This window comes from Lentzea nigeriaca, assembly GCF_016907955.1.
In the GTDB taxonomy this organism is placed as follows: Bacteria; Actinomycetota; Actinomycetes; order Mycobacteriales; family Pseudonocardiaceae; genus Lentzea; species Lentzea nigeriaca.
In genome coordinates, this window is sequence record NZ_JAFBCX010000005.1 from 226,476 (window position 1) to 451,072 (window position 224,597).

Here is a 224,597-nt window from a genome sequence, read left to right on the forward strand (position 1 = left end):
GACGTTGTTGCCCGGCAAGCGATATCGCACGATCGACGCGCGGCACCCGTACACCACGCACGGCAAGCAGATCGACGTGAGGCACGACGGCCAGTGGGTGGAGATCGGTGAGTGCGGGCTTGCCGCGCGGCACGTGCTTAAACACCACCCGTACGGCCTCGCGATGGGTCTCGGTCTGGACCGGGTCCTCATGCTGCGCAAGGGAATCCCGGACATCCGCCTGCTGCGCAACGCCGATCCGCGCATCGCGGCGCAGATGCTGGACCTGGCCGAGTACCGGCCTGTATCCCGGCATCCGGTCGCGATCAGGGACATCTCGATCATGGCGGACGACAGCGAGGACGTCGAGACGCTCGGTGACCGGATTCGCGCGCTCGTGCCGGAGGACCTGATCGAGGAGATCACGATTCTGAGCGAGACACCGGCAGAGGACCTGCCGGACCACGTCCGGAAACGACTGGAAGCCAGGCCAGGTCAGAAGAACGTGCTCATCCGGGTGACGATGAGGGCCCCGGAACGCACCCTCACCGACCGCGAGACGAACGAGCTGCGGGACCGCCTGCTTCAGGGCTTGCGGGCAACTGCGCCGTAGATGCCGGTGTGGTCCTCGTAGGAGTCCGGGCGCCACTCGTCCACCGTGACGACGCCCGGCTCCAGCAGTTCGAGCCCCTCGAAGAACCTGGCCACCTCGGCGTGGGTGCGGATGGCGAGCTTGTTGTCCGAGCTGCTGTAGATCTGGGCGACCTTGCGGGCCTCCGCCGCCTCCTCGTCGGTGAGGTTGTCCCAGGTGGCGTGCGTGATGGCCAGGTAGGAACCGGAGGGAAGGCCCGCCAGGTACTCGGTCACGGCCTCGTAGGGGTTGTCCGAGTCCGGGACGAAGTGCAGCGCCGCGATGATCAGCACGCCGATCGGACGGGAGAAGTCGAGCACCTCGCGGGCACCGTTCAGCACCGTGGAGGTCGCGCGCAGGTCGGCGAGGATCGCCGTGGCGTTGGGGTTGTCGGCCAGCAGGGCGTTGCTGTGCGAGACGGCGACTGGCTCGTAGTCGACGTAGACCACGCGCGCGGACGGGTTGTCGTGCTGCGCGATCTCGTGGACGTTGCCCACGGTCGGGATGCCGGAGCCCAGGTCGAGGAACTGGTCCACACGAGAGTTGACGAGGTGACGGACGACCCTGCGCAGGAACGAGCGGTTGGCCTGCGCGCTCTGGGCGATGCCGGGGAAGATCTGCTCCACCTGCTTGGCCGCGGCGCGGTCGGCTTCGAAGTTGTGCGAGCCGCCCAGGTAGTAGTCGTACATCCGCGCCACGCTCGGACGCGTGACGTCGACCGTGGACGGAACCCACTTCAGCTGTTCCTTCACGCCGCGCATCCTCATCCGCGGGCACACGAGTGTCGACCGCCACATGTGTGTTCGCGGCAGGTGTCGCCGCTGCTCGCTGACAGCGAACACCCAAAGGGAACATCATTACGCTGAAGTTGGTTGAGCGGTACAGACTCAACTTTGGAGGGTGATGTGATGGGCGAGACGTTGGCCCTGCCGGTGCTGCCGCTGGACGACGTTGTGGTGCTGCCCGGCATGGTGGTGCCGATCCGCATCTCCGGTGCGGACGCCAGTGCCGAGGCCCGCGCGGCCGTCGACGCCGCGACGACGGCCGCGAATCATCAAGTGCTGCTGGTCCCACGTCTGGACGGCAAGTACGCGAGCGTCGGCACACTGGCCGAGATCGAACAGGTGGGCCGGCTGCCCGGTGGCGAACGCGCCGCCGTCGTGCGCGGCACCAAGCGCGTGCGCATCGGCACGGGCACCACGGGGCCGGGCGCGGCGCTGTGGGTGGAGGCCACGATCGCGGACGAGTCCCCGATCACCGAGCGGACGCGTGAGCTCGCCAGGGAGTACCGCGCGCTCGTGACGAACATCCTGCAGACGCGCGGCGCGTGGCAGATGGTCGACTCGGTGCAGCAGATCAGCGACCCGTCGGCGCTGGCCGACCTCGCCGGGTACGCCTCGTACCTCGACGAGAAGCAGAAGGTCTGGCTGCTGGAGACGTCCGACGTCACCACGCGGCTGGAGAAGCTGGTCGAGTGGGCGAAGGCGCACCTGACCGAGCTCGACGTGAACGAGACGATCGCCAAGGACGTCAAGGAAGGCGTCGAGAAGCAGCAGCGGGAGTTCCTGCTGCGCCAGCAGATGGCCGCGATCCGCAAGGAACTGGCAGAGCTCGACGGCAAGCCCGCCACCGAGCAGGACGACTACCGCGCCCGCGTCGAGGCGGCTGACCTGCCGGAGAAGGTCCTCAAGGCCGCGCTGGCCGAGGTCGACAAGCTGGAGCGCACCTCCGAGCAGTCGCCCGAGGTGGGCTGGATCCGGACGTGGCTCGACACCGTTCTCGAGATGCCGTGGAACGAGCGGACCGAGGACGCCTACGACATCAAGGCCGCACGTGAGGTTCTCGACGCCGACCACGCGGGCCTGGACGACGTGAAGCAGCGCATCACCGAGTACTTGGCCGTGCGCAAGCGTCGCGCCGACCGCGGCATGGGCGTCGTCGGCGGACGTCGTTCCGGTGCCGTGCTGGCCCTGGTCGGGCCTCCCGGTGTCGGCAAGACGTCGCTCGGCGAGTCCGTGGCACGGGCGATGGGCCGCAAGTTCGTCCGTGTCGCCCTGGGTGGCGTGCGCGACGAGGCCGAGATCCGCGGCCACCGCCGCACGTACGTCGGCGCGCTGCCGGGCCGGATCGTCCGCGCGATCAGCGAGGCAGGGTCGATGAACCCGGTCGTGCTGCTCGACGAGATCGACAAGGTCGGCTCCGACTACCGCGGCGACCCCACGGCGGCGTTGCTCGAGGTGCTGGACCCGGCGCAGAACCACACGTTCCGCGACCACTACCTGGAGGTCGAGCTGGACCTCTCGGACGTCGTGTTCCTCGCGACCGCGAACGTGCTGGAGTCGATCCCGGCGCCGTTGCTCGACCGCATGGAACTCGTGCAGCTCGACGGCTACACCGAGGACGAGAAGGTCACGATCGCGAGCAACCACCTGCTACCGCGGCAGATCGAACGCGCCGGCCTCGCACCGGAGGACGTCACGTTCGACAAGCCCGCACTGCACCAGCTGGCGAGCGAGTACACGCGGGAAGCCGGTGTGCGGCAACTGGAACGGGCCCTCGCGCGCATCCTGCGCAAGGTGACCGCGAAGGTCGCGCTGGGCGACGCGGAACTGCCGGTCACGGTCGACCAGCCGTCGCTCAAGTCGTACCTGGGCAGCCCGAAGAACACGCCCGAGTCGGCCGAGCGCACCTCGGTTCCCGGTGTCGCAACGGGTCTGGCCGTCACGGGTGTCGGTGGCGACGTGCTCTTCATCGAAGCCTCCTTGGCGCCCAAGGACACCGGCGCGTCCGGCGTGACCCTGACGGGCCAGCTGGGTGACGTGATGAAGGAGTCCGCGCAGATCGCGTTGTCGTACCTGCGTGCGCACGACGACAACGCGGCGGCGCTGGAGGGCCGTGGAGTGCACATCCACGTCCCGGCGGGCGCGGTGCCGAAGGACGGTCCGTCGGCCGGCGTCACGATGACGACGGCGCTGGCGTCGCTGCTCTCGGGCCGCCCGGTGCGCTCCGACGTGGCGATGACGGGCGAGATCTCGTTGACCGGCCGGGTGCTTCCGATCGGTGGCGTGAAGCAGAAGCTGCTCGCCGCCCACCGCGCGGGCATCACCACCGTGCTGCTGCCCCAGCGCAACGAGCCGGACCTGGAGGACGTGCCGGAGTCGGTGCGGGAGCAGCTGACCGTGCACCTGGTCTCGGACGTGTCCGAGGTGCTGGAGCACGCGCTGTCGAAGGAGACCGCCGCAACCGTTGCGGCGTAAGGATTTCTGGACCCCTCGTGGGGACAGCAGCGGCCACTGCCGTCCCCACGAGGCTTTTCACAGGCCGATGTCGATGACGACCCGGTTCGGGTTCGTCAGCGTGAAGACTCGGTGCCACGAGGTGGCGTTGCCGTAGCCGACGGCGATGCCCAGCACGCCTTCGAAGTCGCACGTGAGCGCGATCCTGCGGACGTTGTCGAGGTTGGGCGGCGTGAAGTTCTGCGGTCCGGTGTAGGTCGGGTTGCCGTTGTCGTCGTGCGCGGCGGCTCCGATCAGCACGACCTCGAGGATCTCGGTGCCGCCCGGCATGGCGATCGGGTTGCCTGACGCACACTGCGAGACGCTGGTGACCTCCCTGACCCGGTGCTCGGCAGGCAGGCCGGACAGGTCGAGCACGACGCGGTTGTAGCCGTCGTGCAGGCCGGTCCTGATGGTGGACAGCGTGGGCGTGCTCTGCGCCGACGCCATCGGGACGAACGTGACGACCGTCAGCGCTGCCACCAGCACCGCGGCCAAGCGTCTGTTCTTCATCACTGGCCCCCTCTCAGGGCGACTCGATGAAAGAACAGACGCGTGACCAGCGTCACAGTTGCGCCGGCTGCGGCACTTCCTATCCGAGGAAGTCCTCACTTCCTATCCGAGGAAGTCCTCCAGCGGCACCGGAGTCAGGCCATCCTGCTTCGCCCGGTTCAGGAACGCGGTGAAGTCCTCGACGAACGTCGTGCGGAAATGCATCAGCACGATGTCGCCCGGCTTGAGCTTGTCGCCGGCCTGGAACTGCACGCGCCCGTCGTTGACCGCGGCCGTCCAGTTGACCAGCGCCTTGAACCCACAGCTCGCGGCTGCCTTGCGGGTGTTCGCGTCGTAGTTGCCGAACGGCGGCCGGAACAGCGTCGGGCGCTTGCCGTAGTCGTGGGCGAGGAAGTCGGCGTTGCCGCAGATCTCGTTCTTCTGGAACTCGAACGGCTTGCCCTGCAGGTTCGGGTGGTTCGTGGTGTGGCTGTTGATCGTGGCCGGCAGGTCCTTGAAGTAGTCCTTGTGCCCCTCGGCGTACTTCGTGTTGAGGAACAACGACGGCCACACGCCCGCGTTGATCATGAGCTCGCGGGCCTTCGGGTGCTGCACCGCGCCGTCGTCGATCGTGATGAACACGTACGGCTTGTCGGTGGGAATGCGTGTCACCACGGGCACCATGCCGTCGGCGGTCGCGGGCGCGTGGGCCTGCACCGTGCCGTACGGGTACGGCGGCTCGAACATCCGCTTCGGCTTCTCGGGTGTGGTCGTTGTCGTCGTCGGCCCCGGTGAGGACGTCGTGAGAACGGGACCACTGGGCTGTTCGTCGGGCGTCTGGCCGCACGAGACCAGCCCGACAACCACCACAAATGCAGCAACTAGCCGCAACCTGGACATCTGGAAATTCCCCCTCCACGCGGAGGACGCCGCGCAGGCCCTCATGGTTGCACGGGGATAGGCTCGAACTGATCACAAAGAGGAGGAGTTCTGATGAGCCTCGAGCGTCCAGTCGCTCCCGACCCCTACCAGCTGCTGCCACAGGTCGGCACGTTCGAAGTCACCTCGTCGGACGTGCGCGACGGCGAACAGCTCCCCGACGCCCAGGTCTTCGAGGGCGGCAACACCTCGCCCCAGCTGTCGTGGTCCGGCTTCCCCGCCGAGACGCGGAGCTTCGTGGTCACCTGCTTCGACCCCGACGCCCCCACCCCCTCCGGCTTCTGGCACTGGGTGGCCGTGAACGTCCCCGCCACGACCACGTCGTTGGACACGGGCGCGGGTGCCTCCGACGCCACGCTGCCGGGTGACGCGTTTCACGTGCGCTCGGACTACGGCACGCGGGCGTTCGGTGGCGCCGCTCCGCCCAAGGGCGACCACCCGCACCGCTACTACTTCGTGGTGCACGCGGTCGACGTCGACAAGCTCGACGTGGACGGCGACGCGTCTCCGGCGGTCGTGAGCTTCAACCTCGCGTTCCACACGCTGGCGCGCGCGATCATCACGCCGACCTACCAGCACTGAGCGCCTCGTCCGGCGCGTCCCGCCGGGATGCGCCGGACGAAGCCAGCACGGCGCCGATCAGGAACGACGCCGAGGCGATCACCGCGGCCAGGTGCAGGCCGTCGGACGCGACCGTCAGGGTGCCGAAGAGCCCGACGCCCACGGCGTTGCCGATCTGCCGGGCCACGTTGAACACCGCGGAGGCGACACCAGCTCGGGCCGGGGCGGACTCGATGATCGCGGCGGTGGCGGCCGGCACCGTCAGCGGTGTCGCGAGACCGGTCGCGACCAGCGCGAACAGCAGTGCCGGGTACGGGGTGTCCGGCCCTGCCGCGAGCCAGCCGAGGAATCCCGCCGACCCGAGCAGGAGTGCGGCGGTCATCAGCTTGTAGGGGCCGTAGCGCGCCGTCAGCCGTCCGGAGATCGGTCCGGCTATCAGGGCCATGCACACGGTCGGCAGCAGAAGAAGACCGGTGGTCATGGCGTCGTGGCCGCGTTGCTGCTGGAAGTACAGCGTCGCGACGAACAACATGCCGTAGTAGCCGAGGTTGAGCAGCACACCGATGGCGGCGGTCGCGGCGAATCCGGAGTGCCTGAACAGCGCCGGTGGCAGCAGCGGTGCGACGGCACGGTGTTCGACCACCACGAACGCCACGAGCGCAACGCCACCGATCACGAAGCAGATGATCGACGATTCGTTGAGCGCACCGGCGACACCGGTCAGTCCGATGATCGCGAGCACCTGACCGAGAACGTCCATCCGGCGGGCGACGCCGCTGGTGGCGGGCACGTGCCGCAGTGTCAGCACGATCGCGAGCGCGGCCACCGGCACGTTCAGCCAGAACACGGCGCGCCAGCTCAGGCCCTGCACGAGCAGCCCGCCCAGCACCGGTCCGGACGCGAACGCCACGCCCGCGACGCCCGCCCAGAAGCCGAGGGCGCGGGCACGCACCGCGCGGTCCGGGTAGGCGGTCGCGAGCAGGCCCAGCGAGGTCGGCACGAGCAACGCCGCGCCCGCGCCCTGCAGCAGCCTGCCCGCGATCAGCTCACCCGGCGTCGACGCGAGCGCGCAGAGCACGGACGACCCGGTGAACACGGCCAGGCCGGTCAGGAAGATCCGCCGATGCCCGAGGCGGTCGCCGAGAGCGCCGCCGAGCAGCAGCAACGCGGCGAACACCGTGCTGTAGCCGTCCACCGACCACTGCAGCGCGGACGAGCCGGCCCGCAGCGTTCGCTGGATCTCCGGCACCGCGACGGTGACCGCGGTGACGTCCAGCATCACGAGGAAGTAGCCGAGGCTGAGCGCGAGGAGCGGGACTCGGGTGTTCATGCGGCCGAGTCTGGGTCCGGAACACTTCGCCGCCGGGCTAAGTGTCGCCGTCGTACGGTCGTAGGCGTGAAGTCCGATCCCGACATCGCGCGGGCCGCCGCACTCCTCGCGGACGGATCCCGCGCCCGCATGCTCAAGGCGCTGTGCAACGGCCAGGCGATCACCGCGACGGCGCTCGCCGACGAGGCCGGGGTCAGCGGCCCGACGGCCAGCGTGCACCTCGCGAAACTGGTCGAGGCGGGGCTGGTCACCGCGCACCGCGAGGGCCGCAACCGCCGCTACCGGCTGTCCCGCCCGGAGGTGGCCGACGCGTTGGAAGCACTCGCGGCGATCGCGCCACCGTTGCCGGTCACGTCGTTGCGGCAGAGCGTCAGAACGGACGCGTTGCGACGGTCGCGCACCTGCTACGACCACCTCGCGGGACGGCTCGGCGTGCAGCTGATGGGTGCCCTGCTCGACACCGGTGTCCTGACCGGCGGCGACGGCAGGCACCATCCGGACACCGCGGTGCACGACCGGCTCGCCGCCTACGGGCGTGATCAGCACTACGAGCTGAGCGAGCAGGGCGCTGTCACGTTGCGGTCGCTGGGCGTCGACGTGCGGGAACCGGGACGCCGCCCGTTGATCCGCTACTGCGTCGACTGGAGCGAGGAGCGGCACCACCTGTCCGGTGCGCTCGGGGCGGCGATCGCGAACCGGCTCTTCGCCCTGGGGTGGTTGAAACACGGCGCCAGCCCGCGCGTCGTGCACCTGACCGACGCCGGCGAGAGCGGGCTGGCCGAAGCGTTCGGCAGGTCGTTCGCTGACGTAAGGCCCGCGTAACACCCGACCCGGGAACACCTCCGTGCCCGAGGTGGTTGGATCGACACGTGAGGCACTTCGACCTGGTCATCATCGGTACCGGCTCCGGCAACTCCATCCCGAACGAGGCGATGGCCGGCTGGGACATCGCCATCCTCGAGAAGGGCACCTTCGGCGGCACCTGCCTGAACGTGGGCTGCATCCCCACCAAGATGTTCGTCCACACCGCCGACCAGGCCGCGGCGCCTGCCAACGCGAAGAAGCTCGGCGTGGACGCCCACCTCGACGCCGTGCACTGGCCGCAGATCCGCGACCGCATCTTCGGCCGCATCGACCCGATCTCCGAGGGCGGCCGCAACTGGCGCGCCAACGAGAACGCGAACGTCACGGTCTACGAGGGCACCGCGAAGTTCATCGACGCGCACACGATGGACACGGGCACCGGCGAGACCATCACCGCCGACCGGATCGTCGTGGCGGCGGGCAGCAGGCCGACGATCCCCGAGGTCGCCGACATCGAGACGACCGGCTTCCACACCAGCGACTCGATCATGCGGCTCGACGAGCTGCCGGCGAGCCTGGTCATCCTGGGCAGCGGGTTCATCGCCGCCGAGTTCGCGCACGTGTTCAGCAGCTTCGGTGTCGAGGTCACGATGATCGCGCGCTCGAACCTGTTGCTGCGCCACGAGGATCTGGAGATCGCCCAGCGGTTCACCGACGTCGCGAAGACGAAGTGGGACGTCCGGTTGCAGCGCAAGACGATCCGCGCGGAGAAGACCGACACCGGTGTCCGCCTGCACATGGAGGGCCCGGACGGCGCGGAAACCGTTGAGGCGGACCAGCTTCTCGTGGCGACCGGCCGCCGGCCCAACACCGACCTGCTGGACCTTGCCAAGGCCGGTGTCGAGCTGCACGACGACGGCCGCGTCAAGGTCGACGAGTACCAGCGCACGAGCCAGCCGCACATCCTGGCGCTGGGCGACATCAGCTCGGACTACCAGCTCAAGCACGTCGCGAACCACGAGGCGCGGGTGGTGCAGCACAACCTGCTCAACCCCGACGAGCCGATGCGCAGCGATCACCGGTTCGTGCCGGCCGCGGTGTTCTCCAGCCCGCAGATCGCGAGCGTCGGCCTGACCGAGGAACAGGCCAGGGCAAGGGGAATCCGGTACGTCACCGCCAGCCAGGCCTACGCGTCCATCGCGTACGGCTGGGCGATGGAGGACACGACGGGCTTCGCGAAGCTGCTCGCGGATCCCGCCACCGGACAGCTGCTCGGCGCGCACATCATCGGGCCACAGGCGTCGTCGGTGATCCAGCCGCTGATCCAGGCGATGAGCTTCGGGTTGGACGCGAAGTCCATGGCACGTGGGCAGTACTGGATCCATCCCGCGATGCCGGAACTCGTCGAGAACGCGCTTCTCAACCTGCCGTTGGACTGAAGGCCTTGCACGACAGGGACTTCCGCCGCTGTCGTTGATCTCGCCGACCAACCACGATGCAGCGATGACTGACAGAGTCCTCGTCGCGTACACCTCGAAGATCGCCGCCACCGATGAGATCGCCCAGATCATCGGCACCGAACTCGCCGGGTGCGGGCTGAGAGTCACAGTGCTCTCGGTCGCCGCGACCGACACGCTGTACGGGTTCGGTGCCGTGATCATGGGCGACGCCGCGGCCCGTGACGCGCATCGGTTCGTGCGGCGGCACAAGGTTTCCCTCAAACAGACGCCCATGTGGTTGTTCCATCGCGGCACACCGCCCGCACCGAACGATGTCACTCGCATGGTGCGGAAGCTAGGGGCCAGTGGACCGGTGAGTTTCGGTGGTGCGGCACCGGACTGGGATCGGGCGAAGGCATGGGCCCGCTACCTCGCCGATCAGCTCACGGTGCTGCACCGGGGCTTCGTGTCGAATTAGGCCTGGAGAATCCGGACGTTGTTGCCGGACGGGTCGCGGAACACGCAGTCCCGCCCGCCCCACGGCTGATCGGTCGGCTCCTGCACGACGTCGGCACCGCCCGCCTGCAGCTTGTCGAACACGCCGTCGAGATCGGGCGTGGACAGCTGGATGTACCCGTACGAGCCACCCTCGATCATCTCCGCGATGGCGGTGCGCTGCGAGTCCGTGAGCCCTTCCGCCATGGCCGGCGGTTCCAGCACGACAGCGGAGCCCGACCCCTCCGGGGCCACGGTGATCCAGCGCATCGCGCCCTTGCCGACGTCCACGCGGACCTCCCAGCCGAGCAGGTCGCGGTAGAACGCGAGCGAGGCCTCGGGGTCGGTGTGCGGGAGGAACGTGGCGTGAATGTTGATGTCCATGACGACAACGCTAGAAGCGCGGCGCGTCCGTCGCTTCTCGATTCCTGACCACCTCGCCACACGTCGCTGACCAGTCATTCCAGTGCTGTCCCAGCATGATCCAGACGCGTCCCAGACCCTCTGTGTCGACTTCACCTCGGCGCCCGGACGGGCACCGGTCAACGACGTACGAGGGGTGAGGACGAAAGTGCGATCCATCAGGAAGACGTTCATCGCGGGAGTGCTGTCCGCTGTCATCAGCGCGCTGCTGCTGGGGTCGTCCGCCACGGCGGCACCGCAGGAGGACAGCGTCGAGATCGCTGCCGCCGCCGACATCGTGCGCATCGCGACGGCCGAGGTGGGCTACAAGGAGCGGGCGAACAACTGCAACAAGTACAGCGACGACTGCGCGGCCTGGTGCGGCATGTTCGCCAGGTGGGTGTGGAAGAAGGCGGGCGTCACGAAGCTCCCGCCGGCGGGCTACGGCAAGGCGTGGGTCGCCACGTACTGGGCCAAGTGGGGCGCCGACAACGACCTCCTCAAGCGCCGCCCGGCCGGCACGCGCGGCGGCAACCCGAAGGCCGGTGACGCGATCGTCTTCGGCACGCCGGGCAGCCTCAACGGTCACGTCGGGATCGTCGTGAAGGTGCACTCGGACGGCAAGCTCACCACGATCGACGGCAACCTGTCCGACAAGGTCACCAAGCGCACCATCGACCCGAAGACCACCACCACCAACGGTGGCGCGGTCTACGGGTACGTGAAGCCGAAGTTCTAAAGACGTTCGACGGCGAACTCCTGATCGGCACCGCCGGTGCACTTCTCCAGCACCACCTCGGCACCCGGTGCCAGCGGCTCCTGCACTCCGACGCACAGGTCGGTGTGCAGGGGCCGCAGCCGGTAGCGGTCCTGGCCGACGCGTTCGAACCGGAACTGCTGGAACGTCATGTCGTCCCGGCACTTGTCCCACGGTTCGAGCCGCGCGCCCTCGTGCACCGAACCGCCCATCGCGCTGAGGCAGCCGGGACCGTTCACCGGGTGGTCCCACCAGATCCTGTCGTTCTCGCCGCCGATCGGTTCGATCAACGTCCGCGGCGGCGCATCCGAGCAGGCGCCCTGCACCGCGATCGGTGGCCCGTCGTGCGTCTCGCGGTCCCGGCCTTCGGTCACGCACAGATCGCCCGCCTTCAACCTGGCCGCGTACTTGCCCGTGGGTGCTGACGACGGCGTGGTGACGGGGCCCTCGCCGGTCAGCACCGCGACCAGCACCGCCACCAGCGCGACGGCGGCCACTCCGGCCACGGCGAACACCGCCGCGTTGCGCCGTCGGAGAGTACGCGGGGAGCTTTCGTACTCTCCTGGAGTACGAGGGGCCCCGCGTGCAGGGGAGCGTGGGGCGGTTCGGCCTCGGTGAGGATCCGGTGGTGCAGGTCCCGCAGTACAGCGCTGGGATCCGTGCCGAGCTCGTCGGACAGCGTGCGCCGCAGCCGTTCGAACGACTCCAGCGCCTCCGCCGAGCGGCCGCTGCGGTGCAGGGCGAGCATCAGCTGGCCCGCCACCCGTTCGTCGAGCGGGTGGTCGGCGGCTCGGGCGATCAGCCCGGTGAGCACCTCGCTGTGCCTGCCTTCCCGCAACGCGATCTCGGCGCGTTCGGTCTCGGCGACGTGCTTGTGCTGCGACAACCTGTCTCGCACGGAATCGAGCCACGGCGAGTGCAAGCCCGCGAACGGCTCCCCGCGCCACAACGCCAGCGCTTCGTCGTGCCGCCCGGAGGAGATCAACTGCTCGAACCGGTGCAGGTCGACGTCGGACGCGACCAGCGCGTACCCGCCGGACTTCCGCACGATCACGTCGTCACCGAGCACCTGCCGCAGCCGGTACAGATAGCCGTGCAGCGCGTCGCGCGGCTTGGCGGGCGGATCGTCGCCCCAGACGCGTTCGGTGAGCTGGTCGAGCGAGACCGGCCGGCCCGCCTCCACCGCGAGCACGGCGAGAACGCACTGCTGACGTGCGTGCCCGACCTTCAGCTCCTGCCCGTCGCGTGAAACCGTTACATCGCCGAGAAAACCAAACCCCAGTGTCACGGGGTCAAACGTAGCGAGGACGGCCCGCCAGCATGCCCAATCCGGTCAACGCGGCCAGCAACACGAGCTGCAGCACGAGCGACACGGTCCACGAGCCCGTCGCGTCGCGCAGCAGGCCGAACGCGAACGGCCCGGTCGCCGCGATCAGGTAGCCGAGGCTCTGCGCCATCGCCGACAGCCGCGCGGTGTCCGAAGTGGACTTCGTGCGCAGCGACATGATCAGCAGTGCCAGCGGGAACATGCCCATGCCGAACCCGATCAGCACGACCCACAGGCCGGGCGCGGCGGACGGAGCCACCAGCATGCCGAAGACGCCCGCGAACGACAGCAGTCCCAGCGCCAGCACCATCACGGCCTGGCTGGAGAACCGGGCGGCGAGCGGCGGCACGAAGAGGCTGACCGGGACGCCGAGCAGCATCGCGACGGCGAGCAGCATGCCGGCGGTGTTCCGGTCGACGCCGGAGTCGACGAGCATCGCGGGCAACCAGCCCATGACGGTATAGGCGTAGAGCGACTGCAGGCCGAAGAACACCGTGATGACCCACGCCAGCGGGCTGCGCAGCAGCGACCGCTTCCCGGCCGGGGAGGCCGAGCGGACCACGGAAGCTTCCTGACCGTGCCGTGCGCCGGCGAACCAGACGAGGACCGCGCCCAACGACAGCAGCGCCCACGCACCGACGGCGAGGCGCCACGAGCCGAGGGAGTCCTCCAGCCGCGGCGTGAGAGCGGCGGCCAGCGCGGCGCCCGCGGCGAGCGCTCCCGTGTAGACACCGGTGATCAGGCCGACCTTCGACGGGAAGGAGGCCTTCACCACCACGGGGATCAGCACGTTGGACACCGCGATGCCCGCGCAGGCGATGAAGGTGCCGCCCAGCACGACCCACGGACCGTCGATCACGCGCAGCACCAGGCCGAGCGTGAGCACTCCCAGTGACAATCCGATCGCACGGGCCATGCCGAGGCGGCGGCCCAGCCAGGGGGCCGCGAACGCCGCGAAGCCGAAGCAGAGCGCCGGAACGGCGGTCAACGCGCTGGTCCAAGCGGCCGAAACCCCAAGGGCGGCGCGGACATCACCGAGCACCGAGGCCAGACTGGTCACCGCAGGGCGGAGATTCGCCGCCGCGAGGGCGACCCCGATCGCGAGCAGCGTGGAACCGACCAGCGGAACGTGACGATTCTTGACGACCCTGACCCTGCGACCTGGATCGGTGGCAGTCTGTGCGGAAAGAGTCGTCTGCTGAATCGTCACGCGAACACTATCGCAGACGTAGGATGTTCGGATGAAAGGATGACGCTGTGCCGTTGGCCACTACCCGGCGAGCAGGCCTCGTCGACCAGGTGATCGAGCAGATGAGGAGCGCGATCACCAGCGGCGAATGGCCCGTCGGGCAGCGCATCCCGCCCGAGCCCGAGCTGGTCACCGCGCTCGGGGTGGGTCGGAACACGGTTCGCGAGGCCGTGCGGGCGCTCTCACACGCAGGCTTGCTGGAGGTGCGGCAGGGCGACGGCACGTTCGTCCGCGCGACCAGCGAGATCTCCGGCGCGGTCCGCCGCATGTGCGGAACCGAGCTGAAGGAGGTGCTGGAGGTCCGCCGCACCCTGGAGATGGAGGGCGCGCGCCTGGCCGCCAAGCACCGCACGGACGCCGAACTGGCACGCCTCACCGAGCTGCTGCGCAAGCGCGACGCGGCGATGGAGGCCGGGCAGTGGGCCGAGGTCGTCGAGCACGACACGGCGTTCCACGTGCTGCTCGTCCAGTGTTCGCACAACACACTGCTGGCAGAGCTCTACCAGGGCTTGACCGAGGCGGTCAAAGCTTCGGTGGCGGCCTCCGTCGACACCAGCCAGCCAGGCCGTGACCAGGTGTCGCACACCGGGCTGCTGCACGCCGTGCGCGACGGCGACCAGGAGAAGGCGGCGATCGAGGCGGGCGGGTTCTTCGAGGAGCTGATCGAGCGAATCAGCTGAATGCGGACCGAAGTTGTCCGCACCAACTCATAGCGTAGGGGTCATGGAGATCACGCCGTTCCGCATCGAGATCCCGCAGAGCGACCTCGACGACCTCCGCACACGCCTGCGCAACACGCGGTGGCCGGAGGAGGACCTGCCGGGCGTCGGCTGGTCCCACGGCATCCCGCTGAGCTACCTGCGCCCGCTCGCCGAGCACTGGGCCGACGGGTTCGACTGGCGCGCGCAGGAAGAGCGGATCAACGCCTACCCGCAGTTCACGACCGAGATCAACGAGCAGCGCATCCACTTCGTGCACGTCCGGTCGCGCAAGCCCGACGCGTTGCCGCTGCTGCTGATCCACGGCTGGCCCGGCTCGTTCGTCGAGTTCCTGGACGTGATCGGGCCGCTGTCGCAGGACTTCCACCTCGTCATCCCGTCGATCCCCGGTTTCGGCTTCTCGGGACCCGTACGGAAGACCGGGTGGAACGTCCTGCGCGTCGCGTGGGCGTTCGCGAAGCTGATGGAGGGCCTGGGTTACGAGCGGTACGGCGCACAGGGCGGCGACTGGGGTTCGGGCATCGCGCAGGAGATCGGCAGGGTGTTCCCCGAGCACGTCGTGGGCGTGCACGTGAACATGCTGCTGACGTTCCGGCCGTCCGGGATCAACGACCTCACGCCAGAGGAGCTCGAGGCGCTGGAGTCGCTCGACCACTACCAGAAGGAGCTCTCCGGCTACATGCATCTCCAGCGCACCCGGCCGCGCACGCTCGGCTACGCGCTGACGGACTCTCCGGTCGGGCAGCTGGCGTGGATCGTGGAGAGGTTCCACGACTGGACGGACAACGAGGGCCTGCCGGAGGACGCGGTGAGCCGCGACCTCATGCTGACCAACGTGTCCGTGTACTGGTTCACCGGCACGGCGGGCTCGTCGGCGGCGCTGTACAAGGAGCAGGCCGCGTCGTGGGGCAAGCCGCAACCGACGACGGTGCCGACCGGGGTGGCGGTCTTCCCACACGACATCAGCGTGCCGGTCCGGTCGCTGGCGGAGAGGATGATCCCGACGATCGTGCACTGGACGGAGTTCGACCGCGGCGGCCACTTCGCCGCGATGGAGGAGCCGGACCTGCTGGTCCAGGACATCAGGAAGTTCTTCGAGGCGCTGTGATCACTCTGTCGAACCGCACGCTGAACAGGACGCTGCTCGCGCGGCAGCTGCTCCTGCAGCGCACGAGCATGCCGATCGTGCAGGCCGTCGAGCACCTCTGCGGCCTCCAGGCCCAGGCGCCGGCGCCGCCGTACCTCGCGCTGTGGACGCGCCTCGACCCGTTCGAGTTCGACGCGCTGAGCACGCTGATCATCGACCGGTCACTGGTGCGGATGACGTTGTGGCGCGGCACTTTGCACCTGGTCTCGGCTTCCGACGCCTACCTGATGCGTGCGGCGTTGCAGCCGGAGCTGACCAAGCGGGCGCGGCTCGTGATGCCGCCCGCGAGCCGGGTCGACATCGACCTCGACAAGCTGGCCGGGATCACGCGCGAGTACGTCGACACGGAACCCCGCACGGTCGCGGAGATCGGCGCGTTCCTGGAGGAGCACTTCCCCGAGGCGAAGGCGCGCGAGCTGTCGACGCAGGCACAGATGCTGGTGCCGATGGTGCAGGTGCCGCCGCGCGGGATCTGGGGCGTGGGCGGTGTTCCGCAGAACGTCGCGATGGCGGCGTGGCTCGGCGGGGACCTGCCCTCCGACGCCGCGGTGCCGGAGCTGATCGAGCGGTACCTGCGGGTGTTCGGGCCGGCGACGCTTTCGGACATGCAGGCGTGGTCGCGGCTGATCGGCCTGAAGGCGCACGCGGCGGAGCTGGACCTCGTGGAATACCGCAACGAGGCGGGCAAGGTGCTGCTGGACGTGCCGGACGGTGTGATCGTCTCCGAGGACACGCCCGCCCCGGCCCGGCTGCTGCCCGCGTTCGACAACGTGCTGCTGGGGCACGCGGACCGGACGCGGATCATGAGCGAGGAGGCGCGGGCACGGTGGGGCGCGGTCCGCAACGGGGTCTTCCCGCCCACGTTCCTCGTCGACGGGTTCCTGCACGGCACCTGGTCGGTCGTCGAGACCAAGGACACCGCCACGCTCACGATCGAGCCGTACTTCAAGACCACCAAGAAGGACATGGCGGGCGTGGTCCGTGAGGCCAAGGCGGTGCTGAAGGTGATGGCACCGGGCAAGAAGCACGTGATCATTGCACCTTAGGGCGGTTTTTCCTGCCCTTGCGTGTGTCTGGCGGTCGTGTTCCAGGCGACGAGGCTCGGTCACGCTCGTCCCGTGGTCGCTCGCCGGTCAGCCGACGCGAAGGCAGAGGTCGCAGACGCTCTCGCGGACGGCAAACGCAGGGCGGGCCCTCCAGTGGGCCTGCACGCACTGCTCGCGTTGCAACGCGACGCGGGCAACGCGGCCGTGGGCGCGCTCATGGCGGCCAAGCAGAAGCAGCCGGACGAGACCTCGATCGACGCCGCGCTGAAGGAGGTCCGCCGCGGCGAGCCCGACATCGACACCGTCGAGAAGGGCCTGAAGGCAGCGCAGTCGGCGGGCGTGCCGGTGACGCTGGAGGGCCCCAAGCCGCCCGCGTCCGCGCTCGCCGTGACCACGACCGGGTTCGGCCCGAACGCGGTGCAGCCGAAGAAGCCGACACCGCCCGCGAAGCCCGTGCCGTCGAAGTCGCCGCTCGGCAAGGCGGGCGCACGCCGGGCTGCGGGAGGTGGCGGCAAGCACGCGAAACCTGGTGCCGCACCGGCCGTTCCCGCGGTGGCAGCGGCAGATCCGGCGTTCCTGCAGGTGACCGAGAAGGTCAAGGGGTTCGCGGCGGCCAAGAAGGCGCACCCGCCCGCCGCGGCCAAAGCGAAGGAGGCGCAGGACGCCGCGCAGGCGCCCGCGGACGACCTGGCCGGTCAGGCGAAGGCCTCGAAGGTCGACTCGATGGACGCGCAGCAGGCGGGTTCGTTCGACAAGCAGGCGTTCATCGCGGCCGTGAAGACCGCGATCGAGGCGAAGTCGCCCAAGACGTTGCAGGAGGCGACGTCACCGCAGGGCAAGGCCGACGGTGTCGCCGCCGAGGTGAAAGGCATGGTCTCCCAGGGCAAGGACGGCCAGGCCAAGGACATCGCCGCGGCCACCGACGCGCCGCCGGACCAGTCGAAGTCGGTGCCGAAGCCGGTCACGCCGATGGCACAGGAGAACCCCGGCACGGCACCCGCGATCCCGGCCGCCGGTGCCGTGCCGAAGCCCGCGCCGCCGGCGCAGACGGATCTGCGGCCCGGCAAGCAGCAGATCGCGCAGGAACAGGGCGACGTCACCGACGAGCAGCTGCGCCAGTCGAACGAGCCGCAGTTCCAGCAAGCCCTGGACGCCAAGCAAACCGCCGCCGCGCACGCCGACACCGCACCGGCCCAGTTCCGCGCGCAGGAACAACAGGTGCTCGGCCAGGCCAGGACCGACGCCTCCGCCGTGACCGCCGCGGGAGTGGCGGGGATGCAGGGCGCCAAGGGTGCGGCGCTCGCGGGCCTGGTGGCGGACAAGGGCAAGGCGAAGACCAAGGACGAGGCCAAGCGCGCCGAGGTGACGACGAAGATCCAGGGCATCTTCACGGCCACCGAGGCCGAGGTGAAGAAGATCCTGGAGGGCATCGACCCGAAGGTCGACGCGGCGTTCACCCAGGGCGAGGCACAGGCGCGGCAGGCGTTCGAGTCGTTCGTGGCGGCCAAGGTCGGTGCCTACAAGCAGGACCGCTACAGCGGCTGGCTCGGCGGCTTCCGCTGGGCCAAGGACAAGCTGCTCGGCATGCCGGACAAGGTGAACGAGTTCTACACCGCGGGCCGCGAGCTCTACCTGAAACAGATGGACGGCGTGATCTCCCGGGTCGCCGACATCGTGGGCAACGACCTTTCCCTTGCCAAGCAACGAATCGCGTCCGGCAAGGCGGAGATCGCCGCCTACGTCAAGACCTTGTCGCCGGACCTGCGGAAGGTCGGCGCCGACGCGTCCGCCGAGATCAACGACCGCTTCGAGCAGCTCGAAAGCGACGTCGCCGCCAAGCAGGACGCGGTCGTGGACTCCTTGGCCAGCAAGTACGTCGAGGCACGCCAGGGACTCGACGAGCGCATCGAGGCGTTGCAGGCGGAGAACAAGGGCCTGGTCGACGCCGCGATCGACGCGGTCAAGGGCGTGATCAACACGATCCGCGAACTGGCCGCGATGCTGCGCGACGTGCTGTCGCGCGCGGCCGGAGTCGTCGGCGACATCATCAAGAAGCCCGTCGAGTTCCTCGGCAACCTGATCGCCGGCGTGAAGGGCGGCATCCTCAAGTTCAAGGACAACATCCTCGACCACCTCCGCAAGGGCCTCATGGGCTGGCTGTTCGGAGCACTCGCCGAAGCAGGCATCGAGCTCCCGGAGAAGTTCGACCTGCGCGGCATCATCAAGCTGCTGGCCTCGATCTTCGGCCTGACGTGGGCCAACATCCGCAACCGCCTGGTGCGCCAGATCGGCGAGAAGGCCATGGCAGCAGCCGAAACGGGCGTCGAGATCTTCCAGGTCCTCACGTCGCAGGGCGTGGCGGGCCTGTGGCAGATGCTGATGGAGAAGCTCGGCGACATCAAGGAGACGATCCTCGCCCAGGTGAAGGACTTCGTGATCACGAAGATCATCACCGCGGGCATCACCTGGCTCATCGGCCTGCTGAACCCGGCCGCCGCGTTCATCAAGGCCTGCAAGCTCATCTACGACGTCGTGATGTTCTTCGTGAACAACGGCAGCCGCATCCTCAAGTTCGTCAACACCGTCATCGACTCGGTGGCCGACATCGTGCGCGGCAACGTGGGCGGCGTCGTCGACAAGATCAACGACGTGCTGGGCCAGATGGTCCCGATCATCATCGGGTTCCTCGCGAGCGCCATCGGGCTGGGCGGGATCGGCGCGAAGATCCGGTCGATCATCGAGACGCTGCAGAAGCCGGTGAACAAGGCGCTGGACTGGGTGATCAAGAAGGGGCTCGCACTTGCCGGGCCGATCATCCGCGGGGTCAAGGGGATCAGCGGCAAGGTGAAGGCGAAGCTGCGCGGCGGGGACGACAGCCCGGAAGGCAAGAAGAAGCGGCAGGACGCGGCGCTGCGGGCCGGTGTCGCCGTGGCCAACCGGTTCGCGGGCAGACCCGTCGCCGGTGCGGCGCTGAAGCCGTTGCTCGGCGCGATCAAGGTGCGCTACGGCGTGGACGTGCTCGAACCCGTGCCCAAGGGGCGAAACTGGGGTATCCAGGCCGTGGTGCAACGGGCGCGCGACCCGCTCAAGCCGTTCGAGCTCGGCTGGGACGTCGATGACCCGGAGGCCGCGACCGACCCTCTGGACAAGCCGGAACACCAGCAGGGCATCGAGGAGGCCTCTGCGGCGTTCGCAGCCCTCAAGAACATCGAACAGAAGAAGACAGTGGGCGGTACGGCCGGCGGTGACACGAACCGCAGCGGCTACGGGGGCGGAGAGGTCGCCCTCACCGAAGCCGTGCGCCAGGAACTGCTGGACGCCGGCGTGGAACCCGAGGGACACGGCTTCGACAGGGACCTGCCCGGCCAGTACCAGTGCTCCCACGCCGAACTCAAGATGGCCAAGGCGAGCGGCCAGCGGGCGCTCGCCTCGTCCAAGCCGATGTGCGCCGGCTGTCAGACCGGTTTCGTCGGGCTGGCCAGGTCCAAGAAGAAGGCGTTCTACGTGGCCGACCCCGGTGGAGTCCACGTCTTCCTGGGCGATGGAGCCCACCGGATGGCCGGCCATCCGTCCGGCGCCGTCACGCAGGGACCTCGCCGGCGACGACGGTCCTGATCACGTCGAGGGCTGCGGTGATCGCAGGGCGGCGCGAGGCCTGCTTGCGCCACACCGCGTAGAGCTGCCGCGTCGGAGAAGGCCGCAACGGCACCACGCGCACGTTGCGCGGCACCTCTCCCCTGCCCAGCCGCGGGATCAGCGCGACCCCGATCCCCTTGGCCAGCAAGGCGAACTGCGTGTGGTACTCGTTGACACGGTAGGCCAGCTCCGGCTCGATGCCGGCCGCGTGGAACGTCCGCACCAGCCAGTCGAAGCAGATCGATCCCTCGGACTGGCACATCCAGCGCAGCCCCGCGAGGTCGGCAGGTTCCAGGAACTCCCGCTGCGACAAGGGGTTCGCGGCGGGGATCAGCACATCGGCCACGTCCTGAAGGATCGGCAGGCGCGACAACGCGTCCGGCACGGGCAGCGGGGTGTTCTGCCAGTCGTGCACGATCGCCATGTCCAGCTCGCCGCGCGCCACGGCCTCGCCGGCCTCAGGCGGGTCCAGTTCGGTCAGGCGCACGTCCAGCGCCGGGTGCTGTTCGGCCAGCCCCGCCAGGACGTCGGGCAGGAGGCCTCGTGCGGCCGTGGCGAACGAGCCGATGCAGAGGCGGCCGATCGCGGTGCCGCGTTGTTCCTCCAACGCCACCTCTGCCTCTTCGACCAGCTTCAGGACCTGGTCCGCGGTGTCGGCGAGGAGCAGTGCGGCGTCCGTGAGGCGGACACCCCTGCCTTGGCGTTCGAGCAGCGTGGTGCGCGTTTCGCGTTCGAGCTTGGCGATCTGCTGCGAGACCGCGGACGGCGTGTAGCCGAGCACTTCCGCAGCGGCGCCGACGGTGCCATGTGTGGCGACGGCGTGCAGTGCCTTGAGCCTTCCCAGGTCGAGCATGTAGTGATGCTAAACCCATTACCTAAGAAATCGGAACTGGTGCTTAATAGTTAGCGCGCGCAAGCTTGGCGGCATGAGTCCCCGTCACGTCCTGCTCGCCGTCCTGGTCGCCGCCATCTGGGGCTTCAACTTCGTCGTCCTCAAGATCGGCCTCGACGAGTTCCCGCCGATCCTCTTCTCCGCGCTCAGGTTCCTCGCCGCCGCGGTGCCCGCGATCTTCTTCGTCGGACGGCCGTCGGTGGCGTGGCGCTGGGTCATCTCCGTCGGGCTCGTGCTGGGTGTCGCGAAGTTCAGCTTCCTGTTCATCGGACTCGCCGCGGGCATGCCCGCCGGACTGTCGAGCCTCGTGCTGCAGAGCCAGGTCATCTTCACGGCCGTGTTCGCCGCGACCGTCCTCCGCGAACGGCCGAAACCGGTGCAGATCACCGGAATCGCGCTCGCCGTCGTGGGCATCGGGCTGATCGCGTGGGACTACGGGCTCAGCTCGCCGCTGATGGGATTCCTGCTGGTGATCGCCGCGGCGGCGTGCTGGGGCGTGTCGAACGTGCTGATGCGTTATGCGAAGCCGGTGGACACGTTGCGGTTCATGGTGTGGGTGAGCGCGGTGGCGGTGCTTCCACTGTTCGCGCTGTCGTTCCTGACCGAGGACGTCTCCGCGCTCGGCCGCCTGGGCTGGTCGGGTGTGGGCGCGATCGGGTACGTCTCGTGGATCTCGACGCTGCTCGGGTTCGCCGTCTGGGGATTCCTGCTCCGCAAGTACGAGTCGTCGACGGTGGCGCCGTTCTCGTTGCTGGTGCCGGTGTTCGGGATGTTCTCGGCATGGGCGTTCCTCGGCGAGGAGCTGACCGTGCTGCGGGCGGCCGCCGGCGGGATCGTGTTGCTGGGACTGGCTATTCCGCAGCTGGTGGGGCGCCGGGCGGCACGAACGGAAGTCCTGCCGGAGCCCCTCGTTCCAGCAGGTCGATGACGGCCTTGGTGTCGAGGTGATCGGCGACCAGGTCGCCCAGCAGGTCCAGCTGGGCCTCGCGGGCGGCCTGGAAGCTCACCTCCTCCGGCTCGAAGTCCCTGCCCGCGCGCTCGGCGGCCCAGCGCAGGAACTTCCGGCGGAAGGTGTCGTTCTCCAGCAGGCCGTGCCAGTGCGTACCGAGGACGCGGTCGGTCTGGGCGCCCTCGTCGCCGATCAACGGCTGCTCGGTGCTGCGGACGACCTGGCCGTGGTGGATCTCGTACCCCGTCACGTGTTCCCGCCACGCCAGCCCGGACGGCCGGGCGAGCGTCTTCTCGCGCTTGAAGGTGAAGTCGACGTCGAGCAGGCCCAGTCCCCCGGTGCCGCTGGTGCGCCACTCGACCCCGTCCGGGTCCTGGATGTACCGGCCGAGCATCTGGAAACCGCCGCAGATGCCGAGAACCGGCCCCTCGAACCGCCGGACCGCCTCGGCCAGGCCGGTCTCGAAGAGCCACTGCAGATCGGTGAGCGTGGACTTCGACCCCGGCAGCACGACCAGGTCGGCGTTGGTGAGGCCCGCCGGTTCCGTCACGAACCGCACGGACACACCGGGTTCGCACGCCAGCGCCTCGACGTCGGTGGCGTTGGAGATGCGGGGATTGCGGATCACCGCGACGCGCAGCCAGTCGCGTTTCGGCGGCTTCGGCCTGCCGACCACGCCGTCCGCGTTGTAGGACAACGAGTCCTCGGCGTCGAGCCAGAGCTCCTCACGCCACGGCAGCACACCGAGCACCGGCCGTCCGGTCAGAGCCCTGAGCTGCCTCAGTCCCGGCTCGAGAAGACGCTGGTCGCCGCGGAACTTGTTGATCACGAAGCCCGAGATCAACGCCTGGTCCGCCGCGTCCAGCACCGCGACCGTGCCGAAGAGGTGTGCGAACACACCACCGCGGTCGATGTCGCTGACGACGAGCACCGGGAGGTTCGCGCGCGTCGCGAGGCCCATGTTCGCGATGTCGCTGGCGCGCAGGTTGATCTCGGCAGGAGAACCGGCACCCTCGCAGATGACGACCTCGTGGTCGCGCCGCAGGCCGTCCAAAGTGGAGAGCACCTCGCCCAGCAGCTCCGCCTTGCGCTCCCGGTAGCTCATCGCCGAGACGGTGCCCACCGCCTTGCCGTGCAGGACGACCTGGGACGTGCGGTCGCTGCCCGGCTTCAGCAGCACCGGGTTGAACCGCACGCTCGGCTCCTTGAACGCCGCCCGCGCCTGCAACGCCTGGGCCCTGCCGATCTCGCCGCCGTCGAGTGTGACGAAGGAGTTGTTCGACATGTTCTGCGCCTTGAACGGCACGACGTCCACGCCCTGGCGTGCCAGAAAGCGGCACAGACCGGCGACCAGAACGCTCTTGCCCGCGTCCGAGGTCGTCCCACAGATCAACATCGCGCCCCGCATGGACGCCAATGCTGCCATCATCAGCGGCATGGTCACCGTCGTCCTCATGCACAGCCCGTTCCTCGGCCCGTCGAGCATGCGTCCGCTCGCCGACGAACTGGCCTCCGACGGGGTGGCCGTGCTGCTGGTCGACCTGCAGATGACCGTCAACGAGGCCCCGGTGCACCAGCGGCTGATCGGCGCCTTCGCGGACGCGCTGGACGACTCGGGCGTCAGCGGACCGCTCGTGCTCGTGGGCCACAGCGGCGCCGGACCGTTGCTGCCGGGCTTCGCCGACGCCCTGGAACTCGACGTCCAAGGCCTGGTGTTCCTCGACTCCGACCTGCCGACGCCGGGCAAGGCGTGGCGGGAGACCGTCGACCCCGCCCTGGTGAGCCAGGTCAAGGCCTCGGTGCGCGGCGGCAGGCTGCCGCGCTGGGACCGCTGGTTCTCCGAGGACCCGCTGCGGCTCGTGCCCGCGGGGCTGCGTGAGGAGATGCGCGACGAGGCACCCGAGGTGCCGTGGGAGTTCCTGAAGGAGCAGCGCCCGGTCGTCGAGTGGTCCGGGGCGTGCGGGTACGTGCTGCTGTCGTCCGTCTACGAAGAGGCGGCCGCGAAGGCGGAAGCGCTGGGCTGGCCCGTCGAACGGGTCGAGTCGCACCACCTGGCGGCCGCGACGTCGCCCTCGACGGTCGCTGCCGCGCTGCGGTCAGTGATCAGCAGACTTTGACTTCCTCTCCGAGCCGACCGCGTGAAGTGAGCAGACTGACGGCCCCGACGAGACGTGTATCTCGGACAACGACCGCGGCCCGCGAAAAAGTTGCCGAACGCGGTGTTCTGGTGCCGCAACACCTGTTGCAGCGGAACATTCGACACCTCGCCCGAGAACTCGAACTCGGCCGTCTTCTTCCAGGTGGTCAGTGCGGCATCGGTTTCCCCGTAGGTGGTCACGACGCCGTCAGCACGGTACTTGGCCTGACGTTCGGCGAGGGTCTTGTTCCAGACGAGACGCACGCACCCGAACGTCCGGTTCAGAACCGCCTTCTGTTCGGGCGTCGGACAGGCCCGGCACCGGTACGCCGTCCGCACGACATCGACGCTACCGAAAGAGGCGTTCCACGACAGAGACCCCGAGGTCAGCAGACTGTGAGGATCTCCGAGCCGGTCTCGGTCACGACGATGGTGTGCTCGAACTGGGCGGTCCAGCTCTTGTCCTTCGTGGTGACGGTCCAGCCGTCGTCCCACATGTCGTGCTCGTAGTCCCCGAGCGTGATCATCGGCTCGATCGTGAACGTCATGCCGGGTTCCAGGACCGTCTTCATCGACGGCTCGTCGTAGTGCAGGACCACGAGGCCGCTGTGGAACGAGCGGCCGATGCCGTGGCCGGTGAAGTCGCGCACGACGCCGTAGCCGAAGCGCTTGGCGTAGGCCTCGATGACGCGGCCGATGACGTTGATCTCACGACCGGGCTTCACGGCCTTGATCGCGCGCATGGTGGCCTCGTGCGTGCGCTCGACCAGCAGGCGGTTCTCCTCGGAGACGTTGCCCGCGAGGAAGGTGGCGTTGGTGTCGCCGTGCACGCCGCCGATGAACGCCGTCACGTCGATGTTCACGATGTCGCCGTCCTCGACGACCGTCGAGTCCGGGATGCCGTGGCAGATGACCTCGTTCAGCGAGGTGCAGCACGACTTCGGGAAGCCGCGGTAGCCGAGCGTCGACGGGTACGCGCCGTTGTCGCACAGGAACTCGTGCGCCACCGCGTCGATCTCGTCCGTCGTCACGCCCGGCACGACGACCTTGCCCGCCTCCTGCAGTGCCTGGGCGGCGAGACGCCCGGCGACGCGCATGGCCTCGATGATCTCCGGCGTCTGCACCCACGGGTCGGTGCCACGCTGCGGCGCGGGCTTGTCCACGTACTCGGGACGCACGATGCGCGAAGGCACCTGACGCCGCGGAGACTGGACACCGGGTTGCAATGGAGCACGAACAGCCATGCTCTCCACATTAGCGTTGTGGGCGCCGCCCGCCCCGAACCGCTCCCGCAGGGTCTTCGTCTCAGTCATCACGGCACCGCCTTGAGGAACCTCGCCGCCACCTCCACGGCCGGTGTCGAAGTCTCCCCGCCGAGAACGAGCGTCGCGAACGCCAGATCGCCCCGGTAGCCCATGAACCACCCGTGTGAGTGCACGCCGTCGCCGAACTGTGCGGTGCCGGTCTTGCCGCGCACGTCCCCGTACGGCTTGAGCTGTGGTGCAGTGCCGTAGTCGACGACCTCGCGCATCATCTGCCGCACCGGGTCGAGCGCGGCAGCGGGCGGAGCGGTGGACTGTTTGTCCGCTTTGGTCTCCTTGCCGCGCACCAGCTGCGGAACCGGCATCGAGCCCTTCGCGATGGACGCCCCCACGAGGGCCATGCCGAACGGCGACGCCAGCACCTTGCCCTGGCCGAACGCGTCCTCCGCCCGTTCCACGACATCGGTCGCGGGCGGGATGGAGCCGGTGATGGTGGTCAGGCCGGGGATGTCGAAGTCGACGCCGAGGCCCAGCGACAGACCGGCGTTCGTCAGGAGGTCCGGCGGCATGTCGACGGCGAGCTGCGCGAACGTCGTGTTGCACGAGAACGCGAACGCGCTCCGCAGAGGGATCGTGCCCTTGTCGAACTCGTTGGAGTTCGGCACGATCCGCCGTCCGTCGATGGTGGTCTTGCCGGGGCACGGCAGCGGCGTCTCGGCGTTGACCTTGCCGGACTGGATCGCGGCGAGCGCGGACACGGCCTTGAGCGTCGAGCCCGGCGGGAAGCGGCCGGTCAGCGAGATCGCGCCCTGGGCGTCGGCGGGATCGTTCTGCGCGACGGCCAGGATGTCGCCGGTCGACGGCTGGATCGCGACCAGCACCGTCGGCTGCTGCACCGGCTCGACGGCGTCCTCCGCGGCGGCCTGGACGGCACGGGACAGCGCGACGTTCACGGCCTTGGCTGGCTCGGGGGCCTTCGAGAACAGCTCGTCGATCTCGGTGCCCTGCGCGTCGATCGTGGCGACGCGGAAGCCGGACTGACCGGCGATGTCGTTCTCGACCAGCTTGCGCACCGCGGGCAGCACCTGGGAGCCGAAGTTGCGGCTCGGAGCCAGCAGCGACGTCTGCGAGGTGAACCGCACGCCGGGCAGGTCGTAGATCTTCGGCTTCACCGTCTGGTAGTCGGGATCCCGCAGCGCCGCGACCTGGTAGGCCTGACCATCAGGGGTCTTGCCGACCCCGTCGGTGATCGTCTGCTGGGTGATCGCCTTGTCGAACGGGTTCAGCGCGTCCGCGAGGGCCTTGGTGACGTTGCCGAGATCACCGGCCTCCTTCGCGACGAGGAGCACCGACACGACGCGTTCAGGGGCCAGCAACGGCGTGCCGTCGCGGTCCAGCACCGGCGCCGGGTCCGGCTTGAGCTCGGTGACCTTGATCGACTGCTGCGGCGCGAGCTTCGGATGCACCACCGACGACGCCCAGTGCACCTTCCAGAAGTCGCCCTCCTGGCGCACGTCGAACTTGGTCGAGTACGTCCAGTGGCGGTTCTTGCCGAGGTCCCAGTCGAGGCTGACGCTCGACTCGGACGCCATCTCGCCGTTCTTGCGGATCTGGTCGACCTTGCTGGTCAGCCCCTCCGGCTTGAGCGCGCCCCGGAACTTCTCCAGGGTCTCCTTGGCGTCGTTCGGGTTGTCGGTCAGGCCGGCGGCACCCTGCACGTCACCGGACGCGAGCTTCGCCAGGAAGTCGTCGGTGATCTCCGGTGCTCCCGGTTCCGACTTGAACAGGCCGCAGCCGCTCAGCGTGACCGTCAGGACTGTTGCCGTGATCGTGATCTTCGCGAGAAGGCGCACCCGCGCGAGTATGCCCGGTCAGAAGAGGACCGTGGCGTACTGACCCACCTGTTCGAAGCCGATTCTGCGGTAGGCCGCCTTGGCCACGTGGTTGTAGCCGTTCACGTACAGGCTGGCTGTGCGGTTGAGGACGCGGACCAGGCGGTCGGCCACGGCCGCAGTGCCCGCTGTGCCCAGGCCCTCGCCTCTGCGGTCCGGGCGGACCCAGACGCCCTGGATCTGGCCGACCCTGGACGACATGGCGCCGATCTCGGCCTTGAAGACGACCTCGTTGTTCTCGAACCTGGCGAACGCCCTGCCTGCCGCGATCAACTCGGACACCCTGGCCCGATAGCCCGCGCCGCCGTCTTCCGCGCACGGGTCGATGCCTACCTCCTCGATGAACATCGAGATCGCAGCGGGGAGGTACTTGGTGATTTCGCTCGGACGGACCTGTCGGACCAGCGGGTCCGGCGTGGTTTTCGGGGGGCTCGAGATCGCCATCAGTGGCTGGTCTGCTCGGACCTCCCTGGCCGGGCCCCAGTCTGGCTGCAGTTCGTCCCAGAGGGTCAAGACCTGTTCTGCCGGACCCACCAGGCTCGAGCACATGCGTCCTCTGCGGCGGGCTCGGTCGGCGAACATTCGCATCGACTGGGCGCTGCCCTTGAGAGGGATCAGGTTGGGGCCCGAGAAGCACAGGCCGTCCACTTTGCCTCGGATCGGCCTCGAGTCTGAAGCCCACAACTCGCCGCCCAGGCGCCACGGGTCCAGGCCGGCCACTTCCACCCTTGCGGCGACCATGCACGCGGCTACGGGGTCAGCTTCGAACACCCCGCGCACGTCGATCAGGTCGCGCTCGTCGAGTACGCGCGCTCCGGCCAGCCTCAGCACGTTGCCTAGCGTGCCAGATTGGGCGTGTGTGTGGCATCTGCCAACCGTGCGGAGGGGTCGTGACGGTGCGCACGGGGCTGGCGGGCGCACGGGGTCCGTAGGTCGTCCCCCGGTTTCGTCGGCGGGTTCCTGTTGGGAGTCCGTAGGTGCTTGCGTGCCGTAGTTATCCGGCGGTTGGTTCTGATCAAAGACCCGCCAGCGCCGCACGCAGGTTGATGGCACGCCTGGTGCGTTGGGCGGGTGGGGCGTGTCCCGTCACGAGCCCGGTATGCCAAGGACTGCTCGGCTCCGCCATCGCGAGACGTCCGAGGGGCGCCTCCCATGCGGGAAGCGCCCCTCAGGCGTGTGACTGGCGTGTCTCAGCCGACCGTTACGGCCGGGGCGCCGCCCTCAACCGGCTCCATCTCCTCGGCGATGCGCATCGCCTCTTCGATGAGGGTTTCCACGATCGCGTGTTCCGGGACGGTCTTGATGACCTTGCCCTTCACGAAGATCTGGCCCTTGCCGTTGCCGCTCGCCACGCCCAGGTCGGCCTCGCGGGCCTCGCCGGGGCCGTTGACCACGCAGCCCATGACGGCTACGCGCAGGGGGACCTCCATGCCCTCCAGGCCTGCGGTCACCTGCTCGGCGAGGGTGTACACGTCGACCTGGGCCCGGCCGCAGGACGGGCAGGACACGATCTCCAGCTTGCGCGGGCGCAGGTTCAGGGACTGGAGGATCTGGTGGCCGACCTTGATCTCCTCGACCGGCGGGGCGGACAGCGAGACGCGGATCGTGTCGCCGATGCCCTGGCGCAACAACGCGCCGAAGGCCACGGCGGACTTGATGGTGCCCTGGAAGGCGGGGCCCGCCTCCGTGACGCCCAGGTGCAGCGGGTAGTCGCACTGCTCGGCCAGCAGTTCGTAGGCGCGGACCATGACCACCGGGTCGTTGTGCTTCACCGAGATCTTGATGTCGTGGAAGTCGTGCTCCGCGAAGAGCGAGGCCTCCCACATTGCGCTCTCGGCCAGGGCCTCCGGGGTGGCCTTGCCGTACTTCTGCAGCAGGCGCGGGTCCAGGGAGCCCGCGTTGACGCCGATGCGGATCGGCGTGCCGTGGTCCTTCGCGGCGGCCGCGATTTCCTTGACCTGGTCGTCGAACTTGCGGATGTTGCCGGGGTTGACGCGGACTGCCGCGCAGCCCGCCTCGATGGCCGCGAAGACGTACTTCGGCTGGAAGTGGATGTCCGCGATCACCGGGATCTGGGACTTCCTCGCGATTGCCGGGAGGGCGTCCGCGTCGTCCTGGGAGGGGCAGGCCACCCGGACGATGTCGCAGCCCGCGGCGGTCAGTTCCGCGATCTGCTGCAGCGTCGCGTTGACGTCCGACGTCAGGGTCGTCGTCATCGACTGGACGGAGACGGGGAACTCGCTGCCGACACCGACGTTGCCCACCATCAGCTGCCTGGTCTTGCGACGTGGGGACAGCACCGGCGGCGGCAGTGCCGGCATTCCGAGCATCACGCCGTCACTCATGGGTTGTGCACCTTTCCGTATTTCACTACTGCAACCTGATCGGGTTGACGATGTCTGCGGTCACGGTCAGCAGCGTGATGGCGCCGCCGATGAAGATGACCACGTAGGTGAGCGGCAGCAGGCGCATGTAGTTGACCGGGGCGCCGGCGGGCTTTCCGCGCAGCTTCCGAATCCAGTCTCGCACCCGTTCGTAGAGGTTGACGGCGATGTGACCACCGTCAAGCGGGAGCAGCGGCAGGAGGTTGAACACACCCACGAAGAAGTTCAGGCCCGCGAGCATCAGGATGAAGAACGCCCAGAGGCCGCGTTCCGCCGCATCGCCGCCCAGGCGGGAGGCGCCGACGACCGAGATCGGGGTGTCGAGGTCGCGTTCGCCGCCGCCGATGGCCTTCACCACGGCCGGGATGCGCTCCGGGAAGCGCAGGAGGCCCTTCCAGGTGTTCACGAACATCTCGCCGGTGAAGGAGAGGGAGGCGGGGATCGCGTCGATCGGGCCGTAGGTGAAGGCCTGCTGGACGATCACGCCGATCGCACCTACCTCCTTGACCTCGACCTTCTTGCCGTCCGAGATCTGGCGGGTGACCTTCGGCACGTCGACGGTGAGGGTGAGCTCCTTGTCGTCGCGCAGCACCTTGAACTCGTTCGGGCCGCTCAGGTCGCGCGTGACCTTCTGCATGTCGGTCCAGGTCGCGATCGGCTTGCCCGCGATCGAGACGATCTGGTCGCCCGGCTTGAGGCCCGCGTTCTTCGCCGGGGCGGGCGCTCCGGCGGGGCACGGTGCGTCGAAGGGGACCGTGTAGTCCTGCACGCAGTCGGAGACCTGGGCGAGGACCGGCAGGTCCTTGTTGTTCGGCAGGCCCAGCGACATCGCGAGGATCAGCAGGATGATGAAGCCGAGCAGGAAGTGCGTGATGGAGCCGGCCGAGAGGACGACGACGCGCTTCCAGACCTTCTGCTTGTAGAAGGCGCGCGGCTTGTCGTCCGGGTGGACCTCCTCGAGCGCCGTCATGCCGGTGATCTCGCAGAAGCCGCCGGCCGGGATCGCCTTCAGGCCGTACTCGGTCTCGCCCTTGCGGAACGAGAAGAGCTTCGGGCCGAAGCCGATGAAGTAGCGGGTGACCTTCATGCCGAAGGCCTTCGCGGTCAGCAGGTGCCCGAACTCGTGCAGCGCGATGGACACCGCGATGCCGAACGCGAACAGCAGCACCCCGAGGATGTTGATGAATGTGTTCACGGAAAAGTTCAGTTCCTTCCCACCAGCTCGCGGGCACGTGCGCGTGCCCAGTCCTCGGCGGCGAGGACCTCCGCCACATCCGCGGGGTCGCTCCGCCAGTCGTTCGCCTCGCCGAGAACCTGGCCGATGGTGTCCACGATCGACAGGAACGACGTCTTGCCCGCCACGAAGGCGGCGAGTGCCTCCTCGTTCGCGGCGTTGTAGATCGCGGGGAGACAGCCTCCGCCGCTGCCCGCCTGCCGCGCCAGCTCGACCGCGGGGAACGTGACGTTGTCCAGCGGTTCGAACGTCCACGAGGTGGCGGTGTCAAAGGTACAGGCGGGCGCGGCACCCGCGACGCGCTCGGGCCAGGAGAGGCCCAGTGAGATGGGCAGGCGCATGTCCGGCGGCGACGCCTGCGCGAGCGTCGAGCCGTCGGTGAAGGTCACCATCGAGTGGATGATCGACTGCGGGTGCACCACGACGTCGACGCGGTCGTACGGCACCCCGAACAGCAGGTGCGCCTCGATCAGTTCGAGGCCCTTGTTCACCAGGTTCGCCGAGTTGATCGTCACGACCTGGCCCATCGACCACGTCGGGTGCGCCATGGCCTGCCCGACGGTGACGTCGGCGAGGTCCGCACGGGTCCTGCCGCGGAACGGCCCGCCGGACGCCGTCAGCACCAGCTTGTGCACCTCGTGCGGCGCCCCACCGCGCAGGCACTGGGCGAGCGCCGAGTGCTCGGAGTCGACCGGCACGATCTGGTCGGGCTTGGCGGCCTTCAGCACTAGCGGCCCGCCGGCGATGAGCGACTCCTTGTTGGCGAGCGCCAGCGTCGCGCCCGTCTCCAGCGCCTTCAGCGACGGCTCGAGGCCGCGCGACCCGTCCATGCCGTTCAGGACCACGTCCGCGGGACAGGCCTCGATCAGGTCGACCATGCTGGTCAGCGTCTTGACGCCGGGCACCTCGGCACCGTTGGCCACGGCGACCACCGGCACGTCGAACTCTGCTGCCTGCTGCTTCAGCAGGTCCAGCTGACGCCCGCCGGCACCGAGCCCGACGACCCGGAAGCGGTCGCGGTTGCGCCGGACGACGTCGAGCGCCTGGGTGCCGATCGAGCCGGTCGAGCCCAGGATCAGGACAGTGCGTGGAGTACTCATCGCCCCTCATTGTTCCGGAGAGTGCCTGAGAGCCCGGCACAGCCCGTTACTTTGATAACGGAGCGGTTTTGGAGGCGTGAAGTCGCCAGTTCGGGGGCATTCCTTCCACGACAGTGGATGGAAGGAGACTCTCCGTGGGCATCCTGGGATGGATCGTGCTCGGTCTGCTGGCCGGCGCCATCGCCAAAGCCATCATGCCTGGTAACGACCCGGGCGGTTTCATCATCACGATGCTGCTCGGCATCGTAGGTGCGATTCTCGGTGGATTCATCGGATCCGCACTGTTCGGGACCGATCTCGGGTCCTTCTTCGACCTGAGGACGTGGCTGCTGGCGATCGTCGGTTCGTTGATCCTGCTCGGCGTCTACCGCCTGGTAACCGGCAGGCGAAGTCACGTCTAGCGCGTGAGACGTTTGAGGCCGTTCGGGTGTCACCCGGACGGCCTCACGTCGTTGCGCGGGTCAGCTCGCGATGCCCGCGTCCCGCGCCAGCAGCGCCGCCTGCACCCGGTTCGTCAGCCCCAGCTTCGCCAGCAACCGCGACACGTACGTCTTCACCGTCGCCTCGGACATGTGCAGCTTCGTCCCGATGTCCGCGTTCGACATGCCCTGCCCGAGCAGCGCGAGCACCTCGACCTCGCGCTCGGTCAGCCCGGCGACCGCCTTCTGCGCCTCCTGCCGCTTCGGCTGACCGGACGTCGCCACCATGCCCACGACCCGCGACGTGACCATCGGCGACAGGTAGGCCTCGCCGTTGTTCACCGCGCGCACGGCCCGTAGCAGTTCCTCGGGCGCTGAGTCCTTCAACAGGAACCCGGCGGCACCGTCGGACAGCGCGCGCACGATGTTCTCGTCCTCGCCGAACGTCGTGAGCATCACGACCCGCACGGACGGTGCGACGACCTTCAGCTCACGCGCGCACGCCAGGCCGTCCATCCGCGGCATGCGGATGTCGAGCACCGCCACGTCGACCCGGCGTTCGCGCACGATCTGCAGCGCCTCGCGGCCGTCGCCCGCCTCCGCCACCAGCTCGATGTCGTCGGCGGTGCCGAGAATGGCCTTGATGCCCGCCCGCATCAACGGCTCGTCGTCGGCGATGAGCACCCGGATCATGAACCAGTCCTCTGCACGTGGATCTTCTTCTCGACCAGCTTGCCGTCCCGGAAGCAGAAGCGCACCACCCGTGTGCCCTCGTCGCGGTAGGCCTGCTCGTCGGTGATGTGGTAGACGCAGTGCGAGCCCGGCGGTTCGGGCGGGGCCTGGGACCTGCGTTCGCCGTTGCCCACAAGGGGTTCGTCGCCGGACGGCAGCATCGCCAGCACCTCGGCCTCCGACTGTCCTTCCTGGATCCGGTCGAGGGCCTGCTGCGTCACCACCTGAGTCACCGGCTGGGTGCCCAGCACGGTGAAGCCGCCGATGATGATCGTCAGCACGAGCGACGCGCCCGCGATCGACCCGACGCCCGCCCACTTGCGGATGCGCCGCCGAGGCACGTCCTCGTCCTGCTCGTCCTCCGGTTCGGGCAGCGCCGTCTCCTCGTACGGCAGCACGGCGGCGATCCGGAAACCACCGGACGGCAACGCGCCCACGTGCAGGATTCCGCCTGCCACGCGCACACGTTCGGAGAGCCCGATCAGGCCGACGCCGGGCTCGCCCGACGTCGAACCGGTGCGCGACGGGTTGTTGCGCACCTCCACGACCAGCGCGTCCGGCTCGTACTTCACCGTCACCTGCACGGCGGCGCCGGGCGCGTGCTTGGCGGCGTTGGTCAGTCCCTCCTGCGCCACGCGATAAGCCGCGTGCGACACGCGTGACGGCAACGGATGCGCTTGCCCACCGCGCACCAGACTGACCAGCACACCGGCCTTGCGCGCATCGCTCACCAACGAGTCGATGGACTCCACGGTCCGTGTCGCCGGGTCGTCGTCCGGGCCGTCCTCGGCCCGCAGCACGCCGATGATCGCCCGGAGTTCCTCCATGCCCGTCAGCGCCGCCGAGCGCAGCACCCCGATCGCCTCGCGCTGCTTGTCCCCCAGCGAGGGGTCGAGCGCCAGCGCGCCGGCGTGCACGGAGATCAACGAGAGCCGGTGGCCGAGACTGTCGTGCATGTCCTGGGCGATGCGGCTGCGTTCCCGCAGGCGCACCTGGCGGGAGATCATCCTGTGCTCGACCCGCATCCGCGCCTCGCGGTCCTGCATCGCCTGCACCAGCGCCTCGCGTTGCGCGAGGTAGCGGCCGACGAGGAACGGCAGCGCCACGCCGACACCGAAGATGGTGATCAGGATGAGCATGCCGTAGACGGGTTGGATGTCGATCGGCCTGGTGTCCCAGTCCCACATCAGCACCACGACGATGAACGTCATCGTGGTCGACACGACCGCCTTGACCCACGACTCGATCCGCCGGCCCGCCGTGTAGCTCAGCACGACCATCAGCGCGGGCCCGAGGAACGGGATCGCCGCGCCGCCGATCATCACGGTCGCCGGCAGCACGTGCCGCAGCGGCAACAGCACCACGTAGGTGGCGATGAAGCCGGCGAGCGCCCAGCCCGACGCCTTGTGCTCGGACCACGGCCCCGGCCACAGGTCCAGCAGGATCACGGAGACCATGACGATCAGGTCGCCGGTGACCCGCACCGGGGTCAGCGCCTTGAACCGGACCAGGGTGTCGGCGTACAGCGCCTCGGCCCTGGTCCGCACAGCGGTAATCACGCCCTCAAGCTACGAGACGTCCCACCACTCGCGCGGCACGCTGGAGTATCGGGTTCGCGCGACGAAAGTTGACGCCCCGGTCGATCCCCGGTCGCGTGGAAGCCTTTCGACGAGGTTCTAAGGACACTCCCGGCGCCTGCCGGTCTCGGAATACTTCGCCTCCCGCACATCAATCTCTCAGGGGGAAACATGAGAAAAGCGTTGTGTGTGCTGTTCGCCGCCGCCGTGGCGATGATGTCCTTGCTGGGCACCGCGTCCGCGGCAACGGGGAAGACGGAGATCGAGGTCGGAGCGGTGGTGCAGCGCGACGTCTCGGCTCAGGCCTTGTCGTGCGGTTCCGGCAACATGTGTGCGTGGCCGGTCGCGGACGGCAGCAGCAGCCGCTGCAGCTGGGGCAGCGCCGACCCCGACTGGCAGGGCGGATCCGTCAGGTGTTCGTGGTCGGGGACCCGCGCGGTGCGGGCCGTCGAGAACGCCGGCACGAGCACGTCCTACGCCAGGGTGTGCCTGTACCCCGGCGCGGACTACACCGGCGACGTGGCCTACTACGTCGTACGAGGTGCGGAAGCGCCGAACTTCCCGAACGTGAAGATCCGCTCCCACAAGTGGGTCACCGGCAACACGTGCTGGTGATCGACTGAGGGCTGCCGCGGCGGTGTCCGTTGTGGACACCGCCGCGGTATCCCCTCACCGGTCCGCGGCGAGCACCCTCAGCCCCAGCGGGGTGATGAGGTGCCGGGCGAAGTTCTCCTCGCGCTCGGTGGCGATGAGACCCGCCTCGCGCAGGACGCCGGTGTGATGGCTCACCGTGGCGGGAGCGACGCCCACCAGCTTCGCGAGCCGGGTCGTGGTGCTCCCGCCAACCACCGACCGCAGGATGGACGCCCTCGTGGAGCCCAGCAGCGCGGTCACGTGATCACCGCCTGGCCGTCCCCCCGCCAGCAGCCGACACTCGGTCCGGATCGGGTAAACGAGCTGCGGATCCGCCGGTGCCACCTGGTGGTGCAGGGCGAAGTAGCAGGGAACGAGCACGAGACCCCGTCCGCCGAGATGCAGGTCCAGGTGGTGCGGGTGGTCGACGGACAGCACCGGCGGATCCCACCGGGTGTCCGGTCCGAGGCCGTCCAGCAGTCCTTCCGGCCCGCAGTGCAGGAATCGCTGGATCTTGGCCGCCACCTCGGTGCGCACGCCGTCCTCGATCACGGGCAGGTGCGGCTCGATCACGGACCTGAAGTAGACGCGTAGAGCGCGATGCAGCCGTTGCGGCGCCGACGGCAGCACCTCGTGCGGCGCCAGTTTCGCCATGGTGCGCAACGCCATTCGCAGTTCCGCGTCCCGAGAGGCGAGTTCGCGCAGATGGCGGCGCCACGGGCCGAAGGACGGGTCGTCGTTGGCACAGTGCAGGATCTGGGCGCTGCTGACGATCTCCCACAGCAGGTCGGTTTCCAGTTTCATCCTGGTGCGGGCGAGATCACGATCGGTGAAATGGATGCGCAACTGCGGCACGTCTTCCCCCAAGAGCTGCCGGTGTCACACCCGAGAAGTCACCCGCGCACGGGCGGAGATACAGCCCTGGCACGAAGTTACGCCAGCTGCGCGACAGATCCCGCCTTGCGCGCACGCCACGACGCGATCACCACACCGATGATCAGCAGCACCGCCGTCGCCGTCACCATCGACGTCGACAGCGCCACGATCTCCGGTGAGATTCCTCGTTTCGAGGCCTGCGCGTAGACGAACACCGGCAACGTCGTGGATCCGACACCCGTGAGGTACGAGGAGATCACCACGTCGTCGAACGACAGCAGGAACGCGAACGCCGCACCCGCCACCACCGCGGGAGCCACCAACGGCAAAGTGACGGTTCGGAAGGCGACGAAGGGCGACGCACCGAGATCCGCCGCGGCCTCCTCCAGCCGAACGTCCATTCCGGACACCCGCGACCGCACCACGACGACCACGAAGCTCAGCGAGAACGCCACGTGCGCGAACAGCAGCGCACCGAACCCGAGTGGAATCCCGGCGATCTTCACGAAGAACCCCAGCATCGCCACGCCCATGACGACCTCGGGCACCACCAGCGGCAGCGACAGCAGCACGGTCCAGAGCCCGCGACCGGAGAACGCCCGCCGCAGCCCGAACGCCGCCAGCGTCCCGATCACCGTCGAGATCGCCGCGGACGCCAGCGCGAGCTGCAGGGTCAGCCGCAACGAGTCCAGCACTCGGGTGTCGTCGGCCAGCGCGGCGTACCACTGCGTCGACAGACCGCTGATCCGGCTGAGGGACCGCGACGAGTTGAACGACGCGATCGCGAGCCACGCGATCGGCGCGTACAGGAACACGAACACCAGCGCGGTGACGGCTCCGAGCGCCCTCGGCCGACGGTTCACAGCACGTCCTCCCCACGCCGCCCGCGCAGGATCAGCACGAGCACCACCAGCACGAGCAGCAGCACGGCCATCGCCGAGCCCAGCGGCCAGTTGTTGCCGCCGCGGAACTGGTCGTCGATCACCGACCCGAACGTCGACTGGTCGACACCGCCGAGCAGTTTCGGCGTCACGAAGTCACCGGCCGCGGGCACCAGCACCAGCAACGACCCGGCCAGCACACCCGTGAACACACCGGGCAGCACGACGCGGAAGAACGTCGACGTGCGTCCGTGGCCGAGGTCGTAGGACGCCTCCACGAGCCGGAAGTCGAACCGCTCGCACGCCACGTACAGCGGCAGCACCATGAACGGCAGGAAGCCGTAGGTGAGCCCCAGGATCACCGCGCCGTGCGTGAGCAGGAACCCGCCGTCGCGGTCCAGCCCGACCCAGCCGAGCACGGTGTTGACCAGGCCCTCGCCGTCCAGCAACGCCTTCCACGCGTAGATCCGCGCGAGATAGCTCGACCAGAACGGGATCAGCACCGCCGCGAGCAGCGCGGTCCGGTAGCGGCCGCCGTGCCGTGCGATGAACCAGGCCAGCGGAAAGCCCAGCAGCAGACAGGCGACGGTCGTCGCCACCGCGTAGACCAGGGTCCGTCCGAAGATCGGCAGGAACGCCGGATCGAGCGCCGTCAGGTAGGCCTGGGTCGTCCACGGCAGCACCGCGCGGGCGACACCGGTGTCCCGCGTGGCGAAGCTGAACTGGACGACGATCGCCAACGGCGCGATCAGGAAAATCCCCAGCCACAGCCCGGTAGGCGTGAGCAGGGCGTTGGCCTTCAGCCAGCGTCGTGACACAACAGCAGATGATGCCACGCGAACATTTGTGTACCGTTGTGAACATGAGTGTTCAGCTGCTCGACACGGCGACATCCGTGCTGCTCAAGGACCCGACGGCGTCCCTGGGCGACGTGGCGAAGGCGGCCGGTGTCGGCAGGACCACACTCCACAAGCGCTTTCCGACCAGGGCGGACCTGATCCACGCGCTCGCCACCGAGGCGCTCGACCTGGTCGGCGAGGCCATCTCCAGCGTCGACCTCGACACCGACGACGCGATCGAGCAGCTCGTCGAGAAGCTCGTGCCGCTGGGCCCGCGCATCGAGTTCCTGCTGCGGTTCCCGAACCTGCGGGACGACGAGCGGCTCAGCGTCCGGCTCACGACCTTGGACCAGCCGGTGATCGACCTGATCTCCCGGTTGCAGGGCACGCGGCTGCGTGCCGACCTGCCGGCGTGGTGGATCACCCAGATCCTCTACGCCGGCGTCTACAGCGCCTGGGAGGGGATCGCCGCCGGACGACTGGCGCCGCTCGACGCTCCCCGGCTGGTGCTCACGACGTTCTACTTGGGGGTAAGTGATGCTGGAGCAGCTGACCGGTCGTGAAGATCCATATCCGATCTACGAGCAGATAAGAGCGCGTGGACCGCTGGCGAGGGACAACGGCGTCTGGGTGACGGGGGACTACGCGACGTGCAACAAGATCCTCCGCGACCGCCGGTTCGGCGTCCGGTACACCGACGGCACCTATCCGGGCATGAGCGGCCTGCTGCCGGAGTCGTTCCTGGAGACCGATCCGCCCGACCACACCCGGCTGCGCAGGCTCGCCGCGCCCGCGTTCAGCCCGAGGAAGATCGACGAGTACCGGACACGGGTCGAGAAGGTCGCGGAGTCGTTGCTGGACGCGGACCAGTTCGACCTGATCGCCGGCTTCGCGGCACCGCTGCCGATCGCGGTGATCAGCGAACTGCTCGGCATCCCCGACTCCGACACCGGTGACTTCGCGGACTACGGCAGGCTGATCGCCGCGTCGTTCGACCAGCCGATGACACCGGAGATGCGCCTCGCCGCGGAGAAGGTCGGAGCGTTGTTCGAACGGCTCATCGCGGACCGGCGCGCGCGGCCGGGCGACGACGTGATCAGCTCACTGGTCGCCGCCGAGGCAGAGCAGAAGCTGACCGTGCCGGAGCTGATGGGCACGCTCGTCCTGCTGCTGATCGCGGGGTTCGAGACCACGGTCAACCTGATCGGTAACGGCGTGCGCGCGCTGCTCGACCACCCTGCGCAATGGGCGCTCTTCAAGGCCAACCCCGAGATGGCGCCCGACGTCGTAGAGGAGGTGCTGCGCTGGGCGCCGCCGGTGCACCTGACCAACCGCATCGCGCACGAACAGGTCGATCTCGTCGCCGCCGACCAGGAGATCACCCTGCTCCTCGGCGCGGCGAACCGGGACCCGGACGTGTTTCCCGACGCGCACCGCTTCGACGTGATGCGCGTGCAGCAGCCGGAGCACCTCGCGTTCTCCAGCGGCGTCCACTACTGCCTGGGCGCGACGCTGGCGCGGATGGAGGGCGCGGTCGCGTTCAGGACTCTGGCGCGGCGGATGCCGGACCTGCGGCAGGCGGGCCCGGCGACGTTCCGCGAGTCCATCGTGATCAGAGGTCTGGCGTCGCTGCCGGTCAGCCGGTCTTGACCTTCGTCCAGGCGTCGGCGTACTTCGCCTCGACGTCGCCGCCCAGGTCCTTGGTGAACGGGAGCTTCTTCAGCCGGTCCTCCGACGGGTAGACCAGCGGGTCGTTCAGCAGCTCCTTGTCGATCAACGGCTTGGCGGCGGCGTTGGGGCTGCCGTACCGCACCGCGTTGGACAGCGCCGCACCCGTTTCCGCGCCGAGGATGTAGTCGATGAACCTGTGGGCGTTCTCGGCGTGGGGCGCGTCCTTGGGGATGACCAGAAGGTCCACATAGGACAGTCCACCCTCTGCCGGGATGGCGTAACCGACGTCGGAGTTGGCCGCACGGGCCTGGAAGGCGTCACCGGAGTACGCCTGGGCCAGCCGGACCTGGCCCGAGGTCAGCGGCTCGATCACGTCGGAGGTGATCTGGCCGAGCTTCTTCTTCAACGACAGCAGGAAGTTCGCCGCGTCGTCGATCTGCCTGGCGTCCGTGGTGTTCGGGTCGTGGCCGAGCTTGAGCAGACCGAGCGCCATGCCGTCGCGGGCCTCGTCGAGGATCGAGCTGCGACCCTGGGCGTTCGGCAGGTCGTAGGCCGAGAACCCGGTGACGTCACCGCCGATCTGCGACTTCGAGAACGCGAGACCCGTCGTGCCCCACGCCCACGGCACCGAGTACTTGTTGCCGGCGTCGTGGTCGGCCTCGACGAACCGCTTCTCCAGGTTCTTGAGGTTCGGCAGCAGCGAGTGGTCCAGCGGCTGCAGCAGCCCGGACCGCAGGAACCGGCGCAGGAAGTTGTCGCTCGGCACGACCAGGTCGTAGCCCGCCTGGCCGGACGCGATCTTGGCTTCCATCTCGTCGTTGGTCGAGAAGTTGTCGTACGTGACCTCGATGCCGGTCGCGGTCTTGAAGCCCGGCAACGTCTCCGGTGCGATGTAGTCGGTCCAGTTGTAGAAGTTGAGCTTCGGCTCGTTCTTCAGGTTCGTGGCCTTCGCGGCGGACGTCGGGCCGCTCGACGTGGGCGCCTGGCCGACACCGCAGGCGGCGAGCGCGAAGAACGTCATCGAGCCCAGCATCGTGCGCCGGGTCACCCTCGGGGAGTCGGCGTCCCACAGGCGGGCGATCCGGACTTTCCTGTCAGTCATCAGCCTTCTCCAACAGCACCGTGAACTCGGGGTCCCACGCCATCCGCACCGGCTGCCCCGGCGCGCCCGCGTCGTCGATCCGCTGGGCGTTCTGCACGAACGCCACCAGCTCGCCACCTGGGGTATCCACGACGTACTGGGTCGACACGCCCGTGTAAACGACGTCGTGCACAACGCCCTGCAGCACGCACCAGCCCGTGGGCGGCTCGGCGGTCTCGTCGAAGAGGTGCACCTTTTCCGGACGCACGGTCGCGGCGACCTTCTGGCCGTGGCTGACGCTGCCGGAGAACTTCGCGCGCAGGTTCGTGGCACCGGGCGCGGTCAGCGCGACGAACCCACCGTCCACACCGGACACTTCGGCGTCGAGGATGTTCGACGTGCCGATGAACCCGGCGACGAACGGGGTGGCAGGCCGTTCGTAGACGTCCTCGGGATAGCCGACCTGCTCGATCCTGCCCGTGTTCATCACGGCGATGCGGTGCGAGAGGACCAGCGCCTCTTCCTGGTCGTGCGTGACGTAGAGGAACGTCGTGCCGACCTCGCGCTGGATGCGCATCAGCTCGATCTGCAGCTCCTTGCGGAGCTTGGCGTCGAGGGCGCCCAGCGGCTCGTCCAGCAGGAGCAGCTGCGGCCCGGCGGCGAGCGCACGGGCGATGGCGACCCGCTGCTGCTGACCACCCGACAGCTGCGCGGGCCTGCGCTTCGCGAACTGCGAGAGCCGCACGAGTTCGAGGTGCTCGCCGACGCGCTTCCTCAGCTCCTCGCCGCGGACCTTCTTGCGCTTGAGGCCGTAGGCAACGTTGTCCCACACCGACATGTGCGGGAACAGCGCGTACGACTGGAAGACCGTGTTGACGTCCCGCCGGTACGGAGGGACGCCCACCATGTCGTTGCCGTCGAGCTCGATGCGGCCCTCGTCGGGGTCGACGAACCCCGCGATCATGCGCAGGATGGTCGTCTTGCCGCAGCCGGACGGGCCGAGCACCGAGAAGAACTCGCCCTCGTGCACGTTCAGCGAGACGCCGTCGACCGCCACCTGGTCGGAGAAGCTCTTGCGCACCCCGTGCAGACCGATCTCGACGGGGGCGAACGTGTCCGGGGTGGAGGCCTCAGCAGGAGAGAAGCCGGTCAAGTCGAGGCGCCTTCGCAAGATCGGACGGGTGTGGCCGCGCTGAGCGTATCGGCGCTCGACCTCGCCGGTAAGCCGTGCGCGCGCGACCTCACACATCCGCACTCACTCACATGTGCGACGATGACCTCGTAATCCGGATGAGCAGTGGAGGAAACCGTGGCTTCGTCCTCGGAACTGGACAAGCGTCCTGCCGTCGACCCTCACGAGGAGCCGTCGCACGAGTGGGGCTGGCACGGCACGCTGCCCAAGGGCACCCGCATCGCCGGCTGGCTGTCCGCGATCTTCGTGTTCCTCATGCTGATCGGCAACCACCACGGCAACACCGAGAACATCTACCTCGTCGCCACCGGCGTGGTCATCATCGCGCTGCTGGTGTGGGACGCCGCCCGGCGCAAGACGTCCTGGCGCCGCTGATAGAGCGTCGCGGCTTGGTTGTGCTCCGTTGAGTCGGGCAGGGGGCTGGGCGGTCTGGTGCTCGTCACCGAAAGCCCGGATGGTCGCGCTCTCGTGCACGTCGCTGCCGAGATGGCGGTAGAGAAATGCCGACGCAAACGTTTGCTGATCACCCCGACTGCTGCCAACCGTGCAGTCGGCAGCCATGAGAGCGCGATCTTCATGATCGAAGCGCGGCTGCCTGCCGGCATCACCCTCACTGTCGCATCCCAAGCGATAGCTGCGACACGCTACTAGTAGACCGTCGCCTCTAACCTTTGGTATGGGCCGGTCGTCCGCGTGTCGCGCGGCGTGTCGGCGATGTGATCGTGAGTTGGCGGTAGGTGGCGTGATCAGCAAACGTTTGCCTCGGCTCGCAACTACAACCAACTCAAGATCGCGGACCACACAACTAAGCCGCGACGGCCTACTAGAGCGTTTCGAGCACGATCTTGCCCTGGGTGCGGCCCGTCTCGCCCAGGGCATGTGCTTTTCCGGCGTCTTCCAGCGGGAACGTCGCGTCGACGTGAACCCTGAGATCGCCGGACTCGACCAGCGCCGTGATCGCCTCCAGTCCCGCGCGGTCGGGCTCGACCAGGATCGGGCTCGTCCTGATGTCGTCGCGGACCGCGCTGTCCACTCCGGACGGCACGCCGACGAACAGGCCACCGCCGCGCACCGGAGCCGGTGACACGCCGCCGACCAGGTCGACCATCACGTCGACGTCGGTGCCCTCGTAGTCGCCCTGGGTGTAGTCGATCACCTCATCGGCTCCGAGGTCCTTCAGGAACGCGTGCTTGGGCTCACGGGCGGTGCCGACGACGTGCGCACCGAGCGCCTTCGCGATCTGGACCGCGAGGTGGCCCACGCCGCCCGCCGCGGCCGTGATCAGCACCTTCTGCCCCGGCTGGACGTCGGCCGTGTCCTTCAGGACTTGCCACGCGGTGAGCGCGGCCAGCGGCAGTGCGGCCGCCTCGACGTGGCTGAGACCCTTCGGCTTCTTCGCGAAGTGGCGGGACGGCGCCGTGACGTACTCGGCGTAAGCGCTCGCGGCGTGCGGGAAGCGCGGCATGCCGTAGACCTCGTCGCCGGGCTTGAGCGTCGTCACACCGAAGCCCACCTCCTCGACGACGCCGGAGACGTCCCAGCCGAGCACGAGCGGGAAGGTCTGCAGACCGGCCATGCCGCTGCCCGCGCGGGTCTTCCAGTCGACCGGGTTGACACCTGCCGCGTGCACCCTGACCAGCACCTCCGTCGGCAACGGGGTGGGCTTGGGCAGGTCGGAGAGGGTGAGGACGTCCTGGTCGCCGAACTCGTTCTGGGTGATCGCTCGCATGGTCTTCAGCTTCGGGGACCTGGTCTCTGTTGGCAATTAGGCACTAGTTGGTGCACTAGGTACCTGGTAGAAACTAGGCGTGATCAGGGACGTTTACATGAGGATGTGCCCCTGTCGCGACCTCCTGGACATGGTCGCGTCAAAGTGGACGGCGCTGACGATCGGTGCGCTGGAGGACGGGCCGAAGCGGTTCGGCGAGCTGAAGCGCCGGTTGGAGGGCATCAGCCAGAAGATGCTCACCCAGACGTTGCGCACGTTGGAGCGCGACGGGCTCGTCACGCGCACGGTCTACCCCTCGGTGCCGTTGCGCGTCGAGTACGAGCTCACGGAGCTGGGGCGGAGCGTCACGGAGCCATTGGCAGCACTGCGGTCGTGGGCGCAGCGAAACTACGAGTCGGTCGCAGAGGCACGTGAGACGTTCGACGCCGCCGAACCGCTGGGAATGGAACCCGCCCGCTAGGGCCTGTATCGAAGTCCCGTTCGATGAGAGTCGCGCCTGAGGTGGTTCCTGGTGGTGCGGCCGGACGGCCCGCATACCGGTGTTGTATGTGGGCCGTCCGGCCGTGCCGCCAGGGGCCGCGTCAGGCCCGGCTATCGCGGACATGGACTTCGATACAGGCCCTAGATCACTGGACGGTCCACCCGAACTGGAACTCGAGCTTGTAGCCCTCGCAGTTCGCCTGGTTCGAGTCGAAGTGCGTGCCGTTGAACAGGCAGCGGTACAGGGGCAGCGACGGGGCGTCGGACGGCTTCTCGGTGAAGATGTAGCCGAGCGTCCCGAGCACCGTCTGCCCCTCGCAGGTCGAGGACCCCGACGTCATGTGGTCCTCGGAGTTGTTGATGCGGCAGGCGTACAGCGGCTTGGTGTTCGGTTCTGGTTCGGCCGCCAGCTTGCCCATGCTGAACTCGGCGTTGAACCCCGCCGGGGTGCCCACGCTCGGCGTGCCGCTGAAGTGGTAGGTGCCGCTCTTGAGGTGCCGGTTCAGCACGAACGTCTTGCGCGGCGGCTTGGGCTGCGTGGTCGGCGGCTGAGCCGCCGGTTGCGTGGTCTGGGCAGGCTTCGAGCTGCTCACCGCGGAACTGGACGGTGCGGCACTGCTGCTCGGCGCCGCGCTGCTGCTCGACGGCGCGCTCGACGAGGTGCTGCTCGACGGTGGCGGTTCCGAGCTGGGTCGCTGTTGTGCGGCGGCCGCACCCGGCTGGGTCTCCGGCTTGAGGAGGAACACCGCGGCGAGAGCGATCACCACCAGTGCGGCGGCGGCACCGGCGAACGCCCCGATCTTCTTGCGGGACTTGGGTTTCTCGTCGCCCCACTCCTCACGCGTGACGGCCTGCGGCGCGACGTACGTGGTGACGGGCTCGATGACGACGGTCTGCTCGGACTGCGGGGGCGGCGTGACCACCTTGGTGCGGTCCAGGAGCCGTTCACGCAGCTGGGGCCCGGTGAGGCGCTTCGCGTCGTCTTGGGTGAGCAGCCCCATGATCGTGGCGCCGAGCGGCCCGGTGGCGCGCCGCAGCACCGGCTCCTCGTACATGATCGCGTGCATCGTGGCCGCGGTCGTGTCGCGCTGGAACGGCGCTCGGCCCTCGACGGCGTGGAACATGGTGGCGCCCAACGCCCACAGGTCGCTCGCCGGCGAGGGAGGCTTGCCGGAGAACAGCTCCGGCGCCATGTAGCCAGGCGAGCCCATGATGCCGCCGGTCGCGGTGAGCCCGGGGTCGTCCATCGCGCGGGCGATGCCGAAGTCGGCGAGCTTCACCCGGCCGTCGGGCAGCACCATGATGTTGCTGGGCTTGACGTCCCGATGCACGATCCCCGCCGCGTGAGCCGCCTCCAGCGCGCTCAGCGTCTGCAGGCCGATGTCCGCGACCTCGTCCTCGGTGAGCGACCGGCGGGTCATGACCTCGGACAACGTGGGGGCCTCGACGAGTTCCATGACCAGGTACGTGACGCCGTCCTCGACGATGACGTCGTAGATGGCGACGACGTTCGGGCTGTTCAGGCGCCCTGCCGTGCGGGCCTCGCGCAGCACGCGGTCGGTCTCGGTGGTCCGCAGCTCCTTGAGCGCGACCTGCCGTCCGATGACCCGGTCCTCGGCCAGCCAGACGACCCCCATGCCGCCGCGGCCGAGTTCGCTGATCGTCGCGTACCGGCCCGCAACCAGTCTCGTCGGTTCCCCCACGACGCGGCATGGTAGCCGCCCGGCCGGGCCGCCCGGTTTTCTGTCCGGCCTTGTCCGCTGACAGCGCGTGCCGGCTTCGCTACCGTGCCTATTGGTCTAGACCGCTTCGCTGCACTTCTCGCGAGGGCGGCCAGCCATGCCTCTCGGTGTCTCGCTCGTAGCGTTGTCCCTGCTCAGCCCTGTAGCCGACTCCGGGGTCGAAGTGGGACGCGTCGCCCAAGCCGGTGGAGCGGGAGTTCGTGCGGCGGGTGCGGGAGCAGGGTGTGGAGTGCACCGTGCGGGACACGCGGGGCCAGGAGATCGCGGCGGCCTGCGGGCAGCTCGCGGCCGAGGGCTGAACCTGCCGCGTCGCGGACATCGTCGTGGACCCGGCGACAGGCGAGCTGATCGCCTGATCCCGCGTCGGTTCGGTGCTGGCACTGACTGCAATGACAGCATCGGAGGTGGGATCATGGCGGTCCTGACGATCCGCGACTTCGGGTTCAGCGGAATCAGGTTCACGTGCACCAGCTGCCCGAGGTGCTTGCGCAGCTTCTTGCCCAGCAGGTCGGCACGCCACGGCTGGTCGTTGATGTCCCTGATCAACGCGTACTCGATCGACACCCGCCGCCCGGTCTGATCCGCGTACCCACGCGCGGCCTCCAGCACCTCGGCAACGTCCCACCGCGTGTTCACCGGCACCAGCGTGTTGCGCAGCTCGTCGTCCGGTGTGTGCAGCGACACCGCGAGCCGCACCTGCAGCTTCTCCTCGGTCAGCTTCCGGATCGCCGGCACCAGGCCGACAGTCGACACGGTGACCGTGCGCTGCGAGATGCCCAGGCCGTCCGGCGCCGGCGCGGTGATGCGGTGGACCGCCTCGATCACGCGCTTGTAGTTCGCGAGCGGCTCCTCGCTCCCTACCGATTTACAACTCGACACGTCACAGATCCAGAACCTGCCTCAGTCCCGCATCCACATCACGCATCAGAACCAGGGGAACGTCCCCAGCCTGCTCAGCCAGGTCTGTCTTGTTCAGGGTGACCAGCGCTGTGACGTTGACGACCGAATCACGAGGCAGGCCAGTCGCCGATGACGGCAAAAACACGTTCCCAGGCGCGGTCGCCAACTTCGTGTTGGAGGTCAGCACCGCCGCCAGCACAGTCGACAGCCGACTGGCGTTGTAGGAGTCGGACTGAATGACAAGCACTGGACGCCGCTTGGCAGGTCGTGAGCCTTCAGGCTGACCAAGGTCGGCCCAGTGGATGCTTCCTCGCTCGATCACCACTCGTCGTCCGCCAGCTCCAACCGACGTCGTCCAGCGCTGACAGCAGCCGCCGACGAGTCATCATCACCGATCAACTCCAGCGCGGAGTTGATCTCGTTGGTCAACGACTCCCGCTCCAGATGCTCGAGATAGAACCGAGCCGCACGAGCATAAAACTCCGAGCGCGTCACACCCAGACACTTCGCACCGCGCTCTACCTGGGCGAATGTCTCGTCAGGTACCGAAATTGCCGTCTTCATGAAACCGAGTATAACCGGGTATTACCAGGTTGTCGATCAGCCCTCGGCCGCGAGCTGCCCGCAGGCCGCCGCGATCTCCTGGCCCCGCGTGTCCCGCACGGTGCACTCCACACCCTGCTCCCGCACCCGCCGCACGAACTCCCGCTCCACCGGCTTGGGCGACGCGTCCCACTTCGACCCCGGAGTCGGGTTCAGCGGAATCAGGTTCACGTGCACCAGCTGCCCGAGGTGCTTGCGCAGCTTCTTGCCCAGCAGGTCGGCACGCCACGGCTGGTCGTTGATGTCCCTGATCAACGCGTACTCGATCGACACCCGCCGCCCGGTCTGATCCGCGTACCCACGCGCGGCCTCCAGCACCTCGGCAACGTCCCACCGCGTGTTCACCGGCACCAGCGTGTTGCGCAGCTCGTCGTCCGGCGTGTGCAGCGACACCGCGAGCCGCACCTGCAGCTTCTCCTCGGTCAGCTTCCGGATCGCCGGCACCAGGCCGACAGTCGACACGGTGACCGTGCGCTGCGAGATGCCCAGGCCGTCCGGCGCCGGCGCGGTGATGCGGTGGACCGCCTCGATCACGCGCTTGTAGTTCGCGAGCGGCTCCCCCATGCCCATGAAGACGATGTTCGAGAGCCGTCCGGGACCGCCGGGCAGTTCGCCGTCGCGCATCGCCGCCGCGCCGAGCCGCACCTGGTCCACGATCTCCGCGGTCGACAGGTTGCGCTGCAGGCCGCCCTGGCCGGTCGCGCAGAACGGGCACGCCATGCCGCAGCCGGCCTGCGACGAGATGCACAGCGTCGCGCGGTCCGGGTAGCGCATCAGGACGCTCTCGATGAGCGTGCCGTCGTGTGCGCGCAGCAGGGTCTTCGAGGTGGTCCCCTCGTCACACGTGACTTTGCGCACGACCGTGAACAACGGCGGCATCAGGTCGGCGACGAGCTTCTCGCGCGAGGTGGCCGGGATGTCGGTCATCTCGGCCGGGTCGACGGTCAGGCGGCCGAAGTAGTGGTTCGACAGCTGCTTGGCGCGGAACGGCTTTTCACCAAGGGCCGCAACGGCTTCGGCACGCTGGGCAGGCGAGAGGTCGACGAGGTGGCGCGGCGGCAGGCCGCGCTTGGGCGCGTCGAAGACAAGGGGAAGCGAGGTCATAGCACATCCAGTGTCCCATGAACCCACCGCCGACAAGACCGTTGCATCGCGATAGCTTCCGATATATCGTTAGCGACATGATGATGAGACCACACCACAGAGAGCACCACCAGAGGCATCGCCACGGGCCCTTCGGGGGCGGCAGGGGCGGTGGCAGGGGCGGTGGCAGGGGCGGCCGCCAGAGGCGCGGCAACGTCCGGGCGGCGGTTCTGTCGTTGCTGGCAGAACGGCCGATGCACGGCTACGAGATCATTCAGGAGATCGCCAGGCGCACCGGCGGCGGATGGAGCCCGAGCCCCGGCTCGGTCTACCCGACGCTGCAGATGCTCGCCGACGAAGGCCTCATCTCCGCGGAGGAGGAAGGAGGCAAGAAGTTGTTCACGCTCACCGATCACGGCAGGACGGAGCACACGGCCCCGCCCTGGCGCGACATCGACATCCAGCTCGACCCGGTCGACGGCGAGCTGCGCACCGCGATCCGGCTGCTGGGCAGCGCGATGGAGCAGATCTCCCACGCGGGCACGCCCGAGCAGAAGGCTCGCGCCGTCGAGCTCTACAACGAGCTGCGGCGCAAGCTCTACGCCATCCTGGCCGAGGAGTGACCTACCACCGGTCGTGCACGTGCGGCCGGATCAGCTCGTCGTACACCGCGGCGACTGCCTTCTCGTCCACAGGCTCCAGATCAGCGGCACCTGAGTTCGCCCGCGCCTGCTCGACGTTGCGCGCACCGGGGATCACGACCGTGACACCGGGCTGGTCGATGATCCACCGCAACGCGAACTGCGCCATCGAGGCGCCTTCCGGAACCAGCGGGCGCAACCGCTCGACGGCCTCCAGGCCGACCTCGTAGGGCACCCCGGAGAAGGTCTCGCCGACGTCGAACGCCTCACCGTTGCGGTTGTAGTTGCGATGATCGTCAGCGCCGAAAGTCGTTGCCTTGTCGTACTTCCCGGACAGCAACCCGGACGCGAGCGGCACCCGCGCGATGATCGCGACACCCGCCTCGGCCGCAGCCGGGAGCACCTCCTCGAGGGGCTTGAGCCGGAACGCGTTCAGGATGATCTGCACGCTGGCCACGTGCGGACGCCTGATCGCCGCCAGCGCCTCCTCGACCTTCTCCACCGACACGCCATAGGCAGCGATCCTTTGCTGCTCAACCATTTCGTCCAAGGTGTCGAACACCTCGTCCCGGCTGTACACCGGCGTGGGCGGACAGTGCAGCTGCACGAGGTCCAACGTGTCGACACCCAGATTGCGGCGGCTCCGGTCGTTCCACGCGAGGAAGTTCTCCCGGTTGTAGCCCTCCGTGGTCTGCGCCGGCAGCCGCCGCCCCATCTTCGTGGCGACGAAGACGCCATCCTTGCGCTCCTTGAGGAACCGCCCGACGAGCGTCTCACTGCGACCGTCGCCGTACACGTCCGCGGTGTCGAAGAAATCGACTCCCGTGTCGGCCGCGGCGTGCAGCAACGCGAGCGCCTCGCTCTCGTCCACCTCGCCCCAGTCGGCGCCGAGCTGCCAGCAGCCCAGCCCCACGACGCCGACCTGACGGTTCAACCTGCCTGCGATTCGCTTCTCCACGAACCAGAGCCTAATGCGCTACCAGCAGTCACGCGTGCCGCCGTAGGGCCCGAGGTAGCCGCCCCACCAGAGGTTGGCGTCCGTTTCGAACTTGTTCAGCCGCCACGGGTTGCCCGCGACCTTCGACGAGTAACCGGCCGCGATCGCGTACGCACTCACGAACCCTCCGTACGACGAGAAGAACGTCGTCTGCCACGTGTGCACGGCCTCGTGCCGGAGCAGTTGCTGCGAGTTGTTCTCGGCCACTCCCACGCCGTAGCTGCCGCGCAGGCTCAACTTCTCGTCCGCTTCACACCGGGTGAGCGTGTTGAGCCGTTCCTTGCTGCCCGGGAAGAAGAAGTAGTCACCGATCGTGATCGGCTGACCGGTGACCGCCGGGCTGAAGCCGAAGCAGACCCGCTGGCGGTTGCTCGTCGCGCATTCCAGGCCGAGCTTCTGCACGACCAGGTACGCGGCCGCGTTCGAGCCGTTGGTGATGTTCTGCCAGTTGTACTGGAAGTCCGGCATCCACACGTTCGACGCGGCCCGCACGGTCGGCGAGTACACGGTGCCGGCCATGTTCGACATGGAGACGCGGAACTCCCACAGCGTGCCGACCGGACGCCGGTGCAGGTAGTCGCTCGTGCGGTTGGTGGTGGACAACGGGTACCACGGGCCGTTCTCGGACGCGTTGCGGACCTCCAGCGAGTAGAGGATGCCCGGCGTCGGGCTCGTCGCCCACCACACGTTCACCTTGGCGGTGTCACGTTCGGGCGCGGCGTTGATCCAGGAGGGCGCGACGGGTAACGGCGGCAGGGGTTTCACCGTCACCGTGTTCGACGGGGCTCCCTGGCCGGCTTCGTTCGCCCCGCGCACGTAGAACGAGTAGTTGTAGCCGTTGAGCAGGCCGGTCGCGGTGAACGACGTGCCGTGCACCGGGTTCGGGAAGTAGAACCAGCTCGTCTGCCCCTGCGGCTGGAAGTACACCCAGTAGTAGTCGGCTCCGCCGCTCGGGTTCCAGCTGAGCAGCGCCCGTCCGTCCCCCGCGCTCACCGACAGGCCGCCGGGCGCGGAAGGCAAGGGCTGGAATGGTTTCGCGCTGACCACATTGGACGGTGGCGACTGACCGCCGAGGTTCGCCGCGGTCACCCGGAACTCGTAGGTGAACCCGTTGAGCAGACCGGTCGCGGTGAACGACGTGCCACTCGCCGGGTACTGGAAGTAGTACGACTCGCTGTGGCCCTGCGGCCGGAAGTACACCCAGTAGTACACCGGTCCGCTGGGACTCGCGTTCCAGGTCAGCGTCACCTTCTTGTCCCCGGCGACGGCACGCAGGTTCGACGGCGCTGCGGGCGGTGGTGGCACCGGCGTCGCCGCCACCACGTTCGACGCGCCGCTCTCCCCCGCGACGTTGCCGGAGATCACCCGGAACTCGTAGCGGTGCCCGTTCGCGAGCGGCCGGACGGTGTGCGCCCACGCCTGCACGGGCAGCGGAAGCCGTTGCCACGCAACCTGTCCCGCTGTCGTGTCGCGGTACTCGACCCAGAAGTACGTGGCGTGCTCGACCGCGTTCCAGCCGAGGCCGACCTCGCCGTTGCCCGCGATGGCGGTCAACGAGGCCGCCGCGGGCACGGGCGGCAACGGCCGGGCGCTCACCACCGGCGTCGTCCTGCTGTCACCGGACGAGTTCGTCGCGGAGACCTTGAACTCGTAGGTGTGCCCGTTGGTCAACGGTTCCAGCGTCGCCGTCGGCGATCCGAACGGCACGTCGAGCTTGCGGAAGCCCTCGCCGATCGAGGCGTCCCGGTAGTAGACCCAGTAGTAGACGCTCCCGGAAGGGCTCGCCGTCCAGTTCAGCACCACCCTGCCGTTGCCGGGTGACGCGGTCAGGTTCGTCGGCGGGGCGGGCAGTCCGCCGCGCGACGTGATGCTGACGGTGTTGGACACGGGTCCGAGACCGCCCGCGTTCTCCGCGCGAACCTGGAACTCGTACACGTGGCCGTCGCGCAGCCCCTCCCAGCTCAGCGTGGTCTTGTCGGTCGGGAACGCGGCACGGGTGAACGCGGTCTCGCCCGCCGTCACGTCCCGCCGGTAGACCCAGTAGTAGAGGTTCGGCCCTGCCGAATCCCACTCCAGGTCGACGCTGCCGTCACCGGCGGCGCCACCCCGCAGGTTGGCGGGAGCGGCGGGCAGCGCGTAGCTCGCGGTGGCGGACAGGACGTCGGAAGCGGGACCGTCACCGGCGAGGTTGGTGGCCGCGATCTTGAACTCGTACACGTGCCCGTGCGTCAGGCCGCCGGCGGCGAACTTGGCCTCACTTGCGGGGTACGGCAGCTTGGTGAAGCCCTGACCAGCGGTGACGTCCCGCTGATAGATCCAGTAGTAGACGCTCGGCAACGCGGTCCAGGCGAGCTCGATCTCGCCGGACGGCTTCGGTGTCGCGGTCAGTCCGGTGATCTTGGCGGGCAGCGGAGGCATCGGTTTCGCGGACACCACGGCACTTGCCGCGCCTTCACCGCCGTTGGTGATGGCGGAGACCTTGAACTCGTAGGTGTGCCCGTTGGCGAGCAGGCCCGCCGTGAACGACGTGCCGGACGTGATCGGGTACTCCAGCTTGGTGAAGTTCGACTCGCCCGCGGTCACGTCGCGCTGGTAGATCCAGTACCACGCGCCCGGCACAGCACTCCAGTTCAGCGCCACCGTGCCGTCGTCGGCGGCCGCGGTCAGACCGACCGGCGCGGCAGGAGCGTCGTAGCGGGCCGTGGCCTGCGCGACCGCGCTGGCCGGACCCTCACCGCCCGCGTTGATCCCGCTCACCTTGAACTCGTAGACGTGGTCCTTCAACAGCAGACCCGCCTGGAAGCTCGTGCCGTCGGTGATCGGGTACTGGAGCTGGACGAACGCCTCGCCCGCGGTCACGTCCCGCTGGTACACCCAGTACCAGAGGCCGTCGCCCGCGGAATTCCACTGCAACTTCACGCTGCCGTCGCCCTGGGCGACGGCGGTCAGTCCGGTGGGAGCCGCCGGCTTGTCCCACCGAGCCGTCACGGAGACGACGCTCGATCGCCCCGACTCGACGTTGAACCGGTTGATCGAAGTGACCGCGAACTCGTAGACGTGCCCGTTCTGCAGCATGCCCGGCCGCGCCGCGGTGCCGTCGGCGACGGGGTAGGCGAGCCGCTTGAAGTCGGTCTCCCCTGCCGTCACGTCGCGCTGGTAGACCCAGTACCAAAGCCCTTCACCCGCGGACGACCATTGCAGATTCACGCTGCCGTCGTTCTGCGCGGCGGCGGTCAGCCCCGTCGGCACGGGCGGTGGCGCGACCTTCACCACCGCCTGCACGACGTTGGACGGACCGCTCTGCCCGCCGCCGTTGCGGGCCAGCACCCTGAACTCGTAGGTGTGGCCGGGAACGAGATCGGTGACGGTGTAGCTCGTGTTGCTCGGGCTCGGGAACCACACCTCGGTGAAGTCGGCCTCGTTCGCGGTCACGTCGCGCCGGAAGATCTGGTACTGCGCGTTGCCGGTCACGGCGTCCCACTGCAGTGCCACGTCCGCGTCCGCACCCGGTGTGGCTCGCAGGTTGGCGGGCGCCGGCGGAGGCGTGACGTGCGCGGTGACGCTGACCGTCGGCGAGAACCCGCCTTCGCCGTTCGCGTTGAACGCCGAGACCTTGAACTCGTAGGTGTGCCCGTCGCGCAGACCGGCGAGACCGTGCTCACCGGCTGTGTCCTGCTTGGGAGAGCGCGCGAAGTGCGTCTGCCCCGCCGTGACGTCCCGCTGGTAGACCCAGTAGCTCAGGCCGCTCTGGGCGTTCCAGGTGACCTTGCCGCCACCTTCGCTGTCGGTGGCCACCGCCGCACCGGAAGGCGCGGCGGGCACGGTCGACGGATCCGGTGTGGCGGGCGGCCATGGCACGTCGACGAACCGGGGCCGGTAGATCCGCGCGTCGCTGTAGTTGTCCCCGTTGTTGAGGCTGTTGTTGTTGTAGGACAACAGAAGCGTGCCTGGGCTCGCCTGTTCCTGGTGCAGCTGCGCGTCGTAGGGGAACTGCCAGCCGGAGCTGGTCTCCGGCTCCGGAGCCTTGTGCAGGTAGGTCGGCCCGGAGAACGGTCCGGTCGGGCTCGGCGCCGTGTACGCGACGAACCACGGGCCGAACGGCGTGTTGCCGTCGTGCGTGGCGAGCACGAACTGGCTGCCGATGCGCACCACGGAGAACGCGGTGCCGGCACCGGAAAGTAGGCGCGCGGACTGACTCTCCTGCGCGACCCACGCGCTGCCGTTCCAGAACTCCCACGCGCCACCGAGGTTCGTCGTTCTGGCGACGTGGGCGAACTTGTAGCCCTCGGCGTCCTCGGTGCCGTAGACGTAGTCGAACCCGCCGTCCGACACGATCGCCGAACCCCAGCCGACCCGCTTGTCGAGCGTCAGGTCGGTGACGCTGGCGACCGCGAGCGAGGGCAGCGAGAACGTCACCAGCGCGGTGCCCACCCTGGCGAAGCCGAGAGGACCCTCGCCCGCCTTGCTGTAGCGCCCGTACAGCGCCTTCAGCACGCCGTCCTGCACCTTGGCGGAACCGACCCAGTAGAACTCGTCGGGGTTGGTGGCGTTGACGAGCGAGGTCGGGCTCGTCGACGTGCCACCGTGCAAGGTCTGCACGAGCTGGTCGCCCTGCTGCACGACGATCGAGTTGTGGATGAACGGCGCGGACTTCGGCCGCGAGTGGTCGGGGTTGACCGTGCCGAGGAACGTGTCGGAGAACAGCCACGCGACGCGTCCGTCTGGCAGCGGCACGGACACCGTGCTGTCGGCGCCGGTCCAATGCCCGCCTTGGTCACCGTAGGTGTTGAACAAGGCGTTGAGATCGGCCGACGGTGGCGCTGCGTGACCGGGTGGCGCGACGAGGACGCCCAGCAACAGCACCAACGACAGCAGGAACCGGCGTCTCATCGCGTACCCCCAGTAGTACGTCGCAGCGACGAAGCTGAGGGACTGTACATACGAGATCGCCCGGCACAACAGGCGCCGAACGGCCTAGCAGCTCAAAGGATCAGCCCCTTGGGCTTACGCCGCACGTGCAGCCGGTACCCCACCGGGAAGCTCAGCCCGTCGATCGAGGCGATGGCCCACTCCGCGACCTTCGCGGAGAACTCGATGCGCAGCACGGATTCCAGGGCCTCACGGCTTTCGAACCGCCACTCGGCGGTGATGCGCCGAAGCGAGAAACCGTTGTCCGCGAAGAACTTCTCTACCGCGGCCGGGTCGTAGCGCGGTTCGTCGGCGCGCAGCCACGGCCCGTACGGATCGGCCGCACCGTCGAGGTCCACGATCGCGAGGGCGCCGCCCGGCCGCAGCACCCGGTCCGCCTCGCGCAGGCCGGGCTCGCAGCCCGGTCCGAAGAAGTAGGCGGTGCGGGCGTGCACCAGGTCGGCGGAGGCGTCGTCGAGCGGCAGCCGTTGCGCGGGCCCGGAAACGACGCGTGCGTTGGGCAGCGACGCCACGCGGTGCTTGGCGCGCACGACGAGCGGCGGATGCGGTTCGACTCCGACGACCGATTTCGCGGTGCCGGCGAAGAGAGGGAGGTGGAAACCGTCGCCGCAGCCCACGTCCACGACGTCCAAGCCGTCGAACGGACATTCTTCGTTCAACGCCGCCCAAATCGCGTTGTGCACGTCCTGCGCGCGGTTCTCGACCTCGTAGACGTCCGGCCAATGCCAGATGTTCGGGCTCGGCACCACATCGACCGGACGCACCGCGTTCAGCGCCGCCCGCACAAATCCCCTCACGAAGACACTGTAGGGCCTCGATTTCCCGGTGACTGTACGAATTCGTCCAATTACGGCGTAGCGTATCCGCATCTCTTCCCAGCAGGAGGCGGCAGTGTCGATCGCTCCCAACACGCCCCAGCTCGCGCCGTTGCTCGGAGGAAGCCCGTGCTGGGTCGAGAGATCCGTCGACGACCTGAAGGCCGCGATCGAGTTCTACACCGGCCTGTTCGGCTGGCACTACGCCGACGACGCCGGGTACACCGTGGCGATGGTCGACGGCATCCCCGTCGCCGGGTTACCGCAGGGCGAACCGGAACCGTGGCGGTTGTACCTGGTCACGCCGCACGCGCGAGCCACCGCGGAGAAGGCCTTCCACCTCGGCGGATCAGTGCTGCGCAACCCCGAGGACGGCGCCGACCACACGCAGAGCACCGTGATCGCCGACCCGACCGGTGCCGTCGTCGGATTCCGGCACGTGCCGCCGGACTGGCGGTTCGGGATGGGCGGGCACGGCTCCTACGCGTGGGCCGAGCTCAACACCCGTGACGGCGCGGCGGCCGACGAGTTCTTCGGAGAGCTGTGCCACTACGACATCACGCAGATCGGCGACGGTCACCGGCTGGACTACGCGACGTGGTCCGTCGAGGGCACCGAGCTCATCGGCAGGCAGAAGATGGGCCGCGAGTTCCCGTACGGGGAGCAGTCGCACTGGATGGTGTACTTCAACGCCGCGCCGGAGATCGGTACGGACTCGGTGGCGTACCGGGTGCTGGAGCTCGGCGGCCGGGTGACCGTCGAGCCCTACGACACCCCGTACGGGCGCATCACCGTCGTCGAGGACCACGCGGGAATGGCGTTCTCGGTGATCGACCAGTCTCGCGTGATCGAGGCGGGGCCGCGCATCGAGGCGGACGACCCGTACGACGACTAACGCGCAAGGTCAGGCAGGCAGGTAGGCACCTGACCGTCGGCGTGGACACCGGCGAGGAGGAGCGAGATGTCACCACTGTCGGGTCGACTCGCCGCCAGCACGATCGTGGCACCCGCCGGGATGCGACCCGGTACGATCGTGATCTTGGGCCAGCCCGCGGCCGACTCGAAGACCACTGCGGAATCAATGATGTCGCGCCCGCCAGAGGGAATCGCACAGCCCTTCCGCAACGCCACCGCGATCGCCGGAACACCCCGCTCGCGCAGCTTCGCCGTCGCCTCCTCGAACCGCTGCACATCCTCGAGGATCAGGCTCACCGAGCCGTCCGGGTTGTCCACCACGGCGTAGGCAGGTGGCGCGCCACCGAAGTAGGTCGACGCCGCCAACGCACCTGTCCCGAGAACGGTTGCCGCGGCTGCTGCTCCGATCCAACGCGCGGTGCGCCTGCTGCGTTGCTTCGCCATGTTCTGCAGCAGCGCCTGTCCGTGCTCTCTCTGCAGCTCGGCCCACAGGCTGTCATCAAACTCGCCCATTTGCGTACACCTCCACCTCGTCGCCGACGACCTCGCGCATGTGTGCCATGGCGCGATGCAGCCGAGACCGCATCGCCCCCTTCGGCACGCCGAGCGCTTCGGCCGCTTCCCTGGGTGCGAGACCACCGAGGTGCACGAGCTCGATCGCTTCCCGTTCGATCTCCGGCAGCGTCTCCAGCCGTTCGAGCAGCAGGCGGCCGGGTTGTTCGGCGTCGATCCGCTGCTCCAGCTCGGCCAGCTCGTCGCGGCCGAGCTCGCGCCTGCCGCCGACACGGCGCACCAGTTCGGTGGCCCGAGCCGACTGTTCGCAGTGTGCGGAGAAGGTCTTGCGGGCGATCCCGTACAGCCAACCGGCCGCCGTCCCTCTCGACGAGTCGAAGGTCGGGAACGACGTGATCGCGCGGACGAACGTGTCCGCGGTCAGGTCGGCCACGAGCTGCGGTTCGACGCACCGCCTGGCGAAATATCGCGTGATCGCGCCGACGTGGGCGCGGTAGATCCGCTCGAACGCCGCCAGTGCCTCGTGGTCTCTCACAACCACTACTTGCGGCGTTGCGCGGAAACCGTCACTGGACGAAGAGGTGCAGCATCAGCCAGGAGGCGACGGCGGACGGCAGGAGCGAGTCCATCCGGTCCATCAGGCCGCCGTGCCCCGGCAGCAGGTTGCCCATGTCCTTGATGCCGAGGTCGCGCTTGATCAGCGACTCGACCAGGTCGCCCGCCGTGGCCGTGACGACGAGAGCGGCGCCGAACAGCACGCCCTGCCACCACTGGCCGTCGAGGAACGTGACCACCGTGATCGCGCCGCCGACCATTCCGGCGACCAGTGAACCGGCGAAGCCCTCCCAGGACTTCTTCGGGCTGATCGTCGGTGCCATCGGGTGTTTGCCGAGGAACACACCGGCCGCGTAGCCGCCCACGTCGGACAGCACGACACCGATGAGGAACGCGAACACGCGGCCCGTGCCGTCCTCCGGGACGACCAGCATGGCCGCGAACGCCGCGAACAGCGGCACGTACGCGACGGTGAAGACGGACGCGCTGAGGTCGCGCAGGTAACCGTCCGAACCACCGCGGAACCGCCAGATCATGCACACGAGGACGGTGATCACGAAGGCGGTCATCAGGCCGGAGCGTTCCAACGGCCACGAGAGCCAGATCATGGCCTGGCCGCCGATGAGCGCCGGCCAGAGGGCGACGTTGATGCCGCCCTTGCGGAAGGCCTGCGCGAGTTCCCACGTCGACACCGCCGCGGCGGCCGCGACGATGCCGATGAAGGTCTGTCGCACGGTGAGCAGCGACAAGATGATCACAGCGCCGAGCCCGACGCCGACCAGGATCGCCGCCCGCAGGTCACGACCCGCGCGCGACGGTTTCGACGCGGGCACGTCCGCGGGACTGCCTGCCACCTGTGCTCCCATCACGACCTCCGCCCGGCCAGAGCTACTACGCCTGTGCCGACTCGGCCGGGCGAAACAATCAGGAACATCAGACTTCGAGGAGCTCGGCTTCCTTGTGCTTCACGAGCTCGTCGACCTGCGCGGTGTACTTGTGGGTCAGAGCGTCGAGCTCCTTCTCACCACGTGCACCGTCGTCCTCGCCGACCTCACCGTCCTTGACGAGGCGGTCGATCTCTTCCTTCGCCTTGCGGCGCACACCGCGGACGGAGACGCGCGCGTCCTCGCCCTTCTGCTTGGCGACCTTCACCATCTCCCGGCGGCGCTCCTCGGAGAGCTGCGGGATCACGACGCGGATGATGTTGCCGTCGTTACCGGGGTTGACGCCAAGGTCGGAGTCCCGGATGGCCTTCTCGATCGCGTTCAGCTGGCTCGCGTCGTACGGCTTGACGACCGCCATGCGCGCCTCGGGAACCGTGATGCTCGCCATCTGGTTCAGCGGCGTCGGCGCTCCGTAGTAGTCGACGTGGATGCGGTTGAACATCGAGGGAGTCGCACGACCGGTCCGAACGGAGGCGAGGTTCTCCTTCGCCACCGAGACCGCCTTTTCCATTTTCTCCTCGGCGTCGAGGAGGGTCTCGTCGATCACGACTGCTCCTTGCTCTGCGTGTTCTTCTTCCCGGTTCCTGTCAGATCCCAGCAGGTCTAGAAGGCCGGGCGGCCACCGGGGGTGCTGACCAGTGTGCCGATCTTCTCACCACGCACCGCGCGCGCGATGTTCCCCTCGGTGAGGAGGTTGAAGACGAGGATCGGCATGTTGTTGTCCATGCAGAGGCTGAAGGCCGTGGCATCGGCGACGTTGAGGCCGCGCTCCAGCACCTCGCGGTGGGTGATGTTGTCGAACATCAACGCGTCGGGGTCGATCTTGGGGTCGGCGGTGTAGACGCCGTCGACGGCCTTGGCCATCAGGACGATCTCGCAGCCGATCTCCAGGGCGCGCTGGGCGGCCGTGGTGTCCGTGGAGAAGTACGGCAGGCCCGCGCCGCCACCGAAGATCACGACGCGCTTCTTCTCGAGGTGGCGCATCGCGCGGCGGGGGATGTACGACTCGGCGACCTGCGTCATCTGGATGGACGTCTGCACGCGGGTGTCGATGCCGTGCTCGCGCTCGAGAAAGTCCTGCAGCGCCAGGCAGTTCATGACGGTGCCGAGCATGCCCATGTAGTCGGCGCGCGAGCGGTCCATGCCGCGCTGCTGGAGCTCCGACCCGCGGAAGAAGTTGCCACCACCGATCACGACGGCCACCTGCACGCCGGAGGAGTGGACGGCCGCGATCTGCCGGGCGACCGTCTGGACGACGTCGGGATCGACGCCGACACCGCCACCGCCGAACATCTCGCCACCGAGCTTGAGCATCACCCGGTTGTAGCCGTGGCTACCTTCTTCGCTCACTGGTCCCTCACCTCGCGCCATTGGGAACTGGGGGTGCGGGGTCTCCCCGCTGTCACGCGGAACGACCCGGTTCGCGCTTTCCGCGAACACACCTCACCAGAGTGAAGTCTGCGGACACGCCAAGGGCGGGGTCGCCGGTGCTTGCAACCCCGCCCTCATGCGAATCAGCTCTGGCCGACCTCGAACCGAGCGAAACGGGTCACCGTCACGCCGGCCTCGTCCAGGAGAGCCTTGACCGTCTTCTTGCTGTCCGTCACGGAAGCCTGCTCGAGGAGCACGACGTCCTTGAAGAAGCCGTTGACGCGACCCTCGACGATCTTGGGCAGCGCGCCTTCCGGCTTGCCCTCCTCGCGAGCGGTCTCCTCGGCGATGCGGCGCTCGTTGGCGACGAGCTCCTCCGGCACCTCGTCACGGGTGACGTACTTCGGGCGCATCGCGGCGATCTGCATCGCGGCACCCTTGGCGGCCTCGGCGTTGTCACCGGTGTACTCGACCAGCACGCCGACGGCCGGCGGCAGGTCCGCGGCACGGCGGTGCAGGTAGGTCGAGACGGTGCCGTCGAAGTCGATGGCCTTGGCCAGCTCGAGCTTCTCGCCGATCTTGGCGGAGAACTCCTGGACCAGAGCGTCGACCGACTTGCCGTCGACCTCGACGGCCTTGAGGGCCTCGACGTCGGCGACCTTGTTGGCCTTGGCGATCGCGACGATCTCGTCGGCCAGCGCGATGAAGTCGGCGTTCTTGGCGACGAAGTCGGTCTCGCAGCGCAGCTCGACCATCGCGCCGTCCTTGACGGCGACGAGGCCGTTGGACGTGGTGCGCTCGGCGCGCTTGCCGACGTCCTTGGCGCCCTTGATGCGCAGGATCTCGACGGCCTTGTCGAAGTCGCCGTCAGCCTCGTCCAGCGCCTTCTTGCAGTCCATCATGCCGGCGGCGGTCAGCTCGCGGAGCTTCTTGACGTCCGCGGTGGTGTAGTTCGCCATCGTTTTCCTTCTGCGATGTACGCGCTTGTGTCACGCGGCGCCCGGTGTTCCCGGGCGCCGCGTGGGGGAGATCAGGACTGGACGGGCTGCTCGGCCGGGGCCTCGGCCGAGTTGGTGAGGAGCTCCTGCTCCCACTCCGCCAGCGGCTCGTCGCTCCCGGCCTCGGGCTTGTCCTGGCCGTCGGCGGCGTCGCGGCGGGCGCCCGAGCGGGCCATGAGACCGGCGGCGGCGGCCTCGGCCACGACCTTGGTCAGCAGGGCGGCCGAGCGGATCGCGTCGTCGTTGCCCGGAATCGGGTAGTCGACCTCGTCCGGGTCGCAGTTCGTGTCGAGGATCGCCACGATCGGGATGTTCAGCTTGCGAGCCTCACCGACCGCGATGTGCTCCTTCTTGGTGTCCACGATCCACACGGCGCTGGGCACCTTGGACATGTCGCGGATACCGCCGAGCGTGCGCTCCAGCTTGTCCTTCTCGCGGTTCATCATCAGGATTTCCTTCTTGGTGAAACCCTGGAAGCCGCCGGTCTGCTCCATCGACTCCAGCTCCTTGAGCCGCTGAAGCCTCTTGTGGACCGTCGAGAAGTTGGTGAGCATGCCGCCCAGCCAGCGCTGGTTCACGTAGGGCATGCCGACGCGGAGCGCCTCGTTGGCGATGGCCTCCTGCGCCTGCTTCTTGGTACCGATGAACAGGATCGACCCGCCGTGCGCGACCGTCTCCTTGACGAACTCGTAAGCCCGGTCGATGTAGGTCAGCGTCTGCTGCAGGTCGATGATGTAGATGCCGTTGCGCTCGGTGAAGATGTAGCGCTTCATCTTCGGGTTCCAGCGCCGGGTCTGGTGCCCGAAGTGCACGCCGCTGTCGAGCAGCTGCTTCATGGTTACGACGGCCATGGCCGGTTCGCACCTCATCTGTAGGACGCGCTCGGTCTCGCCTTGCGCGTCGGTGTGGTTGACGCCCCGAGCCGGGTGACTCGGTGCCCTGGTGCCGATGCCGCCGCCCGCACCCGCGGAGGACTTCTCCACCGTCAGGACCGTCGGACGTCGTGACTCGACCCGGCTGGGATCAGCTGGTCGGATCTGCGTTGGCACGCGAAGTCGTCCCGCGCACAGACGGGACGCGCCCAAAAGTCTACTCCCCACCCCCGACAAACTTCGAATCGCCCCCTGACCCCCGGCGGGACTTATCCACAACCCGCGAGTAATCCACAGTTCCCCGATACCCGCTGGTCCCCAAGCCACCCCTACCCGACCGTTGACCCATGCCCTTCCTCCCCACCGCGCTGCTGCTCGCGACCCTCCTGACCCCGGCCCCTACCCGCTTCTCCTGGCCGCTGCCGCCACCGCACCCGGTGGTGCGCGCCTTCGAGACCCCGGCCACCCCGTTCGGCCCCGGCCACCGAGGCGTGGACCTCTCCGCCGCAGCCGGCACGGCCGTCCTGGCGGCGGGCGACGGCGTGGTGGTCTACGCGGGAGCCGTGGCATCCCGGACGTTGGTGTCCATCCACCACCGAGGCGGCCTGCGCACGACCTACGAGCCGGTATCGCCAACCGTGGCGGCAGGCCACCCAGTGCGCCGAGGAGATGTCATCGGCCACCTCCAGGAGGGCCACTGCGCCTCCCCGTGCCTGCACTGGGGCGCCAGGAGGGGCGACGAATACCTGGACCCGCTGCGGCTCGTGACACCGGGCCGAATCCGCCTGCTACCAGTCGCCGGCCCACCGCGAGGCAGCTAACCCCTCACCCCCCGCTGCGTGGCGCGGCTGTCCCGCCCGCAGCGGCCCGATCGGGCGCTTTCTGCCGCCCCCGGCGGCCGACCGCGGCGCGACCCCGTTGCGCGCCGCAAGCGCCCGGCAGGTGCCGGGAGGCGGCCCCCCTCCCGGCACACCTGTCCCGACAGCCCAAACCCAACTACCCCGAGGCCGCCGACCCACCGGCCGCGCACACGCCGCCCGAAGCACTCAGGGGGACACGTCGCCCAAGCACTTTGGTAGCAGATCGCTCCCACGCTCAGCCAACGCCACCCCGTATCGCACACGACAGACGGACCCGACCCCGAGACCACCCGTCCGCGGCCTCGCCTTCCGCGCGAGATCCGAGGCCAACCCGCATCTTCCCACCGCCGCGACACCCCAGGCAGGCTTCGCCCCCGGCCCCCGGCCCCCGCCCCCGGCCCCCGGTCCAGCCGCGTCCCGCAGACCGGGCCGACTCGCCCCGGAAATCAACCGTCCTCAGCCCCGTCCTCCGCCCCGGCCCCAGCCCCTCGAACGCCCCCTTCGCCCCAGCCCACACCCCACCGAGGCCAGGTGAACCCAACCCAAGATCCCGTTCGCGGTCTCACCACCAGCACGTGATCGGAGGCCGCTCAACCCGCAATCGCGTGCCCGACTCCGACAGGTACGCGGCGTGCTTGGAGCAACTCCAAGACCCACCCGTTCGAGTGAATTAGCCCCGGCAAGCAGTGGAAAGAGGTTTAAGGCCATGTTGTGAGGCTCGTACGGCTCTTCAACGCACCCGCGCGGAGCGATCCCGATGCGCGGCGGCGTGCCGGTACGGCCGTGTGGCAGCCCGGCGGCTGCTGCAGGGTTGCGGGTGAGGGAGGAGGCGGGGTTCAGGCCTCGGACTGCTCGTTGAGCTTGGTGCGCAGGCGCAGGACGGCGCGGGTGTGCAGCTGGCAGACCCTGGACTCGGTGACGCCGAGGACCTTGCCGATCTCGGCGAGGGTCAGGTTCTCGAAGTAGTAGAGGGTCACGACCACGCGGTCGCGTTCGGCGAGTTGCGCTATCGCGTCGGCCAGCTGGCGGCGGCTGTCCTGGTCGACGAGGCTCGCCACCGGGTCTTCCGCGGCGTCGTCCGGCAGCGACTCGGCCAGGGAGGAGCCGCCCTTGTTCGGGGCGATCAGCTCGTCCAGGGCGACGACGCTGGTGAGCTGGAGCTGGCCGTACAGCTCGCGCAGCTCGGCCAGACCGATCTTGAGCTCCGCGGCGAGCTCGCGGTCGGTGGGCGTGCGCTGCAGCTTGGCGCCGAGGCGTTCCAGGGCTCATTCGACGTCGCGGGCGCGGCTGCGGACCGAGCGCGGCACCCAGTCCTGCGAGCGGAGGTCGTCGAGGATCGCACCGCGGATGCGCTGCATGGCGTAGGTCTCGAACTTGAGACCGCGTTCCGGCTCGAACTTCTCGATGGCGTCGACCAGGCCGAAGATGCCGGACTGGATCAGGTCGGCCACGTCCACGTGGGCGGGCAGACCCGTGCCGACCCGGCCCGCGACGTACTTGACCAGCGGCGCGTAGTGCAGCACCAGGCGGTCGCGCTGGCTCTGCTCGCGGGACTCGCCGTAACCGCGCCACAGCGCGACGATGCCGGCCTCGACGTCGTCACCGGACCTGACGTCCGCGCGCGTCACAGCAGTCGGAACGGCCGCGGGCGTGCCGTTGACATGCGTGTCGGCACCGGGCTCTGAGCTCGCCTCGGTGCGCGGCGCACCGTTCTGACGGTGCCCGTTGCTCGCCTGCGTCGAAGCGGGCGCGGGCACGATGGGTTCAGGGGGCACGGTCGCCGTACGCGATCCTCCCCCTGCGGCGTCAGGAACGGGGGTGGGTTCGGTCATGGATCGCCTTCAGCCGTTCGACAGTGACGTGTGTGTAAAGCTGAGTCGTTGCGAGCGTAGCGTGACCAAGCAGTTCTTGGACGGTGCGCAGGTCCGCTCCTCCTTCCAGCAAATGGGTCGCAGCGGAGTGTCGCAACCCGTGCGGCCCGATGTCGGGTGCATCCGGTACCACGGCGACGACCTCGTGCACCAGAGTGCGCACGGCGCGCTGGTTCAGCCGGCCACCTCGGGCACCGAGGAACAACGCCGGCGGCGAATCCGGGGCTACCAGGGCGTTTCGCCCCTCGTCCACCCACCGCCGCAGTGCTCGTTCGGCCGGCACGCCGAACGGCGTGCTGCGCTCGCGCCCACCTTTGCCCAGAACTCGAATCACCCTTAGGGAGTAGTCCACGTCGTCGAGATCAAGACCGCAGAGCTCGGCCACGCGGATACCTGTGGCGTACAGCAACTCCACCACGGCCTGATCACGCAGCGCAACCGGATCGCCTTCGGAAGCGCCAGAGGATACGGCCGCCATCGCGTCCTTCGCCTGGTCCGCGCGCAACACGGACGGCAACGTCCGGTGCGGCCGCGGAGCAGCGAGCCGCTGGCCGTGATCCGCGGCCAAATGACCCGCACGATGCGCCCACGCGGTGAAGGTACGTGCAGCAGCAGCACGTCGCGCAAGTGTCGTGCGGCTGGCCCCTGCCGTGCGTTGCGCGGCAAGCCACGACCGCAAACCGGTCAGGTCGATGCGCCCGACATCAGCGTTTTCCGGGTCATTCCCCGCGACATGTCCCAACAGCGCCACCGCGTCACCCAGGTAAGCGCGCACAGTGTGTGGCGAGAGACCGCGCTCCAAGGTGAGATGCCGTTCGTATTTCCGCAACACGTCCGCAACAGACGCCGGCAGTTTTTCGCGCAGGCGAACGAGGTCGACTCGGCGTGTCCGACCATGCGGCGGCGGGGACATAGGCCAAGACGCTGCGCCAGTCGGGGCGTTTGGTCAAGTATCGCCACACCCTCGCGCCATTTGAGAGCGCTCTCATGGCCGCGGGCACGACAACGTCTCAACTCCCTGTAACGACCAGGAGGTCAACGGCGTACACAGATCACCTTTCGGAGTAGCGCCGACTGTCGCCGCCGCCACCCGAACAGCCGATCGACCCGCCCACCGGCCTCAACTGTGCGACATCGTTGCCATGGCGTCACCCGCTATCGGCCTCACACCGCACAACAACAGGCGAACGTGCAGGTCAACTTCGCAGCCATCCGTCCACAATGGACTATCCGATCACTGCACCTCCACCTTCTGCCAGCCCCCGTCGACCTGCAAAGCCAGCCCGGCGAGCTCCAACTCCGGCAACAACGCCCGAACCCGCTCCAACGGCACCCCGGACTCGACCGACACGACCTCGTGACTGACTCCGCACCGCTTCCCCAGGGCCTCGTACACCCGCATGGCCTCCCCTTGCGGCGCCCCGAGCGCACTCTCCTTCTCGGCGGGCTCGGTGGCGAGGTCGTCACCGAACCGCCCCACCGACTCGACGATCTCGGCGACCGACCCGACCGGCACAGCCTGCCCGTCCCGCAACAACTCGTGACACCCCACCGAACTGACCGACGTGACGGGCCCAGGCACCACCATCAACGGCCGCCCCAGCGCAAGCGTGATCGCGGCCGTGTTCTTGGCCCCGCTGCGCCGCCCGGCCTCCACCACCACGGTTCCGCCACCCAAGGCCGCGATGAGCCGGTTGCGCGTGAGAAACCGATGCCGCGCAGGCGTCACGCCGGGCGGATACTCGCTGACGATCAGCCCTTCCCTCGCAATCCTGCCGAGCAACCCCTGATGCCCAGCGGGATAAGCGAAGTCGACACCGCACGCCAACACCGCGACGGTCAACCCGTTGCCACCTAGCGCACCACGGTGGGCAGCACCGTCAATCCCATACGCCGCACCGGATACGACGGTCACACCGGTCTCCGCCAGCCCATACGCGAACTCGGCAGCGACATGCTCGCCATACCCGCTGGCCGCCCGAGAACCCACGATCGCCACGGCCTTGTCAGCAGCTTCAGCGAGATCGTGCGGCCCCCGCACCCACAACGCCAACGGCTCCCCTCCACACCGCTGCGGCGCAACACCCCCAAGCGCCACGAACGGCCACCGCGGCCACTCGTCGTCCTCAGGGATGATCAGCCGCCCACCCCGCTTGGTCACGAGCTCCAGGTCCTCGTGGACACGCTCCTCGGCCCGACGAGCAGAGGTCTGACTGGCGACGGACGGCGACACCTCGCCGGCGCGCACCAGCTCGGCAGCCTCCACGGGGCCTACCTCGGCAACGAGTGCGGCGAGTGCCGCCGGGAAGGGCTCGGCGACGCGGGACAGATAGGCCCTGGCCAGGCGAACGGCGTCGGTCGGGGGCGCGGTCACCGGAACCACCACCAGGGAAGCCACCGCTGCCAGGGGTCAGGACGCCACGGGCTGGGCGGGCTGGCACCGGCAACGCTCCTGCGGACTGTCAACGGCAGCTGGAACAGGGCAGGCACGGACGAAGCCGCGGGTGAGACGGCTGGGATGAGGAAAGGGTGCATGGGTTCGGCTCCTGTTCGGATGTGGCTGGAAGGCGGGCACGAGGGTCGGACAGGTGCCAGGCGCGGAGTGGGAGTGGGCTCCGCGCCTGGCGGCTTCGGGGTCCTGGGTGAGCGGGGCACCCGCTGGGGGTGTGCGGGCGCCCTCGCTCGGCCAGGGCCGGTCGCGGAGTCGGGGCTTGGTGGGCTCCACGACCGGCGGCTTGGGGTGAGACCTTCCGCGCGGTTGCGGCTCTCGGCCTCGGGAGGCTGACTCCACGCTCGACGGTTCGTCTCGGACAGATTCAGTTGATGCGGGTCAGGTGAGCGGGCGCCCGCAGGGGGACGAGCGGCCCGCTCGACCTGCACCGGTCGCGGAGCGGGGGTGAGCTCCGCGACCGGCTGCCTTGGGGCGTCGGCTGATTCGTCGCGATGGGTGAGCAGGTACCGGCTGGGTCCGAGCCGGACAGGAAGCGGGGTGCTTCCGCGACCGGTGGCTTCAGAGGCTGGCGGGTTGACTCCGCCGAGGGGTGGGCCAAGCGGTCTGCTCGATCGGGGCCGGTCGCGGAGCAGGGGTGGACTCGGCGACCGGCTGTCTAGGGGGCGGCTGTGTCTGGCGGTTGACGTGCGGCGAGTTGGGTTGGGTCAGGGCACTCGGCGTTCTCGGAATTGGAGAGCCGCGGCAACGTGGTCGGCTGTGGGGCGGTCGGACTCGGCCAGGTCGGCCAGGGTCCAGGCCACGCGCAGGCAGCGGTCGGCGCCTCGGCCCGTCAGGGCGCCGGTGGCCAGGGCTCGGTCCAGCAGGGCCGTGGTTTGCCGCGCGAGGGCGAACTCGCGGCGCAGGGCTGGGCCTGGGACCACGGCGTTGGCCGGCCAGGTGTGGCCGTGGGCGGACCAGCGGGTGGCGGCTCGGGATCTGGCTTTGAGGACGCGTTCGCGGACCACGGCTGTGGGTTCGGGTGGGATGGCGTCGGCGTTGGCCATGGCCGTGGTGGCTCGCATGCGGACACGGAGGTCCACGCGGTCCAGAAGCGGGCCGGAGAGACGGGCCTGGTAGCGGCGGCGGACTGTGGTGGTGCAGGTGCAGTCGATCTCCTTCGGCGGGGCGCAGGGGCAGGGGTTCGTGGCGAGGATCAGCTGGAAGCGGGCCGGGTAGCGGGCTATGCCGTCGCGGCGCGGGATGCGGATCTCGCCGGATTCCAGGGCCGTGCGCAGGGTGTCGATGGTCTTCTGGCCGAACTCGCAGGCCTCGTCGAGGAAGAGGACGCCCTTGTGGGCTCGTGAGGCGGCGCCTGGTTTGGCCATGCCGCTGCCTCCGCCGATCAGTGCGGCGATCGAGGTCGTGTGGTGGACGTCGACGAACGGTGGCCTGGACACCAGCGGGCAGTCGGGCGAGAGCGTGCCTGCCACCGAGTGGACCGCCGTCACCGCCAGGGCATCTTCCCTCGTCAGGGGTGGGAGCAGGCCCGGCAGGCGCTCGGCCAGCATCGTCTTGCCGGTGCCCGGCGGACCGGTCAGCAGCAGGTGGTGGGCGCCTGCGGCAGCCACCTCCAGGGCCCAGCGGGCCTCTGGCTGGCCCACCACGTCGGCCAGGTCCGGGGTCGCCGGGATGGGCGTGGTTTCGGAGTCCGGCGGCGATTGCAGGGTCACGTCTTCCGAGCGCAGCCAGGCCAGAACCTCGGAGAGGGTGAGCGCGCCGTGGACTTCCACGCCGTCGACCAGGGCCGCTTCCGGCAGGGTGTCGACCGGCACGATCGCCGTGCACAGGCCGGCTCTGCGGGCCGCCAGCAGGGCCGGGAGGACGCCCCGGACCGGGCGGACCCGGCCGTCGAGCGCCAGTTCACCCAGCAGGACCGTGTCGGAGAGGCGCGTCGGAGGCACCGAGCCGGAGGCCGCCAGGGTCGCGCAGGCTATGGCCAGGTCGTAGCTGCTGCCGCCCTTGGGCAGGTTGGCCGGGGAGAGGCCCAGGACGATGCGCTGCTTCGGCCACTCCTCGTCGCTGTTGCGGACGGCGGCCTTCACGCGCTCCTTGGACTCGTGCAAGGACGCGTCGGGCAGGCCCAGTAGATGCGTGCGGGGCTGGCCCACTCCCACGTCGGCCTCGATCTCGACCGCCAGGCCGTCGACGCCGTAGAGCGCCACGGACCACGCCTGCGCGAGGGCCATGTCAGGCTCCCCGCAGGTGTTGCAGCACCGGTTCGCCGTCGGGCGGCCAGGTGATGGAGATCAGGTCGACTCGGACCTGGCACCAGCCGACGCCGTGCGCGGCGAGCCAGCGCAGGGCTGTCCGGCGCAGGCGGGAGAGCTTGCGTTGGTCGACGGCCTCGTCCGGGCGGCCCCAGACCGGGCCGGATCTGGTTTTGACCTCGCAGACGACCAGGCGGTCGCCCTCCACCGCCACGACGTCGATCTCGCCGTCGCGGCACGTCCAGTTGCGGGAGAGGACGACCAGGCCCTGCTCCTCCAGGTACCGGCACGCCAGGTCCTCGCCCTGACGGCCCAGCTCCTGCTGCCTGCTCTCGACCAGTGCCCGTACCACCACTGCCCTCGCTTTCCTGGGGGTCGTTGGGTACGACCTTGCAGGGTGGGGCGGGGTGGGAGGCCGGGGTGGCGGGGATCTGTGGACAACTCAGGGGCTGTGGACAAGTCGGCCGTTGTCGATGTTGGAACGGCGGATTTGTCGGTGGGGTGTGCTATTGCGGCTGTCCCTGACCCGACGGCAGCGGCCCCGCGCCCTCGTGCGACGAAGCACGAGGACACGGGGCCGCTGCCGTGAGATGCCTGCCCCCAGAAGAAGGCTCAGCTGGGGAACGGTCCGCTTTCCGGCAAGCGGAGGTCCGGCTTGTCCAGCTCCTCCACGTTCACGTCCTTGAACGTGATGACACGAACGTTCTTGACGAACCGCGCGGGGCGGTACATGTCCCACACCCACGCGTCCGACATGCGCACCTCGAAGTACACCTCGCCGTCGGCGTTGCGCACCTGCACGTCCACCGAGTTGGCCAGGTAGAAACGCCGTTCGGTCTCCACGACGAACGAGAACTGGCTGACGATGTCGCGGTACTCCTTGTACAGCGACAGCTCCATCTCGGTCTCGTACTTCTCGAGATCCTCTGCACTCATTACGCCTCCGCGCGGGTCATCTGCTCCGCGCCCTCCCTCGTCGCGAGCTCCCCGGCGTCAACCGGGGCTGCATCATTCTGGACCACGGCGGTCACGGTCGTGCCGCGCGCCACCCTGTGCGGCGCGGCGAGACCGTGCTTCGACGCCGCCGCTGCCACATTTACATACGACCAGCGATGCTCAGCACACGGGCCGTGTTCCATCAACGCCGCCGTGTGGTCCGGCGTGCAGTAGCCCTTGTGCTCGTTGAAGCCGTATTGCGGGTAGCGCTCGTGCAGATCGGCCATGATCCGGTCCCGCGTGACCTTGGCCAGCACCGATGCCGCCGCCACGCACGCCGCCGCCTGGTCACCCTTGATCACCGCGACGCTCGGCGCGGGCATCCCCGGCACCTTGAAACCATCCGTGAGCACATATCCAGGATGCGTCGACATCTGCGCGACGGCACGCCGCATGCCCTCGAGGTTCATGACGTGGATGCCCAGCCAGTCGATCTCGGCGGGCGACACGACGACCACGGAGTGATCCACAGCACGCTTCAGCACCAGGTCGTACATCCGGTCGCGCGCCGAAGCCGTCATCAGCTTCGAGTCGTTCAGGCCCTCGAACCGCGCCGCGTCACCCGGCCGGAGCACGCACGCCGCGATCACCAATGGCCCCGCGCACGGCCCCCGTCCCGCCTCGTCCACGCCGGCGACGGGCCCCAGCCCACGCCGCTCCAGCGTGCCCTGCAGCGCCCAGTTCCCCGACGAGCCGCGCACTACGGCGCGTGGCGGTAAAAGCATGGTCATCGGCGGAATCGGTCTCGCACTCGACGTCCGAGCAGCAGAAGCGGCCACGCAGCGACGATACCCACGCCCATCGGGACGCTCTCCTGCCATCCCGGCGCGCCCATCGAGACGACCTGCGGGTTGTGGTCCGACACGCCGCCCCACCTCGACGGAGGCAGCACGATCACGCGCGCCTTGCCGATCACGTTGCCCACCGGCACCAGGCCGTTGAGCCCGCCCTGGCCCTGGCACCGCGAGTCGCACGAGTGGTTGCGGTTGTCACCGAGCACGAACAGCATGCCGTCCGGGATCTTGAGCTCCTCGAACGACTCCTGCTCGGCCGGCGTGCCCTCGTCGTAGTGCTTGTACGGCTCGTCCAGCGGCTTGCCGTCGACCGTCACGCGGTTCTGCTCGTCGCAGCACTTCACGGTCTGCCCACCGACGGCGATCACGCGTTTGACGAAGTCCTCCTCGTTCGCCGACGGCAGACCGATCAGCGACCCCAGCCACGACAACCCCTCGGAGATCGGGTTGCCGGGCTCGCCGGTGACGAAGTCGTTCTGCCACGACGGCGGCCCGCGGAACACGATCACGTCGCCGGGCCCGGGGTCGGTGAAGCGGTAGGTGACCTTGTCCACCAGCACGCGGTCGCCGTAGCAGTCGGTGCACCCGTGCAGCGTCGCTTCCATCGACTCCGACGGGATCATGTAGACGCGGCCGAGGAAGATCTGGATTCCGATCGCGAGGCCCAACGCGACCACGATGAGGACAGGCAGTTCCTTCCAGAAGTTGCCCTTTTTCTTCTTCTTCGATGTTTTATCCGAAGCGTCCGAAGCCGGTTCGTCGCTGGACGGGGTCTGCTCTGGATCGACGTCAACCACGAGATCAGCCTAGGGGCTGCGGGTTGTGATCCGACACAACACTCCACCGATCTTTGGGGAAAACGATGTAGCGGGCCTTCCCGATGACGTTCTCGACGGGGATTGTGCCCGCTACGCCCCCGCCGCCCTGTTTGCGGGAATCGGTGGAGTTCATCCGGTTGTCCCCCATGACGAACAACCGCCCCTCCGGCACGCGCACGGGAGCGAACGGCTCGTGGTCCGCCGGCGACGTACCGGGCTGCCAGTAGATGTAGGGCTCATCGAGCGGTTTGCCGTCCACGACGACACGGTGCTGCTCATCGCAGCACATCACCGTCTGGCCGGGCAGCGCGATGACGCGCTTGACGAAGTCACGTTCGTTCGCGGGCGCGATGCCCAGCAACGAACCGATGTTCTGCACAACGCGCGCAACGGGGTTCGACGACGGCGCGGCACGGAAGTCGTTCGTGGTCCACGCCTCGGGGCCGCGGAACACGACCACCTCGCCCGGCTCGATGTCGCTGAAGCGGTAGGTGACCTTGTCGACCAGCACGCGGTCGTTCTCGCAGCCGGTGCAGCCGTGCAGCGTGTGTTCCATCGACGCCGAGGGGATCACGTAGACCCGCGCCACGAACGCCTGGATCAGCACCGTCAGCACGACGGCCGTCACGACGACGTAGAGAATCTCTCTCCAGACAGGAGTACGCCCCCGCTCCGGTTCGTCCGGTGCGGAGGCGTCTTCCGAGTCTTCTGGGCTTGAGGCCACCGATCAGGAGACCGGCTTGGCCTCGCGCTTCTCCTTGATCTTCGCAGCCTTGCCGCGCAGGTCGCGCAGGTAGTACAGCTTGGCGCGACGCACGTCACCGCGGGTCACGACCTCGATCTCGGAGATGTTCGGCGAGTGCACCGGGAAGGTGCGCTCGACACCGACACCGAAGGAGACCTTGCGGACGGTGAAGGTCTCGCGGACGCCGCCGCCCTGGCGACGGATCACGACGCCCTGGAACACCTGGACGCGCTCGCGCGAGCCCTCGATGACGCGGACGTGGACCTTCAGCGTGTCACCCGCGCGGAAGCTCGGGATGTCGGAGCGCAGCGACTGGGCGTCAAGTGCGTCCAGGATGTTCATCGGTGGTCCTCACGTGTGTCTGTGAACTCCCCAGAGCATGTTCCATGACTGTGCACGACATGATGGGGGTCGGCTAGGAGCGCATGCCGGTTTGGCACCGGCTGCGGCAACTGGTCCAGTGTGCCAGACCAGGCACTCCGGAATGAAATCGGGCTACTCCTCGCCTTCGCGCAGGCGCGCGAGCAGTGCCCGGTCGTGCTTGTCGAACGCGTCCTCAGGCAACGATTCCAGCAGGTCAGGACGCCTTTGGAAGGTCCTGACGAGCGATTGGTCACGCCGCCAGCGGTTGATCAGCTTGTGGTTTCCCGAGCGCAGCACGTCCGGCACGGCGAGACCGCGCCACACCTCCGGCCGCGTGTAGCTCGGGCCTTCGAGCAGCCCGTCCTGGAACGAGTCCTCGGCGTGCGACTTCGGGTTGCCGAGCACACCGGGCAGCAGCCGCGCGACCGCCTCGACGATCGCGAGCACGGCCACCTCGCCGCCGACCAGCACGTAGTCGCCGATGGACACCTCGTCGACGCGCATGCGCCGTGACGCGTCATCGACAACGCGCTGGTCGATGCCCTCGTAGCGGCCGCACGCGAAGACGAGGTGCGATTCGTTCGCGTACTCGTGCGCGACGGCCTGCGTGAACGCGCGTCCAGCCGGCGTCGGCACGATGAGGCGCGTCTGCTCGGTGCACACGTCGTCGAGGGCGGGACCCCAGATGTCGGCCTTCATGACCATGCCGGGCCCACCGCCGTACGGGCTGTCGTCGACGGCCTTGTGCACGTCGTGCGTCCAGTCGCGCAGGTCGTGCACGCCGACGCTGATCAGGCCCTTGTCGATCGCCTTCCCGAGCAACGCGGCACGCAGCGGCGCCAGGTACTCCGGGAAGATCGTGACGACGTCAATCCGCATCGAGCAGGCCCTCTGGCGGGTCGATCACGACACGGCCTCCGCGCACGTCCACGGTGGGCACGATCTCGCGCACGAACGGCACCAGCGCCTCCCCGCGATCACGGATGATCACGAGCAGCTCGCCGCCGGGACCGTGGACGATCTCCTTGACCGTGCCGATCTTCGTGCCGTCGAGGAGTTCGGCCGTGAGCCCTTCGAGCTCGTGGTCGTAGAACTCGTCCGGATCCTCGGTCGGCGGCAGGTCGTCGGTGCTGCCCAGCAGCAACGTGCCGCGCAACGCCTCCGCGACGTCACGCGTGGCGACTTCCTCGAAACGCACGAGCAGCCGCCCGGCATGAGGCCGGGCGGCTGTCACGGTGAGGCTTCGAGACGTGCCGTCACGCAGCTTGGCCTGCATCTTCGCCCCGATCGCGAAACGCATCTCGGGAGAGTCAGTGCGCACGTCAACGGCGAGTTCGCCGGTGATCCCGTGCGCCTTGGCCACACGGCCGACAACTACGTCCATTTGCCCTGAAAGCTCGTTCTCAGCGGTCGGTGTCGACGACGTCGACCCGCACACCACGACCGCCGATACCGGCCATCACGGTGCGCAGAGCCGTCGCGGTGCGACCGCCACGACCGATCACCTTGCCGAGGTCGTCCGGGTGGACGTGGACCTCGAGGGTGCGGCCGCGGCGGGTCGTGACGAGGTTCACCCGGACGTCGTCCGGGTGGTCGACGATGCCGCGAACGAGGTGTTCGAGGGCGTCAGCCAACAAACTCACGCCTCGTCCTTGGGCGCCTCGGCGTCAGCCTTGGGGGCCTCGTCGGCCTTGCGGGCCTTCTTCGCCTTCGGCGTGGTGGCCTCGGTCATCGGCTCCTCGTTCGCGGCGGCCAGAGCGGCGGCGAACAGGTCGGCCTTCGACGGCTTCGGCTCCTTGACCTTCAGGGTGCCCTCGGCGCCCGGCAGGCCCTTGAACTTCTGCCAGTCACCGGTGATCTCCAGCAGACGCTGGACCGACTCGGTCGGCTGCGCGCCGACACCCAGCCAGTACTGCGCGCGCTCGGAGTCGACCGCGATGAACGACGGCTCTTCCTTCGGGTGGTACTTGCCGATCGTCTCGATGGCCTTGCCGTCGCGACGGGTGCGCGCGTCGGCGACCACGATGCGGTAGTACGGCTGGCGGATCTTGCCGAGACGCTGAAGCTTGATCTTGACGGCCACTGGCCTGGTACTCCTTGAACTCTGTGTTGGTGATGCACACGGCCGCGGCCCGGGCAGAGGGGCCGACCGCGGCGGAACAGACGGCAATTGTGCCAGATGGGGGCTGGTGGATCCGAATCGGGTCTCTACACGAACGACGTGACCGCCCCGAGCGCGTCCTTCACCGCCCGCGCGTGCTCGACCGCCCCTGGCGTGTCGCCGTGTACGCACAGCGACTCCGCCTGGGTCTTGATGACCGTGCCGTCGACCGCGACGAGCTCGCCCTGCAGCAGTCTCCTCGCCCGCTCGATGATCTGCGCGGTGTTCGTGAGCAGGGCGTTCGGCTCGCTGCGCGGGACCAGCGTGCCCTGCGGGGTGTAGCCGCGGTCGGCGAACGCCTCCTGCACTGGCCTCAGGCCGGCTGCCACCGCCTTCTTCAGCAGCTGGGAGCCGGGCAGGCCGAGGATCGGGAGGTCCTTGAACGCCTTCGCGCCGTTCACCACGGCTTCCGCCTGCTTCTCGTGGTGCACCGTCGCGTTGTAGAGCGCGCCGTGCGGCTTCACGTACGCGACCTCGGTGCCTGCTGCTCGCGCGCACGCGTCCAGCGCGCCGATCTGGTAGAGGACCTCGTCGGCCAACTCGGTCGGGTCGGCGTCGATGAACCGTCGGCCGAAGCCCGCGAGGTCGCGGTACGACACCTGCGCGCCGATCTTGACGCCGTTCTTCGCGGCTTCCTCGCACACCCTCCGCATCGTCGACGGATCGCCGGCGTGGAAGCCGCACGCGACGTTCGCGCTGGTGATGATGCCCAGCAGCGCGGTGTCGTCGCCTAGCCTCCAGATGCCGAAGCCCTCGCCGAGGTCGCTGTTCAGATCCATCAGATGACACCGGCCGAGAGGAGCAGGAGGGACAGTCCGGGGAGGAAGTTGTTCATCACGTGCGCCACCATGCTCGCCCCGAGGCTGCGGGTGATCAGCCGGGCGACGCCGATGGGGATGGCGATCACGAGGAGCAACCACGTGCGCTGCGGTTCGAGGTGGCTGACCGCGAAGATCACCGTCGTCAGCACGAACGCGGCCCACCGGCTCCAGCCCTGCCGCTCAACGGCACCCCAGAGCAGCCCGCGGAAGATGATCTCCTCGCAGACCGGCCCGATGAAGCTCATGTAGACGAACATCGTGATGGCGGCGGCGAGCGGCAGGTTCGCCTGGCTGAAGAGCTCGCCGACGGCACTCGTGGCGTTCTCCTTGCCGACGATCCTCGCCCACACGGTGGCGGCGGCGTAGGTGAAGACCAGGCCGACCACACCGATCTTGAGACCGAAGACGATGTCGGCCTTGGTCATGCTGAGCCGGAGGTCCACGACGGGCCCGTTGCCGCGGACGTAGGTGATCCCGATGGCGACCGCGGCCGCGAGCACGATCGGCACCAGCGAGCCGACCAGCACGAGCGCGGTCGAACTCTCCAGCGTCGCGCCGTAGCTGTTCCCCACCGCGGTGATGAACACCGCACTGAGGATGAAGACGGCCTCCACCAGTAGAAAAGCGCCAAATCCCCAGCGCTGACCCACCCGCTCCGGCTCCGGGTTGCGGCTGATGTCCCGCACGCTCTCGATGAAGCCTCGCCTCGGCTTCAGGGACTCCGGCTCACTCACGCTCTGCAATCTAGTCACGCCGCGGCTACCCGCGGACCTACAGCGATCTGTGCCACCCACATGATCGGCTCACCTCGCGATCGACGGCTTCTGAAGCACCGATGCACTGTCGGTGCCTCGCGATACGCTTGGAGTGGGGACCGCGATCCCCCTGGGGGAGTGCTGCCGCCCCCGAATCCGAGGCTACTGTGCGGCACTGACGGAAACCGGGCCAAGCATCTGGCCAAAAGATGGTCAGATCGGGTCCCGTCGGATGTCCAACTCCTGGTGAACGGATCGGCACACAAACGCTGCGACTAAACCTCAGCGGCGCAGAGTCGTCTCCTGGCCCATGTGCGAGAGCTTCTCGGGGTTGCGCACCGCGTAGAGCCCGCTGATCCGGCCGTCGTCGATCCGCACCGCGATCACGGTGTCGAGCTCGCCCTCGAACTTGAAGATCAGCGCGGGGTGCCCGTTGACCTGCGCCGGTTCCATCTCCCAGCCGGACGTCTTGGTGAGGCCGCCGAGCAACATGCGCGCCACCTTCGACGCACCCACGACGGGCCTCGCCACGGCCTGCTTCACGCCGCCGCCGTCGCCGAGGAACACGACGTCCGGGGCGAGCAGGTCCAGCAACGCCTGCAGGTCACCGGTCTCGGTGGCGCGCTGGAACGCGGCGAGGGCCTCGCGCGACTCGGCCTGCGTCACCACCTCGCGCGGGCGGCGGGCGGCCACGTGCGAGCGGGCGCGGTGGGCGATCTGGCGGACGGCGGCGGGGTTCTTGTCGACCGCCGTGGCGATCTCGTCGTAGTCCAGGTCGAAGACCTCGCGCAGGACGAAGACCGCGCGCTCGGTCGGGGTGAGGGTTTCGAGGACCAGCATCATCGCCATCGAGACGCTGTCGGCCAGTTCCACGTCCTCGGCGACGTCCGGGGCGGTGAGCAGCGGTTCGGGGAGCCAGGGGCCGACGTAGGACTCCTTGCGGCGGCCCAGGGTGCGCAGCCTCGACAACGCCTGGCGCGTGACGATGCGGACGAGGTAGGCGCGGTGGTTCTCCACCAGGCCGTGCTCGACGTCGGCCCACTTGAGCCACGTCTCCTGCAGCACGTCCTCGGCGTCGGCGGCGGAGCCGAGCATCTCGTAGGCGATCGTGAAGAGCAGGTTGCGGTGGCTCACGAACGCGGTGGTCGCGACGTCCGGCATCGGTGTCCTCCTGAAACGGGTCTCCGCACGAGACGCCGACCGATCGAGGTCTGTGACAGTGTCGTGAGTCACAAACAGGTGCTGTCACAACCGAAGCGCGAGCGGCATCTCGTGGTCGTCAAGCAAGGCCCACGAGGGAGGAAATCATGGAATCGCGCTTCGACCTCACCGCCACCGAGACCGGCGCCAAGATCAGCAAGCGGTTCGCGGGGCTCGGCATGGCGCTGCACCAGACGTCGCTGCCGAGCATCACGGCCGAGCTGGTGAGCCTGCGCGCCAGCCAGCTCAACGGCTGCGGCTTCTGCCTCGACATGCACGTCAAGGAGGCCATCGCCGCGGGCGAGGACCCGATGCGCCTGCACCTGGTGGCCGGGTGGCGGGAGACCACCGTGTTCACCGAGGCCGAGCAGGCCGCGCTGGCGTTCGCCGAGGAGGGCACGCTGCTCACGCGTGAGGGCGTGAGCGACGAGACCTGGGCGAACGTGCGCAAGCACTTCGACGACGAGCAGGTGGCCGCGCTGGTGTGCCTGGTCGGCCTGATCAACGCCGCCAACCGGATGGCCGTGATCACGCACCAGAAGGGCGGGTCGTACCAGGCCGGCGCGCTGTCGGAGTACAACCGCTAGTGGATCCTGCCCCTGAGCATGATCATGCGCGGCGACCGCAGGACGTCAAGGTTCTCGCGAGGGTCCTCGTCGTAGACCACGATGTCCGCGGCCGCGCCTTCGCTCAACGACGGGAAACCGAGCCACTCGCGGGCGTTCCACGACGCGGCGCCGATGGCGTCGGCGGCGCTCATGCCCACACGGTGCAGCGCGATGATCTCGTCGACGATGCGGCCGTGCCGGATGCCGCCGCCCGCGTCGGTGCCCGCGTAGACCGGAACGCCCGCCTCGATCGCCGACGACACGGTGGCCGAGACGCGGGCGTGCAGGTCACGCATGTGGTTCGCGTACGTGGGGTACTTGCCCGCCCGGTCCGCGATGCCGGGGAACGTCTCGATGTTGATCAGTGTGGGCACCAGTGCCGTACCTCGCGAGGCCATCAGCGAGATCATGTCGTCACTGAGCCCGGTGCCGTGCTCGATGCAGTCGATGCCCGCGTTGATCAGGCCGGGCAACGCGTCCTCGCCGAACACGTGGGCCGTCACGCGAGCACCGGCGTCGTGCGCGACCTTGATGGCCTGGGCCAGCTCGTCGTCCGTCCACAGTGGAGCTAGGTCGCCCACGCCGCGGTCGATCCAGTCGCCGACGAGCTTCACCCAGCCGTCGCCGTACGCGGCCTGCTCGGCGACGGCTGACGGCAGGTCCGACTCGATCTCCACGCCGATGTGCGGGAGGTAGCGCTTCGGACGGGCGATGTGGCGGCCCGCCCGGATGATCCGCGGCAGGTCGAGGCGCTCCTGCAACGGCGTGGTGTCGACCGGCGAACCGCAGTCGCGGATCAGCAACGTGCCCGCGTCGCGGTCCGTCAGCGCCTGCTCCACGGCCTCGGGCAGCTCGACGCCACCCTTCGGGCCCAGGCCGACGTGGCAGTGCGCGTCGACCAGGCCGGGAACCAGGAACCCGCCGTCGACAACGGTCTGCGCACCCGGCACCGGCTGGGTGCGCACACGGCCGTTGACCACCCACAGGTCTCGCGGCTCGCCGTCGGGGAGGACGACGCCGCGCAGGTGCATGGTCACTTCTTCTTGTCGTCGCCGTCGAACTTGAACTTCGACGGGTCGAAGCCGGGCGGGAGCTCGTTCAGGCTGCCGCCGAGGTCGGGCAGGCCGCCACCCTGGGGCATGCCGGGCAGGCCGCCGGGAAGACCACCCGGCATGCCGCCGGGGAACATTCCGGGGAAGCCGCCCTTGATCTTCGGGGGCGTCGGGCCGCGTCCGCCCTTGCCCTTCTTCCCCTTCTTGCCCTTCTTCCCGCGACCGCCGCCACCGCCGCCGAAGCCCATCCGGCCGGCCATCGCCGACATCATCTTGCGGGCCTCGAAGAAGCGGTTGACCAGGTCGTTGACGTCGCTGACCTTGACGCCGGAACCGTTGGCGATGCGCAGCCGGCGCGAGGCGTTGATGATCTTGGGGTCGTCGCGCTCCGCGGGGGTCATGCCGCGGATGATCGCCTGGATGCGGTCGAGGTGCTTCTCGTCCAGCATCGCGAGCTGGTCCTTCATCTGACCGGCGCCGGGAAGCATGCCGAGCAGGTTCGCGATCGGGCCCATCTTGCGGATGGCGAGCATCTGCTCCAGGAAGTCCTCGAGCGTCAACTGGCCGGAGTGCAGCTTCTGCGCGGCCTTCTCGGCCTGCTGCTGGTCGAAGTGCTGCTCGGCCTGCTCGATCAGCGTGAGGACGTCACCCATGCCGAGGATGCGCGAGGCCATCCGGTCGGGGTGGAAGACGTCGAAGTCCTCGAGCTTCTCGCCGTTGGACGCGAAGAGGATGGGCTGGCCGGTGACCTCGCGGACAGACAGCGCCGCACCACCGCGGGCGTCACCGTCGAGCTTGGTGAGGACGACACCGGTGAAGCCGACACCGTCGCGGAACGCCGTGGCCGTGTTGACCGCGTCCTGACCGACCATCGCGTCGACCACGAACAGGACCTCGTCCGGGTTGACCGCGGCCCGGATGTCGATGGCCTGCTTCATCATCTCCTCGTCGACACCCAGCCGGCCGGCCGTGTCGACGAGAACGATGTCGTGCTGCTTCGCCTTGGCTTCCTCGATGCCGCGCCGCGACACAGCGACCGGATCGCCCACGCCGTTGCCGGGCTCGGGAGCGAAGACGGGCACGCCCGCGCGCTCACCGACGACCTGGAGCTGCGTGACGGCGTTCGGGCGCTGCAGGTCGGCCGCGACGAGCAGCGGCGTGTGGCCCTGCCCCTTCAGCCACTTCGCGAGCTTGCCGGCGAGCGTCGTCTTACCGGCACCCTGCAGACCCGCCAGCATGATCACCGACGGTGGGTTCTTCGCGAGGTTGAGCCGCCGCGTCTCGCCACCGAGGACGTTGACCAGTTCCTCGTTGACGATCTTCACGACCTGCTGCGCCGGGTTCAGCGCCTGGTGCACCTCGGAACCCTTGGCGCGCTCCTTCACCTTGGCGATGAAGCCGCGCACAACGGGCAGCGCGACGTCGGCCTCGAGCAGGGCGACCCTGATCTCGCGCGCGGTCGCGTCGATGTCGGCGTCGCTGAGCCGGCCCTTGCCGCGAAGGCCCTGGAGAACCGTGGTCAGCCGGTCGGAAAGCGTGGAGAACACGCCGTCCAGACTAGCTAACCGCGATGCCGTGACTGGCCAAGGCCTCCAGCAGGACCGGTGGCCGTCGTCCCACCGGAGCCGTGGAGATCTGCGCGAACCGCAACCCGGCCTTCACCGCCGCACCGTCCGACACGGGGTCGTCGCCCACGTACAGCGTCTCCGACGGGTCGACGTCGAGCCTGACGCACGCCGCCTCGAACGCCCGGACGGACGGCTTGGAGAACCCGATCTCGTACGACAGCAGGAAGGCGTCCACGGACAACGACTCGCGCGCGAAGACGCCCCGGATGTCCCACGAGATGTTGCTCAGCACCCCGACCTTCAACGGCCGCGCGGCAGCCAGAGCCGCGGCCGTGTCGGCGTACGGCAGCCAGAACGCCGGGTCGTGCAGGCGCTGGAAGAGCGGGTCGGGCATGGTCAGGCCAGCCAGCCGGAACAGGGTCCAGTGGGCGGAGCGGTTCGCCAGGACGGTCAGGTCGCGGGCCTCCCACACCGCGCGCTCGGCGGCGTTCATGCGCGCGATGTACGGCGCCGGGGCCCGCAGGACCGAGAGATGCTGAGGTGACAGCCACTGGTGGGTGGGACGCCCGAACAGGGTGCCTGCGAAGTCGAATACAACCGCCTTGATCACGACACCATGATGCGCAGACCACCCGACGTTCCCGCACGGGTGAGCAGCGTCACGCCGCCGAAACCGGCCGGCACCCAGCCCGCCTCGAAGCGCGACCGCATCGAGGAACCACGACGGACGTGGCGTTCGAACGCGTGCACGCGCACCACACGGCGGCGGGCGATCTGGCCGTCGAGGGCCTGCGCGGCGGACGCCTCCAGCCACAGGAAGTGGCGCGGGCGCCTCGCCAGGAGGCCGGCGAGGACCAGCATGAAACGGGTGCCGGGGCGGGTGGACGGCTCGTGCACCACCAGGAGCCCGGCGCGGAAAAGCGCTGCCCAGAACACGCGGAGGCGGTGCGTGAGGTGCACGAAGACGCGCCAGTACTTGTACGGCAGGGGAAGACGCGGTTCGAGCCAGACGCGCACCTGGTCGGAGTCGAGCACGGTGACCGGCTCCTCCGCGTCCAGGCGGGTGAGCAGCGTCGTCTTGCCCGCGCCGGGGATGCCGGCGAGGACCACGAGCGACCGGGGCTGCACTCGGACGGCGGTGGTCTGCGTGTTCAACACGGCGGTCATGTCCTAGAAGACGTGTTGACCTTCCCTCTCGTTCAGTTTGGTCCGATTTATGGCGAAATGCACAGGATTCAGCGCCAGACGACCGCCAGGTACCGTCCGCGAAACCTGCGATGCCGATCACCTGGCCGTCCTCGGACAGGCCCGACACGGCGCTTCGGTCCGCCTCTGGCAGGACGGGCAGCATCGTCTGCGCACCGGCCGCGTCCCAGGTCACCGTCCACGAACCGACTGTGCCCGCGATCACACCCGCGTTGTCGACCTTCGACGCCGCCGACGGTGCCGCCACGGCGTCGGCAGCCTGGTTGTGGCCGAGTCGCAAGGCGCCGTGGTTGTCGTAGACGTAGAGGCCGCCGCCGTCGGTCCACCGGGCAAGCTCGGTGACCCCTGTTTCGGCGACGGCGGGGGCGCCACCCGGTGGCGCACAGGGGAAACACCGGCCGGAGAGTCCGGCGGTGCCATTGCGCGGTGCCTCCCCCGACGCCGCCAATGATCACCGCCAGCCTGCCCCGGCCGGGTCAACCCGTCCAGAAAGTGTTCCACCCCTCGAGGACGCTTTCCGGACACCACAAGACTGCAGGGTGCCGGAACCACTTAGGAGCGTGAGCACCCGGAGAGGTTGTGCGTAGTGCTACTCAACCTCTACCTGGCCGCCTCCAGCACCGCCCGTTCGATCCGGCGCCGATCCAGGTCCGCGCCCGCGATGCTGAACGAGTCGACGACCGTCGCACCCAGCGTGGACACACGCGCCCACTGCACGTCGACACCGCACTGCTCCAACGCACCGGCGACCTTGTGCAGCAGCCCGATCCGGTCGGCCGCACGCAGCTCCAGCACCACCGCACCGCTCGCCTCGTCGTCGAACCACAGCACCTTCGCTGGCGGCGGGTCCTGGGGCGGGCCGCCGTAGTCGCGTTCCTTCGCGGCGAGCTTGTCCGCCAACGGCAGCGAGCCCTCGATCGCCCTGGACAGCTGTTCCCGCAGCAGCGACGCGTCCGGCAGCGAGCCGAACCGCGGCGACACCGTGAACGCGTCCACCGTCGCCCCACCGTGCGAGCGCAACGTCGCCGCGTGGACCTCCAGCGAGTTCAACGCGAGCACGCCGGCCGCCTTGGACAGCATTCCCGGACGGTCCGGCGCGAGCACCGTCACGATCGCCGCGTGGTCCTGCTTCTCCAGCAGCACGTCCGGTTTCCCCGACGCCGCAACACGTTCCGCCATCGCCACGTGTGTGGGATCGAGCGGTTCCGGCTTGGGCAACGCCTCCCCGGCCATCGCCTTGCGACAGCGCTTGACCAGATCGGCCAGCAGCGAAGCCTTCCAGTCCGTCCACACACCGGGCCCGGTCGCCAGCGAGTCCGCCTCCGCCAACGCGCACAGCAGTTCGAGCAGGACCGCGTCGCCACCGAGCGTCTCCACGACCCGGTGCACGGTCGCCTCGTCCTCGACATCACGCCGGGTCGCGGTGTGGGGCAGCAGCAGGTGGTGCCGGACCATCATCGACAGCGTCTCGACGTCCTGCGGCCACAACCCGATCCGCTCACCGATCTGGGTCGCCAGCGCGGCGCCCACCTCGGAGTGGTCCTGCTGCCGGCCCTTGCCGATGTCGTGGATCAACGCGCCCAGCAGCAACAGGTCCGGCCGCGACACCGTGGTCGCCAGCCGCGCGGCCTGCGCGACCGTCTGCACCAGGTGCCGGTCGACCGTCCACATGTGCGCGGCGTCGCGCGGCGGAAGGTCCCGCACCGCACCCCACTCGGGGAACAGCCGACCCCACAAACCCGTGCGGTCCAACGCTTCCACGACATCCACGAGCCCGCTGCCGCTGCCCAGCAACGCCAGCAGCTCCTCGCGGGCCTCCCGCGGCCACGGCTGGCGCAGCTCCGGCGCCGAGTCCGCGAGCCGCGTCAACGTGCCGGCCGCGATGGGGTGCTTGCTGCGAGCGGCAGCCGTGGCGACCCGCAACAACAACGCCGGATCACGGCTCGGCACCGCGTCACGGGCCAGCGACACCTCGGACCCGTGCAGCACAACGCCTTCGTCCAGCGGTCTGCGCGGCGGCTGTCCCCGCAGGAACGCCCCGAGGCCACGCTTCGGCGCGGCGGCACGAGCCGTCCGCATCGCGACGTCGAACGCGTAGACAACCGTTCGTGCGGCGGAGGAAAGCGAACGCGCCAAAGCGAACCGGTCGGTCAGCCCCAGTGCCGACGCGACCTCGTCCCCGTCCTGCGCCCGCAGCACGTCACGTGGTTTCCGTGCCACCCGGCGAAGTTCGGTGCGCACGTCCAGGAGCAGTTTGCGGGCCTCGCCGACATCCGCGGACGGCCGGTCCACCAGCTGCGCGACGGACAACGCGTCCAGAATGGTCAGGTCGCGCAGACCACCGCGACCGTGCTTCAGATCGGGTTCGACGCGGTGCGCGATCTCACCACCACGCCCCCAGCGCTTCTGCGACGACTCGGAGATCTCGTCCAGGCGGTTGCGCACGTTGCCGCGCCACGCCTGCCGCGCGCCCTCGGCGAGCTTCTGCGAGACCTCCTGGTCGCCGGCGATGTGCCGGATGTCCAGCAGTCCCAACGCGGTCCGCAGGTCACCGGCGGCGACCCTGAGCGCCTCACCGACCGTGCGGACGGAGTGGTCGAGGCCGATGCCGGAGTTCCACAGCGGATACCAGAGCTTTTCAGCGATCTGATCGATGTTCTTCACGCCGTTGTGCACGAGCACCAGATCGAGGTCGGAGTAGGGCACGAGCTCACGCCGCCCCAGCCCGCCGACCGCCACGAGCGCGATACCCGATCCGGATATCCCCGCTCCCCCCGCGTGTTTGGTCAACCAGAACTCGTGCAGGTCCACGAGTGCTTCGCGCAGAGGTTCGGCGGCCAAGCGACGACGACCTGGCGCGAGCAGCCGTTCGCGTGCTCGCACCAGGTCGTCAGCCGTGACGACGGCCGTTTCGTTGTTCTCCACGGGCCGTCTCCTCAGTTTGTAGTGCTGTGATCGTCAGCCTTTGCCTCGTATTCCGATGGTCAGACGGGTGCATCGCGGGTCCGGCCCCCGCCCCTCATGTCGGGCATATGGGGGGCGGGGGCCGGGGCCGCGAGGTGCCCTGCTGAGCACCGGAAGACGCGGTGATGGTTGGCGGTCACAGCACTAGAGCGCATCCGATCCGCGTTCGCCGGTGCGCACCCGCACCACGGCGTCGACCGGAGTGACCCAGACCTTGCCGTCACCGATCTTGCCGGTGCGGGCCGCCTCGACCACGGCTTCCAGAACCTTGTCGACCTGGTTGTCGTCCACGACGACCTCGACCTTGATCTTGGGCACGAAGTCGACGGAGTACTCGGCACCCCGGTAGACCTCGGTGTGGCCCTTCTGGCGGCCGTAGCCCTGCACCTCGCTGACGGTCATGCCCAGCACCCCGAGCTGTTCCAGGGAGCTCTTCACGTCGTCGAGCGTGAACGGCTTGATGATCGCGGTGACCAGCTTCATGACTTGTTGCTCCCCTCGAGAACCGCGGTCGCACCCGCAGTCACACTGCCCTTGTTCGCACCGCGAGCGCTGGAGAACGCGCCGAACTCGTACGCCGACTCAGCGTGCTCCGCCTCGTCGATTCCGGCGACCTCGGACTCCTCGTCAGCGCGGAAGCCGACCGTCTTGTTCACCACGAACGCGATGACGTAGGTGAGGACGAACGAGAAGGCGAGCACCGCGACGGCCGCGATCGCCTGCTTGCCCAGCTGGCTGAACCCGCCGCCGTAGAAGAGGCCGTCGGCGCCGGCCGAGTTGACGCTGGTGGTGCCGAAGAAGCCGATCAGCAGCGTGCCGACGAGACCACCGACGAGGTGGACACCCACGACGTCGAGCGAGTCGTCGTAGCCGAAGCGGAACTTGAGGCCGACGGCGAGGCTGCACAGCGCACCGGCGATCACGCCGATCGCGATGGCACCGAGCGGGCTGACGAACGCACAGGCCGGGGTGATGGCGACGAGGCCGGCGACGGCACCGGACGCGGCACCCAGGGTGGTGGGCTTGCCGTCGCGGAACTGCTCGACGAGCAGCCAGCCGAGGACGGCGGCGGCGGTGGCGACGGTGGTCGTGGTGAACGCGACCGCGGCGGTCTCGTTGGCGGCCAGCGCCGAACCGGCGTTGAAGCCGTACCAGCCGAACCACAGCAGAGCGGCACCGAGCAGCACGAACGGCAGGTTGTGCGGGCGCATCGGCTCCTTCGGCCAGCCCTTGCGCTTACCGAGCACGAGCGCGACCGCGAGGCCCGCGGCACCGGCGTTGATGTGGACCGCGGTACCACCGGCGAAGTCGAGCGCCTTGAGGTTGTTGGCGATCCAGCCACCGACCGTGGAGCCGTCCGCGCTGGAGAACGCGAAGACCCAGTGCGCGACCGGGAAGTACACGATCGTGACCCACAGGCCGATGAACAGGGTCCAGCCCCAGAACTTCGCGCGGTCGGCGATCGCGCCGGAGATCAGCGCGGGCGTGATGATCGCGAACATCAGCTGGAACATCACGAATGCGAGCACCGGGGTCTGGTGGTCGGCCGCGCCGGTCAGCTGCCCGATCACGCCCTTCAGCCCGATGTTGCCGAAGTTGCCCAGCAGACCGGCGCCTAGGTCGTTGCCGAACGCCAGGCTGTAGCCGTACAGCACCCAGAGGACGCTGACCACGGCCAGGGAAATGAAGCTCATCATGAGCATGTTCAGGACGCTCTTGGAACGGACCATGCCCCCGTAGAAGAAGGCCAGGCCCGGCGTCATGAGCATGACCAGCGCTGCGCTGATCAGCACCCAGGCCGTGTCACCTGTGTTCACGTCGACCTCCACTGCACGTCGGTTGCAGGGAGCATCGAGACGTCCTGTTTCACCCACTTACGTGGAACGTTTCGCGGAAGTGAACTGACGACCTGGACGTGTTACGTCTACGTTTCACGGGGTTCACGGTCACGATTCCGCACCCTCACGGTGCCAGGCCGATAACGACGAGTGACCTAGGTCTTCCCTCTTCCGAGGCAATCGACCGCACCAGGCGGGCCTGCTGGATACCGTCGGCTGATGCGTGTCATCGGGATCGCATTGGTCGTCGTGGCCTGTTCGGCGTTCGTCGCGTTCGTGGTCGCCATGTCCAGCGTCAGCTTCTTCCCCTACGCCCCGCAAGGCGGCCAGGCGGGAACGACCACGCCGCCGGGGCCCACACCCCGGGAGCTGAAGGTCACCGTCGCGAGCGCGCACGGATGGGACGTCATCACGCAGGGAGAGCAGGTGGTCGGCGAGGTCCGGCCGACGACGGGAACCTGCGCCGATCCCTTCGACGCGATGAAGGTCGTCCCGCACTCCGGCCACACCAGGGTGACGTTGGAGGTGCGGCCGCAGCCGCAGCAGCAGCTCGTCATCACCGCGATCCGGCTCCGGGCGGACGCAGTCACGCCCCAATACCGCAAGGCGAAGTACCTGTACCACTGCGCCGGCCCTGCCGAACCAGCCGCCACCCGAGTGCAGGTCGACGCGGCCAAGCAGACCGTGTACGCCGTCGCGGGTTCGTTCCCGCAGCAGGTGCCGGAGGAGGGCTACCGGCAGGACGTCGAGGTCAAGGTGCACGGCGACATGGCCGCCGACTGGCAGGTCGAGGTCGACTACACGCTCGACGGCGTCACCAGGACCCAGCTCGCTCCGGCGCTCCAGGGACTGGTCACCGAACCCCGGCCGGCGGACGCTGACGGGCATTTCTCGTGGTGCGGGCAGCGATGGCGGCCTGACGAACGTTGCTGAGGGCGCTTTCCCGGACGCCGGGAAAGCGCCCCTTCGCCACTTGACTAGCGGACCGAGAACGGTCCAGCCGGAACCTTCGGCTCCGCGGACATGATCGACGCCTCGGCAGGAGGCTCGACCGCGGCACACGTGGTGCCGTTGCGCGGCAGCTTCAGCGACACCAGGTACTCGTCGTTGATCTTGTGAGTGCACTCGCTGCGCCGGTAGACGCCGTGGCCCCAGCCCTCGTAGGTCACGAAGACGGTGGTGTCACGGGACTGACGGTGCGCGTTGACGGCCCACTCGTACGCGGTCGCCGGGTCGTGCTTGGCGTTGGTGAGCAGGATCTTCGGCGCGTTCTTGATCTTGAGCGGGCGCTGCGGGTTCGTGGCTTTCGGGAACCCGATGCAGCTCATCGTGGCGCTGTGGCCGAGCGCTGAGCCACGGGTGTTCGGCGCGATGGCGTTCTCCATCCTCACCAGCGACTGGTACTCGCCCCACGAGCTGACGCGGAGGTTGTAGTCGTTGCAGAAGATGCCGGGGAACGGGTTGGCGCGCGTCTCGACCGCGAACGCCGAGTTCGCCGCCGCCACCGGCTTGCCGTCGACGAGCTGCTTGACCTCCTCGGCGAACCGCTGCCAGCCGGGGCCGTAGGCCATGCTGACCACGCCGCCGCCCAGGTCCTCAGGCGTCATCTTGACGTTCGGGTCCCACGGAGCGGGCAGCTCGCCGCGCTCGGCCTTCGCCATCAGGTCCTTCCAGATCTTGCGGAGGTCCTGGCCGTAGAACGGCGACGTCTTGGTGCGGTCGTTCCACTTCACCCACTCCTGGAACGAGTCCTCTGCGGTGCGCGCCTCGGACGCGACGAACTGCCGGGTGCCCAGGCTGTGGTCCATGTTGGAGTCGATGATCATGGCGCGGATGTTCTTGCCGAAGCGCTCCGCGTAGTGCTGCCCCATGATCGTGCCGTACGAGATGCCGTAGTAGTTGATCTTCTTCTCGCCCAGCGCACGACGGATCGAGTCGATGTCCTGCGCCACGTCGGCGGTCGAGGCGTGGTCGAAGATCGCACCGCTCTGCTGGCGGCAGTCGGCGCGCAGCTCCTTGTTGAACGCGACCAGCTTCTCGTACTCGGCCGCGGTCTTCGGGTACTCCGACGGCTGCTTGGCGAGCAGGTCGGCGGAGCACTTGATCGGCTGCGACCGCGCGACACCGCGCGGGTCGAAGCCGATGACGTCAAACTTGTCGACGATCTCCTTGCTGAAGTAGCTGTCGGCGCTGAAGGAGAAGTTGACGCCGGAGCCGCCGGGGCCACCGGGGTTGATGACCATCGCGCCGATCTTGTTCGCTTGGTCGTTCGCCTTGCGGCGGGACACGGCCAGCTTGAACTTCTCACCGCCCGGCTTGGCGTAGTCGATCGGCAGCTCCAGGAAGCCGCAGTCGATCGTCGGCACCTCGGCGCACGGCTTCCAGTCGATCGCGCTGACGTCGAACTCCGGCTGCCCCTCCGGAGCCGCGAACGCGAGCGAAGAACTACCCAGTACCAGTGCAGAACTCGCGAGCGCGGCCCCGAGGACGCGCACCATCGGTTGCATGGATTTCCTCCCTAGATCCCCAAGCACTGCGGGAGGAAACGCTTCCACCGATCGTGTGACGTGGACAACCGACCGAGGTAGGGCAAAGAATCAGCCTGTAGTCGGACAACCACCCCTAGTTACTACTTTTGGCCCACAACGTTCGTAGGTGGTCCAGGCCGTCACTCGTAGGGGTGCCCACGACGCGGAGTCGCGCCATCCCTCCGTCGGGATAGATGTCGAGCCGCACCTGCGTGGCCTCGACGGCGTCCACGACGAACCGGTGCCGCGTGTCGGGCTGCAGCCGGGTGCGCGGCAGAACGTCGAACCACGTCTCGGGGTCCTTGCGCTCGTCACAGCCGCTCACCGACGCCCAACCGGGCGCGTTGCCCTTGAAGTGGCTGGTGTCGAGCTCGACCAGCTGCACGACGCCGGGTGCGGCGAGCCGGACGGACACCCAGTCGTTGCCGTCGTCACGCCGGCGCGCGGTCTCCCAGCCCTCGCCCATGACCGTGGCCTGGCCGGGCGCGATGAGGTTGTTGGGCGAGCTGTAGAACATGTTGCTGCAGCCGGTGACGACAGCGCCGTTCTCCAGCGCGGCGAGGTCGATGCCGGGGACGAGCAGCCGCGGGTCCGCGACCGGTTCGCCGTGGACGCGCAGCCTCGCGACACCGCCGTCGGGGTCGATGGTGAGGCGGACGTGCGTGACGCGGCGGTCTTCGCGCACGTCGAAGAAGTGCTTCTCGTCGCCCTTCAGCGCGGACCGTTCGACCAGCGGGAACCAGTCGGTGATCTCCTCCGCGGACGGGTAACCGTCGACCTGGGCGCCCTCGACCCAGCAGAACGGCGGGTAGTTGCCCTTGAAGAACGCCGTGTCGACGACGACTCCCCTGACCACACCGGGCATGCCGAGCCGGACCACCGCCTGGTCGACCCCTGCCTCACGACGGCGCCTGGTCTCCCAGCCGTCGTAGATCTGTCCTTTGTGGCCGAAGGTGTAGGTCTGGTAGACCGGCTCGGCTGGCTTGATCAGGTTCTCCCGCTCGGCGAACAGCTCGTCGTTCGCCCACACCACGCCACCCCCGACCGCGCGTGAGGCGAGATCGGGCAGCCGGGTCCACTCCGTCATGCTTCTCCTCTGCGTAGCAACTTGCCTTGGGTCTCGCCGATTTCCTTACCGCGCAACCAGGTTTGCCGGACCACACCGTGCAGGGTGCGGCCGTGGTAGGGCGTGACCGGGTTGCGGTGGTGAAGCTTGTTCTTGTCCACCACGAACGTCTCGTCCGGCGCGAACACCACGAGGTCGGCGTCCTTGCCGGGTTCGATGGCGCCCTTCGTCTCCAACCCGACCTGGCGGGCCGGGTGGGCGGACATCCAGCGGACGACGTCGGTGAGGTGGAAGTCCCGTTCCCGTGCCCCCGTCCACACCGCGGGAAGACCGAGCTGCAGCGACGCGATGCCGCCCCAGGCCGTGGCGAAGTCGCCTTCCTTCAGGTCCACCGTGCTCGGCGAGTGGTCGCTCACCACGAGGTCGATGAGGCCTTCCCGCAGCCCCCACCACAGGGCCTCGCGGTTCGCCTCCTCGCGGATCGGCGGGCAGCACTTGAACTCCGTCTGCCCGTCACGGATCTCCTCCGCGGTGAACGTGAGGTAGTGCGGGCACGTCTCGGCGCTGATCGGCAACCGGTCGCGCTTCGCGGCCTCCAGGATCGACAACGCGTCCGACGACGACAGGTGCAGGATGTGGGTGCGGGCACCGGTCCTGCGGGTCAGCTCCACGACGTCGCTGATCGCCCGGTTCTCGGCCTCACGCGGCCGCGACGCCAGGAACCCCGCGTAGTCCGGCTCGGCGTCACGAACCGTGTGCGCGTCCTCGGCGTGCACGATCGTCAACGCGTCGAGCGTCGCCAGCTCCCGCAGCGCCGCTTCCAGCTCGGCCGTGGTGACGGCGGGGAACTCGTCGACGCCGGAGTGCAGCAGGAAGCACTTGAAGCCGAACACCCCGGCGTCGTGCAACGGCTTCAGGTCGGCCAGGTTGCCTGGCACGATGCCGCCCCAGAACCCGACGTCCACCGACACGTTCGCCGCGGCCTTGCGCTTGATCTCCAGCGCCTCCAGCTCCACCGTCGGCGGGATGCTGTTGAGCGGCATGTCGATGATCGTCGTGACGCCACCGGCGGCAGCGGCCTTCGTGGCGGTCTCGAAGCCCTCCCACTCGCTGCGACCGGGGTCGTTCACGTGCACGTGGGTGTCGACGAGACCGGGCAGCAGCACCTCGTCGTCCGCGAGGTGCACGACGTTCGGCGAGTCGATGTGCTGCTCGACGGCGACGATCCTGCCGTCGACGACACCGACGTCGCACGCGATCTCGCCCTGCGGGGTGATCACCCTGCGGGCGCGGAAGACGAGGTCCATGCCGCTCACTCTGACACCCAGTCGCGGGCGATGCGACTGCCGAGTTCGGTGAGGAGCGACTCAGCCCGCGCCATGCACCTCGTGATATCGGGTTCGACGTCCAACAGCGCGTAGGCGGCCTTCAGCCCCAGCTCACCGGGTTCGACCGAGCACTGGCCGGCGACCGCGACCACCGGCACGTCGCCCGAGGCCTTGACCACCCCGAACGGCGCCTTGCCGTGCCTGGTCTGAGCGTCCAGCGATCCCTCGCCCGTGATCACCAACGACGCGTCCGCCACGGCGTCGGCGAACCCGACCAGCTCCAGCACCACCTCGATGCCGGGCCGGAACCGCGCGCCCAGCGCCGCGAGCGCGGCGAACCCGATGCCGCCCGCCGCACCGGCTCCCGGCCGTTCCGCGTGATCGAACCCGATTCGCCGCGCGAAGGCTTCGAGCCTGGCTTCGAGGATCTCGACCTGATCGGGTGAGGCGCCCTTCTGCGGCCCGTAGACCGCGGCGGCGCCACTGGGCCCGAGCAGCGGGTTGTCCACGTCCGACGCCAGCACGAGGTCGACACCGTCGAACGACGTTCCGCCCAGCGCCTCCAGCATCCCCGCGCCGCCATCCGTGCAGGCGCTGCCGCCCAGCCCGAGCACGATCGTGGTGCAACCGACGTCCAGCGCGGCTTTCAGCAGCTCACCGACACCGTGGCTGGTCGCGTCAAGCGGTGCCGGCGCGTCGAGCAACGTGAGCCCGGCCGCCGAGGCCACCTCGACCACGGCGGTCGTGCCGCGGACGGCGAACGACGCGGGCACGGGCTTCCCGACCGGCCCGCTCACCCACCGCCCGACCTTCACGAACCCGGCGGCGACGGCGGCGTCGACCGTGCCGTCACCGCCGTCCGCCACCGGGAGGAGGCGCACGTCCACGTCCGGGGCCGCCTCCCGCAGGCCGCGGGCCACAGCCGCCGCAACCCGCGGGGCGCTCAGCGACCCCTTGAACTTGTCCGGCGCGATGAGTACGCGGGGAGCTTTCGTACTCTCCTGGAGGACGAAAGGGCCCCGCGTGCCGTCAGGCAGCGTCACGGGACGGGCTCGTATTCGCGCATGGCGGCGATTGAGGTGCCGTTCGCGGTGTTGCCCTCGCGCTCGATCATGATCTCGACGAGCACCGGGCGTTGCGTGCGGTCGGCCTCCTTCCGCGCCCACTCCAGCGAGCCGCGGATCTCGCCCGGATCGGCCACGCGGACGCCCGAGCAGCCGTAGGCCTCCATGATCTTGACGTTGTCCGAGCCGGTGGTGTCGTAGTGGATGTCGACCTCGTACTTCATGTCGTAGCCACCGTGGTCCTCCGCCATCCGGATCAGGCCGAGGTACTCGTTGTTCAGCATGATCAGCACGAACGGCACCTCGTACTGGGCGCCGACCGCGAGCTCCTCCACCAGGAACTGGAACGAGTAGTCGCCGACGATGCCGACGACCTCGGCGTCGGCCTGTGACTTTTTCAGGGCCTTCTTGACCCCGATGGCCGCCGGGATCTCCCAGCCGAGCGGACCGGCCTGGCCGCACACCTGGTAGTGGCGCGGCTTGTGCGCCTTCTGGTGCTGGCCGGACCAGATCTGGTAGAGCCCGATGGCCGTGACGAAGTAGGTGTCCGGGCCGTAGAACTCGTTGATCTCCTTGAACACCCGCGGCGCCTTGACCGGCACGGCGTCGAAGTCCTCGCGGCGCAGCAGCGTCCGCTTGAGCTCCTGGCACCGGTCGACCCACGCGCCCTTGTTCCGAGGGCCGTGCTGCTTCGCCTTGTCCAGCAGGGCCTTCAGGAACAGCTTCGTGTCCGCGACGATCCCGAGATCCGGTCCGAAGACCTTGCCGATCTGCGTGGGTTCGACATCGACGTGGATGAACTTGCGGTCGCCGCGGTAGGTCGCGAGGTCGCCGGTGTGCCGGTCGCCGAACCGCGCGCCCAGCGCCAGCACCAGGTCGGACTCCAGGAACGACGCGTTGCCGTAGCGCTGCGACGTCTGGATGCCGGTCATGCCCGCGTAGAGCGGGTGGTCCTCGTCGATCGCGCCCTTCCCCATCAGCGTGGCCTGGATGGGGATCTGCAGGAACTCGGCCAGCTCCAGCAACTCGGCGGACGCCTCGCCGAGGATGACGCCGCCACCGGCGAGCAGCAGCGGGCGTTCGGCGGCCAGCAGCATCTCCAGCGCCCGTTCCACCCGTGCGTCACTCGGCGCGCTTTTCTGCACCGGCAACGGCTCGTCGATGGTGGAGTCCCACTCGATCTCCTGCTTCTGCACGTCGATCGGCAGGTCGATCAACACCGGCCCCGGCCGGCCGGAGCGGGCGATCCGGAACGCCTCGCGGAAGATCCACGGCATCTGCGCGGCCTCCTTGACCTGCACCGCCCACTTCGTGACCGGCGCGGCGATCGAGACGATGTCGACGGCCTGGAACGCCTCCTGGTGCAGCTTCGACACCGCGGCCTGGCCGGTGATGCACAGGATCGGCACGGAGTCGGCCTGCGCGGTGTAGAGGCCGGTGATCATGTTCGTGCCGGCCGGGCCCGAGGTGCCGATCGCGACGCCGACGTTGCCGGTCGTGCGCGACCAGCCGTCGGCCATGTGCGTGGCGCCCTCCTCGTGCCGCACGATGAGGTGCTCGATGGAGCCGTCCTGCTCCATCGCCTTGTACAGCGGCAGGATCGCGGCGCCGGGGCAGCCGAACACGGTGTCGATGCCCTCGGACTTCAGGACCTCGACGACCGCCTGCATGACGGGGATCTTCGGCATGTGTCAGGCCCTTCCCGCGAAGTTCTCGATGACCTTGAGCAGCGCGGAGTGGTCGAGCGAGCCGTAACCCTGCGCGCGGGCCGCCGCGACCAGTGCGGCGATCTGGTTGGTGACCGGCAGCGCGACGTCGGCGGCGCGTGCCGCGTCCAGCGCGATGCCCATGTCCTTGTGGTGCAGGTCGATCCGGAAGCCGGGTTGGAACTCGCGCGCGATCATGGTCTCGCGCTTGAGGTCCAGGATCCGGTTGGCCGCGAGGCCGCCCGCGAGCACGTCCAGGCCCGCCTTCGGGTCGACGCCGGACGCCTCCAGCAACACGATCGCCTCGGCGACCAGCGCGTAGATGCCACCGACCATCAGCTGGTTCGCGGCCTTCACGACCTGGCCCGCACCGTGCGGTCCGACGTGGACGATCGTCTTGCCGACGACCTCCAGGAACGGCCTGGCGGCGGCGAAGTCTGCTTCCTCGCCTCCGACCATGATGCTGAGGGACGCCTGCAGGGCACCGGTCTGGCCGCCTGACACGGGCGCGTCGAGCACGCGGACGTGGGAGAGCTTGCGCGCGATCTCGATCGACGTGGACGGGCGGATCGTGCTCATGTCGATCAGCAACGTGCCGTCGTCGAACGTCACCTCGTTGATGACCGCCTCGACCTGCGGGTGGTTCGGCAGCATCGTGATGACGACCTCGGCGCCGCTCACAGCCTCCTGCGCTGACGATGCGGCTTTGCCACCGTTGGCGACGAGCTTTTCCAAGGACGCCGAGCTGAGGTCGAAGCCCGTCACATCGTGCCCGGCGGCTACGAGGTGAGCCGCCATCGGGCTGCCCATGATGCCGAGTCCGATGAAACCGATCCTGGTCATGCGTTGCCCCTCCAAGCGAAGGAGTGGGTGACGGGCTTGTACTCGGCGCCGACGAAGCCCGTGTAGCCGTTGGCGCGGAGCTTGGCGAGATGCCCGAAGAGGTCGAGCTCGCCGGTGCCGGGCTCACCGCGTCCGGGAGCGTCGGCGATCTGCACGTGACCGATGCGGTCGACGTGGTCGGCGAGGGTGTCGAGGTCGTCGCCGTTCGTGGCGAGGTGGTAGAGGTCGGCGAGCAGCTTCACGTTGCCGCGGTCGATCTCGTCTATGAGCTCGAACGCCTGGTGGGTGGTCTTGATCGGGTACTTCGGCGCGCCGCTCAGCGGTTCGACCACGATCTGCGCGCCGGCCTCGGCCGCGACGTCGGCGGCGAAGCGGTAGTTGGAGATGGTCTGCGCGGTGGTCTCGAAGTTGCCGTGCAGCGCGTTGAGCGTGCGGCAGCCGAGGCGGGCCGCGATGGCGACGGTGACCTCGACGTTCGTCCGGAACTCGGTCTCCCGGCCCTGCCAGCTCGCGAGGCCGCGGTCGCCCGCCGGCATGTCGCCCGCGTAGAAGTTGAGGCCGACCAGGCGCACACCGGCGTCCTCGATGGCGCTCTCGAACGCCTCGATCTCGCGCGTCTCCGGTACGGCGTCCGCGAAGGGCCACCAGATCTCGACCGCGTCGAACCCTGCGGCCCGCGCGGCGGCCGGGCGCTCCAGCAACGGCAGTTCCGTGAAGAGCATGGACAGGTTTGCGTCGAACATCTCTATGCTCAGTCCTTCCACAATGCGGAAGTTTAATTTCACTCTACGGAGAGACTAGACATCTCACTTGGCTGCGGTCAAGAATGTGGAAACTGGATTCCGCGATACAGAAACTTGGAGAGCCGTGGACAGCTTCAACAGCGCCCCGGAGGCCGAACTGCGACCTCTGCTCACCGAGTGCCTCGCGGTACCCCGCTGGGTCGACGCGATAGTGGCAGGCAGGCCGTACGCGTCGATGGATGCACTCCTCGCGGCTTCTCACGTTGCCGCACAAGGACTTTCCGACGAGGAGGTGCTCGGAGCCATCGCCGGGCACCCGCGCATCGGCGAACGACAGAAGACAGGTGGGGTGTCGGCGACGTGGTCGCGGTCCGAACAGTCCGGTGTGGACAGCTCGCAGGCTGATCGCCTGGCGGCTGCGAACGCCGCGTACGAGGATCGGTTCGGGCACATCTACCTGGTGTGCGCGACCGGCCTGAGCGGTGCGGAGATGCTCGACAACCTGTCCTCACGAATGGACAACCCGCCGGATGTCGAGCTCCGCGTCGTCAACGACGAACTCGCGAAGATCGCCGCCTTGCGGCTGCAGAAGCTGATCGGGAGCTGAACAACATGGCCATCGTCCTGGGTCCCAACCAGTACGGCAAGGCGGAGAACCGCCTCGTCACGGTGTCGCGCAACGGTTCCGTGCACACGATCAAGGACCTGACGGTCAGCACGTCGCTGCGCGGCGACCTCGCCGACACGCACCTCACCGGCGACAACGCCAAGGTGCTCGCGACCGACACGCAGAAGAACACCGTCTACGCGTTCGCCAAGGAAGCCCCGGTCGGTGAGATCGAGGACTTCGCGCTGCGCCTCGGCCGTCACTTCGTCTCGTCGCAGGAGGCGATCACCGGCGCTCGGGTGTTGATCGACGAGCACGGCTGGGAGCGCATCGACGGCCACGACCACTCGTTCGTGCGCGGCTCGGACGAGAAGCGCACCACTGCCGTGACTATCGAGGGCTCCCAGGCGTGGGTCGTGTCCGGCGTGCGTGACCTGGTGGTGCTGAAGTCGACCGGTTCGGAGTTCCACGGCTACCCGAAGGACCCGTACACGACGCTGAAGGAGACCAACGACCGCATCCTGGCGACGTCGGTGACCGCGCGCTGGCGCTACGTCGGCACTGACGTGGACTGGGCGAAGTCGTTCACCGAGATCCGCTCGATCATGCTGAAGACGTTCGCGGACAAGCACTCCCTGTCGTTGCAGCAGACGCTCTACGCGATGGGCGAGGCCGTGCTGAACGCCCGCCCGGAGGTGGCCGAGGTGCGGCTCTCCATGCCGAACAAGCACCACTTCCCGGTGGACCTCAGCCCGTTCGGCCTGGAGAACGACAACGAGGTCTTCTACGCCGCCGACCGCCCGTACGGCCTCATCGAGGGTTCGGTACTGCGGGACGACGCCCCGGACGCCGGTCTGGCCTGGAGTACTTTGCCAGCCTTCTGAACACCACGGGATTCAGGAGAGCGGCAGGCGAGTCCACCATGTGCACGACGCGCACGAACCGCCGGAACACGTCCTGATCGTGTACGAGCGCGACCTGCCACTTCTTCAGGTACCAGCCGAACGCGCGCTTGAACGGCCCAGGCGGCGCGTGGGCACCGTCCACCCAGCCCTCGTCGGCGTTGCTGGACAGCACCCACGCGCTCTCCGCCGTCTTCGCGACCTTCCGCTGGAAGTCCCTGCACCCCTTGGCACTGAAGTCGGCGTGCCTCCGGAACACCAACGCGGCCATCGCGGCCACCGTCATCCCCTGCCCGTACACGGGGTTGAACACGCACACCGCGTCCCCGACCGCCACCAGCCCACCGGGCCACCCCGGCGTCCGCTCGAACGCGAAGCGACGACTGGCCGTCCGCGCGAACAGGTACGCGGGTGTGAGGGGTTCGGCGTCCGCGAGCATCCCGGCGATGGGCCCGCGCAACGAGTCGAGGAACCGCTGGAACCCCTCCGGATCCCGCGGCGGGTGATCACCACCGGCCCCCTGCGCCGTGACCATCAACCGATCCCCCTCGATGCGCATGACGATGCCGCCACGCGGGGTGTGCGGCGAGGCCAGCGACTCGGCCACCACGACGGGAAAGTCCTTCGGCGCCGTGTAGATCCGGGTCGCGTACCCGGTCCGCGAGTCGACCTCGTCCGGCTCCGGCACCACGATCCCCGCCTCGGCCAGCCACTTCGGCAACTTCGACGAGCGCCCGGACGCGTCCACCACGAGCTCCGCGTCGACCCGCCCGTCCCCCGTCAGCACACCGTCCACAGTGGAGCCGCAGAACGACAACCCGGTGACGTGCACGTCGTCCATGATCTTCGCGGTGACCCGCCGCCGGACGTGCGTCTCCAGCAACGGCCTGCTCGCCACCAGCAGCGGCAGCCCGGTCCGTGTCGAGGCCACCCACCCCAGCGGGTTGAGAATCCGCATCTCCCCGGCGTCCATCAGGTGCGCACCCGCCTGCACGAGCTCGTCGTACAGGCCGGGAAACAGCCCCTCCATGATCTCGCCGCCGCGCACGAGCAACCCGTGCACATGCCTGCCCTGCGGTACTCCCGCCCGGTACTCGGGCTGGCCGGACAGCTTGTCGCGCTCCAAGACCACCACGTCGTCGAACGACTCGGTCAACACCCGAGCCGCCAACAAGCCGGCGATTCCCCCACCGATCACCACGGCCTTCATGAAGCCATTGAACCAGGCGTCTGCCGGGAGTCAGCGGTTTTCGGTTCCGCGCAACGACATCTGCTGATCCCGCCACGAGTGGAACAGATCCGCCTCGCAGTACCAGTCCACCCCGGTGGGCCGCTCACCGGTCGTCATGAACTCGATGATCAGCTGCTTGTACAGCTCCAGCGGCACACCGACGCCAGGCGGGAAGTCCGTGTACTTCTCGTTGACGTAGGGCGCCTCGTCCGATCCCTTCGGCCAGCCCATGAACGCGTTGTCGACGTAGTACATGTAGCCCCACCCGCCCCGCACGGCGAGCACCACGTTGTGGTCCGGGTCGCCCTCGGCGGTCAGCGGCCTGCCGAAGTGGTCGAGCGATCCGTCGTTGCACTCGGGCCTCGCGAGCAGGCCGATCAACGTGTCCACATCCGCTGCGCACGCGACGACCTGATATTTGTGCTCCGCCGCGTCGAGGTCGGGTAGCCCGGTCCAGAGACCAGCACGCATGCTCATGCGAGTCACCCTGCACCCATTGCCGGGAACATTCGACACCCATTGACAGAACCACACGAACGGGTGATGACCCGGTCAGCCTGATCGGGTTGCGAGGTCTCTCAGTGCTGACTCATCCAGACCTGTCGCGACCTGCACTTCCACCGGATCGAGCGCACCGCAGTCCACCGCTCGGAGGAAGAAGGACGACAACGCTTGGGCGGTCGCCGGTTCGTCCAGCACACCTCCTGAGACGCGCTGCACATAGGACTTCAAACGGCTGGCGTCGGCGGCCAAACCCTCGCGGTAGAAGGCGTAAACGGCCGCATAACGTGTCACCAGTTGTACCGGGTGCAGATCCCAACCCTGGTAGAAACCGTGCTCCAGTGATCGCCGCACCAGCCGGTAGTGCGTGTCCCAGCCGTGCTGCTTCTGGTCGCCTACGGGCAGCACGTTGGTGGAGCCGTCGGACAGCCGGACCCCGGTCCCAGCAGCGGAAACCTGCATGACGTGCCGCGCGAAGTCGCACGCGCCGTGCGCCAGGTGTTGCTGCGCCGCGGAGAGTCCGCAGCCCGCGGTGTAGTCGTAGGTGCCGAAGTGCAGACCTGTCACCCGGCCCTTGCCCGCCTCGATGAACCTCGGGATCGCGAGCCTGCCTTTGTGGTCCACAATGGACTGTGTGGTCTCGACCTGGATCTCGAACCTCAGATCCTTCCCGAAGAGGTCGAGCACCTCACCGAACACCTCGACCTGGTCGGCAGATGTCACCTTCGGGAAGGTGATCACGAAACCTGGCGGAACCTCTCCCAGTGCTGTCAGGAAGATGTCCAAGGTGCGCAGCCCGCGCTCGCGCAAGGCCTTGGAGTCGAACGACTTGATGCGCACGCCGAACGACGGCGGCGCGCTGCCCTCCTCCAGCCAGCGGGACACGAGGTGCGCCGTGCTCTCGGCGTCCATGTCCTCGACGTCGTCCTCGGGCGCGCCGTAGCCGTCCTCGAAGTCGATGCGCAGGTCCTCGACGGGCTCACGGACGAGCTTCGCCCGCACGCGGTCGAGCACGCCGTCGGGCAGGTCCGGCAGCAGGTCCGGTTCGATCGACCGCAGCGCCTCGCGGCCCCAGTCGCCGACCGTCGTCGCGATGATCCGACCGGCGGGCACGTAGCACGTGTGCACGGGCTGGCGGCCCACCGGCCAGCTGCGTTCCACAGTGGACAATCGCGCGGTCACCCGCGCGACGTCGTCGGGTGACAGCGATGTCCGGTACATCAGATGCGCTCGTACGCCGGCAGGGTCAGGAAGTCGACGAAGTCCTCGGACAACGCGACCTGCTCGAACAGCTCGACGGCGGCCGCGACGTGCGGGCCTTCGAGCTCCTTTCCGACGCGTGCCAGGACTTCCCGCACGGCGTCGGCGGTGACCTGCGTGCCGTCGTCGAGCACGACCTTGTTGTTGATCCACTGCCAGATCTGCGACCTGCTGATCTCCGCGGTGGCCGCGTCCTCCATCAGGTTGTGGATCGCCGCCGCCCCGTTGCCGCCCAGCCACGACGCGATGTACCGCACGCCGACGTCGACGGCGCTTTCCAGTCCCGCCCGCGTCGCCGCGCCACCGGCCGACTTGAAGTCCAGCAGCTGCTCGGCCGTGACGCTGACCTCCGGCCGCTGCTTGTCGATCTGGTTCGGCTTGTCGCCGAGCACGCCGTCGAAGATCTCGCGGCAGATCGGCACCAGGTCCGGGTGCGCCACCCACGAGCCGTCGAAGCCGTCGTTCGCCTCGCGCGTCTTGTCCTCACGAACCTTGCGCAGCGCGTTCTCCGTGACCTCCGGGTCGCGCCGGTTCGGGATGAACGCGGCCATGCCACCCATGGCGAACGCCCCGCGCTTGTGACACGTCTTCACCAGAAGCTCGGTGTACGCGCGCATGAACGGCGCCGTCATCGTCACGCTGTTGCGGTCAGGCAGCACGTAGTCCGCGCCCGCGTCCCGGAAGTACTTGATGACGCTGAACAGGTAGTCCCACCGCCCGGCGTTGAGCCCCGACGCGTGGTCGCGCAGCTCGTAGAGGATCTCCTCCATCTGGAACGCGGCGGGAATCGTCTCGATGAGCACCGTCGCCCGGATCGTGCCGTACGGAACACCGAGCAGCTTCTGCGCCGTGGTGAACACGTCGTTCCACAGGCGCGCCTCGAGGTGCGACTCCATCTTCGGCAGGTAGTAGTAGGGCCTGCCCAGCTCGGCGTTGTGGAAGAAGTGCAGCCCGAAGTCGACCAGCGCGCCGACGGCGTTCTTGCCGCCGAACTGGAGGTTGCGCTCGTCGAGGTGCCACCCGCGCGGCCGCACGACGATCGTCGGGTACGGCCCGCCCTTGAGCCGGTACTCCTTGCCCTCCGGCGAGGTGTACTCGATCGTCTCGCGCGCCGCCTCGTAGAGGTTGACCTGCCCCTGCACGACGTTGTCCCAGTGCGGCGTGTTCGCGTCCTCGAGGTCCGCGAGCCACACCTTGGCGCCGGAGTTGAGCGCGTTGATCGTCATCTTGCGCTCGGTGGGCCCGGTGATCTCGACGCGCCGATCCCGCAGCGGCTCGGGCGCCTCGGCCACCTGCCACTCGCCGTCGCGGACGTGCTCCGTCTCCGCCAGAAACCCGAGAGGGCGCCGCTCCTTGCGCAGGGCGAGCAGCTCGTCCCGGCGCGCGGCGTGCGCCTCGTGCAGCTTCGCGACGAACTCAAGAGCCTCTTCGGTCAGGACCTGCACCTGGATCCACCTCTCTAGGTTTTGCTGTGTGGACTATAGTTTTTGCATTGCGGAACTGCAATGAGAGGAGCCGCACGTGTCCACTGGTGGCGTGCAGTCCCTGCAAAGAGCCTTCGACCTGCTGGAACGCCTGGCCGACGCGGGCGGAGAGGCGTCGCTCTCCGAGCTCGCGACGACCTCCGGCCTACCCCTGCCCACGATCCATCGGCTCATTCGCACCCTTGTCACGCTGGGCTATGTGCGCCAGAACAGCAACCGGCGCTACACCCTGGGCTCCCGCCTGATCCGCCTGGGCGAGACCGCCTCCCGCCAGTACGGCACCTGGGCGCGCCCCTACCTGGCGCAGCTCGTGGACTCGGTGGAGGAAACGGCGAATCTCGCCGTCCTGGACGGCGACGAGGTCGTCTACGTGGCGCAGGTGCCGTCGAAGCACTCGATGCGCATGTTCACGGAGGTGGGCCGCCGCCTGCTGCCACACGGCACCGGCGTGGGCAAGGCGATGCTGTCGCAACTGCCGCGCGACGAGGTCCGGTCGCTGCTGGACCGCACCGGGCTGCCCGCCTACACGCCGAACACGATCACGGATGCGTCCGAGCTGCTGGACGCGCTGGACGAGATCTCCGAACGCGGGTACGCGCTGGACGAGTCCGAGCAGGAGCTCGGGGTCCGGTGCATCGCGGTGCCGGTGGTCGGCGGTCCGACGCTGGCGGCGGTGTCGGTGTCGGGCCCGGAGGGACGGCTCACCAAGGACGCCGTGTCACGGATCCTGCCGGAGGTGCAGGCGGTGGCGAAGAGGCTCGCGGACCGGGCAAGCTGACGCAGGGGTACCCCCGAGCTGGCAGGGTGTCGGCAAAGTCGTGTCCAGCTGGCTGACGGCGTCTGCAAGTACCACCAACTCAAGATCAACCAGCACTTTTCCACCGCCAACTCGCGGTGCATCGGCCGCCCCAGCGCACCGAAGATCCGCCAGAGGACGAACCAGTTGGGTGTAGCTGGCGGCGATTCGATCAAGAGTTGGTGGTACTTGCAGACGCCAAGCCCAGCAGGGCGACTTTGCCGGGGCCCTGCCCCCGAGCTGGGAACCCCGCATCTCGACGTACGCACGGGGTCCGACAAGATCAGCCGAGCAGCGCGTCCACAAAGGCGCCCGGCTCGAACGGCGCCAGATGGTCAGCACCCTCGCCGAGCCCGACCAACTTCACCGGCACCCCAAGCTCCCGCTGCACCTGGAACACGATCCCACCCTTGGCAGTCCCGTCCAGCTTCGTCAGCACGATCCCGGTGATGTCGACCTGCTCAGCGAACACCCGAGCCTGGGTCAGCCCGTTCTGCCCAGTGGTCGCATCAAGCACGAGCAGCACCTCATCCACCACTGCCTGCTTCTCGACCACGCGCTTGACCTTGCCGAGCTCGTCCATCAGCCCGACCTTGGTGTGCAGCCGCCCAGCCGTGTCGATCAGCACCGTGTCGACCCCGGCTTCCATCCCGCGCTTGACCGCGTCGAAGGCAACCGACGCCGGATCCCCGCCCTCAGGCCCGCGCACGGTCTCCGCACCGACCCGCTTGCCCCAGGTCTCCAACTGGTCGGCAGCGGCCGCACGGAACGTGTCTGCGGCCCCCAGCAGCACCGTGCGCCCATCAGCCACCAGGACGCGCGCGAGCTTGCCGGTGGTGGTCGTCTTGCCGACGCCGTTGACCCCGACCACGAGCAGCACGGCGGGCTTGCCGGAGTGCGGCAGCGCCTTCAACGACCGGTCCATCGACGGGTGCAGCGCGTCGACGAGCACCGAGCGCAGCAGTTCCTGGGCCTCGCCCTCGGTGCGCACGCCGGACCCGGCGATCTTCGTGCGCAGCGTGTCGACGATCTCGGTCGTGGTGGCGGCGCCGAGGTCCGCGATCAGCAGCGTGTCCTCGACGTCCTGCCACGAGTCCTCGTCCAGGTCGCCGGCGCCCAGCAGGCCGAGCAACGACGAGCCGAACGCGTTGCGCGACTTCGACAGCTTGCCGCGCAGCCGCTCCAGGCGTCCCTCGGTCGGCTCGATCTCCTCGACCTCGGAGGCCTCCTCCGGCAGGTCGACCTCGACGAAGCCGCGCTTCACCGAGTCACGCGGCACGGAGGCGTCGTCGCCGACACCGGGCTGGCCGTCGACCTCCGTGCGCTCGGCCACCGGGTGCTCGACCGGTTCGACCACCTCGGGCTTGGCCGGGGCCAGCGAGATCGCGGACGTGGCCTCGTAGCCGGAGCGCGGGCCCTCCTCCTTCTGGGTCAGGCTGATGCGACGGCGACGCGTCAGCACCACACCGGTCACCAGCGCGGCGATCAGCACGACCGCCACGACGACGAGGATCAGGACAAGGGAAGACGTCGACACGGGCTTATGGTTTCACAGGGTGTCATGTGACCCATCAACCACATATGGCTCATTTAGGCGAAGTTTTCACCAAAGCCCTTGCGCCCGGCCACAGTGTGGAATAGACCACACGTCGTGAGGGTGATCGGACTGATTTCCGGCACGTCGATGGACGGCATCGACGTGGCCGTCGCCGACCTGTCGATCAACGGCGACGTCGTCGAGCTCGTGCCGGTGCAGTGCGCCGAGCACCCCTTCCCCAAGGACCTGCTGGAGAAACCGCGGGACCTCGCTGAAGTGTGCGCCTTCGACACGTCGCTCGGGCAGGCTTTCGGTGAAGTCGCCGCCGGGTACCTGCCGGCGGACCTGATCTCCTCGCTCGGGCAGACCGTCCACCACGAGGTGCAGGACGGCGACTGCCTCGGCACGCTGCAGCTCGGGCAGCCCGCGTGGATCGCCGAACGCACCGGCGTGCCCGTCGTCGCCGACCTGCGGGTCCGGGATGTGGCCGCGGGCGGTCAGGGAGCGCCGCTGGCGAGCACCCTCGACGCGCTCTGGCTGGCCGATGACGCCCCTGCGGTCGCGCTGAACATCGGCGGCATCGCCAACATCACCGTCGTTCGGCCCGGAACGCCGCCGATCGCCTACGACACAGGCCCCGGCAACGCGCTGATGGACGCCGTCATGGAGGTCATCTCCAACGGCCAGCGACGCCAGGACACTAACGGCGAGTTCGCGCGCAGGGGGACCGTCCGGGAGGACATCCTCAAGAAGCTGCTCGCCGACCCGTACTACGCGAAGCCCTGGCCCAAGTCGACGGGCAAGGAGCACTTCAACGCCGAGTACCTGCAGGGCTTTCCGACGGTTCCGGCCGAGGACATGCTGCGCACCCTCGTCGAGGTGACCGCCCGCAGCATCGCCGACGCCTGCCGCGCCCACGACGCCAGCACCGTCGTCGCGTCCGGTGGCGGCATGCGCAACCCCGTGCTCGTCGAGGCGCTCGCGAAAGCGCTCGACCCGATCCCGTTGAAGATCAGCGACTCGCTGGGCCTGCCGCGCGACGGCAAGGAGGCCTACCTCGCCGCACTGCTCGGATTCCTGACGTGGCACGGGATCGCGGGCAACACACCGTCCGCGACCGGTGCGTCCGGGCCGCGGCTGCTCGGGAGCATCACGCCCGGCGACGGGCCGTTGAGGCTGCCGGAGCCCGTCACCACCGCCGTGACCAAGCTCAAAGTGGGGGAACCGAAATGCGCGCTCTAGATCTCGCGATCATCGCCCTGTTCCTCGTCGGCATGCCGTTGCTCGGCACGTGGATCGGCGGCAGGCAGAAGTCGTCCACCGACTACTTCGTCAGCGAGAGCCGCATCTCGTGGTGGGTGGTCTGCCTGTCGGTCGTGTCCGCGGAGACGTCGACGCTCACGGTCCTGAGCGTGCCGGTGATCGCCTACATGGCGACACCCGCGCAGGGCGGCATGACGTACCTGACGCTCGCGCTCGGCTACATCGTCGGCCGGATCATCGTCAGCTTCGTGCTGCTGCCGCGCTACATCGCGGGTGATCTCGTCACGGCCTACGCGTTCCTGGGCCGGCGCTACGGCAACGGCATGCGCGCCACCGCGTCCGTGACGTTCCTCTTCACCCGGCTGCTCGCGGACGGCATCCGGCTCTTCGCGACGGCCATCCCGATCAAGGTCGTGCTGGCCGAGTACGGGATCACGGCGTCGTACTGGGCGATCGTCGTGGCGCTCGGCATCGCGATGGTGTTCTACAGCTTCTTCGGCGGTGCCCGCGCGGTCGTGTGGGTCGACGCCATCCAGATGCTCTGGTACATCCTCGGCGGCGTCGTGGTGGTCTGGGTGCTGGCCGGGCAGCTGCCCGACGGCTGGCTCGGCAAAGCCGCTGATGCCAACAAGTTCCAGCTCTTCGACTTCGCGTCGTCACCGTTGACGGGCGCCTACCCGTTCATCGCGGCGTTCTTCGGCGGCGCGTTGCTGTCGATGGCCTCGCACGGCGCGGATCAGCTGATCGTGCAACGGCTGATGGCGACGCGGAACGTGAAGGAAGCCCAGAAGGCGTTGATCGCGTCCGGCTTCGTGGTGTTCCTGCAGTTCGCGTTCTTCCTCTTCATCGGCGTGATGATGTGGGCGTTCTACAACGGCGTCGACCCGGTGAAGGACCTGAAGCTCAACAACAAGGACGAGCTCTTCGCCCACTTCATCGTCAACGACCTGCCGTCAGGCCTTTCCGGCTTCGTGATCGCCGGCATCCTCGCGGCCGCGCTGTCGTCGTCGTTGGGCGCTTTGGCCTCCAGCACGGTCACGGACGTCTACGAACGCGTCCGCAAGACCCCGATGACCGACGAGGAACGCCTGCGCCACGGGCGGATCTGGACCCTGGTGTGGGCGGGACTGCTGATCGTCTGCGCGGGTCTGTTCGCCTCCTCGAACAAGACCACGGCGGATCCGATCGTGGTGCAGGCGCTCGGCATCGCCGGCTACACCTACGGCGCGCTGCTCGGGGCCTTCCTCCTCGGCCTCATCTTCAAGCGTGCCTCGCAGGCGGACGCGATCATCGCGTTCGTGACGACGGTGCTGGTCGTCGGATTCGTGATTCTCGGGGTCAAGTTCACCGGCAGCACACCGACGATCGACTTCGCGAAGGCCGACGCGACCAGGAAGTCCTTGACCGGCTGGTGGAACACGCCCCTGGGGGTGGCGGTCACCCTGCTCGTTGGTGGGTTGTTGTCGTTGCGGCACTCAAGCGGTGTGCCGGTAGGCGACCAGCTCGACGTGGAGACGAAAGCCTAGGCGGGCGAACATGTTCTGCGACGACTCGTTGCCCGAGTAGATCGACGCGGCGGCCTGCGGTCGTGCACCGTGGTCCGCCGCGAGCTTCCACAACAGCTCGGTGATCAACGCAGCGCCCACGCCCTGACCGCGAACATCGGGTTCGACGGCCACGAAGTCGATGTAGTACTCCTCGGGTTGGGCTTTGCCCGCCGCGTACCCGATGACGCGTTCGCCGTCCATCGCGACGACGACGGTGCGGGTCTGAGGTTTGGATTCGACGAGTTGCTTGCCGGACAGATACGTCCGCGGGAAACATCGCTCGTGCAGCACGGCCACGGCCTCGTGCACGTAGCGGTCGGTGGGGAGGACGCGCATCTCCCGTTCGCTGGGGCACTTCGCGTCCCGCAGCAGCAACGTGCGCAGCTCCCCGTTGTCCAGTATGTGGATGGCGCTCGCCTTCCCGGCTGAGAAGCCGTGGCGTTCGGCGAACGCCGCGAGCCGTCGGTGGGCCGTGTGCCCGTAGAGCTCGAGGTCGGTGATGCCGGTGAGAAGCTCGGCGGCGCGCCGGAACATCGCGTCGGCGGTCTGATCCCAGATGCGGCTGCCCGCGGGGTGGTTGACCGGTACGTCGACGAACGGTCCGTGCAGCCACGCGCGACGCAGCTCGGCATCGATCTCCACGCTGAGCATGCCGGTGATGTTGTCGTCGGCGTCGACGGCCACCACCGTGCAGTCGGCCCAGCTGGGCTCGAACTCGCCGAGCTCCGCCCGGAGCTCTTCGGACGTCTCACCGAGGTACCCGATGTGATGCGCGTTGTCGGCCTGGAGCCGGACCAGCAGCGCCATCGTGGCGCCGAGGTCGCCAGGTTCGGCGAAACGGATGTCGTACATGGAAGGAATGGTTACTCCCACGACGGTTCGGCGCGAGGGAGTTTTCCGCCAGGTAAAATGGCGCGGATGTCCGTCCAGGCGCGCTCGTCGATCTCCGGCACGGTCCACGGATCCGCCACCCAGATCGGCCACGTGCGGGGCGACGTCCATCTGGGCACGTCACCAGGGGTGTCCTGGCCGGTGCACGTGGGCGTGGTGCCCCGGCAGGCCGACTGCTACCAGGACCGCCCGGCACCCGTTTCGCCTGGTCTCACCCTGTTCCGAGGCATGGGCGGCGTCGGCAAGACCCAGACCGCGGCCCACCTCGCCCGCGCGGCGCGGCAGGACCCCGGCGTCGACCTGGTCGTGTGGATCACCGCCACCAGCCGCGAAGCCGTCGTGGCCGCCTACGCTGAAGCCGCCGAACGCCTCCAGATCGCGACCTCCGACGCGGACACCGTGATCCTGTCGTGGCTCCAGACCACTCCGCGCCGCTGGCTGATCGTCCTGGACGACGTCGCCGACCCGTCCGTGCTGCGGGACCTGTGGCCGCCCCTCACCGACACCGGCCAGACCGTGGTGACCACCCGCCGCACGGACTCCGCACTCGCTCGCACCGACTCGGCACTCGTCGACATCAAGGTCTTCACGCCCGAGCAGTCCCAGGCCTACCTCGACGCCAAACTGGCCGCCCACCCCGAGTTGAGCGGTGGCTCCGCCGAACTCGCGGCCGTCCTCGGACACCTTCCGCTGGCTCTCGCCCAGGCGGTGGCCTACCTCGTCGACCGCGACCTGACGTGTGCCGCCTACGTCACCCGTTTCCGCGACCAGCGCCGGAAACTCAGCGTGCTCGTGCCGGAGCCGTCCGCCCTGCCCGACGACCACCAGGCCACGATCGACGTCACGTGGTCGCTGTCGATCGAGCTGGCGAACTCGCTCACGCCCGCCGGCCTCGCAAAGCCGCTGCTGCAGATCGCCTCCCTGCTGGACCCCAACGGCATCCCCGTGGAAGTGCTCACGAGTCCGCCGGTCACCGCGAGGCTGGCCGAGGTGTCCGGCCATGAGGTCGACGCAGAAGCCGCCGCAGACGCACTGCACTGCCTGCAACGCCTCAGCCTGATCGAGTCGGGCACCGTGCACGCCCTGGTCCAACGCGCGACCCGTGACGATCTGCCTGCGGAAGACCTTCGCGCGACCGCCCAGACGGCCGCTGACTCACTGCACGCTCTGTGGCCAGCCCACGAAGGCAACGCCCCTTTGCTGCCTTCCTTGCGCGCCAACGCGTCCGCAGTCACCGCAGTGGCACTGCCTGAACTCGTCGGACCTGACTGCCACCCGCTGCTGTTCGTCTACGGGGAGCACCTCGGCATGGCCGGGCTGGTGACCGAAGCACGCCTGCATTACGAGCGCCTGCTCGACCTTGCGATACCGCGGCTGGGAAGCGACAACTACTACGTCCTCGCCGCTCGGGTCAACATGACCACCTGGCAAGGGGAAGCAGGGGACGTGGCCGGATCTCTCGAGGAGTTCGGCAGGCTGTTGGACGACTGCCTCCGCGTGCTGGGAGCGGACGACGCCGTCACGCTGGTGTTGAGGAACAAACGCGCGATACGGCGGCTCGTGTCAGGTGACATCGACGGCGCCACAAAGGACCTCGAGGACTTGCTCGTGGTTCAGACCCGGATCCTCGGCGAAGACGCACACGAGACGCTGGTCTCTCGCTCCAACCTGGCTCAGTGCAGGATGCAGGCGCTGGACCTCGCCGCGGCGAGGTGTGAGTACGAGCAGCTGCTGTCCGACCAGATCGCGGTTCTGGGCAAAGATCATCCAGAGACCCTCGTCATCCGGAACAACCTGGCGACCTGCAAGAGCCAGGCGATGGACGTGTCGGGAGCGGTGGCAGACTACGAAGCGCTGCTCGCCGACGAGACTCGCATCCTCGGAGCCGAACACCCGAACACGCTCGTCACGCGCCACAACCTCGCGGACGCGCGCGGGTACGCGGGCTCCGTGCAGGCAGCCGTCAGAGGGTTCGAAGAACTGGTGGAAGTTCGCAGCCGCATCATCGGCCCTGTCCATCCGTACACCCTCCTCACTCGGGGCAGGCTCGCTTACTGGCGAGCCGAGACGGGCGACCTCGAAGAGGCGATGGAGGAGCAGCAACTCCTGGTGCGCGACTGCTTGAAGGTGCTGGGTCCACGGCATCCGATCACTCTCTCCAGCCGCAACGACCTCGCGAGCCTGCGCAGGACGGCAGGCGATCCCCTCAGCTCCGCCCGAGAACTGGAGGAGCTCGTGACCGACCAGCGAGCGGTGCTCGGCGCCGAGCACCCCGACACTCTGACCACCCGGCACAACCTGGCGATGAGCCTGCTGAGTGCAGGCGATCCGGCCGGCGCGATCCGCGAGTTCGAACAGGTCACCGAGCAGGAGAGCCGCCTGCTCGGCGCGCGGCACCCGGAAACGCTGACAACGCGAATCAACCTGGCCCACGCCAGAGCTCACGCGGGTGATCTCAAGCGAGCGACCATCGAGTTCACGACACTCGTCGGGGACCACGCAGACGTCCTCGGCGCCGACCATCTGCGCACCCTCGGCGTCCGCCTGAGCCTGGCGAAGGTGCTCGGCGCCGCAGGGCAGTTCGCCAAGGCCATCCGCGTCTGCGAACCCCTGCTGCGCGACCAGGACCGCGTGCTCGGCCCCGAGCAAAACAACACGGTGGAGACCAGGCAGCTGCTTGCCGATCTGCGGTACCAGACCGGGGACGTCGAGGGCGCGATCGACGAGCTGGAGCAGTTGCTGGCGGCCCTGTCGCGCAGGCTCATGCCCACCCACGACCAGATCACGAAGCTGAAGCGCGACATCGCGTTTCTGCGGAGATCCACCTGAGGTACGCCTCACACGACCGGGAAGCCACCCAGATTCGGGCTTGCAGGGCTGGTCAGGGTGGGGGACTCTTCTACAGTGAGTGAGGAAACGATCCAACTCGATCTCAACGAAACCGGGGTGGCCGTCGACCTGCCCTTGCCGACGAACAACCGGGACGGCGTCCAGGGTGTTCCGTACCGGCCGGTCGAATTCCGTGACGATGATCTGCCCACCGCACTCGAGCGGGCGGCCGCGTGGTTGCGGCAGACGCAGGAGTGGCTGGGCGAGCCTGTGGACGTCATCGCAGTTCATCTCGACTACGACGACACCCACGGCAACCCGTACTACGACCTCAAGCTGCTGTGCAACGACGAGGACCTGGCGGGAGTGCCGAAGGTCATCCGAGAACACGAAGGGGCCGCTACCGGTCAGTAGCTTTTCCGGCTACCGTTCGGAAGCATGTCGGATCGCGTTTATCCCCCGGTGATCGCCGCAGCCAAGCTCATGTTCAAGCTGCTCGATCTGCGGATCACCGTCGAAGGGGCGCACCACGTCCCGCGCACGGGAGGAGCGGTGCTGGCGTCCAACCACGTCAGCTACCTCGACTTCATCTTCGCGGGCTATGGCGCGCGTCCTTCGGGGCGCCTCACGCGGTTCATGGCGAAGCACGAGATCTTCGCCAACAAGATCGCAGGCCCGCTCATGCGCGGCATGCACCACATCCCCGTCGACCGGAGCGCGGGCCAGGCCTCCTTCCAGCAGGCCCTGTCCGCGCTCCGCACCGGCGAGGTCGTCGGGATCTTCCCCGAGGCCACGATCAGCCGGTCGTTCACGGTCAAGGGCATCAAGTCCGGCGCGAACCGCCTGGCGCACGAGGCCGGCGTGCCGCTCGTCCCGATGGCGCTGTGGGGTACCCAGCGGCTGTGGACCAAGGGCCGGCCCAAGAACCTCACGCAGCGGCACGTGCCGATCACCATCCTCATCGGCGAGCCGTTCGAGCCCTCCCCCGGAGACTCCGGCGACGCGTTGCTGCGCAAGCGGATGCAGGAGCTGCTCGACACCGCGCAGGCCTCCTACCCCAACGAGCCGGGCGCGTGGTGGGCGCCGGCGCACCTCGGTGGCAGCGCGCCCACGCCGGAAGAGGCGGCGAAACTGGATGCGAGCGGGCGCTGACCTGGCGATACAAGGTTTTCACAAGGGCGGTCGGGCAGAGTGGTCCGTGCGCACCTGAAGAGGTGAGGTTGAACTGGGGGACTTCACCCCTTCGGGCGCCGGCCGCGTCCGCACGGTGATGTGGGGGACCTCCCCGAAGAGGAAGGTCACCGGGCGGAACGCGGCTGAGGCAAGAGGCCGCGGTCGGGGTTGGTCTAAGCCCCCCAGGCACCGCTCCGACCGCCCTCTTCGCACCCCTCAGACGCCGAGATGCATCACGTGCACCGCGCGGCTCACGGCGCGGCGTGCTCCTCGGCCGAACTCTCCGCCGGTTCCGCGGCAGCCGGTTCCTTCGACGCCGCCGACTCGTCGCCACGGGTGCGCAGCCGCTGCGAGATCACCTGCGAGATGCCGTCACCGCGCATCGAGACGCCGTAGAGCGCGTCCGCGATCTCCATGGTCGGCTTCTGGTGCGTGATGATCAGCAGCTGCGACCGGTCGCGAAGCTGCTGGAACAGGCCGATCAGGCGGTGCAGGTTCGTGTCGTCCAGCGCCGCCTCGACCTCGTCCATCACGTAGAAGGGTGAGGGGCGGGCACGGAAGATCGCGACCAGCATCGCGACGGCGGCCAGCGACTTCTCGCCACCGGAGAGCAGCGACAGGCGCTTGACCTTCTTGCCGGGCGGGCGGGCCTCCAGCTCGATGCCGGTGGTCAGCATGTCCTCGGGCTCGGTCAGCACCAGGCGTCCCTCGCCGCCGGGGAACAGGACCTTGAAGACGATCTCGAACTCGCGCGCCACGTCCTCGTAGGCCGACGTGAAGACCTCGAGGATCTTGTCGTCGACCTCCTTCACGACGGTGAGCAGGTCGCGGCGGGTGTCCTTGATGTCCTCGAGCTGGGTGGAGAGGAACTTGTAGCGCTCCTCCAGCGCGGCGAACTCCTCCAGGGCCAGCGGGTTGACCTTGCCGAGCAACGAGAGGTCGCGTTCGGCGCGCTTGGCGCGGCGGGCCTGCGTGTCGCGGTCGTACGGCATCGGCTGCGGCTCGGAGACCTGCTCGCCGCGTTCCTTGGCGGCCTCGTACTCGGCCATCTCCTGGGCCGACGGGGGCACCGGGCAGTCGGGCCCGTACTCGGCGACCAGGTCGTCGAGGCCGATGCCGAAGTCCTCGGCGATCTTGGTCTCGAGCTGTTCGATGCGCATGCGCTGCTCGGCGCGCAGGACCTCGTCGCGGTGCACGGCGTCGACGAGCTTCTCCAGCTCGCCGGACATCTCGCGCACCAGGTTGCGCACCTGGGTCAGCAGGAGCTCGTGCTGCGTGCGGCGTTCCTGGGCCTGGTCGCGCTCACGGGCGGCGCGGGCCAGTGAGATCTCGATGCGTTCCAGCGCCTGCTCGCCGCCGCGCACGACGGCCTTCGCCACCTGGGCGCCGCGCGCACGGTGGGCCGTCGCGCGGGCGTGGCGTTCGCGGGCCTCGCGTTCGGCACGTGCGGCACGGCGCAGGCCGTCCGCCTTGCCCTGCATCGCCCGTGCGCGTTCCTCGGCCGTGCGCTGCACCAGGCGGGCGTCCATCTCGGCCTGACGCGCGGACGCGAGCTCGGCGGCCAGCGCGTCGCGCTGCTCGGTGTCCGGCTCGTCCTCGAGGGTCTGCTCCTCCTCGGCCATCAGCAGCCGCTCTTCGAGCTCGCCCAGCTTCAGCAGGGCTTCCTCGCGCGACCGCTCGACCTTGGCGCGCTGCTCGGCGATGCGGTTGACCTCGGCCTCCGCCGACCGCACCGCCGCGACCATGCGGTTCAGCCGCTCGCCGGAGCGGGCCTGGCGGACCTTGGCCTCCTGCATGGCCTCCTTGACCGCGTCGAGCACCTTGCGGCGGGCCTGCTGCTCGGCACGTGCGCCTTCCAGCGCCGCGGACGCGTGCTCCAGCGCGCGTTCCGCCGTCGCCAGCTGCTCCTTGGCCTCGTCGACGGCCGCCTGCACCTCGATGACGCTCTGGCCCTGGCCGGACGAACCACCGATCGCCCAGTCCGTGCCGAAGATGTCGCCGTCACGGGTCACCGCACGGACGTTCAGCCGCGCCGCGGTGTCCAGATCGTCAACCACCGCAAGGCGATCCAGCGCGCGCGCCAGCGCCGGGCGCAACGCCTCGGGGGCGTGCACGACGTCGATCGCCCACCGCGCACCGTAGGGCAGCTGACCCCAGGCAGAGGTGTCCACAGTGGACCCAGGGGAGCCGATCAGCACACCCGCGCGTCCGGCGTCCTTCTCCTTCAACATCTTCAGGGCCTGCAGCGCGCCTTCACCGGACGACACCGCGACGGCGTCCGCGATCGGGCCCAGCGCGGCGGCCATCGCCACCTCGTAACCCGGTTCGACCGTCAGCAACGCCGCGACCGACCCCAGCAGACCCGGCACGTCGGACGCGAGCAGCGCGCCCGCGCCGTCCTTGCGGGTCAGGCCCAAAGACAACGCATCGACACGAGCACGCCACGACGCGATGTCGCGTTCAGCGGTGCGTTCGGCCTTGACCAGCTCCTCGACGCGCTGCCTCGCCTGGTCGTTGGCCTGCACGGCCTGGCGGTGGCGTTCGTCGAGGTCCTGGTCGTCCTCGTCCTCGGTGCCGGTGATCTCGCGCGCCTCGGCCAGTTCCATCGACGCGAACTCGACGCGTTCGGTGGCCTCCGCGAGCGTCACTGACAGCCGTTCGATCTCCTCGGCGGTCGCGTTCGTCTTGCTGCGCAACGCTTCCACCTGACCGGAGAGCCGTGCGAGGCCCTCCCGGCGGTCGGCGATCGCGCGGACGGCCGCGATGTGCGCCTTCTCCGCCTGCGAGACCATGCGCTCCAGCTCGGACCGCGTCTCGACGGCCTCGGCCAACGCGATGCGCGCCTCGGTCACGCCCTCCTGGAGCTCCAGCTCCATCGCGGCGGTCTCCTCGGCCTCACGTTCGAGGTCGTCGGGGTCACGGCCACGCGACGGCGCGTCCAGCTCGGCGGACAGGTGCCGCGCGCGTTCGGCGGCGAGGCGGACCGTGCCGCGGAGGCGTTCCTCCAAAGCGGACAGCCGGTACCAGGTATCCTGCGCCGCCTGCAGCTTCGGGGTGTCCGCCGCGACACGCTCCTCCAGCTCGTTCTGCTGGTACTGCGCGGCCTGCAACGACTTCTCGACCTCGGCGCGGCGCTCGCGGGCCTTCGCCTCGTCGTGTTCCTCCTGCGCGATGGCTTCCCGCTGCGTGACGAGGTCGTCCGCGAGCAGGCGCAGCTTGGAGTCCCGCAGCTCGGACTGCACGACCTGGGCGCGGCGAGCGATCTCGGCCTGTTTGCCCAGCGGCTTGAGCTGACGGCGCAGTTCCGCCGTGAGGTCGGTGAGGCGCGTCAGGTTCGCCTGCATCGCCTCCAGCTTGCGCAGCGCCTTTTCCTTGCGCTTGCGGTGCTTGAGGACACCGGCGGCCTCTTCGACGAACGCGCGCCGTTCCTCCGGCTTGGACTCGAGGATCGCGGCGAGCTGACCCTGACCGACGATCACGTGCATCTCGCGGCCGATGCCGGAGTCCGAGAGCAGCTCCTGGATGTCCATCAGGCGGCACGAGTTGCCGTTGATCTCGTACTCGGTGGCGCCCTCGCGGAACATTCGGCGGGTGATCGACACCTCGGTGTACTCGATCGGCAGCACGCCGTCGGAGTTGTCGATCGTGAGCGTCACCTCGGCGCGACCGAGCGGCGCGCGGCCGGACGTGCCGGCGAAGATGACGTCCTCCATCTTGCCGCCGCGCAGGTCCTTGGCACCCTGCGTGCCCATCACCCAGCGCAGCGCGTCGAGCACGTTGGACTTGCCGGACCCGTTGGGGCCGACCACACACGTGATGCCGGGCTCGAAGCGCAGCGTGGTAGCCGAGGCGAAGGACTTGAAGCCCTTCAGCGTCAGGCTCTTGAGATGCACGCGGGGCAGAGTACCCAAACGCTTGCGTTGGATGCGTGAGGCAGGCCGTGACCTGCGCGTCCAAGTGCTGTGACCGTCGGGGGCGCGGGGCCGGTGCCGCGAGGCGCCCTGCTGAACACCGGAAGACGCGGTGGAGGTCGGCGGGCACAGCACTAGGGACGGAGAGTAACCAGGAGTCCGCTTTCGTCCGACACCTCCAGGCGATCTATCCGGTCGACCCGGAACGACGTGGAGCCGGGAATCTCCTCGTCAGGGGCATGATCAGAACCCCACCAGCCGCCGATCTCGCGCTGGCCGCCCTTGTCGAACACCATCACCTTGCAGCGCGCACCCGGTTTGACGTTCTCGAACTTGAACCGCATCTCGGTGCCCCATGACCTGGTGACCATGGCGACGCTGGCGCCGACACCCGTTTTCTCGTCGTGCACGGCCCAGGTCGGAGCAGGCGGGGGCGAAGGCGAGGTCGACACCGGTGCCGAGATCGGTGCCGAGGCCGGTCGCAGGGACAGGACTCCACCTGCCAGCGCGAGCGCGGCGAGGACGGCCGCGCACACGACCAGCACGCGGCGCTGCCGGTCCGGTTTGGGCGGGACGGGGATGTCGTCGAGGTTCTCGACGTCCGCCAGGCTCAGCCTGCCGAGCAGGCCGGGCAGCGGGGCCATCCGCAGCATCTCGGCCCGGCACTCCTCACAGCCGGGCAGATGCCGTTCGAACTCCGACCGCTCCTTGAGGTCGAGCGACCCGAAGAGGTAGGCGCCGACGTCGACGGTGTGCTGGCAGCTCACGCCTCGGTCACCCCTCTTTCCTCCAACGCGTCGCGCAGCGCCCTCAGTGCGTAGAAGCAGCGCGACTTCACCGTGCCCGGCGGGATGCCGAGCGTCTTGGCGGCCTCCGCGACCGTGCGGCGGCGGTAGTAGAGCTCGATGACGACCATCCGGTGCTCAGGCGTGAGCGCCCGCAGCGCCGACGCGATCTGCCACGTCTGCAGGACGTGCTCGACCTGGTCGCCGACCGGCGGCAGGTCCACCGGTTCCAGCGGCACCTCGGTCGCGCGTGCGTTGCGGCGGCGGTAGCCGGAGATGACCAGATTGCGGGCCACCGTGTAGAGCCACGGTGCCGCGTCGTCCGGGTTCAGCTCGTCGTAGTGCCGCCACGCGCGCAGCAACGTCTCCTGCACGACGTCCTCCGCGTGCTGGTAGTCGCCGTCGACCAGCTTCAGCACGTAGTGCTGCAGCGGGCCTCTCCAGCGGTCGTACAGCTGGATGAGGACGTCTTCGGCGGAGTCCACCCCTCCTTACTACGCCACCTCTTTCCGAAAAGTTCAGCGTTCGACGAAGCCGGTCAGGTCACCCCTGGCGTCGGACCACTGCTCACCCACAGATTCGACGTGTCCAGGGGTTTCACCCGAACGGAGAGCCTTCAACAGTTCTTCACACTTCTCACGCGGACCCTCGGCAACGACCTCGACCCGCCCGTCCGGTCGGTTCGAAGCGCTCCCCACCAGGCCCAGTTCTAGCGCCCTGGCACGCGTCCACCAGCGAAAACCAACGCCCTGAACCCGTCCACGCACCCACGCGTTTAGTCGCACGTCCACCCCCGAATGGTTGCGTAGTCACCCAAGGTGACCGAAGACGCACTCGGGGTTTATCACCCATTAGTGGTACGGTGCCGACCCGTGAGTGCCCGCAGCCTCTTACTCGGCCTGCTGATCGGTGCAACCGGCGTCGGCGGTCTGGCCGTCTCCGGTACCTCCCCTCTCGGCATCAGCTTCACGACTGCCGCGCAGAAGGAGACCACCGACGCAGCGAACCAGTTCGGCACAGGCAACGCGGCAGCACCCAACAGACAGACACCCTCTGAGAACACCGGCGTCGGTCACCCCGCGACGTCGTCGTCTTCTTCCGCTCCCACCACCTCTTCGACGACGGCGACTCCCACCTCCTCTTCCTCGTCAGCGGCTCCCACCACCACGACGACGCCTCCCCAAGCGCCGAAGCCGCCGGCCCAGCCGCAGGTGCCGGGGAACAAGACCCCCGAGCAGGCCGTCCTGGAGCTCGTGAACGACGCCCGCGCCGCGAAGGGCTGCAAGGCCCTCGTGATCGACGACCGCATCACCACCGCCGCGCAGGGCCACAGCACGGACATGGCCACCCAGAACTACTTCTCGCACGTGTCGAAGGACGGCAGGACTTTCGACCAGCGGATGCGCGAGGCCGGCTACCCGATGCCCGGCGGCGAGAACATCGCGATGGGCTACGCCACTCCGCAGGCCGTCATGGACGGCTGGATGGGCTCCAAGGGCCACCGGGAGAACATCGAGAACTGCAGCTTCACCACGATGGGCCTGGGTCTCGACACCCGCGGCAACTACTGGACCCAGAACTTCGGCTACTGACGGTTGAGCAGGGGAAACTTCGTGTACGAGAGCCCGGAACCGGACTCGCGCTCGCGCTTTCGCGGTGCACCACAGATCATCCTCGCCGCGTCCGGCGTCGTCCTGGCGACGATCTTCGCCGCCGTCGCCTCGCTGGCGGCGGGTTCGGACAGCGCCACCGAGACGCCGTCGACGCAGCTGCCGCGCAAGGAGGCCGTGCGTGACGCCCTGAGCGTCGTGCCGACGTCCTCGACCACCTCTTCGTCGGTCGAGCTGACGTCGTCGTCGTCCTCCTCGGAGAGCCCGACGTCGACCACCACGACGTCGAAGAAGCCAACGCGCGTCACGACCATCACGCGTCCTGACGGCACCACGACCACCGTCACGACCGATGACCCGCCGCCGGTCGTCACGTCGACCACCAAGCAGGACCCGGTCACGACGACCACGACCACCACTACGACGACGACCACGACGACGGCCCAGTCCACAACGACTGACAAGCCGTAGGGTTACGCCAGTCACCGCCCAGTGACGCAGGGCTACACGAAGGTGTGGCGTCGCTGAGGCTTTGGTTCGTTTCCGCCGATAACTCGAACGCAGGTCCATCCGACCGGGTTTCCCACGAGGAGATGGGTGTGTTCGAGGAAGATCATTCGCAGTCACCGACCGATGCCACACCGCCGAAGAAGCGCGTGGGCACGGTCGTGATGCTGGCTGCGGGCGGCGTGGTGGTGGCGACCCTGTTCGCCACGGTCGCGTCCATGCTGGCCACGAGCGGCCACGAGGCGAATCCGGAACGCACGTCCGCGGACGTCGTCCAGACCATGACGAGCGTGGCCCCCGACGGCAGCACCAGCACCGTCGTCGTCACCGTGTCCTCGGGCGCGCCCGCGTCGTCGGCCAAGCCGGACCGCAAGCAGGCAGCGCGGCCGAACGAGCAGCCCAAGCCGGGCGCTCCGCAGCAACCGCAGCAGCCACAGCTGACGACCAACCCCGGTGAGCCGACGCAGACGCACAGCAACCCGCCCACGTCGTGGATGGAGCCGCCGGCGTCGTCCTCTTCTCCGGCGTCGTCGACCACGTCACCGTCATCCTCCAGCTCCAGCTCGGCCTCACCGACCCCGAAGCCCTAGCTCACGGCTCGAACCGGTACCCCATGCCCGGTTCGGTCAGCAGGTGGCGCGGCCGCGCGGGTTCCGGTTCCAGCTTCCGCCGCAGCTGCGCGAGGTAGACCCGCAGGTAGTGCGTCTCCTTCTCGTACGCGGGGCCCCAGACGTCGTGCAGCAGCTGCTTCTGACCGACGAGCTTCCCGGCGTTGCGCGCGAGGACCTCGAGCAGTCCCCACTCGGTGGGCGTGAGATGGACCTCGACGTCGTCCCTGAACACCCGCTTGGCCGCCAGGTCCACGGTGAACGAGGCGGTCCGCACGACCGGCTCGTCCTCGGGGCCTGGGACGGCAGAGCGGCGGACGGCGGCGCGCAGGCGGGCGAGGAGCTCGTCCATGCCGAACGGTTTCGTCACGTAGTCGTCGGCACCGGCGTCGAGCGCGTCGACCTTGTCGGTCGAGCCGGTGCGGGCGGAGAGCACGATGATCGGCAGGGTGGTCCAGCCGCGCAGGCCGGCGATGACGTCCGTGCCGTCCATGTCCGGCAGACCCAGGTCGAGGACCACGACGTCGGGTTTGCCGTCGGCGGCGAGCTTCAGCGCCGTGACGCCGTCGTGGGCGGTGAGGACCTCGTAGCCGCGGGCCGCGAGGTTGATCCGCAGTGCGCGCACGATCTGCGGTTCGTCGTCGACCACCAGTACCTTCGTCACGAAGCCCTCTCATCGGCAGGAAGTGAGATCACCACGGTGAGGCCGCCACCGGGCGTGTCCTCCATGGTGATCGTGCCGTCCATCGCCTCGGTGAAGCCCTTCGCCACGCTCAGACCGAGACCAACGCCACCCGGCGTGCGGTCGCCGAGGCGCTGGAACGGGGCGAACACCTCCTGCGCCGTGCCGCTGGGCAGGCCGCGACCGTGGTCCACCACCCGCAGCTCAACCTCGGAACCGTGTGCGGAAGCCCGCAGCGCCACGGCTCCGGCGTAACGCAGCGCGTTGCCGACGACGTTCGCGATCACCCGTTCGAGGAGCCCGACGTCGGCCCGTACGGGTGGGAGCGACTCCGGGACGTCGACCTCGATGTCGCCGTTCACGCCGCTCAGCGCCCGTGCCACAGCCTCGTAGTAGCCGACCGCGCGGAACTGCGGCTCCACGGCACCGGTCGCGAGGCGGGAGGAGTCGAGCAGATTGTCGACCAGGGCGGTCAGCCGGTCAGCGGACTCCTCGACGGCCTCCAGCAGCTCGGCCGTGTCCGACTCCGACAACCGGAGCTCCGGGTCGCGCAACGAGCCCACGGAGGCCTTGATCGACGTCAGCGGCGTGCGGAGGTCGTGGCCGACGGCGCTCAGAAGCGCCGTGCGCAGTTCGGTCCGGGACGCCTGCCGCTGGGCTTCCACGGCCTGCTCGGCCATGCGTTGCTGCCTCAACGCGAGCAGCGCCTGGCCCGCTGCCGCCTCCAGGACGCGGCGGTCGGACGCCGGGAGCGAACGGCCCCGCAACGCCAGGTGCACCTCTGGGGTCACCGCTATGTCGACGTCCGCGTCGTCGGGCTCGTCGCACGGGCTCGCGCCGACGCACGCGACGCGGTCCCATGCGCCGTCGACGCGTTCCAGCAGTGCGACGGATGTCAGGCCGAAGTTCTCCTTCACCTTTTCCAGCAGCCGCGCGAGCGGATACGGGTTTGTCAGCACAGTGCGCGCGTACGACGCGAGAAGCGTTGCCTCGGTGCGTGCGCGCGCTGCTTGTGTGGCGCGACGGGCCGCATAGTCCACCACCAACGCCGTGGAGACGCCCACGACGATCATCGCGAAGAACGTGAGCACGTTCTGCTGCGCGTCGATCGTGAACGTGTAGAGGGGCTCGGTGAAGAAGAAGTTCAGCAACAACGCGCTGGTCAGCGCCGCCGTGAGCGCGGGGCCGAGTCCGCCGACGATCGCGACCACCAACGTGACCAGCAGGTACGCGATGACGTTCGTGGAGAAGTTCAGGTGGTTGCGCAGCGACGTGCCGGCGAGCGTCACCAGCGCCGGCCCCATGATCGCGAGGAACCACCCCAACGCGAGCCTGGTGGGCCTGAGTGGGCTGCGTGCGAACCGTGCGCGCCAACCACTGGGAGGCGCCGCGTGCGTCACCATGTGCACGTCGATCGCGCCGGACTCCTGCACGACCGTGGTACCGACGCCCGCGGAGAACACGCGCGCGAACCGTGAACGGCGCGATGTGCCGACCACGAGCTGAGTGGCGTTCACACCACGCGAGAACTCCAGCAGCGCCGTGGGCACGTCATCGCCGACAACGGTGTGGAAGGTCGCGCCGACGTCCTCCGCGAGCTTGCGGTACTTCGTCAGTGCGTGAGGGTCGGCTCCCGCGAGACCGTCGCCCCTGAGCACGTGCACGACCAGAAGGTCGCCCCCCGCGCGCGTGGCGATGCGACGCGCGCGCCGGATGAGCGTCTCGCTCTCAGGGCCGCCGGTGATGGCCACGACGACGCGTTCGCGCGCCTCCCACGTGTCCGTGATCTGCTGTTCGGCCCGATAGCGCATCAACGCGACATCGACCTGGTCGGCGACCCAGAGCAGCGCGAGCTCGCGGAGAGCGGTGAGGTTGCCGACGCGGAAGTAGTTGCCGAGAGCAGCGTCGATCTTGTACGCCGCGTAGACGTCACCGTGTGCGAGCCGCCGCCGCAGCGCTTCCGGCGTGAGGTCGACGAGCTGCATCTGGTCGGCTTTGCGGACGACCTCGTCGGGCACGGTTTCCTGCTGCGTGACGCCCGTAATGCGGTGCACGACGTCGTTCAGGGATTCCAGGTGCTGCACGTTGACGGTCGAGAGCACGTCAATCCCGGCGTCGAGGAGTTCCTCGACGTCCTGCCACCTTTTTGCATTACGGGATCCGGGCGCGTTCGTGTGCGCGAGTTCGTCGACGACGGCGACCTCGGGCGCGCGGGCCAGGACGGCGTCGACGTCCATCTCGGTGAGTTCGACGCCGCGGTGCGCGAAGTGCCTGCGCGGCACGATTTCCAGGCCCTCGACCAGTTCGGCGGTCTTGGCCCGGCCGTGGGTCTCCACAAATCCGATGACCACATCTGTGCCGCGTTCCCGCCGGCGATGCGCCTCACCGAGCATGGAGAACGTCTTGCCGACACCGGGTGCGGCCCCGAGGTAGATCCGGAGCTCGCCACGCCTGGGTTTCGCACTCACCGGACCAGTCTGCCCCTGGCCCCGCATGGACTGTTCGGGGGTACGCGCTGCGCCACCCGCGACACACGTGCTCCTTCCCACACCTTTGACCGGAGATCTGTCTCGTTGAATCATGCTTCAGCACGGCGCCCGTTCGAGTGAGCCTCCCTACGCTTTTTACGCCGTTTACCAGGACATTTAAGTGTGTCGGACGCGCGCCGTGACACCCCGCGTCACCACAACGGCCGAATGGGTTATCGGCAGTTGGCGGATAGCGCGCGGAGCGTGAATGAGGGAAAGTTCCAGGGTTCGTGTCCGAATTCGGACAATCACATGCGCGCGGAGAAACGATGCCCACCACCGTCACCAACCACGAGGCACTTCAACTCGTGGTGGCCGTGCACCGGCTGGTGCGTAGTCTTCGACAGGCCGCTCCGGCCCGTCGTTTGCAACCCACCCAGTTATTGGTGCTGTCAGAACTGAGCGCCCACGGCCCGATGCGGATCGGCGAGATCGCGGTGCGCGCGCTGTGTTCGCAGCCGACCGCGACAACGGTCGTGACCAGCCTCGAGTCCACCGGCCTCGTCCGCAGAGAACCCGACGCCGCCGACGGCAGAGCGACGATAGTCGTGCTCACCGAAGTCGGTCGCGAGACGATCGCGTCGCTGGCTCACGGCGAGGCCGAACTATTGAGTGAAAGAATGTCCGAACTTTCGCCGGAAGACAGAGACCTCCTGCGTTCGGCCATGCCGGTATTGCGCCACCTGGCGGAACCGCAGGAAAACAAGTAGGAGCGGGACCCCCGACAGGTCCCGCTCCTCGCATTACTTGCTGGGTGACACGGAAGTGGGTGCCACCGAGCTGGAAGGTGCGCTTCCAGAACTCGACGGCGGCGTATCCGGCGTTGATGACGGAGCGGACACGCTCGGTGCCACGGTGTAACAGGTTCCGTTTTCATAGTCGATCTTCGGTCGCGGATACCTGTTAGCCGGAATCATCGGTTCCGGGTCACTTCCCCTGCAGCCGTAGTACTGCCGGGACGCGTTGATGGGATTGCCGTCCTGGTCGTACAACAGCACGTTGGTGAGCCACTTGCCGTTCTCGTCTTGGACGTAGATGTTCTCGTAGGTCTCCACGGACGGCACCGGGTACGACTGCCGCGACGTGTTGTACGCGAGGTTGTTCGCCGCCACGTCGACCACCTGGAACAGCAACCCGACCGCCAGCGCGGACGCCGGCAGGCTGAACCACAGCCACCGCCGGTCGACCTTGGCGCGAGGCCCCGCGAACACCGAGATCACGGCGATCGCGGCGATGAACAGGAACCCGGGGATGTCACGGCCGGCGAGCAACACGGCCCCGAGCCCGAGCAAGCCGGCCCGCGCCAGCCACCACGCTGGCTGCAGCGACTTCAGGTAGGTGATCGCCCGCTCCGCCGGCGTGCCCTCCTCCGGCGTCAGCCACTGCTGGATCCGGCGCGTCTCCGGCAGGTCCATGATCTCGGCCTGTGCCGGCCCGCGGTCGTGCACCAGGACGAGGCTGAGCACCAGGATCACCGCCGGCAGCAGGAGGAGGAACACCGGCTCCCGCAACGTCGACGCCGCCACGAGCAACGTGATCCCCGTGGCGATGGCGAGCCCCCACGCCGCCACCCGAGGCCTGGTCAGCCGGCCCGACTTGGTGGTGACCGGCAACCGCTCCGTCCGCGGCGGATATCCGGCAGCCTGGCGCAACTCCTGCGCGTACTGCTCAGGCGACCCGAGCCGCTGCTCGATCGTCTCGTTCTCACCCAACTCCGTCGACAACTCGGCGACGTGAGCCTCGACGTCCTCCATGATCTCGGCGACCTCGTGGGGCGGCAGGTCGTCGAGGGCCGCACGCATCCCGGCCAGGTAATGCTCGACACCGAGTGCTTGCGTGTTCATGCTGCGACCTCCTCGAGCAGGCCGTTCAACGTGCTGGCGAACGACCTCCACGTCTCCCTCGACTCAGCCAGGCGCGCCCGCCCGGTCTCGTTGATGCTGTAGTACTTGCGGTGCGGCCCCTCTTCACTCGGCACCACGTACGAGGTCAGCATCCCCGCGTTGTAGAGCCGTCGCAGCGTGCCGTACACCGACGCGTCCCCCACGTCGTTCAATCCCCCGGCGCGCAGTCTGCGCACCACGTCGTACCCGTATCCGTCGTCCTTGCGCAGCACCGCAAGCACAGCCAGATCCAGCACCCCTTTGAGCAGTTGACTTGTGTCCATGACCCCTCCGGCCCGCTCTTGCGCGGTGAACACTACTACGCATCGCGCAGTACTGTCTAATACGTTAGCGCTACCGTGTCGCCGCATGGGCGGCGTCTTCATCAACTACCGGCGACATCCGGCACGCGACGCCTTCGCCGCGACCCTGCACGACCGGCTCGCATCGCGTTTCACCAGCGGGAACGTGTTCCTCGACGTCACGTCGATCAAGCCGGGAGAGCGCTATCCCAACCGGCTGCGCCGCCATCTGGACCGGGCCGACGTCGTGATCGCGATCGTGCACCCCGAGTGGGTGCGGGACCTGCGCTCGGGCCTCGACTGGGTGCGGTGGGAGATCGAGCACGCGTTCGCCGAGGGCAAGACGATCATTCCGCTGCTGCTGGACGGCGCCAGGATGCCCACCGCGCAGGAGCTGCCTCGCTCGATCCGGGAGTTCGCGCATCTCCAGGCTGTCGACGACGATCTGGACGTGCTGCCCGACCGGATCGGCGATCCGCTGCAGAGGTCCACCGCCGTCCGGCAGACACCGCGCCGACCGTGGACGGGTGCGCTCGCGATCATCGTGGCGGCGGTGGCCTTCGCCGCGTCGGCGTTGCTCGTGCCGGACGACATCGCGGTCTACGCCGCGGGCTTCGGCACGGTGGTGCTGATCGCCGTGATGATCTCCGTCGGTGTGGTGTCGCTGGCCCGCAAGCCGATCAACGCGAGCGAACGGCTGGTGCACGACTTCGACCCCACCCGGTACTACCTGTGGGTGGGGATCCCTGCCGGGACCTTCCTGGTCGCGCTGACCGTGGCCGTGGTGTTCAGCTCGCCGGTAGCGCCGGAGCTGCGCCCGTTCCTGATCTTCGTCGCCGGCTTCGCCATCCTCTACCTGGTCTTTCTCGTGATCCGCCAGTACCGCGCCGAGCTGGACCGCGAGCGGGACTGGCCGGCGAGGCTGCCGGAGCCGGTGCGGGCCGCGCCGGTGCGCCGGGAGCTCGAGCGCCTGCGCCGCAAGCTCGCCACCGGGGACGAGCAGCGGATCAGGTGGCACGTCCGGCACCTGGAGAACGCCGCCGACGTGCTCTCCAGGGACGCGAACCGCGGGCGGTGGACGTGGCTGGTCAGCGACCAGCCGGTGGCGCTGACGCTCTACGCGGGATGGGCGGCGGCGATCGCGGGGATGACGTCGGCGATCGCGCTGGTGATCATCGCGGGTATCGCGGCGATCACCGCGGAAGCGGCTTTTCGCAGGCAGCGATGGGTACGGCAGAGCCTGGCCGACGAGGTGCACGCCCAGGCCCAGCGCATCCTGGACAGGCTGTGATCAGGTCCGCGGGCGCGGCTGGCAGCGCGGGCAGGAGAAGGAGGACCGGTTCATGAACGGCTCGCGGACGATCGCCGTCCCGCACCGCTTGCACGGCTCGTTCTCCTGGCCGTAGGCGTTCAGCGACCTGTCGAAGTAGCCGGACTGGCCGTTGATGTTGACGTACAGCGCGTCGAACGAGGTGCCACCCTGACCGAGCGCCTCACGCATCACGTCTGTGGCGTGATCCAGCAGCTCAGCGGCCTTCGCCTTCGTCAGCTTGTCCGTCATCCGGGTGCCGTGCAGCTTGGCCCGCCACAGCGCCTCGTCGGCGTAGATGTTGCCGATGCCGGAGACCAGCGTCTGGTCCAGCAGGGCGCGTTTGATCTCCGTGTGACGCAGGCGCAACGCGCGTACAGCAGCATCACGGGAGAACAGGGGGTCCATGGGGTCACGCGCGATATGCGCGACGGAGTCGGGGACCAGGGTGCCGTCGACCTCGACCAGCTCGGCCAGCGCGAGGCCGCCGAAGGTTCTCTGGTCGACAAAGCGCAGCTCCGGGCCGTCATCGGCAAACCGGAACCGTACGCGAAGGTGTTTCTCGTCCGGGGCCGAGGACGGCTGGACGAGCATTTGGCCGCTCATGCCCAGATGGGCCAGCATGGCGGCTTTGTCGGCCAGTTCCACCCAGAGGTACTTGCCGCGGCGCCTGGCGGCGGCCATGGGCTGGCCTGCCAGGCGCGCGCAGAAGTCCGCGGAGCCCAGATCGTGTCGCCGGATGGCTCTCGGGTGGAGGACCTCCACCGAGGAGATGACCCGGCCGGCGACGTGAGCTTCAAGGCCGAGGCGAACTACCTCGACCTCTGGGAGTTCGGGCACTTCAGGCTTCGGACTTGCCCTCGTCGACGGGCTGCGCTTCGATCACGGCCGCCTGCGGCTTGGTGGGCTTGAGCACCCACACACCGGCACGGCTCGTGTCCCTGACCAGCACAAGTCCCTGGATTCCTCCGCTGCGGGAGGTGTTCACCGGGCCGCGAGCGGAGCGGCTGCGGCGGTTCGTGCGGTACCTGGTCGCATACATTGCGTTTCTCAGTCTTCCTCGGATGGGAGGGTCCCTGGCGTCACCGAGGCGCCGTTCTGTCCGTTTGCGGATGCGGCCGACTCCTGCTCGGCCTTGACCCGCTCCGACAGAACATGATAAGCCGCCTCGGCGGCTTTCTGCTCGGCTTCCTTCTTGGTGCGCCCATCACCCTTGCCGTAGGGCTGGCCACCGACGAGCACCGTGGCGGTGAACTCCTTGCGGTGATCCGGCCCCTGGTCGTCCACGCGGTACTCCGGGACGCCGAGACTGGCTTGGGCGGTGAGCTCCTGCAGGCTTGTCTTCCAGTCCAGTCCAGCACCCAGAAGGGGAGCTTTGGCCAAGAGTGGATCGAACAGCCGGTGAACGAACGTTCGTGCGGTATCGATACCGAACTGCAGGTACACCGCACCGATGACGGCCTCGAGGCCGTCGGCGAGGATGCTCGCCTTGTCCCTGCCGCCGGTCAGCTCTTCGCCGCGGCCGAGCAGCAGGTGTGCACCAAGCCCGCCTTCGCCCAGGTCACGCGCCACGCCCGCCAGTGCGTGCATGTTCACCACGCTGGCGCGCAACTTCGCGAGCTGACCCTCTGGAAGATCGGGATGGGTGCGGTAGAGGTGGTCGGTGACGACCAACCCGAGCACGGCGTCTCCCAGGAACTCGAGACGCTCGTTCGGCGGCAGACCGCCGTTCTCGTACGCGTACGACCGGTGGGTGAGTGCAAGCCCGAGCAGCTCGGCGTCCAACTGGACGCCGAGCGCTTCGGACAATGTCGCGCGGTCAGCTTGCGGAGCGCGCGGCGGCTTTCCCCCCACTACGAAACCGAGGAGATCAGGCCGGCTGAGCGACCTGGCGGCCAGCGTACTGACCACAGGCCGGGCAGGCGACGTGCTGCGGCTTCGGCTGGCGGCAAGCCTTGTTGGAGCACGCCACCAGGTGCACGGCAGACGTCTTCCACTGGGAACGGCGCGCACGGGTGTTGGCGCGCGACATCTTCCGCTTCGGGACGGCCACGACTACTTCTCCTCGTTGTTGTCATCGCTGAACCGCTCTTGCAACGCGGCCCACCGAGGGTCAATCGTCTCATGCCCGTGGTCGGGCCCGAGCTCCGCCCACCTACCGCCGCACTCGGAGCAAAGCCCCTTGCAGTCCGGCTCGCAGAGCGGCACCTGCGGCAGCGCGAGGACGATGGCGTCCCGCACCACAGGCTCGAGGTCGATCAGATCGTTGGAGATCCGGCTGACCTCGTCTTCATCAGTGGTCTCGTCCGTGGTGCTGTCCGGCCACGCGTACAGCTCCGTGATCCGGACCTCGACCTCGTCGGTGAGCGGCTCGAGACACCTCGAACACTCCCCTTCGACCTTGGCGAACGCCGTCCCCGACACGAGCACGCCCTCCACGACCGACTCGGTCAGGAGGTCGAGCTCCACCTCTCCGCCATCTGGCACCGCGATCACGCCGAGCAGCCCCACGCCTGCCGCGGGAACCGACCGGACGAAGGGTCGGCTCGACCCGGCGCGACGGCCGAGGTCCCTGGTGTCGATGACCCAGGGCCCTGATGCTGTGGGACGCGTGGACGCGTGACGATGCTCAGTCATGATCAGATTGGTTGCCGACGGGGACCTACCACGTCCAGCCGGTCCAGGGTACGGGACGACGGGCTCACGCGTGAAATCGGCAGGTGATCGCACCTGTCAGACGTAGCGCGAATCACACTTCCAGCCGCCCTCTCCGCTGTTCGAGGGCCACGCGGGGACCCTGCGTCCTCTCCTGGAGTACGAAAGCTCCCCGCGTACTGCTCGCAAACACGAAAGGGTGACGGCTAGGCGCCGTAGTCGAACGGTGCGGCGGCACCCGCGACGGCCGGCCCACGCAGGTGCGAACGGCCCTTCCCGACCGACCGCAGCGTGTGTGCGAGGAGGTCCTCGAAGTCCGCGAGCTTGCCGTCCACGTACGCGTCGCACTCCGACCGCAGCCGGATGGCCTCGCTCTGCGCGGCGTCGAGGATGCGCGCCGACTCGGCGTGCGCGGCCCGGACGACCTCCTGCTCGTTGACGAGCCTGGCCTGCTCGGCACGGCCGTCCTCGGTGGCGCGCTCGTAGTTGGCGCGACCGGCCTGGATCATCCGCTCCGCCTCGCCGTGCGCGCGGCCGACCAGGTCGTCGTACTCCTGACGACCGGCGGCGACGGTGCGTTCCGCCTGGTCCTCTGCCTCGGCGATCATCCGCTCGGCGCGGGCGCGGGCGTCGGACAGCATCGCCTCCGCCTCGGCCTGGGCCTCCGCGAGGATCCGGTCGGCGTCCGCACGGGCCTTCGACACGCCGGCCTCAGCCTCGTGCTTGGCCTTGCCGACCAGCTCTTCCTTGTGGTCCAGCACGTCCTGCGCGTCGTCGAGCTCCGCGGGGATCGCGTCGCGCACGTCGTCGAGCAGTTCGAGCACATCACCGCGCGGCACCACGCAACCCGAGGTCATCGGAACTCCGCGCGCTTCCTCGACGATCGTGACGAGCTCGTCGAGTGCCTCGAACACCCGGTACACGTCTCACTCCCTAACCCCTGTGGCTCCCACCCACAAGTGTGCCCTGCCGATCTCCCCGAAAGAGGGAGATCGGCAGGGCGTGTCAGGATTTGGCGTGACCTTCACGATCAGGCGGGCCACCGCCGCCGATGTCGACCCGATCGTGGCAATGCTCGCCGACGATCCCCTTGGCGCCCAGCGCGAGAAGCCGGGCGATCCCGGCTACCTGAAGGCGTTCGAGGTGATCGACGCCGACCCGCACCAGTTCCTCGCCGTGGCCGAGTCCGACGGCGAGGTCGTGGGCACCCTGCAGCTCACGTTCACCTCTGGCCTGTCCCGCCTGGGCATGGCCCGCGCGACCGTCGAGGCCGTACGGGTGCGCTCCGACCAGCGCGGCAACGGCCTCGGCGAACGCCTGCTGCGCTGGGCGATCGACGAGGCACGCGCACGCGGTTGCGGCCTGGTCCAGCTGACGACGGACGCGTCACGCGTGGACGCGCACCGCTTCTACGAGCGACTGGGCTTCACCGCGTCGCACGTGGGGATGAAGCTTCCGCTCTAACGGTTCTCGTCGAGGCGCTGCTGGAGACGCTGCTCGATGCTCTTCGGCAGCAGCGACGACACGTCTCCCCCGTACGTCGCAACCTCCTTGACCAGCGAGGACGCCACGAACGAGTAGGCGGGCGTGGTCGGCATGAACAGCGTGTCGACCCCGGTGAGCTGGTGGTTCATCTGCGCCATCTTCAGCTCGTAGTCGTAGTCGCTGACCGCACGCAGACCCTTGACGATGGCCTTGATGTCGTTCTCGCGGCAGTAGTCGACCAACAGGCCGTGCCAGGAGTCCACCCGGACGTTCGGCCACTGCGCCGTGACCTCGCGCAGCATCTCGATCCGCTCTTCGGTGGAGAACAGCGTGCGCTTGGTCTTGTTGTTGAGCACGGCGACTACGACCTCATCGAAGAGCTGCGCTGCTCTCCCGATGATGTCCAGGTGACCGTTGGTTACCGGGTCGTAGGAGCCGGGCGTCACGGCACGCGTCATGAGGCGGACGTTAGCACCCGATCGGATGCCTCCAGGCGTGTCCGTGGTTCTCATCACCCATCAGAACGCACCTGCCCCCAGTACACCGCCGTGTCGCCATATCGCTTGGCACGCAAGGGTTCTACTTGATCAGGCCAGGCTGGTTCGCTGCTTCGCGAAGCACGCTCCACGATGAGCACCGCATCCTCCGCGAGCCGATGCGCGAGCCCGTGCAGCACCTTCTTCAACTCGTCGTCGGTCACCGCGTACGGCGGATCGGCGAACACGACGTCGAACTTCTCACCTTCACCCGTGACGTACGCCTCGGCCGTGCGGTTGGCGACGACCGTGTTGCCGAACCCGAGCTCCTTGGCGTTGGCCTTGAGCACCTCGGCGGCCCGCCGATCCGACTCCACGAACGTCGCGTGCCCGGCTCCTCGGCTCAACGCCTCGAACCCGAGCGCGCCGGACCCCGCGTAGAGGTCCAGCACCTTCACGCCGTCGAGGTCCATCATCGACTCGAGCGCGCTGAAGAGCGCTTCCCTGACCCGCTCGGACGTGGGCCTCGTCCCCTTCGGCGGCACCTTGAGCCTGCGGCCTCCCGCGGTCCCGGCAACAATTCGCGTCACCCGCTCATCGTCCCAGGTGCATCCTGCGCACATGACCCGGTGCTCGTGACGTGCCCGTCGTTGCGGAGCACAGGCCGTGGTGACACCTCAGGCCGCCTGGTCTGAGCGGCCTGAGGTCACGTGCGCCCGCCACGAGCGCGCTACCGCCCCAGGTGCGCCCCACCGTTGACGGCCAGCACCTGCCCGGTGATGTGCCCCGCGTGCTCCGACGCCAGGAACGCCACCAGCGCCGCCACGTCCTGCGGCGTCCCGGCCCGCCCGTTCTTGGTCTGCCCGATCAACATGTTCAACCGCTGCTCGGTCATCGAGTCGCCGAAGAACTCCGTGTCGACGATCAGCCCGGGCGAGACGACGTTGGCGGTGATCCCACGCGCCCCCAGCTCACCGGCCAGGTCCGCCGTCCACGCCTCGATCGCGGCCTTCGCGGCTCCGTAACTGCCACCGCCCCGCCGTCCCGCGATGGACCCGATGTTGATCACACGCCCGTTGTCCGCGAACCTCGGCGAGAGCGCCTCTGTGACGAGGACCGCACTGATGACGTTGGCTTCGTAGTTGGCGAGCCACCTCGACTTCGTGTCGGCGTGGCTGATGTTGCCGCCCGCGTTGTTGACCAGAACGTCCACTTCGGACGGAAGGTCCTCCAGCGCCTTCGCCACCGCGGCCGGGTCCGTCGCATCAAAGGCGACGTGCTTGACCCCCGGCACCTCGGCCAGCACGTCCGCACGACGACCGGTGATCGTGACGTCCAGCCCTTGCCCGACAAGCTCGAGAGCGATGGCCCGACCGATACCGGTGCCACCACCCGTGACAACAGCAGTGCGCATTGCTTCCCCAGCAGTACTCATCCCCCAAACCTACGCAACCGGGGGATGACCCGCGCGCCATTACGCGAGTGCCTGCCACCACCCGTCAACCTCTGCGGGCGAATCCACATCAACCCGCTCCCCAGGTCGAGGCACCGCCAACTTCAGCCCCCGCCCCTTGGCCTCCCGCCAAACCCGATCCACAGGCTCAGTCCAAGCATGCAGCGCAAGGTTGAACGTCGCCCAGTGCACCGGAATCAACAGCCCACCCCCGAGATCCTCGAACGCCTGCACCCCTTCCTCAGGCGTCATGTGGATATCAGGCCAAGCATCCCCATACGCACCAACCTGCATGAGCACAACATCAAACGGCCCATGCTCGGCCCCGATCGCCTTGTACCCGGCGAAGTACCCTGTGTCTCCGCTGTAGAAGACGGCCCGTTCGCCACGCTTGATGGCCCACGAAGCCCACAACGTGACGTTCCGCTGCACCGACCGCCCAGAAAAGTGCTGCGCCGCAGTACAGGTGAGCGTGAACCCGTCGACGGAGAACGACTCGTCCCAGTCCAACTCCACAACCCGATCAGCAGGAACATCCCACCGGGCAAGGTGAGCCCCCAGCCCCAACGGCACCACGAACACCGCAGAGGTCGACCGCGTCAGTTCCTGCACAGTCTCCATGTCGAGATGGTCGTAGTGATCATGCGAGATCACCACAGCACTCAAGGCAGGCAAATCCGTCAACGCATGCGGAACCGGATGCAACCTACGAGGCCCGACGTGCGCGGAAGGCGAGACCCGGTCACTCCACACGGGATCCAGCAACACAGCGGCACCGTCGATCTCGATCAACGCGGAAGCATGCCCGTACCAGGTGACGTGCAGCCCGGACGACACCGGCGCAGCAGGCCCCACCAGCGGCACCTCGGCAGACGGCTTCCGATCCGCCCCGCCGAAGATGAAGTCGCGCACGGAGAAGGAGTCGCGGTCAGGAACGGTGCTGACCACCTTGTCGTTGTGGAACTTCCCGTCGCGGTACCGCGGCGAGCGCGCCATCCGAGCAGGATCCGGCTTGCCACCCAGCTGCCGAGGCACATCCCGCAACGCCCACGCCACGCCCGCCAGTCCGAGCAGACCGGCCAACGCCTTCTTCATGATCGAACCCCTCTTCCCTGACCCGTGCTCGGTGCAACGCAGGAAATGGTCGCCGAGTTCCACCCCGCTCGCAGAACGGTGAAGGGAACCTTCATCCACCTCACGTGGACGAAGGTTCCCTTCACCGCAAAACAGCGCGAACCTGGGCTACTCCAGAACGATCAACAGGTCGCCGCCCTCCACCTGCTGGGCGCCGCGCAACGCCAGGCGCTGCACGCGACCGGCCTTGGGGGCGGTGATCGCGGCCTCCATCTTCATCGCCTCGATCGTCGCGACCGTCTGGCCGGCCTCCACCGAATCGCCCTCGGCCACCGCCGCCGTCACCACGCCCGCGAACGGGGCCGCGACGTGGTTCGGGTTACTCCTGTCGGCCTTCTCCGCGGCCGGGATGTCGGCCGCCACGGAGCGGTCGCGGACCTGGATCGGGCGCAGCTGGCCGTTCAGGGTCGCCATGACCGTGCGGATACCGCGCGCGTCGGCCTCGGAGATCGCCTCCAGGCCGATCAGAAGCCGGACACCCGGCTCCAGGTCGACGGAGTACTCCTCGCCGGGGCGCAGGCCGTAGAAGAAGTCCTTGGAGCGCAACACCGACGTGTCGCCGTAGGCGTCCCGGTGAGCCTGGAACTCCTTCGTGGGCGCGGGGAACAGCAACCGGTTCAAGGTCGCGCGGCGGTCGTCGACGAGACCCGCCTCGTCCTCCGGGGAGAGCTCCTCGACCGGCTTCGGGGCCGGGCGGCCCGCCAGGGCCTTCGAGCGGAACGGCTCCGGCCAGCCGCCGGGCGGGTCGCCCAGCTCGCCGTGCAGGAAGCCGATCACCGACGCCGGGATGTCGAACTTGCCGGGGTCCTTCTCGAACTCGGCAGGCTCCACGCCGGCGCCGACGAGGTGCAGCGCGAGGTCGCCGACGACCTTGGACGACGGCGTCACCTTCACGAGGTGGCCGAGCATCCGGTCGGCGGCCGCGTACATGGACTCGATCTCCTCGAACTTCTCGCCGAGACCGAGAGCCACCGCCTGGGTGCGCAGGTTGGAGAGCTGTCCGCCGGGGATCTCGTGGTGGTACACGCGGCCGGTCGGGCCGGGGATGCCGGACTCGAACGGCGCGTAGATCTTGCGCACGGCCTCCCAGTACGGCTCGAGGTCGCACACGTTCTGCAGGTTCAGGCCCGTCGCGTGCTCGGTGTGGTCGGTCAGCGCCACGATCGACGACAGCGGCGGCTGCGACGTCGTGCCCGCCATCGACGCGGTGGCGCCGTCGATCGCGTCCACGCCCGCCTGGATCGCGGCGAGGTACGTGGCCAGCTGGCCGCCGGCCGTGTCGTGCGTGTGGAGGTGGACCGGGAGGTCGAACTCCTTGCGCAGAGCCGAGATCAGGCGTGCGGCGGCAGGTGCCCTCAAGAGCCCGGCCATGTCCTTGACCGCAAGCACGTGGGCGCCGGCGCCCACGATCTGCTCGGCCAGCTTGAGGTAGTAGTCCAGTGTGTACAGACGTTCGTCCGGGTTGGACAGATCGCTCGTGTAGCAGAGCGCGACCTCGGCCACGGCGGTTCCGGTCTCGCGCACGGCCTCGATCGCCGGGCGCATCTGCTCGACGTCGTTCAGCGCGTCGAAGATCCGGAAGATGTCGATGCCGGTGTCCGTCGCCTCCTGCACGAACGCCTTGGTGACGGCCTCCGGGTACGGCGTGTAGCCGACCGTGTTCCGTCCGCGCAGCAGCATCTGCAGGTTGATGTTCGGCACGGCCTCGCGCAGCGCGGCGAGGCGCTCCCACGGGTCTTCCGCGAGGAACCGCAGCGCCACGTCGTAGGTCGCGCCGCCCCAGCACTCCAGGGACAGCAGCTCGGGCGTCATGCGCGCGACGTGCGGCGCGACGGCGAGCATGTCCTTGGTGCGTACTCGAGTCGCGAGCAGCGACTGGTGCGCGTCGCGGAACGTCGTGTCCGTGACACCGACGGCCTTGCTCTCGCGCAGCCACCGCGCGAAGCCCTCAGGGCCGAGCTCGACGAGCTTCTGCTTCGACCCGGCGGGCGGCTCGGCGTTGAGGTCGACGATCGGCAGCTTCTCGCGCGGGTCGACCGCGGTCGGGCGGGTGCCGTTCGGGTGGTTGACCGTGACGTCCGCGAGGTAGGTCAGCAGGCGCGTGCCGCGGTCCGCCGAGTGGCGCGCTGTCAGCAGGTGCGGGCGCTTCTCGATGAACGACGTGGTGACGCGGCCCTCGTAGAAGTCCGGGTCGTCCAGCACAGCCTGGATGAACGGGATGTTCGTGGACACACCGCGGATGCGGAACTCCGCGATCGCACGGCGCGCACGGGCGACGGCGAGGCCGAAGTTGCGGCCGCGGCACGTGAGCTTCACGAGCATCGAGTCGAAGTGCGGGCTGATGGCCATACCCGCGCCCGCCGTGCCGCCGTCGAGGCGGATGCCGGAGCCACCGGGAGAGCGGTAGGCGCTGATCGTGCCGGTGTCCGGGCGGAAGCCGTTGGCCGGGTCTTCCGTCGTGATCCGGCACTGCAGAGCGGCACCGCGCAGCTGGACGGTGTCCTGGGACAGGCCGAGGTCGTCGAGCGTCTCGCCGGACGCGATGCGCATCTGCGACTGCACGAGGTCGACGTCGGTCACCTCCTCGGTGACCGTGTGCTCGACCTGGATGCGCGGGTTCATCTCGATGAAGACGTAGTTGCCCTGCGGGTCGAGCAGGAACTCGACGGTGCCGGCGTTGCGGTAGCCGATGTGGCGGGCGAACTTCACCGCGTCGTTGCAGATGCGCTCGCGCAGCTCGGGATCGAGGTTCGGCGCGGGCGCGATCTCGATGACCTTCTGGTGGCGCCGCTGCACCGAGCAGTCGCGCTCGAAGAGGTGGATCACGTTGCCCTGGCCGTCGGCGAGGATCTGCACCTCGATGTGGCGCGGCTCGACCACGGCCTGCTCGAGGAACACCGTCGGGTCGCCGAACGCCGACTCCGCCTCGCGGGACGCCGCTTCGAGGGCTTCGCGCAACGCGGCCGGGTCGTCGACCTTGCGCATGCCACGGCCGCCACCACCGGCGACCGCCTTGACGAAGACCGGGAAGCGCATCGACTTCGACGCTTCGAGCAGCTCGTCGATGTTCGACGACGGCGGGCTCGACTCCAGCACCGGCAGCCCCGCCTCGCGGGCGGCGGCGATGGCGCGCGCCTTGTTGCCGGTCAGCTCCAGCACCTCGGCTACGGGGCCGATGAACGTGAGACCCGCCTCGCGGCACGCCATCGCCAGCTCGGGGTTCTCGGAGAGGAAGCCGTAGCCGGGGTAGATGGCGTCGGCGCCCGCCTTGCGGGCGGCCTTGATGATCTCGTCGACGGAGAGGTACGCGCGGACGGGGTGTCCTGGCTCTCCGATCTCGTACGACTCGTCCGCCTTCAACCGGTGCAGGGAGTTGCGGTCTTCGTGAGGGAAAACGGCGACCGTTCCCGCGCCCAGTTCGTAGGCGGCCCGGAACGCGCGAATCGCGATCTCGCCGCGGTTGGCGACAAGAACCTTGCGGAACATCCGTAGCCCTCCCGGAGTTACTCGACGGTCAGTTCGGGCACGTTACCGTGCGACTCTTGCCTGTTGGGAGGACTGTCTCACGTGATGGGTGTCATCGTGATCGGTCTTGTTCGTGAGGATTCTCGCGGTTTGAGAGCTAGCTTGATACCCACCACCCGGTCAGACTCCGGCCGGTAGTGGGTTTAACCAGATCGAGTGACGATCTTGGGAACTATCTCGGTAGGGTGAGCCATATGGCCGGGGCTGATGGAGCCGGGCAGCCTACTGCCCGCACACCGCATTTCGACGTTGTCCTTCGTGGTTACAACCAGCGACAGGTGAACGAACGAGTCACTCGCCTGGAGTTCGACCTCAAGAACTCGAACCGCGCCCGCGACGCGGCGGCAGCGCAGGTCGGCGAGCTCACCAAACTGTTGAACTCGATGCGCGCGGACCTCGACAAGACCAAGACGCAGCTCCAGAACCTGGCCAACAGCCCCGTGAGCGCCTCGAACGTCACCGAGCGTGTCCGCGTGATGATGAGCCTCGCCGAGGAAGAGATCGCGGACATCCGCAAGGACGCCCTCGACAAGGCCGCCGCAACGCGTGCCGAGGCCGAGAAGCAGGCCGCGGAGCAGCGCGAGCAGCACAACCGCCTGCTCGCCGAGACCGAGGCCCGCCGCAAGCAGCTGGAGGTCGCCCACCAGCAGCGCACGACCGAGCTGGAGAAGCAGTTCGCCGAGCGCAAGGCCGAGCTGGAGGCCGAACACGAGGCATTGCGCGCGAAGCTCACCGCCGAGCACGAGGCCCTGGTCGCCGAGGTGCGCGCGGAAGGCGAGCGCGTCGCTGCCGAGTTCGAGCAGAAGTCGGCCGACCTGGACGCCCACCGCGTGGAGCTCGACCGGAAGTACAAGGCGTACCACGACGATCTCGACAAGGAGTACGACGGCCTCAAGGCGACGCTGACCGCCGAGCACCAGAAGGTGCTGGCCGACGCGAAGGCCGAGGCCGAGCGGATCGCCGCCGAGTCCGAGGCGCAGCGCGTCGACGCGCTGCAGAAGCTCGACGAGGCGCTCAAGGCCAAGCAGGCCGAGGCCGAGAAGGCGCTCGCCGACCTGGAGGCCGAGTCGCTCGCGAAGGCGGCCGCCACGGTCAGCGCGGCGGAGGAGAAGGCAGCGACCGTGCGGCGCGAGGCCGACGAGAAGGCGCAGTCGACCGTCGCCGAGGCCACGCAGAAGGCCGAGACGGTCGTGCGCGAGGCCGACGAGAAGGCCACGACGCTGGTCCGTGACGCGGAAGCCAAGACGTCCACGCTGGTCCGCGAGGCCGAGGAGAGGTCCGCGGCCGCAGTGGCCGAGGCCGACCAGCGCGCCGCCGCGGCAGCCGAGAAGGAGGCGTCGCTGCGTTCGGCGCACGACAACCTCGCCAAGCAGTTCCACGCCGCGCAGGCAGCGGTGGAGGCGGCGATGTCGGTGCTGAAGCCGCTGGAGGACGGGTCCAACGGCTCGGACGGCTCCGACGGGACGGATGATTCCGACGGGGAGAAGACCCAGCAGCTGCCCAGGCCGCGCTAGTGGTTCGGGAACGGCGGTAGGTCGCCCGTGGCCCAGCTGGTGTAGCACTTGCCGTTCGACGCGTAGTCGCTCGCGAACCCGATGAGCGACTTCCCGTCGAGCGACGCGACATCGGCGGGGTGGAAGTTCGGGCAGAGGTCGTCCCGCGCACTCGGCACCGCCACCGGCGCGGGGACCTCGTACCAGCCGTCCCTGCCGCCGTTCTCCGAGACGAGGACGGTCCTGCCATTGCCGGGACCGATCTTGCCGTCCGCGGTGCGCCGGACGACGCGGGGCCAGCGGCGCCTGGCCGGGCGACACAGAGCAGGCTGCGCGAGACCGAACAGCGCAACGGCTGGCCGAGGCAGAGCCGGGCGGCGCGGAGCCAGTGCGGCGCTACGCCTTCTCCAGGAAGTCCGCCCTCTCCTCCGTCAGGAGCGTGGCCACCATGCCCGCCAGCCCAGGGTGCTGCTGCAGGTCCGGGTCCTGATCCACGACGGCCTGGGCTGCTACCCGGGCCTCGGCGATGATGTCCTCGTCGCGCAGCAGCGAGAGCATTTTCAGGGTCGAGCGGCGGCCCGACTGGGCGGCGCCCAGGATGTCGCCCTCGCGGCGGAGTTCGAGGTCGAGCTGGGCCAGTTCGAAACCGTCCAGAGTGGACTCTACGGCGCGGAGGCGTTCCATCGTGGCCGTCATCTCCGGCATCTCGGTCACCAGCAGGCAGAGGCCGGGGGCGCTGCCTCGGCCCACGCGGCCGCGCAGCTGGTGGAGTTGCGAGACGCCGAAGCGGTCGGCGTCCATGATGGCCATGACGGTGGCGTTCGGGACGTTGACGCCGACCTCGATGACGGTGGTGGCGACCAGGACCTGGACCTGGTTGGCGGCGAAGGCTCGCATCACGGCGTCCTTCTCCTCCGGGGGCATGCGGCCGTGCAGGATCTCGACGCGCAGGCCGCGCAGCGGGCCCTGGACGAGCATGTTCGCCACGTCGATCACGGAGAGCGCTGGGCGCTTGTCCTCGTCGTCGGTCTTCGCCGGTTCTTCGTCGCCGATGCGGGGGCAGACGAAGTAGGCCTGGTGGCCCGCGGCCACCTCCTCGCGGACGCGGGCGAACGCGCGGTCCAGCCAGGCCGGCTTTTCGCGGACCGGGACCACCGAGGTCTTGATGGGTGAGCGGCCGCCCGGCAGTTCGCGCAACGCCGACACTTCGAGGTCGCCGTAGACCGTCATGGCCACCGTGCGCGGGATCGGGGTCGCGGTCATCACCAGGACGTGCGGGTTCTCCGCCGAGCCGCGGGCGCGCAGGGCGTCGCGTTGTTCCACGCCGAAGCGGTGTTGCTCGTCCACGACGACGAGGCCCAGGGAGTGGAACTCGACCTTGTCCTGGATGATCGCGTGCGTGCCGACGACGATGCCCGCCTCGCCGGTCACGATGTCGAGCAGGGCCTGGCGGCGCTGGGCCGTGTTCATCGAGCCCGTCAGCAACGTGACGCGCGTGGCGACGTCGGCGCCGCCCAGCTGGCCGGCTTGGGCGAGGTCGCCGAGCATCTCCTGCAGCGAGCGGGCGTGTTGTGCCGCAAGGACTTCCGTGGGGGCGAGCATCGCTGACTGACGGCCCGCGTCGACCGTCTGCAACATGGCTCGCAACGCGACCATCGTCTTGCCCGACCCCACTTCTCCTTGCAGGAGGCGGTTCATCGGCACCGGGGCTTCGAGGTCCGACGCGATCTGCTCGCCGACCTCGACCTGGCCCGCCGTCAGCTTGAACGGCAAGCGCGCGTCGAACGCGTCGAGGATGCCGCCGGACTTGCGCGCGCACGACGGAGCCGGACGTGCGGTGGAGGCCTTGCGTCGCTGGGCCAGGGCCAGCTGCACCGCCAGCGCCTCGTCCCACTTCAGGCGTTGCTGCGCCACGGAGATCTGCGCCCAGCTCTCCGGGCGGTGGATCGCCCGCAGCGCCTCCTCCAGGCCGATCAGGCCGTGCTCCTCCCGGAACGCGGAGGGCAGCGGGTCCTCCGGCACGCCGTCCCAGATCTCCAGCAGTTGCTTCACGCAGTTCGCGATGTTCCACGTGTTGATGTGCTGCGAGGCCGGGTAGACGGGCAGGAACGCCTGCAGGAAATCGGATCCGTCCGACTCCGGGGTGAGGATCTCGAACGCCGGGTGCACCAGCTGGAGGTTCTTCTTGTAGCGGCCGACCTTGCCCGCGAACAGGCCGCGCGTGCCCGGCAGCAGTTCCTTCTCCGCGACGAAGGCGACCTTGCCGAAGAAGACCAGGTGCAGCTCCGAGGTGCCGTCGGTGATCACGGCCTCGGTCAGCTGGCCGCGGCGCGAGGCCATCTTGCGCATGGTGCACTTGCGGACCTCGGCCTGCACCGTCACGTGCTCGTCGATCTCGAGCGAGCGGATGTCGGTCAGCTTCCCGCGCTCGTCGTAGCGGCGCGGGTAGTGGCGCAGCAGGTCACCGACCGTCGTGAGGCCGAGGCCGGTCTCCAGTGCGTCGGCGGTCTTCTTGCCGAGCAGCGGCTGCAGCTTGTCGTCGAAGGAGATCATCGCGTCCCATTGAACTACTCGACACCGACAAAAATGACCGTGTCCGGCTGGCCGCCTGGATAAGCCGTCACCTCGACCTCCGGATGGGTCACCCGCAGGTGGTCCTCCACCACGTCGACCAGGCCCTGCGGGGCGTCGGCGCCGAGGATCACCGTCACGAGCTCGCCGCCGCTGGTCAGCATGCGGTCGACCAGACGGCAGGACAGGTCCATCAACGACTCGGGCGTGGCGGGGCCCGGCTCGATCAGCACGACCTCGCCGTCCAGCATGCCCAGCAGGTCGCCCGGCTGGCAGCGGCCCACCCACGTGATGGCCTCGTCGGCGGCGATCGACAACTCGCCACGGCGCGTGGCGGCGGCGGCCTCGGCCATGGCGACAACGTCGTCACCAGCGCGGCGAGACGCGTCGTGCACTGCCAACGCCGCGAGGGCCTGCACGGGTGAGAACGTCGGCACCACCACCACGTCCTGCCCTGCGGCCTGTGCGTACGCCACGGCCTCGTCGAGAGCCTCGCGGATGTCCGGATCACCCGGCAGCACCGCGACGTGACGCGCGCGCGTCGACACGATGGCCGACAACAGGTCCGTGGGCGTCGCCGACGTCGAAGCCAGGTCGAACACCGTGGCACCTTCCGCGCGGAACAGGTCCACGGCCCCGCTCACCACCACCACGATCGCCCGGTCGCGCACGAACCGCGAAGCCTGGGCCGCGATCTGGTCGGCGAACCGCGCCACCGTGATCCGATGCGGACGCCCAGCGCGCACACCCGCCTCGATGGCCGCGCCGATGTCGTTGCAGTGCACGTGCACCGTCCACAGCGAACCACCGTCACCGACGACCGACACGCAGTCGCCGAGCAGGTTCAACGACGTGCGCAGCTCCCCGACCGCTTCCTCCGAGGAGCCGTCGAGCAGGTACATGACCTCGTACTCGAACTCCGACGACCCGCTCTCGCGCTCGGTCGTCAGCGACTCTGGCGTGCGCGGCAGCAACGGCGCGTCCATCGGCGTTTCCACGGTCTGCCCGGTGATCACCGCGGCCAGTGTGTCCAACAACACAACGAGGCCGCGTCCGCCGGCGTCGACGACACCGGCCTTGGCCAGCACCGCGAGCTGGCGCGGCGTGTCGGCCAACGCGACGGCACCCGCGCGCGACGCCGCCATCACCACCTCGTCGAGCTCGTCCGACGGGCAGTCACGCGCGGCCTCCGCGGCAGCGTGCAGCACCGACAGGACCGTGCCGGGAACGGGCTTGGACACCGCGGCGGTGGCCAGCTCATCGGCCCGGTGCAGGGCCTTGCGCAGCGCGGATCCACTGACGACGGAGACCTCCTGCACGGACTCCGCGAGGCCCCTGAGCACCTGGGACAGGATCACCCCGGAGTTCCCGCGCGCCCCGGCCAGCGCGCCGCGGGCCAGCGCGGACAGCGCGTCACCCACCGTGGAGATGGGCGCCCGCAGCAGCGCGTCGAGCGCCGACTGCATCGTGTGGAGCAGGTTGGTGCCTGTGTCACCATCCGGCACGGGAAAGACGTTGATCTGGTCGATCGACTCCCGATTGGCGTCCAACGACCGCACGCACGCGTCCGCCCACCTGCGCACCGCGACCGCATCCATGACCTGCATGGCGGCGAGAGTATCCACCCGGTTTGGTCGCGGGTGAGGCCACCGGCTACCCTGATTGGGTTGCCGTGCCCGGTTGAGGCTTGTGCACGCTTGCGCGCCCACCGGGACGCGAGACACCCGCTTGAGGAACCTGAAGGAGTGGCTGACGTGGCTGCCGTGTGCGACGTCTGTGGCAAGGGGCCGGGCTTCGGCCATTCGGTTTCGCACTCCCAGCGGAAGACGAACCGCCGCTGGAACCCGAACATCCAGTCTGTGCGCGCGAAGGTCTCGGCCTCGCAGCGCCAGCGCATCAACGTGTGCACCTCGTGCCTCAAGGCCGGCAAGGTCGTGCGCGGCTGATAACGCCACAGCTCGTTAGTTCGAGAGGAGCCCGGCTTCGGCCGGGCTCCTCTCGCGTTTCAGGGCCTTGTGCACGAACACGAGGCAGACGACACCGGTGAGCAACGCTCCGGTACCGCCCAGCGCGAACACCGTTCGCGGGCCCATGACCAGTAACAACACGCCTGCGGTTGCCGTGCCGAGCAGGTTCGCGCCCGTCACCATCGACCCGACCGCCGCGAACGCCCGCCCGCGCATCTCGTCGGGTGTGCGCAGGCGCACGATCGCGTTCATCGTCACGTTGTCGACGCCGTTGGAAATGCCACCGATGAGCCACCCGGTCCCGGCGGCCACGACGTACGGGAACGTGGCCGGAATCAGCACCGCGATCCCCGTGGTGATGCCCGAGATGGCGAGGGCGTAGGCGACCTGCGGAACGGTCTCCAGCCGTGCGGCCAGCCGGTTGCCGGCGAGGATGCCGACCATCCAGCACGCCTGCATGGCGCCCAGCAGGAACTCGTCGCCGTGCAGCACGAACCTCACGAACGCCGGGTCGGCCACGTTGATCACCACGACCGCGCCGACGAAGAACGCGAGCCCGACGATCGCCGCGAAGAGCACAGGATCCCGCCGCACGTGCCGGATGCCCGTGAGTGCGCTGGGGCGCGACGAGTGCTCGCCGGAAGGCCTGCGTTCCGATCGCACGAACGCCAGCAGCGCCGCGTAAACGAAGAAGGTGGCGCCGTCGATCAGCATCGCGGCCGGATAACCGAAGAACCCGGCGAGCAGCGCTCCACCGGTTGCCCCGGCGATGTTGCCGGCGCTGCGAGCGGTACCGAGCAGGGCATAGCCGCGGGTGGCCTCTTCCTCGCCCGCGATGTGCGGCACGAGGGCCGAGAAGCTGGGCGCAGCGATCGCTCGACCGCAACCCGAGGCGAGCACCAGCGCCACGACGAAGACCGGCTGCCCCAGCAACGGCGCGATGGCCGCGATCGCGACGCCCTGGAAGAGCAGCGCGATGATCAGCAGCCTGCGGTTGGGCAGCCGGTCGACGAGCACACCCGCAAGCGGCGCGCCCAGCACGAGCGGCAGCAGTTCGGCTACCAGGATCGCGGCCACCAGCAACGAGCTGATCGGCGTGGCCCAGAAGAGCAGCACGAGCAGCGCCAACGAGTTGCCGAACTCGGAGACGGCCGCTCCTGCGGCCGTCAACGTCAGATCACGCCGAGCGTGCGGAACTACGGGAGCTTCCAGTCGATCGGCTCCGCGCCCTGCTTCTCCAGCAGTTCGTTGGCGCGGCTGAAGGGCTTCGAGCCGAAGAACCCGGCGTGCGCGGACAGCGGTGACGGGTGCGCGGATTCGATGCAGGGCAACGGCTCGAGCAACGGACGCAGGTTGCGGGCGTTGCGACCCCACAAGATCGAGACCAAAGGTGCGTCACGAGCTGCCAGCGCCTTGATCGCCTGCTCCGTCACGGCCTCCCAGCCCTTGCCCTGGTGGGAGTTCGCCTTGCCGGGTTGCACCGTCAGCGCCCTGTTGAGCAGCAGCACGCCGCGCTCGGACCACGGGGTCAGGTCGCCGTTGGAGGGCAGCGGGTGACCGAGGTCCTCCGCGTACTCCTTGTAGATGTTGACCAGGGACTTGGGGATCGGCCGCACGTCGGGGGCGACGGAGAACGACAGGCCGACCGCGTGGCCGGGCGTCGGGTACGGGTCCTGTCCGACGATCAGCACCTTCACCTGGTGGAACGGCTGCTTGAACGCGCGCAGCACGTTGTCGCCCGATGGCAGGTAGGTGCGGCCGGCGGCGACCTCCGCGCGCAGGAACTCACCCATGGCGGCGATCTGGTCAGCAACGGGGGCGAGAGCTTCAGCCCAGCCGGCTTCGACGATTTCGTTGAGGGGACGAGCCACGGCTGTGAACCCTATCTCAATCCAAACGGCGCAGCTTCTCCCGGTACAAACCGATGTTCTGCACGTACTTCTCGACGATGAACGCCCAAGCCTGTTCTGGCACAACATATCCAGCACGCTCGCGAGCCGGAACGCCAAGAACCATCGTGCGTTCACGAACATGGCCGTCGAACGAGACCACCGCGCCTGCGCCGACGATCGCGCCCTTCTCGACGATGGAACCGTTGAGCACCACGGATCCCGAGGCGATCAGGCAGTCGTCGGAGATCGTCGCGCCCTCGATGTGCACGTTGTGGCCGATGACGCACGACGAGCCGATGTGCACCGGGTGAACCTCGGTGCAGTGGATCACCGTGCCGTCCTGGATCGAGGTGCGCTCGTCCACGACGATGCGGCCGTAGTCGCCGCGCAGCACGGCCTGGGGCCACACCGAGGAATGCGCGCCGATCCGCACGTCACCGATCACCGTCGCATCCGGGTGCACGTACGCGTCCGGGTGGATCTGCGGCGTGTACTCCCCCAACGCATAGATGGCCATGCGGCCGAACCTACAACGGCTTCCCGAAGCAGCGGCTCTCCGGGTGGTCCCGGTACACGCCGAAGTTCTGGATCCGCTCGTAACCGCTGGAGGTGTACAGGCTGATCGCCTCCGGCTGGCGGAGGCCGGTCTCCAGGATCATCCGCCGCAGACCCGCCTCCCGCGCGGTCGTTTCCAGGTGGGCGAGCAGGAGGCGCGCGAGACCCCGGCCGCGCGCGGCGTCGACCACGTACATCCGCTTGATCTCGGCGGCGCCCTCGACCTCGTCGTTCACGCGCCAGCCGCCGCATGCGACAGGAACGTCGTCGAGGTAACCGATCACGAAGTAGCCCAGCGGTGCGGCGAACTGCGCCGGGTCGACCGGCGTGATGTCCACGTCGCCGTACAGATCGACGTAGACCTGCTGGAGATCGGCGATCATCTTCACGGAGTCTGGATGATCATACGCGCGCGTGCATAGTTCCACATCGACCAGTCTACGCGCGCCAGTGCTCCCAGCCAGGGGGTTTCTCGTAAACCCGGCCGTCGACGGTCACGCCCTCGCCCGCGCGGACCGTGCCGATGGTCGTCCAGCCCTCGGGAACGGCCTTCGGACCTGGGAACGTCGCCGCGAGAGCGTGATCTTCGCCTCCGGTCAGCGCCCAGTGCCGTGCGTCACCGCCGAGCGCCGACGCGACGTCCAGCAGCCGCGGGTGCAGCGGCAGCAGCTCGGTGCGGATGTCGATCGCCACGCCCGACGAGTCCGCGATGTGGCCGAGATCCTGCAGCAGGCCGTCCGAGACGTCGATCATCGACGTGGCCCCCGCCTCCGCCGCCTTCGGGCCCTCCTCGTACGGCGGCTCCGGCGTGCGCTGGGCGTTGACGATGCCGACCGGCGAGCGGAAACCACGCCCGAGCACGGCCAGTCCGGCGGCCGCCCAGCCGAGCCGTCCGGTCACCGCGACGACGTCACCGACGAGCGCGCCGGACCGCGTGATCGGCTCCAGGCCGTTCATGTCACCCATCGCGGTGATCGAGATCACCAACGTGGCGGAGCTGACCATGTCGCCGCCGACGACGCCCGCGCCGGCCTTCGCCGCCTCCTCCCAGAGGCCCGACATGATCCCCTCGACGACCGACGCCGGGGTGTCCGCGGGGCAGGCGAACCCGACGAGCAGAGCGGACGGCAGCGCTCCCATCGCGACGACGTCGGCGAGGTTCACCGCGGCCGCCTTTCGGCCCACCTGCTCGGGTGTGGACCAGTCGAGTCTGAAGTGGACGCCCTCGACCAGCACGTCCATCGAGGCGACGACCCGCCCGTCGGGAACGGCGACCACGGCCGCGTCGTCACCCGGCCCGAGGATCGTCGTCTCGGGTTGCGCCCGACCGGTCGTCACCCGGTGGATGAGATGGAACTCACCCACGTCGGCGACCGTCTCCGCGTCGCGCGGCGGCTCCGGACGCAAAGTTGCCTCCCAATCTGAGCATTCGGAACCCCAACTGGGGTACGTTGCGTGACACGTTCCTACCTCGACCCAACCTGTCGCGACGAAGGGGCACGCCGTGGTGCATGCATACATCCTCATCCAGACCGAGGTCGGCAAGGCCGCTGCAGTCGCCTCAGAGATCTCCGGGATCGCCGGGGTAGCCACCGCTGAAGACGTCACCGGTCCTTACGACGTCATCGTCCGCGCTGAGGCCGACACCGTCGACCAGCTCGGCCAGCTCGTGGTCGCGCGCATTCAAAACGTCGAAGGCATCACGCGGACACTGACCTGCCCAGTGGTGCATCTCTAGCCCGTGTTGTCATAACTGGGTGACTCAGCAGGAATCCACGTCGGCGCTGTCCCGGCCGCTGCTCGCGGCGGTCGGGCTCGCCGTGCTGCTCGCCATCGGTATCGCCACGCTCGGTCTGGTGCTGGGCACGGGAAACCAAACGGAGGACGTACCCGGTCGCACGGGTCCCCTCGCGCTGGTCTCGATCGACGCACCTTCGGCGGCCTCGCCCGAATGCACGTCGCTGATCGAGAAGCTGCCGGTGGGGCTGCCGTCCGGGAAGGACATGCTGCCGCGCCGCGAGATCGCGTCACCCGCGCCGCCCGCCGCGGTCGCGTGGGGTGACGCCAAACACGATCCGGTGGTGTTGCGATGCGGGCTGCCGAGGCCGGCCGAGCTCTCGCCGACCTCGCAGCTGCGGGTGATCTCGGACGTGCAGTGGCTGCAGCTGCCCGGTTCCGGCAGCTCGACGTGGGTGATCGTGGACCGCGGCGTGTACGTGGCGCTGACGGTGCCCGACGACGCGGGCACCGGACCGTTGCAGGACATCTCCACGACGGTGCGCGACCTGCTGCCGAAGCAGCCGGTCAAGACCACCCCTTAGCGCAGGCCTGATCCGCGGGCGACCGCCGTCTCGATCAGCGTCGTCAGCAACGAGCCGAAGTCGATCCCGGTCGCCTCCCACGCCTTGGGGTACATGGAGATCGGCGTGAAACCGGGCATCGTGTTGAGCTCGTTGATGATCAGCTCGTTGTCCTCGGTGAGGAAGAAGTCCACCCTGGACAGTCCCTGGCAGTCGAGCGCCTTGAACGCGGTGACGGCCATCTCGCGCAGCTTCGCGGTGATGTCGTCGTCGAGCTTCGCCGGGATGTCGGCCTCGTAGGAGTCGTCGACGTACTTGGCGTTGAAGTCGTACCACTCGACGCCCTCGGCGACCGGCCGGAGCTCGGCGGGCAACGAGGCCTCGATGCGGCCGTCGGGGAACTCCAGGACCGCGCACTCGATCTCGCGCGCGTTCGGCACGGCGGCCTCGATGATGACCTTGGGGTCGTGCTGGCGGGCCTCGAAGATGGCGGCGTCGAGGTCGGCCCAGTCACTGATCTTGGAGATGCCGACGGACGACCCGGCGCGCGACGGCTTCACGAACACCGGCAGGCCGAGGAGCTCGCGCTCGTCGAGGGTCAGTGTGGTGGCGGCACGGTCCAGCGCGACGAACCTGCCGACCGGCAGGCCCTCCGCCTGCAAGAGCTTCTTGGCGAAGATCTTGTCCATCGCGGCGGCGCTCGCGAACACCCCAGGCCCGACGTACGGGAGGCCGCCCAGTTCGAGCAGGCCCTGGATGGTGCCGTCCTCACCCCACGCGCCGTGCAGCAACGGGAAGACCACGTCGACGTCCTTGAGCGCCTGGCCCGGTTCGACCGCGACCACGTCGGTGCGGTTGCGCAGCGTCGGGAGGTTGCCGGTGCCCGCCTCGAGCGCGGTCGGGTCCGTGCCGAGTGCCCACTGCCCCTGCGGCGTGATGCCGACGGGCACCACCTCGAAGCGGTCGGCGTCGAGGTGAGGCAGAACGCTCTTGGCGGACTGGCAGGAGACCTCGTGCTCGGAGCTGCGGCCGCCGAACACCACGGCCACCCTCGTCTTGCGCTGCGTCATGGGGCCCGACCCTACCCGTTTGGGCGATTGTGCCTGCCGACCAGTTCTACCCTCGTGCAGGTGGAGATCAAACTGCTCGACCTGGACGACGACGCCGAACTGGGCGGCTACGCCGACGTCCGGATCGCCGCCCAGGCCGTCGACCGTCCCGGCGAACCGGTGCCGAGCCAGGGGCAGATCATCGGGTCGCTGCGGGAAGGCCAGTCCGGACTTCAGCGACTTCGTCCGTCTCGTCGCACTGCGTGATGGAGAGGTCGTGGGCAGCACCTCCACGGGACTGCGCGAGCGGCTGGCGGTGGGCTCGATCACGGTGCCCCTCGCTACCGCAGGCAGGGAATCGGCACGGCGCTGTTGGAGGCGCTGCGGCCCGAGCCGCGGGCCCGCGGCCTGAACCGGATGGCGAGCGCCAAGGTGGTCAAGGGCACGGCGGGCGAGCATTGGGCACTGGCACGCGGCTTCCTGGTCGGCAGCTCCGACGTGGATCAGCGGCTCACCGTCGCCGAGGTGAATCAGTCGGAGCAGCTGCTGCCGTCGGTGCAGAAGATGTCACCGTGGTCGCGCACGGAGATGCTGCGCGGGTTCGAGGCCCACGTGCGGGCGATCGGTGTCGAACGACACGTGGTCGCCGCGGTGGAGGAGGCCACCGGCGGGGTCGCCGCACTCATGACCAGGACCAACTCGCTGCGCGGCTTCGTCCCGACCAGGGAGCTGACGACGGTCAGCCGTTCTGTCTGATCAACTCGGTGAGGATCGGCAGCGCGGAGACCAGCTGCTCCCGCGAGCACGCGCTGTACCCGATCGCGAGCCCGTGGAACCTGGCCCGGTTCACGTAGTGCCTGGCCAGGCCGTCGACCCGAAGACCCCGTTCGAGGGCGAGCTTCATGACCTCCCGCTCCCGGTCGAGGCTCGGCAGCAGCACCACGACGTGCGCGCCCGCGTCGTCGCCGATCATCGTGATTCCGGCGGCCGCGAACGTGTCGACGATCAACGCGCGGCGCTCGGACAGCTCGCGCCGCAGCTTGCGCAGGTGGCGGCCGAGGTCGCCGGTGCGGGCCAGCTCGACGACGACCCGCTGGCCAGCGGCCGCCGGGCTGGTGCCGGTCAGGTCGCGGTATTCGAGGATCGTCGTGGCGATGTGCTCGGGCGCGACCATCCAGCCCGCACCGAGCGTCGGGGTGAGGATCTTGCTCGTGGTGCCGAGGTGGACCACGACGTCCGGGGCCAGCGCGGCCAGTGACGGCAGCGGTGCCACGTCGTAGCGCAGCTCACCGTCGTAGTCGTCCTCGATGACGAGCCAGCCGTCGCGGCGCGCGCGCTCGACCAGTGCGACCCTGCGTCCCGCCGACATGCGGCCGCCGAGCGGGTACTGGTGGGCCGGCGAGCAGTAGACGGCGCGAACACCTGGCGGAACCGCCTCGGGGAGCAGCCCTTCCGCGTCGACAGCGGCTTGGACGACCTTCATGCCCGCCGCGCGGAAGACGCTCACGGCACGTTGGTAGCCCGGTTCCTCGACGGCCACGGCGTCACCGCGCTGCAGCACGGCCACCGCGATCTCGGTCAGCATCGCCGTCGTGCCGCCCGTCGCGAGCACCGGGTCGGCGTTGACGGCCAGGCCGCGGTGGCGGAGCAGGTGTTCGGCGATCGCCTCGCGGTATTCGGGCAGGCCTGCGCGTTCGGGACGGGACAGCGGTGGCGCGTCGGCCGCGGCTCGCCACGCCCTGCGCCAGGCCGCGCGGTCGAGGCCGGCTGCCCACGGTGCGCCGGTGCTGAGGTCGACGAAGTCGGCGATGGCGGGCACGGCGGCCTTGCGCGCACGCTTGCGCAACGGACCGGGCGGCGTCGTCGTGACGTAGGTGCCGGAGCCGTGACGGCCCGCGATCCAGCCTTCGGCGTGCAGCTGTTCGTAGGCGGCGGCGGTGACCGTGCGGGAGACACCGAGCGATTCGGCCAACGCGCGCGTGGACGGCAGACGGTCGCCTGCGCGCAGCCGGCCCTCGGACGCGGCGGAGCGGAGTGCGTCGGCGAGCTGGACGGCGAGCGGTTCGGCGGACTCGCGGTCCAACGCGACGGGAAGCGCGGTCTCAGCCAAAGTGGCCTTCTAAGATCGACAGAAAATGGCGCTTCAATGATGCCACTTGCCGGGTCACAGTAGAAACATGACCACTGACCTGCAGCTCTCCCCCACCCCGCGCAGCACCGTCGTCCGCGGCAAGAAGCGAGCCGTCCAGGACCGCCAAGTGCTCTACGACATCCTCGACGCCGGTCTGGTCTGCCACCTCGCCGTGGAGGTCGACGGGGCACCGTTCCTCATCCCCACCGCGTACGGACGGGACGGCAACCGCATCTTCCTGCACGGGTCGACGGGTTCACGTTCCATCAGGAGCATGCTGGAAGGCAAGCAGGTTTGCGTCGCGGTGACGCTGGTGGACGGGGTCGTGTACTCGCGGTCGGTGTTCCACCACTCGATGAACTACCGATCGGCGATCATCCACGGCACCGCGAAGATCGCCGAGGACCCCGAGCACGCGCTGAAGGTCATCGTCGAGCACGTCACGCCCGGCAGCTGGGACTACGCGCGCTCACCGTCCAAGAAGGAGCTCGCCCAGACCGCCGCTCTGGAGATCGACCTCACCGAGGCGAGCGTGAAGGTGCGCGAGGGCGGTCCTGGCGAGGAGCCCTCTGACCTGGAGGCGAACCTCGTGTGGGCCGGGCACATGCCGCTGGTTCAGACGTGGGGTGCGCCGGTGCCGCACGAGACGGACAAGCCGGTGCCGCCGCACGTCAGCGCACGGGGCCGTTGACCGGGTCGTAGCGGTAGGGGGTCATGGCGCGGGTGCCGTGGCGGTAGACGTGGATCGACACCGCCGGATCCACTCCGTCGTTGCGCACCTGGTGCACGTAGCCGGGCCCCCACACGCGCGACTGACCGGTCTGAAGCGAGTGCACGACCTGGATGCGGGTCGTCACCACCTCGGTCAGCATGCCGCTGACCACGGTGAACGCACCGGTGGTCGTGGAGTGGTCGTGCAGCGAGGCCGTCTGACCGGGGAGCCAGCTCATCAGCCAGATCTCCTGGTCGTCGGTCTTGTCGACCAACGCCGAGAAGCGCTCCTCCGGGTCGTACCGGAGCAGGTGCTTCCAGCGGTCGCGGTCGGCCGCCCACGTCAGGGCCACCCGGACCGGGTGCAGCAGCGCGGAGTTTTCAGGCAGAACGACGGTGTTCTCGGGAACGGCGAACATGATGGAAAACAGTCCTAACCATGGCGAATGCGCGAAAAGAGGACGCGGGACTATCGCCTGGTACAACACAGTGCGTTGAAGGACATGCCCGAGAGGGTCCCGGAACTTCCGACCCTCTGTCAAACCAGGCCCAGAGCTTGAGACACGTCCGTGACCAGGTCCCGCGTGTCCTCGCACCCCGCCGAGAACCGCACGAGGCCCTCGGGCACCGGGTCGCCCCACTGCGCACGGCGGTCCGCCGTCGAGTGCAGACCGCCGAACGACGTCGCCGCCGACACCAGCCTCGACTTCGCCAGGAACGTCTCCACGGCCTCCGCCGACTCCAGCTCGAACGTCAGCACGCCGTTGAACCGCCGCATCTGCTGCGCCGCGAGCAGGTGTGCCGGGTCCTCGGCGGCACCCGGCCAGCGCAACCCGGCGACCCGGCCGGAGAGCAGCTCGTACAGCGCGGCGGCGTTCTTGGCCTGCCGTTCCAGCCGCAGGTCCAGGGTCCCGAGGCCGCGCAGCGTCAGCCAGGTCTCGAACGGGCCGGGGATCGCGCCGCTCAACGCCCGCGCGTCCCGGAACGAGGCGGCCAGGTCAGGAGAAGCCGCCGTCACGTGTCCGAACTGGACGTCGCTGTGCCCGGCGACGGCCTTGGTGTCGGACGACACCACGATGTCGGCGCCGAGTTCCAGCGGCCGCTGCCCCAACGGTGTCGCGGTCGTGTTGTCCACGGCCACGAGCGCACCCGCCGCGTGCGCCGCGTCGGCCAGCGTGGCGATGTCGCACACGTCCAGACCGGGGTTCGACGGCGACTCCAGCAGCACCAGCCGCACGTCCTCGAAGGACGGATACGGTCCGGCCGTGGGCACCTGAACGACGTTGATGTCCATTTCGGACGCGAACCGCCGGGCGACGAAATACCCGTCGGACGGAAGCATCAGAGTGTCCCCTGTGGACAGCACCGTCCGCAGCACGGCGGAGATCGCCGCCATCCCCGACGGGAAGACGACGCACTCGCCACCGTCCAGCGATCCCAGCACGGATTCCAGAGCGCGCCACGTGGGATTGCCGGTCCGGCCGTAGGTGTCCTGCCCGCCGAGGTGGTACACCGACGCGAACACCGGCTGCGCGCCGAACGGTTCACCCGGCACAGCCTCGACCGCGTGCACGACCCGCGTGCCGTCTCCGAGTTCGCTCACTGGCGCTCGTGCTTCCGGTCGCGGCCGAGCAGCGCGGCACCGAGGTCCCGCACGCTCAACCCGTCGTGGCACACCTGGTGCACGCCTTCGGTGATCGGCATGTCCACCCCGTGCTTCGCGGCGAGCTCGCGGATCGACGAGCACGACTTCACGCCCTCGGCGACCTGACCGTGCGCGGCTTCCTGCGCCTGCTCCAGAGTCTCGCCCCTGCCGAGCCGCTCGCCGAAGGTCCGGTTGCGCGACAACGGCGACGCACAGGTCGCGACGAGGTCGCCCAGACCGGCCAGCCCGGCGAACGTCAGCGGGTCCGCGCCCAGAGCCGCACCGAGCCGTGCGGTCTCGGCCAGGCCACGCGTGATGATCGACGCCATCGTGTTGTCGCCGTAGCCCATGCCCGCCGCCATGCCGCACGCCAGCGCGATGACGTTCTTGCACGCACCGCCCAGCTCGCAGCCGACGACGTCGGTGTTGGTGTACGGGCGGAAGTACGAGTTGGAGCACGCCTGCTGCAGGTCGACCGCGCGGTCGTGGTCGGTGCACGCGATGACCGTCGCGGTGGGCTGCCCGACGGCGATCTCCTTGGCCAGGTTGGGCCCGGACACCACGGCCACCTGGGACTCGTCGACGCCGGCGACCTCGCGGATCACCTCGCTCATCCGCTTCAGCGTGCCGAGCTCGACACCTTTGGACAGCGACACCAGGGTCGCGTCCGCCGGCAGCAGCTCCTTCCACGCCGACAGGTTGACCCGCAACGTCTGCGACGGCACGGCCAGCACCACGGCGTCGGCACCGTCGAGCGCCTTCGCCGGATCCGCGGTGGCCGCCAGGTTCGCGGGCAGCGAGATCCCCGGCAGGTAGTCGGCGTTCACGCGGGTCTCGGTGATCGTCGACGCGACCTCCTGCCGCCGCGCCCACAGCACGACCTCGGGGCCGGAGTCCGCGATGACCTTCGCGAACGTCGTGCCCCACGAACCGGCGCCGAGTACCGCAACGCGTTCGATTGCCATGGGTTCAGGCCTTCCTCGGTCCGTAGAAGCCTTCCGGTGCCTGCTGGCCGCGCACCTCGGACAAGAGGTCCTTCACGTGGTTCATCAGCAGGTCGGTGACCTCGCGCAGCACGGCCAGCGACTCCTCCCGCCCCTTGAACTCGGACAGGTCGATCGGCTCACCGACGAGGTAGGTGACCGTCTTGCGGGGGAAGGGGCGGAACTTCTTCTTGTAGTGGTCGTAGATGTCGACCGTGCCCCAGCGGGCGATCGGGATCACCGGGCCGTCGTGCTGCAGCGCGAGCCGGGCGACGCCGGTGCGCGAGTTCATCGGCCAGCTCTCGGGATCCTTGGTGATCGTGCCCTCTGGGTAGATCACGACCAGGTCGCCGCTCGCCAGCGCCTCGTGCGCCGCGCGCAGGCTCTGCTGCGCGTCCGTGGTGCCGCGGTAGACCGGGATCTGCCGCGTGCCCAGCAGGATCTTGTTGGCGACCGGGATGTTCCACAGGCTGTGCTTCGCGAGGAAGTGCGGCACCCGGCCGTGCCGGTGCACGAAGACCGCGTCGTAGATCGGGTCGAGGTGCGAGATGTGGTTCATGACCAGCAGCGCCGAACCCTGGCGCGGGACGCGGTCGCCGTGCAGGTACTTCCGCCTGCCCAGCAGGCCCGACAGCGGGTAGACGATCGTCGCGGCGACGCCGACCCAGAACCCGCCCTTCTCCCGTTTGGCCACGTGGAGCTCTCCTCACCCTGCTAGATCTGCGCCCAGGAGCACATTAGTGCCCCGGCCACAATCCTCACCCCTCGCTTCCGGCGTGCAGCAGGGCACCTCGCGATGTCCACCCCCGCCGCCCATATGTCCACTATGGCGGGCGGGGTCGGCATCGCGACGCACCCGTCTGACCGGCGAAATCGAGGGGCAAGGGTTGGTGGTCGACGCACTCGTCGTCAGATCGTGGACTATGACGAGGTGCGGGATGAAGTCGACCTCGTGGTTCCGGTCAAAACGCTCGACAGGGCCAAGACCAGGCTGACCAGCGCCACCGGCGGAGATCCGGTGTCACACGCGGCGCTGGCGCTCGCGCTCGCCATGGACACGGTGAGCGCCGCCCTGGCGACGCCCGGTGTCCGTCGCGTGGTCACGATCACATCGGACCCGGCCGTCGCCGCCGAGATGGCGGCGCTGGGCGTGGAGGCAGTGCCGGAGCCGGCGGAGCCAGGACTGAACGCGGCGCTGGAGCACGGCGCCAGCGCGCTCCGGTCGGACCGCGTCGGCGCGCTCCAGGCCGACCTGCCCGCGCTCAAGCCGGGCGAACTGCAGGCGGCGCTCGAAGCGGCCCAGGACCGCCGCGCGTTCGTCCCCGACCGGCAGGGCACGGGAACGACGTTGCTCCTCGCCGCACCCGGCGGAGAGCTCGACCCGCGGTTCGGTGTCGGGTCGGCCGGCCATCACCGGATTTCCGGTGCGGTGGCGCTGTTCGGGCCGTGGCCGTCGCTGCGCTGTGACGTGGACACGGAAGAAGATCTGCGCCTCGCGTTGACGCTCGGTCTCGGCGCGCACACCGCGAACGCCTTGCCCGCCTGGACAACCTGAGCGATCGTCACGCGTCTTCCGGGTCGCTGGGGTGATCACGACTTGGGAGACTGATGCGAGCGCTCATCGCGCTGGCGGCGATCACGGCCATCGCGGGCTGTGTCGCCGCCGTACCGATCGACCGGCCATCCGGCTACACCGCACCGAGCGAGCTCGACTCGTGCCGCGTGGACCTGCCCCGGGACTGGAAGGACGAGCTGGCCCGCAACTCCGCGGAGGTCGGCTCGCACGAGAAGGTCACAGTCGTCGGCGCGAACGAGAAGGCCGACGTGCGGCTGGTGAAGACCACCCGCAACCGGACCACCGAACTCGTGTTGCGCGACAGCGGGAAACGCCAGCAGGTCATGGCGGTGCAGGACGACGCGCAGCTCGTCGGCGTCGAGTTCGACGGCCGCTGGGTGACGTTCTCCACGACACCGAGCCCGTCCGACCGCACCACGACCACCTACGCATGGGACTCGCGCAACGACGGCGCTCCCGTGCGCATCGGCGACAGCGGTGCCGTGCTGCACAACGGCAAAGCCGCCTGGTCCGACGGCAAAGGCGTGCACGTCTACGACCTCGCCAAGAAGAAGGACAGGATCGTCGGCCAGGGCAAGGAGCCGGTGTTCCTCGGCGACGCGGTGATGTGGCTGCAGGAGGGGAAGTTCCGGGCCGAGACGGCGTTGCCCGACCAGCTGAAGAACGCGCGGCCCAGCGGGAGCGCGGCGTCGGACGGCCGCACCGTGGTGTGGGCGCAGGGTGAGGAGTTGCACGGTTGGCGAGAGGACTGGACCGAGCCGCGCGAGCTCGCCGGGATCAAGAGCGCGTCCAGGACGGAGGGCATCGTGTTCCCGCGGGTCAGCGGTGACTTCGTGTCGTGGCAGTCGGGGTCGTCGTACGTCACGGACATCCGCAGCGGCGCGACCGTCCACACCACCGACGACTCCTATTGGCTGGAGGTGCACGGCGGAGCGCTGACACAGCAGGGCGGGAACATCGCGGCGGCCGCTCCCCTGTCGTCGCTTTCGGCGCTGCCGAAGTGCTGATGCGGCTGTTGGTCGCGCTGCCGAAGTAGTGACGAACAACACGAAAATGTTGTTCAGGGCAACTCACCGGGGAACCCCGGCACCTTTACGTCCGTATCCCTTGATGCAAACGGCGTATCCCCGACGCTGTTCCCCGACGCTTGCCCAGAGGTGTACCTGCATGAAGTCGTTGACGCACGCCGACTACCTGGCGTTGCGCCGCTTTCCCGCTCTCGACGGCCTGCGCGCCATTGCCGCGGTACTGGTGGTGTTCTTCCACTACGGGGGACCGGACTGGTTGCAGGGCTGGGCGGGAGTCCAGATGTTCTTCGTGCTGAGCGGTTTTCTCATCACGACGCTGATGCTGCGCGAGGAACGCCGCACGGGCCGCATCGCGCTCAAGGAGTTCTACCTGCGGCGGTCGTTCCGGATTCTGCCGGTGTACTTCGTGGTTCTGCTGGTCACTGCTGCCGGTTCCGCGATCGCCGGCACGTTCGTCAGCAACGGTATCGGCCCTGCGCTCAAGCATTTCCTGACGTTCACCAACGAGTTCGCGGGCTCCAGCCCGTACGGCCAGTCGTGGTCGCTGGGAATCGAGCAGAAGTTCTACCTGGTGTGGCCGCTGGTGGCGATCGCGCTGGGCACCGTCGTGCTCAAGCGCCGCGCCGGTGCAGCCGTCCTCGGCATGCTGCTCGCGCTCGCCGTCGTCAACTTCACCGTGTCGCACAGCAACCCCGGCTGGCCGCTGCACTACTTCTCGATCCTCACCGGTGTCCTGCTCGCCATCGCGCTGCACAGCAGGCGCGGGTTCGAGCTGCTGCGCCCGCTCACGAACCCGGTCGCGCAGGTCGTCGTCGCGATTGGATTCGTCGGTGTGCACCTGAGCGTGAAGCCGATCGCCGCGTTCCTCGACGGCATCAACGGAGTTCCCGGTCACGTGCTGGTCATCCCGGTCTACGCGCTCGCGACCGCGGTGCTGCTCACCGCGTTGATCTCGCCCGGACCGGCCACGACCTTCCTGTCGACGAAGCCGATGCAGTTCGTCGGTGAGCGCTCGTACTCGCTCTACCTCGTGCAGACGATCGCCGCGACGATCCTCGCGTTCTTCTGGCCCGCTCTGTCCGGCATCGGACAGTCCGTGGTGGTCACGGCACTGGGCCTGGCGCTGGCGAGCGTTCTCCACACGACCGTGGAGATCCCGATGATCAACCTCGGCCGGCGCGTGATCACCCGCCAGCGCGCGGCGGCCGCCGTCAGGGCAGCCGTTGCCCAGCAGCAGACTCAGCAGGGAGCGCCGCAGGCTCCCGCGCCGCAGTCCGAGTCGCCGCGGCTCGCGAGCATCGGGCAGGCCCAGCCGTAGAACGGGTTCGGGGCGAGCGGCACGCGGTCGCGTCCGCTCTCCCTGGCCAGTTCCTTCGCGTAGTGCGCCGTGAGTGTCACGTTCGTGCCGCTCTCCTGCGCCTCGTAGGCCCCCTTCTCCAGTTCCAGGATCTCGACGCCGCGCGAGATGTCGGCGACGAAGACCTTGTTCTTGTGCCAGTACGGCGCCCACGACACCGCCGCGTCCGGCCTCCAGTACCCGATCTGGATCGGCTTGGCCGGGTTGGAGATGTCGAGGAACCGCGTGCCCTGCTCGTACCAGGAGTAGGCCACGATCCGCTTGTTCACGTCGAAGTAGTGCGCGGAGCACTCGACGTCACCAGGGATGGTGCCTTCCTGGTCGTCGGGGCTCCACACGCCGACCGTCTTCATCTCGAACGGCTGCGTGCTCCAGCCCTCGCCGTTGTACGAGCCCTTCAGCGACGAGATGACGAACCGGCCCTCGGTCTTGCAGGTGGGCGAACCGAACGCCTCCTCGGTGTGCAGCAACAGGCTGCCCGGCGGATTCTCCGGTGTGGGTCGGGGACCGTCGGCCAGCGTCGCGCCGACCGGGCGGAACGAGTTGTGCGTGAACGAGGTCGGCATGTCGACCTTCGGCACGTTGCCGCCCGCGTAGGCGATGGGGTCCCACGCCGTCGCCTCGCGGAACTTCCCGCTCAGCGGATCGCGGTGCCGGCCGCGCGTCCAGTAGCCGCGGGTGCCGTTGTCGCCCGCGACCCACGCGATGCCCAGCGCGTCGACCTGAACGTCGTGCGTGATCTTGCCTTCGCCCGCCTTGCCGCGGACGTCGATCGAGACCGGCAGTTCCTTCGGGTTCCGAGGATCGCGGATGTCGGTGACGAAGATCCGCCCGGTCTTGGCGTCCGACCGGTCGCGTCCTGCCGTCCACAGGAACTGGCAGTCGTTGATGCAGGTGGTCGTGTGGCCGGTGTCCTGCCGATGGAAAGCCAGGACCTTGAGGTCGGCCGGGTCCACAGCGGACACGATGTAGTTGCCGGTCGGGCGGTCGCCAGGCAGGGTGCGGCCGAACGAGTTGACCTCACGCGCGAGGAACGCGAGCTTGCGCACGGGATCGACGTTGATGTCCTCGTTCTCCCAGAAGCGCTTCGTCGGGTCGTCACCCGGCAGCGCCATCTCCTCCTTGGTGAGGTGGTCGAGGAGCTTCGGATGGTCGAGATCGGTGACGTCGAACGTCTTCAGCCCGGTTTCGAGGCTGACGAACGCCACGTCGCGAGGCCCGTACTGGGCGAACGCGATCGAGATCGCGCGTGCCGAGTCGGGCAGGGCGGCCTTCAGGCGCACGTTCTTCGCTGCCGCCTGCAGGCGTGGTTTGTCCACCTTCGGAGTCGTGGGCTCGGCGGCCGCAGCCGAAGCCAGTCCTGCCGTGGTGAAGGCCAACAGGGTCGCCGCAGTCAATGTGGCTAGAACCTTCATGCACTCGACCCTGGCAGCGGCTCGAATGAGACGTGTAGGTCCGAACGTCTAGCATTTCGGCTGTGCAGGCGACCGTGTCCACGTTCAACAGCGACGGCTCTGCCGTCGTCCTGCGCGATGACGGCGTTCTCGTCGATGTGAGCGCGGCCGCGGTCACTGCGGGTGGCTGGCGAATGCTGCGTCCGGGCCAGCGGGTGACCCTCGAACGTAGTCCCGACGGGGCGGTCACCGCGCTTCGCATGCCGGTCCTGTGACGAGGAGTTCACCAGTCGGTCGTTCTGGACAGGGGCGCTTGCGGCAATAGTGCGGAACAATGCGGGGCGTGAGCACGGAGAACAACGACGACGGCAAGGCGACCCCCTCCCGACGCCGCTCGACGCGCGCCAAGGCGGCCACCCCGCGCGCGGCGAGCACGCGCCAGCCCCGCGCGGCGACCAGGCGGGCGTCCAACCCTCCGCGAACGAAGACCCAGCCGACCCAGCCGGTCGCGACACCGGTGCGGAGCGTGCCCTCGGCGCCGCCCGCGGTGACGTCGAGCACCCTGCCCACGGACCTGCCGGACGACCGGTACTTCAACCGTGAACTGTCCTGGTTGGACTTCAACTCCCGCGTGCTCGCGCTGGCAGAGGACTCGTCGCAGCCGCTGCTGGAGCGCGCGAAGTTCCTCGCGATCTTCGCGTCGAACCTCGACGAGTTCTACATGGTGCGGGTCGCGGGCCTGAAGCGCCGCGAGGAGACCGGTCTCTCGGTGCGCAGCGCGGACGGGCTCACGCCGCGCGAGCAGCTCGTGGCGATCTCCAAGCGCTCGCAGGAACTCGTCGAGCAGCACGCCCGCGCGTTCCTCGACCACATCCGGCCCGGCCTGGAAGAGCACCGGATCAGCATCGTGACGTGGGGCGACCTCACCGACTACGACAGGCTGCGGCTCTCCAACTACTTCAGCGAGCAGGTGTTCCCGGTCCTCACGCCGCTCGCGGTCGACCCGGCGCACCCGTTCCCCTACATCTCCGGGCTGTCGCTCAACCTCGCGGTGACCGTGCGCGACCCGGAGGGCGGCGGTGAGCGGTTCGCCCGCGTGAAGGTGCCGGACAACGTGCCGCGCCTGGTGCGGGTGGAGGCGGACCGGTCGTCGTCCTCCGCGACCTTCCTGCCGCTGGAGGAACTCATCGCCGCGCACCTGGGCGAGCTGTTCGCCGGCATGGAGGTCATCGAGTGCCACGCCTTCCGGGTGACGCGCAACGCGGACCTGGAGGTCGAGGAGGACCGCGACGAGGACCTGTTGCAGGCGTTGGAACGCGAGCTCGCCCGGCGCCGGTTCGGCCCGCCGGTGCGCCTCGAGGTCGCCGACGACATGACCGAGCACATGCTCGAGTTGTTGCTGCGGGAAATGGAGGTCGACCCGCACGACGTCGTGACGGTGCCCGGCTTGCTCGATTTGTCGTGCCTGTGGCAGCTCTACGGCATCGACCGCAAGACGTTGAAGGACCCGGCGTTCGTGCCGGCGACGCACCCGGCGTTCGGTGAGCGCGAGACGCCGAAGAGCGTTTTCGCGACGCTGCGCGAGGGCGACGTCCTCGTGCACCACCCGTACGACTCGTTCTCGACGTCGGTGCAGCGCTTCATCGAGCAGGCAGCGGCCGATCCGCACGTGCTGGCCATCAAGCAGACCCTGTACCGCACCTCCGGCGACTCGCCCATCGTGGACGCGCTCATCGACGCGGCCGAGGCGGGCAAGCAGGTCGTGGCGCTGGTGGAGATCAAGGCGCGCTTCGACGAGCAGGCGAACATCAAGTGGGCCCGCACGCTGGAGAAGGCGGGCGTGCACGTGGTCTACGGCCTGGTGGGTCTGAAGACGCACTGCAAGACATCGTTGGTGGTGCGCCAGGAGGGGTCGACGATCCGCCGCTACTGCCACATCGGTACCGGCAACTACAACCCGAAGACGGCGCGGCTGTACGAGGACGTCGGCATCCTGACCGCGGAGCCGACGATCGGCGCGGACCTCACGGACCTGTTCAACGTGCTGACCGGCTACGCGCGGCAGGACGAGTACCGCGCGTTGATGGTGGCGCCCTACGGCGTGCGCAAGGGCATCGTGGAACGGATCAACTGCGAGATCGAGCACGCGCAGGCGGGCAGGCCGTCCGGCGTGCGCATCAAGGTGAACTCGCTCGTGGACGAACAGGTCATCGACGCGCTGTACCGGGCTTCCCAGGCCGGTGTGCCCGTCGACGTGGTCGTGCGCGGCATCTGCAGCCTGAAGCCGGGTGTGACGGGCATGTCGGAGAACATCCGGGTGCGCTCGATCCTCGGCCGGTTCCTCGAGCACTCCCGCATCTTCCACTTCATCGGCTGCGACGAGTACTGGATCGGCAGCGCGGACATGATGCACCGCAACCTGGACCGCCGCGTCGAGGTGGCCGTGCGGGTGACGAACCCGCGCCTGACGTCGCAGCTCGAGGCCGTGTTCACGTCGGCTCTGGATCCGCAGACGCGCTGCTGGGTGCTGCGCTCGGACGGAGAATGGGAAGCGTCGCCGTCGGACGGATCGTCGGTTCGCGACCATCAAATGGAACTGCTGCACAAGCACGGAGCGCTTGGGTGATCAAAGCTGCTGGGGCGGTGCTCTGGCGCGATGCCGACGGTGACGTCGAAGTCGCGATCGTGCACCGACACCGTTATGACGACTGGTCGTTGCCGAAGGGAAAGCTGGACCGGGGCGAGACGATCCCCGCCTGCGCGGTGCGCGAGGTCTTCGAGGAGACCGGATTTTCGTGCGTGCTCGGCCGTCACCTGAAGCAGGTGTCGTATTCGGTGAAGTCGGTGCCGAAGACCGTCGACTACTACGCCGCCGAGGCCGTGTCCGGTTCTTTCACGGCCAATGACGAGGTGGACTCGCTCAAATGGCTGCCGGTCGCCGACGCCGCGGCGTTGCTGACCTACGAACCGGATCGGGAGGTGCTGGCCGAGTTCGCCCGCCTGCCCGCGGATCTGTTGCTGGTGTTGCTCGTGCGGCACGCGAAGGCCGGGAAGCGGTCTGAGTGGAACGATGACGACGACCTGAGGCCCCTCTCAAACGCCGGCTGGCGGCAGGCGGCGGCGCTCCGGTCCTTGTTGCCCGTCTGGTCGCCCACGCGCGTCCACACGGCTCCCAGGGTGCGTTGCGCGGACACCGTGCGAGGCGTGGCAGAGGATCTCTCGGTCGAGATGGTCGAGGAGCCGCGGTTGTCCGAGGAGGGCTACTGGCCCGACCCGGACGCGGGCCTGGTGCGGCTGCTGGAGGTCGCTGCCGAGGAGGGCAGGGCCGTCGTCTCCTCCCAGGGCGGGGTCATCCCGTCCGTGGTGCGGACGCTGGCGGAACTGGGTGGGCTGCGGCTCGACGAGATCCCGTGCAAGAAGGGCAGCACGTGGGTGCTCGCCTTCACCAGGCCGTTCGGCACGTGGTCCACTTCGGACTCGCCTTCGCGCTGGCCAACGCTGGTGTCGGCGCACTACCTGGCCTCGGCGCTGCCGCGTCCCTGAGAGCTGCTGCACACGTTTTCAGCCGCCGTCTCCCCGCCTCGGCGAAAGTTCGCCTCCGACAACCAAGTCGGGCGGGGAGGCGGCGGTTTCGCTTGCCCGGGAGGCGTTCACAGGCATCGCGGCGTTATTTCTATTGGGGTCGCAGACGTTCTCGGAAGCCGTTCCGGCATTTCCGGATGGCTTCGCGGAAGCGGCATTCGTATACCGGTCGACCGCACTCCGCGCGTCTGGGAACGGCTTCCCAAGCGTGTCAGTGCATTCCCGGAGGGGCCCCAGGCACGCGGAAGGCCCCGGTGTGCGCACACCGGGGCCTTCCGCGTGGTACCGAAGTGACGCAGCCTCCTGCTACGAGGAGGCCCGTCTCACTTCTTCTTGGCAGCCGTCTTGCGAGCCGCGGGCGCCTTGGCGGCCGTGGTCTTCGCGGCGGGCTTGGCCGCAGCCGTGGTCTTGGCGGCAGCGGGCTTCTTGGCGGCGGTCGTCTTCGCGGCCGCCGGCTTCGCAGCGGTCTTCGTCGCGGTCGCCTTCGCGGGCGCCTTGGCAGCCGTGGTCTTGGCGGCAGCCGTGGTGGTGCGACGGGTCGCGGGCGCCTTGGTGGCGGCCGCGGCCGTGCGGGTGCGCGTCGTGGTGGCGCGCGTGGTCGCCGCCTTCGTGGCCGGAGCCTTGGCAGCAGCGGGCTTCGCGGCCGCGGCGGCAGCGGGCTTCGCGGCCGGCTTGGCGGCAACGGCCTTCGGCAGCTTCTTCGCACCGCTGATGACGTCCTTGAACGTCGAGCCGGGGCGGAACGCGGGCACGTTGGTCTTCTTGACCTTCACGGTCTCACCCGTGCGCGGGTTGCGCGCGGTGCGAGCCGCACGGGCACGCTTCTCGAAGACGCCGAAGCCCGTGATGTTGACCTTCTCGCCCTTGTTGACGCTACGCACGATCACATCGACGATGCCGTCAACAGCAGCACCCGCGGTCTTCTTGTCTCCCAGGCGCTCGGCGAGCGCCTCGATGAGCTGGGCCTTGTTCACCTTCAGTCCCTCCCAGGACGCTCACGGCCCAACGACGGGCCGACTAGAACGCAACGGTAGGCCCAAAACGCAAGAAATACCAATCGCCACGCCAAATTTTTCGTTGTGGCGTGGCTAATTGCGCCCCTTCGAGGGACTCCGGGCGCCGGATTCACCCCTCTCAAGGGGAGAATCCGGCCCCCTCTCAGACCGCCTGAAGCGGATCCGTTGTGGGCAACCAAGTCTGGCGATTGCCCTCGAATGCGCTGATCTCGGCCTCGTGGCGCAGCGTCAAAGCGATGTCGTCGAGGCCCTCGAGAAGGCGCCAGCGGGTGTAGTCGTCGATCTCGAACGGGGCAACCAAGTCCTTGGCGCGAACGGTCTTGTCGGTGAGGTCCACGGTGACCGGCGTGCCGGGCTCGGACTCGAGCAGCTTCCACAGCAGCTCGACATCGGACTGGCTGCACTGCGCCGCCACGAGCCCCTGCTTGCCCGCGTTGCCCCGGAAGATGTCGGCGAACCGGGACGACACGACCACTCGGAAGCCGTAGTCCATCAACGCCCAGACGGCGTGTTCCCGAGAGGATCCGGTGCCGAAGTCGGGACCGGCCACGAGGACGCTGCCCGCCTTGAAGGGCTCCTGGTTGAGGATGAAGTGCTCGTCACCGCGCCAGGCGGCGAAGAGCCCGTCCTCGAACCCGCTGCGGGTCACGCGCTTGAGGTAGACGGCCGGGATGATCTGGTCGGTGTCCACGTTGGACCTGCGCAGCGGCACACCGACGCCCGTGTGGGTGGTGAAGGCTTCCATTGCTTCAGTTCTCCAGGTCTGCGGGGGCCGACAGGGTGCCGCGCACGGCCGTGGCGGCGGCGACGAGCGGTGAGACGAGGTGCGTCCGGCCGCCCTTGCCCTGCCTGCCCTCGAAGTTGCGGTTGGAGGTCGAGGCGCTGCGCTCGCCGGGCTTGAGCTGATCCGGGTTCATCCCAAGGCACATCGAGCAGCCCGCCTGGCGCCACTCGGCGCCCGCGTCGAGGAAGACCTTGTCCAGGCCCTCTTCCTCGGCCTGCTTGCGCACCCGCATCGAACCGGGGACGACCAGCATCCGTACTCCTGAAGCGACGTGCTTGCCCTTCAGCACGTCCGCGGCGGCCCGCAGGTCCTCGATGCGCCCGTTCGTGCACGAGCCGAGGAAGACGGTGTCCACGCGGATGTCGCGCAGCGGCGTGCCCGGCTCCAGGCCCATGTACGTCAGCGCCTTCTCGGCGGCCACGCGCTCGTTCTCGTCCACGATCTGCTCGGGGTCGGGAACGCTCGCGCCGAGCGGCAGACCCTGCCCGGGGTTCGTGCCCCACGTGACGAACGGCGTCAGTTCGTCGGCGTCGATGTGAACTTCCGCATCGAAAGTCGCGTCGTCGTCGGTGCGCAGCGTCTTCCAGTACTCGACTGCCGCGTCCCAGTCCGTGCCGGACGGTGCGTGCGGACGGCCCTTGATGTAGTCGAAAGTCGTCTCGTCCGGTGCGATCATGCCGGCGCGGGCACCCGCCTCGATCGACATGTTGCAGACCGTCATGCGCGCCTCCATCGAGAGTTTCTCGATGGCGCGGCCGCGGTACTCGAGCACATAGCCCTGTCCGCCACCGGTTCCGATCTTCGCGATGACCGCGAGAATGATGTCCTTGGCCGTGACACCGGGCCTGAGCTCGCCGTCGACGTTGATGGCCATCGTCTTGAACGGACGCAGCGGCAACGTCTGCGTCGCCATCACGTGCTCCACCTCGGACGTGCCGATGCCGAACGCCAGCGCGCCGAACGCACCGTGCGTGGACGTGTGGCTGTCGCCGCACACAACGGTCATGCCGGGCTGCGTCAGGCCGAGCTGCGGGCCCACCACGTGGACGATGCCCTGCTCCAGATCACCCATCGGGTGCAGCCGCACACCGAACTCCGCGCAGTTGCGGCGAAGCGTCTCGACCTGCGTGCGCGACACGGGGTCCGCGATGGGCTTGTCGATGTCGACGGTGGGGACGTTGTGGTCCTCGGTGGCGATCGTCAGGTCGGGCCTGCGGAGCTTGCGGTTGGCAAGACGCAGCCCGTCGAACGCCTGAGGGCTGGTGACTTCGTGCAGCAGATGGAGGTCGATGTAGAGGAGGTCCGGCTCCGCACCACTGCCGTGGCGCACAACGTGTGCCTCCCACACCTTCTCCGCGAGCGTGCGGCTCATCGCGACATCTCCCACATTATGGACGCGCCGACAGATCTGGACTTCTCACTGTCTGGGAAGTTAGTATCGGCTTGTGGGACAGCATAGCGGGATCGGCGTCCTGGACAAGGCAGTGGCCGTGTTGAACGCCGTAGCAAAAGATCCTTGTGGCCTGGCCGAGTTGTGCAACCGCACCGGCCTGCCGCGAGCGACCGCGCACCGCCTGGCCGTGGGCCTGGAGGTGCACCGGTTGCTGCGCCGCGGCTCCGACGGCCGCTGGCGCCCTGGCGCGGCCCTGGCGGAACTGGCGGGCGGGGCGACGGACCCGTTGCTCGACGCCGCCTCCTCCGTGCTGCCCAGGTTGCGCGACATCACAGGCGAGAGCGTGCAGCTGTACCGCCGCGACGGCATGCAACGCGTCTGCGTCTCCGCCGCCGAACCCCCGTCAGGCTTGCGCGACACCGTTCCCATCGGCGCCCGCCTGCCAATGACGGCCGGCTCGGGCGCCAAGGTCCTTGCCGCCTGGGCAGACCCAGGCACCCAACGCGCCGTCCTGGCCGACGCCGTCTACGGCGAACGCACGCTCCTTGAGGTCCGCCGCCGCGGCTGGGCACAAAGCGTCGCCGAACGGGAACCAGGCGTGGCCTCCGTCTCGGCCCCGGTCCGCGACAGCTCCGGCGCCGTGGTGGCCGCAGTCTCGGTAAGCGGCCCCATCGACCGCATGGGCCGCCGCCCAGGCGCCCGCTGGGCAGCCGACCTCCTGGCAGCAGCTGAGGCCCTGCAAAGCCGCATCTGAGGCCCACCAACACGGCCGCTCTTCCCACGGGAAGGGCGGCCGTCGCCGTGGGGACGGGGCGCGGTGCTCCAGCCTTTGAGAGGCGAGGAAGCGATGTGCTGGAGCCCCGCGTCGGGATGTTGGGCAGCGTGCCGGAGGGTGAACGATCGACAACGAGGCGGGCTCGCAAGGCACTCTGGTCATCCCGACCAACGGAGTTCCCTCCGGCCGCAGTGGTCAGCATCACCGCCGCCCAGGAACTTCCGACCAACACCCCGACGACCTACACCAACGTCGCCACCTGATCGCCTTCACCCCAGAACCAAACTCGCCGGACTTGCATGCCGAGGAGTTCCAATCCAAAAAAGGCCGAACCCCTAAACCGCCTCTAACCCCTCAAAGGTGGCGAGCGAAGCGCAGCCCAGCCTTACCCACGTTGTTTGGGGGGCGAGCGAAGCGAGGCCCACTTCCAAGTTGGCGAGCGAAGCGAAGCCCCCAAACCCAAGATGGCGAGCGAAGCGAAGCCCACACAACACAAATCGTGAAACCTACGGGGGTCCGGGGGGCGAAGCCCCGCCGGCTGGGGGTCTGGGGGCTCGGCCCCCAGAAGACAAATGCGAAAGAGGCCTGCGAGCGCTGTGTGCTCGCAGGCCTCTGCCACCTCTGTAGCCCCGAAGGGATTCGAACCCTCGCTACCGCCTTGAGAGGGCGGCGTCCTAGGCCGCTAGACGACGGGGCCCTAGAACTTCTTGCTGGCGTGAACCTTATCAGATCGCTCTGTCCGGTCCAAATCCGGCTATTCAGTTCTTGTTCTTGCTTTTCTAGCCAGCTCCGGAAGCTTACCTCACGGTAGTTCTTCCGTAGCAGCTGGGGTACCAGGACTCGAACCTAGACTAACTGAACCAGAATCAGTCGTGCTGCCAATTACACCATACCCCATTGGCTTTCACGATCGACTTCGGTTCTCCGCCGGAGTTCCGAGCCCCTCGTTGCTGCCGGGAGAAATACTAGACCAAGCCCCCGCCAGAAGTGAAATCGGCCCCCACCTGCAGGCAAACGTGCAGGTGGGGGCCGGTCTCGAGGGTGAACTCAGGCGGTGGCCGCGGACAGCTCGCACACGAGGAGCTCGGGCAGTTCCGCCAACGTCGTGATCGACGACAGACCGGCGGGCAGTGTGCCGCCGGTCGGACCGGTCCGGTTGATCCAGACGCCGTGCATGCCCGCGTCGCGGGCGCCGATGGCGTCGGCGTGCAGGCGGTCTCCAACGTGGACCGTGTCGCCGGGCGGGACGCCCAGGGCCAGGCACGCCGTGTGGAAGATCACGCGGTCTGGCTTGGCGCAGCCCACCTCGCCGGCGATCAGGACGGCGTCGAAGTACGGCGAGAGGCCGAGCTGGGCGATCTTCACGCGCTGATGGCGGCCGGAGGCGTTGCTGATCGCGGCGATCGGGAGGCCCGTGGCGCGCAGCCAGTCGAGCATCGGGATCACGTCGGGGAAGAGGCACCAACCCGCGGAGAGGACTTCTTGGCGGGCCAGCTCGCGGCGGGTGGCTTCCTCCAGGGTCAGCTCCTCGCCGAGTGCGGCGAAGAAGGCTTGGGTGCGGATGTTGCGCATCGACTCGTACTGGAGCTCACCGGCTAGCTGACGGGACACGTGGTCGTCGGTGATTCGCTGCCACAACGACCAGGCGTCGGCGTTACCGACCATCGAGGCCAACGCGGCGCGCGATGACGTGCTGTAGTCGACAAGTGTGTCGTCGACGTCCAGGCACACAGCGCGGATCTCGCCGGTTCTCTTACGCGTGAAAGTCGGGGACGCAGTTGTCACCCCGGAAGGTTAGGTGCGGGGAGGCCTCGTCCGATTCGGCTAACGAGGTGATTCCTATAGGTCCTTGCACGATCAAGAAGACCTTGAGGCCCCGAACGAACCAGTCAGACTCCTCCGGGCGCCAGATGCAATCGCCCGGTCGAGTGTTGTTCGGCTACCTGACCGTCTCAGGCCCGGCAGGCGGTTCCGCGGGCGCGACACCCTAGCTCGCACCAGGACATTTCGCAGCGGTCGCAATCGTTTTGGGGCCTGGGTTCCCAGACTGTCCACAGTGGACTGTGCGCGTGCGACCCAGACCACTCGGAACTCGGCTTGACGCACAAGGCGATCAGGAGCATGCTGAGTTTATTCAACAGCGGTTGAAATGAGGGGATGGAGATGGAGAGAACGACCTGCCTCGTCGTCGGCGGCGGACCCGCCGGGATGGTGCTGGGGCTGCTGCTGGCGCGGGGAGGCGTCGAGGTCACGGTGCTGGAGAAGCACGCGGACTTCCTGCGCGACTTCCGCGGCGACACGGTGCACGCGTCGACGCTCACGCTCATGGACGAACTGGGGCTGGGGCCCGCGTTCGAGCAGGTGCCGCACCAGGACGTGACGAAGCTCGAAGCGCTGCTCGACGGCGGCGCGAAGGCCACGATCGCCGATCTGGCAAGACTTCCCGGCCCGAACAAGCGCATCGCGATGGTGCCGCAGTGGGACTTCCTCGACCTGCTGGCGGACGCGGGCAAGCTCGAACCGTCGTTCACGCTGCGGATGAACACCGAGGTCACCGCGATCACCAAGAGCGGCAACAGGGTCACCGGTGTGAAGTACCGCGACCGCGTGGACGGGCACGAGGGCGAGATCGCGGCGGACCTCGTCGTCGCCGCGGACGGGCGGAGCTCGATCCTGCGCGACGCCGTGGACCTGCCGGTCTACCGGTTCGGCGCGCCGATGGACGTGTGGTGGTTCCGCTTGCCCCGCAACGAAAGCGACCCGGTCGCGGGCGGCGGCGGACGGTTCAGCGCCGGCAGCGCGATGGTGCTCATCCCTCGCGGCGAGTACTTCCAGTGCGCGTTCCTGATCCGCAAGGGCACGGACCAGAAGCTGCGCGCAGAAGGCGTCGAGAAGTTCCGTGAGCGCGTGGTCACGCTCGTCCCGTGGCTCGCGGACCGCGTGGACCACATCAAGAGCATCGACGATGCGAAGCTGCTCGACGTGAAGCTGGACCGGTTGCGGCAGTGGCATGTCGACGGACTGCTGTGCATCGGTGACGCGGCGCACGCGATGTCACCGGTCGGCGGCGTGGGCATCAACCTCGCCGTGCAGGACGCGGTCGCGGCGGCCAGGCTGCTCGCGAAGCCGTTGCGGCAGGGCACGGTCACGAGCGCGACGCTCGCGAAGGTGCGCAGGCGCCGCCTGTTCCCGACCGTGGTGATCCAGACCCTGCAGCGGGTGATCCACCGGCTGTTCCTCGGCCGCCGGCTGAACAGCACCGAGACGGTGTCGAACACCGGCATGCCGGTGGCGCTCAAGCTCGCGCAGCGGTTCCCGTTCCTGCAGGCGATCCCGGCCTACGTGATCGCGATCGGCCCGCGCCCGGAGCACGCGCCGGAGTTCGCCCGCAGGAAGCCGCAGACCATCGTCAGGTCGTGACGAAGGCCTCGGAGGATTCGCCGAGCACCATCGCGACGGCGTGGGCGCGGTCCCGTGCGCCCAGCTTGCGCAGGATCGCCTTCACGTGGGTCTTCACGGTGTCGTTGCTGATGAAGAGCCGCTGGGCGATGCGCGCGTTGTCCATGCCCTTCGCCATCTCGGCCAGCACGTCGAACTCGCGTGCCGACAGCTGGGCGAGCGAGGCGGGCGGCGGCATCCGCGCCGGCAGGCGGGCGAGCGACCCCAGCCGTGCGTCGATCGTGGCGGGAGCACCCCGCACGGCGGCCGCGATCAGCGGTAACAGCTCGGCCACGGGCGAGGTTTTGAGCAGGTAGGCCACCGCGCCGGCGTCGAGCGCGGCCTGGGCCCAGCTCGGACTGTCCGCATTGGACAGCACTACGACACGGGCGCTCGGCCGGAACTGCGCGGTGTCCCGCACGGTGCGCAGCGGCCCGGCGCCCGGCACGTCGAAGTCCGTGACGACCAGGTCCACCAGGACGCTGCGCAGACAGCGCGCAGCGTCGGCAACGGTGTGGGCGATACCCACAACGCGGAAGCAATGAGTGCGGTGCAGTGAGATCCGCAGCCCCTCGGTGATGAGCTGGGAACCGTCGACCAACAGCACACGGGTGGACGCCAGGTCCGTCATGACACCGGGAAGTTACTAGCGGGTACCCAGGTGCGTAACCTGCCGGGCGCCGGATTGCTCCGTACGGCTACCTATTTGCGACCGGATTGGTGAGCGTGCCAAGGCCATCCACAGTCACCGAAACCGTCTGTCCGGCCTTCATCGGCCCGACACCGGCCGGCGTTCCGGTCAGGATCACGTCGCCGGGAAGCAGCGTCATGATCCCGGAGACGTACTCGATGAGCGACGGAATGTCGTGCACCATCAACGAAGTACGGCCGTCCTGCTTGACCTCGCCGTCGAGCTCGGTGACGACGCGGACGTCGGAGGGGTCGAACTCCGTCTCGATGAACGGCCCCATCGGGCAGAACGTGTCGAAGCCCTTGGCACGCGTGAACTGCACGTCCTTCTTCTGCAGGTCGCGCGCGGTGACATCGTTGGCGATGGTGTATCCCATCACGACGCTCATCGCCTTGGCCTTCGTGACGTCGCGGCACGGCTGACCGATGATGACGGCCAGCTCGCCCTCGAAGTCCACGCGCTCGGAAGCCGCCGGGATCTTGATCTCGACGTTCGGGCCGACCACCGAGGTGTTGGGCTTGAGGAAGACCAACGGCTCGGCGGGCACCTCGTTACCGAGCTCGGCCGCGTGGTCGGCGTAGTTGCGGCCGATGCCGATGATTTTGGTCGGCAGGATCGGCGCCAGCAGCCTGACGTCGGCCAACGGCCACTTGCGGCCGGTGAAGGTAGGTGTGCCGAAGGGGTGTTCGGCGATCTCCGCGGCCTCTTCGCCGTGAACGGCGACAAAAGCCACGCCTTGAGGATGAGCGATTCGGGCTATACGCACGTACTACACCTTAGACGGGCTTGGACCGCATGGACTTGTGGACGAGCGCGTCACACAGTGCCAGCCAGGAGGCTTCGACGATGTTGCCGTGCACACCCACGGTGGTCCACTCGCGCTCGCCGTCAGTGGACTCGACCAGCACGCGCGTCACCGCGTCCGTGCCGGGATGTTCGGTGAGGATGCGCACCTTGTAGTCGGCCAGCTCCACTGTGTCCAACCAGGACAGGTGCGGCAGCAACGCCTTGCGCAGGGCCGCGTCCAGAGCGTGCACGGGACCGTTGCCCTCGGCGGTCGCGATGACGCGCTCCCCCGCCACGTGCACCTTGACCGTGGCCTCGGACACGATCTCGCCGTCCGAGCGGTGATCCAGCACGACCCGGTAGGACTCCAGGGTGAACGGAGGAGTGTCCAGTTGGGACAGCTCGGACCGCAGCAGCAGCTCCATCGAGGCGTCGGCGGCCTCGAACGACCAGCCCTTCGCCTCCAGTTCCTTGACCCGCTTCAAAGCGTTGCCGACTTCGGTTGACCGACCGGCCAGGTCGAGACCGAACTCACGTCCCTTGAGCTCGATGCTCGCCCGGCCGGCCATCTCGGTGACCAGCACCCGCATGTCGTTGCCGACGCGGTCCGGATCGATGTGGTTGTACAGCTCCGGATCCACTTTGATCGCGCTCGCGTGCAGACCCGCCTTGTGAGCGAATGCTGACGACCCGACGTAGGCCTGGTGGGTGTCGGGTGCGATGTTCGCGATCTCGGCCAACGCATGGGAGACACGGGTGAGCTCGGCGAGTGCCCCGGTCGGGAGCACGTCCATGCCGAGCTTGGTCACGAGGTTTCCCACGACGGCGAACAGGTCGGCGTTGCCTGCTCGCTCGCCGTACCCGTTGGCGGTGCACTGAACGTGCGTCGCGCCCGCCTGAACGGCCGCGATGGTGTTCGCCACCGCGCAGGACGTGTCGTCCTGGCAGTGGATTCCTACTCGGAAACCGGTCTTCTCGACGACCTCGGCGACCGTCTCGGCGAGACCCAGTGGCAGCTGGCCGCCGTTCGTGTCGCACAGCACGACGACGTCGGCGCCACCCTCCACAGCGGACTCCAGCACCTTGAGGCTGGTGTCCGGCGAGAACGCGTAGCCGTCGAAGAAGTGCTCGGCGTCGAGGAAGACGCGCCTGCCGTGGTCCTTGAGGAACCTGACGGTGTCGCGCACCATCCGCAGGTTCTCGTCGGTGTCCGTGCGCAGCGCGCGTTCGATGTGCCGTAGGTCCGATTTGGCCACCAGCGTGACCACCGGGGCCTGGCTGTCGAGAAGTGCCTTGACCTGCGGGTCTTCCTCGACCTTCAGTCCCGCCTTGCGGGTCGCTCCGAACGCGACCAGCTTGGCGTGCTTGAGCTCCAGTTCACCGGCCGCCGCGCGGGCGAAGAACTCGGTGTCCTTGGGCAGAGCGCCGGGCCAGCCGCCCTCGATGAAACCGACGCCGAGCGAGTCCAGCAGCCGCGCGACAGCGAGCTTGTCCGTGACGGAGTACGAAATTCCCTCACGTTGGGCGCCATCGCGCAGCGTCGTGTCGTAGACGTGGAACTCGTCGGTAGGGCCGGCCATCGGGGTCATCTCCTCATCCGGACAAACAAAAAGACCCCCCGCGGGATGCGAGAGGTCTGCGCGTCGGGTGCCAGGGGCGGCACTACCCGACGCGCTCGTCGATAATGATGGCGAGGTGCTGAGCCATGCTGCGGATGCTGCCACAGCTGAGCACGACGTACCAAGCGCCGGGAGGAAATCTCCCACTATCTGGTCATGCGAGGAAGGCCGCGGCGGCCTCGTCTCCCAGGTCCGGGGCCAGTTCGTGATCTGCCTGCGCACGTCTTGTCTCGACGAACGACAGTGCGCGGCCCAGAGCGGTCGCGATGTCCGCCGCCCTGCTCGCGGGGCGTGACGGTCAAGCAGAAGCCAGGTTCTTCGCGAACGCCTCGATCGACGCCGGTGTTGCGCGGGCTCTCGAGGAACGCCTGCTTCTGCCCATCTCCACCACCTCGGTGACCGTGAAGTCGAACTCGACCTGGGACTCCTGGGTCAGCGCGGCGAGGTCGCGGGCCACGTCGTGTCGCTTGTGGACGCCTGAGCCGCCGAGCAGGACCGTGCCCGCGTCGGGCTTCAGCGCCCGGTACACCCAGCGCAACGTGGTCGACTTGCCGCTGCCGTGCGGGCCGACGATGCCGACGACCTCGTTCTCGGCGTGCATCCTGACGTCTGCGATGATCCCCCGCACCGCGACGTCGTGGAGTTCGACGCGCATCAGCGGCCTCCGGCGCCTCGTCGCGCACACGGTGGTCTTCCAGTCTCCTGCGGTCTTCGCGGCGTTCGACCTGCCCGCTTCGCTGTGACCGAAAAAACTCGGCGGCCGTGTCGATCCGGTGCGCGGGCCGTTCGACCTGTGGGTGTCCACCACAGACGAGCAGGGAGACACACCATGAAGTTCATGCTGATCTGGCGCGCCACCGACGAGGCCTTCGCGAACCTGGGCGACGTCGACTTCGACCAGATGCTGGAGACCGTCGGCCGCTACAACGACGAGCTGATCCGCGCCGGCGTGCTGGTGGCCGCTGAAGGCCTGGCCGACGCGTCCGAGGGCGTGGTCGTCGACTTCTCCGCGGAGCCGCCGATCGTCACCGACGGCCCCTACGGCGAGACCAAGGAGCTGTTCAACGGCTTCTACATCATCAACGTCACCTCGAAGGAGGAGGCGATCGAGTGGGCCAAGCGGGCGCCGATGACCGGCCCCGGTTTCAAGACCGAGATCCGCCGGGTGCCGACGATCGACGAGTTCCCCCAGGACAACGAGTGGATCAAGAAGGAGCGCGCCTGGCGCGAGGTCACCGGCCAGCTCTGAGCTGTCACAGGGCCCCGCCGGCGCCGAAGCCCGGCTCGAAGCGGCGGAAGTACTCCAGGCAGTTCGCCATCTGGTGCTCGACGAGACCGAACTTGGGGGTGTCGTGCGGTTCCAGCATCGCGAGCACGTCGACGGACTCGGTTGTCTTCTCGCCGGGCACGAGGACCTCGGCCCGGTCACCCGGGAAGATGGACACCTTGTGCCCGACGTGCCACACGTCCCGCCGGGAACCCTTGACCAGCACCCTCCACGGCGGGCTGTGCTGCTCGGGGTTCTCCAGCTCACCGCGGATCTTGAGCAGGGCGTCGAACACGGAGTCGCCGGACGCCATCTTGCGGCCGAACGGGCCGTAGACGGCCATCTTGATCTCTTTCGCGGTCCACGCCTGCCACACGACGCGGCCCACCCAGAGCTGTTCCTTGCCGGACGCGGGATCCTTGCCGTAGAGCGGAACGTCCCGCGAGATGGCAGGGAACTCGCCGTCCTTCGTCCACTCCGGAAGCTCCTCGACCGGCTGCTGCGGGGGCGAGGGTGGCCGCATCGTGTTGGGCGGTGGCGGCAACGGCCGCTGCGGTGGGCGCATGGGGTGCTGGGGACGCATCGGCGGTTGTTGCGGGTGCATCGGGGCTGGCTCCTAAGATCGCCGTGACGTCACGCGTGCTTGGCCATGATGTCGCGCATCATCTGCCTCTGTTCGTTGATCGATTTCCACATCGCTTCCTGTTCCCAGGCCGGCAGCGTCGGCAGCACGTCCTGCATCCGGGCGACCGAGGCCTTCAGCTGGAAGTACTCGCCGCGAGCGGGTTGCGGAAGGTCTTCTGGCTCTCTGACCTTCGGTTGCTCGTCCGGCTCGCGTTTCGGTTCCTCGGCAGGAGAGTCGGGCTCGCGGTGCTCCGGCGTGTCCGGATCCCGGTCGTGCGAAGGGAGATCGTCCAGATCTGTCTTCTGTGGACCGAACGGCTCGTCGGGGTGCGGGTTGGTGTAGTCCGGCGTGTGCGACGGCGGCTCGTAGCCCTCGCGGAGCCACGGCGGGGAACCGTCGTCCAGGTGCTTGCCGAGCTGGGTGGCGGCCTGCTCGGTCGCTTCCCGCGCGGCGGTCTCCGCTGCCTCGCGGGCGATCGCCTTCTCGGCCGTGCCGGCCAAACCCGCGCCGTCGGTCGCGATGCCGATGGCGATGTCACCGGTCAGCTGTCCCAGCGCGGAGAACGGGTCCTTCTTCCACTCCTCGAAGTTGAGGAGGCCCTTCAGCGCCTCGGTCGGGTGCGTGACCATGTGCACCATCCCGGAGGCCTGTTTCATCATGTTGGCCGCGTACTCGCCGGGATGGGAGATGTTGTACGGGTCGAGCGGGTTGCCCGCCCTGAGCAGCTGCACCAGGTTGAGGGCGGACTTGGTCAGACCGTCGTTGAAGGACCCGATCTGCTCGGAGGTCTTGTCGACCATGTCCTCGAACGTGGCGGCGAACTTGGACAGGAAGCCCGGTTCCTCCGGCGCCTTGTCCTTCGCCTTGGTGACCACGGACGCGGTCTGCGCGGCCGCGTCCCGCAAGGCTTTCCGGGCGTCGGCGAGGATGCGCTCGGCCATCTCCCGCTTGGCCTGTCCCGGATCACTGAACGGGGCGAGCGGTCCCGGTGCGGCGTCACCGTTGAAGACAGCGTCAAGCGACGCCTTCTGGTGTTGTGCCGCCACGGCCTCGTACTGCTTCTCGGCGGCCTTTGTCTCGGCCTTGGCCTCGTTGTAGATCCGGATCGCCTCGGCGGCGTCGCGCTGGGCGCGTTCGACCGCGCCCTTGTACGTCGTCAACGCCTCGACCACCGGCCCGAACGCCTCCGCGGCGTCGCGCCACTTCGGCGTCTCCTTGGAGAAGTAGCCGCCGAACTTCTCGGCCGCCTCTCCCGTCCAGTGGCCGACGTCCAGTTTGGACACTCCGGCGTACGCCTCCTGGCAGGCGGTCGAAAGCTTGCGCAGCCCCGTCGCCGTTTCTTCGAGGGTCGCCACGCTGCCGGGAACCAGCTCGGTGGGATCGTCGGTGTCGCCGAGCTCGCTGCGGCCGAAGAGGCTCACGCGCGATCACCGGCCTTCTTGAACGAGGTCTCCTCGCCCATCACGTCCTTCACGGACGAGTTCCACGCGTCGTCCATGCCCTTCGTGGCCTTGTCCCACTCCTGTCCGACCGACGTCGGCTGCAGGGACTGTTCCAGCTCCATCCACGACTGCTTCGTCGGGTCGGTGTGGGCGTGCGGGTTGCCGATGAGGAGCTGAAAGGCCTTCTTCGCCTTGTCCTCGGCCTCTTCGTACACGCTCTTGGTGTCGGTGAGCGCGGAGACCATCTCCGTGCCTTCCTTCACCAGGTGCCGCAGACCCCACCGCCACCGCTCGAAGAACTCGGTGAACGCCTCGGCCAGCGCCTCGTCGCCGCACTCGTCCTCGTCGGGGCAGATGAACCCGAAGGTCGCCGTGGCGGACGCGAGATGCCCGCCGTCGGGCGCGATCTCCTTCAGCGCGGCGACGGTGTCGTTGATGCCCTTGATCGCCTGCCCCATCGCACCGAGGTCGACGCCGAACCCGGTCACGCGGTCACCGCCAGCTCGTCGGCGACGACACCGCGCACCGGCGGCAGCGTCATCATGTGCTCGGCGCCGTTGTCGAACACGACACCGGTGGGCCGGGGCAACGCCGGCAGGTAGTGGTCGAGCAGTCGCTCGCCGGTGACCGCCAGATAGCTGACGTCGATGCTCTCGCGCCTGGCCTCCAGGTGCTGCTTCAGCAGTTCGAGACTGGAGAAGGCGGCGAGCCAGTTCAGCCCTTCGATCTTGATGACGGGCAACGACAGCGGATCGATCCGCTGCAGGTACACCGTGCTCTGCCGGAAGGCTTTCAGGAACGCCTCCGGGTTTCCCCCACCTTCGCGGTAGCGCCGCGCGTGCGCGACCGCCTCGTTTTCCTCGTGCATGCCTCTCCCGTTCAACCAATCCCCCCAGATCGGCAGCGCCGTACGTTACCGGCCACTCACTTTCCGTGCCCGCGCAGGCGTTCAACTGAGGTTCGCGTCACCTCGGGAAAAAAGTTCCGGGGGTCGTGTCGATCCGGCACGAGGCCTGTTCGACCTGTGGACGTCCAACACAGACGAACAGGGAGACACACCATGAAGTTCATGCTGATCTGGCGCGCCACCGACGAGGCGTGGGCGAACCTGGGCGACGTCGACTTCGACAAGATGCTCGAGCTCACCGGCGCGTTCAACGAGGAGATGATCCGCGCGGGCGTGCTGCTCGCGGCCGAGGGCCTGGACGACCCGAACCAGGGCGTCGTCGTGGACTTCTCCGCCGAACCGCCGATCGTCACCGACGGCCCGTACGGCGAGGCCAAGGAACTGTTCAACGGCTTCTACATCATCAACGTCGCCTCGAAGGAGGAGGCGATCGAGTGGGCGAAGCGGGCGCCGATCAGGGCGGCCGGGTTCAAGACGGAGATCCGGCGGGTGCCGACGATCGACGAGTTCCCCCAGGACAACGAGTGGATCAAGAAGGAGCGGGCGTGGCGCGAGTCCACCGGCCAGCTGTGAAAGTACGCGGGGACCTTTCGTACTCTCCGACAGTACGAAAGGTCCCCGCGTGACTTCTGAGACGTCAGCCGGTGCGGACGTTCGAGGAGACGAGCGCGGCCAGGCGGTCACCGATCGCGTAGGTCGCACCCGGTGACTGGTGGTCGCGCGTCGCCAGGTCGAACGCCACGGAGGCCTCGATCCGGCGCGACGCCTCGTGCTCGCCGAGGTGGTCGAGCAGCAGCGCCACGGACAGCACGGCCGCGGTCGGATCCGCGATGCCCTGCCCGGCGATGTCCGGTGCCGAGCCGTGCACGGGCTCGAACATCGACGGGTTGCGGCGCGTCACGTCCAGGTTTCCCGACGCGGCCAGGCCGATGCCACCCGTGACGGCGGCGGCGAGGTCGGTCAGGATGTCGCCGAACAGGTTGTCCGTCACGATCACGTCGTAGCGGCCAGGGTCGGTGACCATGTGGATCGTGGCCGCGTCGACGTGCTGGTACGCCACGGTCACGTCCGGGTGCTGCAGCGAGACCTCCTCCACGACGCGCGACCACAACGAGCCGGCGTGCGTGAGGACGTTCGTCTTGTGCACCAACGTCAGATGGCGGCGCTGGCGGGCCGACGCACGCGCGAACGCGTCACGGACGACACGCTCGACTCCGAACGACGTGTTGAGCGAGACCTCGGTCGCGATCTCGTGCGGGGTGTCCTTGCGGAGCAGACCGCCGTTGCCCGCGTACGGACCCTCGGTGCCCTCGCGGACCACCACCATGTCGATCTCCGGCGGGTCCGCGAGCGGGCTGCGGACGCCGGGGTAGAGACGCGCTGGGCGGAGGTTCACGTGGTGGTCGAGCTCGAAGCGCAGCCGCAGCAGCAGCCCGCGCTCCAGGATTCCGCTCGGCACCGACGGGTCGCCCACCGCGCCGAGCAGGATCGCGTCGTGCTGGCGAAGCTCACCCAGCACCGACTCGGGCAACAACTCTCCCGTGGCGTGCCAGCGCGCCGCGCCGAGGTCGTAGCGAGTGATCTCGGCCGCCGGAACGACCTCGCCGAGGACCTTCAGGGCCTCAGCGATGACCTCGGGCCCGATCCCGTCTCCTGGGATCACTGCGAGCCGCATCCACACACCTCCCAGGTTTCCGTCCCCAATTAGTGGGACTACTTTCCTTCGCGAAAGGCTACCGGCATCACGGCCACTCGCCGCATGCCGGACACCCCTTCGGGGTGTTCTCTCCCGTACTGCGGGACACCCACACGGCCCATTCCGCACTTTCGGCTGTCACTCGATCGCAGGAAGGCTGTCGCGTCAAGGGGTGACACCCCTGCTTACAACGATGAAGGGAACCTTCCTCCACGGAAGGTTCCCTTCATCAATCAAACGTCGGACCTAGACGGCCGAGGTGCGGCCGCCCGAGCAGACGTAGACGACCGACGCGCGGTCGCCACTGGCGTTGTGGTGGTTGAGCACCAGCAGGCCGTCGGACTTGTCGGCCTTCAGCGCGGCCTCGTCCTTGTTCACCACGAGCGCGGTGCCCGGCTTGGCGAGGTACGAGAGCGCCGCGTCGCCGCCGCCCTGCACCCACAGACCCGGCTTGAGCGGGTCGTAGGACAGGTTGCGGTCGATCACGTCGATCAGGCCGTTCGCGTTGCCCGGCGCCGGGTAGAAGCCGGTGGTGCCGGCGACGTACGAGATGCGCGCGGTGTCCTTCGCCGGGTCGATGCCGAGCGCCGTGAGGAGCACAGGCAGGACCGCGACGTTGGTGTCGGCGGTGTTGGTGTCGACGTCACCGAACAGGCCGTTGACCGCCTGGATGTCGACGGTCGCGCCGGTCTTGAGGTTGACCGTCGTGGCGACCAGGAGGTCGGTGTCGGTCAGCCGCGACGCGTACGTCTCGAAGTCGGCGGTGCCGTCGCCGTTCGTGTCGATGTCGATGAACGGAACGGTGTTGGTGCCGAGGTTGTACCAGTTGCCCCACGTCGCGATGCCGAACGCGAGCAGCGCCTCCTCCGGCTTGCCCTGCGCCTTCGCCAGCGGGGCCGTGGAGGCCGCGCCGACGTAGCGCAGGTCGCCGCCCTTGGCGGTCTCGTTGCGCGCGCAGTTCTCGGTGACGTTGCGGCGGCAGTCGCGCAGCTTCGGCGACTGTGCCTGCAGCTCGAGAACGCTGATCAGCGAGCGGTACGCCTGCGAGCCCGTGCCCTGGTCGACGCCGCGGCCGGTCACGTTGAGGACCGTCTGCGTGTCCTTGCCGCGGAACTTGAGGGTGGACGCGGTGTGGATGTCCGACACCGGCTTCGGCGCCGAGTACACCGACAGGCGCAGCGGCACCGTGGCACCCGCGGTCGGCGTGAGGGTCACGCGACCGGAGGCGTCCGCGAGGAACTGCCGCGGGGTGTCGAGCTGCGTCGGCGCGACGGTCGGGTCGACCGTCTTGCGCAGTGCCTTCGGGTCGTCGATCTTCAGGGTGACCTTGACGCGCGCGACACCGCGCGGGCTCAGCTTCACCTTGTCCTGCGAGAGGACGTAGCTCACGCCGGGGATCGACGTGGCGGCGGTGTAGCCGACCTTGTACTCCACGGACTTCGTCGACTTGTTGACGATCTTGATCGTCTTGGTCTTCGAGACCGGCTTGGCGACCTCGACGACGCCGAAGTTCGCGCTCACGTAGCCGGGGTCGTCCTCGACGTAGGCCAGGACCTGGTTGTCGATCGCGGCCTTGCCGTCCACGCGGCCGGTGCCGATGCGGTTGGGAGCGAAGGTCTTGCCGTTCTCCTGCACGTCGGCGCCCGCGGTGTTCATGATCGCGGCCTTGACCTCTTCCAGCGTGTAGTCCGGGTGCGTCTGGCGCACCAGGGCCGCGATGCCGGCGACGTGCGGGGAGGCCATCGACGTACCGGAGATCACCATGCGGTCGTTGCCGGAACCGACGGCGGTCGACGAGATCGTGTCACCGGGCGCCGCGACGTCCGGCTTGATCGAGCCGTTGCGGGTGCCGCGGCTCGTGAACGAGCTCGGCGTGTCCGAAATGGACTGGTCGTAGGTCGGCACCGTGGTACGCAGGATGCCCGCGAGGCGGACCTTCAGCGTGCCCGCGTCCAGCAGCGGACGCAGCTGCTTGGTGGCGTCGCCGGTGAACTGGAACACCGGGATGGTCGCGTTGCCCGCGATGCCCGCGTTGAAGTTGTTCAAAGTGGACGAAAGCACCACGCCCTCGGCACCGGCGGCCTGCGCGTTGTTGCTGCGGCCTGCCGATCCACAACGGCGCGTCGCGTCGTTGTCGTCCCACTCCAGCCACAGGAACTTGCCCGCGAAGTTGCCGGTGATCGGCTGGCAGCCGTCGAGGTTGCCGGCCTGGGTCAGCTTCGCGACCGGCAGGGTCTTGTCGTAGCCCAGGTAGCCGGTGAAGTTCTGGCTGTACTGGCCCGGCTTCGCCTGGCCGTTCGCCTCGGCGCCGTCACGCAGCACGTACGAGTCGCGCACGGACGCGACGGTCAGCGCCTCCGGCGTGTTGCCCGGCGAGCCGCCGATGTCGTACAGGTCACCGCCGTTGCCCGCGGAGAAGACCGGCATGACGCCGACCTTGTACAGCTTCTTCACGAAGAGGCTGTCGGGGTCGTCGGGGGCGCCGTAGTCGGAGCCGAGCGACAGGTTGACCACGTCGAGGTGGTCGGAGAAGTCGCCGTCGCCGTCGGGGTCGAGTGCCCAGTCGAGCGCCTGCGAGGTGACGTTGGTCGAGCCCTCGCAGCCGAAGACCTTCAGCGCGTAGATGAGGGCCTTCGGCGCGGTGCCGGGGCCGATCTTCATCGCGTTGAGCTTGTCGGCGTCGAGCTTGGTGTAGTCGCCCTTGAAGGTGCTGCCGTCCGCGTTCTCACCGAAACCGGCGGTGGTGCCGGCGACGTGCGAGCCGTGACCGTTGCAGTCGATGGGGTTCGGGTCGGGCTTCGGCGTGTTGATCGCCGGGTCCTTGCTCGCCCCGTCGTAGTCCTCGCCGACGAAGTCGTAGCCGCCGACGACCTTGGCGGTCGGGAAGTTCGGGTTCGCCTTGCGCGGGTCGACGGCCTTGAACGCCTCGACCGTGCCGGGACCACCGAAGTTCGCGTGCGTGTAGTCGACACCGGTGTCGATGATGCCGACGCGCACGTCGTCGCCGAGCTTGCCGTACTGCTGCCAGACGTTGAGCGTCCTGGTGAGCTGCACAGCGTTGGAGTTCGTGCGCTTCTTCGGCACGACCGGGTACACCGCGGCGACGTCCGAGCGGTTCGCCAGCTCACGGACCTTCGCGGCCTCCGCCGTCACGACCACGCCGGGAACACCGTTGGAGGTGCGGTAGAGCTCCTTGGTGGCGGTGTCCTTGGCCTTGAGCGCGCCGACGACCTGGTCGACCGTCGCCGACACGTCGTTCTTCGCCTGCTTGGCCGCCTGCTTCGCGGCCTCTTTGCCCTGCGGTTTCTTCTCCTCGAAGGCGTCCACGGCAGGCTTGCGGTCCAACTCGACGAACGCGGTGACCTGGCCGGACTGGTTCAAGCGGGGAGAAACCTTGAGCTGCAACGCGTTCGCGTCCAGCTTGTGTGCACCCTTGACCGGTTGCGCGAGCGGTTCGCTCTGCGCCTGAGCCGTGGCGGGTGCGATCAGCAGTGTGGTGATGGCAGAGAACACCACCAGACTTGATCGTCTCTTCACAACGTTGCCCCAAACGAGGAGTGTGCTTTCGACCCGTGCACAGTGCCGCGCCCTCTACGGCACCGGGTCAACCTCGTGGGGAACCTAATCGTTGAGGCGTCGTTGCGACTGCCCCGAAAGTATGAAGTTTGCTTGCAGACAGTTGCCTGTTACGTGTTCGTTGTGAAGAGTCGCAGACACGGGAGGGGGATTTTGCCGTCCCCCTCCCGGTTTGTCGTGACTATCCGAAGTCGACACTCCGCACGGTGCGCGCACCCACGGCGGCACCGATCGGGTCGAGCACGGCCGTGTCGACGGGGCGGTCCACCCGCAGCACCATGACCGCGTCCGCACCGGTCTGGCTGATCTGCGCGGCCTCGATGTTCACACCGGCCTCGCCGAGCAGCGTGCCGACCGTGCCCATGACACCCGGACGATCCGGGTACTCCAGCAGCAGCACGGTTCCTTCGGCCCTCAGGTCGAAGTTGCGGCCGTTGATGTTCACCAGCTTCTCGACCTGAGCGATACCGCTGATGGTGCCGGAAACGCTGTTGCTGCTGCCGTCCGCGTGCACGGCCTTGACCGTGACGAGGCTGCGGTGGTTCGGGCTCTCGGTCTCCTTGACCACGTCGACGTTCACGCCGAGGTCCGCGGCGAGCTGCGGGGCGTTGACGAACGTCACCTGCGACTCGACGACGCTGGCGAAGACGCCGCGCAGAGCCGCGAGCGGCAGCACGTCGACGTCCTCATTGGACAGTTCGCCGCGCACCTCGACCGTGACGCTGGTCGGCGCCTTCGGCGACAGTGCACTGAGGACAGTGCCGAGCTTCTGCACGAGCGGCAGGTACGGCCGCACCTCCTCGCCGACCGCGCCACCCTGGACGTTGACGGCGTCCGGCACGAACTCGCCGGCGAGCGCGAGGATGACGCTCTTCGCGACGTCCGTGCCCGCGCGGTCCTGGGCCTCCGTGGTGGACGCGCCGAGGTGCGGCGTGACGACGATGCCCGGCACGTTGAAGAGCGGGTTCTCGGTGGTGGGCTCGGTCGAGAAGACGTCGATGCCGGCGCCGCCGACCTGACCCTCCTTGACCGCCTCGGCGAGGGCTTCCTCGTCGATGAGGCCACCGCGGGCGGCGTTGACGATGATGACGCCCCGCTTGGCCTTCGCAAGCTGCTCCGCACCGATGAGCCCCTTGGTCTCCGGGGTCTTCGGCAGGTGGATGGAGATCGCGTCCGCGCGCTCCAGCAGCTCCTCGAGGCTGACGAGCTCGATGCCGAGCTGCGCGGCCCGTTGCGCGGACACGTACGGGTCGTACGCGATCAGCGTGGTGCCGAAGGCGGCGATGCGCTGCGCGAACAGCTGACCGATCTTGCCGAGCCCGACGACACCGACCGTCTTGCCGTTGAGCTCGACACCGTTGAACTTGCTGCGCTTCCACTCGTGGTTCTGCAGCGTCTCGTGGGCAGCGGGAATCTGCCGCGCGACGCTCAGCAGCAGCGCGACGGCGTGCTCGGCTGCACTGACGATGTTGGACGTAGGCGCGTTGACGACCATCACGCCGTTGGCGGTGGCCGCCGGAACCTCGACGTTGTCCAGGCCGACACCCGCGCGGGCCACGACCTTCAGCTTGCGGGTGGCGGCGAAGACCTCGGCGTTGACCTGCGTGGCGGACCTGACGAGGAGGGCGTCCGCGTCCTGCACGGCCTCGAGCAGGGCCGCACGGTCGGTGCCGTCTACGTGGCGCACTTCAACACCGTCGCCGAGAGCGTCCAGGACGGACGGTGCGAGCTTCTCGGCGATGAGGACAACAGGTCGGCTCGTGTTGGTCACGGACATCGCTCCCAGAACGGTCGGATCGTGGGGCGCGGGCGTGGTCGGGGGCGGCTGGCCCGCGCCGACCGGGCACCGCAATGTGTCCGGACTGTTAACGAGCATAGACAGGGGGGTTGTCCGGGCCTGTGGCGGGTGGCTCAGGTCACGTTGCTGTCCTGAGGTGTGGGACGACCCTCGCGCCACGGCCGGAACCGCGGCGCGACGGCCGGTTTCAGCGCAGGCCGGCGAAGAACTTCCGGACGTCGCCGACGAGCAGGTCCGGAACCTCCATGGCGGCGAAGTGCCCACCGCGGTCGAACTCCGACCAGTGCACGATGTTGTGTTCGCGTTCCAGTGCGTGCCGGATCGACACGTCCAGGGGGAACACCGCGACCCCTGTCGGCACCTCGGAACGCTCGCTCGCACCCCAGGCCCCGGCGTGCGCGGTCTCGTAGTAGCTGTTGGCGGAGGACCCGGCGGTGCCGGTCAGCCAGTACAGCATCACGTTGGTGAGCAACAGGTCCCGGTCCACCGCGTCCTCCGGCAGCTCGGCGGCCGGATCGGTCCACTCCTTGAACTTCTCCACGATCCAGGCCAGCTGCCCTGCCGGGGAGTCGTGCAGTCCGTGTGCCAGCGTCTGCGGCCGGGTGATCTGGATCATCACGTACCCGGACCCCTCTGTCTTCAGGTACGACAGGTGCGCGAGCCGCGCCCGTTCCGCATCGGTCAGCTCAGCCGCCTCTTCCTGGCTGATCTCGGTGAACGCGGAGAGTCCGTTCGCGTGCACGCCCACGACCCGAGCGGGGTCGAGCCGGCCGAGGCCGGGGCCGACGACCGCGCCGGTGTCGCCGCCCTGGACGCCGTAGCGGTCGTAGCCGAGCCTCTTCATCAGCTCGGCGTACGCCCTGGTCACCCGGTTGGTGTCCCACCCGGCCTCGCGGGTCGGCCAGGAGAAGCCCGTGCCGGGGTTCGACGGGATCACCAGGTGGAACGCGTCCGCGGGATCGCCGCCGTGCGCCCGCGGGTCGGTCAGCGGGCCGATCACGTTGAGGAACTCGACGACCGAGCCGGGCCAGCCGTGGATCAGGACCAGCGGCAGCGCGTCCGCTTCCGGTGAGCGCACGTGCAGGAAGTGGATGTTCTGCCCGTCGATCTCGGTGGTGAACTGCGGGTAGGAGTTCAGCTCCTTCTCGTGCACGCGCCAGTCGTAGCCGTCGCGCCAGTACTCGGCCAGTCCCCTGAGGTAGCTCACCGGCACCCCGCGGCTCCAGCCGGCGCCCGGCAGGTCCGCGGCCCACCGGGTCCTGGCGAGCCGGTCCCGCAGGTCGTCCAGGTCGGCCTGGGGAACGTCGATGGTGAAGGGCCGGATCTCGGTGTTGTGCTCCATGCCGACAACGCTAGGAGCCGGTTAGGTCAGGTTCGGTCCTAACCGCGTGGCAGGCTTCGAATCATGCGGGAAACCTCGGCACGGCTGCTGCGACTGCTCTCCCTCCTGCAGGCCCGGCGCGACTGGTCAGGCGCCGAGCTGGCGGAACGGCTGGAGATCACCCCGCGCACCGTGCGTCGTGACATAGATCGGTTGCGGGAACTCGGTTATCCCGTGCACGCGACCGCGGGCACCGCCGGCTACCGGTTGGGCGCCGGCGCGGACCTGCCGCCGTTGTTGCTCGACGACGACGAGGCCGTGGCGGTCGCGATGGGTCTGCGCACGGCCGCCGGCGGTTCGATCACCGGCATCGAGGAGACCTCGGTGCGGGCGCTGGCCAAGGTCGAACAGGTGCTGCCGTCCCGGTTGCGGCACCGGATCAACGCCCTGCAGTCGATGACGGTGCCGATGACCAGCGCCGGCCCCACCGTCGACCCGAGCACGCTCACGGCCATAGCGGCCGCCTGCCGCGACTCGGTGCGCCTGCGCTTCGACTACCGCACGCACGACGGGACCAGCAGCGTCCGCACGACCGAGCCGCACCGGCTGGTGCACTCCGGCCGGCGCTGGTACCTCGTCGGCTGGGACGTCGACCGTCAGGACTGGCGCACCTACCGGGTGGACCGCCTCGACCCGCGCATCCCGACGGGACCCCGGTTCACCCCACGCACCCCGCCCGACCCCGATCTGGGCGGCTACACCTCGCGGGCGATCTCCACGTCGGCCTACCGCTACCAGGCCAGGTTCACCCTGCACGTCAGCGCCGAGACCGCGGCGGAACGCATCGCCCCCACCACCGCGACGCTGGAACCGATCGACGAGCACAGCTGCACGTTGCGCGCCGGATCCAACTCACTGGACGAACTGGCCGTCTACGTGGCGGGCAAGGGTTTCGCCTTCCAGGTGCACGAACCACCAGAGCTCGTCGAGCACATCAGGACGCTGGCGGCGCTCTTCGCCGCCGCGACCGAGTAGCGCGGCCGCAAAAACCGGCTGACCGCGACCCCGGCGCCTTGCTAGCTTCCGCGCATGGGGTGCCTGACAGAACTCAGGAAAACGCAACAGCAACTCCCCCGCCTCGGTGCCGAGAAGCTCGCGGCGGCGAGGGCGCTGATCGAAGCCACGGGGGCACGGCGCCGCGCGGACCGTCTCGACTCCCCGGCCGCGCACCGCGGACCGAGGTCACGCGGCCGGTTCACCGATCTCGTGGCGCCTACCAGGGCTCGTCGAACTCGCCATCTTTGGCACCCGCCACGAAAGCGTCCCACTCGGCCATGGTGAAGACGAGGACGGGTTCCAGCTGCTTGGAGTTGCGCATGGCCACGTAGGTGGCGCCGTCGGTGTGCGGGACGAAGGCGATCTCGACGTGGCCGTCTTCCGGTTCCGGCTCCGGCGGGCGCTTCCACTCCGCGTCGCGGAGGTCCAGGTTGCCGCGCACGTGGGCCTTGTCGTCGTAGATCGGCGCACTTTCGGTCATGCGCCAGAAGTTAGCGGAAAGGCCCGCGGAGCGTCACACACGCTCCACGGGCCTCCCTGGGGAAAAGCTCAGGCGGTCTCGGTGATCGGCCGGTCGACCCACGACATCATGTCGCGGAGCTTCTTGCCGGTTGCCTCGATCGGGTGGTTCTCGCCCTCCTGCTGCAACTTGCGGTAGTTGGCGCGGCCATTGTCGTCCTCCGCCACCCACTCGTTCGCGAAGGTGCCGTCCTGGATCTCGCCCAGGATCTTCTTCATCTCCTCCTTGACCGACGCGGTGATGACGCGCGGGCCGCGGGTCAGGTCGCCGTACTCCGCGGTGTCGGAGATGGAGTACCGCATGCGGGCGATGCCGCCCTCGTACATGAGGTCGACGATCAGCTTCAGCTCGTGGAGGCACTCGAAGTACGCGACCTCGGGGGCGTAGCCCGCCTCGGTCAGCACCTCGAAGCCAGCCTGGACGAGAGCGGAAGCGCCACCGCACAGGACGGCCTGCTCGCCGAAGAGGTCCGTCTCGGTCTCTTCCTTGAACGTCGTCTTGATGACGCCGGCACGGGTGCCGCCGATGCCCTTGGCGTAGGACAGGGCGAGGGCCTGCGCGTTGCCGGAAGCGTCCTGCTCGACCGCGATCAGAGCCGGAACGCCCTTGCCGTCGACGAACTGGCGGCGCACCAGGTGGCCCGGACCCTTCGGGGCGACCATGGCAACGTCCACACCGGACGGAGCCTCGATCAGGCCGTAGCGGATGTTGAAGCCGTGGCCGAAGAAGAGCGCGTCGCCCTCCTTCAGGTTCGCCGCGATCTCGTTAGCGTAGATGTGGCGCTGGGCGGTGTCCGGCGCCAGGATCATGATCACGTCGGCCCACGCGGAGACCTCGGACGGCGTGCCGACCTCCAGGCCCTCCTCCTCGGCCTTGGCGCGGGACTTGGAGCCCTCCTGCAGGCCGATGCGGACCTCGACGCCGGAGTCGCGCAGCGACAGCGCGTGGGCGTGGCCCTGGCTGCCGTAGCCGATCACGGCCACCTTGCGGCCCTGGATGATGCTCAGGTCGGCATCGTCGTCGTAGAAGATCTCGACGCTCACAGTGTTTCCTTCTTTCTAGATCTTTATCGCACCGCGGTGGCGGTGATGGAACGAGCGCCACGGCCGATGGCGACCATGCCGGACTGGACGATCTCGCGAAGCCCGTAGGGCTCCAGCATGCGCAGCAACGCGTCGAGCTTCTCAGACGTGCCCGTCGCCTCGATTGTGACCGCCTCCGGCGACACGTCGACGACCTTTGCGCGGAACAGCTGAACAGTTTCCAAAACCTGCGAACGCACCGTGGCGTCGGCCCGGACCTTGATCAACACCAGTTGCCGCTGAACGGAAGCGGTCGGCTCCAGCTCGACGATCTTGATGACGTTGATGAGTTTGTTGAGCTGCTTGGTCACCTGCTCCAGGGGCAGCTCGTCGACCGAGACCACGATGGTCATGCGGGAGATGTCGGGGTACTCGGTGCGGCCGACCGCGAGCGACTCGATGTTGAAGCCGCGGCGGGAGAACAGGCCGGCGACGCGTGCGAGCACACCGGGCTTGTCCTCGACCAAAACGCTCAGGGTGTGCCTGGTCATCACAGATCCTCGTCGAACAGGGGGCGGATGCCGCGGGCGGCCATGATCTCGGAGTTGCCGGTGCCCGCCGCGACCATCGGCCACACCTGGGCGTCCTTGCCGACGACGAAGTCGACCACGACCGGCCTGTCGTTGATCTCCAGCGCCTTCGCGATCACCTCGTCCACCTCCTCGCGCGACTCGGCCCGCAGGCCGACGCAGCCGAGCGCCTCTGCCAGGAGCTTGAAGTCCGGGATGCGGTGCTTGTGCGTGCCCAGGTCGGTGTTGGAGTACCGCTCGCCGTAGAACAGGGTCTGCCACTGGCGGACCATGCCCAGGTTGCCGTTGTTGATCACGGCGATCTTGACGGGCAGGTTCTCGATGGCGCAGGTGGCCAGTTCCTGGTTGGTCATCTGGAAGCAGCCGTCGCCGTCGATGGCCCACACCGTGCGGTCCGGCTCGCCAGCCTTGATGCCCATCGCGGCGGGAACCGCGAAGCCCATCGTGCCGAGGCCGCCGGAGTTGATCCACGTGCGGGGCTGCTCGTACTTCACGAACTGCGCGGCCCACATCTGGTGCTGGCCGACGCCCGCCGTGTAGATCGTGTCGGCCGGCGACAGCGCGCCGATCCGCTCGATCACGTACTGCGGCGACAGCGTGCCGTCGTCCGGCCAGTCGTAGCCGAGCGGGAACGTCTCCCGCAGCGAGTTCAGCGTGTCCCACCACGGCGTGAGGTCGACCTTCTTGGCCGTCTCGCGCTCGGTGCGGACCGCGTCGATCAGCTCGGTGATGATCTCCTTGCAGTCGCCCACGATCGGGACGTCCGCGCGGCGGTTCTTGGAGATCTCGGCCGGGTCGATGTCGGCGTGGATGATCTGCGCGTCGGGGGCGAACGAGTTCAGCTGACCGGTGACGCGGTCGTCGAACCGGGCACCCAGCGCGATCAGCAGGTCCGACTTCTGCATCGCCGCGACGGCCGCGACGGTGCCGTGCATGCCGGGCATGCCGAGGTGCTGCTGGTGCGAGTCGGGGAACGCGCCGCGCGCCATCAGCGTGGTGACGACCGGGATGCCGGTGTCCTCGGCCAGGCGCAGCAGCTCGGCGGACGCGTCCGCCTTGATGACGCCGCCGCCCACGTACAGCACGGGCTTGCGCGCGCCGACGATCAGCTTGGCCGCTTCGCGCACCTGCTTGCCGTGCGGCCGGGTCGTCGGCCGGTAACCGGGCAGGCGCAGTTCGGGCGGCCAGGAGAAGCTCGTGGTCTCCTGCAGCACGTCTTTCGGGATGTCGACGAGGACAGGGCCGGGTCGGCCGGTCGCCGCGATGTGGAACGCCTCCGCGATCGCCCGCGGGATCTCCGCGGCGTCGGTCACGAGGACGTTGTGCTTGGTGATCGGCATCGTGATGCCGCAGATGTCCGCCTCCTGGAAGGCGTCCGTGCCGATCAGCGGCCGCGACTGCTGGCCGGTGATCGCGACGACGGGCACGGAGTCCATGTTCGCGTCCGCGAGCGGGGTGACGAGGTTCGTCGCACCCGGTCCCGAGGTCGCCATGCAGACCCCGACCTTGCCGGTGGCCTGCGCGTATCCGGTCGCCGCGTGTCCTGCGCCCTGCTCGTGGCGGACGAGGATGTGCCGGACCTTCGTGGAGTCCAGCAGCGGGTCGTACGCGGGAAGGATGGTCCCGCCGGGAATGCCGAACACCACTTCGCAGCCGACCGCCTCGAGCGATCGCACAAGCGACTGAGCACCGGTTACACGAATCGGTGCGCCACTGGGCGGGGCCGGTTTCGGCCGCGGACCTGGACGTGGCGACGTGGGCTCGGAAGCCTGTCGCGATGGTGCGCTGGTCATCTCATTGCCTCGTGGGTATCGGGGTCCGGACACGAAAAAACCCTCGACAACCCAGAAGAAGGGTCGTGCGAGGGTCGCGCGTCGACGCAGGCTGTTCGGCTCAGGCGTCGACGCGCCTGAGAAGTACGAGAACGAGCGTGCGCTGCATGAAGCGGACGTTATCTCCTCGCGCAAGAGTGCGTCAACTCTGCGAGACAGGATTCCCGGATCGTGGACGTGGAACAATCCTTCGAGTGAAGAAGCTGGTCTTTCGCGTCCCGGCAACGGCCCTGCTCGCGGCGGGTCTGATCGCCATCTGCGTCACTCCTGTGGCGTGGGCCATTCCGGGACTGCAGGCGCTCTACGTTCTGCCGCTCGGGTACGCGTACTGGGTCATCCGCAACCGCACCACCGTGACGGAGGAGGAGCTCGTCGCGCGCGGGCTGTTCGGCTCGACCACCGTGAAGTGGGACGAGGTGAAGTCCATCCGGCTGGTCCACAAGGGCTGGTTGAAGGCCGTGAAGACGGACGACTCCGAAGTGACGCTGCCCGCGGTGCGGTTCATGCACCTGCCGGCGTTGTCGGCGGTCAGCGGTGGGCGTGTTCCTGACCCGACCATCACAGAGGACTCCGTAGAGTCCGAGCAGTGATCAAACGGGTTCCGCTGATCAGCCTGCTGCTGTCCATCGCAGGCCTGCTGACCTCGGCCTACCTGACGTACACGCACTTCGACGCGAGTGCGCTGCTGTGCTCTGCCGACGCGGTCGTCGACTGCGAGACCGTCACCACGAGCGAGCAGTCGGAGCTGATGGGCATCCCCGTCGCGTTCCTCGGACTGGCGTTCTTCGCGTTCCTGACCGTGATCTGCCTCCCGTTCGCGTGGCGGATCGAGGCGCTGAAGTGGGTGCGGCTCGGCGCGATCGGCGTCGGCATGCTGATGGTCGTCTACCTGGTGGCGGCCGAGTTCCTGCTCATCGGCAAGATCTGCCTGTGGTGCACCGCTGTGCACGTCATCACGCTCGCACTGGCCTGTCTGCTGGTCTGGGCGAGTCTGGCTGGAACTCCCGCTCCGGGCCCCGAGTAACCTTTGAGGCACCGCTCCCAGACTGGTGGACGCCTCACCCGGCCGTCCCGCGCGCTTTTTTCTTGAACTGAATCTGGAGGAGCAGTGCCTCAGCTCCGCTCTCGCACCACCACGCACGGCCGCAACGCAGCCGGTGCCCGCGCTCTCTGGCGCGCGACCGGCATGACCGACGGCGACTTCGGCAAGCCCATCATCGCGATCGCCAACTCCTACACGCAGTTCGTGCCGGGTCACGTGCACCTGCGGGACCTCGGCGACATCGTGGCCGAGGCGGTGCGCGAGGCGGGTGGCGTGCCGCGCGAGTTCCACACCATCGCGGTCGACGACGGCATCGCCATGGGCCACAGCGGGATGCTCTACTCGCTGCCCAGCCGCGAGATCATCGCCGACTCCGTCGAGTACATGGTCAACGCGCACCAGGCCGACGCGATCGTCTGCATCTCGAACTGCGACAAGATCACCCCCGGCATGCTGAACGCGGCGATGCGGCTCAACATCCCCGTCGTGTTCGTGTCCGGCGGGCCGATGGAGGCCGGCAAGGCCGTCGTCGTCGAGGGTGTCGCCGTCGCGCCGACGGACCTCATCACCGCGATCGCCGCGTCCGCTTCTCCCGCCGTGAACGAGGAGGGGCTCTCCGAGGTCGAGCGCTCCGCGTGCCCGACGTGCGGTTCGTGCTCCGGCATGTTCACCGCGAACTCGATGAACTGCCTCACCGAGGCGCTGGGCCTCTCGTTGCCGGGCAACGGGTCCACGCTCGCCACCCACGCCGCGCGCCGCGAGCTGTTCTCCGAGGCCGGCCGCGTGATCGTGGAGCTGTGCAGGCGCTGGTACGGCGAGGACGACGAGTCGGTGCTGCCGCGCTCGATCGCGAACCGCAAGGCGTTCGAGAACGCGATGGCCCTCGACATGGCCATGGGCGGCTCGACGAACACGGTGCTGCACATCCTCGCCGCCGCGCAGGAGGGCGAGATCGACTTCACGTTGCAGGACATCGACGACCTGTCCCGCCGCGTGCCGTGCCTGTCCAAGGTGTCGCCGAACTCCGACTACCACATGGAGGACGTGCACCGGGCCGGCGGAATTCCCGCGCTGCTGGGCGAACTGGACCGCGCCGGGCTCCTGAACCGCGACGTGCACTCCGTCCACTCGCCGGACCTGGAGTCGTGGCTCGCGAAGTGGGACATCCGGGCGGAGAACCCGTCGCCAGAGGCGATCGAGCTGTTCCACGCGGCTCCCGGCGGCGTGCGCACGACCGAGGCGTTCTCGACGTCGAACCGTTGGTCCTCTTTGGACACCGACGCCGCGAAGGGCTGCATCCGCGACATCGAGCACGCCTACACGAAGGACGGCGGCCTGGCCGTGCTGCGCGGCAACCTGGCCGAGCGCGGCGCGATCATCAAGGCCGCGGGCATCGACGAGGAGCTGTGGCGCTTCGAGGGCCCGGCGCGCGTCGTCGAGTCCCAGGAGCAGGCGGTCTCGGTGATCCTCAACAAGGAGATCCAGGCCGGCGAGGTGCTGGTCGTGCGGTACGAGGGCCCGTCAGGCGGCCCCGGTATGCAGGAGATGCTGCACCCCACGGCGTTCCTGAAGGGCTCCGGCCTCGGCAAGAAGTGCGCGCTGATCACGGACGGCCGGTTCTCCGGCGGTTCGTCGGGCCTGTCGATCGGCCACATCTCGCCGGAGGCGGCGGGCGGCGGCACGATCGGCCTCGTCGAGAACGGCGACCGGATCCTGATCGACGTGCACGAGCGTCGGCTCGAGCTGCTGGTGGACGACGAGGTGCTGGCCGAGCGGCGCGCCAAGATGGAGGCGTCGGAGCGGCCGTGGCAGCCGGTGGACCGGATCCGGCCGATCACGGGTGCGCTGCGGGCGTACGCGCGGATGGCAACGGACGCGTCGACGGGCGCGGTGCGCGACCCCAGCCGGTAACCACGCTTTGTTCGTGCTGCCCTGGCCGGATTCCGGTCAGGGCAGCTCTGTTTTGGCGGTGTCGTACCTCTCGACGTTCGCGAGGACCTCGTCCATGTGCTCCTGCGCCCAGCTCCTCAGCCCGCGGGTCAGCTCGTGCAGCGACCGGCCGAGGTCGGTCAGCTCGTAGGAAACGGTGACGGGGACGGTCGGCGTCACCGTACGGGTCAGCAGTCCGTCGCGCTCCAACGACCTCAACGTCTGGGTCAGCATCTTCTGGCTGACTCCGGCCAGCATCCGGGCGAGTTCGGAGTACCGCATCGGGCCTCCGCCGAGCGCGCACAGGACCAGGACGACCCACTTGTCCGAGATCCGGTCCAGCAGCTGCCGGCTCGGGCAGCCCGCCAGGAACGCGACTTGACCGTCTCGCGGTTCGGCCACGGCGCCATGCAACTGGCCGGACCTGGGGTCATGGGCCCGCCCGCCGATCGCGACGGCGCTCTGGCGGTGCTGCGTGCGGCGGTCGACCTCGGCATCACCCTGAGGGTGATTTCGGCAGGCAGCCGCGCTTCGATCATGAAGATGGCGCTCTCATGGCTGCCAACTGCACGGTTGGCAGCAGTTGCGGTGATCAGCAAACGTTTGCGTCAGCATTTCTCTACCGCCAACTCGGCAGCCACGTGCATTAGAACGCGACCATCCGGGCTTTCGGAGACGAGCACCAGACCGCCCAGCCCCCTGCCCGACTCAACGGAGCACAACCAAGCCGCGACGGTCTACCGGACAGCGAGCGCTAGCGCCAGACTGACCCCGAACACGAGCCAGCCCGTCAGCGGACCCCTCACGGGCTGGTCCGTTCTCTTGACCATGATGCCGCTGACGACCAGACCTGCGAGCAGGCCGAGCGGCGGTAGCAGGGACTTCGCGGTGAGACCGAACGGGAACGCCACCAGGTAGACGATCGGAATCCCGATCACCAGCAGGGCGAGCTGGAGCAGCGCTCCCGTCAGGTTCTTCCGCACGGGGTTTATCGGAACACGAAGAACGTCACCGCCGCACCACCCGCTCCGAGCAGGAGTGCGATGAAACCGGCCGCCACCGGGTGACGGAACCAGCTGCGGTTGTAGTCCAGCGCGGCCCGGCCGGGTCCTGCGAACAGCGCCGCGAACGCCATCCCCGCGAGAGCCAGTTCCAGCTCCACTCCGTTGGGGCCGAAGAAACCGCCCTTGTACTTCAACGCAATGACGTTGGCCATCACCGCGAGCAGGCCAGCGGCGGCCAGCGGCGTGAAGAGACCCAGCACGAGCAGGCTGCCGCCCGCGAGCTCCGTGACGCCGGTGACCCAGGCGAGGACGACCGACTCGCGGTAGCCCATCTTCTCGAGCGACTGCGCGAAGCCGTTGATGCCGGGACCGCCGAAGAGACCGAAGACCTTCTGCAGGCCGTGCAGGATGAAGATGCCGCCGAGCACGGCACGCAGCCCGAGCAGACCGAGGTCGGGACCGACGGTCCAGCCGAACTTCTTGCGCTCGTCCTCGAACGGGTCGTCGTCCGCGAACGAGGGCTTGTCCACAGTGGACTTGTCCAGCGGCGTGTAACCCGTCGTGTCGAACGCCTTCGTCGTCGAGTCGTACGGCGACGCCGCTTCGCCGACTCTGGTCGTGCTGTCGTCGAAGTGGTGCACTCCCCCTCCGCTGCTCGAGTAGAACGAGTCGTCGGAGAAAGCGCTCGAGGTGGTCGAGCCTTTGTCGTGAGTAGCCACGCCCGCACGCTAGGAGACCCGGTACGGGCGCGCGAGATCCGAACGGCAGCTTAGGTTCACCCTAATGGACTAGGGCCCCCTAGTAAGCGCCGTTCACCAGGTTGCGCGGACGCTCGCCGGCGACGTAGCGAGCGACCTCCGCCGCGACGACGGCGTAGGCGCGTTGCGCATGTCCGGTGCAGCTCCCGGCGACGTGCGGGGTCAGCAGCAGACCCGGCGCGGTCCACAGTGGATGATCCTCGGGCAGCGGTTCGGGATCGGTCACGTCCAGAGCCGCGCGCAGTCGCCCGGAATTCAGCTCCGCGAGCAGCGCGTCGGTGTCGACGACCGGGCCGCGGGCGCCGTTGACGAGGATCGCGCCGTCCTTCATCGCCGCCAGGAACTTGGCGTCGACGAGGTGCCTGGTCTCCTCGGTCATCGGCGTGAAGATCACCACCGCGTCGAACTCCGGCAGCAACGACGGCAGTTCGTCCACCCCGTGGACCCCGTCCCGGGCGGTGCGGCCGACCAGCACCGCCGTCGCGTCGAACGGTTCGAGGCGGCGCTTCAGCTGCTCGCCCAGATCACCGGCGCCGACGATCAGAACCTTCTTGTCCTGCAAGGTGTCCGTCAGGTGGTAGTCCCACCGGCCCTCGACACGGGCCCGTTCGAAAACGAGGAAGTCTCGATATATCGCCAGCAACGCTCCGACGGCCCACTCCGCCGTGCTGCCGCCGTGCGCGCCGCGGCACGTGGAGAGCATCACACCGTCCGGCACACGACCCACGAAGTTCTCCGCGCCCGCGCTCAGCAACTGCACGAGCTTGAGCTTCGGCAACTGCGCGAACACGTCGCGGGGATCGGTGCCGGCGAGGAACTTGGGGACCAGGACCTCGGCGTCCGCTGCCTCGGCGGGCAGCGGCTCCCCCGGCACGTAACGAACCGGCCGGACACCGTCCACCTGAGACAGCGTCTGGACTCCGAAGTCATCTGGCACGAGCACAGTGAGCGTCACCACGCCAACGTACGACAGAATGGCGGCCATGCGGGAGCACGACGTCATCTCCTGGGACGGCACGAAGATCCGAACGTGGCGGGCGGCCGGTGACGGCACACCTGTGCTGCTCTGTCCCGGCGTGGGCGTCGGGCCCGAGTCGTGGCCGACGCTGAACGAACGCGGCGGGCTCGTCAGCTGGTACATGCGCGGCACGATGGGGTCGGACAGGCCCGTCGACGAGCGCAACATCTCGTTGGACGACCACGTTTCCGACGCGATCGCCGTGCTCGACGACGCGGGCATCGAGCGGTGCGCCGTCATGGGCTGGTCGATGGGTGTCACGATCGCGGCCGAGCTGGCGTTGCGGCATCCGGAACGGGTGGCGGGCCTGCTTCTCGTCGCGGGTGCGCCGGGTGACTCGTTCGACGCCATGCTGCCGTTGCTGCCCAAGAACGTCCGTCGGCTCGTCGGGCTGACCGGCACGAAACTGCTGCGGCAGGCCGGTCCCGTGCTGGACAAGGTGCTGCACCGGATGCCGGTGACGGACCTTACGACGTTCCTGCTGCGGCACAGCGGCGTGATCAAGCCGACCAGCGACCCGGAGGCGGTGACCACCGCCATCAGGAGGTTCCTGCAGCACGACTGGCGCTGGTACTTCACGCTGGCGCTCGCGCTCGGTGAGACACCGCGTCAGGACCTCAGCTCGATCGTGTGCCCGGTCACACTCCTGGCTGGACGCGACGACCTGCTGGCGACGACGGAGAGTATGTCCGGTCCCGTCGGCGCGCTGCCCCAGGCGCGACTGAGGGTGTTGCCGTGCAGCCATTACCTGCCGTTGGAGGCACCCGAGACGGTGAGCGCCGAGCTCGATCTGCTGCTCGACCGGGTGCGTTCGGTCGATTTCGCGACCTCCGAGGCGTTCACTGAGGGTTCACGGTCACGCACCTAGCCTGGGAGTCGTGGTGCGTTCCGTCGTGTTGCTGACCGCCGTCTGCCTGCTGGCAGGGGGCTGCGCGAGCTTTCCTGACGAGCCGGCGCCGACGAGCTGGAGCGCGCAACCACAGCTGACCCCGCAGGCGGGTCCGCGGCCAGAGCTGCCGGGCGAGTACCGGCCGACGCCCGGCGACCAGGGCCAGCGGCAGACGCCGCAGAGCGTGCCGCCGCCGCAGGGCTGCAAGGACTTCAACCCCGCGGTCATCGGCACGTGCCTCAACACCGTCACCGGTGTCGCCCCGATCGGCGCGGACGCCAAGGGCGGCGTCGCGGCGTACGCCACGGAACGCGGCGGGCGCGTGGTCAAGGTCACCAAGGACGTCGACCCGGTGGTCGTCGCCCAGATCGAGGTGGACGCGTCGTCGGACGGCGGGCTGACCGGGCTCGCGCTGTCGGCCACGTTCGGCGAGGACCAGCTCGCGTACGTCTACGTCACGACGGCGACGGACAACCGGGTGCTGCGCATCGCGCCCGGTGACTCGCCCAAGCCGATCCTCACCGGTATCCCCAAGGGCCCTTCCGGCAACCGCGGTGTGCTCGCCAGCGACCGCAAGGGCGCGATCCTCGTCGCCACCGGTGACGCGGGCAACCCGGCGCTGGCCGCCGACCCGAACTCGCTCGCGGGCAAGGTGCTGCGCATCGACGGCTCCGGCAAGCCCGCCCAGGGCAACCCGACCGCCGGCAGCGCCGTCGTGTCGTCCGGCCTGCGTCTCCCCGGCGGACTGTGCGTGTCGGCCGACGCCCAGAAGATCTGGGTGACGGACTGGGCCGCGAACTTCGACGCCGTCTACCGCGTCGTGCCGGGCAAGCTCGGTGACGCGGCGTGGACGTGGCCGGATCGGCCGGGCGTGATGGGCTGCGCGTCGTTGTCGGACGTGCTGTGGGTGGCGACGGCGAAGACGCCGGGCACCCAGAACCTGCCGATGAACGCGGCGGGTGCGTTCACGGGCAAGCCGACGGTCAGCGGCGAGGACGGCTCGGGCTTCGGCAGGATCGGCCCGATGGAACAGCTCAACGACGCGTCCGCGCTGGTCGGCACGGTCAACAAGGTCGGAGGGCAGCCTGTGTCGTCGGACGACCGGGTCGCGATCATCGTCCGAGACGGTCAGGTACCGGGCAAGGACTAGGCAGGGCGAACGCTTCTCCGCCTTCGCGCCACCACCGCGCGTAGACCTCGCTCTCCTCGACCAGCTTCAGATATCCGGCGGCGACCTGCTCGCACAGGTCGTCGACGTCCTGCGCGACCGGTGCGTCGAGGCGCCAGGCCGGCACCACGTCGCGGACCAGCGGGTTGCCTCTGATCGGCAGCCGCGCGACACCGGGCGAGGTGCCGCCGACCGGGTAGAGCGGGCACACCGCGCGGGACTCCCTGATCAACGTCAGGGCGACGTGGGCCTCGCTGCCGAAGTGCGCGGGCACGCCGACGAACAAGGGGCTCGCGGGTGAGTCCCACGTTCGGCGGCAGCGTCAGGCGGGGTGCCAGGAAATCGGGCTTCCTCCCCGCAGCCTTCTGATGTGAGCGCACGCGGGGACGCTGCGTACGCCACGAGCGTACGAAAGCTCCCCGCGTGCGCTTGCAACAGCTAGCGACTGCCGGTCCAGAAGATGGCGCGCGCTACCTGGGCGTAGAGGCCCTTGGGGTGGTTGCGGAACATGGGCTCGGTGCCGAAGAGGACGACGCGAGCGCCGGCCGCCGACGTGCCGGAGACGACCGCGGCCTGACCCGCGGCGTCGGCCTGACCACCGGTGCCGTTGTCACGCGGGCGCCAGTGGCCCGATGCGAGCGGCGTGGTGCCGTAGCGCTGCTCGACCGTCACGCCCGCGCCGAGGTTCGTGAACCACTGCGGCGAGTAGACGAACGAGTGCGGCAGCGCGCCGGTGCCGATCGGGCCGGAGCCGTTGACGACGTTCACCACGCCGTTGGCGTCCTCCCAGCCCGCGACCGGGGTGGCCTGCAGCAGCTTGGCGTCGACGTTGAACTTGCCACCCGTGGAGCCGCGCGTGACGACACCGCCGCGCTTCAGGAACTCGTCGAGCCCCGCTTTCGCGGCCGGGGTGAGCTGCGTGTAGTCGAGGCCGGACGACACGAACAGCACGTCGATGCGCGAGAAGTCGAAGCCCGCGTTCAGGACGGCCGTGGAGATCGTGCGGACGTCGAAACCGGACTCCCGCAGCGCCTGGAGCTCGTCCGCGCCGACGGCGGCCGCGATCGTCCTGCGCTGCAACGCGGTTCCGCCGGGCTTGGCGGTGGTGAACCGGACGCCGTAGCGGTCGGCGACCTCCTGCGCGGCGAGCCTGTTCGCGCCGGGAACCACGATCGTGCCGTCCTCCTGGCGCCGCAGCTCGACACCGCGACCCAGGAGATCGTTGACGGCGTTGGCGTCCTTGGCGTCGTTCAGCGTCAGGGCGAGGTCGGCCCCAGGAGCGGCGTCGACGTTGCCGGTCGGGGCCGCCGCGACGACGTCCTTGCCGTTGAACTGGAACGGGCCGTTCCTGTAGATGTCGATCGACGCGCCCCAGAGCAGGCGGTGGCTCCAGCCGGAGATGTCGTACATCACCGGGACCTTGGCGCTGATGTCGCTGCCCTGCTCCAGCATGACGTTCGCGAGCGCGCGCTTCGGCTGGTGCATGTCGACGACGTACGACCCGGCCGGATAGCGCTTACCGCCCAGCGTGAACGGCTTTTCGGCGCGTTCGACCCGCACGTCGTGGGCCACCAGGTGGTCGACGAGCCGTGCCGCGGCGGGTGCCGACCGGTCGTTGGTGATCACGTAGGCGCGCGGGAACTCCGTGCGGTAGCGGTCTTCCGGCCCGAAGCCGGGCACGAAGCCGTCGGGGATCTCGCGCTGCGGCTCGCCCGCCTTGCCGCGGCGGAACATCTCGACCTGGTTGGAGATCGGCTCACCGCGGTGGTCGTCCACGTAGTCGATCGTGGTCTTGATGGTGGACTCGACGACGTCGGTATTGATCTTTGACCGGCGCTGCAGCTCAGTGGCGGGCAACGTGTCGTACGCCTGCCGGTTGACCTGCTGCGGGATCTCGATCGTGTACGAGATGGCGCCGTGGTACATCGAGTACTGCGCGGTGTAGATCGGCGCCCAGCCGTCCCACACGCCGGGGTCGTAGTCGCGGAACGGGATCTCCGGCTTCGCCGCCTCCGGGTGGCCGAGCGCCTGGACACCCTTCTCCATCGCGAGACCGTTGGCGTAGCCGTGCTTGATGTAGAGGTCGAAGTCGTAGTTCTGGCCGTGCGGAGGCGTTGTGGGCTCGATGAGCGTGTTCTCCACGTAACCGTGCTCGTCCAGCATCATCAACGGCTGGGTGTGCTCGACGATCTCGCGCATCGCCCGGTTCTCCGGCTGCGAGCTCGTGACGAAGTCGCGGTTGAGGTCGAAGCCCGCGTTGTTCTGCCGGGTGCCGGCGACGCGGCCGTCCGGGTTGGCCGTGAGGTTGAAGTAGATCCTGCTGCGGCGCAACAGGTTCTGCGTCTCCCGGTCATTGGACGTGGCGAGGTGCTCGATGACCCGCAGCGCGCCGTCGGTGCCTTCCCACTCGTCGCCGTGGATGTTGTTGTTGATCCAGACAGGCGCCTTGTAGAGGCCGCTCGGAACCTTCTGCCCCTCCTCGATACCCGCCCGCAACTGTTCCTGCAGACGGGTTTGCGCCGGGCTCTCCGGTGCGGTCAGCGTGACCAGGTAGAGGTCGCGGCCGAGCCCCGACTGGCCGACGACCTCGACGGAGATCCTGTCGCTCTTCTGCTGCAACGCGTTCAGCTTCGGCGCGAGCGAGTGGTAGGGCGCGAGTCCGAGCTTGATGGTCTTGTCGGCCGGGTTCTCCGGATACGTCCGCAGCTTCGTTTTGCGCGGGTATCCCTGGTAGCGGTCGGCCTGGTTCTCCCCCTGGGCCTGCACCAGCTGTGCCGGGACGATGGTGTCCTGTGCCGCGATTTCGTTGCGCTCAGGCCCGTTTCCTGGTTCGGTCAGAGGCCGAAGGCAGGGATGCTGTCGGTTGTGCTGTTCCACTGACCGGCGCCGCCACCGCCGCGGTGACCGCCAGGAGAACAGCGAGCAGAGTTCTGCGCATGCGGTCGTTTCTCGCACAACGGCCCGCTCATCGACTAGAGCCGATAGGCGGGCCGTCGGTGCGGACACCGTCGCCCCAGCCTCACCCCCTGGGCGGCTGCGACGACCGTGGCCGGTTCCCCTCGGTCAAGATTTCGACCAATTCAGGTCTAAACCAAGCGTCGCACATTTGCGAGAGAAGTTCACCAACCGCATTCACCAGTACGTTACAAATCACCACTGACCAGCACGTTCAGCTGAATGCGCTTACCACAACCACTCGATCGGCCTAGCCAGACCCCAGGCACAGGAATGGCCTGCGGAACGGGTCCTTCGCCATCGCCTCGGCCAGCGCCACAGCGGGTGCGGCGCCCGCGACGAGTGCCTGGTGGTAGTCCGCCATCGCCGCCGCACTGGCCTCGTCGCCGACCTTGCTGGCCGCGGCGACCACCGTCCTGGTGCCGCCCGCGAGCATGGCGCCCGCGAACCCCAGCGCCTCGTCACCAGGCCTGATGCGGTTCAACGCCAACTCGCACGCCGCCAACACGACGTGCGAGGGCGGCTTGCGCAGCCTGCCCAGCTCGTGCGCGAACAGCGGCCCGTCGACCAGCTCGAGCCGCGAGAACAACGCGTTCTCGGTCTCGTGCTCACCGTGGGCGGCAACGTGCACGAGGTCAGCCCCGTCAAGGTGCGCGAGCACCTCGGTGGCTGTCGCGTTGTCGCCCGAGAGCACGGTGGCCTTCCCGTGGTACGTGGCCAGCCGGTCGACCTCGCCCTGCCCGAACAGCAGTCCCGGTCCGCGCACCACCAGCACGCGGTCGGTCTTCGGCTTGCCCGCCTGTGCGGCGGCGAGCCAGGCCGTGGCCGAGGGCGCGGTGGCGACAGGCCGCCCGTGCAGGCTCGGCAGCACACCCCACGGCACCGCGTACAGCGTCCCGGTCGGCACCATGACCAGCTCACGATCACCGATGAGGTGCGCGAGCGGCTTGATCAGCAGCTCGTCGAGCCGGTCGGCCTGCTTGTGCGCCGACAGCCCGATGACCTGGACCAGCGGCGGAGGCAGGTGGTCCGGGGCGAGGGCATTGAGGTCGAAGTGGAGCTTCTGCGCGCTCTCCAGAGCCTCCGCCGCGTCTCCCAGCCGCACCAGGCTGACCCGTCCACCCGCGACGACGACGGCGGCCATCTCGCCGTCCGACACGACGAAGCTGACCATCGCCTTCTGCTCCAGCTCGGCGATCACCTCGCTGAGCGTGGCGACCGGCCGCGGCTTGCCCCACCGCTGCGAGTGCCAGCCGAGCCGGTTCGCCTCGCGCTGCGCCTTCACAAGCTTGCCGCGCAGCTCGGCGGTCGGTTGACCGGACAAACCGTGCCGGAGGATCGCCCAGCTGAGGTTGCGCACCTCGGTGATCCGCTCGGCGACCTCGTTGTTGTCGCTCGACTCCAGCGGCTCGTACCGGTAGGTCTGCGCCCGCGTTCGTTCCAACCAGGCGAACAACCGGCGCGCGTCGGCGTCCTCCAGCACCAGTTTGATCGCGAGCTCGCTCAGCTCCCTGCCGTGCACCGCGGTGGCCGACACCAGCTCCAGCCCGCCGAGCTGGTCACGCACCCGCCCGAGCTCGTCGAGGGCCTTGCGGGCGTGCACCAGCGAGGAGCGACGGTTTCCCTTGGCCAGTGCCAGTTCCGCCAGCACCAGCCTGCGCTGCATGCGGTGGTCGAGCGGCGTGACCGCACGAGGTCCCGGCACCTTCTTCAGCAGTTCCTCGGCCTCCGCGAGCCGTCCCCTGCGGATCTCCAGCCGGGCCGCGAGGAGCAGGGCCAGGCGGGACTCGTCGACGAGGTGGTTGGCCGAGAGTTCGGAGGAGAGACTCAACGCCTTCTGCACCAACGCGTTCGAGATCCGCTTCGTGCGCATGGCGTGCCTGCCGTGGGCCCACAGCTCGATCAGACCGGCCATCATCCACCACGTGCTGCCCCGGCGGATCAGCTTGCGCTCGGACCGCCGCGCCATCCTTCGTGCGAGGTCGAACTGGCCATCCAGCAACGCCGCGGAGGCACGGAACATCTCGACCTCGGCGATCTCCTGGCCGAACTTCTCCTTGCGCATCACCGGGAGCGCCTCGTCGAGGTGCTTACCGGCCTCATCGGACAGTCCAATCATGAGCATGGCCTCGGCCTGGTCGAGCTGCAGCCGCGCCAGCAGGCCGACTTGTTCGTCCTTGCGCAAAATCCGCTCGGCTTCCTCATAGCGGCGCAGCGCCACCGCAAGATCGCCGCTTTGTTTGTGCACGTTTCCGAGTGCGTGCACGGCGAAGTGGTAGAGGTGGTGCAACTCGTGCTCACGAGCCAGACGAAGGGCGCGTTCAAGGTCCGCGATCGCACCCGCGCCTTTGCGCACCGCGGCCTGAGCGAACCCGCGGTTGAGCAACGTGCGAACGAAGCCCTGCACCAGTGCGGGGTTCCCGCCCGGCTCTGCTTGCTCGACCTCGTGCTCGACCGCCTCGATGAACTTGTCGAACCACTCGATCGCCCGCTCCGGCTGACCCATGCGCATGACCATGAGGCCCTGGTTGTGGTCCACACCGCCGTTCAGGAGGGTCCTGGTCGCCGTTTCCTCAATGGTCTCAATCTCGCGGCGGGCGGCCTCGAACGCCTCGACGGCGAGATCCATGCCGCTCGTCTCGCCCTGGCAGAGGCCCAGGGTATAGAGGATGCGCGCGCGGATCGCCGCGCGTTCTTCGCTCGATTCAGCGCGGTCGACGTGCACGAGAGCACGTCTGAGCAGGCGAATGGCCGAGGGGAAGCGAAACTTCGCTTGCTCCGCCCATCCTCTCTCGAACAACTCGCGCGCTCTCTCCAAGGCACGAGCGGGCATGTGATCATCACACCACACGTGTCCACGTGGCGCTGCCCGCCAACCAGGCATTGAGTCTGGCGGCGGGCAGAACACGCTGAGTGATCAGCTGGCTTTGTTGCTCGGGTGGTTCGGGCACGTCGGGTCGTGCTCGACGTCGCCACCGGAGTCCTCGCCGCCCTCGGAGACGAGCTTGCGAGGCTTCGTGAAGAAGCCTCCCGTCCCGCCGCAGCACATCGGCTTGACTTCGGGGTCATCCTTCTTCACCGGCGGTGCGTCGGGCACCTCGGTCGGCGGAGCCGGCTCAACCGGTGCCGGTTCGACGACCGGTGTGCCCTCGAGCACGGATTCGGCTTCCTGGACCACCTCGGCCCCGGCCTTTGCCACATCCAGGTTGTCGCGCTGGACGGTCATGAGGTTTCCCCCCTCGTTTGGACTATTTACTTCCCATCCCCCCAGATGGGCGCGTCAAAGAGAGTGGCACACACGGCTACGGGTATACGTCTCAATTAGCTAACAGCCACTCGGTCGGCCTAAGATCACAAAGGGTCACCTGCACAAACAGGTGACCCTTTGTGATTTTTGCTTCGATTATGTATCTACGAGCAGCGTGCGAGCACGATCTCGCGCACGCGCGCGGCGTCGGCCTGACCCTTCGTGGCCTTCATGACCGCGCCGACGATGGCGCCGGCCGCCTGGATCTTGCCGTCGCGGATCTTCTGCGCGACGTCCGGCTGGGCCGCGAGGGCCTCGTCGACGGCCTTCTCCAGGGCCGAGTCGTCCGAGACGACCTTGAGGCCGCGCTTCTCCACGACCTCGTCCGGGGAGCCTTCGCCCTCCAGCACGCCGTTGACGGCCTCGCGGGCCAGCTTGTTGGTCAGCGCGCCCGAGTTCACCAGCTCGATCACCCGTGCCACCTGGGCAGGGGTGATGGCGAGGTCGGTGAGCTCGATGCCCTTCGCGTTGGCCTGCTGCGCCAGGTACGACACCCACCAGGAGCGGGCCTCGTCCGGCTTGGCGCCCGCGACGACGGTGGCCTCGATGAGGTCGAGGGCACCCGCGTTGACCAGGTCGCGCAGCACCTCGTCGGTGAGGTTCCAGTCCTTCTGGATGCGCGCGCGGCGCTCCCAGGGGAGTTCCGGCAGGGTGCCGCGCAGCTCGTCGACCCACTCGCGCGACGGCGCGATCGGGACCAGGTCCGGCTCCGGGAAGTAGCGGTAGTCCTCCGCCGTCTCCTTCTTGCGGCCTGGGGACGTGGTGCCGGAGGACTCGTCGAAGTGACGGGTCTCCTGGGTCACCGTGCCGCCCGAGGCGAGCACCGCGGCCTGGCGCGTCATCTCGAAGCGGACAGCGCGTTCGACGCTGCGCAACGAGTTGACGTTCTTGGTCTCGGTGCGGGTGCCCAGCTCGCCGGTGGTCTTCGGCGTGAGCGAGACGTTCGCGTCGCAGCGCAGCGAGCCCTGGTCCATGCGGACGTCGGACACGTCGAGCGCCTTGAGCAGGTCGCGCAGCGCCGTGACGTACGCGCGGGCCACCTCGGGGGCGCGGCGGCCGGTGTTCGGGATCATCTTCGTGACGATCTCGATCAACGGCACGCCCGCGCGGTTGTAGTCGAGCAGCGAGTGCTCGGCGCCGTGGATGCGACCGGTCGCGCCGCCGACGTGCAGCGACTTGCCCGTGTCCTCCTCCATGTGCGCGCGCTCGATCTCGACGCGGATGACCTCGCCGTCGTCCAGCGTCACGTCGAGCCAGCCGTTGAAGGCGATCGGCTCGTCGTACTGCGACGTCTGGAAGTTCTTCGGCATGTCCGGGTAGAAGTAGTTCTTCCGCGCGAACCGGCACCACTCGGCGATCTCGCAGTTCAGCGCGAGGCCGATGCGGATCGCGGACTCGACGGCCTTGCCGTTCACCACCGGCAGCGAGCCCGGCAGGCCGAGGCACGTCGGGCAGGTGTGCGTGTTCGGCTCGCCACCGAACTCGTTGGCGCAGCCGCAGAACATCTTCGTGTTGGTGTGCAGCTCGACGTGCACCTCGAGGCCCAGGACGGGGTCGTACTTCTCGATGACCTCGTCGTAGTCCATCAGCTCAACCAGAGAGGTCATGCCAACTCGTCCTTCCGCAGAGCACGAACGGCCAGCGCCGCACCGGTGATCGCCACGGCGATGCCGGCGATCGCGTTCGCCAGTGCCAGCTTGTCCTTCTTCTCACGGGCGGCCTTCAAGCCGGAGAACGCTCCCACGGCTCCGGCCACGGCGCCGGCGAGACCGAACAGGCTCCTTGCCTTCTTGATGCTCACAGCGACGGACCTCCAAACGCACCACGCGCGGCCTCGTACGCGGCGGCGACGCGGTACATGCGGTGGTCCTGCAGCGCAGGAGCCATGATCTGCAGGCCGACCGGCAGACCGTCCTCATCGGACAGACCACTCGGGACGCTCATCGCCGGAGTACCCGCGAGGTTCGCGGGAATCGTGCAGAGGTCCGCCTTGTACATGGCCATCGGATCGTTCGCGCGCTCACCGATCTTGAACGCCGTGGTCGGCGTGGTCGGCGAGATGAGCACGTCGAACGTCGCGAACGCCTTCTGGAAGTCCTGCGTGATCAGCGTGCGCACCTTCTGCGCCGAGCCGTAGTACGCGTCGTAGTAGCCGGACGACAGCGCGTACGTGCCGATCATGATGCGGCGCTTCACCTCGGGGCCGAAGCCGGCCTCGCGGGTCAGCGACATGACCTCCTCGGTGCTGCGCGTGCCGTCGTCGCCGACGCGCAGGCCGTAGCGCATGGCGTCGAACCGGGCGAGGTTCGACGAGCACTCGCTCGGCGCGATGAGGTAGTAGGCGGGCAGCGCGTAGTCGAAGCTCGGGCACGACACGTCCGCGATCTCCGCACCGAGTTCCTTGAGCTGCGACACGGCGGCCTGGAAGCTGCGCAGCACACCCGGCTGGTAGCCCTCGCCCTGGAACTGCGTGACGACACCGATGCGCACACCGGACAGGTCGCCGTTCAGGCCCTCGCGAGCCGCGGCGACCACGGCGGGCACCGGCTCGTTGATCGAGGTGGAGTCCATCTCGTCATAGCCCGCGATGACCTCGTGCAGCAGCGCGGCGTCGAGCACCGTGCGCGCACACGGACCGGCCTGGTCCAGAGAGCTGGAGAAGGCCACGAGGCCGTAGCGGGAAACGCCGCCGTAGGTGGGCTTCACGCCGACGGTGCCGGTGACCGCGCCGGGCTGGCGGATCGAGCCACCGGTGTCGGTGCCGATCGCGAGCGGCGCCTGGTAGGCGGCCAGCGCGGCGGACGAGCCACCGCCGGAGCCGCCGGGGATGCGCTCCAGGTCCCACGGGTTGCGCGTGGGCCCGTACGCCGAGTTCTCGGTCGACGAACCCATGGCGAACTCGTCCATGTTCGTCTTGCCGAGGATGACGACGCCGGCTTCCTTGAGCCTGCGGGTCACCGTCGCGTCGTAGGGCGGCAGCCAGCCCTCGAGGATCTTGGAGCCGCACGTGGTCGGCACGCCCTCGGTGGTCATGACGTCCTTGAGCGCCAGCGGCACACCGGCGAGCGCTCCGACGGTTTCACCGGCCTTGACGGCCTCGTCGACCTTGCGGGCCTGCGCGAGCGCGCCCTCGGTGTCGACGTGCAGGAAGGAGTTGACCTTCCCGTTGGTCTCGGTGATGCGGTCCAGGTGGGCCTGGGTGACCTCGACGCTGGAGACCTCACCGCTGTGGATCTTCGCGGCGAGCTCGGCCGCGGTGGCGTGGATCAGGTCGTTGGTCATGCTTCCTCACCCAGGATGCGGGGCACGCGGAACCGGCCGTCCTCGGCCTCAGGAGCGCCGGAGAGCGCCTGCTGCTGACCGAGGCTCGGACGGACCACGTCCTCGCGGAAGACGTTGGTCAGCGGAACGGCGTGCGACGTCGGCGGGATGTCGGCCGTGGCGATGTCGCCAACGGTGGCCACCGACTGGAGGATCACGTCGAGCTGGCCGGCGAACAAGTCGAGCTCGTCCTCGGTGACGGCCAGCCTGGCGAGCTTCGCCAGGTGCGCGACCTCGTCGCGGGAGATGCTGGGCACTCCTGTCAACCCCCGTAGGGTCGGGATTCGATTCGGGAACCCCGTGAGTCTATGGGCTGGTCAGTGGCGTCTTCGAACCGGTTACCGCCTCCGCTGTTGACCGGCACGTCAACTTAACCGTTCCGCAACGCGGACAGCGGGTCATGCGTTGAGTATCCGTCTGCGAGAATCACCGACCGGCAACGGCACGAGACGCGGGGTCTCGCGCACGAGCTATGGAGGCGTTCACCTTGTCGTTCCTGATCCGGGTCCAGCTCCCGGACCGTCCCGGCACCCTCGGCGCGGTCGCAACGGCTTTGGGCGAGATCGGGGCGGACATACTCAGCGTCGACGTGGTGGAACGCGGTTCCGGCGTCGCCATCGACGACCTCGTGGTGGAGCTTCCGTCCGGCCGCCTGCCCGACACGCTGATCACCGCGGCCGAGTCCGTCGACGGTGTCGAGGTCGACGCCGTGCGCCCGTACGCGGGCATTCTCGACACCCACCGCGAGCTCGAGCTCGTCGAGGAGATCGCCGAGGAGCCGCACAAGGGCCTCGAGGTCTTCACCGAGGGCGTCCCGAAGATCATCCGTGCCGGCTGGGCCGTCGTCGTCGGCCCGGAAGGCACCGGGATCAACCGCCTGACCTCGTCCTCCGCCGCCCCGGAGACGCGGATCGCTTCCGCGCCCTGGTTCCCGCTGGAGCGCGCCACCGTGCTCGACGGCGAGGAGGACTGGGTGCCGGAGACCTGGCGCGAGCTGGGCACCGAACTGGCCGCCACGCCGCTCGGCAAGCCGGACCGGGTGCTGGTCGTCGGACGCCCCGGCGGCCCGATGTTCCGCGCGGCCGAGGTGGCGCGGCTCGCGCACCTGGCCGGGATCGTGGCCGTCGTCCTCCCCGACTAGCTCCGACTGGTAGAGCGTCGCGGCTTGGTTGTGCTCCGTTGAGGCGGCAGGGGGCGGTCTGGTGCTCGTCTCCGAAAGCCCGGATGGTCGCGCCTCATGCACGTCGCTGCCGAGATGGCAGTAGGGAAATGCTGACGCAAAGGTCTGCTGATCACCCCGACTGCTGCCAACCGTGCAGTTGGCAGCCATGAGAGCGCGATCTTCATGCTCGAAGCGCGGCTGCCTGCCGGCATCACCCTCACTGTCACATCCCGAGAGATAGCTGCGACACGCTACTAGCTCGGGGCTTTGGCCGTCTGGTTGCGCCTGGCCATCGCGACGAGTTCGGTGTTGTTCCTGGCTTTGCGGCCGTCGGGCATCGTCAGCGTGTCCTCCAGCCCCATGCGGACACCGTGCTCGAGCCTTGCGGCGTAGACGAAAACCGGCCAGGCGTCGGCGTCCCTGCCGTGCAGCAGGATCGGCAACCCCAGCGGTTCCACCTGCCGCAGCAGCTCTTCCGCGTTGTGCGCGGTCGCGGTGACGGTGATCCGCGCGGCGCCCGGCGGCAGCTCGCCGATCAGGTCGGGGATGTCGACGACGAGCTCGACGCCGACGCCGACCTGGTGCAGCGCCCGAGCAAGCTCCCGCCAGCCGGGTTCGCTGACGTGCACGCTCGCGATGTCGGGCCGCCCCGCCGCGAGCGGCGCCCAGCTCGCGATCAACCGGGCGCGGTCGCCGGGGACGTTCGTCGACACGCTGATCTCGGTGCCCGGTACGGCGGCCCTGACCGTCGCGATCGTCGTGGCCACCTCCGGGCCCACCAGCGTGGGCGCGCCGATGACGTCCCTCGGGTGGAGGTGCACCGAGGTGACGCCGAGCGCGGCGACGTCGGCGGCGTCCTCGGCCAGCCGCTCGGGGGTGAGCGGCAGGGCCGGGTGCTCCTCGGCTGTGCGGGAACCGTTCAAACAGGCTTGCAGCACACGGCATACGGTCCCACACAAATCTCGTGTTCGCGTTGCTCCAACGGCTAGCGTCGCTAGAACACGATGCGGTAGGTGACGAACGGCGTCTTCTCCGCGACCTTGTCGTAGAGCCGGCGCGCGGTTTCGTTCCATTCGCTGGTGTGCCAGTAGAGGCGGCAGCACTCCTGTTGTTTCGCCCACTCGGCGACGGCCTCGATGAGCGCGCGGCCCGCGCCGCGGCCGCGTGCCTCGGGGGCGGTGAAGAGGTCCTGCAGGTAGCAGACGTCCTGGCTGGACGTGCTGGGGTGCTTGAAGAAGTGCGTGATGCCGACGATGGTGCCGTTCTCGTCCCGGGCGCAGAGGGCGTGGATGCCCGTGCCCTCCAGGAACTTCCGCCACTTCTCGTCGTAGGTCTCGGCAGGCAGCGTGCGTTCGTAGAACGTGTTGTAGCCCTCGAAGAGCTCCTGCCACCTGGCGCGGTCCGCGGGGGCGAGCGAGCCGACGACGATCATGTTGGTCCTTTCCGGGGTCACCCGGTTGGATGACCTTCGTGTCGACGACCCTCACCACCGAGCTGCTGCTGCACCGCGCGGGCACCAAGTCGTACTGGCGCGGCCTCACCTACCGCGACGCGGTGCTGTCCCTGCGGGTGCACAGCAGGCACGTGACGGCACGGGTGCGGGGCAGCGACGACGCGGCCTACGCGGTGGAGCTGTCGTGGTCGGGCACGCATCTGGTGGGGACGTGCAGTTGCCCGCACGGGTTGGAAGGGTTCTTCTGCAAGCACTGCGTGGCGGTGGGGCTGGTGTTGCTGGACCGGGGTCAGACCGTGCCGCCTCCCGACGCCGAGGACGTGGAGCTCAAGGACGTGCTGAGAGCCCTGCCCGCGGACGTGTTGCGGGACCTCCTCTACGAGCAGGCGGCGGGAGACCTGAAGTTGCGGGCACGGATCATGTCGGCACGGTGATCTTGTGCCCCACCGCCTGATCCATCTCCAGCACCGATCCGTCGGTGAACACGAAGGCCTGGAAGTACCGCGGCCTCCCGAGGTCGTGTCCCAAATGGACCTCGGGCAGTGCGCGCAACGCGGACCTGTCCGCCTGCCACCACAGCACGTGGTTGTCCGAGTCCGCGACGTAGACGGCCGCGAGCCGGCGTTGCGTCAGGCACAGCAAGGTCTTGCCGCGGCCCGCGATGAGGTGGTCCGCGAACCGCACGGCGAGCGCGCCGGGATGCTGCGCGACGACACGGCCGCACAGCGTCGGGTCGTACACCCACTCGTCGTCGAGGAACCGGCCCTCGCTCACCACCGTGCTCGGCAGCGGCAGCTTCGGCTTCTTGCGATCGGACTCCGGCACCTCGCCGAGCGGTTCGAACGGTGCGGTGAGCACGTCCTGAACCTGACCCAGCAGGTGTTTCTCGCACTCCCAGAACCACTCGATGGTCTCGCCGGGCGCAAGCCAAGGCACGCGGATCAGCTCCCGTTCGTGAAGCGCAGCATCGGATCGTGCGGGCCGTTCAGCGGGAAGTCGAAGCCCGATCCGTCCACGGCCAGAACGGCGCGCAGCACCGGCGTCTTCTCGTCCCGCCACACCGGCTGGACGCTCGCGAGCTGACCGCGGTCGAACTCGAACCCGGTCACGACCTCCGGCAGTTCGACGGGTTTGCCGTTCGAGCCGCCGGTGACCACCTCGAAGGCACCGACCGCGAGACCTGACGCGAGGCCGACGGTGGCGCTGCCCGCCAGGTGGGCGACGTTGCCCATGAACGACTTCTGGCCCTTCGCGAGCTGTGCCAGGGCGTCGGGCGTCGTCAGCCACGCGAGCCGAGCCGGTGTGAGCACCCACCAGCCGGGCACGGTGCTCCAGCCGGGCAACGACCGGCCGTGCCACGGCCGCACGGCGGTCACCGCGGCGCACTCCGGTGCCGGCCCGAAGACCTGCGGCTCGAAGGTCGGTTCCGGCACATACCGCTCGGGTTGCTGATCAAAGCTGACGGCGGCCGCCAGCGACACCGGCGCGAGCGCCACCATCGCGGCGCCCACCCCGACCGCGCGCGCCGCACGGGCGGCCAGGCCGCGCTGGGGGTTGCCCTTGCGGTCCAGGCCCGGCACGTCGTACGGCAGTTCCTTCAGCTGGCCCTCGCGCAGCCAGAGGATGCGTTCGCCGGGACGGCACCAGTGCTCCCGCACGGACAGCACAGCGGTCATCTGCGGTCACCTACTCGTATTCGAAGCCACGGCGTTGCGCGTCCTTGCGTTCCTGTTCGGACTGCGGGATACCCTCGGTCGCCGTCTCGTAGGACTTGTCGATCACGTGGTCGACGCCCATGTCGAACAGCGATCCCGTCAGCGAGCTGAATGCCGCCGTCGTCGGGCGCTGGCCGCTCAGGCCGACCAGCTTGAGGCCCTCCTGGGCGAGGTTCGCCGCGAGCGCGCCCTCGCCGGTCGCGCCGTTCATGAAGCGGTTCGCGGTCGTCGAGATGCCGTCGGCGTTGGCCCGGCTGATGATCTTGCCGCCAGGTCCGATGATCCCGTCGATCTGACGGCCCGCCATCTTCTGCAACGGGCTGGTCAGCTTGTTGGCGACGTTGCTGTCGAAGATCTTGCCGTTGCGCAGGTCCCCGAACTTCTTCAGCAACCCCTCCGGAATCCGCTTGCGGATCTTCTGCAGCAGTTCCTCGAGCCGCTTGACCAGCTTGAACAACTCACCCTGAAGCTTCTTGATCTTCATCGCGATCCGGCCGCCGGTGGCGCCCATGGTCGCGACCGTGCCGCCCTCCGCGGCGACGACCGACGCACCGGCCGTGATCCACGACGCGGCGAGCGCGGCCAGCCACTCGACGATGAGGGTGATCACCATCTCGGTGATGATGTCGACGACCATCTCGACGAACATGTCGAAGAGGTCGGCGATGAGGTTGAGCGTCTCCTTGAGCTCCTTGATGTCCGCGGACAGCGCCTTCACGCCCTCCGTGAACTCCTTCATCTGACCGCGGAACTTGTCGCCGGCCTCACCGCTCCACACCCCGGCGGTCGCCTGCGCGCGCTGGGCCTCCTTCGCGGCGACACCGTCGAGCCACTCGCCGACCTTCACCCAGCCCTCGCCGGTGGCGCGCATCTGCTGCGGGTCGCCGATCGCCCACTCGGCGAGCTCGACGAGCGGCGAGATCACGATCGACACCAGGAAGCCAAGGCCGTTGTTCAGGAACGCGTCGCCGGGGCTCGCGATCGTCTGGAGCAGCTCCGCCCTGTTCTTGATCATCTGGGCGGTCCAGGCCGGCGGGTCGTTCTGGTCGCGCAGGTCGTTCGTCGCCATGACGTTGTCGGCGATCGAACTGCCGTGGCCGGCGGCTTGTTCGAACCAGTTGCGGTGCTGCGGGTCGTTGGCGGAGTTGTTGAGGTCCGCCAGGGTGCCCGGTCCGTCGGGTGCGGTCACGCGCCACCTCCCATGAAGCCCTTGAAGGTGTCGTGGAACGCCTTGTCGACTTCTTCGTAGGTCTTGGCGGTCTCCGCGACCTGCTCGCTGACGTGTTCGAGGTACTGCACGGCCTTGGTGGCGATGGTCTGGCACTCCTGAAGGCTGTCGAAGTAGCCGCTGCTCAACCCGACCGCGTCACCGATCGGCCCGAAGCACTGGTCGTCGACCCGCGCCTGCTCGAGCAGCCTCGCGAGCTCGCCGAACTTGCCGGCCAGGCTCTTCGAACCCTCGCTGTACTGGGCGAGCGCATCGGCGCTGACGTGGAACTGGCTCATCGCTTCCCCCTCACCTCAGCACCGAGCCGCTGCCGAAGTCGTCGTCATCGTCCACCGGCGGAGCCGGCCTGCGCTGTGGCTGAATCTGGGACTGGACCGGTGGCTGGATCGGCGGCGCCGGTGGCTGCGGAGGCTGCCGCTGCAACACCGAGCCGCCGTACTCCTCCGTCGGCGGTGGCGGCGGCTGCGGCGCGTCCGGCCGGATCTGCAGGTTCTCGCCCGCGTTGGCGCCCATGGCGGCGCGGAACTGCTGCATGCGGTCGCCGAGCAACGGCGCCGCGGCCTCCTCCATCTGCGCGGCGGCGTTGGCCGTCGCCTCGCGGATCGCGCCGATGATCGCCTGCTGCAGCGCGGTGTGCGAACGGCCCATCGACTTCGGTTCCAGCCGCAGGTCGAGCACCGCACCCGACGGCGCGACGGTCACGGTGACGCCGGCGTCCGGCGCCTTGCCGACGCCGCGCATGGTCTTGATCGCTTCCTGGAGCTGTTTGGCCTTGTCCGCCTGCTCCTGGAAGGAACGCATGGCAGCGGAAAGCCGATCACCCGGCATCGTCACGATTACCCCCGACAGTCACACGTACTCGGTGATCGAGCCTAAAGCACGCGACCACTCGGCCGAGCCGGTTCGGGTAGGTTGGCCTGCGGTTTTGTTCGCCTGGTCCGGTTCGTCCGGTTCAGCGCGGCACACTCGACGCGTAGGCGATCAGGTTGATGCCGGGCAACGGCGCCCAGTCGCGTTCGGGCAGTCGCGTGAACCCGAGCCGCTCGTACAACCGGTGTGCCGCCAGCATCTTCTCCGACGACGACAGCACGACGCGGCCCACACCGGCGGCACGGGCCCGGTCGAACACCGCCCGCACCAAGGCCTCGCCGACGCCGCGACCGCGAGCCCGGGACGTGACGGACAACATGCGGAACTCCAGTTCGCCCTGCTGGGAGATCTCCGCGAACGGCGTGCCTGGCCGCACCACCGTGACCGAGCCCAGCACCTCGCCGGAGCCGGAGTCCGCCGCCACGATCACCTCGGCCTCGCGGAACCGGGAAGCCGCGTCGGCCAGCACGGCCGCGTAGTCCTCCGTGCCGTCGAGGTAACCGTCCACTCGGTACGCCTCGACCGTCACGGAGCTGACGGCGGGCAGGTCGGCCTCCGTCGCCGGGCGGATGATCACGTCAGCCATCCGAGCTCTCTTCCCCGATGACGGCCACTTCCCTCGCCGCGTCCGGGCCCTGCTCCAGCAGGACGCGGAAACCCGCCTCGTCGAGGACGGGAACCTTCAGGGCGATGGCCTTGTCGTACTTGGATCCTGGCGAGTCGCCGACGACGACGAAAGCGGTTTTCTTGGAGACCGAACCGGCCGCCTTGCCGCCGCGGGCCAGGATGGACTCCTTGGCCGAGTCGCGGGAGAACTCCGTCAACGAGCCGGTGACCACGATGGACAGCCCTTCGAGGTTTCGCGTGATGGACTCGTCGCGCTCGTCCTCCATCCGCACGCCCGCGGCCCGCCACCGCTCCACGACGCCTTGCCGCCACTCGGTTTCCCGCCACTCGACCACGGCCGTCGCGATGGTCGGGCCCACGCCCTCCGCGCTGGCCAGGACCTCTTCCTCGGCGGCGAGGATCGCGTCCATCGAGCCGAACTGGAGGGCCAGCGCACGGGCGGCGGTAGGACCCACGTGACGGATCGACAGTGCGACCAGCACCCTCCACAGAGGACGGGACTTGGCCGCTTCCAGGTTGTCGAGGAGTTTCAGGGCGTTCGCGGACAGCTCACCGCTCTTCGTCGTGAAGCGCTCGATCTGCAGCAGGTCGTCGGTGTCGAGGTCGAACAGGTCGGCCTCGTTCGTGTACACCGTGGACTCGGTGATCGCGGCGGCGGCCTCGTAGCCGAGCACCTCGATGTCCAGCGCGGCGCGGGAAGCCAGGTATGCCAGCCGTTCGCGCAGCTGACCGGGGCACGTCTCCGCGTTGGGGCAGCGGATGTCGACGTCGCCCTCCTTCATCGGGCGCAGCTCGGCGTTGCACTCGGGGCACCGGGTCGGCATCACGAACTCGCGTGCGTCGGCGGGCCGTGCGGCCAGCACCGGGCCCAGCACCTCGGGAATCACGTCGCCCGCCTTGCGGATGACGATCCGGTCGCCGATCAGCACGCCCTTGCGCTTCACCTCGGACGCGTTGTGCAGCGTGGCCCGCGCGACCGTCGACCCCGCCACCTTCACCGGTTCCATCACCGCGAACGGCGTGACGCGGCCAGTGCGGCCCACCTGGACCTGGATGTCGAGCAACGTCGTGGTGGCTTCCTCCGGCGGGTACTTGTACGCGATGGCCCACCGCGGCGCGCGGGACGTGGTGCCCAGCCGCCGTTGCAGCGACACCTCGTCGACCTTGATGACGACGCCGTCGATCTCGTGGATCGCGTCGTGCCGGTGCTCTCCCCAGTACTCGACGTGCTCGCGGATGTCGGCAGGATCCGTGAGCACCTTGGTGTGCGAGGACACCGGCAGGCCCCACGACTTCAGGGCCTCGTAGGCGAGCGACTGGCGGGCGACCGAGAAGCCCTCGGTCTTGCCGATGCCGTGGCAGATCATCCGCAGCTTGCGGGACGCCGTGACCTTCGGGTCCTTCTGCCGCAACGAACCCGCCGCGGTGTTGCGCGGGTTCGCGAACGGCGGCTTGCCCTGCTCGACCAGCGAGGCGTTCAACGCCAGGAAGTCCTCGACCGCGAAGAAGACCTCGCCGCGCACCTCGACGAGCTCCGGCACCGGATACTCGTCCGAGCCCCTGAGCGTGACGGGCACGTCCGCGATGGTGCGCACGTTCAGCGTGACGTCCTCGCCCGTGCGACCGTCGCCACGGGTCAACGCCCGCGTGAGCCTGCCCTTCTCGTAGAGCAGGTTGATCGCGAGACCGTCGATCTTCAGCTCGCACAGGAAGTGCGTGCCTTCGCCGACGTCCTTCCGCACGCGCTCGAACCAGGCCGTCAGCTCGTCCTGCGCGAAGACGTTGTCCAGGCTGAGCATGCGCTCCAGGTGGTCGACCGCCTTGAACTCGGTCGAGAACGTGCCGCCGACGAGCTGCGTCGGCGAGTCCGGTGTGGCCAGACCCGGATGCTCCGCCTCCAGTGCCTCCAGCGCCTTGAGCATCTCGTCGAACTCACCGTCGGTGACGATGGGATCGTCCAGCACGTAGTAGCGGAACTGGTGCGAGCGCACCTCCTCCGCGAGCACGGCATGCCGCTCGCGCACCTCTGCGGGGACGTCTTCAAGGCTCTCGCTGGTCACGTGGACAGCTTAGTGAGCAGGTCTGACAGTTTCAGTCGTCCGACACCTGGGCGAGAGTTCGAACGAGTGAACGCAGCTCCAGCAGGCTGATCGTGCCCTCCGGTTCCAGCTGCGCGGTCTCCACGCGCCGCAACCGCTCCCCCGCGAGCCGCTCGCCGAGCGTGACGTCCAGCGGCAGGAACGTCATCGTCTGCCGTTGCTGCTCGGTCAGCTCCGCGAGCGCCGGGTGGTAGACCGCCACGTCGACGACGTCACCGTCCACCTGGGCCACGACGCGGTAGTCGCCCAGCCGCATCTTGACCTGGCCGAGGTTGACGACGACCTCGGTCGGATCGGGCACGGGCGGCACCGAGTCGTGGAACTCCCACACCATGTCCGTCGGCGGCGCGGCCTTGATCCACGCGTCGGTGTACGGGCGCAGCCGCGGGTCCTCCTGGCCGGTGATCACCAGCGCGTACATCGCCAGGTGGCCCTGTTCGAGCGAGAACATCAGGTCCGGGTGCATGGCGCTGACGAGGTCCCTCAGCTCGTCCTCGACCCTGTGCGGTTCGCCGTCGCCGAGCGCCGCGCTCACCACGGGAACGAGCTCGAACCACCGCTCCCAGAAGCGTCGCGCGGCCTCCTCCGCGTTCGGCAGGTGGGCGGGGGCGACGTCTTCGGCTTTGCGGCGGCGGAACCACTTCATGATGTTCAAGCGTAGAGCTTGCGGCCGTCTGCCAGCATTTCGACGAACTGGGCGATGCGCCTGGCGCGCGTGTCCGCCCTCTTCGCGTCGTGGATGCGCAGCAGAATCGCGTACCGGTTCTGGCTGTTGAGCCCCTCGAACGCCTTGGCAGCAGCGGGGTTCGCCTTCAGTGCTTCCTTCAGGTCGTCGGGCACCTCGATCGTCGCCGGGCCCGCGTAGGCCGCCTCCCAGCGCCCGTCCGCCTTCGCCTTCTCGATCTCGGCGAGCCCGGCCGGCAACATCCGGCCGGCCGCGATCAGCTCCTCGACCTTGGCGCAGTTGCGTTTGGACCACCTGCTGCGCGGCTTCCGCGGCGTCCACCGCTGCGAGTAGTAGGTCTCGTCGATGGACCGCACGAGCCCATCGATCCACCCATGGCACAAGGCGATGTCCAGCGCCTCGTCGTAGGTGATCGTCTTCAGCCCCGACCCCTTCTTGGCGTACTTGATCCACAGCTCGGTCTCCGTCGAGCCGTTCTCGTGCAACCAGGCGTCGAACTGCGCGGGATCCTCGAAGAAGATCAACGCACCCTCCTCAGGCAGAGCGTCATCTCCTCATAGGGAACACCGAATTCGGCCTCCTCGGGGCAACTTTCTTCGGCAACGCCGACGACCTGCACGTTCACCCGCGGCGCCGCGCAGTCGAACTTGCACGGCGAGTACGCACACCATCACGGTCTGTCGGACGACCACGCAGCGGATTATGGCGGCGAAATCCGGGTGGCGCTCGGCGACCGGTTTGGCCACAGTTGCGCGTCATGCTGATCCGGCGGGAGACGCCCGCAGACATCGACGCCATCCGCACCGTCACCGACCTCGCGTTCGAGAACGGACCCGAAGCGTCGCTGGTCGACCAGCTGCGCGAGGACGAGGGCTGGATTCCCGAGTTGTCGCTGGTCGCCGACGGGGTGCTCGGGCACGTCATGTGCACGCGCGGGTACATCGGCGAGGTGCCGGCTGTGGGGCTCGGGCCGATCAGCGTCCATCCTGATCATCAGCGGGGCGGGATCGGGAAGGCGCTGATGCACGCCGTTCTCGGAGCGGCGGAGGCGCTCGGGGAGCCTGCCGTGATTCTGCTCGGCAGCCCCGACTACTACTCGCGGTTCGGGTTCCGGATGGCTGCGGAGTACGGGATCACGCCGCCGGTTGCCGAGTGGGAGCCTTACTTCCAGGCGCGTGTCTTTCGTGAGGTTGCCGGTGGGGCGTTCCGGTATGCGGAGCCGTTCAACCGGCTTTGAGCACGGTGCCGTCGGCTTTGCGGGCGTAGACCCTGCCGTCCGGCTGGGCGGACACGGTGTCGATGAAACGGTTGTCGCCCAACGGCTCCCAGCCTTTGCCGAGGCGGTGTACGCGTCCGCCGATCAGCGTGTGGAGGTCGATCGTCCCATCAGGACGGAGCACCGCTTCGGGTGAGGATTCCATGTTTTGGGCGACCTCGTGCCACGCACCGCTTTCGCTGACCAGGAGCATGCTGCCGGAACGGACGTACACGGCGACGAAACCATCCGGGCGCACGACCGCGGACGGCTTGCCCGCCGCGAATCCGGGCGGGCTCATCACAGAGCGGTCTGACGGTTTCGCCACGCTGCCGTCGGCCAGCACCGCGTACAGGTCGACCGTCCCATCCGGACGGAGAACGGCCTCGGGGTCCCCAGCCACACCAGAAGCCACCGGCCGCCACGCCCCGTCGGCCAACGCCATCACGACACCCCGAACGGTCCGCGCGAACACGAACCGGCCGGCCACCGACGGTCGTCCGACGAAGTCACGAGAGGTGCTCAGCCGCCACCGATCAGCCCAGACATCCCCGTCCTCCACCACGTACGTGACCCCGCCGACGACCTCCGGCCCACCCTGCCGGGCCTGCCGCAGCATCGACTCTGCCCGCGGCAACGCCCGGTCGTACCGTTCAGGGCAGCAAGACCGCTGCACCGCGTCCGCGAGCAGCCCCGGCGTGAGGTCCGGCCGATCCACCTCCGCCGCGTACTCGAAGAACCGGCGCGCGGCGTAGGCCACGTCCATGATCTGCGACGGCGTTCCCCAGCCCATCGACGGCCGCTGCTGGAACACGCCGAGCGAGTCCCCGTCCCCGCAGTCCAGGTTGTTCATGTGCGACTCGACCCAGCCCGCCTCGAACCCGGCGAGCAGCACCTTGTCGCCGACGTCCAACGACAGGCCGGTCTCCAACACCGTGCGGATCACCTCGGCGTCGTGCGAGGAGGGCACGCGGCAGGAGGCGGTCAGCGGCAGGGCGCGCGCCGTACCGGCCGTCAGCAGCAAAAACGCCAGCGCGAGCCTGAGCACAGTCCGAATTGGACACCCAGGCCCGCGCCGGCGCCACTCAGCCGTTCGCGATCAGCGAGAAGCCGAGCACGCCCGTCGCCGTGAAGTCGATGGCGGGCTCGGAGCTCGGCCAGGACCGCAGGTCGTCCGCGAACACGGACTTCGCGGAGTCGAACTCCTTCGTGTAGGGCTTGGTGCAGTCGACGGAACCGGGCGGCATCTCGCCGAGGTCGCTGAACAACGTGGCGTCGTTCGGGCCGTTGATCACGGCGCCGACCAGGACCTTCGAGCCACCGTTGGACGAGCCGGAGAGGTTCGCCGCCTGGTGGTGCGGGCACTCGGGGAACTTCGAGCCGACGCCGACGATCAGCGTTGTGCCCCAGGCGTTCGTGCCGAGGGCGAAGCCACGCTGCTGAGTGCCGAACGTCTGGTACTCCTTCGAGCCGGTCAGCTTTTGATACAGCGCGGCGGTGGTGATGAAGCCGAACGTGCGCGAGCCGACGTCCCAGGTCTCGACGTCGGCGGCGGTGCGGAACGGTGAGGTCTGCGCCGCGTCGGTGCCCTTCTGCAGCTGGCGCCGGATGTCGCCGACGATCTGCGCCTCGGTCACCTCGGCGCCGGGCACGCCCTTCTTCAGCAGCGGAGCCAGGTCGGCGTGGCCGAGCGCGGAGATGTTGTAGACGTTCAGCGTGTCGGGGTCCTGCGTCGCCAGGAACTCCTTGGCCCAGTGGGCAGCGGCCTGGGCAAACTGGGTGTAGCGGTGGTCGTTCAACGCCTTCGCGGCCAGCGCGAGCTGGGTCGCGCCGAACTCCATGTCGTCGATCCACGACGATTCGGGGTAGTAGGCGTGCGGGAACGCCGTCACGAGCTCGCCGACGTCCGACGTCTTGGCCAGCGCGAAGAGCGAAGCGGCCTTGTTCAGGTACTCGCACGCGAGGCGCGGGTTGCGACGAGCCTCGATCTGCGCGGCCAGGGCGAACGAACCGGCGACGCGACCGACCAGGTTCGGGCTGATCTTCTCGCCGGGCTTGTTGGCGCGGAACACCGGCCGGTGCTTGATGTAGTACTCGCTGTCGCCCGGCTTCACGGTGAGCTTGTCGTCGGCTTCCGGCAGCCGCCACACGTCGTGGTCGCCGACGAAGCCGAACTCCTCGGAGCCCGTGCCGATGCCGACCTGGGCGTAGAGCGTGCCGGTCTTCTCGTCCCACGCCTTGTCGAGCCACTTCAGGCCGAACTTGGCCTCCTCGTAGAGCGCGTCGTTGTGCTTGTTGCGCAACGCCAGCAGCATCGACGCGGTCGAGTAGGACGAGGCGTGGGTGAACTTCACGAAGTCACCCGCGTCGAACCAGCCGCCTTCGAGGTCGACCTTCACCCCGGTGGGCTTCAACGGCGCCGCGATCTGGTCGCCACCATCGCCCTTGAACACCGGCTCCTCGTAGACCATCGCGTCGCGGTCGGTGAGGTGCGCGGGCTTGCGGTTCAACCGCCCGGGGACGATGTCGGCACCGTCGCGCTGGGCCTGGAAGAACTCGACGGTGCTGTTGGCGACCGGCTGGAACAGCCGGTTCAGGGTGTCGACCTTGAGCGCCGCCGAGGTCGTCGAACCGACCTTGATCCGGTACGTCCCGGCGGCCTTGAGCGCGGAGAAGTCGATGGGGTGCACCGCGGGGAACTTGTCGCTCCACGAGCCCGTGGACGCACCCGTCCTTCCGGCCAGCACGGTCCTGCCGCGGCCGTCGACCACCGTGAACCTGGTGTTCGCGGCGCCACCGAGCACGTACGCGTGCTTCGCCTCGGTGATCCCGAAGCCGATCTGGTCCAGCCGGACGTACCTGGCGGGGGCCGCCTGAGCAGGCGCCACGACCACACCTGTGAGCACTGCGGCGACGAGAGCCGCACGTCTGATGCGCATGTTCGGAACTCCCGTGTCCAGGCCGCGGCGGTGGCCCTCAGTTAAGAAAGTTTCCTAATAGTTCGCAGCAGACTAGCCGCCCAAACCGGACATCACCAGCCCTCAGGCGGCTCCACAAAGGCCGAGGAGAGATCACGGGTGAGCGACAGCGCGCGCTTCACCCAGCTCGACGTCGCACCCGCCAGGCCGCACGTCGGGGTGGGCAACGCCTTCTCGGCGAGAATCGACCGCGGGAAGCCCAGCCGGTCGACCAGGGTGAAGGCCCTCTGCCCGACGTCCTTCAACGTGACCGGCGTGCCGGGATCGACGCTCGGCACCAGGCCCAGCGCCAGCGTCGTGCCCGCCTCCCACGTCTCACCGATCTCGTCGAGGGCCTCTGCACCTTTGACCAGGGTCGTGTCGAACGCGATCGCCGTCGCACCGGCCTCCCTGAGCAGCGTCAACGGCGGCTGGGCCGCACAACAGTGCAGCAGGACCTCGTGATCCTTCAGCGCGTCGATCACGGTGGCGAGCACAGCGCGCGCGTCCGGTTCGGGCACCGCGGGCACCGTGCCGAGCTTCGACGGCGTCGGCAGCAGGCCTTGCAGCACGGCGGGCAGACCCGGTTCGTCGAGCTGCACCACCACCTTGGCCCTGGTGCGCTTGGCGACCTCGGCCGCGTGCTGCCTCAACCCCTCCGCGAGCGACTCGGAGAACTCCTTCACCGCACCGCGGTCCGTCAGCACCCGATGGCCGCGCATCAGCTCGATGTTCGACATCAACGTCCACGGCCCGGTGGCCTGCACCTTGACCGTCTCGGGCTGCGCACCCGCACGTTCCAGCGCCTCGTCGAACGCGTCCAGGTCGCCGCGCAGCAGATCGACGGCGCGCCGGTGGTCACGGCCAGGCCGCGCGGTGACGCGGTAGCCGGACGTGATGACCTCGATCGCGAGGTCGACGAGCAGGCCGGCGGTGCGGCCGATCATGTCCGCGCCGACGCCCCGCGCCGGCAGCTCGGGCACGTGCGGCAGCTCGGGTAGCTCGCCGACGACGATCCGCGCCGCCTCGTCGATGTCGGTTCCGGGCAGCGATCCGATTCCAGTGGCTCCACGCACCCACCGAATTGTTCCACTGTCCGCTGGACAGAAGAGGTCTAGACCCATTGACGCTATGGTCTAGGCCACTTAACGTGATTGAGCAGGTGCTCCGCGCAAGCACCTCCCAGTACGTGGTGCAGGAACGCGACGCGCCCCGCGTTCCTGCACCACTC

Annotated in this window: 219 protein-coding genes, 2 tRNA genes and 6 pseudogenes (1 of these 227 only partly in view); 67 read left to right on the forward strand and 160 right to left on the reverse strand. The window is 68.6% G+C overall.

Annotated elements, in window-relative coordinates; translation table 11 throughout:
- Positions 1–592, forward strand: partial view of a PheS-related mystery ligase SrmL gene (gene srmL, locus JOD27_RS19140; protein WP_239567673.1) — the 3' portion only. Its footprint begins 437 nt before the window's first position; 592 of the gene's 1,029 nt are visible here — the last part of the coding sequence; its start codon lies off the left edge, out of view; it ends in the stop codon at positions 590–592.
- On the opposite strand, the gene JOD27_RS19145 is transcribed toward srmL, so the two are convergent.
- Positions 565–1,362, reverse strand: coding sequence for an SAM-dependent methyltransferase (locus JOD27_RS19145; protein ID WP_307830209.1), 798 nt, complete (start codon positions 1,360–1,362; stop codon positions 565–567). The two genes, srmL and JOD27_RS19145, sit on opposite strands and share 28 nt — an antisense overlap.
- Before the next feature lie 156 nt (positions 1,363–1,518).
- On the opposite strand from JOD27_RS19145, the gene lon reads away from it, so the two are divergent.
- Positions 1,519–3,867: an endopeptidase La gene (lon, locus tag JOD27_RS19150; protein ID WP_204763597.1), complete on the forward strand. Its 2,349-nt coding sequence runs from the start codon at positions 1,519–1,521 to the stop codon at positions 3,865–3,867.
- Positions 3,868–3,924: 57 nt separating this feature from the next.
- Here lon and JOD27_RS19155 read toward each other — a convergent pair whose 3' ends face one another.
- Complete coding sequence (locus JOD27_RS19155; RefSeq protein ID WP_204763598.1) at positions 3,925–4,398, reverse strand: AMIN-like domain-containing (lipo)protein; 474 nt, start codon at positions 4,396–4,398, stop codon at positions 3,925–3,927.
- A gap of 102 nt (positions 4,399–4,500) precedes the next feature.
- Positions 4,501–5,244, reverse strand: a complete 744-nt coding sequence (locus tag JOD27_RS19160) for a polysaccharide deacetylase family protein (RefSeq protein ID WP_307830210.1) — start codon at positions 5,242–5,244, stop codon at positions 4,501–4,503.
- Between the two features lie 126 nt (positions 5,245–5,370).
- Between JOD27_RS19160 and JOD27_RS19165 the strand changes: the two genes are divergently transcribed.
- Positions 5,371–5,898, forward strand: a complete 528-nt coding sequence (locus JOD27_RS19165) for a YbhB/YbcL family Raf kinase inhibitor-like protein (RefSeq protein WP_204763600.1) — start codon at positions 5,371–5,373, stop codon at positions 5,896–5,898.
- On the opposite strand, the gene JOD27_RS19170 is transcribed toward JOD27_RS19165, so the two are convergent.
- Positions 5,876–7,207: an MFS transporter gene (locus JOD27_RS19170; protein ID WP_204763601.1), complete on the reverse strand. Its 1,332-nt coding sequence runs from the start codon at positions 7,205–7,207 to the stop codon at positions 5,876–5,878. The two genes, JOD27_RS19165 and JOD27_RS19170, sit on opposite strands and share 23 nt — an antisense overlap.
- Before the next feature lie 66 nt (positions 7,208–7,273).
- Between JOD27_RS19170 and JOD27_RS19175 the strand changes: the two genes are divergently transcribed.
- The 3 genes from JOD27_RS19175 (at position 7,274) to JOD27_RS19185 (ending at position 9,928) form a co-directional block, all read left to right on the forward strand.
- Positions 7,274–8,029, forward strand: a complete 756-nt coding sequence (locus JOD27_RS19175) for an ArsR/SmtB family transcription factor (RefSeq protein WP_204763602.1) — start codon at positions 7,274–7,276, stop codon at positions 8,027–8,029.
- Positions 8,030–8,076: 47 nt separating this feature from the next.
- Positions 8,077–9,450: a mycothione reductase gene (locus JOD27_RS19180; protein WP_204763603.1), complete on the forward strand. Its 1,374-nt coding sequence runs from the start codon at positions 8,077–8,079 to the stop codon at positions 9,448–9,450.
- Between the two features lie 64 nt (positions 9,451–9,514).
- On the forward strand, positions 9,515–9,928 hold the full coding sequence (locus JOD27_RS19185; RefSeq protein WP_204763604.1) for an NADPH-dependent FMN reductase family protein: 414 nt from the start codon (positions 9,515–9,517) through the stop codon (positions 9,926–9,928).
- Here the strand turns inward: JOD27_RS19185 and JOD27_RS19190 are convergent.
- Positions 9,925–10,329 (reverse strand): VOC family protein, encoded by a 405-nt coding sequence (locus JOD27_RS19190; RefSeq protein WP_204763605.1) that lies wholly within the window; start codon positions 10,327–10,329, stop codon positions 9,925–9,927. The two genes, JOD27_RS19185 and JOD27_RS19190, sit on opposite strands and share 4 nt — an antisense overlap.
- A gap of 187 nt (positions 10,330–10,516) precedes the next feature.
- Here JOD27_RS19190 and JOD27_RS45055 point away from each other — a divergent pair, with 187 nt between their 5' ends.
- Positions 10,517–11,086, forward strand: a complete 570-nt coding sequence (locus JOD27_RS45055; RefSeq protein ID WP_204763606.1) for a CHAP domain-containing protein — start codon at positions 10,517–10,519, stop codon at positions 11,084–11,086.
- Here the strand turns inward: JOD27_RS45055 and JOD27_RS19200 are convergent.
- Genes JOD27_RS19200 through JOD27_RS19210 form a run of 3 tightly spaced genes read right to left on the reverse strand, consistent with a single transcriptional unit; the run spans position 11,083 to position 13,641 of the window.
- A complete protein-coding gene (locus JOD27_RS19200; protein ID WP_204763607.1) occupies positions 11,083–11,610 on the reverse strand; it encodes an RICIN domain-containing protein in 528 nt (175 codons plus the stop codon). The genes JOD27_RS45055 and JOD27_RS19200 overlap by 4 nt on opposite strands.
- Positions 11,559–12,392, reverse strand: coding sequence for an AfsR/SARP family transcriptional regulator (locus tag JOD27_RS19205; RefSeq protein WP_204763608.1), 834 nt, complete (start codon positions 12,390–12,392; stop codon positions 11,559–11,561). The genes JOD27_RS19200 and JOD27_RS19205 overlap by 52 nt, the downstream gene beginning before the upstream one ends.
- A gap of 4 nt (positions 12,393–12,396) precedes the next feature.
- Positions 12,397–13,641 carry a CynX/NimT family MFS transporter gene (locus JOD27_RS19210; protein WP_204763609.1) on the reverse strand — a complete coding sequence of 415 codons (1,245 nt, stop codon included), beginning with the start codon at positions 13,639–13,641 and terminating at the stop codon, positions 12,397–12,399.
- Between the two features lie 47 nt (positions 13,642–13,688).
- Between JOD27_RS19210 and JOD27_RS19215 the strand changes: the two genes are divergently transcribed.
- From JOD27_RS19215 to JOD27_RS19230, 4 genes are all read left to right on the forward strand, one after another.
- Entirely contained in the window at positions 13,689–14,360 is a 672-nt protein-coding gene (locus tag JOD27_RS19215) for a FadR/GntR family transcriptional regulator (protein ID WP_204763610.1), read from the forward strand.
- Between the two features lie 43 nt (positions 14,361–14,403).
- Positions 14,404–15,507, forward strand: coding sequence for an epoxide hydrolase family protein (locus tag JOD27_RS19220; RefSeq protein ID WP_204763611.1), 1,104 nt, complete (start codon positions 14,404–14,406; stop codon positions 15,505–15,507).
- Positions 15,504–16,592, forward strand: a complete 1,089-nt coding sequence (locus JOD27_RS19225) for a winged helix DNA-binding domain-containing protein (RefSeq protein ID WP_204763612.1) — start codon at positions 15,504–15,506, stop codon at positions 16,590–16,592. The genes JOD27_RS19220 and JOD27_RS19225 overlap by 4 nt, the downstream gene beginning before the upstream one ends.
- 72 nt (positions 16,593–16,664) lie before the next feature.
- Complete coding sequence (locus JOD27_RS19230) at positions 16,665–20,207, forward strand: phage tail protein (protein ID WP_204763613.1); 3,543 nt, start codon at positions 16,665–16,667, stop codon at positions 20,205–20,207.
- Here JOD27_RS19230 and JOD27_RS19235 read toward each other — a convergent pair.
- Positions 20,173–21,081: a LysR family transcriptional regulator gene (locus JOD27_RS19235; protein ID WP_204763614.1), complete on the reverse strand. Its 909-nt coding sequence runs from the start codon at positions 21,079–21,081 to the stop codon at positions 20,173–20,175. The two genes, JOD27_RS19230 and JOD27_RS19235, sit on opposite strands and share 35 nt — an antisense overlap.
- A 73-nt stretch (positions 21,082–21,154) precedes the next feature.
- Between JOD27_RS19235 and JOD27_RS19240 the strand changes: the two genes are divergently transcribed.
- A complete protein-coding gene (locus JOD27_RS19240; RefSeq protein ID WP_204763615.1) occupies positions 21,155–22,048 on the forward strand; it encodes an EamA family transporter in 894 nt (297 codons plus the stop codon).
- Here JOD27_RS19240 and JOD27_RS19245 read toward each other — a convergent pair.
- Positions 21,972–23,477, reverse strand: a complete 1,506-nt coding sequence (locus JOD27_RS19245) for a cobyric acid synthase (RefSeq protein ID WP_204764001.1) — start codon at positions 23,475–23,477, stop codon at positions 21,972–21,974. The genes JOD27_RS19240 and JOD27_RS19245 overlap by 77 nt on opposite strands.
- Positions 23,478–23,505: 28 nt before the next feature.
- Here JOD27_RS19245 and JOD27_RS19250 point away from each other — a divergent pair, with 28 nt between their 5' ends.
- Positions 23,506–24,186, forward strand: coding sequence for an alpha/beta fold hydrolase (locus JOD27_RS19250; protein WP_239567677.1), 681 nt, complete (start codon positions 23,506–23,508; stop codon positions 24,184–24,186).
- A gap of 239 nt (positions 24,187–24,425) precedes the next feature.
- Here the strand turns inward: JOD27_RS19250 and JOD27_RS46675 are convergent.
- The 7 genes and pseudogenes from JOD27_RS46675 to dxr all read right to left on the reverse strand — a co-directional run.
- Positions 24,426–24,701 (reverse strand): annotated as a pseudogene (locus JOD27_RS46675) (helix-turn-helix domain-containing protein); the annotation flags it as partial.
- Complete coding sequence (map, locus tag JOD27_RS19255; RefSeq protein ID WP_204764002.1) at positions 24,593–25,450, reverse strand: type I methionyl aminopeptidase; 858 nt, start codon at positions 25,448–25,450, stop codon at positions 24,593–24,595. The gene map and the pseudogene JOD27_RS46675, both read right to left, overlap by 109 nt.
- A 68-nt stretch (positions 25,451–25,518) precedes the next feature.
- Entirely contained in the window at positions 25,519–27,321 is a 1,803-nt protein-coding gene (locus JOD27_RS19260) for a penicillin-binding transpeptidase domain-containing protein (protein ID WP_307830211.1), read from the reverse strand.
- 18 nt (positions 27,322–27,339) lie between these two features.
- Positions 27,340–28,191, reverse strand: coding sequence for a GNAT family N-acetyltransferase (locus JOD27_RS19265; protein WP_204763617.1), 852 nt, complete (start codon positions 28,189–28,191; stop codon positions 27,340–27,342).
- Between the two features lie 359 nt (positions 28,192–28,550).
- A complete protein-coding gene (ispG, locus tag JOD27_RS19270; RefSeq protein ID WP_204764004.1) occupies positions 28,551–29,681 on the reverse strand; it encodes a flavodoxin-dependent (E)-4-hydroxy-3-methylbut-2-enyl-diphosphate synthase in 1,131 nt (376 codons plus the stop codon).
- Between the two features lie 49 nt (positions 29,682–29,730).
- On the reverse strand, positions 29,731–30,939 hold the full coding sequence (locus tag JOD27_RS19275; RefSeq protein WP_307830212.1) for a M50 family metallopeptidase: 1,209 nt from the start codon (positions 30,937–30,939) through the stop codon (positions 29,731–29,733).
- Positions 30,940–30,947: 8 nt separating this feature from the next.
- Positions 30,948–32,078, reverse strand: coding sequence for a 1-deoxy-D-xylulose-5-phosphate reductoisomerase (dxr, locus tag JOD27_RS19280; protein ID WP_204763618.1), 1,131 nt, complete (start codon positions 32,076–32,078; stop codon positions 30,948–30,950).
- A 134-nt stretch (positions 32,079–32,212) separates the two neighbouring features.
- On the opposite strand from dxr, the gene JOD27_RS19285 reads away from it, so the two are divergent.
- Entirely contained in the window at positions 32,213–32,479 is a 267-nt protein-coding gene (locus JOD27_RS19285; protein ID WP_030468056.1) for a GlsB/YeaQ/YmgE family stress response membrane protein, read from the forward strand.
- Positions 32,480–32,539: 60 nt separating this feature from the next.
- Here JOD27_RS19285 and JOD27_RS19290 read toward each other — a convergent pair whose 3' ends face one another.
- Both JOD27_RS19290 and JOD27_RS45065 read right to left on the reverse strand, forming a co-directional pair.
- Positions 32,540–33,190 (reverse strand): response regulator, encoded by a 651-nt coding sequence (locus tag JOD27_RS19290; protein ID WP_204763619.1) that lies wholly within the window; start codon positions 33,188–33,190, stop codon positions 32,540–32,542.
- Complete coding sequence (locus JOD27_RS45065; RefSeq protein ID WP_204763620.1) at positions 33,187–34,788, reverse strand: sensor histidine kinase; 1,602 nt, start codon at positions 34,786–34,788, stop codon at positions 33,187–33,189. The genes JOD27_RS19290 and JOD27_RS45065 overlap by 4 nt, the downstream gene beginning before the upstream one ends.
- A 189-nt stretch (positions 34,789–34,977) precedes the next feature.
- Here JOD27_RS45065 and JOD27_RS19300 point away from each other — a divergent pair, with 189 nt between their 5' ends.
- Positions 34,978–35,421, forward strand: a complete 444-nt coding sequence (locus tag JOD27_RS19300; protein WP_204763621.1) for a peptidase inhibitor family I36 protein — start codon at positions 34,978–34,980, stop codon at positions 35,419–35,421.
- Between the two features lie 54 nt (positions 35,422–35,475).
- Here JOD27_RS19300 and JOD27_RS19305 read toward each other — a convergent pair whose 3' ends face one another.
- The 3 genes from JOD27_RS19305 to JOD27_RS19315 form a co-directional block, all read right to left on the reverse strand.
- Positions 35,476–36,294 carry an ArsR/SmtB family transcription factor gene (locus JOD27_RS19305; protein ID WP_204763622.1) on the reverse strand — a complete coding sequence of 273 codons (819 nt, stop codon included), beginning with the start codon at positions 36,292–36,294 and terminating at the stop codon, positions 35,476–35,478.
- 77 nt (positions 36,295–36,371) lie between these two features.
- The gene (locus JOD27_RS19310) at positions 36,372–37,178 is read right to left on the reverse strand and encodes an ABC transporter permease (RefSeq protein WP_204763623.1); all 807 of its coding nucleotides are present in this window, start codon (positions 37,176–37,178) and stop codon (positions 36,372–36,374) included.
- Positions 37,175–38,014 carry an ABC transporter permease gene (locus tag JOD27_RS19315; RefSeq protein WP_307830213.1) on the reverse strand — a complete coding sequence of 280 codons (840 nt, stop codon included), beginning with the start codon at positions 38,012–38,014 and terminating at the stop codon, positions 37,175–37,177. The genes JOD27_RS19310 and JOD27_RS19315 overlap by 4 nt, the downstream gene beginning before the upstream one ends.
- Before the next feature lie 44 nt (positions 38,015–38,058).
- Here JOD27_RS19315 and JOD27_RS19320 point away from each other — a divergent pair, with 44 nt between their 5' ends.
- Positions 38,059–38,598 carry a TetR/AcrR family transcriptional regulator gene (locus JOD27_RS19320; protein WP_204763625.1) on the forward strand — a complete coding sequence of 180 codons (540 nt, stop codon included), beginning with the start codon at positions 38,059–38,061 and terminating at the stop codon, positions 38,596–38,598.
- A complete protein-coding gene (locus tag JOD27_RS19325) occupies positions 38,573–39,685 on the forward strand; it encodes a cytochrome P450 (RefSeq protein ID WP_204763626.1) in 1,113 nt (370 codons plus the stop codon). The genes JOD27_RS19320 and JOD27_RS19325 overlap by 26 nt, the downstream gene beginning before the upstream one ends.
- Here JOD27_RS19325 and JOD27_RS19330 read toward each other — a convergent pair.
- Both JOD27_RS19330 and JOD27_RS19335 read right to left on the reverse strand, forming a co-directional pair.
- The gene (locus tag JOD27_RS19330; protein WP_204763627.1) at positions 39,672–40,808 is read right to left on the reverse strand and encodes an ABC transporter substrate-binding protein; all 1,137 of its coding nucleotides are present in this window, start codon (positions 40,806–40,808) and stop codon (positions 39,672–39,674) included. The genes JOD27_RS19325 and JOD27_RS19330 overlap by 14 nt on opposite strands.
- Complete coding sequence (locus JOD27_RS19335) at positions 40,801–41,940, reverse strand: ABC transporter ATP-binding protein (protein ID WP_239567679.1); 1,140 nt, start codon at positions 41,938–41,940, stop codon at positions 40,801–40,803. The genes JOD27_RS19330 and JOD27_RS19335 overlap by 8 nt, the downstream gene beginning before the upstream one ends.
- A 156-nt stretch (positions 41,941–42,096) precedes the next feature.
- Between JOD27_RS19335 and JOD27_RS19340 the strand changes: the two genes are divergently transcribed.
- Positions 42,097–42,354, forward strand: a complete 258-nt coding sequence (locus tag JOD27_RS19340; RefSeq protein WP_189256731.1) for a DUF2631 domain-containing protein — start codon at positions 42,097–42,099, stop codon at positions 42,352–42,354.
- 57 nt (positions 42,355–42,411) lie between these two features.
- On the forward strand, positions 42,412–42,630 hold the full coding sequence (locus JOD27_RS19345) for a hypothetical protein (RefSeq protein WP_204763629.1): 219 nt from the start codon (positions 42,412–42,414) through the stop codon (positions 42,628–42,630).
- A gap of 172 nt (positions 42,631–42,802) precedes the next feature.
- Here the strand turns inward: JOD27_RS19345 and JOD27_RS19350 are convergent, their stop codons facing one another.
- Positions 42,803–43,708: an NADP-dependent oxidoreductase gene (locus JOD27_RS19350; protein ID WP_204763630.1), complete on the reverse strand. Its 906-nt coding sequence runs from the start codon at positions 43,706–43,708 to the stop codon at positions 42,803–42,805.
- Between the two features lie 97 nt (positions 43,709–43,805).
- Between JOD27_RS19350 and JOD27_RS19355 the strand changes: the two genes are divergently transcribed.
- Positions 43,806–44,168, forward strand: a complete 363-nt coding sequence (locus JOD27_RS19355) for a winged helix-turn-helix transcriptional regulator (RefSeq protein ID WP_204764006.1) — start codon at positions 43,806–43,808, stop codon at positions 44,166–44,168.
- A 166-nt stretch (positions 44,169–44,334) separates the two neighbouring features.
- On the opposite strand, the gene JOD27_RS19360 is transcribed toward JOD27_RS19355, so the two are convergent.
- Positions 44,335–45,891 carry a serine/threonine-protein kinase gene (locus tag JOD27_RS19360; RefSeq protein WP_307830214.1) on the reverse strand — a complete coding sequence of 519 codons (1,557 nt, stop codon included), beginning with the start codon at positions 45,889–45,891 and terminating at the stop codon, positions 44,335–44,337.
- Between the two features lie 185 nt (positions 45,892–46,076).
- On the opposite strand from JOD27_RS19360, the pseudogene JOD27_RS19365 reads away from it, so the two are divergent.
- Positions 46,077–46,229, forward strand: a pseudogene (locus tag JOD27_RS19365) (dual-specificity RNA methyltransferase RlmN); the annotation flags it as partial.
- 139 nt (positions 46,230–46,368) lie between these two features.
- Here JOD27_RS19365 and JOD27_RS19370 read toward each other — a convergent pair.
- The 4 genes and pseudogenes from JOD27_RS19370 to rlmN form a co-directional block, all read right to left on the reverse strand.
- Positions 46,369–46,788: pseudogene (locus JOD27_RS19370) on the reverse strand (radical SAM protein); the annotation flags it as partial.
- A gap of 22 nt (positions 46,789–46,810) precedes the next feature.
- Positions 46,811–47,155, reverse strand: coding sequence for a type II toxin-antitoxin system PemK/MazF family toxin (locus JOD27_RS19375; protein ID WP_204763631.1), 345 nt, complete (start codon positions 47,153–47,155; stop codon positions 46,811–46,813).
- Positions 47,149–47,394: a CopG family transcriptional regulator gene (locus JOD27_RS19380; RefSeq protein WP_204763632.1), complete on the reverse strand. Its 246-nt coding sequence runs from the start codon at positions 47,392–47,394 to the stop codon at positions 47,149–47,151. Before JOD27_RS19380 ends, JOD27_RS19375 begins: the two co-directional genes overlap by 7 nt.
- A gap of 36 nt (positions 47,395–47,430) precedes the next feature.
- Positions 47,431–48,537 (reverse strand): dual-specificity RNA methyltransferase RlmN, encoded by a 1,107-nt coding sequence (gene rlmN, locus JOD27_RS19385; RefSeq protein ID WP_204763633.1) that lies wholly within the window; start codon positions 48,535–48,537, stop codon positions 47,431–47,433.
- Between the two features lie 215 nt (positions 48,538–48,752).
- Here rlmN and JOD27_RS19390 point away from each other — a divergent pair, with 215 nt between their 5' ends.
- Positions 48,753–49,139, forward strand: a complete 387-nt coding sequence (locus JOD27_RS19390) for a PadR family transcriptional regulator (RefSeq protein ID WP_239567681.1) — start codon at positions 48,753–48,755, stop codon at positions 49,137–49,139.
- Position 49,140: 1 nt separating this feature from the next.
- On the opposite strand, the gene JOD27_RS19395 is transcribed toward JOD27_RS19390, so the two are convergent.
- The 3 genes from JOD27_RS19395 to JOD27_RS19405 all read right to left on the reverse strand — a co-directional run bounded on the left by JOD27_RS19395 (position 49,141) and on the right by JOD27_RS19405 (position 55,880).
- The gene (locus tag JOD27_RS19395) at positions 49,141–50,115 is read right to left on the reverse strand and encodes an aldo/keto reductase (protein WP_204763634.1); all 975 of its coding nucleotides are present in this window, start codon (positions 50,113–50,115) and stop codon (positions 49,141–49,143) included.
- An 18-nt stretch (positions 50,116–50,133) separates the two neighbouring features.
- Positions 50,134–55,044: a DUF5005 domain-containing protein gene (locus JOD27_RS19400; RefSeq protein ID WP_204763635.1), complete on the reverse strand. Its 4,911-nt coding sequence runs from the start codon at positions 55,042–55,044 to the stop codon at positions 50,134–50,136.
- Between the two features lie 92 nt (positions 55,045–55,136).
- Positions 55,137–55,880, reverse strand: coding sequence for a class I SAM-dependent methyltransferase (locus tag JOD27_RS19405; protein ID WP_307830215.1), 744 nt, complete (start codon positions 55,878–55,880; stop codon positions 55,137–55,139).
- Between the two features lie 94 nt (positions 55,881–55,974).
- On the opposite strand from JOD27_RS19405, the gene JOD27_RS19410 reads away from it, so the two are divergent.
- Positions 55,975–56,793 (forward strand): VOC family protein, encoded by an 819-nt coding sequence (locus tag JOD27_RS19410; protein WP_204763637.1) that lies wholly within the window; start codon positions 55,975–55,977, stop codon positions 56,791–56,793.
- On the opposite strand, the gene JOD27_RS19415 is transcribed toward JOD27_RS19410, so the two are convergent.
- From JOD27_RS19415 to rpsB, 7 genes are all read right to left on the reverse strand, one after another.
- Positions 56,790–57,326, reverse strand: a complete 537-nt coding sequence (locus JOD27_RS19415) for a hypothetical protein (protein ID WP_204763638.1) — start codon at positions 57,324–57,326, stop codon at positions 56,790–56,792. The genes JOD27_RS19410 and JOD27_RS19415 overlap by 4 nt on opposite strands.
- Positions 57,313–57,861 carry an RNA polymerase sigma factor gene (locus tag JOD27_RS19420; RefSeq protein ID WP_204763639.1) on the reverse strand — a complete coding sequence of 183 codons (549 nt, stop codon included), beginning with the start codon at positions 57,859–57,861 and terminating at the stop codon, positions 57,313–57,315. The genes JOD27_RS19415 and JOD27_RS19420 overlap by 14 nt, the downstream gene beginning before the upstream one ends.
- Before the next feature lie 31 nt (positions 57,862–57,892).
- Positions 57,893–58,747, reverse strand: coding sequence for a phosphatidate cytidylyltransferase (locus JOD27_RS19425; protein WP_204763640.1), 855 nt, complete (start codon positions 58,745–58,747; stop codon positions 57,893–57,895).
- Positions 58,748–58,814: 67 nt separating this feature from the next.
- Complete coding sequence (gene frr, locus JOD27_RS19430) at positions 58,815–59,372, reverse strand: ribosome recycling factor (RefSeq protein WP_204763641.1); 558 nt, start codon at positions 59,370–59,372, stop codon at positions 58,815–58,817.
- 56 nt (positions 59,373–59,428) lie between these two features.
- Positions 59,429–60,196, reverse strand: coding sequence for a UMP kinase (pyrH, locus tag JOD27_RS19435; RefSeq protein WP_372441711.1), 768 nt, complete (start codon positions 60,194–60,196; stop codon positions 59,429–59,431).
- A gap of 143 nt (positions 60,197–60,339) precedes the next feature.
- Positions 60,340–61,155, reverse strand: coding sequence for a translation elongation factor Ts (gene tsf, locus JOD27_RS19440; protein WP_204763643.1), 816 nt, complete (start codon positions 61,153–61,155; stop codon positions 60,340–60,342).
- A 71-nt stretch (positions 61,156–61,226) separates the two neighbouring features.
- Positions 61,227–62,045 carry a 30S ribosomal protein S2 gene (gene rpsB, locus JOD27_RS19445; RefSeq protein ID WP_204764009.1) on the reverse strand — a complete coding sequence of 273 codons (819 nt, stop codon included), beginning with the start codon at positions 62,043–62,045 and terminating at the stop codon, positions 61,227–61,229.
- A gap of 368 nt (positions 62,046–62,413) precedes the next feature.
- On the opposite strand from rpsB, the gene JOD27_RS19450 reads away from it, so the two are divergent.
- Positions 62,414–62,887: a peptidoglycan DD-metalloendopeptidase family protein gene (locus tag JOD27_RS19450; protein WP_204763644.1), complete on the forward strand. Its 474-nt coding sequence runs from the start codon at positions 62,414–62,416 to the stop codon at positions 62,885–62,887.
- Between the two features lie 875 nt (positions 62,888–63,762).
- Here JOD27_RS19450 and JOD27_RS19455 read toward each other — a convergent pair.
- The 17 genes and pseudogenes from JOD27_RS19455 to JOD27_RS19535 all read right to left on the reverse strand — a co-directional run bounded on the left by JOD27_RS19455 (position 63,763) and on the right by JOD27_RS19535 (position 78,109).
- Positions 63,763–64,758, reverse strand: a pseudogene (locus JOD27_RS19455) (FliA/WhiG family RNA polymerase sigma factor).
- Positions 64,733–65,710 (reverse strand): tyrosine recombinase XerC, encoded by a 978-nt coding sequence (locus tag JOD27_RS19460; protein WP_204763645.1) that lies wholly within the window; start codon positions 65,708–65,710, stop codon positions 64,733–64,735. Before JOD27_RS19460 ends, JOD27_RS19455 begins: the two are co-directional and overlap by 26 nt.
- A gap of 321 nt (positions 65,711–66,031) precedes the next feature.
- Positions 66,032–67,171, reverse strand: a complete 1,140-nt coding sequence (gene dprA, locus JOD27_RS19465) for a DNA-processing protein DprA (protein WP_204763646.1) — start codon at positions 67,169–67,171, stop codon at positions 66,032–66,034.
- A gap of 782 nt (positions 67,172–67,953) precedes the next feature.
- Positions 67,954–69,474: a YifB family Mg chelatase-like AAA ATPase gene (locus JOD27_RS19470; protein ID WP_204763647.1), complete on the reverse strand. Its 1,521-nt coding sequence runs from the start codon at positions 69,472–69,474 to the stop codon at positions 67,954–67,956.
- Between the two features lies 1 nt (position 69,475).
- Positions 69,476–69,847: a YraN family protein gene (locus JOD27_RS19475; protein WP_204763648.1), complete on the reverse strand. Its 372-nt coding sequence runs from the start codon at positions 69,845–69,847 to the stop codon at positions 69,476–69,478.
- Between the two features lie 260 nt (positions 69,848–70,107).
- Entirely contained in the window at positions 70,108–70,431 is a 324-nt protein-coding gene (locus tag JOD27_RS19480; RefSeq protein WP_030479657.1) for a DUF2469 domain-containing protein, read from the reverse strand.
- Positions 70,431–71,222: a ribonuclease HII gene (locus JOD27_RS19485; RefSeq protein WP_204763649.1), complete on the reverse strand. Its 792-nt coding sequence runs from the start codon at positions 71,220–71,222 to the stop codon at positions 70,431–70,433. The genes JOD27_RS19480 and JOD27_RS19485 overlap by 1 nt, the downstream gene beginning before the upstream one ends.
- Positions 71,219–72,082 (reverse strand): signal peptidase I, encoded by an 864-nt coding sequence (gene lepB, locus JOD27_RS19490; protein ID WP_204763650.1) that lies wholly within the window; start codon positions 72,080–72,082, stop codon positions 71,219–71,221. Before lepB (JOD27_RS19490) ends, JOD27_RS19485 begins: the two co-directional genes overlap by 4 nt.
- A gap of 4 nt (positions 72,083–72,086) precedes the next feature.
- Positions 72,087–72,827, reverse strand: coding sequence for a signal peptidase I (gene lepB, locus JOD27_RS19495; RefSeq protein ID WP_204763651.1), 741 nt, complete (start codon positions 72,825–72,827; stop codon positions 72,087–72,089).
- 3 nt (positions 72,828–72,830) lie between these two features.
- Positions 72,831–73,190: a 50S ribosomal protein L19 gene (rplS, locus tag JOD27_RS19500; protein ID WP_204763652.1), complete on the reverse strand. Its 360-nt coding sequence runs from the start codon at positions 73,188–73,190 to the stop codon at positions 72,831–72,833.
- A gap of 153 nt (positions 73,191–73,343) precedes the next feature.
- Positions 73,344–74,090, reverse strand: a complete 747-nt coding sequence (gene trmD / locus JOD27_RS19505) for a tRNA (guanosine(37)-N1)-methyltransferase TrmD (RefSeq protein WP_204763653.1) — start codon at positions 74,088–74,090, stop codon at positions 73,344–73,346.
- Positions 74,080–74,595, reverse strand: a complete 516-nt coding sequence (gene rimM, locus JOD27_RS19510) for a ribosome maturation factor RimM (RefSeq protein WP_204763654.1) — start codon at positions 74,593–74,595, stop codon at positions 74,080–74,082. Before rimM ends, trmD begins: the two co-directional genes overlap by 11 nt.
- Before the next feature lie 19 nt (positions 74,596–74,614).
- Positions 74,615–74,854, reverse strand: a complete 240-nt coding sequence (locus JOD27_RS19515; protein ID WP_030468017.1) for an RNA-binding protein — start codon at positions 74,852–74,854, stop codon at positions 74,615–74,617.
- On the reverse strand, positions 74,851–75,294 hold the full coding sequence (rpsP, locus tag JOD27_RS19520) for a 30S ribosomal protein S16 (protein WP_204763655.1): 444 nt from the start codon (positions 75,292–75,294) through the stop codon (positions 74,851–74,853). The genes JOD27_RS19515 and rpsP overlap by 4 nt, the downstream gene beginning before the upstream one ends.
- Positions 75,295–75,419: 125 nt before the next feature.
- Positions 75,420–76,151 carry a LamB/YcsF family protein gene (locus JOD27_RS19525; RefSeq protein WP_204763656.1) on the reverse strand — a complete coding sequence of 244 codons (732 nt, stop codon included), beginning with the start codon at positions 76,149–76,151 and terminating at the stop codon, positions 75,420–75,422.
- A complete protein-coding gene (locus JOD27_RS19530; protein WP_204763657.1) occupies positions 76,151–76,927 on the reverse strand; it encodes a type II CAAX endopeptidase family protein in 777 nt (258 codons plus the stop codon). The genes JOD27_RS19525 and JOD27_RS19530 overlap by 1 nt, the downstream gene beginning before the upstream one ends.
- A gap of 303 nt (positions 76,928–77,230) precedes the next feature.
- A complete protein-coding gene (locus JOD27_RS19535) occupies positions 77,231–78,109 on the reverse strand; it encodes an RNA polymerase sigma-70 factor (RefSeq protein ID WP_204763658.1) in 879 nt (292 codons plus the stop codon).
- Positions 78,110–78,255: 146 nt separating this feature from the next.
- On the opposite strand from JOD27_RS19535, the gene JOD27_RS19540 reads away from it, so the two are divergent.
- Positions 78,256–78,735: a carboxymuconolactone decarboxylase family protein gene (locus JOD27_RS19540; RefSeq protein WP_204763659.1), complete on the forward strand. Its 480-nt coding sequence runs from the start codon at positions 78,256–78,258 to the stop codon at positions 78,733–78,735.
- Here the strand turns inward: JOD27_RS19540 and JOD27_RS19545 are convergent.
- The 4 genes from JOD27_RS19545 to JOD27_RS19560 are packed head-to-tail and all read right to left on the reverse strand — an operon-like array spanning position 78,732 to position 82,543.
- A complete protein-coding gene (locus JOD27_RS19545) occupies positions 78,732–79,787 on the reverse strand; it encodes an amidohydrolase family protein (RefSeq protein ID WP_204763660.1) in 1,056 nt (351 codons plus the stop codon). The genes JOD27_RS19540 and JOD27_RS19545 overlap by 4 nt on opposite strands.
- A 2-nt stretch (positions 79,788–79,789) precedes the next feature.
- The gene (gene ffh, locus JOD27_RS19550; RefSeq protein WP_204763661.1) at positions 79,790–81,355 is read right to left on the reverse strand and encodes a signal recognition particle protein; all 1,566 of its coding nucleotides are present in this window, start codon (positions 81,353–81,355) and stop codon (positions 79,790–79,792) included.
- Between the two features lie 10 nt (positions 81,356–81,365).
- Positions 81,366–81,986, reverse strand: a complete 621-nt coding sequence (locus tag JOD27_RS19555) for an HAD family hydrolase (protein ID WP_204763662.1) — start codon at positions 81,984–81,986, stop codon at positions 81,366–81,368.
- Positions 81,983–82,543 (reverse strand): AAA family ATPase, encoded by a 561-nt coding sequence (locus JOD27_RS19560; protein ID WP_204763663.1) that lies wholly within the window; start codon positions 82,541–82,543, stop codon positions 81,983–81,985. Before JOD27_RS19560 ends, JOD27_RS19555 begins: the two co-directional genes overlap by 4 nt.
- Before the next feature lie 110 nt (positions 82,544–82,653).
- Here JOD27_RS19560 and JOD27_RS19565 point away from each other — a divergent pair, with 110 nt between their 5' ends.
- Entirely contained in the window at positions 82,654–82,881 is a 228-nt protein-coding gene (locus tag JOD27_RS19565; protein WP_204763664.1) for a hypothetical protein, read from the forward strand.
- A gap of 301 nt (positions 82,882–83,182) precedes the next feature.
- On the opposite strand, the gene JOD27_RS19570 is transcribed toward JOD27_RS19565, so the two are convergent.
- The 3 genes from JOD27_RS19570 to JOD27_RS19580 all read right to left on the reverse strand — a co-directional run bounded on the left by JOD27_RS19570 (position 83,183) and on the right by JOD27_RS19580 (position 87,315).
- The gene (locus JOD27_RS19570) at positions 83,183–85,507 is read right to left on the reverse strand and encodes a [protein-PII] uridylyltransferase (RefSeq protein ID WP_204763665.1); all 2,325 of its coding nucleotides are present in this window, start codon (positions 85,505–85,507) and stop codon (positions 83,183–83,185) included.
- 183 nt (positions 85,508–85,690) lie between these two features.
- Positions 85,691–86,029: a P-II family nitrogen regulator gene (locus tag JOD27_RS19575; protein WP_204763666.1), complete on the reverse strand. Its 339-nt coding sequence runs from the start codon at positions 86,027–86,029 to the stop codon at positions 85,691–85,693.
- Complete coding sequence (locus JOD27_RS19580) at positions 86,026–87,315, reverse strand: ammonium transporter (RefSeq protein ID WP_239567936.1); 1,290 nt, start codon at positions 87,313–87,315, stop codon at positions 86,026–86,028. Before JOD27_RS19580 ends, JOD27_RS19575 begins: the two co-directional genes overlap by 4 nt.
- 288 nt (positions 87,316–87,603) lie before the next feature.
- On the opposite strand from JOD27_RS19580, the gene JOD27_RS19585 reads away from it, so the two are divergent.
- Positions 87,604–88,317, forward strand: coding sequence for a hypothetical protein (locus tag JOD27_RS19585; RefSeq protein ID WP_204763668.1), 714 nt, complete (start codon positions 87,604–87,606; stop codon positions 88,315–88,317).
- Positions 88,318–88,361: 44 nt separating this feature from the next.
- On the opposite strand, the gene JOD27_RS19590 is transcribed toward JOD27_RS19585, so the two are convergent.
- The 7 genes from JOD27_RS19590 to JOD27_RS19620 form a co-directional block, all read right to left on the reverse strand.
- Entirely contained in the window at positions 88,362–89,891 is a 1,530-nt protein-coding gene (locus tag JOD27_RS19590) for an alpha/beta hydrolase (RefSeq protein WP_204763669.1), read from the reverse strand.
- Between the two features lie 115 nt (positions 89,892–90,006).
- Positions 90,007–90,999, reverse strand: coding sequence for an allantoicase (alc, locus tag JOD27_RS19595; protein ID WP_204763670.1), 993 nt, complete (start codon positions 90,997–90,999; stop codon positions 90,007–90,009).
- Positions 90,996–92,285 (reverse strand): allantoinase AllB, encoded by a 1,290-nt coding sequence (gene allB / locus JOD27_RS19600; RefSeq protein ID WP_204764010.1) that lies wholly within the window; start codon positions 92,283–92,285, stop codon positions 90,996–90,998. Before allB ends, alc begins: the two co-directional genes overlap by 4 nt.
- Positions 92,286–92,290: 5 nt before the next feature.
- Positions 92,291–93,343, reverse strand: a complete 1,053-nt coding sequence (locus JOD27_RS19605) for a glycerate kinase family protein (protein ID WP_204764011.1) — start codon at positions 93,341–93,343, stop codon at positions 92,291–92,293.
- A gap of 2 nt (positions 93,344–93,345) precedes the next feature.
- Positions 93,346–95,058: a glyoxylate carboligase gene (gene gcl / locus JOD27_RS19610; protein WP_204763671.1), complete on the reverse strand. Its 1,713-nt coding sequence runs from the start codon at positions 95,056–95,058 to the stop codon at positions 93,346–93,348.
- Between the two features lie 3 nt (positions 95,059–95,061).
- A complete protein-coding gene (locus JOD27_RS19615) occupies positions 95,062–95,919 on the reverse strand; it encodes an NAD(P)-dependent oxidoreductase (protein ID WP_204763672.1) in 858 nt (285 codons plus the stop codon).
- On the reverse strand, positions 95,916–96,662 hold the full coding sequence (locus tag JOD27_RS19620; RefSeq protein ID WP_204763673.1) for a hydroxypyruvate isomerase family protein: 747 nt from the start codon (positions 96,660–96,662) through the stop codon (positions 95,916–95,918). Before JOD27_RS19620 ends, JOD27_RS19615 begins: the two co-directional genes overlap by 4 nt.
- A gap of 85 nt (positions 96,663–96,747) precedes the next feature.
- Between JOD27_RS19620 and uraD the strand changes: the two genes are divergently transcribed.
- Both uraD and pucL read left to right on the forward strand, forming a co-directional pair.
- Positions 96,748–97,269, forward strand: coding sequence for a 2-oxo-4-hydroxy-4-carboxy-5-ureidoimidazoline decarboxylase (gene uraD, locus JOD27_RS19625; RefSeq protein ID WP_307830216.1), 522 nt, complete (start codon positions 96,748–96,750; stop codon positions 97,267–97,269).
- Positions 97,270–97,274: 5 nt separating this feature from the next.
- The gene (gene pucL / locus JOD27_RS19630; RefSeq protein WP_204763675.1) at positions 97,275–98,153 is read left to right on the forward strand and encodes a factor-independent urate hydroxylase; all 879 of its coding nucleotides are present in this window, start codon (positions 97,275–97,277) and stop codon (positions 98,151–98,153) included.
- Here pucL and JOD27_RS19635 read toward each other — a convergent pair.
- The 4 genes from JOD27_RS19635 to aceB all read right to left on the reverse strand — a co-directional run bounded on the left by JOD27_RS19635 (position 98,080) and on the right by aceB (position 102,608).
- Entirely contained in the window at positions 98,080–99,381 is a 1,302-nt protein-coding gene (locus JOD27_RS19635) for an FAD-dependent oxidoreductase (RefSeq protein ID WP_204763676.1), read from the reverse strand. The genes pucL and JOD27_RS19635 overlap by 74 nt on opposite strands.
- A gap of 30 nt (positions 99,382–99,411) precedes the next feature.
- Complete coding sequence (locus JOD27_RS19640) at positions 99,412–99,879, reverse strand: Imm1 family immunity protein (protein WP_204763677.1); 468 nt, start codon at positions 99,877–99,879, stop codon at positions 99,412–99,414.
- Between the two features lie 75 nt (positions 99,880–99,954).
- The gene (locus JOD27_RS19645) at positions 99,955–101,124 is read right to left on the reverse strand and encodes a DUF6986 family protein (RefSeq protein WP_204763678.1); all 1,170 of its coding nucleotides are present in this window, start codon (positions 101,122–101,124) and stop codon (positions 99,955–99,957) included.
- Positions 101,124–102,608, reverse strand: a complete 1,485-nt coding sequence (aceB, locus tag JOD27_RS19650) for a malate synthase A (RefSeq protein WP_307830217.1) — start codon at positions 102,606–102,608, stop codon at positions 101,124–101,126. The genes JOD27_RS19645 and aceB overlap by 1 nt, the downstream gene beginning before the upstream one ends.
- A 76-nt stretch (positions 102,609–102,684) precedes the next feature.
- On the opposite strand from aceB, the gene JOD27_RS19655 reads away from it, so the two are divergent.
- On the forward strand, positions 102,685–103,425 hold the full coding sequence (locus JOD27_RS19655) for an IclR family transcriptional regulator (RefSeq protein ID WP_204763679.1): 741 nt from the start codon (positions 102,685–102,687) through the stop codon (positions 103,423–103,425).
- A gap of 301 nt (positions 103,426–103,726) precedes the next feature.
- On the opposite strand, the gene ftsY is transcribed toward JOD27_RS19655, so the two are convergent.
- Positions 103,727–104,980 carry a signal recognition particle-docking protein FtsY gene (gene ftsY, locus JOD27_RS19660; protein ID WP_204763680.1) on the reverse strand — a complete coding sequence of 418 codons (1,254 nt, stop codon included), beginning with the start codon at positions 104,978–104,980 and terminating at the stop codon, positions 103,727–103,729.
- Positions 104,981–105,094: 114 nt separating this feature from the next.
- Here ftsY and JOD27_RS19665 point away from each other — a divergent pair, with 114 nt between their 5' ends.
- A complete protein-coding gene (locus tag JOD27_RS19665; RefSeq protein ID WP_443673963.1) occupies positions 105,095–106,222 on the forward strand; it encodes an anhydro-N-acetylmuramic acid kinase in 1,128 nt (375 codons plus the stop codon).
- Positions 106,210–107,769, forward strand: coding sequence for a sodium:solute symporter (locus JOD27_RS19670; protein ID WP_204763681.1), 1,560 nt, complete (start codon positions 106,210–106,212; stop codon positions 107,767–107,769). Before JOD27_RS19665 ends, JOD27_RS19670 begins: the two co-directional genes overlap by 13 nt.
- Here the strand turns inward: JOD27_RS19670 and JOD27_RS19675 are convergent.
- On the reverse strand, positions 107,719–108,642 hold the full coding sequence (locus tag JOD27_RS19675; RefSeq protein ID WP_204763682.1) for a GNAT family N-acetyltransferase: 924 nt from the start codon (positions 108,640–108,642) through the stop codon (positions 107,719–107,721). The two genes, JOD27_RS19670 and JOD27_RS19675, sit on opposite strands and share 51 nt — an antisense overlap.
- Positions 108,643–108,708: 66 nt before the next feature.
- Here JOD27_RS19675 and JOD27_RS19680 point away from each other — a divergent pair, with 66 nt between their 5' ends.
- From JOD27_RS19680 to JOD27_RS19690, 3 genes are all read left to right on the forward strand, one after another.
- On the forward strand, positions 108,709–111,510 hold the full coding sequence (locus JOD27_RS19680) for a tetratricopeptide repeat protein (RefSeq protein ID WP_204763683.1): 2,802 nt from the start codon (positions 108,709–108,711) through the stop codon (positions 111,508–111,510).
- A 75-nt stretch (positions 111,511–111,585) separates the two neighbouring features.
- Positions 111,586–111,924 carry a hypothetical protein gene (locus tag JOD27_RS19685; protein WP_204763684.1) on the forward strand — a complete coding sequence of 113 codons (339 nt, stop codon included), beginning with the start codon at positions 111,586–111,588 and terminating at the stop codon, positions 111,922–111,924.
- A gap of 24 nt (positions 111,925–111,948) precedes the next feature.
- A complete protein-coding gene (locus JOD27_RS19690) occupies positions 111,949–112,662 on the forward strand; it encodes a lysophospholipid acyltransferase family protein (protein WP_204763685.1) in 714 nt (237 codons plus the stop codon).
- Between the two features lie 272 nt (positions 112,663–112,934).
- Here the strand turns inward: JOD27_RS19690 and smc are convergent, their stop codons facing one another.
- From smc to JOD27_RS19710, 4 genes are all read right to left on the reverse strand, one after another.
- Complete coding sequence (smc, locus tag JOD27_RS19695) at positions 112,935–116,576, reverse strand: chromosome segregation protein SMC (protein WP_204763686.1); 3,642 nt, start codon at positions 116,574–116,576, stop codon at positions 112,935–112,937.
- A 152-nt stretch (positions 116,577–116,728) separates the two neighbouring features.
- On the reverse strand, positions 116,729–117,361 hold the full coding sequence (locus JOD27_RS19700; protein WP_204763687.1) for an anti-sigma factor family protein: 633 nt from the start codon (positions 117,359–117,361) through the stop codon (positions 116,729–116,731).
- Positions 117,358–117,864 (reverse strand): sigma-70 family RNA polymerase sigma factor, encoded by a 507-nt coding sequence (locus JOD27_RS19705; RefSeq protein WP_204763688.1) that lies wholly within the window; start codon positions 117,862–117,864, stop codon positions 117,358–117,360. The genes JOD27_RS19700 and JOD27_RS19705 overlap by 4 nt, the downstream gene beginning before the upstream one ends.
- Before the next feature lie 33 nt (positions 117,865–117,897).
- Complete coding sequence (locus JOD27_RS19710; protein WP_204763689.1) at positions 117,898–118,170, reverse strand: acylphosphatase; 273 nt, start codon at positions 118,168–118,170, stop codon at positions 117,898–117,900.
- A gap of 81 nt (positions 118,171–118,251) precedes the next feature.
- Between JOD27_RS19710 and JOD27_RS46680 the strand changes: the two genes are divergently transcribed.
- The gene (locus JOD27_RS46680; RefSeq protein ID WP_204763690.1) at positions 118,252–118,971 is read left to right on the forward strand and encodes a CAP domain-containing protein; all 720 of its coding nucleotides are present in this window, start codon (positions 118,252–118,254) and stop codon (positions 118,969–118,971) included.
- Here JOD27_RS46680 and JOD27_RS19720 read toward each other — a convergent pair.
- Positions 118,965–119,453 (reverse strand): hypothetical protein, encoded by a 489-nt coding sequence (locus JOD27_RS19720; protein ID WP_204763691.1) that lies wholly within the window; start codon positions 119,451–119,453, stop codon positions 118,965–118,967. The genes JOD27_RS46680 and JOD27_RS19720 overlap by 7 nt on opposite strands.
- 135 nt (positions 119,454–119,588) lie before the next feature.
- On the opposite strand from JOD27_RS19720, the gene JOD27_RS19725 reads away from it, so the two are divergent.
- Complete coding sequence (locus JOD27_RS19725; RefSeq protein WP_204763692.1) at positions 119,589–120,086, forward strand: hypothetical protein; 498 nt, start codon at positions 119,589–119,591, stop codon at positions 120,084–120,086.
- A 1-nt stretch (position 120,087) separates the two neighbouring features.
- On the opposite strand, the gene JOD27_RS19730 is transcribed toward JOD27_RS19725, so the two are convergent.
- Together JOD27_RS19730 and JOD27_RS19735 are read right to left on the reverse strand one after the other, a co-directional pair.
- Positions 120,088–120,768 carry a response regulator gene (locus JOD27_RS19730; RefSeq protein ID WP_204763693.1) on the reverse strand — a complete coding sequence of 227 codons (681 nt, stop codon included), beginning with the start codon at positions 120,766–120,768 and terminating at the stop codon, positions 120,088–120,090.
- Positions 120,765–123,281 carry a DUF4118 domain-containing protein gene (locus JOD27_RS19735; RefSeq protein WP_204763694.1) on the reverse strand — a complete coding sequence of 839 codons (2,517 nt, stop codon included), beginning with the start codon at positions 123,279–123,281 and terminating at the stop codon, positions 120,765–120,767. Before JOD27_RS19735 ends, JOD27_RS19730 begins: the two co-directional genes overlap by 4 nt.
- A 302-nt stretch (positions 123,282–123,583) precedes the next feature.
- On the opposite strand from JOD27_RS19735, the gene JOD27_RS19740 reads away from it, so the two are divergent.
- Positions 123,584–124,024, forward strand: coding sequence for a MarR family winged helix-turn-helix transcriptional regulator (locus tag JOD27_RS19740; protein WP_204763695.1), 441 nt, complete (start codon positions 123,584–123,586; stop codon positions 124,022–124,024).
- Between the two features lie 33 nt (positions 124,025–124,057).
- On the opposite strand, the gene JOD27_RS19745 is transcribed toward JOD27_RS19740, so the two are convergent.
- A complete protein-coding gene (locus JOD27_RS19745) occupies positions 124,058–125,158 on the reverse strand; it encodes a DUF1700 domain-containing protein (RefSeq protein ID WP_204763696.1) in 1,101 nt (366 codons plus the stop codon).
- On the reverse strand, positions 125,155–125,481 hold the full coding sequence (locus tag JOD27_RS19750) for a PadR family transcriptional regulator (protein ID WP_204763697.1): 327 nt from the start codon (positions 125,479–125,481) through the stop codon (positions 125,155–125,157). The genes JOD27_RS19745 and JOD27_RS19750 overlap by 4 nt, the downstream gene beginning before the upstream one ends.
- A gap of 85 nt (positions 125,482–125,566) precedes the next feature.
- Here JOD27_RS19750 and JOD27_RS19755 point away from each other — a divergent pair, with 85 nt between their 5' ends.
- Positions 125,567–126,790, forward strand: coding sequence for a toll/interleukin-1 receptor domain-containing protein (locus JOD27_RS19755; RefSeq protein ID WP_204763698.1), 1,224 nt, complete (start codon positions 125,567–125,569; stop codon positions 126,788–126,790).
- On the opposite strand, the gene mutM is transcribed toward JOD27_RS19755, so the two are convergent.
- The 6 genes from mutM to JOD27_RS19785 all read right to left on the reverse strand — a co-directional run bounded on the left by mutM (position 126,791) and on the right by JOD27_RS19785 (position 130,386).
- Complete coding sequence (gene mutM / locus JOD27_RS19760; protein WP_204763699.1) at positions 126,791–127,648, reverse strand: bifunctional DNA-formamidopyrimidine glycosylase/DNA-(apurinic or apyrimidinic site) lyase; 858 nt, start codon at positions 127,646–127,648, stop codon at positions 126,791–126,793.
- Between the two features lies 1 nt (position 127,649).
- Complete coding sequence (locus JOD27_RS19765) at positions 127,650–127,850, reverse strand: hypothetical protein (protein ID WP_204763700.1); 201 nt, start codon at positions 127,848–127,850, stop codon at positions 127,650–127,652.
- Between the two features lie 8 nt (positions 127,851–127,858).
- On the reverse strand, positions 127,859–128,662 hold the full coding sequence (gene rnc, locus JOD27_RS19770) for a ribonuclease III (RefSeq protein WP_204763701.1): 804 nt from the start codon (positions 128,660–128,662) through the stop codon (positions 127,859–127,861).
- A gap of 16 nt (positions 128,663–128,678) precedes the next feature.
- Positions 128,679–128,861, reverse strand: a complete 183-nt coding sequence (gene rpmF, locus JOD27_RS19775) for a 50S ribosomal protein L32 (RefSeq protein WP_189256656.1) — start codon at positions 128,859–128,861, stop codon at positions 128,679–128,681.
- A gap of 2 nt (positions 128,862–128,863) precedes the next feature.
- Positions 128,864–129,445: a YceD family protein gene (locus tag JOD27_RS19780; protein ID WP_204763702.1), complete on the reverse strand. Its 582-nt coding sequence runs from the start codon at positions 129,443–129,445 to the stop codon at positions 128,864–128,866.
- Between the two features lie 224 nt (positions 129,446–129,669).
- Entirely contained in the window at positions 129,670–130,386 is a 717-nt protein-coding gene (locus JOD27_RS19785; RefSeq protein ID WP_204763703.1) for a DivIVA domain-containing protein, read from the reverse strand.
- 148 nt (positions 130,387–130,534) lie between these two features.
- Here JOD27_RS19785 and JOD27_RS19790 point away from each other — a divergent pair, with 148 nt between their 5' ends.
- Positions 130,535–130,927, forward strand: a complete 393-nt coding sequence (locus tag JOD27_RS19790) for a GNAT family N-acetyltransferase (RefSeq protein ID WP_204764014.1) — start codon at positions 130,535–130,537, stop codon at positions 130,925–130,927.
- Here JOD27_RS19790 and coaD read toward each other — a convergent pair.
- From coaD to JOD27_RS19815, 5 genes are all read right to left on the reverse strand, one after another.
- Positions 130,924–131,406 carry a pantetheine-phosphate adenylyltransferase gene (gene coaD / locus JOD27_RS19795; protein WP_204763704.1) on the reverse strand — a complete coding sequence of 161 codons (483 nt, stop codon included), beginning with the start codon at positions 131,404–131,406 and terminating at the stop codon, positions 130,924–130,926. The genes JOD27_RS19790 and coaD overlap by 4 nt on opposite strands.
- A gap of 53 nt (positions 131,407–131,459) precedes the next feature.
- The gene (rsmD, locus tag JOD27_RS19800; RefSeq protein ID WP_204763705.1) at positions 131,460–132,014 is read right to left on the reverse strand and encodes a 16S rRNA (guanine(966)-N(2))-methyltransferase RsmD; all 555 of its coding nucleotides are present in this window, start codon (positions 132,012–132,014) and stop codon (positions 131,460–131,462) included.
- A gap of 140 nt (positions 132,015–132,154) precedes the next feature.
- Positions 132,155–132,838, reverse strand: coding sequence for an SDR family NAD(P)-dependent oxidoreductase (locus tag JOD27_RS19805; RefSeq protein ID WP_239567685.1), 684 nt, complete (start codon positions 132,836–132,838; stop codon positions 132,155–132,157).
- Positions 132,839–132,898: 60 nt separating this feature from the next.
- Positions 132,899–133,972, reverse strand: a complete 1,074-nt coding sequence (locus JOD27_RS19810) for an MBL fold metallo-hydrolase (RefSeq protein ID WP_204763707.1) — start codon at positions 133,970–133,972, stop codon at positions 132,899–132,901.
- 147 nt (positions 133,973–134,119) lie between these two features.
- On the reverse strand, positions 134,120–137,497 hold the full coding sequence (locus tag JOD27_RS19815) for a pyruvate carboxylase (protein ID WP_204763708.1): 3,378 nt from the start codon (positions 137,495–137,497) through the stop codon (positions 134,120–134,122).
- Positions 137,498–137,814: 317 nt separating this feature from the next.
- Between JOD27_RS19815 and JOD27_RS19820 the strand changes: the two genes are divergently transcribed.
- On the forward strand, positions 137,815–139,050 hold the full coding sequence (locus tag JOD27_RS19820) for a coiled-coil domain-containing protein (protein WP_204763709.1): 1,236 nt from the start codon (positions 137,815–137,817) through the stop codon (positions 139,048–139,050).
- Here the strand turns inward: JOD27_RS19820 and JOD27_RS19825 are convergent.
- The 3 genes from JOD27_RS19825 to JOD27_RS19835 all read right to left on the reverse strand — a co-directional run bounded on the left by JOD27_RS19825 (position 139,047) and on the right by JOD27_RS19835 (position 143,207).
- A complete protein-coding gene (locus JOD27_RS19825; protein ID WP_204763710.1) occupies positions 139,047–139,214 on the reverse strand; it encodes a hypothetical protein in 168 nt (55 codons plus the stop codon). The two genes, JOD27_RS19820 and JOD27_RS19825, sit on opposite strands and share 4 nt — an antisense overlap.
- Positions 139,215–139,425: 211 nt before the next feature.
- On the reverse strand, positions 139,426–141,582 hold the full coding sequence (gene recG, locus JOD27_RS19830; RefSeq protein ID WP_204763711.1) for an ATP-dependent DNA helicase RecG: 2,157 nt from the start codon (positions 141,580–141,582) through the stop codon (positions 139,426–139,428).
- A 14-nt stretch (positions 141,583–141,596) separates the two neighbouring features.
- Positions 141,597–143,207, reverse strand: coding sequence for a DAK2 domain-containing protein (locus tag JOD27_RS19835; RefSeq protein ID WP_204763712.1), 1,611 nt, complete (start codon positions 143,205–143,207; stop codon positions 141,597–141,599).
- A 147-nt stretch (positions 143,208–143,354) separates the two neighbouring features.
- On the opposite strand from JOD27_RS19835, the gene rpmB reads away from it, so the two are divergent.
- The gene (rpmB, locus tag JOD27_RS19840; protein WP_030467945.1) at positions 143,355–143,546 is read left to right on the forward strand and encodes a 50S ribosomal protein L28; all 192 of its coding nucleotides are present in this window, start codon (positions 143,355–143,357) and stop codon (positions 143,544–143,546) included.
- 15 nt (positions 143,547–143,561) lie between these two features.
- Here the strand turns inward: rpmB and JOD27_RS19845 are convergent, their stop codons facing one another.
- The 5 genes from JOD27_RS19845 to JOD27_RS19865 are packed head-to-tail and all read right to left on the reverse strand — an operon-like array spanning position 143,562 to position 147,421.
- Positions 143,562–144,737 (reverse strand): MFS transporter, encoded by a 1,176-nt coding sequence (locus JOD27_RS19845; RefSeq protein WP_204763713.1) that lies wholly within the window; start codon positions 144,735–144,737, stop codon positions 143,562–143,564.
- A gap of 26 nt (positions 144,738–144,763) precedes the next feature.
- Positions 144,764–145,438 (reverse strand): uracil-DNA glycosylase, encoded by a 675-nt coding sequence (locus JOD27_RS19850; protein WP_307830218.1) that lies wholly within the window; start codon positions 145,436–145,438, stop codon positions 144,764–144,766.
- A gap of 16 nt (positions 145,439–145,454) precedes the next feature.
- A complete protein-coding gene (locus tag JOD27_RS19855) occupies positions 145,455–145,976 on the reverse strand; it encodes a gamma carbonic anhydrase family protein (protein WP_204763715.1) in 522 nt (173 codons plus the stop codon).
- Positions 145,977–145,986: 10 nt separating this feature from the next.
- Entirely contained in the window at positions 145,987–146,397 is a 411-nt protein-coding gene (locus JOD27_RS19860) for a GNAT family N-acetyltransferase (RefSeq protein ID WP_239567694.1), read from the reverse strand.
- Positions 146,398–146,452: 55 nt separating this feature from the next.
- A complete protein-coding gene (locus JOD27_RS19865; protein WP_239567696.1) occupies positions 146,453–147,421 on the reverse strand; it encodes a thiamine-phosphate kinase in 969 nt (322 codons plus the stop codon).
- A 97-nt stretch (positions 147,422–147,518) separates the two neighbouring features.
- Between JOD27_RS19865 and JOD27_RS19870 the strand changes: the two genes are divergently transcribed.
- Both JOD27_RS19870 and JOD27_RS19875 read left to right on the forward strand, forming a co-directional pair.
- A complete protein-coding gene (locus tag JOD27_RS19870; protein ID WP_089925682.1) occupies positions 147,519–147,752 on the forward strand; it encodes an Lrp/AsnC ligand binding domain-containing protein in 234 nt (77 codons plus the stop codon).
- A 19-nt stretch (positions 147,753–147,771) separates the two neighbouring features.
- Entirely contained in the window at positions 147,772–148,335 is a 564-nt protein-coding gene (locus tag JOD27_RS19875) for a DUF3515 domain-containing protein (RefSeq protein WP_307830219.1), read from the forward strand.
- Here the strand turns inward: JOD27_RS19875 and JOD27_RS19880 are convergent.
- Positions 148,332–149,384 carry a D-alanine--D-alanine ligase family protein gene (locus JOD27_RS19880; RefSeq protein ID WP_204763717.1) on the reverse strand — a complete coding sequence of 351 codons (1,053 nt, stop codon included), beginning with the start codon at positions 149,382–149,384 and terminating at the stop codon, positions 148,332–148,334. The two genes, JOD27_RS19875 and JOD27_RS19880, sit on opposite strands and share 4 nt — an antisense overlap.
- Before the next feature lie 60 nt (positions 149,385–149,444).
- Here JOD27_RS19880 and JOD27_RS19885 point away from each other — a divergent pair, with 60 nt between their 5' ends.
- Together JOD27_RS19885 and JOD27_RS19890 are read left to right on the forward strand one after the other, a co-directional pair.
- The gene (locus tag JOD27_RS19885; protein ID WP_204763718.1) at positions 149,445–149,630 is read left to right on the forward strand and encodes a hypothetical protein; all 186 of its coding nucleotides are present in this window, start codon (positions 149,445–149,447) and stop codon (positions 149,628–149,630) included.
- A 78-nt stretch (positions 149,631–149,708) separates the two neighbouring features.
- Positions 149,709–150,119, forward strand: a pseudogene (locus JOD27_RS19890) (hypothetical protein); the annotation flags it as partial.
- Here the strand turns inward: JOD27_RS19890 and pdxR are convergent.
- The gene (pdxR, locus tag JOD27_RS19895; protein WP_204763720.1) at positions 150,103–151,473 is read right to left on the reverse strand and encodes a MocR-like pyridoxine biosynthesis transcription factor PdxR; all 1,371 of its coding nucleotides are present in this window, start codon (positions 151,471–151,473) and stop codon (positions 150,103–150,105) included. The pseudogene JOD27_RS19890 and the gene pdxR overlap by 17 nt on opposite strands.
- Before the next feature lie 67 nt (positions 151,474–151,540).
- Between pdxR and JOD27_RS19900 the strand changes: the two genes are divergently transcribed.
- Positions 151,541–152,185 (forward strand): pyridoxamine 5'-phosphate oxidase family protein, encoded by a 645-nt coding sequence (locus JOD27_RS19900; RefSeq protein ID WP_204763721.1) that lies wholly within the window; start codon positions 151,541–151,543, stop codon positions 152,183–152,185.
- Here JOD27_RS19900 and JOD27_RS19905 read toward each other — a convergent pair.
- The 4 genes from JOD27_RS19905 to JOD27_RS19920 form a co-directional block, all read right to left on the reverse strand.
- The gene (locus JOD27_RS19905) at positions 152,166–152,624 is read right to left on the reverse strand and encodes a cysteine dioxygenase (RefSeq protein ID WP_204763722.1); all 459 of its coding nucleotides are present in this window, start codon (positions 152,622–152,624) and stop codon (positions 152,166–152,168) included. The genes JOD27_RS19900 and JOD27_RS19905 overlap by 20 nt on opposite strands.
- Positions 152,625–152,743: 119 nt before the next feature.
- A complete protein-coding gene (locus JOD27_RS19910) occupies positions 152,744–153,808 on the reverse strand; it encodes a cystathionine gamma-lyase (RefSeq protein ID WP_204763723.1) in 1,065 nt (354 codons plus the stop codon).
- Positions 153,805–154,815 carry an NAD(P)H-dependent glycerol-3-phosphate dehydrogenase gene (locus JOD27_RS19915; RefSeq protein ID WP_204763724.1) on the reverse strand — a complete coding sequence of 337 codons (1,011 nt, stop codon included), beginning with the start codon at positions 154,813–154,815 and terminating at the stop codon, positions 153,805–153,807. The genes JOD27_RS19910 and JOD27_RS19915 overlap by 4 nt, the downstream gene beginning before the upstream one ends.
- Positions 154,816–154,819: 4 nt before the next feature.
- Positions 154,820–155,527: a lysophospholipid acyltransferase family protein gene (locus tag JOD27_RS19920; protein WP_204763725.1), complete on the reverse strand. Its 708-nt coding sequence runs from the start codon at positions 155,525–155,527 to the stop codon at positions 154,820–154,822.
- Between the two features lie 222 nt (positions 155,528–155,749).
- On the opposite strand from JOD27_RS19920, the gene cofC reads away from it, so the two are divergent.
- The 3 genes from cofC (at position 155,750) to JOD27_RS19935 (ending at position 158,755) form a co-directional block, all read left to right on the forward strand.
- Complete coding sequence (cofC, locus tag JOD27_RS19925; RefSeq protein ID WP_307830220.1) at positions 155,750–156,388, forward strand: 2-phospho-L-lactate guanylyltransferase; 639 nt, start codon at positions 155,750–155,752, stop codon at positions 156,386–156,388.
- A gap of 53 nt (positions 156,389–156,441) precedes the next feature.
- The gene (locus JOD27_RS19930) at positions 156,442–157,416 is read left to right on the forward strand and encodes a hypothetical protein (protein ID WP_204763726.1); all 975 of its coding nucleotides are present in this window, start codon (positions 156,442–156,444) and stop codon (positions 157,414–157,416) included.
- Between the two features lie 160 nt (positions 157,417–157,576).
- Positions 157,577–158,755: an acyltransferase family protein gene (locus JOD27_RS19935; RefSeq protein WP_204763727.1), complete on the forward strand. Its 1,179-nt coding sequence runs from the start codon at positions 157,577–157,579 to the stop codon at positions 158,753–158,755.
- Here JOD27_RS19935 and JOD27_RS19940 read toward each other — a convergent pair.
- Complete coding sequence (locus tag JOD27_RS19940; RefSeq protein WP_204763728.1) at positions 158,677–160,209, reverse strand: LVIVD repeat-containing protein; 1,533 nt, start codon at positions 160,207–160,209, stop codon at positions 158,677–158,679. The two genes, JOD27_RS19935 and JOD27_RS19940, sit on opposite strands and share 79 nt — an antisense overlap.
- 62 nt (positions 160,210–160,271) lie before the next feature.
- On the opposite strand from JOD27_RS19940, the gene JOD27_RS19945 reads away from it, so the two are divergent.
- The 3 genes from JOD27_RS19945 to JOD27_RS19955 are packed head-to-tail and all read left to right on the forward strand — an operon-like array spanning position 160,272 to position 163,731.
- Positions 160,272–160,463, forward strand: coding sequence for a cold-shock protein (locus JOD27_RS19945; RefSeq protein ID WP_189258207.1), 192 nt, complete (start codon positions 160,272–160,274; stop codon positions 160,461–160,463).
- A 59-nt stretch (positions 160,464–160,522) separates the two neighbouring features.
- On the forward strand, positions 160,523–162,814 hold the full coding sequence (locus tag JOD27_RS19950) for an RNA degradosome polyphosphate kinase (protein WP_204763729.1): 2,292 nt from the start codon (positions 160,523–160,525) through the stop codon (positions 162,812–162,814).
- A complete protein-coding gene (locus JOD27_RS19955; RefSeq protein ID WP_307830242.1) occupies positions 162,814–163,731 on the forward strand; it encodes an NUDIX hydrolase in 918 nt (305 codons plus the stop codon). The genes JOD27_RS19950 and JOD27_RS19955 overlap by 1 nt, the downstream gene beginning before the upstream one ends.
- 362 nt (positions 163,732–164,093) lie before the next feature.
- Here the strand turns inward: JOD27_RS19955 and JOD27_RS19960 are convergent, their stop codons facing one another.
- From JOD27_RS19960 to leuC, 3 genes are all read right to left on the reverse strand, one after another.
- A complete protein-coding gene (locus tag JOD27_RS19960; RefSeq protein ID WP_204763731.1) occupies positions 164,094–164,744 on the reverse strand; it encodes an HU family DNA-binding protein in 651 nt (216 codons plus the stop codon).
- A 184-nt stretch (positions 164,745–164,928) separates the two neighbouring features.
- On the reverse strand, positions 164,929–165,531 hold the full coding sequence (gene leuD, locus JOD27_RS19965) for a 3-isopropylmalate dehydratase small subunit (RefSeq protein WP_204763732.1): 603 nt from the start codon (positions 165,529–165,531) through the stop codon (positions 164,929–164,931).
- 4 nt (positions 165,532–165,535) lie between these two features.
- Positions 165,536–166,942, reverse strand: coding sequence for a 3-isopropylmalate dehydratase large subunit (gene leuC / locus JOD27_RS19970; RefSeq protein WP_204763733.1), 1,407 nt, complete (start codon positions 166,940–166,942; stop codon positions 165,536–165,538).
- Between the two features lie 73 nt (positions 166,943–167,015).
- Here leuC and JOD27_RS19975 point away from each other — a divergent pair, with 73 nt between their 5' ends.
- Complete coding sequence (locus tag JOD27_RS19975) at positions 167,016–167,717, forward strand: IclR family transcriptional regulator (protein ID WP_204763734.1); 702 nt, start codon at positions 167,016–167,018, stop codon at positions 167,715–167,717.
- A 645-nt stretch (positions 167,718–168,362) separates the two neighbouring features.
- Here the strand turns inward: JOD27_RS19975 and JOD27_RS19980 are convergent.
- From JOD27_RS19980 to JOD27_RS19990, 3 genes are all read right to left on the reverse strand, one after another.
- A tRNA-Glu gene (locus JOD27_RS19980) sits at positions 168,363–168,435 on the reverse strand.
- A gap of 128 nt (positions 168,436–168,563) precedes the next feature.
- Positions 168,564–168,635: transfer RNA gene (locus tag JOD27_RS19985), tRNA-Gln, on the reverse strand.
- 150 nt (positions 168,636–168,785) lie between these two features.
- Positions 168,786–169,523, reverse strand: coding sequence for an HAD family hydrolase (locus JOD27_RS19990; protein WP_307830221.1), 738 nt, complete (start codon positions 169,521–169,523; stop codon positions 168,786–168,788).
- Between the two features lie 378 nt (positions 169,524–169,901).
- Here JOD27_RS19990 and JOD27_RS19995 point away from each other — a divergent pair, with 378 nt between their 5' ends.
- On the forward strand, positions 169,902–171,158 hold the full coding sequence (locus tag JOD27_RS19995; protein ID WP_204763735.1) for an FAD-dependent oxidoreductase: 1,257 nt from the start codon (positions 169,902–169,904) through the stop codon (positions 171,156–171,158).
- Here the strand turns inward: JOD27_RS19995 and JOD27_RS20000 are convergent.
- The 4 genes from JOD27_RS20000 to JOD27_RS20015 form a co-directional block, all read right to left on the reverse strand.
- Positions 171,148–171,807, reverse strand: a complete 660-nt coding sequence (locus tag JOD27_RS20000; RefSeq protein ID WP_112261955.1) for a response regulator transcription factor — start codon at positions 171,805–171,807, stop codon at positions 171,148–171,150. The genes JOD27_RS19995 and JOD27_RS20000 overlap by 11 nt on opposite strands.
- Positions 171,808–171,874: 67 nt before the next feature.
- Positions 171,875–172,633: a fumarylacetoacetate hydrolase family protein gene (locus JOD27_RS20005; protein ID WP_204763736.1), complete on the reverse strand. Its 759-nt coding sequence runs from the start codon at positions 172,631–172,633 to the stop codon at positions 171,875–171,877.
- Positions 172,634–172,643: 10 nt separating this feature from the next.
- Complete coding sequence (gene cimA / locus JOD27_RS20010) at positions 172,644–174,233, reverse strand: citramalate synthase (RefSeq protein ID WP_239567698.1); 1,590 nt, start codon at positions 174,231–174,233, stop codon at positions 172,644–172,646.
- A 337-nt stretch (positions 174,234–174,570) separates the two neighbouring features.
- Entirely contained in the window at positions 174,571–174,927 is a 357-nt protein-coding gene (locus tag JOD27_RS20015; RefSeq protein WP_204763738.1) for an ATP-binding cassette domain-containing protein, read from the reverse strand.
- A gap of 174 nt (positions 174,928–175,101) precedes the next feature.
- Here JOD27_RS20015 and JOD27_RS20020 point away from each other — a divergent pair, with 174 nt between their 5' ends.
- Complete coding sequence (locus JOD27_RS20020; protein WP_204763739.1) at positions 175,102–175,521, forward strand: YciI family protein; 420 nt, start codon at positions 175,102–175,104, stop codon at positions 175,519–175,521.
- A gap of 4 nt (positions 175,522–175,525) precedes the next feature.
- Here JOD27_RS20020 and JOD27_RS20025 read toward each other — a convergent pair whose 3' ends face one another.
- Genes JOD27_RS20025 through JOD27_RS20040 form a run of 4 tightly spaced genes read right to left on the reverse strand, consistent with a single transcriptional unit; the run spans position 175,526 to position 178,474 of the window.
- Positions 175,526–176,122 (reverse strand): hypothetical protein, encoded by a 597-nt coding sequence (locus JOD27_RS20025; RefSeq protein WP_204763740.1) that lies wholly within the window; start codon positions 176,120–176,122, stop codon positions 175,526–175,528.
- A 50-nt stretch (positions 176,123–176,172) separates the two neighbouring features.
- A complete protein-coding gene (locus tag JOD27_RS20030; protein WP_204763741.1) occupies positions 176,173–177,585 on the reverse strand; it encodes a putative T7SS-secreted protein in 1,413 nt (470 codons plus the stop codon).
- Complete coding sequence (locus tag JOD27_RS20035) at positions 177,582–178,094, reverse strand: hypothetical protein (protein WP_204763742.1); 513 nt, start codon at positions 178,092–178,094, stop codon at positions 177,582–177,584. The genes JOD27_RS20030 and JOD27_RS20035 overlap by 4 nt, the downstream gene beginning before the upstream one ends.
- Positions 178,091–178,474: an SseB family protein gene (locus JOD27_RS20040; RefSeq protein WP_204763743.1), complete on the reverse strand. Its 384-nt coding sequence runs from the start codon at positions 178,472–178,474 to the stop codon at positions 178,091–178,093. The genes JOD27_RS20035 and JOD27_RS20040 overlap by 4 nt, the downstream gene beginning before the upstream one ends.
- Before the next feature lie 192 nt (positions 178,475–178,666).
- Between JOD27_RS20040 and JOD27_RS20045 the strand changes: the two genes are divergently transcribed.
- Entirely contained in the window at positions 178,667–179,086 is a 420-nt protein-coding gene (locus tag JOD27_RS20045) for a YciI family protein (protein WP_204763744.1), read from the forward strand.
- Positions 179,087–179,150: 64 nt separating this feature from the next.
- Here JOD27_RS20045 and JOD27_RS20050 read toward each other — a convergent pair whose 3' ends face one another.
- From JOD27_RS20050 to JOD27_RS20065, 4 genes are all read right to left on the reverse strand, one after another.
- Positions 179,151–180,188, reverse strand: coding sequence for a 3-isopropylmalate dehydrogenase (locus tag JOD27_RS20050; RefSeq protein ID WP_204763745.1), 1,038 nt, complete (start codon positions 180,186–180,188; stop codon positions 179,151–179,153).
- 267 nt (positions 180,189–180,455) lie between these two features.
- Positions 180,456–183,728: a S8 family serine peptidase gene (locus tag JOD27_RS20055; protein WP_372441714.1), complete on the reverse strand. Its 3,273-nt coding sequence runs from the start codon at positions 183,726–183,728 to the stop codon at positions 180,456–180,458.
- Between the two features lie 238 nt (positions 183,729–183,966).
- Positions 183,967–185,556 (reverse strand): phosphoglycerate dehydrogenase, encoded by a 1,590-nt coding sequence (gene serA / locus JOD27_RS20060; protein WP_204763747.1) that lies wholly within the window; start codon positions 185,554–185,556, stop codon positions 183,967–183,969.
- 214 nt (positions 185,557–185,770) lie between these two features.
- Positions 185,771–186,925 carry an epoxide hydrolase family protein gene (locus JOD27_RS20065; RefSeq protein WP_204763748.1) on the reverse strand — a complete coding sequence of 385 codons (1,155 nt, stop codon included), beginning with the start codon at positions 186,923–186,925 and terminating at the stop codon, positions 185,771–185,773.
- A 63-nt stretch (positions 186,926–186,988) separates the two neighbouring features.
- Between JOD27_RS20065 and JOD27_RS20070 the strand changes: the two genes are divergently transcribed.
- Positions 186,989–187,939, forward strand: a complete 951-nt coding sequence (locus tag JOD27_RS20070; RefSeq protein WP_204763749.1) for a helix-turn-helix transcriptional regulator — start codon at positions 186,989–186,991, stop codon at positions 187,937–187,939.
- Between the two features lie 238 nt (positions 187,940–188,177).
- On the opposite strand, the gene JOD27_RS20075 is transcribed toward JOD27_RS20070, so the two are convergent.
- The 4 genes from JOD27_RS20075 to JOD27_RS20090 all read right to left on the reverse strand — a co-directional run bounded on the left by JOD27_RS20075 (position 188,178) and on the right by JOD27_RS20090 (position 191,885).
- Positions 188,178–188,441 carry a DUF397 domain-containing protein gene (locus JOD27_RS20075; protein ID WP_204763750.1) on the reverse strand — a complete coding sequence of 88 codons (264 nt, stop codon included), beginning with the start codon at positions 188,439–188,441 and terminating at the stop codon, positions 188,178–188,180.
- A 68-nt stretch (positions 188,442–188,509) separates the two neighbouring features.
- Positions 188,510–189,523, reverse strand: a complete 1,014-nt coding sequence (ilvC, locus tag JOD27_RS20080) for a ketol-acid reductoisomerase (RefSeq protein ID WP_204763751.1) — start codon at positions 189,521–189,523, stop codon at positions 188,510–188,512.
- A 23-nt stretch (positions 189,524–189,546) separates the two neighbouring features.
- Entirely contained in the window at positions 189,547–190,053 is a 507-nt protein-coding gene (gene ilvN, locus JOD27_RS20085; protein WP_030467896.1) for an acetolactate synthase small subunit, read from the reverse strand.
- Entirely contained in the window at positions 190,053–191,885 is a 1,833-nt protein-coding gene (locus tag JOD27_RS20090; protein WP_204763752.1) for an acetolactate synthase large subunit, read from the reverse strand. The genes ilvN and JOD27_RS20090 overlap by 1 nt, the downstream gene beginning before the upstream one ends.
- Before the next feature lie 233 nt (positions 191,886–192,118).
- On the opposite strand from JOD27_RS20090, the gene JOD27_RS20095 reads away from it, so the two are divergent.
- From JOD27_RS20095 to ilvD, 3 genes are all read left to right on the forward strand, one after another.
- Positions 192,119–192,514: a PH domain-containing protein gene (locus JOD27_RS20095; protein ID WP_204763753.1), complete on the forward strand. Its 396-nt coding sequence runs from the start codon at positions 192,119–192,121 to the stop codon at positions 192,512–192,514.
- Positions 192,511–192,948 carry a vitamin K epoxide reductase family protein gene (locus JOD27_RS20100; protein ID WP_204763754.1) on the forward strand — a complete coding sequence of 146 codons (438 nt, stop codon included), beginning with the start codon at positions 192,511–192,513 and terminating at the stop codon, positions 192,946–192,948. The genes JOD27_RS20095 and JOD27_RS20100 overlap by 4 nt, the downstream gene beginning before the upstream one ends.
- Positions 192,949–193,032: 84 nt before the next feature.
- On the forward strand, positions 193,033–194,877 hold the full coding sequence (gene ilvD, locus JOD27_RS20105) for a dihydroxy-acid dehydratase (RefSeq protein ID WP_204763755.1): 1,845 nt from the start codon (positions 193,033–193,035) through the stop codon (positions 194,875–194,877).
- A gap of 36 nt (positions 194,878–194,913) precedes the next feature.
- Here ilvD and JOD27_RS20110 read toward each other — a convergent pair whose 3' ends face one another.
- Positions 194,914–195,297: a winged helix-turn-helix transcriptional regulator gene (locus JOD27_RS20110; protein ID WP_307830222.1), complete on the reverse strand. Its 384-nt coding sequence runs from the start codon at positions 195,295–195,297 to the stop codon at positions 194,914–194,916.
- A gap of 6 nt (positions 195,298–195,303) precedes the next feature.
- Between JOD27_RS20110 and JOD27_RS45075 the strand changes: the two are divergent.
- Positions 195,304–195,393: pseudogene (locus tag JOD27_RS45075) on the forward strand (oxidoreductase); the annotation flags it as partial.
- A gap of 239 nt (positions 195,394–195,632) precedes the next feature.
- Here the strand turns inward: JOD27_RS45075 and JOD27_RS20115 are convergent.
- From JOD27_RS20115 to JOD27_RS20125, 3 genes are all read right to left on the reverse strand, one after another.
- Positions 195,633–195,878, reverse strand: a complete 246-nt coding sequence (locus tag JOD27_RS20115) for a hypothetical protein (protein ID WP_204763757.1) — start codon at positions 195,876–195,878, stop codon at positions 195,633–195,635.
- Between the two features lie 5 nt (positions 195,879–195,883).
- Positions 195,884–196,618, reverse strand: a complete 735-nt coding sequence (locus JOD27_RS46685) for a DoxX family protein (RefSeq protein ID WP_204763758.1) — start codon at positions 196,616–196,618, stop codon at positions 195,884–195,886.
- Between the two features lie 79 nt (positions 196,619–196,697).
- Entirely contained in the window at positions 196,698–197,642 is a 945-nt protein-coding gene (locus tag JOD27_RS20125; RefSeq protein WP_204763759.1) for a 2-hydroxyacid dehydrogenase, read from the reverse strand.
- Between JOD27_RS20125 and JOD27_RS20130 the strand changes: the two genes are divergently transcribed.
- Positions 197,641–198,543 carry an alpha/beta fold hydrolase gene (locus tag JOD27_RS20130; RefSeq protein ID WP_239567700.1) on the forward strand — a complete coding sequence of 301 codons (903 nt, stop codon included), beginning with the start codon at positions 197,641–197,643 and terminating at the stop codon, positions 198,541–198,543. The two genes, JOD27_RS20125 and JOD27_RS20130, sit on opposite strands and share 2 nt — an antisense overlap.
- 10 nt (positions 198,544–198,553) lie before the next feature.
- On the forward strand, positions 198,554–199,714 hold the full coding sequence (locus JOD27_RS20135) for a PQQ-dependent sugar dehydrogenase (protein ID WP_307830223.1): 1,161 nt from the start codon (positions 198,554–198,556) through the stop codon (positions 199,712–199,714).
- On the opposite strand, the gene JOD27_RS20140 is transcribed toward JOD27_RS20135, so the two are convergent.
- The 8 genes from JOD27_RS20140 to gatC form a co-directional block, all read right to left on the reverse strand.
- Positions 199,677–200,006, reverse strand: coding sequence for a hypothetical protein (locus JOD27_RS20140; RefSeq protein WP_204763761.1), 330 nt, complete (start codon positions 200,004–200,006; stop codon positions 199,677–199,679). The genes JOD27_RS20135 and JOD27_RS20140 overlap by 38 nt on opposite strands.
- A gap of 164 nt (positions 200,007–200,170) precedes the next feature.
- Positions 200,171–202,498 carry a M14 family zinc carboxypeptidase gene (locus JOD27_RS20145; RefSeq protein ID WP_307830224.1) on the reverse strand — a complete coding sequence of 776 codons (2,328 nt, stop codon included), beginning with the start codon at positions 202,496–202,498 and terminating at the stop codon, positions 200,171–200,173.
- Between the two features lie 439 nt (positions 202,499–202,937).
- Positions 202,938–205,412 (reverse strand): CHAT domain-containing protein, encoded by a 2,475-nt coding sequence (locus JOD27_RS20150; protein ID WP_307830225.1) that lies wholly within the window; start codon positions 205,410–205,412, stop codon positions 202,938–202,940.
- Between the two features lie 192 nt (positions 205,413–205,604).
- The gene (locus tag JOD27_RS20155) at positions 205,605–205,913 is read right to left on the reverse strand and encodes a hypothetical protein (RefSeq protein WP_204763763.1); all 309 of its coding nucleotides are present in this window, start codon (positions 205,911–205,913) and stop codon (positions 205,605–205,607) included.
- 185 nt (positions 205,914–206,098) lie between these two features.
- Positions 206,099–207,601, reverse strand: coding sequence for an Asp-tRNA(Asn)/Glu-tRNA(Gln) amidotransferase subunit GatB (gene gatB / locus JOD27_RS20160; RefSeq protein ID WP_204763764.1), 1,503 nt, complete (start codon positions 207,599–207,601; stop codon positions 206,099–206,101).
- Positions 207,598–207,795: a hypothetical protein gene (locus JOD27_RS20165; protein ID WP_239568179.1), complete on the reverse strand. Its 198-nt coding sequence runs from the start codon at positions 207,793–207,795 to the stop codon at positions 207,598–207,600. The genes gatB and JOD27_RS20165 overlap by 4 nt, the downstream gene beginning before the upstream one ends.
- Positions 207,792–209,276, reverse strand: coding sequence for an Asp-tRNA(Asn)/Glu-tRNA(Gln) amidotransferase subunit GatA (gene gatA, locus JOD27_RS20170; RefSeq protein ID WP_204763765.1), 1,485 nt, complete (start codon positions 209,274–209,276; stop codon positions 207,792–207,794). Before gatA ends, JOD27_RS20165 begins: the two co-directional genes overlap by 4 nt.
- Positions 209,273–209,572 (reverse strand): Asp-tRNA(Asn)/Glu-tRNA(Gln) amidotransferase subunit GatC, encoded by a 300-nt coding sequence (gatC, locus tag JOD27_RS20175; RefSeq protein WP_086660690.1) that lies wholly within the window; start codon positions 209,570–209,572, stop codon positions 209,273–209,275. The genes gatA and gatC overlap by 4 nt, the downstream gene beginning before the upstream one ends.
- Positions 209,573–209,802: 230 nt before the next feature.
- On the opposite strand from gatC, the gene JOD27_RS20180 reads away from it, so the two are divergent.
- Positions 209,803–210,456 carry an ACT domain-containing protein gene (locus JOD27_RS20180; protein ID WP_204764022.1) on the forward strand — a complete coding sequence of 218 codons (654 nt, stop codon included), beginning with the start codon at positions 209,803–209,805 and terminating at the stop codon, positions 210,454–210,456.
- 275 nt (positions 210,457–210,731) lie between these two features.
- On the opposite strand, the gene JOD27_RS20185 is transcribed toward JOD27_RS20180, so the two are convergent.
- Positions 210,732–211,415, reverse strand: a complete 684-nt coding sequence (locus JOD27_RS20185; protein WP_204763766.1) for a 3-keto-5-aminohexanoate cleavage protein — start codon at positions 211,413–211,415, stop codon at positions 210,732–210,734.
- A gap of 56 nt (positions 211,416–211,471) precedes the next feature.
- On the reverse strand, positions 211,472–211,930 hold the full coding sequence (locus tag JOD27_RS20190; RefSeq protein ID WP_307830226.1) for a GNAT family N-acetyltransferase: 459 nt from the start codon (positions 211,928–211,930) through the stop codon (positions 211,472–211,474).
- Between the two features lie 8 nt (positions 211,931–211,938).
- Between JOD27_RS20190 and JOD27_RS20195 the strand changes: the two genes are divergently transcribed.
- Positions 211,939–212,364 carry an SWIM zinc finger family protein gene (locus tag JOD27_RS20195; RefSeq protein ID WP_204763767.1) on the forward strand — a complete coding sequence of 142 codons (426 nt, stop codon included), beginning with the start codon at positions 211,939–211,941 and terminating at the stop codon, positions 212,362–212,364.
- Here JOD27_RS20195 and JOD27_RS20200 read toward each other — a convergent pair.
- The 9 genes from JOD27_RS20200 to JOD27_RS20240 form a co-directional block, all read right to left on the reverse strand.
- On the reverse strand, positions 212,348–212,866 hold the full coding sequence (locus JOD27_RS20200; protein ID WP_204763768.1) for a P-loop NTPase family protein: 519 nt from the start codon (positions 212,864–212,866) through the stop codon (positions 212,348–212,350). The two genes, JOD27_RS20195 and JOD27_RS20200, sit on opposite strands and share 17 nt — an antisense overlap.
- A gap of 5 nt (positions 212,867–212,871) precedes the next feature.
- Complete coding sequence (locus tag JOD27_RS20205) at positions 212,872–213,606, reverse strand: hypothetical protein (protein WP_204763769.1); 735 nt, start codon at positions 213,604–213,606, stop codon at positions 212,872–212,874.
- Positions 213,607–213,616: 10 nt separating this feature from the next.
- Positions 213,617–214,834, reverse strand: coding sequence for a WXG100 family type VII secretion target (locus JOD27_RS20210; protein ID WP_204763770.1), 1,218 nt, complete (start codon positions 214,832–214,834; stop codon positions 213,617–213,619).
- Complete coding sequence (locus tag JOD27_RS20215; protein ID WP_204763771.1) at positions 214,831–215,151, reverse strand: hypothetical protein; 321 nt, start codon at positions 215,149–215,151, stop codon at positions 214,831–214,833. The genes JOD27_RS20210 and JOD27_RS20215 overlap by 4 nt, the downstream gene beginning before the upstream one ends.
- A gap of 10 nt (positions 215,152–215,161) precedes the next feature.
- The gene (locus JOD27_RS20220; RefSeq protein WP_204764024.1) at positions 215,162–215,701 is read right to left on the reverse strand and encodes a YbaB/EbfC family nucleoid-associated protein; all 540 of its coding nucleotides are present in this window, start codon (positions 215,699–215,701) and stop codon (positions 215,162–215,164) included.
- A gap of 124 nt (positions 215,702–215,825) precedes the next feature.
- Positions 215,826–216,329, reverse strand: a complete 504-nt coding sequence (locus tag JOD27_RS20225) for a GNAT family N-acetyltransferase (RefSeq protein WP_204763772.1) — start codon at positions 216,327–216,329, stop codon at positions 215,826–215,828.
- A complete protein-coding gene (gene ligA / locus JOD27_RS20230) occupies positions 216,322–218,430 on the reverse strand; it encodes an NAD-dependent DNA ligase LigA (RefSeq protein WP_204763773.1) in 2,109 nt (702 codons plus the stop codon). Before ligA ends, JOD27_RS20225 begins: the two co-directional genes overlap by 8 nt.
- A gap of 31 nt (positions 218,431–218,461) precedes the next feature.
- Positions 218,462–219,115, reverse strand: a complete 654-nt coding sequence (locus JOD27_RS20235) for a hypothetical protein (RefSeq protein WP_204763774.1) — start codon at positions 219,113–219,115, stop codon at positions 218,462–218,464.
- A 5-nt stretch (positions 219,116–219,120) separates the two neighbouring features.
- Entirely contained in the window at positions 219,121–219,678 is a 558-nt protein-coding gene (locus JOD27_RS20240) for a YdeI/OmpD-associated family protein (RefSeq protein WP_239567702.1), read from the reverse strand.
- A gap of 233 nt (positions 219,679–219,911) precedes the next feature.
- On the opposite strand from JOD27_RS20240, the gene JOD27_RS20245 reads away from it, so the two are divergent.
- Positions 219,912–220,391 (forward strand): GNAT family N-acetyltransferase, encoded by a 480-nt coding sequence (locus JOD27_RS20245; protein WP_204763775.1) that lies wholly within the window; start codon positions 219,912–219,914, stop codon positions 220,389–220,391.
- On the opposite strand, the gene JOD27_RS20250 is transcribed toward JOD27_RS20245, so the two are convergent.
- From JOD27_RS20250 to JOD27_RS20260, 3 genes are all read right to left on the reverse strand, one after another.
- Positions 220,378–221,457, reverse strand: coding sequence for a PLL family lectin (locus JOD27_RS20250; protein WP_204763776.1), 1,080 nt, complete (start codon positions 221,455–221,457; stop codon positions 220,378–220,380). The two genes, JOD27_RS20245 and JOD27_RS20250, sit on opposite strands and share 14 nt — an antisense overlap.
- Before the next feature lie 37 nt (positions 221,458–221,494).
- Positions 221,495–223,348, reverse strand: coding sequence for a glycoside hydrolase family 9 protein (locus tag JOD27_RS20255; protein ID WP_204763777.1), 1,854 nt, complete (start codon positions 223,346–223,348; stop codon positions 221,495–221,497).
- Between the two features lie 92 nt (positions 223,349–223,440).
- Complete coding sequence (locus JOD27_RS20260; protein ID WP_204763778.1) at positions 223,441–224,490, reverse strand: methionine synthase; 1,050 nt, start codon at positions 224,488–224,490, stop codon at positions 223,441–223,443.
- Between the last annotated feature and the right edge of the window lie 107 nt (positions 224,491–224,597).

What these genes read in the sequence shown, in the direction of transcription:
- lon (WP_204763597.1), top strand. Translation starts at nt 1,519, where the DNA reads ATGGGCGAGACGTTGGCCCTGCCGGTGCTGCCGCTGGACGACGTTGTG.
- JOD27_RS19155 (WP_204763598.1), bottom strand. Translation starts at nt 4,398, where the DNA reads ATGAAGAACAGACGCTTGGCCGCGGTGCTGGTGGCAGCGCTGACGGTC.
- JOD27_RS19165 (WP_204763600.1), top strand. Translation starts at nt 5,371, where the DNA reads ATGAGCCTCGAGCGTCCAGTCGCTCCCGACCCCTACCAGCTGCTGCCA.
- JOD27_RS19170 (WP_204763601.1), bottom strand. Translation starts at nt 7,207, where the DNA reads ATGAACACCCGAGTCCCGCTCCTCGCGCTCAGCCTCGGCTACTTCCTC.
- JOD27_RS19185 (WP_204763604.1), top strand. Translation starts at nt 9,515, where the DNA reads ATGACTGACAGAGTCCTCGTCGCGTACACCTCGAAGATCGCCGCCACC.
- JOD27_RS19190 (WP_204763605.1), bottom strand. Translation starts at nt 10,329, where the DNA reads ATGGACATCAACATTCACGCCACGTTCCTCCCGCACACCGACCCCGAG.
- JOD27_RS19220 (WP_204763611.1), top strand. Translation starts at nt 14,404, where the DNA reads ATGGAGATCACGCCGTTCCGCATCGAGATCCCGCAGAGCGACCTCGAC.
- JOD27_RS19235 (WP_204763614.1), bottom strand. Translation starts at nt 21,081, where the DNA reads ATGCTCGACCTGGGAAGGCTCAAGGCACTGCACGCCGTCGCCACACAT.
- JOD27_RS19240 (WP_204763615.1), top strand. Translation starts at nt 21,155, where the DNA reads ATGAGTCCCCGTCACGTCCTGCTCGCCGTCCTGGTCGCCGCCATCTGG.
- JOD27_RS19245 (WP_204764001.1), bottom strand. Translation starts at nt 23,477, where the DNA reads ATGCGGGGCGCGATGTTGATCTGTGGGACGACCTCGGACGCGGGCAAG.
- JOD27_RS19250 (WP_239567677.1), top strand. Translation starts at nt 23,506, where the DNA reads ATGGTCACCGTCGTCCTCATGCACAGCCCGTTCCTCGGCCCGTCGAGC.
- map (WP_204764002.1), bottom strand. Translation starts at nt 25,450, where the DNA reads ATGGCTGTTCGTGCTCCATTGCAACCCGGTGTCCAGTCTCCGCGGCGT.
- ispG (WP_204764004.1), bottom strand. Translation starts at nt 29,681, where the DNA reads ATGCCGGCACTGCCGCCGCCGGTGCTGTCCCCACGTCGCAAGACCAGG.
- dxr (WP_204763618.1), bottom strand. Translation starts at nt 32,078, where the DNA reads ATGAGTACTCCACGCACTGTCCTGATCCTGGGCTCGACCGGCTCGATC.
- JOD27_RS19290 (WP_204763619.1), bottom strand. Translation starts at nt 33,190, where the DNA reads ATGATCCGGGTGCTCATCGCCGACGACGAGCCGTTGATGCGGGCGGGC.
- JOD27_RS19300 (WP_204763621.1), top strand. Translation starts at nt 34,978, where the DNA reads ATGAGAAAAGCGTTGTGTGTGCTGTTCGCCGCCGCCGTGGCGATGATG.
- JOD27_RS19320 (WP_204763625.1), top strand. Translation starts at nt 38,059, where the DNA reads ATGAGTGTTCAGCTGCTCGACACGGCGACATCCGTGCTGCTCAAGGAC.
- JOD27_RS19325 (WP_204763626.1), top strand. Translation starts at nt 38,573, where the DNA reads ATGCTGGAGCAGCTGACCGGTCGTGAAGATCCATATCCGATCTACGAG.
- JOD27_RS19330 (WP_204763627.1), bottom strand. Translation starts at nt 40,808, where the DNA reads ATGACTGACAGGAAAGTCCGGATCGCCCGCCTGTGGGACGCCGACTCC.
- JOD27_RS19350 (WP_204763630.1), bottom strand. Translation starts at nt 43,708, where the DNA reads ATGCGAGCGATCACCCAGAACGAGTTCGGCGACCAGGACGTCCTCACC.
- JOD27_RS19355 (WP_204764006.1), top strand. Translation starts at nt 43,806, where the DNA reads ATGAGGATGTGCCCCTGTCGCGACCTCCTGGACATGGTCGCGTCAAAG.
- JOD27_RS19380 (WP_204763632.1), bottom strand. Translation starts at nt 47,394, where the DNA reads ATGAAGACGGCAATTTCGGTACCTGACGAGACATTCGCCCAGGTAGAG.
- rlmN (WP_204763633.1), bottom strand. Translation starts at nt 48,537, where the DNA reads ATGACCTCGCTTCCCCTTGTCTTCGACGCGCCCAAGCGCGGCCTGCCG.
- JOD27_RS19400 (WP_204763635.1), bottom strand. Translation starts at nt 55,044, where the DNA reads ATGAGACGCCGGTTCCTGCTGTCGTTGGTGCTGTTGCTGGGCGTCCTC.
- JOD27_RS19415 (WP_204763638.1), bottom strand. Translation starts at nt 57,326, where the DNA reads ATGGGCGAGTTTGATGACAGCCTGTGGGCCGAGCTGCAGAGAGAGCAC.
- JOD27_RS19425 (WP_204763640.1), bottom strand. Translation starts at nt 58,747, where the DNA reads ATGGGAGCACAGGTGGCAGGCAGTCCCGCGGACGTGCCCGCGTCGAAA.
- pyrH (WP_372441711.1), bottom strand. Translation starts at nt 60,196, where the DNA reads ATGGCGCGAGGTGAGGGACCAGTGAGCGAAGAAGGTAGCCACGGCTAC.
- tsf (WP_204763643.1), bottom strand. Translation starts at nt 61,155, where the DNA reads ATGGCGAACTACACCACCGCGGACGTCAAGAAGCTCCGCGAGCTGACC.
- rpsB (WP_204764009.1), bottom strand. Translation starts at nt 62,045, where the DNA reads ATGGCCGTCGTAACCATGAAGCAGCTGCTCGACAGCGGCGTGCACTTC.
- JOD27_RS19450 (WP_204763644.1), top strand. Translation starts at nt 62,414, where the DNA reads ATGCCCTTCCTCCCCACCGCGCTGCTGCTCGCGACCCTCCTGACCCCG.
- JOD27_RS19460 (WP_204763645.1), bottom strand. Translation starts at nt 65,710, where the DNA reads ATGTCCCCGCCGCCGCATGGTCGGACACGCCGAGTCGACCTCGTTCGC.
- JOD27_RS19470 (WP_204763647.1), bottom strand. Translation starts at nt 69,474, where the DNA reads ATGGCCCTCGCGCAGGCGTGGTCCGTGGCGCTCTACGGCGTCGACGGC.
- JOD27_RS19480 (WP_030479657.1), bottom strand. Translation starts at nt 70,431, where the DNA reads ATGAGTGCAGAGGATCTCGAGAAGTACGAGACCGAGATGGAGCTGTCG.
- JOD27_RS19485 (WP_204763649.1), bottom strand. Translation starts at nt 71,222, where the DNA reads ATGACCATGCTTTTACCGCCACGCGCCGTAGTGCGCGGCTCGTCGGGG.
- rplS (WP_204763652.1), bottom strand. Translation starts at nt 73,190, where the DNA reads ATGAACATCCTGGACGCACTTGACGCCCAGTCGCTGCGCTCCGACATC.
- trmD (WP_204763653.1), bottom strand. Translation starts at nt 74,090, where the DNA reads ATGCGGATTGACGTCGTCACGATCTTCCCGGAGTACCTGGCGCCGCTG.
- rimM (WP_204763654.1), bottom strand. Translation starts at nt 74,595, where the DNA reads ATGGACGTAGTTGTCGGCCGTGTGGCCAAGGCGCACGGGATCACCGGC.
- JOD27_RS19525 (WP_204763656.1), bottom strand. Translation starts at nt 76,151, where the DNA reads ATGGATCTGAACAGCGACCTCGGCGAGGGCTTCGGCATCTGGAGGCTA.
- JOD27_RS19535 (WP_204763658.1), bottom strand. Translation starts at nt 78,109, where the DNA reads ATGCCGGACGTCGCGACCACCGCGTTCGTGAGCCACCGCAACCTGCTC.
- JOD27_RS19540 (WP_204763659.1), top strand. Translation starts at nt 78,256, where the DNA reads ATGGAATCGCGCTTCGACCTCACCGCCACCGAGACCGGCGCCAAGATC.
- JOD27_RS19545 (WP_204763660.1), bottom strand. Translation starts at nt 79,787, where the DNA reads ATGCACCTGCGCGGCGTCGTCCTCCCCGACGGCGAGCCGCGAGACCTG.
- JOD27_RS19560 (WP_204763663.1), bottom strand. Translation starts at nt 82,543, where the DNA reads ATGACCGCCGTGTTGAACACGCAGACCACCGCCGTCCGAGTGCAGCCC.
- JOD27_RS19565 (WP_204763664.1), top strand. Translation starts at nt 82,654, where the DNA reads ATGCCGATCACCTGGCCGTCCTCGGACAGGCCCGACACGGCGCTTCGG.
- JOD27_RS19575 (WP_204763666.1), bottom strand. Translation starts at nt 86,029, where the DNA reads ATGAAGCTGGTCACCGCGATCATCAAGCCGTTCACGCTCGACGACGTG.
- JOD27_RS19580 (WP_239567936.1), bottom strand. Translation starts at nt 87,315, where the DNA reads ATGCTCATGACGCCGGGCCTGGCCTTCTTCTACGGGGGCATGGTCCGT.
- JOD27_RS19585 (WP_204763668.1), top strand. Translation starts at nt 87,604, where the DNA reads ATGCGTGTCATCGGGATCGCATTGGTCGTCGTGGCCTGTTCGGCGTTC.
- JOD27_RS19590 (WP_204763669.1), bottom strand. Translation starts at nt 89,891, where the DNA reads ATGCAACCGATGGTGCGCGTCCTCGGGGCCGCGCTCGCGAGTTCTGCA.
- alc (WP_204763670.1), bottom strand. Translation starts at nt 90,999, where the DNA reads ATGACGGAGTGGACCCGGCTGCCCGATCTCGCCTCACGCGCGGTCGGG.
- allB (WP_204764010.1), bottom strand. Translation starts at nt 92,285, where the DNA reads ATGGACCTCGTCTTCCGCGCCCGCAGGGTGATCACCCCGCAGGGCGAG.
- gcl (WP_204763671.1), bottom strand. Translation starts at nt 95,058, where the DNA reads ATGCCGAAGATCCCCGTCATGCAGGCGGTCGTCGAGGTCCTGAAGTCC.
- JOD27_RS19615 (WP_204763672.1), bottom strand. Translation starts at nt 95,919, where the DNA reads ATGACCAGGATCGGTTTCATCGGACTCGGCATCATGGGCAGCCCGATG.
- JOD27_RS19620 (WP_204763673.1), bottom strand. Translation starts at nt 96,662, where the DNA reads ATGTTCGACGCAAACCTGTCCATGCTCTTCACGGAACTGCCGTTGCTG.
- pucL (WP_204763675.1), top strand. Translation starts at nt 97,275, where the DNA reads ATGGCCATCGTCCTGGGTCCCAACCAGTACGGCAAGGCGGAGAACCGC.
- JOD27_RS19635 (WP_204763676.1), bottom strand. Translation starts at nt 99,381, where the DNA reads ATGAAGGCCGTGGTGATCGGTGGGGGAATCGCCGGCTTGTTGGCGGCT.
- JOD27_RS19640 (WP_204763677.1), bottom strand. Translation starts at nt 99,879, where the DNA reads ATGAGCATGCGTGCTGGTCTCTGGACCGGGCTACCCGACCTCGACGCG.
- JOD27_RS19645 (WP_204763678.1), bottom strand. Translation starts at nt 101,124, where the DNA reads ATGTACCGGACATCGCTGTCACCCGACGACGTCGCGCGGGTGACCGCG.
- JOD27_RS19670 (WP_204763681.1), top strand. Translation starts at nt 106,210, where the DNA reads ATGCGCGCTCTAGATCTCGCGATCATCGCCCTGTTCCTCGTCGGCATG.
- JOD27_RS19675 (WP_204763682.1), bottom strand. Translation starts at nt 108,642, where the DNA reads ATGTACGACATCCGTTTCGCCGAACCTGGCGACCTCGGCGCCACGATG.
- JOD27_RS19680 (WP_204763683.1), top strand. Translation starts at nt 108,709, where the DNA reads ATGTCCGTCCAGGCGCGCTCGTCGATCTCCGGCACGGTCCACGGATCC.
- JOD27_RS19690 (WP_204763685.1), top strand. Translation starts at nt 111,949, where the DNA reads ATGTCGGATCGCGTTTATCCCCCGGTGATCGCCGCAGCCAAGCTCATG.
- JOD27_RS19735 (WP_204763694.1), bottom strand. Translation starts at nt 123,281, where the DNA reads ATGCGGGGCCAGGGGCAGACTGGTCCGGTGAGTGCGAAACCCAGGCGT.
- JOD27_RS19740 (WP_204763695.1), top strand. Translation starts at nt 123,584, where the DNA reads ATGCCCACCACCGTCACCAACCACGAGGCACTTCAACTCGTGGTGGCC.
- JOD27_RS19745 (WP_204763696.1), bottom strand. Translation starts at nt 125,158, where the DNA reads ATGAACACGCAAGCACTCGGTGTCGAGCATTACCTGGCCGGGATGCGT.
- JOD27_RS19750 (WP_204763697.1), bottom strand. Translation starts at nt 125,481, where the DNA reads ATGGACACAAGTCAACTGCTCAAAGGGGTGCTGGATCTGGCTGTGCTT.
- JOD27_RS19755 (WP_204763698.1), top strand. Translation starts at nt 125,567, where the DNA reads ATGGGCGGCGTCTTCATCAACTACCGGCGACATCCGGCACGCGACGCC.
- JOD27_RS19765 (WP_204763700.1), bottom strand. Translation starts at nt 127,850, where the DNA reads ATGTATGCGACCAGGTACCGCACGAACCGCCGCAGCCGCTCCGCTCGC.
- JOD27_RS19780 (WP_204763702.1), bottom strand. Translation starts at nt 129,445, where the DNA reads ATGACTGAGCATCGTCACGCGTCCACGCGTCCCACAGCATCAGGGCCC.
- JOD27_RS19790 (WP_204764014.1), top strand. Translation starts at nt 130,535, where the DNA reads ATGCTCGCCGACGATCCCCTTGGCGCCCAGCGCGAGAAGCCGGGCGAT.
- coaD (WP_204763704.1), bottom strand. Translation starts at nt 131,406, where the DNA reads ATGACGCGTGCCGTGACGCCCGGCTCCTACGACCCGGTAACCAACGGT.
- JOD27_RS19805 (WP_239567685.1), bottom strand. Translation starts at nt 132,838, where the DNA reads ATGCGCACTGCTGTTGTCACGGGTGGTGGCACCGGTATCGGTCGGGCC.
- JOD27_RS19810 (WP_204763707.1), bottom strand. Translation starts at nt 133,972, where the DNA reads ATGAAGAAGGCGTTGGCCGGTCTGCTCGGACTGGCGGGCGTGGCGTGG.
- JOD27_RS19815 (WP_204763708.1), bottom strand. Translation starts at nt 137,497, where the DNA reads ATGTTCCGCAAGGTTCTTGTCGCCAACCGCGGCGAGATCGCGATTCGC.
- recG (WP_204763711.1), bottom strand. Translation starts at nt 141,582, where the DNA reads ATGATCTCCTTCGACGACAAGCTGCAGCCGCTGCTCGGCAAGAAGACC.
- JOD27_RS19835 (WP_204763712.1), bottom strand. Translation starts at nt 143,207, where the DNA reads ATGCAGGTCATGGATGCGGTCGCGGTGCGCAGGTGGGCGGACGCGTGC.
- JOD27_RS19855 (WP_204763715.1), bottom strand. Translation starts at nt 145,976, where the DNA reads ATGGCCATCTATGCGTTGGGGGAGTACACGCCGCAGATCCACCCGGAC.
- JOD27_RS19860 (WP_239567694.1), bottom strand. Translation starts at nt 146,397, where the DNA reads ATGATCGCCGATCTCCAGCAGGTCTACGTCGATCTGTACGGCGACGTG.
- JOD27_RS19880 (WP_204763717.1), bottom strand. Translation starts at nt 149,384, where the DNA reads ATGACGCAGCGCAAGACGAGGGTGGCCGTGGTGTTCGGCGGCCGCAGC.
- JOD27_RS19900 (WP_204763721.1), top strand. Translation starts at nt 151,541, where the DNA reads ATGACCACTGACCTGCAGCTCTCCCCCACCCCGCGCAGCACCGTCGTC.
- JOD27_RS19905 (WP_204763722.1), bottom strand. Translation starts at nt 152,624, where the DNA reads ATGTTCGCCGTTCCCGAGAACACCGTCGTTCTGCCTGAAAACTCCGCG.
- JOD27_RS19915 (WP_204763724.1), bottom strand. Translation starts at nt 154,815, where the DNA reads ATGGCAATCGAACGCGTTGCGGTACTCGGCGCCGGTTCGTGGGGCACG.
- JOD27_RS19930 (WP_204763726.1), top strand. Translation starts at nt 156,442, where the DNA reads ATGCGAGCGCTCATCGCGCTGGCGGCGATCACGGCCATCGCGGGCTGT.
- JOD27_RS19935 (WP_204763727.1), top strand. Translation starts at nt 157,577, where the DNA reads ATGAAGTCGTTGACGCACGCCGACTACCTGGCGTTGCGCCGCTTTCCC.
- JOD27_RS19940 (WP_204763728.1), bottom strand. Translation starts at nt 160,209, where the DNA reads ATGAAGGTTCTAGCCACATTGACTGCGGCGACCCTGTTGGCCTTCACC.
- JOD27_RS19950 (WP_204763729.1), top strand. Translation starts at nt 160,523, where the DNA reads ATGCGGGGCGTGAGCACGGAGAACAACGACGACGGCAAGGCGACCCCC.
- leuD (WP_204763732.1), bottom strand. Translation starts at nt 165,531, where the DNA reads ATGGAAGCCTTCACCACCCACACGGGCGTCGGTGTGCCGCTGCGCAGG.
- leuC (WP_204763733.1), bottom strand. Translation starts at nt 166,942, where the DNA reads ATGAGCCGCACGCTCGCGGAGAAGGTGTGGGAGGCACACGTTGTGCGC.
- JOD27_RS19995 (WP_204763735.1), top strand. Translation starts at nt 169,902, where the DNA reads ATGGAGAGAACGACCTGCCTCGTCGTCGGCGGCGGACCCGCCGGGATG.
- JOD27_RS20000 (WP_112261955.1), bottom strand. Translation starts at nt 171,807, where the DNA reads ATGACGGACCTGGCGTCCACCCGTGTGCTGTTGGTCGACGGTTCCCAG.
- cimA (WP_239567698.1), bottom strand. Translation starts at nt 174,233, where the DNA reads ATGGCCGGCCCTACCGACGAGTTCCACGTCTACGACACGACGCTGCGC.
- JOD27_RS20015 (WP_204763738.1), bottom strand. Translation starts at nt 174,927, where the DNA reads ATGCGCGTCGAACTCCACGACGTCGCGGTGCGGGGGATCATCGCAGAC.
- JOD27_RS20020 (WP_204763739.1), top strand. Translation starts at nt 175,102, where the DNA reads ATGAAGTTCATGCTGATCTGGCGCGCCACCGACGAGGCCTTCGCGAAC.
- JOD27_RS20025 (WP_204763740.1), bottom strand. Translation starts at nt 176,122, where the DNA reads ATGCGTCCCCAGCACCCCATGCGCCCACCGCAGCGGCCGTTGCCGCCA.
- JOD27_RS20040 (WP_204763743.1), bottom strand. Translation starts at nt 178,474, where the DNA reads ATGCACGAGGAAAACGAGGCGGTCGCGCACGCGCGGCGCTACCGCGAA.
- JOD27_RS20045 (WP_204763744.1), top strand. Translation starts at nt 178,667, where the DNA reads ATGAAGTTCATGCTGATCTGGCGCGCCACCGACGAGGCGTGGGCGAAC.
- JOD27_RS20050 (WP_204763745.1), bottom strand. Translation starts at nt 180,188, where the DNA reads ATGCGGCTCGCAGTGATCCCAGGAGACGGGATCGGGCCCGAGGTCATC.
- JOD27_RS20065 (WP_204763748.1), bottom strand. Translation starts at nt 186,925, where the DNA reads ATGGAGCACAACACCGAGATCCGGCCCTTCACCATCGACGTTCCCCAG.
- JOD27_RS20070 (WP_204763749.1), top strand. Translation starts at nt 186,989, where the DNA reads ATGCGGGAAACCTCGGCACGGCTGCTGCGACTGCTCTCCCTCCTGCAG.
- JOD27_RS20075 (WP_204763750.1), bottom strand. Translation starts at nt 188,441, where the DNA reads ATGACCGAAAGTGCGCCGATCTACGACGACAAGGCCCACGTGCGCGGC.
- ilvN (WP_030467896.1), bottom strand. Translation starts at nt 190,053, where the DNA reads ATGACCAGGCACACCCTGAGCGTTTTGGTCGAGGACAAGCCCGGTGTG.
- JOD27_RS20090 (WP_204763752.1), bottom strand. Translation starts at nt 191,885, where the DNA reads ATGACCAGCGCACCATCGCGACAGGCTTCCGAGCCCACGTCGCCACGT.
- JOD27_RS20130 (WP_239567700.1), top strand. Translation starts at nt 197,641, where the DNA reads ATGCGGGAGCACGACGTCATCTCCTGGGACGGCACGAAGATCCGAACG.
- JOD27_RS20125 (WP_204763759.1), bottom strand. Translation starts at nt 197,642, where the DNA reads ATGGCCGCCATTCTGTCGTACGTTGGCGTGGTGACGCTCACTGTGCTC.
- JOD27_RS20155 (WP_204763763.1), bottom strand. Translation starts at nt 205,913, where the DNA reads ATGACCGTCCAGCGCGACAACCTGGATGTGGCAAAGGCCGGGGCCGAG.
- gatB (WP_204763764.1), bottom strand. Translation starts at nt 207,601, where the DNA reads ATGACCTCTCTGGTTGAGCTGATGGACTACGACGAGGTCATCGAGAAG.
- gatA (WP_204763765.1), bottom strand. Translation starts at nt 209,276, where the DNA reads ATGACCAACGACCTGATCCACGCCACCGCGGCCGAGCTCGCCGCGAAG.
- JOD27_RS20195 (WP_204763767.1), top strand. Translation starts at nt 211,939, where the DNA reads ATGACCTTCGTGTCGACGACCCTCACCACCGAGCTGCTGCTGCACCGC.
- JOD27_RS20205 (WP_204763769.1), bottom strand. Translation starts at nt 213,606, where the DNA reads ATGACCGCTGTGCTGTCCGTGCGGGAGCACTGGTGCCGTCCCGGCGAA.
- JOD27_RS20215 (WP_204763771.1), bottom strand. Translation starts at nt 215,151, where the DNA reads ATGAGCCAGTTCCACGTCAGCGCCGATGCGCTCGCCCAGTACAGCGAG.
- JOD27_RS20220 (WP_204764024.1), bottom strand. Translation starts at nt 215,701, where the DNA reads ATGCCGGGTGATCGGCTTTCCGCTGCCATGCGTTCCTTCCAGGAGCAG.
- JOD27_RS20225 (WP_204763772.1), bottom strand. Translation starts at nt 216,329, where the DNA reads ATGGCTGACGTGATCATCCGCCCGGCGACGGAGGCCGACCTGCCCGCC.
- JOD27_RS20235 (WP_204763774.1), bottom strand. Translation starts at nt 219,115, where the DNA reads ATGAAGTGGTTCCGCCGCCGCAAAGCCGAAGACGTCGCCCCCGCCCAC.
- JOD27_RS20245 (WP_204763775.1), top strand. Translation starts at nt 219,912, where the DNA reads ATGCTGATCCGGCGGGAGACGCCCGCAGACATCGACGCCATCCGCACC.
- JOD27_RS20255 (WP_204763777.1), bottom strand. Translation starts at nt 223,348, where the DNA reads ATGCGCATCAGACGTGCGGCTCTCGTCGCCGCAGTGCTCACAGGTGTG.
- JOD27_RS20260 (WP_204763778.1), bottom strand. Translation starts at nt 224,490, where the DNA reads ATGGGTCTAGACCTCTTCTGTCCAGCGGACAGTGGAACAATTCGGTGG.